Annotated in this window: 218 protein-coding genes, 1 tRNA gene and 2 pseudogenes (1 of these 221 only partly in view); 137 read left to right on the top strand and 84 right to left on the bottom strand. The window is 62.4% G+C overall.

The window, feature by feature from the left end; all coding sequences use genetic code 11:
- A protein-coding gene (gene gor, locus HCN50_RS19905; protein ID WP_171711345.1) for a glutathione-disulfide reductase crosses the window boundary here: on the top strand, positions 1-1,019 show its 3' portion. The gene continues 367 nt to the left of window position 1, outside the view; the window shows 1,019 of its 1,386 coding nt (coding positions 368-1,386); its start codon lies off the left edge, out of view; it ends in the stop codon at positions 1,017-1,019.
- A gap of 196 nt (positions 1,020-1,215) precedes the next feature.
- Positions 1,216-2,067 carry a 3-hydroxybutyryl-CoA dehydrogenase gene (locus HCN50_RS19900; RefSeq protein ID WP_171711344.1) on the top strand — a complete coding sequence of 284 codons (852 nt, stop codon included), beginning with the start codon at positions 1,216-1,218 and terminating at the stop codon, positions 2,065-2,067.
- Positions 2,068-2,285: 218 nt separating this feature from the next.
- Here the strand turns inward: HCN50_RS19900 and HCN50_RS19895 are convergent, their stop codons facing one another.
- The 3 genes from HCN50_RS19895 to HCN50_RS19885 all read right to left on the bottom strand — a co-directional run bounded on the left by HCN50_RS19895 (position 2,286) and on the right by HCN50_RS19885 (position 4,423).
- Positions 2,286-3,362, bottom strand: a complete 1,077-nt coding sequence (locus HCN50_RS19895; protein WP_171711343.1) for a flavodoxin family protein — start codon at positions 3,360-3,362, stop codon at positions 2,286-2,288.
- Positions 3,363-3,445: 83 nt separating this feature from the next.
- On the bottom strand, positions 3,446-4,051 hold the full coding sequence (locus HCN50_RS19890; protein WP_171711342.1) for a cysteine hydrolase family protein: 606 nt from the start codon (positions 4,049-4,051) through the stop codon (positions 3,446-3,448).
- A gap of 96 nt (positions 4,052-4,147) precedes the next feature.
- Positions 4,148-4,423: a hypothetical protein gene (locus HCN50_RS19885; protein ID WP_311968078.1), complete on the bottom strand. Its 276-nt coding sequence runs from the start codon at positions 4,421-4,423 to the stop codon at positions 4,148-4,150.
- A 213-nt stretch (positions 4,424-4,636) separates the two neighbouring features.
- On the opposite strand from HCN50_RS19885, the gene HCN50_RS19880 reads away from it, so the two are divergent.
- Positions 4,637-4,861: a hypothetical protein gene (locus HCN50_RS19880; RefSeq protein WP_171710698.1), complete on the top strand. Its 225-nt coding sequence runs from the start codon at positions 4,637-4,639 to the stop codon at positions 4,859-4,861.
- Positions 4,862-4,947: 86 nt separating this feature from the next.
- Here HCN50_RS19880 and HCN50_RS19875 read toward each other — a convergent pair whose 3' ends face one another.
- The gene (locus tag HCN50_RS19875; protein ID WP_171711341.1) at positions 4,948-5,853 is read right to left on the bottom strand and encodes an alpha/beta hydrolase family protein; all 906 of its coding nucleotides are present in this window, start codon (positions 5,851-5,853) and stop codon (positions 4,948-4,950) included.
- A gap of 171 nt (positions 5,854-6,024) precedes the next feature.
- On the opposite strand from HCN50_RS19875, the gene HCN50_RS19870 reads away from it, so the two are divergent.
- The 3 genes from HCN50_RS19870 to HCN50_RS19860 are packed head-to-tail and all read left to right on the top strand — an operon-like array spanning position 6,025 to position 9,567.
- Positions 6,025-7,413 carry a class II 3-deoxy-7-phosphoheptulonate synthase gene (locus HCN50_RS19870; protein WP_171711340.1) on the top strand — a complete coding sequence of 463 codons (1,389 nt, stop codon included), beginning with the start codon at positions 6,025-6,027 and terminating at the stop codon, positions 7,411-7,413.
- A 1-nt stretch (position 7,414) separates the two neighbouring features.
- Positions 7,415-7,768, top strand: coding sequence for a diacylglycerol kinase (locus HCN50_RS19865; protein ID WP_171711339.1), 354 nt, complete (start codon positions 7,415-7,417; stop codon positions 7,766-7,768).
- A 44-nt stretch (positions 7,769-7,812) separates the two neighbouring features.
- Positions 7,813-9,567, top strand: coding sequence for an NAD+ synthase (locus HCN50_RS19860; protein WP_171711338.1), 1,755 nt, complete (start codon positions 7,813-7,815; stop codon positions 9,565-9,567).
- Positions 9,568-9,648: 81 nt separating this feature from the next.
- On the opposite strand, the gene HCN50_RS19855 is transcribed toward HCN50_RS19860, so the two are convergent.
- The 5 genes from HCN50_RS19855 to HCN50_RS19835 all read right to left on the bottom strand — a co-directional run bounded on the left by HCN50_RS19855 (position 9,649) and on the right by HCN50_RS19835 (position 14,184).
- Complete coding sequence (locus tag HCN50_RS19855) at positions 9,649-10,056, bottom strand: cytochrome C oxidase subunit IV family protein (RefSeq protein ID WP_171711337.1); 408 nt, start codon at positions 10,054-10,056, stop codon at positions 9,649-9,651.
- Positions 10,057-10,065: 9 nt separating this feature from the next.
- Positions 10,066-10,788 (bottom strand): heme-copper oxidase subunit III family protein, encoded by a 723-nt coding sequence (locus HCN50_RS19850; RefSeq protein ID WP_171711336.1) that lies wholly within the window; start codon positions 10,786-10,788, stop codon positions 10,066-10,068.
- Between the two features lie 10 nt (positions 10,789-10,798).
- A complete protein-coding gene (locus HCN50_RS19845) occupies positions 10,799-11,503 on the bottom strand; it encodes a cytochrome c oxidase subunit 3 (RefSeq protein WP_171711335.1) in 705 nt (234 codons plus the stop codon).
- The gene (locus HCN50_RS19840; RefSeq protein WP_171711334.1) at positions 11,500-13,275 is read right to left on the bottom strand and encodes a cytochrome c oxidase subunit I; all 1,776 of its coding nucleotides are present in this window, start codon (positions 13,273-13,275) and stop codon (positions 11,500-11,502) included. The genes HCN50_RS19845 and HCN50_RS19840 overlap by 4 nt, the downstream gene beginning before the upstream one ends.
- Before the next feature lie 75 nt (positions 13,276-13,350).
- Complete coding sequence (locus tag HCN50_RS19835; RefSeq protein WP_171711333.1) at positions 13,351-14,184, bottom strand: cytochrome c oxidase subunit II; 834 nt, start codon at positions 14,182-14,184, stop codon at positions 13,351-13,353.
- Positions 14,185-14,731: 547 nt separating this feature from the next.
- Here HCN50_RS19835 and HCN50_RS19830 point away from each other — a divergent pair.
- The gene (locus HCN50_RS19830) at positions 14,732-15,646 is read left to right on the top strand and encodes a DUF2189 domain-containing protein (protein ID WP_171711332.1); all 915 of its coding nucleotides are present in this window, start codon (positions 14,732-14,734) and stop codon (positions 15,644-15,646) included.
- Positions 15,647-15,703: 57 nt separating this feature from the next.
- On the opposite strand, the gene HCN50_RS19825 is transcribed toward HCN50_RS19830, so the two are convergent.
- Together HCN50_RS19825 and HCN50_RS19820 are read right to left on the bottom strand one after the other, a co-directional pair.
- A complete protein-coding gene (locus HCN50_RS19825) occupies positions 15,704-16,867 on the bottom strand; it encodes a DUF2865 domain-containing protein (protein WP_171711451.1) in 1,164 nt (387 codons plus the stop codon).
- 172 nt (positions 16,868-17,039) lie between these two features.
- Positions 17,040-17,348, bottom strand: coding sequence for a hypothetical protein (locus tag HCN50_RS19820; protein WP_171711331.1), 309 nt, complete (start codon positions 17,346-17,348; stop codon positions 17,040-17,042).
- A gap of 311 nt (positions 17,349-17,659) precedes the next feature.
- On the opposite strand from HCN50_RS19820, the gene cysS reads away from it, so the two are divergent.
- The 4 genes from cysS to HCN50_RS19800 all read left to right on the top strand — a co-directional run bounded on the left by cysS (position 17,660) and on the right by HCN50_RS19800 (position 21,808).
- Positions 17,660-19,075 (top strand): cysteine--tRNA ligase, encoded by a 1,416-nt coding sequence (cysS, locus tag HCN50_RS19815; RefSeq protein ID WP_171711330.1) that lies wholly within the window; start codon positions 17,660-17,662, stop codon positions 19,073-19,075.
- Between the two features lie 117 nt (positions 19,076-19,192).
- A complete protein-coding gene (locus HCN50_RS19810) occupies positions 19,193-19,705 on the top strand; it encodes a GNAT family N-acetyltransferase (RefSeq protein ID WP_171711329.1) in 513 nt (170 codons plus the stop codon).
- Entirely contained in the window at positions 19,702-21,300 is a 1,599-nt protein-coding gene (cimA, locus tag HCN50_RS19805; RefSeq protein ID WP_171711328.1) for a citramalate synthase, read from the top strand. The genes HCN50_RS19810 and cimA overlap by 4 nt, the downstream gene beginning before the upstream one ends.
- Before the next feature lie 130 nt (positions 21,301-21,430).
- Positions 21,431-21,808 carry a VOC family protein gene (locus HCN50_RS19800; protein ID WP_171711327.1) on the top strand — a complete coding sequence of 126 codons (378 nt, stop codon included), beginning with the start codon at positions 21,431-21,433 and terminating at the stop codon, positions 21,806-21,808.
- A 12-nt stretch (positions 21,809-21,820) separates the two neighbouring features.
- On the opposite strand, the gene HCN50_RS19795 is transcribed toward HCN50_RS19800, so the two are convergent.
- Positions 21,821-22,426: an LOG family protein gene (locus HCN50_RS19795; protein ID WP_171711326.1), complete on the bottom strand. Its 606-nt coding sequence runs from the start codon at positions 22,424-22,426 to the stop codon at positions 21,821-21,823.
- A 212-nt stretch (positions 22,427-22,638) separates the two neighbouring features.
- On the opposite strand from HCN50_RS19795, the gene HCN50_RS19790 reads away from it, so the two are divergent.
- From HCN50_RS19790 to HCN50_RS19745, 10 genes are all read left to right on the top strand, one after another.
- Positions 22,639-24,636: an ABCB family ABC transporter ATP-binding protein/permease gene (locus tag HCN50_RS19790; RefSeq protein WP_171711325.1), complete on the top strand. Its 1,998-nt coding sequence runs from the start codon at positions 22,639-22,641 to the stop codon at positions 24,634-24,636.
- Positions 24,637-24,689: 53 nt separating this feature from the next.
- Positions 24,690-25,388: a phosphatidylserine decarboxylase gene (locus tag HCN50_RS19785; RefSeq protein ID WP_171711324.1), complete on the top strand. Its 699-nt coding sequence runs from the start codon at positions 24,690-24,692 to the stop codon at positions 25,386-25,388.
- Between the two features lie 78 nt (positions 25,389-25,466).
- Positions 25,467-26,357 carry a CDP-alcohol phosphatidyltransferase family protein gene (locus HCN50_RS19780; protein WP_171711323.1) on the top strand — a complete coding sequence of 297 codons (891 nt, stop codon included), beginning with the start codon at positions 25,467-25,469 and terminating at the stop codon, positions 26,355-26,357.
- 131 nt (positions 26,358-26,488) lie between these two features.
- Entirely contained in the window at positions 26,489-27,208 is a 720-nt protein-coding gene (locus HCN50_RS19775; protein ID WP_171711322.1) for an RraA family protein, read from the top strand.
- Between the two features lie 81 nt (positions 27,209-27,289).
- Complete coding sequence (locus tag HCN50_RS19770; RefSeq protein ID WP_171711321.1) at positions 27,290-27,697, top strand: Bug family tripartite tricarboxylate transporter substrate binding protein; 408 nt, start codon at positions 27,290-27,292, stop codon at positions 27,695-27,697.
- A gap of 327 nt (positions 27,698-28,024) precedes the next feature.
- Positions 28,025-28,798 carry a motility protein A gene (locus tag HCN50_RS19765; RefSeq protein ID WP_171711320.1) on the top strand — a complete coding sequence of 258 codons (774 nt, stop codon included), beginning with the start codon at positions 28,025-28,027 and terminating at the stop codon, positions 28,796-28,798.
- A 32-nt stretch (positions 28,799-28,830) separates the two neighbouring features.
- A complete protein-coding gene (locus HCN50_RS19760) occupies positions 28,831-29,658 on the top strand; it encodes an OmpA/MotB family protein (RefSeq protein WP_171711319.1) in 828 nt (275 codons plus the stop codon).
- A gap of 151 nt (positions 29,659-29,809) precedes the next feature.
- Positions 29,810-31,708, top strand: coding sequence for a potassium transporter Kup (locus tag HCN50_RS19755; RefSeq protein WP_171711318.1), 1,899 nt, complete (start codon positions 29,810-29,812; stop codon positions 31,706-31,708).
- Between the two features lie 154 nt (positions 31,709-31,862).
- Positions 31,863-33,788, top strand: coding sequence for a potassium transporter Kup (locus HCN50_RS19750; RefSeq protein WP_171711317.1), 1,926 nt, complete (start codon positions 31,863-31,865; stop codon positions 33,786-33,788).
- A gap of 279 nt (positions 33,789-34,067) precedes the next feature.
- The gene (locus HCN50_RS19745) at positions 34,068-34,643 is read left to right on the top strand and encodes a hypothetical protein (RefSeq protein ID WP_171711316.1); all 576 of its coding nucleotides are present in this window, start codon (positions 34,068-34,070) and stop codon (positions 34,641-34,643) included.
- A gap of 107 nt (positions 34,644-34,750) precedes the next feature.
- Here the strand turns inward: HCN50_RS19745 and HCN50_RS19740 are convergent, their stop codons facing one another.
- The 3 genes from HCN50_RS19740 to HCN50_RS19730 are packed head-to-tail and all read right to left on the bottom strand — an operon-like array spanning position 34,751 to position 37,713.
- The gene (locus HCN50_RS19740) at positions 34,751-36,274 is read right to left on the bottom strand and encodes a tripartite tricarboxylate transporter permease (protein ID WP_171711315.1); all 1,524 of its coding nucleotides are present in this window, start codon (positions 36,272-36,274) and stop codon (positions 34,751-34,753) included.
- 3 nt (positions 36,275-36,277) lie between these two features.
- The gene (locus HCN50_RS19735) at positions 36,278-36,760 is read right to left on the bottom strand and encodes a tripartite tricarboxylate transporter TctB family protein (RefSeq protein WP_171711314.1); all 483 of its coding nucleotides are present in this window, start codon (positions 36,758-36,760) and stop codon (positions 36,278-36,280) included.
- Positions 36,757-37,713, bottom strand: a complete 957-nt coding sequence (locus tag HCN50_RS19730) for a tripartite tricarboxylate transporter substrate binding protein (RefSeq protein ID WP_171711313.1) — start codon at positions 37,711-37,713, stop codon at positions 36,757-36,759. The genes HCN50_RS19735 and HCN50_RS19730 overlap by 4 nt, the downstream gene beginning before the upstream one ends.
- A gap of 318 nt (positions 37,714-38,031) precedes the next feature.
- Between HCN50_RS19730 and HCN50_RS19725 the strand changes: the two genes are divergently transcribed.
- The gene (locus tag HCN50_RS19725; RefSeq protein ID WP_171711312.1) at positions 38,032-38,952 is read left to right on the top strand and encodes a complex I NDUFA9 subunit family protein; all 921 of its coding nucleotides are present in this window, start codon (positions 38,032-38,034) and stop codon (positions 38,950-38,952) included.
- Positions 38,953-39,053: 101 nt separating this feature from the next.
- On the top strand, positions 39,054-39,287 hold the full coding sequence (locus tag HCN50_RS19720; protein WP_171711311.1) for a metallothionein: 234 nt from the start codon (positions 39,054-39,056) through the stop codon (positions 39,285-39,287).
- Between the two features lie 27 nt (positions 39,288-39,314).
- Here the strand turns inward: HCN50_RS19720 and HCN50_RS19715 are convergent, their stop codons facing one another.
- Positions 39,315-40,709, bottom strand: a complete 1,395-nt coding sequence (locus HCN50_RS19715; protein WP_235977059.1) for an ABC transporter substrate-binding protein — start codon at positions 40,707-40,709, stop codon at positions 39,315-39,317.
- 198 nt (positions 40,710-40,907) lie between these two features.
- Between HCN50_RS19715 and HCN50_RS19710 the strand changes: the two genes are divergently transcribed.
- Both HCN50_RS19710 and HCN50_RS19705 read left to right on the top strand, forming a co-directional pair.
- On the top strand, positions 40,908-43,100 hold the full coding sequence (locus HCN50_RS19710) for a PAS domain S-box protein (RefSeq protein ID WP_171711310.1): 2,193 nt from the start codon (positions 40,908-40,910) through the stop codon (positions 43,098-43,100).
- A 184-nt stretch (positions 43,101-43,284) separates the two neighbouring features.
- Positions 43,285-43,764: a Crp/Fnr family transcriptional regulator gene (locus HCN50_RS19705; RefSeq protein WP_171711309.1), complete on the top strand. Its 480-nt coding sequence runs from the start codon at positions 43,285-43,287 to the stop codon at positions 43,762-43,764.
- A gap of 102 nt (positions 43,765-43,866) precedes the next feature.
- Here HCN50_RS19705 and HCN50_RS19700 read toward each other — a convergent pair whose 3' ends face one another.
- From HCN50_RS19700 to HCN50_RS34490, 3 genes are all read right to left on the bottom strand, one after another.
- Complete coding sequence (locus HCN50_RS19700; protein WP_171711308.1) at positions 43,867-44,010, bottom strand: hypothetical protein; 144 nt, start codon at positions 44,008-44,010, stop codon at positions 43,867-43,869.
- A 783-nt stretch (positions 44,011-44,793) separates the two neighbouring features.
- Positions 44,794-45,411, bottom strand: a complete 618-nt coding sequence (locus tag HCN50_RS19695; RefSeq protein WP_171711307.1) for a L,D-transpeptidase — start codon at positions 45,409-45,411, stop codon at positions 44,794-44,796.
- A 249-nt stretch (positions 45,412-45,660) separates the two neighbouring features.
- On the bottom strand, positions 45,661-46,962 hold the full coding sequence (locus HCN50_RS34490; RefSeq protein WP_210264990.1) for a vanadium-dependent haloperoxidase: 1,302 nt from the start codon (positions 46,960-46,962) through the stop codon (positions 45,661-45,663).
- 219 nt (positions 46,963-47,181) lie between these two features.
- On the opposite strand from HCN50_RS34490, the gene HCN50_RS19685 reads away from it, so the two are divergent.
- From HCN50_RS19685 to HCN50_RS19665, 5 genes are all read left to right on the top strand, one after another.
- Complete coding sequence (locus HCN50_RS19685) at positions 47,182-48,228, top strand: cyclase family protein (protein ID WP_171711305.1); 1,047 nt, start codon at positions 47,182-47,184, stop codon at positions 48,226-48,228.
- Positions 48,229-48,678: a GNAT family N-acetyltransferase gene (locus HCN50_RS19680; protein ID WP_171711304.1), complete on the top strand. Its 450-nt coding sequence runs from the start codon at positions 48,229-48,231 to the stop codon at positions 48,676-48,678.
- 160 nt (positions 48,679-48,838) lie between these two features.
- On the top strand, positions 48,839-49,168 hold the full coding sequence (locus HCN50_RS19675) for a rhodanese-like domain-containing protein (RefSeq protein WP_171711303.1): 330 nt from the start codon (positions 48,839-48,841) through the stop codon (positions 49,166-49,168).
- A gap of 6 nt (positions 49,169-49,174) precedes the next feature.
- Positions 49,175-50,347 carry an aminotransferase gene (locus HCN50_RS19670; RefSeq protein WP_171711302.1) on the top strand — a complete coding sequence of 391 codons (1,173 nt, stop codon included), beginning with the start codon at positions 49,175-49,177 and terminating at the stop codon, positions 50,345-50,347.
- Between the two features lie 45 nt (positions 50,348-50,392).
- Positions 50,393-51,457, top strand: coding sequence for a polyamine ABC transporter substrate-binding protein (locus HCN50_RS19665; protein ID WP_235977101.1), 1,065 nt, complete (start codon positions 50,393-50,395; stop codon positions 51,455-51,457).
- A gap of 394 nt (positions 51,458-51,851) precedes the next feature.
- Here the strand turns inward: HCN50_RS19665 and HCN50_RS19660 are convergent, their stop codons facing one another.
- From HCN50_RS19660 to HCN50_RS19630, 7 genes are all read right to left on the bottom strand, one after another.
- Positions 51,852-52,787 (bottom strand): lipid A biosynthesis lauroyl acyltransferase, encoded by a 936-nt coding sequence (locus tag HCN50_RS19660; protein ID WP_171711300.1) that lies wholly within the window; start codon positions 52,785-52,787, stop codon positions 51,852-51,854.
- 120 nt (positions 52,788-52,907) lie between these two features.
- Positions 52,908-54,185: a beta-ketoacyl-ACP synthase gene (locus tag HCN50_RS19655; protein ID WP_171711299.1), complete on the bottom strand. Its 1,278-nt coding sequence runs from the start codon at positions 54,183-54,185 to the stop codon at positions 52,908-52,910.
- Positions 54,186-54,243: 58 nt separating this feature from the next.
- The gene (locus tag HCN50_RS19650) at positions 54,244-55,443 is read right to left on the bottom strand and encodes a beta-ketoacyl-ACP synthase (RefSeq protein WP_171711298.1); all 1,200 of its coding nucleotides are present in this window, start codon (positions 55,441-55,443) and stop codon (positions 54,244-54,246) included.
- Positions 55,436-55,909: a 3-hydroxyacyl-ACP dehydratase FabZ family protein gene (locus HCN50_RS19645; RefSeq protein ID WP_171711297.1), complete on the bottom strand. Its 474-nt coding sequence runs from the start codon at positions 55,907-55,909 to the stop codon at positions 55,436-55,438. The genes HCN50_RS19650 and HCN50_RS19645 overlap by 8 nt, the downstream gene beginning before the upstream one ends.
- Before the next feature lie 9 nt (positions 55,910-55,918).
- Complete coding sequence (locus HCN50_RS19640) at positions 55,919-56,212, bottom strand: acyl carrier protein (protein ID WP_028346689.1); 294 nt, start codon at positions 56,210-56,212, stop codon at positions 55,919-55,921.
- A 359-nt stretch (positions 56,213-56,571) separates the two neighbouring features.
- Positions 56,572-56,880, bottom strand: coding sequence for a hypothetical protein (locus HCN50_RS19635; protein WP_171711296.1), 309 nt, complete (start codon positions 56,878-56,880; stop codon positions 56,572-56,574).
- 408 nt (positions 56,881-57,288) lie between these two features.
- The gene (locus HCN50_RS19630; RefSeq protein ID WP_171711295.1) at positions 57,289-59,214 is read right to left on the bottom strand and encodes an FAD-binding monooxygenase; all 1,926 of its coding nucleotides are present in this window, start codon (positions 59,212-59,214) and stop codon (positions 57,289-57,291) included.
- Between the two features lie 185 nt (positions 59,215-59,399).
- On the opposite strand from HCN50_RS19630, the gene HCN50_RS19625 reads away from it, so the two are divergent.
- Positions 59,400-59,867: a MarR family winged helix-turn-helix transcriptional regulator gene (locus HCN50_RS19625; RefSeq protein WP_171711294.1), complete on the top strand. Its 468-nt coding sequence runs from the start codon at positions 59,400-59,402 to the stop codon at positions 59,865-59,867.
- A 362-nt stretch (positions 59,868-60,229) separates the two neighbouring features.
- On the opposite strand, the gene HCN50_RS19620 is transcribed toward HCN50_RS19625, so the two are convergent.
- From HCN50_RS19620 to HCN50_RS19610, 3 genes are all read right to left on the bottom strand, one after another.
- The gene (locus HCN50_RS19620) at positions 60,230-60,568 is read right to left on the bottom strand and encodes a hypothetical protein (RefSeq protein ID WP_171711293.1); all 339 of its coding nucleotides are present in this window, start codon (positions 60,566-60,568) and stop codon (positions 60,230-60,232) included.
- A gap of 129 nt (positions 60,569-60,697) precedes the next feature.
- Positions 60,698-61,282 (bottom strand): peroxidase-related enzyme, encoded by a 585-nt coding sequence (locus tag HCN50_RS19615; RefSeq protein ID WP_171711292.1) that lies wholly within the window; start codon positions 61,280-61,282, stop codon positions 60,698-60,700.
- 111 nt (positions 61,283-61,393) lie between these two features.
- On the bottom strand, positions 61,394-63,154 hold the full coding sequence (locus HCN50_RS19610; protein WP_171711291.1) for an ATP-binding protein: 1,761 nt from the start codon (positions 63,152-63,154) through the stop codon (positions 61,394-61,396).
- A 582-nt stretch (positions 63,155-63,736) separates the two neighbouring features.
- Here HCN50_RS19610 and HCN50_RS19605 point away from each other — a divergent pair.
- Together HCN50_RS19605 and HCN50_RS19600 are read left to right on the top strand one after the other, a co-directional pair.
- Positions 63,737-65,509 (top strand): annotated as a pseudogene (locus HCN50_RS19605) (putative bifunctional diguanylate cyclase/phosphodiesterase); the annotation flags it as partial.
- Positions 65,510-65,594: 85 nt separating this feature from the next.
- Positions 65,595-66,854, top strand: a complete 1,260-nt coding sequence (locus HCN50_RS19600) for an MFS transporter (protein WP_171711290.1) — start codon at positions 65,595-65,597, stop codon at positions 66,852-66,854.
- A 27-nt stretch (positions 66,855-66,881) separates the two neighbouring features.
- On the opposite strand, the gene HCN50_RS19595 is transcribed toward HCN50_RS19600, so the two are convergent.
- The gene (locus HCN50_RS19595; RefSeq protein ID WP_171711289.1) at positions 66,882-67,859 is read right to left on the bottom strand and encodes a tripartite tricarboxylate transporter substrate binding protein; all 978 of its coding nucleotides are present in this window, start codon (positions 67,857-67,859) and stop codon (positions 66,882-66,884) included.
- A gap of 171 nt (positions 67,860-68,030) precedes the next feature.
- Between HCN50_RS19595 and HCN50_RS19590 the strand changes: the two genes are divergently transcribed.
- The 11 genes and pseudogenes from HCN50_RS19590 (at position 68,031) to HCN50_RS19540 (ending at position 77,805) form a co-directional block, all read left to right on the top strand.
- Positions 68,031-68,756 (top strand): TetR/AcrR family transcriptional regulator, encoded by a 726-nt coding sequence (locus HCN50_RS19590; protein WP_171711288.1) that lies wholly within the window; start codon positions 68,031-68,033, stop codon positions 68,754-68,756.
- A 35-nt stretch (positions 68,757-68,791) separates the two neighbouring features.
- Entirely contained in the window at positions 68,792-69,661 is an 870-nt protein-coding gene (locus HCN50_RS19585; RefSeq protein ID WP_171711287.1) for an amidohydrolase family protein, read from the top strand.
- Positions 69,662-69,674: 13 nt separating this feature from the next.
- Positions 69,675-70,673: a Bug family tripartite tricarboxylate transporter substrate binding protein gene (locus tag HCN50_RS19580; protein ID WP_171711286.1), complete on the top strand. Its 999-nt coding sequence runs from the start codon at positions 69,675-69,677 to the stop codon at positions 70,671-70,673.
- A 55-nt stretch (positions 70,674-70,728) separates the two neighbouring features.
- Positions 70,729-71,454, top strand: coding sequence for a PIG-L deacetylase family protein (locus HCN50_RS19575; protein WP_171711285.1), 726 nt, complete (start codon positions 70,729-70,731; stop codon positions 71,452-71,454).
- Positions 71,451-72,143 carry a 4-carboxy-4-hydroxy-2-oxoadipate aldolase/oxaloacetate decarboxylase gene (locus HCN50_RS19570; protein WP_171711284.1) on the top strand — a complete coding sequence of 231 codons (693 nt, stop codon included), beginning with the start codon at positions 71,451-71,453 and terminating at the stop codon, positions 72,141-72,143. Before HCN50_RS19575 ends, HCN50_RS19570 begins: the two co-directional genes overlap by 4 nt.
- Before the next feature lies 1 nt (position 72,144).
- Positions 72,145-72,996 carry a substrate-binding domain-containing protein gene (locus HCN50_RS19565; RefSeq protein WP_171711283.1) on the top strand — a complete coding sequence of 284 codons (852 nt, stop codon included), beginning with the start codon at positions 72,145-72,147 and terminating at the stop codon, positions 72,994-72,996.
- 156 nt (positions 72,997-73,152) lie between these two features.
- Positions 73,153-74,103, top strand: a complete 951-nt coding sequence (locus HCN50_RS19560; RefSeq protein ID WP_171711282.1) for a catechol 2,3-dioxygenase — start codon at positions 73,153-73,155, stop codon at positions 74,101-74,103.
- 133 nt (positions 74,104-74,236) lie between these two features.
- Positions 74,237-74,536 carry a hypothetical protein gene (locus HCN50_RS19555; RefSeq protein WP_171711281.1) on the top strand — a complete coding sequence of 100 codons (300 nt, stop codon included), beginning with the start codon at positions 74,237-74,239 and terminating at the stop codon, positions 74,534-74,536.
- Between the two features lie 148 nt (positions 74,537-74,684).
- Positions 74,685-75,892: pseudogene (locus HCN50_RS19550) on the top strand (cytochrome P450).
- 157 nt (positions 75,893-76,049) lie between these two features.
- Entirely contained in the window at positions 76,050-77,447 is a 1,398-nt protein-coding gene (locus HCN50_RS19545; protein WP_171711280.1) for a site-specific integrase, read from the top strand.
- Entirely contained in the window at positions 77,440-77,805 is a 366-nt protein-coding gene (locus HCN50_RS19540) for a hypothetical protein (RefSeq protein ID WP_171711279.1), read from the top strand. The genes HCN50_RS19545 and HCN50_RS19540 overlap by 8 nt, the downstream gene beginning before the upstream one ends.
- Positions 77,806-77,829: 24 nt before the next feature.
- On the opposite strand, the gene HCN50_RS19535 is transcribed toward HCN50_RS19540, so the two are convergent.
- From HCN50_RS19535 to HCN50_RS34815, 3 genes are all read right to left on the bottom strand, one after another.
- On the bottom strand, positions 77,830-78,228 hold the full coding sequence (locus HCN50_RS19535) for a MarR family winged helix-turn-helix transcriptional regulator (RefSeq protein WP_171711278.1): 399 nt from the start codon (positions 78,226-78,228) through the stop codon (positions 77,830-77,832).
- A gap of 438 nt (positions 78,229-78,666) precedes the next feature.
- Entirely contained in the window at positions 78,667-78,873 is a 207-nt protein-coding gene (locus tag HCN50_RS19530) for a hypothetical protein (RefSeq protein WP_171711277.1), read from the bottom strand.
- Positions 78,840-79,187, bottom strand: a complete 348-nt coding sequence (locus tag HCN50_RS34815) for a 4-fold beta flower protein (RefSeq protein ID WP_376700301.1) — start codon at positions 79,185-79,187, stop codon at positions 78,840-78,842. Before HCN50_RS34815 ends, HCN50_RS19530 begins: the two co-directional genes overlap by 34 nt.
- Positions 79,188-79,558: 371 nt before the next feature.
- Here HCN50_RS34815 and HCN50_RS19525 point away from each other — a divergent pair, with 371 nt between their 5' ends.
- The 10 genes from HCN50_RS19525 (at position 79,559) to HCN50_RS19480 (ending at position 90,606) form a co-directional block, all read left to right on the top strand.
- Positions 79,559-79,897 carry a hypothetical protein gene (locus tag HCN50_RS19525; protein ID WP_171711276.1) on the top strand — a complete coding sequence of 113 codons (339 nt, stop codon included), beginning with the start codon at positions 79,559-79,561 and terminating at the stop codon, positions 79,895-79,897.
- A 4-nt stretch (positions 79,898-79,901) separates the two neighbouring features.
- A complete protein-coding gene (locus HCN50_RS34810) occupies positions 79,902-80,276 on the top strand; it encodes a winged helix DNA-binding protein (RefSeq protein ID WP_171711275.1) in 375 nt (124 codons plus the stop codon).
- Entirely contained in the window at positions 80,273-80,644 is a 372-nt protein-coding gene (locus HCN50_RS19515) for a hypothetical protein (RefSeq protein WP_171711274.1), read from the top strand. Before HCN50_RS34810 ends, HCN50_RS19515 begins: the two co-directional genes overlap by 4 nt.
- A 276-nt stretch (positions 80,645-80,920) precedes the next feature.
- Complete coding sequence (locus tag HCN50_RS19510; RefSeq protein WP_171711273.1) at positions 80,921-81,202, top strand: hypothetical protein; 282 nt, start codon at positions 80,921-80,923, stop codon at positions 81,200-81,202.
- A gap of 2 nt (positions 81,203-81,204) precedes the next feature.
- The gene (locus tag HCN50_RS19505; protein WP_171711272.1) at positions 81,205-81,687 is read left to right on the top strand and encodes a hypothetical protein; all 483 of its coding nucleotides are present in this window, start codon (positions 81,205-81,207) and stop codon (positions 81,685-81,687) included.
- A gap of 368 nt (positions 81,688-82,055) precedes the next feature.
- Positions 82,056-82,238: a hypothetical protein gene (locus HCN50_RS19500; RefSeq protein ID WP_171711271.1), complete on the top strand. Its 183-nt coding sequence runs from the start codon at positions 82,056-82,058 to the stop codon at positions 82,236-82,238.
- A 75-nt stretch (positions 82,239-82,313) separates the two neighbouring features.
- On the top strand, positions 82,314-86,093 hold the full coding sequence (locus HCN50_RS19495) for a hypothetical protein (RefSeq protein ID WP_171711270.1): 3,780 nt from the start codon (positions 82,314-82,316) through the stop codon (positions 86,091-86,093).
- Positions 86,094-87,291: 1,198 nt separating this feature from the next.
- Entirely contained in the window at positions 87,292-87,999 is a 708-nt protein-coding gene (locus tag HCN50_RS19490) for a recombinase family protein (RefSeq protein ID WP_171711269.1), read from the top strand.
- A 242-nt stretch (positions 88,000-88,241) separates the two neighbouring features.
- Positions 88,242-89,009, top strand: coding sequence for a trypsin-like peptidase domain-containing protein (locus HCN50_RS19485; RefSeq protein WP_171711268.1), 768 nt, complete (start codon positions 88,242-88,244; stop codon positions 89,007-89,009).
- Positions 89,010-89,283: 274 nt separating this feature from the next.
- Positions 89,284-90,606: a hypothetical protein gene (locus HCN50_RS19480; protein WP_171711267.1), complete on the top strand. Its 1,323-nt coding sequence runs from the start codon at positions 89,284-89,286 to the stop codon at positions 90,604-90,606.
- Positions 90,607-90,714: 108 nt separating this feature from the next.
- Here the strand turns inward: HCN50_RS19480 and HCN50_RS19475 are convergent.
- The 3 genes from HCN50_RS19475 to HCN50_RS19465 form a co-directional block, all read right to left on the bottom strand.
- Positions 90,715-90,788: transfer RNA gene (locus tag HCN50_RS19475), tRNA-Gln, on the bottom strand.
- 267 nt (positions 90,789-91,055) lie between these two features.
- Entirely contained in the window at positions 91,056-94,202 is a 3,147-nt protein-coding gene (locus HCN50_RS19470) for a multidrug efflux RND transporter permease subunit (RefSeq protein WP_171711266.1), read from the bottom strand.
- Positions 94,199-95,371, bottom strand: coding sequence for an efflux RND transporter periplasmic adaptor subunit (locus HCN50_RS19465; protein ID WP_171711265.1), 1,173 nt, complete (start codon positions 95,369-95,371; stop codon positions 94,199-94,201). The genes HCN50_RS19470 and HCN50_RS19465 overlap by 4 nt, the downstream gene beginning before the upstream one ends.
- A gap of 239 nt (positions 95,372-95,610) precedes the next feature.
- Between HCN50_RS19465 and HCN50_RS19460 the strand changes: the two genes are divergently transcribed.
- The 6 genes from HCN50_RS19460 to HCN50_RS19435 all read left to right on the top strand — a co-directional run bounded on the left by HCN50_RS19460 (position 95,611) and on the right by HCN50_RS19435 (position 101,428).
- Positions 95,611-95,853 (top strand): beta/alpha barrel domain-containing protein, encoded by a 243-nt coding sequence (locus HCN50_RS19460; protein ID WP_171711264.1) that lies wholly within the window; start codon positions 95,611-95,613, stop codon positions 95,851-95,853.
- Positions 95,854-96,094: 241 nt separating this feature from the next.
- On the top strand, positions 96,095-98,506 hold the full coding sequence (locus HCN50_RS19455) for a TonB-dependent receptor (protein WP_171711263.1): 2,412 nt from the start codon (positions 96,095-96,097) through the stop codon (positions 98,504-98,506).
- A gap of 2 nt (positions 98,507-98,508) precedes the next feature.
- A complete protein-coding gene (locus tag HCN50_RS19450) occupies positions 98,509-99,198 on the top strand; it encodes a Fe2+-dependent dioxygenase (RefSeq protein WP_171711262.1) in 690 nt (229 codons plus the stop codon).
- The gene (gene exbB / locus HCN50_RS19445; protein ID WP_376700300.1) at positions 99,195-100,166 is read left to right on the top strand and encodes a tonB-system energizer ExbB; all 972 of its coding nucleotides are present in this window, start codon (positions 99,195-99,197) and stop codon (positions 100,164-100,166) included. Before HCN50_RS19450 ends, exbB begins: the two co-directional genes overlap by 4 nt.
- A gap of 3 nt (positions 100,167-100,169) precedes the next feature.
- Positions 100,170-100,640: a TonB system transport protein ExbD gene (exbD, locus tag HCN50_RS19440; protein WP_171711261.1), complete on the top strand. Its 471-nt coding sequence runs from the start codon at positions 100,170-100,172 to the stop codon at positions 100,638-100,640.
- Positions 100,637-101,428 (top strand): TonB family protein, encoded by a 792-nt coding sequence (locus HCN50_RS19435; RefSeq protein WP_171711260.1) that lies wholly within the window; start codon positions 100,637-100,639, stop codon positions 101,426-101,428. The genes exbD and HCN50_RS19435 overlap by 4 nt, the downstream gene beginning before the upstream one ends.
- Before the next feature lie 54 nt (positions 101,429-101,482).
- On the opposite strand, the gene HCN50_RS19430 is transcribed toward HCN50_RS19435, so the two are convergent.
- From HCN50_RS19430 to gntR, 7 genes are all read right to left on the bottom strand, one after another.
- Complete coding sequence (locus HCN50_RS19430) at positions 101,483-101,914, bottom strand: hypothetical protein (protein ID WP_235977057.1); 432 nt, start codon at positions 101,912-101,914, stop codon at positions 101,483-101,485.
- A gap of 46 nt (positions 101,915-101,960) precedes the next feature.
- Positions 101,961-102,641 carry a site-2 protease family protein gene (locus HCN50_RS19425; protein WP_171711259.1) on the bottom strand — a complete coding sequence of 227 codons (681 nt, stop codon included), beginning with the start codon at positions 102,639-102,641 and terminating at the stop codon, positions 101,961-101,963.
- A gap of 64 nt (positions 102,642-102,705) precedes the next feature.
- A complete protein-coding gene (locus HCN50_RS19420) occupies positions 102,706-103,098 on the bottom strand; it encodes a GFA family protein (protein WP_171711258.1) in 393 nt (130 codons plus the stop codon).
- A gap of 164 nt (positions 103,099-103,262) precedes the next feature.
- Positions 103,263-104,009, bottom strand: coding sequence for an SDR family NAD(P)-dependent oxidoreductase (locus HCN50_RS19415; protein WP_171711257.1), 747 nt, complete (start codon positions 104,007-104,009; stop codon positions 103,263-103,265).
- A 122-nt stretch (positions 104,010-104,131) separates the two neighbouring features.
- Positions 104,132-104,866, bottom strand: a complete 735-nt coding sequence (locus tag HCN50_RS19410) for an SDR family oxidoreductase (protein WP_171711256.1) — start codon at positions 104,864-104,866, stop codon at positions 104,132-104,134.
- A gap of 119 nt (positions 104,867-104,985) precedes the next feature.
- The gene (locus tag HCN50_RS19405) at positions 104,986-106,800 is read right to left on the bottom strand and encodes an IlvD/Edd family dehydratase (protein WP_171711255.1); all 1,815 of its coding nucleotides are present in this window, start codon (positions 106,798-106,800) and stop codon (positions 104,986-104,988) included.
- A gap of 187 nt (positions 106,801-106,987) precedes the next feature.
- The gene (gene gntR, locus HCN50_RS19400) at positions 106,988-108,019 is read right to left on the bottom strand and encodes an HTH-type transcriptional regulator GntR (RefSeq protein ID WP_171711254.1); all 1,032 of its coding nucleotides are present in this window, start codon (positions 108,017-108,019) and stop codon (positions 106,988-106,990) included.
- Positions 108,020-108,212: 193 nt separating this feature from the next.
- Here gntR and HCN50_RS19395 point away from each other — a divergent pair, with 193 nt between their 5' ends.
- The 14 genes from HCN50_RS19395 (at position 108,213) to HCN50_RS19330 (ending at position 122,220) form a co-directional block, all read left to right on the top strand.
- Positions 108,213-109,280 carry an ABC transporter ATP-binding protein gene (locus HCN50_RS19395; RefSeq protein ID WP_171711253.1) on the top strand — a complete coding sequence of 356 codons (1,068 nt, stop codon included), beginning with the start codon at positions 108,213-108,215 and terminating at the stop codon, positions 109,278-109,280.
- A gap of 56 nt (positions 109,281-109,336) precedes the next feature.
- Positions 109,337-110,656, top strand: coding sequence for an ABC transporter substrate-binding protein (locus HCN50_RS19390; RefSeq protein ID WP_171711252.1), 1,320 nt, complete (start codon positions 109,337-109,339; stop codon positions 110,654-110,656).
- 104 nt (positions 110,657-110,760) lie between these two features.
- On the top strand, positions 110,761-111,720 hold the full coding sequence (locus tag HCN50_RS19385; protein ID WP_171711251.1) for a carbohydrate ABC transporter permease: 960 nt from the start codon (positions 110,761-110,763) through the stop codon (positions 111,718-111,720).
- Positions 111,721-111,803: 83 nt separating this feature from the next.
- On the top strand, positions 111,804-112,730 hold the full coding sequence (locus tag HCN50_RS19380; protein ID WP_171711250.1) for a carbohydrate ABC transporter permease: 927 nt from the start codon (positions 111,804-111,806) through the stop codon (positions 112,728-112,730).
- Between the two features lie 109 nt (positions 112,731-112,839).
- The gene (gene denD, locus HCN50_RS19375; RefSeq protein WP_171711249.1) at positions 112,840-113,823 is read left to right on the top strand and encodes a D-erythronate dehydrogenase; all 984 of its coding nucleotides are present in this window, start codon (positions 112,840-112,842) and stop codon (positions 113,821-113,823) included.
- A 33-nt stretch (positions 113,824-113,856) separates the two neighbouring features.
- The gene (locus HCN50_RS19370; protein WP_171711248.1) at positions 113,857-114,810 is read left to right on the top strand and encodes a sugar kinase; all 954 of its coding nucleotides are present in this window, start codon (positions 113,857-113,859) and stop codon (positions 114,808-114,810) included.
- Positions 114,807-115,457 carry a bifunctional 4-hydroxy-2-oxoglutarate aldolase/2-dehydro-3-deoxy-phosphogluconate aldolase gene (gene eda / locus HCN50_RS19365; RefSeq protein WP_171711247.1) on the top strand — a complete coding sequence of 217 codons (651 nt, stop codon included), beginning with the start codon at positions 114,807-114,809 and terminating at the stop codon, positions 115,455-115,457. The genes HCN50_RS19370 and eda overlap by 4 nt, the downstream gene beginning before the upstream one ends.
- Positions 115,458-115,512: 55 nt before the next feature.
- On the top strand, positions 115,513-116,682 hold the full coding sequence (locus HCN50_RS19360) for an acetyl-CoA acetyltransferase (protein WP_171711246.1): 1,170 nt from the start codon (positions 115,513-115,515) through the stop codon (positions 116,680-116,682).
- Positions 116,683-116,835: 153 nt separating this feature from the next.
- Entirely contained in the window at positions 116,836-117,051 is a 216-nt protein-coding gene (locus HCN50_RS19355; RefSeq protein ID WP_171711245.1) for a hypothetical protein, read from the top strand.
- 123 nt (positions 117,052-117,174) lie between these two features.
- Entirely contained in the window at positions 117,175-118,377 is a 1,203-nt protein-coding gene (locus HCN50_RS19350) for a CaiB/BaiF CoA transferase family protein (protein WP_171711244.1), read from the top strand.
- Between the two features lie 11 nt (positions 118,378-118,388).
- A complete protein-coding gene (locus tag HCN50_RS19345; RefSeq protein ID WP_171711243.1) occupies positions 118,389-119,555 on the top strand; it encodes an acyl-CoA dehydrogenase family protein in 1,167 nt (388 codons plus the stop codon).
- 118 nt (positions 119,556-119,673) lie between these two features.
- Positions 119,674-120,810: a thiolase family protein gene (locus tag HCN50_RS19340; RefSeq protein ID WP_171711242.1), complete on the top strand. Its 1,137-nt coding sequence runs from the start codon at positions 119,674-119,676 to the stop codon at positions 120,808-120,810.
- Entirely contained in the window at positions 120,807-121,166 is a 360-nt protein-coding gene (locus HCN50_RS19335; protein WP_171711241.1) for a Zn-ribbon domain-containing OB-fold protein, read from the top strand. The genes HCN50_RS19340 and HCN50_RS19335 overlap by 4 nt, the downstream gene beginning before the upstream one ends.
- 526 nt (positions 121,167-121,692) lie before the next feature.
- A complete protein-coding gene (locus HCN50_RS19330) occupies positions 121,693-122,220 on the top strand; it encodes a carboxymuconolactone decarboxylase family protein (RefSeq protein WP_171711240.1) in 528 nt (175 codons plus the stop codon).
- Between the two features lie 13 nt (positions 122,221-122,233).
- Here the strand turns inward: HCN50_RS19330 and HCN50_RS19325 are convergent, their stop codons facing one another.
- On the bottom strand, positions 122,234-123,490 hold the full coding sequence (locus tag HCN50_RS19325) for an Hsp70 family protein (protein ID WP_171711239.1): 1,257 nt from the start codon (positions 123,488-123,490) through the stop codon (positions 122,234-122,236).
- Between the two features lie 228 nt (positions 123,491-123,718).
- Between HCN50_RS19325 and HCN50_RS19320 the strand changes: the two genes are divergently transcribed.
- Positions 123,719-126,055 carry a Tex family protein gene (locus HCN50_RS19320; protein WP_171711238.1) on the top strand — a complete coding sequence of 779 codons (2,337 nt, stop codon included), beginning with the start codon at positions 123,719-123,721 and terminating at the stop codon, positions 126,053-126,055.
- A gap of 134 nt (positions 126,056-126,189) precedes the next feature.
- Here the strand turns inward: HCN50_RS19320 and glsA are convergent, their stop codons facing one another.
- The 4 genes from glsA to HCN50_RS19300 all read right to left on the bottom strand — a co-directional run bounded on the left by glsA (position 126,190) and on the right by HCN50_RS19300 (position 131,729).
- Entirely contained in the window at positions 126,190-128,049 is a 1,860-nt protein-coding gene (gene glsA / locus HCN50_RS19315; protein WP_171711237.1) for a glutaminase A, read from the bottom strand.
- A gap of 22 nt (positions 128,050-128,071) precedes the next feature.
- Positions 128,072-130,135, bottom strand: coding sequence for a TRAP transporter permease (locus tag HCN50_RS19310; protein WP_171711236.1), 2,064 nt, complete (start codon positions 130,133-130,135; stop codon positions 128,072-128,074).
- Between the two features lie 50 nt (positions 130,136-130,185).
- Positions 130,186-131,349: a TAXI family TRAP transporter solute-binding subunit gene (locus HCN50_RS19305; RefSeq protein ID WP_171711235.1), complete on the bottom strand. Its 1,164-nt coding sequence runs from the start codon at positions 131,347-131,349 to the stop codon at positions 130,186-130,188.
- Between the two features lie 158 nt (positions 131,350-131,507).
- The gene (locus tag HCN50_RS19300; protein WP_171711234.1) at positions 131,508-131,729 is read right to left on the bottom strand and encodes an acyl-CoA carboxylase biotin carboxyl carrier protein subunit; all 222 of its coding nucleotides are present in this window, start codon (positions 131,727-131,729) and stop codon (positions 131,508-131,510) included.
- A gap of 135 nt (positions 131,730-131,864) precedes the next feature.
- On the opposite strand from HCN50_RS19300, the gene HCN50_RS19295 reads away from it, so the two are divergent.
- Together HCN50_RS19295 and HCN50_RS19290 are read left to right on the top strand one after the other, a co-directional pair.
- Positions 131,865-132,842: an IclR family transcriptional regulator gene (locus HCN50_RS19295; protein ID WP_171711233.1), complete on the top strand. Its 978-nt coding sequence runs from the start codon at positions 131,865-131,867 to the stop codon at positions 132,840-132,842.
- Positions 132,772-134,331: an acyl-CoA carboxylase subunit beta gene (locus tag HCN50_RS19290; protein ID WP_171711232.1), complete on the top strand. Its 1,560-nt coding sequence runs from the start codon at positions 132,772-132,774 to the stop codon at positions 134,329-134,331. Before HCN50_RS19295 ends, HCN50_RS19290 begins: the two co-directional genes overlap by 71 nt.
- A 52-nt stretch (positions 134,332-134,383) precedes the next feature.
- Here HCN50_RS19290 and HCN50_RS19285 read toward each other — a convergent pair whose 3' ends face one another.
- Positions 134,384-135,670 (bottom strand): MFS transporter, encoded by a 1,287-nt coding sequence (locus HCN50_RS19285; protein ID WP_171711231.1) that lies wholly within the window; start codon positions 135,668-135,670, stop codon positions 134,384-134,386.
- A 221-nt stretch (positions 135,671-135,891) separates the two neighbouring features.
- On the bottom strand, positions 135,892-136,662 hold the full coding sequence (locus tag HCN50_RS19280; RefSeq protein ID WP_171711230.1) for an enoyl-CoA hydratase: 771 nt from the start codon (positions 136,660-136,662) through the stop codon (positions 135,892-135,894).
- A gap of 128 nt (positions 136,663-136,790) precedes the next feature.
- On the opposite strand from HCN50_RS19280, the gene HCN50_RS19275 reads away from it, so the two are divergent.
- Together HCN50_RS19275 and HCN50_RS19270 are read left to right on the top strand one after the other, a co-directional pair.
- Positions 136,791-137,330, top strand: a complete 540-nt coding sequence (locus tag HCN50_RS19275; protein ID WP_171711229.1) for a PaaI family thioesterase — start codon at positions 136,791-136,793, stop codon at positions 137,328-137,330.
- Positions 137,331-137,392: 62 nt separating this feature from the next.
- Entirely contained in the window at positions 137,393-138,001 is a 609-nt protein-coding gene (locus HCN50_RS19270) for a TetR/AcrR family transcriptional regulator (RefSeq protein WP_171711228.1), read from the top strand.
- A 94-nt stretch (positions 138,002-138,095) separates the two neighbouring features.
- On the opposite strand, the gene HCN50_RS19265 is transcribed toward HCN50_RS19270, so the two are convergent.
- Positions 138,096-139,013: a LysR family transcriptional regulator gene (locus HCN50_RS19265; protein WP_171711227.1), complete on the bottom strand. Its 918-nt coding sequence runs from the start codon at positions 139,011-139,013 to the stop codon at positions 138,096-138,098.
- Positions 139,014-139,116: 103 nt separating this feature from the next.
- Here HCN50_RS19265 and HCN50_RS19260 point away from each other — a divergent pair, with 103 nt between their 5' ends.
- The 8 genes from HCN50_RS19260 (at position 139,117) to HCN50_RS19225 (ending at position 148,530) form a co-directional block, all read left to right on the top strand.
- Positions 139,117-140,613 carry a CoA-acylating methylmalonate-semialdehyde dehydrogenase gene (locus tag HCN50_RS19260; RefSeq protein ID WP_171711226.1) on the top strand — a complete coding sequence of 499 codons (1,497 nt, stop codon included), beginning with the start codon at positions 139,117-139,119 and terminating at the stop codon, positions 140,611-140,613.
- A gap of 118 nt (positions 140,614-140,731) precedes the next feature.
- A complete protein-coding gene (locus HCN50_RS19255) occupies positions 140,732-141,877 on the top strand; it encodes an isobutyryl-CoA dehydrogenase (RefSeq protein ID WP_171711225.1) in 1,146 nt (381 codons plus the stop codon).
- The gene (locus HCN50_RS19250; protein ID WP_171711224.1) at positions 141,874-142,947 is read left to right on the top strand and encodes an enoyl-CoA hydratase/isomerase family protein; all 1,074 of its coding nucleotides are present in this window, start codon (positions 141,874-141,876) and stop codon (positions 142,945-142,947) included. The genes HCN50_RS19255 and HCN50_RS19250 overlap by 4 nt, the downstream gene beginning before the upstream one ends.
- Positions 142,948-142,981: 34 nt before the next feature.
- Complete coding sequence (gene mmsB / locus HCN50_RS19245; protein ID WP_171711223.1) at positions 142,982-143,869, top strand: 3-hydroxyisobutyrate dehydrogenase; 888 nt, start codon at positions 142,982-142,984, stop codon at positions 143,867-143,869.
- A gap of 10 nt (positions 143,870-143,879) precedes the next feature.
- The gene (locus HCN50_RS19240; RefSeq protein WP_171711222.1) at positions 143,880-145,622 is read left to right on the top strand and encodes an AMP-binding protein; all 1,743 of its coding nucleotides are present in this window, start codon (positions 143,880-143,882) and stop codon (positions 145,620-145,622) included.
- Positions 145,615-146,094, top strand: a complete 480-nt coding sequence (locus tag HCN50_RS19235; protein WP_171711221.1) for a MaoC family dehydratase — start codon at positions 145,615-145,617, stop codon at positions 146,092-146,094. The genes HCN50_RS19240 and HCN50_RS19235 overlap by 8 nt, the downstream gene beginning before the upstream one ends.
- Before the next feature lie 141 nt (positions 146,095-146,235).
- Positions 146,236-147,153, top strand: a complete 918-nt coding sequence (locus HCN50_RS19230) for an SDR family NAD(P)-dependent oxidoreductase (RefSeq protein WP_171711220.1) — start codon at positions 146,236-146,238, stop codon at positions 147,151-147,153.
- Between the two features lie 141 nt (positions 147,154-147,294).
- Positions 147,295-148,530, top strand: coding sequence for a BaiN/RdsA family NAD(P)/FAD-dependent oxidoreductase (locus HCN50_RS19225; RefSeq protein ID WP_171711219.1), 1,236 nt, complete (start codon positions 147,295-147,297; stop codon positions 148,528-148,530).
- A 194-nt stretch (positions 148,531-148,724) separates the two neighbouring features.
- Here the strand turns inward: HCN50_RS19225 and HCN50_RS19220 are convergent, their stop codons facing one another.
- Genes HCN50_RS19220 through HCN50_RS19210 form a run of 3 tightly spaced genes read right to left on the bottom strand, consistent with a single transcriptional unit; the run spans position 148,725 to position 152,149 of the window.
- Positions 148,725-149,807 (bottom strand): D-TA family PLP-dependent enzyme, encoded by a 1,083-nt coding sequence (locus tag HCN50_RS19220; protein WP_171711218.1) that lies wholly within the window; start codon positions 149,805-149,807, stop codon positions 148,725-148,727.
- 29 nt (positions 149,808-149,836) lie between these two features.
- Entirely contained in the window at positions 149,837-151,651 is a 1,815-nt protein-coding gene (locus HCN50_RS19215) for an ABC-F family ATP-binding cassette domain-containing protein (RefSeq protein WP_171711217.1), read from the bottom strand.
- 3 nt (positions 151,652-151,654) lie between these two features.
- Entirely contained in the window at positions 151,655-152,149 is a 495-nt protein-coding gene (locus HCN50_RS19210) for a YaiI/YqxD family protein (protein ID WP_171711216.1), read from the bottom strand.
- A gap of 149 nt (positions 152,150-152,298) precedes the next feature.
- Here HCN50_RS19210 and HCN50_RS19205 point away from each other — a divergent pair, with 149 nt between their 5' ends.
- Entirely contained in the window at positions 152,299-153,093 is a 795-nt protein-coding gene (locus HCN50_RS19205) for a hotdog family protein (RefSeq protein ID WP_171711215.1), read from the top strand.
- 189 nt (positions 153,094-153,282) lie between these two features.
- Here HCN50_RS19205 and HCN50_RS19200 read toward each other — a convergent pair whose 3' ends face one another.
- Positions 153,283-155,655 (bottom strand): xanthine dehydrogenase family protein molybdopterin-binding subunit, encoded by a 2,373-nt coding sequence (locus tag HCN50_RS19200; RefSeq protein WP_171711214.1) that lies wholly within the window; start codon positions 155,653-155,655, stop codon positions 153,283-153,285.
- 213 nt (positions 155,656-155,868) lie between these two features.
- On the opposite strand from HCN50_RS19200, the gene HCN50_RS19195 reads away from it, so the two are divergent.
- Positions 155,869-156,912: a Ppx/GppA phosphatase family protein gene (locus HCN50_RS19195; RefSeq protein ID WP_171711213.1), complete on the top strand. Its 1,044-nt coding sequence runs from the start codon at positions 155,869-155,871 to the stop codon at positions 156,910-156,912.
- A gap of 82 nt (positions 156,913-156,994) precedes the next feature.
- On the opposite strand, the gene HCN50_RS19190 is transcribed toward HCN50_RS19195, so the two are convergent.
- Complete coding sequence (locus HCN50_RS19190; protein WP_171711212.1) at positions 156,995-157,624, bottom strand: phasin family protein; 630 nt, start codon at positions 157,622-157,624, stop codon at positions 156,995-156,997.
- Between the two features lie 219 nt (positions 157,625-157,843).
- Between HCN50_RS19190 and HCN50_RS19185 the strand changes: the two genes are divergently transcribed.
- The 3 genes from HCN50_RS19185 to HCN50_RS19175 all read left to right on the top strand — a co-directional run bounded on the left by HCN50_RS19185 (position 157,844) and on the right by HCN50_RS19175 (position 160,711).
- Positions 157,844-158,794, top strand: coding sequence for an alpha/beta fold hydrolase (locus tag HCN50_RS19185; protein WP_171711211.1), 951 nt, complete (start codon positions 157,844-157,846; stop codon positions 158,792-158,794).
- 171 nt (positions 158,795-158,965) lie between these two features.
- Complete coding sequence (locus tag HCN50_RS19180) at positions 158,966-159,655, top strand: RlmE family RNA methyltransferase (protein ID WP_171711210.1); 690 nt, start codon at positions 158,966-158,968, stop codon at positions 159,653-159,655.
- A 210-nt stretch (positions 159,656-159,865) separates the two neighbouring features.
- A complete protein-coding gene (locus HCN50_RS19175; RefSeq protein WP_171711209.1) occupies positions 159,866-160,711 on the top strand; it encodes a Crp/Fnr family transcriptional regulator in 846 nt (281 codons plus the stop codon).
- A gap of 28 nt (positions 160,712-160,739) precedes the next feature.
- Here HCN50_RS19175 and HCN50_RS19170 read toward each other — a convergent pair whose 3' ends face one another.
- From HCN50_RS19170 to HCN50_RS19160, 3 genes are all read right to left on the bottom strand, one after another.
- A complete protein-coding gene (locus HCN50_RS19170; RefSeq protein WP_311968073.1) occupies positions 160,740-160,964 on the bottom strand; it encodes a hypothetical protein in 225 nt (74 codons plus the stop codon).
- Positions 160,965-161,082: 118 nt separating this feature from the next.
- Positions 161,083-161,523 carry a phasin family protein gene (locus HCN50_RS19165; protein ID WP_171711208.1) on the bottom strand — a complete coding sequence of 147 codons (441 nt, stop codon included), beginning with the start codon at positions 161,521-161,523 and terminating at the stop codon, positions 161,083-161,085.
- 269 nt (positions 161,524-161,792) lie between these two features.
- The gene (locus tag HCN50_RS19160; RefSeq protein WP_171711207.1) at positions 161,793-163,271 is read right to left on the bottom strand and encodes a DHA2 family efflux MFS transporter permease subunit; all 1,479 of its coding nucleotides are present in this window, start codon (positions 163,269-163,271) and stop codon (positions 161,793-161,795) included.
- A 138-nt stretch (positions 163,272-163,409) separates the two neighbouring features.
- Between HCN50_RS19160 and HCN50_RS19155 the strand changes: the two genes are divergently transcribed.
- The 4 genes from HCN50_RS19155 to HCN50_RS19140 all read left to right on the top strand — a co-directional run bounded on the left by HCN50_RS19155 (position 163,410) and on the right by HCN50_RS19140 (position 166,951).
- The gene (locus HCN50_RS19155; protein WP_171711206.1) at positions 163,410-163,658 is read left to right on the top strand and encodes a hypothetical protein; all 249 of its coding nucleotides are present in this window, start codon (positions 163,410-163,412) and stop codon (positions 163,656-163,658) included.
- 209 nt (positions 163,659-163,867) lie between these two features.
- Positions 163,868-165,358 carry an IMP dehydrogenase gene (gene guaB / locus HCN50_RS19150; protein WP_171711205.1) on the top strand — a complete coding sequence of 497 codons (1,491 nt, stop codon included), beginning with the start codon at positions 163,868-163,870 and terminating at the stop codon, positions 165,356-165,358.
- 171 nt (positions 165,359-165,529) lie between these two features.
- Positions 165,530-166,555: an NADPH-dependent curcumin/dihydrocurcumin reductase gene (gene curA / locus HCN50_RS19145; protein ID WP_171711204.1), complete on the top strand. Its 1,026-nt coding sequence runs from the start codon at positions 165,530-165,532 to the stop codon at positions 166,553-166,555.
- A 117-nt stretch (positions 166,556-166,672) separates the two neighbouring features.
- Entirely contained in the window at positions 166,673-166,951 is a 279-nt protein-coding gene (locus tag HCN50_RS19140; RefSeq protein ID WP_171711203.1) for a hypothetical protein, read from the top strand.
- 104 nt (positions 166,952-167,055) lie between these two features.
- On the opposite strand, the gene HCN50_RS19135 is transcribed toward HCN50_RS19140, so the two are convergent.
- The 3 genes from HCN50_RS19135 to HCN50_RS19125 form a co-directional block, all read right to left on the bottom strand.
- Complete coding sequence (locus HCN50_RS19135; RefSeq protein ID WP_171711202.1) at positions 167,056-167,892, bottom strand: metallophosphoesterase family protein; 837 nt, start codon at positions 167,890-167,892, stop codon at positions 167,056-167,058.
- A gap of 208 nt (positions 167,893-168,100) precedes the next feature.
- On the bottom strand, positions 168,101-169,069 hold the full coding sequence (locus HCN50_RS19130) for a dienelactone hydrolase family protein (protein ID WP_171711201.1): 969 nt from the start codon (positions 169,067-169,069) through the stop codon (positions 168,101-168,103).
- A gap of 176 nt (positions 169,070-169,245) precedes the next feature.
- Positions 169,246-169,938, bottom strand: coding sequence for an acriflavin resistance protein (locus HCN50_RS19125; protein ID WP_171711200.1), 693 nt, complete (start codon positions 169,936-169,938; stop codon positions 169,246-169,248).
- Positions 169,939-170,113: 175 nt separating this feature from the next.
- On the opposite strand from HCN50_RS19125, the gene HCN50_RS19120 reads away from it, so the two are divergent.
- The 4 genes from HCN50_RS19120 (at position 170,114) to HCN50_RS19105 (ending at position 175,207) form a co-directional block, all read left to right on the top strand.
- On the top strand, positions 170,114-170,536 hold the full coding sequence (locus HCN50_RS19120) for an MAPEG family protein (RefSeq protein WP_171711199.1): 423 nt from the start codon (positions 170,114-170,116) through the stop codon (positions 170,534-170,536).
- A 10-nt stretch (positions 170,537-170,546) separates the two neighbouring features.
- The gene (locus tag HCN50_RS19115) at positions 170,547-171,845 is read left to right on the top strand and encodes an RsmB/NOP family class I SAM-dependent RNA methyltransferase (RefSeq protein WP_171711198.1); all 1,299 of its coding nucleotides are present in this window, start codon (positions 170,547-170,549) and stop codon (positions 171,843-171,845) included.
- Between the two features lie 248 nt (positions 171,846-172,093).
- On the top strand, positions 172,094-173,692 hold the full coding sequence (gene guaA, locus HCN50_RS19110) for a glutamine-hydrolyzing GMP synthase (protein ID WP_210264987.1): 1,599 nt from the start codon (positions 172,094-172,096) through the stop codon (positions 173,690-173,692).
- A gap of 258 nt (positions 173,693-173,950) precedes the next feature.
- Positions 173,951-175,207 carry an AlbA family DNA-binding domain-containing protein gene (locus tag HCN50_RS19105; RefSeq protein WP_171711197.1) on the top strand — a complete coding sequence of 419 codons (1,257 nt, stop codon included), beginning with the start codon at positions 173,951-173,953 and terminating at the stop codon, positions 175,205-175,207.
- 108 nt (positions 175,208-175,315) lie between these two features.
- Here HCN50_RS19105 and HCN50_RS19100 read toward each other — a convergent pair whose 3' ends face one another.
- The gene (locus HCN50_RS19100) at positions 175,316-176,515 is read right to left on the bottom strand and encodes a hypothetical protein (protein ID WP_171711196.1); all 1,200 of its coding nucleotides are present in this window, start codon (positions 176,513-176,515) and stop codon (positions 175,316-175,318) included.
- A 235-nt stretch (positions 176,516-176,750) separates the two neighbouring features.
- Between HCN50_RS19100 and HCN50_RS19095 the strand changes: the two genes are divergently transcribed.
- A complete protein-coding gene (locus HCN50_RS19095; RefSeq protein ID WP_171711195.1) occupies positions 176,751-178,010 on the top strand; it encodes a serine hydrolase domain-containing protein in 1,260 nt (419 codons plus the stop codon).
- 212 nt (positions 178,011-178,222) lie between these two features.
- Here HCN50_RS19095 and HCN50_RS19090 read toward each other — a convergent pair whose 3' ends face one another.
- A complete protein-coding gene (locus HCN50_RS19090; protein WP_171711194.1) occupies positions 178,223-178,702 on the bottom strand; it encodes an SRPBCC family protein in 480 nt (159 codons plus the stop codon).
- Positions 178,699-179,013 carry an ArsR/SmtB family transcription factor gene (locus HCN50_RS19085; RefSeq protein ID WP_171711193.1) on the bottom strand — a complete coding sequence of 105 codons (315 nt, stop codon included), beginning with the start codon at positions 179,011-179,013 and terminating at the stop codon, positions 178,699-178,701. Before HCN50_RS19085 ends, HCN50_RS19090 begins: the two co-directional genes overlap by 4 nt.
- Before the next feature lie 135 nt (positions 179,014-179,148).
- On the opposite strand from HCN50_RS19085, the gene HCN50_RS19080 reads away from it, so the two are divergent.
- On the top strand, positions 179,149-179,811 hold the full coding sequence (locus HCN50_RS19080) for an SRPBCC family protein (RefSeq protein WP_171711192.1): 663 nt from the start codon (positions 179,149-179,151) through the stop codon (positions 179,809-179,811).
- Positions 179,811-180,173 carry an ArsR/SmtB family transcription factor gene (locus tag HCN50_RS19075; RefSeq protein ID WP_171711191.1) on the top strand — a complete coding sequence of 121 codons (363 nt, stop codon included), beginning with the start codon at positions 179,811-179,813 and terminating at the stop codon, positions 180,171-180,173. Before HCN50_RS19080 ends, HCN50_RS19075 begins: the two co-directional genes overlap by 1 nt.
- 738 nt (positions 180,174-180,911) lie before the next feature.
- Here HCN50_RS19075 and HCN50_RS19070 read toward each other — a convergent pair.
- The 3 genes from HCN50_RS19070 to HCN50_RS19060 all read right to left on the bottom strand — a co-directional run bounded on the left by HCN50_RS19070 (position 180,912) and on the right by HCN50_RS19060 (position 182,940).
- Entirely contained in the window at positions 180,912-181,277 is a 366-nt protein-coding gene (locus HCN50_RS19070; RefSeq protein WP_171711190.1) for a hypothetical protein, read from the bottom strand.
- A gap of 264 nt (positions 181,278-181,541) precedes the next feature.
- A complete protein-coding gene (locus HCN50_RS19065) occupies positions 181,542-182,363 on the bottom strand; it encodes a phytanoyl-CoA dioxygenase family protein (RefSeq protein WP_171711189.1) in 822 nt (273 codons plus the stop codon).
- 184 nt (positions 182,364-182,547) lie between these two features.
- Complete coding sequence (locus HCN50_RS19060) at positions 182,548-182,940, bottom strand: VOC family protein (protein WP_171711188.1); 393 nt, start codon at positions 182,938-182,940, stop codon at positions 182,548-182,550.
- Between the two features lie 175 nt (positions 182,941-183,115).
- On the opposite strand from HCN50_RS19060, the gene HCN50_RS19055 reads away from it, so the two are divergent.
- The 3 genes from HCN50_RS19055 (at position 183,116) to HCN50_RS19045 (ending at position 185,853) form a co-directional block, all read left to right on the top strand.
- Complete coding sequence (locus HCN50_RS19055; RefSeq protein ID WP_171711187.1) at positions 183,116-184,330, top strand: MFS transporter; 1,215 nt, start codon at positions 183,116-183,118, stop codon at positions 184,328-184,330.
- A 160-nt stretch (positions 184,331-184,490) separates the two neighbouring features.
- Entirely contained in the window at positions 184,491-184,949 is a 459-nt protein-coding gene (locus HCN50_RS19050; protein WP_171711186.1) for a RidA family protein, read from the top strand.
- 7 nt (positions 184,950-184,956) lie between these two features.
- On the top strand, positions 184,957-185,853 hold the full coding sequence (locus tag HCN50_RS19045; protein WP_171711185.1) for an alpha/beta fold hydrolase: 897 nt from the start codon (positions 184,957-184,959) through the stop codon (positions 185,851-185,853).
- Between the two features lie 13 nt (positions 185,854-185,866).
- On the opposite strand, the gene HCN50_RS19040 is transcribed toward HCN50_RS19045, so the two are convergent.
- Both HCN50_RS19040 and HCN50_RS19035 read right to left on the bottom strand, forming a co-directional pair.
- Positions 185,867-186,361 carry a cupin domain-containing protein gene (locus tag HCN50_RS19040; protein ID WP_210264986.1) on the bottom strand — a complete coding sequence of 165 codons (495 nt, stop codon included), beginning with the start codon at positions 186,359-186,361 and terminating at the stop codon, positions 185,867-185,869.
- Between the two features lie 71 nt (positions 186,362-186,432).
- On the bottom strand, positions 186,433-187,107 hold the full coding sequence (locus HCN50_RS19035) for a VOC family protein (protein ID WP_171711184.1): 675 nt from the start codon (positions 187,105-187,107) through the stop codon (positions 186,433-186,435).
- Between the two features lie 148 nt (positions 187,108-187,255).
- Here HCN50_RS19035 and HCN50_RS19030 point away from each other — a divergent pair, with 148 nt between their 5' ends.
- From HCN50_RS19030 to HCN50_RS19020, 3 genes are read left to right on the top strand one after another with little or no spacing between them, the layout of a single operon-like run.
- Positions 187,256-187,789, top strand: coding sequence for a MarR family winged helix-turn-helix transcriptional regulator (locus HCN50_RS19030; protein WP_171711183.1), 534 nt, complete (start codon positions 187,256-187,258; stop codon positions 187,787-187,789).
- Between the two features lie 42 nt (positions 187,790-187,831).
- Positions 187,832-188,803, top strand: coding sequence for an SDR family oxidoreductase (locus tag HCN50_RS19025; protein WP_171711182.1), 972 nt, complete (start codon positions 187,832-187,834; stop codon positions 188,801-188,803).
- A gap of 37 nt (positions 188,804-188,840) precedes the next feature.
- Positions 188,841-189,542: a GNAT family N-acetyltransferase gene (locus tag HCN50_RS19020; RefSeq protein ID WP_171711181.1), complete on the top strand. Its 702-nt coding sequence runs from the start codon at positions 188,841-188,843 to the stop codon at positions 189,540-189,542.
- Positions 189,543-189,572: 30 nt separating this feature from the next.
- Here HCN50_RS19020 and HCN50_RS19015 read toward each other — a convergent pair whose 3' ends face one another.
- Positions 189,573-190,028 (bottom strand): SRPBCC family protein, encoded by a 456-nt coding sequence (locus HCN50_RS19015; protein WP_171711180.1) that lies wholly within the window; start codon positions 190,026-190,028, stop codon positions 189,573-189,575.
- Between the two features lie 121 nt (positions 190,029-190,149).
- Between HCN50_RS19015 and HCN50_RS19010 the strand changes: the two genes are divergently transcribed.
- The 9 genes from HCN50_RS19010 (at position 190,150) to HCN50_RS18970 (ending at position 196,447) form a co-directional block, all read left to right on the top strand.
- On the top strand, positions 190,150-191,235 hold the full coding sequence (locus HCN50_RS19010; RefSeq protein ID WP_171711179.1) for an adenylate/guanylate cyclase domain-containing protein: 1,086 nt from the start codon (positions 190,150-190,152) through the stop codon (positions 191,233-191,235).
- Positions 191,236-191,310: 75 nt separating this feature from the next.
- Positions 191,311-191,670 (top strand): ArsR/SmtB family transcription factor, encoded by a 360-nt coding sequence (locus tag HCN50_RS19005; RefSeq protein ID WP_171711178.1) that lies wholly within the window; start codon positions 191,311-191,313, stop codon positions 191,668-191,670.
- A complete protein-coding gene (locus HCN50_RS19000) occupies positions 191,667-192,194 on the top strand; it encodes an SRPBCC family protein (RefSeq protein ID WP_171711177.1) in 528 nt (175 codons plus the stop codon). The genes HCN50_RS19005 and HCN50_RS19000 overlap by 4 nt, the downstream gene beginning before the upstream one ends.
- Positions 192,195-192,246: 52 nt before the next feature.
- A complete protein-coding gene (locus HCN50_RS18995) occupies positions 192,247-192,996 on the top strand; it encodes a DUF899 domain-containing protein (protein WP_171711176.1) in 750 nt (249 codons plus the stop codon).
- Positions 192,993-193,268, top strand: a complete 276-nt coding sequence (locus tag HCN50_RS18990; RefSeq protein ID WP_171711175.1) for a hypothetical protein — start codon at positions 192,993-192,995, stop codon at positions 193,266-193,268. Before HCN50_RS18995 ends, HCN50_RS18990 begins: the two co-directional genes overlap by 4 nt.
- Positions 193,269-193,479: 211 nt before the next feature.
- On the top strand, positions 193,480-194,196 hold the full coding sequence (locus HCN50_RS18985) for an IclR family transcriptional regulator (RefSeq protein ID WP_171711174.1): 717 nt from the start codon (positions 193,480-193,482) through the stop codon (positions 194,194-194,196).
- A 112-nt stretch (positions 194,197-194,308) separates the two neighbouring features.
- Positions 194,309-195,169 (top strand): NAD(P)H-dependent oxidoreductase, encoded by an 861-nt coding sequence (locus HCN50_RS18980; protein ID WP_171711173.1) that lies wholly within the window; start codon positions 194,309-194,311, stop codon positions 195,167-195,169.
- A gap of 130 nt (positions 195,170-195,299) precedes the next feature.
- Positions 195,300-195,650, top strand: coding sequence for a Lin0512 family protein (locus HCN50_RS18975; RefSeq protein WP_171711172.1), 351 nt, complete (start codon positions 195,300-195,302; stop codon positions 195,648-195,650).
- A gap of 254 nt (positions 195,651-195,904) precedes the next feature.
- The gene (locus HCN50_RS18970; protein ID WP_171711171.1) at positions 195,905-196,447 is read left to right on the top strand and encodes a 2'-5' RNA ligase family protein; all 543 of its coding nucleotides are present in this window, start codon (positions 195,905-195,907) and stop codon (positions 196,445-196,447) included.
- 39 nt (positions 196,448-196,486) lie between these two features.
- Here the strand turns inward: HCN50_RS18970 and HCN50_RS18965 are convergent, their stop codons facing one another.
- Both HCN50_RS18965 and HCN50_RS18960 read right to left on the bottom strand, forming a co-directional pair.
- The gene (locus tag HCN50_RS18965) at positions 196,487-197,137 is read right to left on the bottom strand and encodes an HAD hydrolase-like protein (protein ID WP_171711170.1); all 651 of its coding nucleotides are present in this window, start codon (positions 197,135-197,137) and stop codon (positions 196,487-196,489) included.
- A 20-nt stretch (positions 197,138-197,157) separates the two neighbouring features.
- Positions 197,158-198,030: an SDR family oxidoreductase gene (locus HCN50_RS18960; protein ID WP_171711169.1), complete on the bottom strand. Its 873-nt coding sequence runs from the start codon at positions 198,028-198,030 to the stop codon at positions 197,158-197,160.
- 80 nt (positions 198,031-198,110) lie between these two features.
- Here HCN50_RS18960 and HCN50_RS18955 point away from each other — a divergent pair, with 80 nt between their 5' ends.
- On the top strand, positions 198,111-198,815 hold the full coding sequence (locus tag HCN50_RS18955) for a glutathione S-transferase family protein (RefSeq protein WP_171711168.1): 705 nt from the start codon (positions 198,111-198,113) through the stop codon (positions 198,813-198,815).
- Positions 198,816-198,858: 43 nt separating this feature from the next.
- Entirely contained in the window at positions 198,859-199,230 is a 372-nt protein-coding gene (locus HCN50_RS18950) for an ArsC family reductase (RefSeq protein ID WP_171711167.1), read from the top strand.
- On the opposite strand, the gene HCN50_RS18945 is transcribed toward HCN50_RS18950, so the two are convergent.
- Both HCN50_RS18945 and HCN50_RS18940 read right to left on the bottom strand, forming a co-directional pair.
- Positions 199,227-199,829: a PAS domain-containing protein gene (locus HCN50_RS18945; RefSeq protein ID WP_171711166.1), complete on the bottom strand. Its 603-nt coding sequence runs from the start codon at positions 199,827-199,829 to the stop codon at positions 199,227-199,229. The genes HCN50_RS18950 and HCN50_RS18945 overlap by 4 nt on opposite strands.
- Before the next feature lie 8 nt (positions 199,830-199,837).
- Positions 199,838-200,041 carry a hypothetical protein gene (locus HCN50_RS18940; protein ID WP_171711165.1) on the bottom strand — a complete coding sequence of 68 codons (204 nt, stop codon included), beginning with the start codon at positions 200,039-200,041 and terminating at the stop codon, positions 199,838-199,840.
- A gap of 163 nt (positions 200,042-200,204) precedes the next feature.
- Here HCN50_RS18940 and HCN50_RS18935 point away from each other — a divergent pair, with 163 nt between their 5' ends.
- The 7 genes from HCN50_RS18935 (at position 200,205) to HCN50_RS18905 (ending at position 206,697) form a co-directional block, all read left to right on the top strand.
- A complete protein-coding gene (locus tag HCN50_RS18935) occupies positions 200,205-200,960 on the top strand; it encodes an ABC transporter ATP-binding protein (protein WP_171711164.1) in 756 nt (251 codons plus the stop codon).
- Between the two features lie 7 nt (positions 200,961-200,967).
- On the top strand, positions 200,968-201,696 hold the full coding sequence (locus HCN50_RS18930; RefSeq protein ID WP_376700306.1) for an ABC transporter ATP-binding protein: 729 nt from the start codon (positions 200,968-200,970) through the stop codon (positions 201,694-201,696).
- Between the two features lie 37 nt (positions 201,697-201,733).
- Complete coding sequence (locus tag HCN50_RS18925; RefSeq protein ID WP_171711162.1) at positions 201,734-202,954, top strand: ABC transporter substrate-binding protein; 1,221 nt, start codon at positions 201,734-201,736, stop codon at positions 202,952-202,954.
- 70 nt (positions 202,955-203,024) lie between these two features.
- Positions 203,025-203,912 carry a branched-chain amino acid ABC transporter permease gene (locus HCN50_RS18920; RefSeq protein ID WP_171711161.1) on the top strand — a complete coding sequence of 296 codons (888 nt, stop codon included), beginning with the start codon at positions 203,025-203,027 and terminating at the stop codon, positions 203,910-203,912.
- Between the two features lies 1 nt (position 203,913).
- A complete protein-coding gene (locus HCN50_RS18915; protein ID WP_171711160.1) occupies positions 203,914-204,882 on the top strand; it encodes a branched-chain amino acid ABC transporter permease in 969 nt (322 codons plus the stop codon).
- Between the two features lie 150 nt (positions 204,883-205,032).
- On the top strand, positions 205,033-205,677 hold the full coding sequence (locus HCN50_RS18910; RefSeq protein ID WP_171711159.1) for a DUF47 domain-containing protein: 645 nt from the start codon (positions 205,033-205,035) through the stop codon (positions 205,675-205,677).
- Between the two features lie 15 nt (positions 205,678-205,692).
- Entirely contained in the window at positions 205,693-206,697 is a 1,005-nt protein-coding gene (locus HCN50_RS18905) for an inorganic phosphate transporter (protein WP_171711158.1), read from the top strand.
- On the opposite strand, the gene sugE is transcribed toward HCN50_RS18905, so the two are convergent.
- Positions 206,689-207,012 carry a quaternary ammonium compound efflux SMR transporter SugE gene (gene sugE / locus HCN50_RS18900; protein WP_171711157.1) on the bottom strand — a complete coding sequence of 108 codons (324 nt, stop codon included), beginning with the start codon at positions 207,010-207,012 and terminating at the stop codon, positions 206,689-206,691. The two genes, HCN50_RS18905 and sugE, sit on opposite strands and share 9 nt — an antisense overlap.
- A gap of 156 nt (positions 207,013-207,168) precedes the next feature.
- Here sugE and HCN50_RS18895 point away from each other — a divergent pair, with 156 nt between their 5' ends.
- From HCN50_RS18895 to HCN50_RS18875, 5 genes are all read left to right on the top strand, one after another.
- On the top strand, positions 207,169-208,788 hold the full coding sequence (locus tag HCN50_RS18895; RefSeq protein ID WP_171711156.1) for a peptide chain release factor 3: 1,620 nt from the start codon (positions 207,169-207,171) through the stop codon (positions 208,786-208,788).
- 164 nt (positions 208,789-208,952) lie between these two features.
- The gene (locus tag HCN50_RS18890; RefSeq protein WP_376700305.1) at positions 208,953-209,510 is read left to right on the top strand and encodes a UCP034077 family protein; all 558 of its coding nucleotides are present in this window, start codon (positions 208,953-208,955) and stop codon (positions 209,508-209,510) included.
- Positions 209,511-209,735: 225 nt separating this feature from the next.
- Entirely contained in the window at positions 209,736-210,320 is a 585-nt protein-coding gene (locus HCN50_RS18885; protein WP_171711154.1) for an NnrU family protein, read from the top strand.
- 1 nt (position 210,321) lies between these two features.
- Complete coding sequence (gene panB, locus HCN50_RS18880; protein ID WP_171711153.1) at positions 210,322-211,143, top strand: 3-methyl-2-oxobutanoate hydroxymethyltransferase; 822 nt, start codon at positions 210,322-210,324, stop codon at positions 211,141-211,143.
- Positions 211,144-211,152: 9 nt separating this feature from the next.
- Positions 211,153-212,748 (top strand): class I adenylate-forming enzyme family protein, encoded by a 1,596-nt coding sequence (locus HCN50_RS18875; protein WP_171711152.1) that lies wholly within the window; start codon positions 211,153-211,155, stop codon positions 212,746-212,748.
- Positions 212,749-212,778: 30 nt separating this feature from the next.
- On the opposite strand, the gene HCN50_RS18870 is transcribed toward HCN50_RS18875, so the two are convergent.
- On the bottom strand, positions 212,779-213,642 hold the full coding sequence (locus HCN50_RS18870) for a hypothetical protein (protein WP_171711151.1): 864 nt from the start codon (positions 213,640-213,642) through the stop codon (positions 212,779-212,781).
- 244 nt (positions 213,643-213,886) lie between these two features.
- Here HCN50_RS18870 and HCN50_RS18865 point away from each other — a divergent pair, with 244 nt between their 5' ends.
- From HCN50_RS18865 to HCN50_RS18850, 4 genes are read left to right on the top strand one after another with little or no spacing between them, the layout of a single operon-like run.
- On the top strand, positions 213,887-214,540 hold the full coding sequence (locus HCN50_RS18865; protein WP_171711150.1) for a tetratricopeptide repeat protein: 654 nt from the start codon (positions 213,887-213,889) through the stop codon (positions 214,538-214,540).
- 51 nt (positions 214,541-214,591) lie between these two features.
- Entirely contained in the window at positions 214,592-215,116 is a 525-nt protein-coding gene (locus HCN50_RS18860; protein WP_171711149.1) for a hypothetical protein, read from the top strand.
- A 55-nt stretch (positions 215,117-215,171) separates the two neighbouring features.
- On the top strand, positions 215,172-216,551 hold the full coding sequence (der, locus tag HCN50_RS18855; protein ID WP_171711148.1) for a ribosome biogenesis GTPase Der: 1,380 nt from the start codon (positions 215,172-215,174) through the stop codon (positions 216,549-216,551).
- On the top strand, positions 216,548-217,789 hold the full coding sequence (locus HCN50_RS18850) for a TCR/Tet family MFS transporter (RefSeq protein WP_171711147.1): 1,242 nt from the start codon (positions 216,548-216,550) through the stop codon (positions 217,787-217,789). The genes der and HCN50_RS18850 overlap by 4 nt, the downstream gene beginning before the upstream one ends.
- A gap of 159 nt (positions 217,790-217,948) precedes the next feature.
- Here the strand turns inward: HCN50_RS18850 and HCN50_RS18845 are convergent, their stop codons facing one another.
- The 6 genes from HCN50_RS18845 to radA all read right to left on the bottom strand — a co-directional run bounded on the left by HCN50_RS18845 (position 217,949) and on the right by radA (position 225,265).
- Positions 217,949-219,175 (bottom strand): ABC transporter substrate-binding protein, encoded by a 1,227-nt coding sequence (locus HCN50_RS18845; RefSeq protein WP_171711146.1) that lies wholly within the window; start codon positions 219,173-219,175, stop codon positions 217,949-217,951.
- Between the two features lie 90 nt (positions 219,176-219,265).
- Entirely contained in the window at positions 219,266-220,333 is a 1,068-nt protein-coding gene (locus HCN50_RS18840) for an NHL repeat-containing protein (RefSeq protein WP_235977094.1), read from the bottom strand.
- A 247-nt stretch (positions 220,334-220,580) separates the two neighbouring features.
- Positions 220,581-221,321, bottom strand: coding sequence for an SDR family NAD(P)-dependent oxidoreductase (locus tag HCN50_RS18835; protein ID WP_171711144.1), 741 nt, complete (start codon positions 221,319-221,321; stop codon positions 220,581-220,583).
- Positions 221,322-221,455: 134 nt separating this feature from the next.
- Positions 221,456-222,973 carry an amidophosphoribosyltransferase gene (purF, locus tag HCN50_RS18830; RefSeq protein ID WP_171711444.1) on the bottom strand — a complete coding sequence of 506 codons (1,518 nt, stop codon included), beginning with the start codon at positions 222,971-222,973 and terminating at the stop codon, positions 221,456-221,458.
- Between the two features lie 33 nt (positions 222,974-223,006).
- Positions 223,007-223,636: a CvpA family protein gene (locus HCN50_RS18825; protein ID WP_171711143.1), complete on the bottom strand. Its 630-nt coding sequence runs from the start codon at positions 223,634-223,636 to the stop codon at positions 223,007-223,009.
- Between the two features lie 165 nt (positions 223,637-223,801).
- The gene (gene radA / locus HCN50_RS18820) at positions 223,802-225,265 is read right to left on the bottom strand and encodes a DNA repair protein RadA (RefSeq protein WP_171711142.1); all 1,464 of its coding nucleotides are present in this window, start codon (positions 225,263-225,265) and stop codon (positions 223,802-223,804) included.
- A gap of 139 nt (positions 225,266-225,404) precedes the next feature.
- On the opposite strand from radA, the gene HCN50_RS18815 reads away from it, so the two are divergent.
- Positions 225,405-226,301 carry an alpha/beta fold hydrolase gene (locus HCN50_RS18815; RefSeq protein ID WP_171711141.1) on the top strand — a complete coding sequence of 299 codons (897 nt, stop codon included), beginning with the start codon at positions 225,405-225,407 and terminating at the stop codon, positions 226,299-226,301.
- Positions 226,302-226,373: 72 nt separating this feature from the next.
- On the opposite strand, the gene HCN50_RS18810 is transcribed toward HCN50_RS18815, so the two are convergent.
- Positions 226,374-227,759 (bottom strand): adenylate/guanylate cyclase domain-containing protein, encoded by a 1,386-nt coding sequence (locus tag HCN50_RS18810; protein WP_235977092.1) that lies wholly within the window; start codon positions 227,757-227,759, stop codon positions 226,374-226,376.
- Between the last annotated feature and the right edge of the window lie 18 nt (positions 227,760-227,777).

Genomic DNA, 227,777 nt, shown 5'->3' with positions numbered 1-227,777 from the left:
TCCGGCTGATGACCGGCGAAAAAGTCACGGCAAAATACATACTGATCGCAACAGGAGGGGCGCCCAATCACGGGCGGGAGATCCCCGGCATCGAGCACGTGATTTCCTCCAACGAGGCGTTTCACCTCACCGAGCTGCCGAAGCGCATCGTGATCCAGGGCGGCGGCTATATCGCACTGGAATTCGCCGGCATCTTTGCCGGCTTCGGCTCCGACGTCACCGTGGTGTATCGCGGCGACAACGTCCTGCGCGGCTTCGACGAGGACGTCCGCAAACACGTCCGCGCCGAGATGGAAAAGCAGGGCATCACCATCATCACCGGCTGCACCATCGAGAAGGTGGACAGGCACGGCAACGAGTTCACCACGCATCTGTCGAGCGGTTCGAGCATTGCCTCCGAAAAGGTGATGTTCGCCATCGGCCGCCACCCGAACGTGGCCAATCTCGGGCTCGAGAAGGCCGGCGTCGCCATCAATCCTGCCAATGGCGGCATCGCCGTCGATGAGTGGTCGAAGACCTCGGTCGACAACATCTATGCGATCGGCGACGTCACTCATCGCCTCAATTTGACGCCCGTCGCGATCCGCGAGGGCCACGCCTTCGCCGACACCGTATTCGGCAAGCGGCCGGACCAGGTCGACCACGCCACCATCCCGACGGCGGTGTTCTCGCAGCCCGAGGTCGGCACGGTCGGCCTGACCGAGGCGCAGGCGCGCGCGCAAGTGAGCCACGTCGACATCTACAAGGCCGATTTCCGTCCCATCAAGGCGACGATGTCCGGCCGCGACACCCGCGTGCTGATGAAACTCGTGGTCGATGGCACCACCGATCGCGTGCTCGGCTGCCACATCGTCGGCGACACCGCCGCCGAAATCATCCAGGCGGTCGCCATTGCCGTGAAGATGAAGGCAACGAAGGCCGATTTCGACGCGACGATCGCGTTGCATCCGACCGCTGCGGAAGAATTGGTGACGATGCGCACGCCGACGGCGCGGTATGTGCGGCAAGCGGCTGAGTAGGCGGTTTGTAGGATGGGTTGAGCCCCTGCGAAACCCATCATCTGGCCGCGAAACGCAAGAGATGGGCATCGCTTCCGCCTCCGCTCGTTGAGCTGCGGCGGACAAGTCGCTCCACCCATCCTACGGGCCCGGACTACCGATGCCCGCCGCATTCTGATAACGACGTAATCCGCATTCAAACAGAGGTAGGCGAGCAATGATTGAGCAGATCGGTATCATAGGCGCAGGCACGATGGGCAATGGCATCGCGCAGGTCTGTGCCGCCGCCGGGCTTCCGGTCGTCATGACCGATATCTCCGATGCCGCACTCGCGCGTGGCATGTCGGTCGTCTCGAACAGCCTGGAGCGGCTGGTCAACAAGCAGAAGATGACCGACGGCGACCGTCAGGCCGCGATCGCGCGCATTACCCCGACCACGGATACCGCCAAGCTTTCGACCTGCGACCTCGTCATCGAGGCGGCGACCGAGAACGAGGATTTGAAGGTCAAGATCCTGAAGGACCTCTGCCCAAAATTGCGGCCGCAGGCGCTGCTCGCGACCAACACCTCCTCGATCTCGATCACGAAACTCGCCGCGGCGACGGATCGGCCGGATCGCTTCATCGGCATGCACTTCTTCAATCCGGTGCCGCTGATGGCGCTGCTGGAATTGATCCGCGGCCTGCAGACATCCGACGATACCCACGCCAAGGCGGAAGCCTTTGCAAAGCGAGTTGGCAAGGTCGCGATCACAGCGAAGAACAGCCCAGGCTTTGCGGTCAACCGCATCCTGTGCCCGATGATCAACGAGGCGATCTTCGCGCTGCAGGAAGGTATTGCGACGGCGGAAGACCTCGATGCCGGCATGAAGCTCGGTTGCAACCATCCGATCGGTCCGCTGGCGCTCGCCGACATGATCGGGCTGGATACGATGCTGTCGGTGATGGAAGTGTTTTACGAAGGCTTCAACGATCCGAAATATCGCCCAGCGCCCTTGCTGAAGGAAATGGTCGCCGCCGGCCATCTCGGCCGCAAGACCGGCCAGGGGTTCTACAGCTACGGGAAGTGACTAGTGCGGATTAGCGATAGCGTAATCGGCCGTTAGAGCATGATGAGATCAGCTTCGGCCGATGCTGCGTTGACCGCTCAAGCAAAATGTCGAAAACAACCCCATGCAAAGTAGCTGTCAAGGGCCGGCGTAGCAGGCGATCGACCGAACCTAGTCTCATCGGACTCTAGGGGACGCGGTGGGTTACGCTTCGCTGACCCACCTGGGCAACCAAGCTTCTATTTCGGATCAGGCTCGACGAGCCCCTCCGCAGGATTCTCGAGCTTCCCGGCGCGCGAGAGCTTGACCGCGTTGCCGAGCGCGCGCGCCGCATTGCGCACTTCCTCCTGGAATTCGCAATCTTCATCCAGCGCCTGGTGCGAGGTGGCATAAGGCTCCATGTACCCGACATAGCCTTCGGCCTCACTGGTGCGGCCCGCCGAGATCAGCGACATGTCGGTCAACCAGTCCGACAGCGAGCGCCGCAGCATCTCCACGCCCGCGCTGTCGCCATGAATCACCAACCCGAAATACCGGCCGGCCAAGTGGCGCGGGTAGGGCCAGCCTTTCAATTCCAGCGCCTTGGCCTGGTCGGCATGTTTGCCGTGGGTGGACGTCGGATCGGGATTGCCGCCGTCGGCGCAGACCAGCCGGTCCATCATCGCCTTCAGCGGCGTCGGGGCGTGATACCAGTTCACCGGCGCCACGATCAGGATGCCATGGGCCGCCACCCACAGCGGATAGATTTCGTTCATCCAGTCGTCGGTCTGGCCGAGCGAGTAGTTCGGATAGCAACTGCACGGCCAGTGACAGAGCGGCATCGCGGTGGCGAGGCAGGATTTGCAGGGGTGAATCTGCCGGCCGTATTCCGAGGCCAGCCGCGACAGGTCGAGAATGTCGACGGCAAACCCCATCTCGGTGAAGATCGGCTCGGCGAGCTTGACCAGCCGCCACGTCTTCGACGTTTCGCCGGGACAGGTATGCTCGCTGCGTGCGGAGCCGTTGATAACGAGAATGCGCGGCTGCGCCGCGGCATCGTCATGGCGCCGCTGCGCCTCGAGAATGGCCTCGCGCGCCGCGAGCCAGTCCACCGAGATCTCGTATTCCGGATCGGCGAAGCCGGGCCCCGCCTTGCGGGTATGCGGGGCTTTGCGCGAATGGCTGTAGGCATCCCAGGCGGCGGCGACGATGGCGTCGAGTTCGCGTTGCAGCGGCTGAAACGCGGGATCGACGAAGCGGCTGCGATAGCGTCTCTCGAATTCCTCGCGCGGCAATTTGACGGGCGGCATCTCCTTGCGAATGTCCGGTGCCGCCATGGATCGATCCTCGCGTGAGTTGATACCAGAAGATCAACTCCAGAGCCGGATCGGCAGTTCCGCAGGCGCCGGGCCGGTACCGCCTAGTCCGGACGCCACATGTCGAACAGTTCCTCGGCGCTGACAAGCTCGATTTGCGCGTTGAACCGCATCCGGTACATCGTCATCAGCGCGTCGTGTCCGGTGTCGGAGGAACTGCACAGCGCGTCCTGCACGATGATGACGCGGAAGCCGAGATCGACGGCGCTGAGCACGGTCGAGAGCACGCAGACGTCGGTTTCCGCGCCTGACACCACCACCGTTCCGACGTGCCGCTCAACCAGCAGATGGCCGAGCCGTGACCCGAAGAACGCCGAATAGGCGGGCTTGTCGATGACCAGTGCCGGAGGTGCGTATCGCGCAAGCTCCGGGACGAGATCGAGCGCGTTTGGCGGAAGACTGCCGCGCGTCGCGCGCTGCCATTTCGTAAAATAGGCTTGCCATTGGCCGCGACGATCTTCGGCTTTTTCCGGCGTGACGAAGCGCGTGAATACCGTTCGCTCGGGATACCGCGCGCAAATGTTCGAGATCACCGGCAGCACACGCTCCATCCACGGCGTTTCCCACACACCGCCCTTGGCGAAGATGTTCTGCATGTCGACGCACAGGTGCGCGGCGTCGCTGATGGCGGCCGTCGTTTCCACTTTCATCGCAGGGGTAATTCGGCAGGCCAGAACTGGTTTCAGGCGTGGCGAGCAGGAACGCGCGCCACGCGTTATCCTCCGGAAGCCATCAAGCGACGGATGTCAGTGCATTCGATGCGTCACGTATGGGCGATCCAGTTTGATTAGCCCCCGGATGGCCGACACGCGATCTTCCAATGCGGCGATAGTGACCATCAAATTATTGTGGCGGAGGTCCAGTGCGCGCCGCAGTGCGATGTCGGCTTTCTGGCGTTGCCTGTCGATATCGCGGGCTGACTTGCGAAGGCCGGCGATCAGCACCGTGATCTGCTCCGCTTCTCTTGTCATGACCATGAGAGCGATGTGTTGTTGCGTCCCCAGCCGATGATGGTGTTTCACAGCAATCCTCCCGTTCTGCCCCGAGTGGATGCAGTAACTTCCCCGGAAATCATTACCAGCAACCCAAACCGAGTCCGCTGAATCGGATCAAATTGGATGCGATCTTCGACCAAAGGGTGCTGCCGGTACTGATTGCATCCTGAAGGTGACGGCAAGTCGAGGATGAACGGAACTCCTGCCATTGTGCCACATTACATCTTGGGTTGATGGCGCTTGGACGGCGAGGACGCCATCGCTTATTTTTCCGGAGGACAGGATGCGATCGAGCGGGGCGGCAAGATCGGGGCGGATGCCTTATGTGCTGTGCTCCTGTTGGCCTTTTCAATTGCGTTCTTCGGCTGGCTGGGCGGCGCCGTTGCGTTTCCGATCCTCGGGGGCGGGCTGTTGGCGGTCCAATACGTTTTGCCCGGCGACGATGATGACGCGCCGCCGTGGTGAGGTGAGCCGCGGGCCGTCTGGCGAAGCCCGATAGTACGCCAGGCGCGGCCTACCGCGGACAGCAGCGCGCCGACGCGATCCGATAACTATTCGCCCGCCTGGATCCATTCCGCCGCACCGCACCACAGCGTGTCACGATGTTCGGGCCGGAAGAATCCCATATGCCCGATCTTGCTGGCGCCGGTGTCCGCCGGCGTCACGGTGATGATCTCAGGCTTGATCGATGTAAATCCCGAGCACAGCAGTTCGACCGCAGGCCGCGTCGCCCAGGGATCGTCGGCCATGCAGAGCGCGCGTAACGCGCCCCGGTATTTCGGAAAATTCTTTAAGCTGTCGAGCTTGGCGTCGTCGAACAGATAGCGCGGGCTCATCACCCAGCCGGCCCATTGCAGGAACGCATCCTTCGGCAGGTCCATGCCGAGCCCGGCCTTGCCCGGCATGTAGCCGAACATGCGGGTAAGGGGGCGGCCGACAAAGTTCAGCATGGCGTAGACGCGGTAGCGTTCGGGCGCCGTCATCAGTTTCCAGTAGCCGGCCTGGGCTGCAATGAGCAGCGCGCGCGCAATTTCCGAGTTGTTCGGCAGCAGGCCGAGCGCCTGGCCGCCGAACGAATGCCCGACGTAGGCGAACGGCAGCGTCTTGTAGCGCTCGCGCATCCAGCCGACCGCCGCCGTGACATCCAGCGCGGCCCAGTCGGACATCGACGCCTGGAAGCCGACCAGCGATTTCGGCTGGTTGTGGCCGGTCGGCGCCTGCTGCCTGCTATCGCCGGTGCCACGGTAATCATAGGTCAACACGGCGCAGCCGCGCATGGCGAGGTAGCCGGCAAAGCCGCGGTACAATCTGCGGGGAACGGCGGTCGCCGAATTGATCAGGACCGCGTGGCGCTTGGCCCCGCGGGGCAGAAACAGCGTCGCGGCAAGGGGATATCCATCCGTTGCGGGCACCGTGATGTCGTCGCCAAATACGTCGTCCAGCACGGGCTCGGCCACCGTGTTCTCCTGCAAGCTTTGCGAGCGGCCATAACAAAAGCGAAATCGACTTTTGCTGCAAGGGCTTGTCAGAACTACTGGAAATCTAACTGGCGGTCGGCTGAAGGCCTGTGTATAACGCGGCCTTCACAATCGCTTGTAAGTAGCGGTTTTTGCTCAGGAGTTAACGTCATGTCCGAGCGGTGGACGCCCGATAGCTGGCGCACCAAGCCGGTGCTGCAAGTGCCTGAATACCCCGATGCCAAGGCATTGGCAGATGTCGAGGCGCAATTGGCCACGTTCCCGCCGCTGGTGTTTGCCGGTGAGGCCCGCAACCTGAAAAAGGCGCTGGCGCGGGTCGCCAGCGGCGAAGCTTTCCTGCTGCAGGGCGGCGATTGCGCCGAAAGCTTTGCCGAGCACGGCGCCAACAACATCCGCGATTTCTTCCGCGTGCTGCTGCAGATGGCCGTGGTTCTGACCTATGCCGGCGCGCTGCCGGTGGTGAAGGTCGGCCGCATCGCCGGGCAGTTTGCAAAGCCGCGCTCGTCGAACACCGAGAAGGTTGGCGGGGTCGAGCTGCCGAGCTACCGCGGCGACATCATTAACGACATCGCCTTCACGCCCGAAGCGCGCATCCCCGATCCGCAGCGCCAACTGATGGCCTATCGGCAATCGGCCGCGACGCTGAACCTCCTGCGCGCGTTTGCGACCGGCGGCTTTGCCAATCTCGGCAGCGTGCATCAGTGGATGCTTGGCTTTCTCAAGGACTCCCCGCAGTCGCGGCGCTACAAGGAATTGGCCGATCGTATCTCGGATGCGCTGAATTTCATGCGCGCCTGCGGCCTCGATCTCGAAAGCCACCCCGAACTGCGCGCAACCGATTTCTATACCAGCCACGAGGCGCTGCTGCTCGGCTACGAGCAGGCGCTGACCCGGGTCGATTCCACGACCGGCGACTGGTACGCGACCTCGGGCCACATGATCTGGATCGGCGATCGCACCCGCCAGCTTGACCACGGCCATGTCGAATATTTCCGCGGCATCAGGAACCCGATCGGCCTGAAGTGCGGTCCCTCGCTGAAGCCGGACGAATTGTTGAAGCTGATCGACATCCTCAATCCGGATAACGAGCCGGGACGCCTGACGCTGATCAACCGTTTCGGCTCCGACAAGGTGGCCGAGCATCTCGCGCCGCTGATCCGCGCCGTGAAGCGGGAAGGGCGGGTTGTGGTCTGGTCGTGCGATCCCATGCACGGCAACACCATTACCTCGACGTCAGGCTACAAGACCCGGCCGTTCGACCGGGTGCTGTCGGAGGTCAAATCGTTCTTCGCGATCCACGCCGCCGAAGGCACGCATGCCGGCGGCGTGCATCTGGAGATGACCGGCCAGGACGTCACCGAATGTATCGGCGGCGCCCGCGCCATCACCGACGAGGACCTCAACGACCGCTATCACACGGTCTGCGATCCCCGCCTCAACGCCGAACAATCGATCGACCTGGCTTTCCTGATCGCCGAACTGCTCAAGCAGGAGCGCGCGGGCAAGGAAAAGCCGATGCCGGCCGCAGCGGGACTCTGATTTGCTGCGACTTTGGCGGGCCACCATCAACACGCGTAACGGCCTCGCCTTTGCGATCCGTTCGGAGCAGGCCGTCCGCGAGGAGCTGTTCGCGCTGGCGCTATCGGTGCCGCTGGCCTGGCTGATCGGCACCACGGCGATGCGCTGCGTGGAACTTGTTGCGGCCGTTGCCTTTGTCCTCGTTGTCGAGCTGCTCAATACCGCGATCGAGAAGCTCGCCGATCGCCTGACCACCGATCACGATCCGAAGATCGGCCAGGTCAAGGACATGGGATCGGCAGCCGTCGGCGTCGCACTGTTGATGGCCGGTGCATTCTGGCTGTTCGCCCTCGCCGAACGCATGGGCGCAATTTGAAGCTGGCATTGCAGTTTGCTCTTGTGCAAGGCACCATCGCTCCCATGACCGAACCCAAATTATTCAGGATCACGCTGGCGCAGTTGAACCCGACGGTCGGCGACGTCACGGGAAATGCCGCCAAGGCGCGTGCCGCGCGCGAGCAGGCTGCGGCCGACGGCGCCGATCTGCTGCTCCTGCCGGAATTGTTCATCTGCGGCTATCCACCGGAAGACCTGGTGCTGAAGCCCGCCTTCCAGGCCGCCTGCCGCGCAGCGGTCGAAGAGCTTGCGCGCGAGACCGCGGGCGGCGGCCCGGCTGTGCTGATCGGCACGCCCTGGGTCGAGGACGGCAAGCTCTATAATGCCTGCGCGCTGCTCGATCAGGGCCGCATTGCCGCGCTTCGCTTCAAGGCCAATTTGCCAAATTACGGCGTGTTCGACGAAAAGCGGCTGTTCGCGCGCGGGCCGGCTTCCGGGCCGGTGACCGTCAAGGGCATCCGGATCGGCGTTCCCATCTGCGAGGACATCTGGCTCGAAGAGTCCGAGGAATACGAAAACGTCGTCGAGTGTCTCGCCGAGACCGGCGCGGAAATTCTGGTGGTGCCAAACGGCTCGCCTTACGCGCGCGACAAGAACGATCTCAGGCTCTCGATCGCGGTCGCGCGCGTCACCGAGAGCGGCCTGCCGCTGATCTATCTCAACCAGATCGGCGGGCAGGACGAACTGGTGTTCGACGGCGCGTCGTTTGCGCTCAATGCCGACCTTTCGGTCGCGGCGCAAATGCCCGCGTTCGAGGAGAGCATCATCACCCTGCTCTGGAGCAAGGGCGCCGACGGCTGGCGCTGCTCGGGGCCGGTCGTGCCGATCGTGGAAGGCGACAAGGGCGATTACGCGGCCTGCGTGCTGGGCCTGCGCGACTACGTTCGCAAGAACGGATTTCCCGGTGTGCTGCTCGGTATCTCCGGCGGCATCGATTCCGCGCTGTGCGCGGCGATCGCGGTGGATGCGCTCGGTGCCGACCAAGTGCGCGGCGTGATGCTGCCGTTCCGCTTCACCGCGCAGGTCTCGCTGGACGATGCCGCCAAGCTCGCCAAGGCGCTCGGCATCCGCTACGAGGTGCTGCCGATCGCGGATGCCGTCAATGGTTTCGAGAAGATCCTGTCAGCCCCGTTCGCCGGCCTGCCGCGCGACATCACGGAGGAGAATTTGCAGGCGCGCACCCGCGGCACGCTGTTGATGGCGATTTCCAACAAGACGGGCGCGATGGTGGTCACGACGGGCAACAAGTCGGAAATGTCGGTCGGCTACGCCACGATCTACGGCGACATGAACGGCGGCTTCAATCCGATCAAGGACATCTACAAGACCGAAGTGTTCCGGCTCTCGAGCCTGCGCAACGAATGGAAGCCGGACGGCGCGCTCGGGCCGTCGGGCGAGGTGATCCCGGTCAACATCATCACGCGGCCGCCGACCGCGGAGTTGCGCGAGAACCAGACCGACCAGGATTCGCTACCGCCCTACGACATGCTCGACGCCATCCTCGAACGGCTGGTCGAGCGCGAGGAGCCGCTCGCCACGATCATCGCGGCCGGTTTCCGAGCAGACGTGGTGACACGGATCGACCGGCTGCTCAACGTCGCCGAATACAAGCGCCGACAGGCGGCGCCGGGCGTCAAGGTGACGGAAAAGAATTTTGGCCGCGACCGCCGCTATCCCATCACCAACCGCTTCCGTGACAACGGCAAGGCGCTGCCCGCGCCCGACGAAAGGCTGGTCGCCCGCGCCGGCCGCGCCTCGGCGGACGTGTTTGAGGGATAAGCCCTAGCCCAGCGAGTTGATGATTTCCCGATAGGGCGGCTTCGGGAAAAACCTCCTCCTTCTGGCGCGAGGCGGCGGTACTCAAGTCGGCGATGCGAAGAACAGCACCCGGATCAGGTGCGTGTACTCGGATTCGAACACCATGATGGCCACGAAGACCAGCACCAGCACCGGGGGCAGCAGGATGGCATAGGCGAGCGCCAGCCGCTCCCAGGCCATGTGCATGAAGACGGCGACGATCAAGCCGGCTTTCAACACCATGAACAGCAGGATCAGCGACCATCTGAGATAGCCGTGGAGGCCAAAGTAGTCGACGAGATAGGAGCAGGTGCTGAGAACGAACAACCATCCCCAGACCACGAGATAGAGCTTGATCGGGTGCTGCTGTCCCTCGGCGTGCCTGGCTGCGGCGGCCACGGCGGCTGCATCATGCTTGTGAGTGTGCAGCGAGGGTTGCTGGGCTCCTAAATCTACCGCTACGTTTGTCATGCGCTGGCCTCACCAAAGATAGAAAAAGGCAAAGATGAACACCCACACCAGATCGACGAAGTGCCAGTACAGGCCGGTGATTTCGACGATCTCGTAGTGGCCCTTCCGGCTTGTGAAAAAGCCGCGCCTTTCGACGTCGAAGTCGCCCCGCCAGACCTTTCGCGCAATCGCGATCAGGAAAATCACGCCGATCGTCACGTGGGTGCCGTGGAAGCCCGTGATCATGAAAAAGCTCGAACCAAACTGCGCCGCGCCCCAGGGGTTTTCCCAAGGCCGCACGCCTTCCATGATCAGCTTGGTCCATTCGAAAGCCTGCATGCCGACAAACGTTGCGCCGAACGCCGCGGTAACCAGCATCAGGGTTGCGGTTTTGACGCGATCGCGGCGGTAGCCGAAATTGACGGCCATCGCCATCGTCCCGCTGCTGCTGATCAGGATGAATGTCATGATGGCGATCAGGATGAGCGGGATGTGCGTGCCGCCGATGTTGAGAGCGAAGACTTCACTCGGGTTCGGCCACGGCACGGTCGTGGACATTCGTGCGGTCATGTAGGACAGCAGGAAACAACTGAAGATGAAGGTGTCGCTCAGGAGGAAGATCCACATCATGGCCTTCCCCCAGGAGACATTCTTGAACGCGCGCTGATCGGAGGACCAATCGGCGGCAATGCCCCGCCAGCCGGCAGCCCGCGCGGCCGGCTCCCCATGATCTGTCAGCGCAGTCTCTGCCATCTGGTCTCTCCTAGGTGAGTAGCCGGCGACAGATGTCGACGAAATCGTCAGTCCAGCCCGTCAGCAGGCCAAGCAAGGCCAGCCAGACCAACAGCAGGAAGTGCCAGTAGATGGCACAGAGCTCCACGCTCAGGCGTAGCTGGGGCATCTCAGCGCCGCGCCATACTTTGGCAGTTGTTCTCCCCAGGGCCACCAGACCGCCCATCAGATGCAGCCCGTGCGCCGCGGTGATCAGGTAGAAGAAGGAATTGGCTGGATTGGACGCCACGAAATATTCCGCGGCACTGAGTTGCTGCCACGCCAGCAACTGCCCGATCAGGAATATGATGGCGGATGCTCCCCCTGCGCAGAGGCCGACGATCACACCGTCCATATTGTCGCGTTGCGCAGACATGTATGCCCATTGCATCACGACACTGCTCAAAACCAGAACGCCGGTATTGAACCAGAGCAGTGCCGGCACCGGCAGTGCCCGCCAGTCCACCATGTTCATGCGCATGGAGTAGGCGCTGATGAAGAGCGCGAACAGCGAGGTAGCGACGGCGAGAAACACTCCCAATCCGAGCTTCGCTGCCGGCACGGTCATTGCTCCCGTGCCGGGGAAGTCATCGATCGAACCTTCTTCCAGCCAGGGCTTCGCTGTCAGCCGTTGCTGCGAAAGCCACCATCCGGCGATGACTGCAATCACCGCCATGACCAGAACGATGGCGCTCACGTTGCAGCCCCCTGGGCCGTCCGTCTCGCCGGCGGCTGGTTCTGCGGAATGAAGTCCTCGGGGGCACCTGGCACGCTGTAGTCATAGGCCCAGCGATAGACCACCGGGAGCTCCTTGCCCCAGTTGCCGTGTCCGGGCGGCGTCTCCGGTGTCTGCCACTCCAATGTTGTTGCCCGCCACGGATTGCCGCCGGAGGCCTTACCCTTGAACAGGCTCCAGACCAGGTTGAACAGGAACAGTATCTGGGCGAGACCCACGATCAACGCCACCACGCTCATGAACGCATTCAGCGTATGCACGGACGGCGTGAGGAATGCCGCTTCGCCAATATCGTGATATCGGCGCGGAACGCCGAGCAGTCCGAGGTAGTGCATGGGAAAGAAGATCAGGTAGGCGCCGAGGAAGGTGACCCAGAAATGAAGCTTGCCGAGCGCCTCGTTGAGCATCCGCCCGGTGACCTTGGGGTACCAATGATAGATTGCTCCCAGCACAACCATGATGGGTGCCACGCCCATCACCATGTGGAAATGTGCGACGACGAACATAGTATCCGAAAGCGGCACATCCACGACGACGTTGCCTAGGAAGAGGCCGGTGAGCCCGCCGTTCACGAATGTTATGATAAAGCCGAGGGCGAACAGCATTGGGACCGTGAGATGAATGTCGCCGCGCCACAGCGTTAGCACCCAGTTGTAGACCTTGATGGCGGTCGGGATGGCGATGATGAGCGTCGTGGTGGCGAAGAAGAACCCGAAATGCGGGTGCATGCCGCTCACATACATGTGGTGTGCCCACACGATGAAGCTGAGCGCGCCGATCGCCACAATGGCCCAAACCATCATGCGATAGCCGAAGATGTTCTTTCGCGCATGTGTGCTGATCAGGTCGGAAACGATGCCGAAGGCGGGCAGGGCGACGATATAGACTTCGGGATGACCGAAGAACCAGAAGAGGTGCTGGAACAGAATCGGGCTGCCGCCGCCATACTTCATCTGCTGCCCCATCTCGACGAGCGCAGGCATGAAGAAACTGGTTCCCAGCACGCGGTCGAACAGCATCATGACCGAGGCGACGAACAGCGCCGGGAACGCCAGCAGCGCCATCACCGTGGCGGTAAAGATGCCCCACACCGTGAGCGGCAACCGCATCAGCGTCATGCCGCGGGTGCGCGCCTGCAGCACCGTCACCACGTAATTCAATCCACCCATGGTGAAGCCGATGATGAACAGGATCAGGGAGGACAGCATGAGAATGATGCCCCAATCCTGCCCGGGGGTGCCGGAGAGAATCGCCTGCGGCGGGTACAGCGTCCAGCCTGCGCCGGTGGGTCCGCCGGGCACGAAGAAGGCCGAAGCAAGCACGATGACGGCGAGCAGGTAGACCCAGTAACTCAGCATGTTCACATAGGGGAAAACCATGTCGCGCGCGCCGACCATCAGCGGGATAAGGTAGTTGCCGAAACCTCCCAGGAACAACGCCGTGAGCAGGTAGATCACCATGATCATGCCGTGCATGGTGATGAACTGGAGATATTGATTTGCATCGATGAAGGAGAACGTGCCGGGAAATCCCAGTTGCAGGCGCATCAACCATGACAGCACCAGCGCCACGAGTCCGATTGCCGTCGCCGTCAGCGAGTATTGGATGGCGATGACTTTGGCGTCCTGCGAGAAGACGTACTGTGTCCACCAGCTTTTGGGGTGATAGAGTTCAACATCCGCAACTTCGGCAGGCGGAACGTCGACGGTTGCTTCATATGGAACATCGACCATAGAAATACCTCCTCGGTCGTTTCCATCGGGGTGAATGAATTGATCTCACACCCGATCTATCCAAGCAGCGGCATCCTACTTGCCGCCGGGTCTGTACGTCGCCTTCGTAACGGCGGTTCGTCCTGACAATTCTGCAAACGTCTTCTGTTGCTCCAGCCAGGCGTGATATTCAGCATCTTCCTCGACGATGACCTTGGAGCGCATCTGCGCGTGCGCAGCGCCGCACAATTCGGCGCACAGCACATCGAACGTTCCGGTTCGGATCGGGGTCATCCAGAAATAGGTGACCATGCCTGGCACCATATCCATCTTGGCCCGGAATTCAGGTACGTAGAAATCGTGCAGGACGTCGACGGAGCGCAGCAAAACCTTGACCGGCTTTCCGACCGGCAGGTGCAACTCGCCACTTTCGATCACGACATCGTCCTGCCCGTGCGGGTCGTCGCGATTCAAGCCCATGGGATTTTCGGGACTGATGTTGCGGACGTCGGTCGTGCCCATCCGGCCATCCTTGCCCGGTAGGCGGAAGCTCCATTGCCACTGCTGGCCCATCACCTCGACCTCGGTGGCATCAGCCGGAACCGTGACGAACTGGTGCCAGACGAACAGTCCAGGCGCCAACATGGCTGCGACGCCGATCGCCGTCCCGATGCTGAGCCACCACTCGAGCTTCTTGTTCTCCGGATTGTAGTGCGCCTGTCTTCCCTCCTTGTGATGGAAGCGGAAGACGCAATAGGCCATGAAAGCGATCACGGCGAAGAAAACCACGCCGGTGATCCAGAAGGTTATGTTGATGGTATGGTCAATATAGCTCCAGTTGGTGGCGATCGGCGTCCACCACCACGGGCTGTAGATGTGAAACAGCACCGAGCCGATTGCGACCAAGAGCAGTATGACGGCGACAACCATCCCTCGCTCCTCCTTGCCACCAAAGGCAACGGAGACGAATCAAAGGGCGGAGCTCACACCTGCTTCGACGGCTGACTTCACATGCGCCATCGCAGTGCGTCTTGCCTCGCCCACTTTGACCGGTCGCGACATCCAAACGTGGCACCGAGCACACGTTACGACCGCTAATCATCAGATCGGGGGCGTCAGAAATTAAGATGATACGCGTCGGGGCTGGCGTCAATAGATCAATAGGGAACCAAGGCTCGTGGAGCTGCGCTACACGCTGCCTCAAGCCGGCGAGCGCCAGCCGGCACCCTAGCTTGAATGATGCGTCGCACCAAACGACTGAGCGCATGCACAATTCACCCAACAGTGCGTGCTTTCTCCGTCCAACCGCGCTAAGCTCACGCGGCAGGTCGCGACAAGTTTCGTCCGGCTAAGCTCCTTCGCTGAACTTGGGTTTGCCGTACCCGGCTCGACCGCGACTTTCGCACATCAGGGCGGAGGCGCGCGGTTGCGGCGCGTCGTTTTGACCGCCGCAACTTAAGAGCACGGGAGGGTGCGCATGGCCACTCTATATTCCGACAGCATCGCAAAAGTAGGACGGCACGTATTCGGCGAGGCCGCCACATATCCCATTCGCAAGATCGAACTTTCCGACCTGAACGAGGCGCTGCGCCTGGGCTGGGAAGACTTCAAGGCAGTGCCAAGTCACGCGGTTGTCCTGTGCGTGATTTATCCCGTCCTCGGTATTGCCCTGTTCAGGATGGTCCTTGGCTACTCGATACTGCCGCTGCTGTTTCCGCTGGCAGCCGGGTTTGCCTTGATTGGACCCTTTGCCGCGATCGGTCTCTATGAGCTCAGCCGCCGCCGCGAGCGCGGCGAGGAAGTCGGCGCATGGGATGCGCTCAACGTGCTGCAGGCGCCATCCTTCGGCGCCATGATCGAGCTTGGCGTGCTCCTGCTCGTTCTGTTCGGAGCCTGGATCGGCGCAGCGAACGCGATCTACGTTGAAATCTTTGGCCACGCGCCGGCTGCGAGCATTCCCGACTTTTTAACGCGCGTGCTGACGACGCCGGACGGATGGTCACTCATCATCATCGGTTGCGGCGTCGGTTTTCTGTTCGCGGTCGTCGCGCTGTGCGTCAGCGTCGTGTCGTTTCCGTTGATGCTTGACCGGCATGCGACTGCGATCGATGCTATCCGCACGTCACTGCGCGTCGTGATGAAGAATCCGGTTCCGATGGCCGGGTGGGGCCTGATTGTCGCGGCGCTGCTGGTGATCGGTTCACTGCCGGTCTTCGTTGGACTCGCCGCCGTTCTGCCGATACTCGGTCATGCCACCTGGCATCTGTATCGGAAAGTGGTCGAACCCGATCCTAATCCTCCGCAGGAACAACCGCGCCGGCGGAAAGGTCACCGCTACGCAGCGGATTTTCCGTCCGCTCTCTTCCCGTGGGGCCGCGAGCGCGAGCCGTAGCGACAAAATACGAGGCCGTGATCGCGCCCCCCGCCGTAAGATGTTCGATGGCTGGCGCTACGGCTTCGGCGGGATGAAAGTCGGGCCGACGGTACGGATCGGCTTGTCCTTGTCGTTGGTAGTGGCCGCCGTGTCGGCCGGAGCCGCCGGTGCTGGCGCGGTGGCGGTGGTGCCGCCGGGCGCGGTGCCCTTTTTGTTGGCCGCAGGCGGCGGCGCGCCTTTCGACTGCCCGCGCTGCTGCATCCGCTTCGCGCTCTCTTCCGTGACGATAATGTCGCCCTGTTCGATCCCGGCCCTGTCGTCGACCGACTTCAGCGCTTCCGACCAGGTCTGGCCTGCTGCCTTGCAGGCGCAGGAGGGATTGAACTCGGTGCGGAATTTGAACGCGTTTGGCAGCGACGTATAGGGCTGGCCGTTGATCGAGACCGCCTGATTGATGTCTTCGCCCGGGTTGCGGTAGGTGAACAGCGTCGCCTCCGTCGCCGGGCAAAGCGCCTTGCAGGTCCGCTCGTCGTCCTGAAACCGCGCCTGATAGGTGGCGAACGACACCGGGAAGTAGCCGCCGTCGCAGGTGCGGACGCAGACGGTGCGGAAGGTGCCGGACGGCGCGCCGAGATCGGCGCTGGGCGGTGGCAGCGTATTGTTGTTGCCGAACAGGTTGTCGATGAAGTTGCCGGGACCGCGCGCGGCGGCGGCGTATTGCGGGCCGCAATTGTTCTGCGCGAGCGCGATCAGCACCGAACGGCGCTGGTTTTCGCGCTCAGTGCCGCCGATACCGCCGCTACGCAGCCGCTCCAGGCTGGTGGTGATCTGGTCGAGGTTGGCGCGCATCTGCTGAATCTGGTTGTTCACCGGACCGCATTCGGCTGAGCGGCCACTGAACAGCGAGAAAAAGCCCGAGCTTTCGCAACCCATGCGCTTGGCCTGCAGCGAGACCCGATCGAGTTCGGCCTGCTGCTTGCCCTGGGCCTCCTGATAGCGGCGGATTTGTTCATCCTTGGCGGGGTCGCCGGTGCCGGCGCCACGGTCGATGGTTGCCAATTGTCCTTCGAGCCGGATGCAGATCGGATTGCCTTGCGCGTTCGGAGGCGCGTCCTGGCTCATCTGCGCCATGGCGTCCTCGTTCGTCTGCGCCAGAGCGCGCGCGCCCATGGCGGCGCCGAGCAGGAGGGCGCAGGTCAAAATCCGAAGGAAAGGGCGAAGGTTGCGAATTTCAAGCATATCCGGCCATTGAGGGCTGATCCGCGCGGCCCAACAAGCCTGGATCGCGGGGCCAAGGCAGCGTTCTGCGGCCAAGGCTGCATCCCAATAGCCGCTTCTCGGGGCAGCGTCACGTCGTTTCCACGGCGCGGATGTGGCAAACGGGCCGTTGATTCTACGGAAATATTCAGGCCTAGCGCTGGCAGGTAATCGCGACGAATTCACCGCACGCCGGGCCTGAGCAGCGATCGCCGCGATCGCCTGGAACCGCACCCGTCATCTCCTCGGGGTCGATGCGGCGGTAGGCGGTGGCCTGTGCAAATTCCCGTGACTGGCAGTAGGAGCGGGCGGCGTGGGCGCCGCAGGTGTGGCCTTGGGCGAGGCACTGGTCGACGCCGTAGCCATCGGCCTGGTTGGCCACGATGAAGACGCGGCTGTCGGCAAAAGCGGCCGAGGCGGCAAGCAGAAAGCCGCAGGCGATAAGTGCGGAGGAAGGTCGCATGGAAAGGCACCGGCAGGGGAAGGGACGGCGTCCAGAACTAGGCCCAAAGTGTTAATAATGATTAACCATGAACCTTGATTAGCCTTTGGGGCGCAGCGAATGGTGGGATTTGCCGACCTGATCCGCCTCAAATCGGGCACAAGCAAGGCCTTGACGGCGTGCGCGCGATACCGCAATGGTGGAACATGAACGGTTTCCTCGCCATCTGCAGCATTTGCCGCGAGATTATTAGCTAGCGATTCGCTGGCTGAGGCCGTCTTTTCTCAAAAACTGAGATCACTGGACGCCCGGCCGCAAGGGATGGGTTTGCCATGGATTTGCGTCTGTACGATACGTTGACGAAGGAGAAGCGGCCGTTCGCGCCGATCGATCCCGGTAATGTCCGCATGTACGCCTGCGGACCGACGGTCTACGACTTCGCCCATATCGGCAACGGCCGCGCGGCGATCGTGTTCGACGTGCTGTTCCGCGTGCTGCGCCATCGCTATGGCGCCGATCACGTCACCTATGTCCGCAACATCACCGACGTCGACGACAAGATCAACGTCCGCGCTGCGCGTGACTACCCCGGCGTGCCGCTGAACGAGGCGATCCGCAAGGTCACCAAAGAGACATACCAGCAGTATCAGGATGACGTTACGGCGCTCGGTTGCTTGGCCCCGACGGTGCAGCCGCGCGCGACCGAGCACATCCCGGAGATGCGCGAAATCATCGAGAAGCTGGTTGCCGGCGGCTTTGCCTATGTCGCCGAAGACCATGTGCTGTTCTCGCCGCAGGCGATGAACGAAGCCAATTCCGTGATGCCGCGCTATGGCGCGCTGTCGAAGCGCTCGCTGGACGAGATGATCGCCGGCGCCCGCGTCGACGTCGCCCCCTACAAGCGCGACAATACCGACTTCGTGCTGTGGAAGCCGTCAAAGCCGGGCGAGCCGTCATGGCCATCGCCTGCGGGGATTAAGGTGGAGGGGCGTCCGGGCTGGCACATCGAATGCTCGGCGATGGCCTGGAAGCATCTCGGAGAAAAGTTCGACATTCATGGCGGCGGCATCGACCTGGTGTTTCCGCACCATGAAAACGAGCTCGCGCAGACCTGCTGTGCGTTCCATTCCGACCGCATGGCGAATGTCTGGATGCACAACGGCTTCCTGCAGCTCGAAAGCGAGAAGATGTCGAAGTCGCTCGGCAACTTCTTCACGATCCGCGAGATGCTGGCGGATTGGCCGGGCGAGGTGCTGCGCCTAAGCATGCTCAAGACGCATTATCGTTCGCCGCTCGATTGGACCCTTAAGGGTGCGGAGGAAAGCGCGAAGACGCTCGACGACTGGTACGCGATCGCAGCCGACGCCGTGCCCAGCGAGCCGTCGCCGGCCCTGATCGAGGCGCTCTATGACGACCTCAACACGGCGCTGGCGATGGCTGTCCTGCACAGCCTGCGCAACGCAGCGGCGTCCGGCGGCGGGCGCGAACGCGGCGAGTTTGCCGCCTCGCTTCGCCTGCTCGGCTTCCTCTCGATGAGCGCCGCGGCATGGAAGGGGCGCAAGCAGCAGGCCAGCGGCATCGATGCAGCGCAGGTCGATCGCCTGATTGCGGACCGCGCGGCGGCGCGCGCGCGGAAGGATTTCAAGGAATCCGACCGGATCCGGGACGAACTCGCTGCGATGGGCGTCGCCATCAAGGACGGCAAGGACAAGGACGGAAAACCCGTCACCACATGGGAGATCGCGTGATGGAAAAGCCCGATACGCCGTTCCCGAAGCACTGGCGCTACTACATCTTCATCAAATGGGCGCTGATCGTCGCCGCGGTCGGCCTGGCCTTGCGGCTGTTCGGAGTGTTTTGACGAGATGGGACAGGCATTGCCCAAACCCGGCCTGCGGCCGTTTCTGCCCGCGGATGTTCCGATGCTGGCGGCGATCTTCGTTGCCGCCATCGAAGGACTGACCGGCGACGACTACAGCGAAGCGCAGCAGGAGGCCTGGGCGGCTGCCGCCGAGGATGAAGCGGCGTTCGGCAAGAAACTCGCCGGGCAGCTGACGCTGATCGCGACGATCCAGAACGCGCCAGTTGGCTTCGCCTCGCTCAAGGGCGCCGATCATATCGACATGCTGTTCGTCCATCCGAGCGTCGCGGGGCAGGGCGTTGCGACCATGCTGGTCGATGCGCTGGAGAAACTTGCCGGCGCGCGCGGCGTGAAAACCCTGACGGTCGATGCCAGCGACACGGCAGAGCCGTTGTTCAGGAAGCGCGGCTATACGCCTAAGCAGCGCAACACCGTCTCGCTCAACGGCGAATGGCTTGCCAACACCACGATGCAGAAGGCGCTGGCCAATGGCGCCGCGCCGGGAGCGCCGACATGAGCCGCGAACGCCTTTATCTGTTCGACACCACGCTGCGCGATGGCGCACAGACCAACGGCGTCGATTTCACGCTGCATGACAAGCAGATCATTGCGCAGATGCTCGATGAACTCGGCATCGACTATGTCGAGGGCGGCTATCCCGGGGCCAACCCGACCGATACAGAATTCTTCGCCGACAAGCCGAACCTGCAGCACTCCAAATTCACCGCATTCGGCATGACGCGCCGCCCGGGCCGCTCGGCCTCGAACGATCCGGGGCTGGCGGCGCTCATCGATGCGAAGGCCGATGCGATCTGCTTCGTCGCAAAATCCTCCGCCTACCAGGTGCGGGTGGCGCTCGAGACCACCAACGAGGAGAACCTCGCCTCGATCCGCGACAGCGTCACGGCTGCGAAGGCGGCAGGGCGCGAGGTGATGGTCGACTGCGAGCATTTCTTCGACGGCTACAAGGAAAACGCCGATTTCGCGCTCGCATGCGCTCGCGCGGCCTATGAGTCCGGCGCGCGCTGGGTGGTGTTGTGCGACACCAACGGCGGCACCATGCCGCATGAGATCGAGGTCATCGTCGGCGCCGTCACTAAGCATATCCCCAGCAGCCATGTCGGCATCCACGCCCATAACGATACCGAGCAGGCGGTCGCCAATTCGCTGGCCGCGGTGCGCGCCGGCGCACGGCAGATCCAGGGCACGCTGAACGGGCTCGGCGAGCGCTGCGGCAACGCCAATCTCTGTTCGCTGATCCCGACGCTGTGCCTGAAGAACGAATTCTCCGACGCCTTCGAGATCGGCGTCACCGCGGAAAAGCTCGCGACCCTGATGAAGGTGTCGCGTACCCTCGACGACATGCTCAATCGTGCGCCCAACCGCCACGCGCCCTATGTCGGCGAGAGCGCCTTCGTAACCAAGACCGGCATCCATGCCTCCGCCGTTCTGAAAGACCCGCAAACCTACGAACACGTGTCGCCGGAATCCGTCGGCAATCACCGCAAGGTGCTGGTCTCCGATCAGGCCGGCCGCTCCAACGTAATGGCCGAGCTCGACCGCGCCGGCATTCCATACGAGAAGAACGATCCAAAACTCGCGCGACTGGTCGAGGAGCTGAAGGAGCGGGAGGCGGCGGGCTTCGCCTATGAATCCGCCAACGCTTCGTTCGATCTGTTGGCGCGGCGCACGCTTGGTCGGGTGCCGGAATATTTCAAGGTCGAGCAGTTCGACGTCAATGTCGAGCAGCGCTACAACGCCAACGGCCAGCGCGTCACGGTGGCACTTGCCGTGGTCAAGGTCGATGTCGCCGGCGAGCGGCTGATCTCGGCAGCGGAAGGCAACGGCCCCGTCAACGCGCTCGACGTCGCCCTGCGCAAGGATCTCGGCAAGTACCAGAAATACATCGAGGGCCTGAAGCTGATCGATTACCGTGTGCGTATCCTCAATGGCGGCACTGAAGCGGTGACGCGGGTGCTGATCGAGAGCGAGGACGAAAATGGCGAGAGCTGGACCACCATCGGCGTCTCGCCCAATATCATCGACGCCTCGTTCCAGGCGCTGATGGACTCCGTGGTCTACAAGCTGGTGAAGTCGGGCGCACCGGCGTGAGGTGCGCAAGGCGGTGCGGCATACACCGTTATTGCGAGGAGCGCAGCGACGAAGCAATCCATCGCACCGCAAGAGAGTATGGATTGCTTCGCTTCGCTCGCAATGACGGGCAGAGAGCAGGGGCCATTCCATGATCGACCACATCTCCGTCGGCGTCAGCGATCTCGAACGCGCCGCGCGTTTTTATGAAGCAACGCTTGCAACGCTCGGCCTTTCGCGCCTCGTCAGCCGTCCCGCCACGATCGGCTTCGGTAAGACTTATCCCGAATTCTGGATCAACCTTCGCGCCGGCATGATGCCGGTGCCGCACGAAAGCGGCACGCATATCTGCCTTCGGGCCAAAACGACCGGCGATGTCGATGCGTTTCACGCAGCCGCGGTCAGTGCCGGCGGCCGTTCCGACGGCGCGCCGGGCATTCGCCCGCATGATCGCGTGAAATACTACGCGGCGTTTGTCATCGATCCCGATGGCAACCGCATCGAAGCCGTGACGTTTCCAAGTGAGTGAGGCCGTGGCGGCCTAGAGCTTCCGCGCCAATTCTGGCGCCATTTCCCTGGCGCCTTCGGGCGCACGCGATGCGGCGGCGCGCAGCCTCGGCACGATGTCCTCGACCCGTTCAGCCTTGAGGATGTTGACGTTCAGTCCCGGGCGGATGAATTCGGTTTCGCGCATATGTGCCAGCAGCGCGATCAGCGGCTCCCAGAAGCCGTCGATATTGGCGAGCAGAACCGGCTTGGAATGACGGCCGAGCTGCTGCCAGGTCATCTGCTCGACCAGCTCTTCCAGGGTGCCGACGCCGCCGGGCAGCGCGACGAAGGCGTCGGAGTGTTCGAACATCAGCCGCTTGCGCTCGTGCATGTCGGGCGTGACGATCATCTCCTGGACGCGCGTCAACATGTGTTCGCGCGATCGCAGAAAATCCGGGATGATGCCGGTGACCAGGCCGCCATGATCCAGCGTGGACTTTGCGATCGCGCCCATCAGCCCGACCGATCCGCCGCCATAGACGAGGCGGATTTTGTTCTCGGCGAACGTCTTTCCCAGGGCGATGGCGGCTTCGACAAAGCGGGGGCTGGAACCGGGGCCGGAGCCGCAATAGACGCAGACAGTTTTGATTTGATCCATGGAGACCATGTGGCACTGCACCCAGAAAAGCTCAAGTCTGGTTGACTTCGCTGATGCAGCAGAAATAGGCCCGAAATCAAACCAAACCGGGGAAAGATTTATCTTTCAAGGCTGTACGGCAGGATTAAACGCTTTATATGACGGGCGTATGCAGATCATCCGAGACCATCTGACGGCGGCCGGTGCGCCTCTTTGCGTTGGGCGCGACAGCAATGGCTGATGCTGATTCGCTTAGCCGTACCGCACAGCCTCCGGCCGACAACCCTGCCGAAAAAGCGACCCTGACCGGGACGCTGGTGCATTTGTGGCCCTATATCTGGCCGGGCGACCGCGCCGACCTGAAGATGCGCGTGGTCTGGTCGATGGTGCTGCTGCTCGCCGCGAAGCTCGCGACGCTGACGGTGCCCTTCACCTTCAAATGGGCGATCGATGCGCTGAACGGTATGGGCACGGCGCCGGTCGAGGCGTCGAACTGGATGCTGTGGCTGATCGCCTCGCCGCTGCTGATGACCGCAAGCTACGGCGCGGTGCGCGTCCTGATGGCGGTGCTGACGCAATGGCGTGACGGCATCTTTGCGCGTGTTGCGATGCATGCGGTGCGCAAGCTCGCCTACATCACCTTCGTTCACATGCACGAATTGTCGCTGCGCTTTCACCTGGAGCGCAAGACCGGCGGCCTGACGCGCGTCCTGGAGCGCGGCCGCACCGGCATCGAGGTGATCGTGCGGATGGTGATCCTGCAGTTGATCCCGACGATCGTCGAGGTGTCGCTGTTGATGGCCGTGCTGCTGTGGCAGTTTGACTGGCGCTACGTGCTGGTCACCGCGATCACCGTCGTGATCTACATGTATTACACCTACATCGCCACCGAATGGCGGATCGAAATCCGCCGCAAGATGAATGATTCCGACACCGAAGCGAACACCAAGGCGATCGACTCGCTGCTCAACTACGAGACGGTGAAATATTTCAGCGCCGAGGCGCGCGAGGCCGAGCGTTACGACCGTTCGATGGAGCGTTACGAGCATAACAGCGTCAAGACCTATACCTCGCTGGCGGTGCTCAACACCGGGCAGGCGGTCATTTTTACGGTCGGTCTCACCGCGACCATGCTGATGTGCGCGCTCGGCGTGCGCAACGGCACCAACACGGTTGGCGATTTCGTCATGGTCAACGCCATGATGATCCAGCTCTATCAGCCACTGAATTTCATGGGCATGGTCTATCGCGAGATCAAGCAGGCGATCATCGACATCGAGAAGATGTTCAACGTGCTGTCGCGCAATCCGGAGATCAAGGATATCGAAGGCGCCGCACCGCTCGCAGTCACCGCGGGCAGTGTGCGCTTCGACGACGTGCGCTTTGCCTATGATCCGGAGCGGCCGATCCTGAAAGGCCTGAGCTTCGAGGTGCCCGCCGGCAAGACCGTTGCGATTGTCGGCCCCTCCGGCGCCGGCAAGTCGACGATTTCGCGATTGCTGTTTCGTCTTTACGACGTCTCCGCGGGCCGCATCCTGATCGACGGCCAGGATATCCGAAACGTCACCCAGGCGAGCCTGCGCGCGTCGATTGGCATGGTGCCGCAGGATACCGTGCTGTTCAACGACACAATCCGCTACAACATCCGCTACGGCCGATGGGACGCTGGCGATGCCGAGGTGGAAGAGGCGGCGCAACTGGCGCAGATCGACGCCTTCATCAAAAGCTCGCCGAAGGGCTACGAGACCCAGGTCGGCGAACGCGGCCTGAAATTGTCAGGTGGCGAGAAGCAGCGCGTGGCGATTGCGCGCACGGTCTTGAAGGCGCCGCCGATTCTGGTGCTGGATGAGGCGACATCGGCGCTCGATAGCCACACCGAACACGAAATCCAGGAAGCGCTGGAGCGCGTCTCGCGCGGCCGCACCTCGCTCGTGATCGCGCACCGGCTCTCGACCATCGTCGGAGCCGATGAAATTATCGTGCTGGATCAAGGACGGATCGCCGAGCGCGGCACCCACGTCAGGCTTCTGGCCGCCGGCGGGCTCTATGCCAGCATGTGGAACAGGCAGCGCGAAGCCGAGGCGGCGCGGGAGAAGCTCGCGCAGATCGACGACGACAACATCGCGCCGAACCGCGCGCCGCCGCCGGTCGACGATCCGCTCAATGAGCAGCCCAAGGATCAGGCCAAAGATCCCTTGTCTAAAGATCCCTTGGCAACCGCCGCGGAATAATCCAAATACGGCGCTACTTCCCGAACGGGAAGCCCAGACAACAGTGAGCCTCGATGTCGATTGCGAATTCCATCCGCGCGCAGATCCCGCCGATCCATCCCGAGGGCTATCCTTTCATCGGCGGCTTTGCGCTGGTCAGCCTGATCCTGTTCTGGATCTGGACGCCTCTCGGCTGGATCGGCACCGGCCTGACCGTCTGGTGCGCGCTGTTCTTCCGCGATCCGGTTCGTGTCACGCCGGTGCGCGACGGCATCGTGGTGTCGCCGGCCGATGGCCGCGTCTCGATGATCGCGCAAGTGTTGCCGCCGCCCGAACTCGGTCTCGGCGACCGGCCGCTGCCGCGTGTCTCGATCTTCATGAGCGTGTTCAATTGCCACGTGAACCGCAGCCCGGTGACCGGCCGGATCGACCGCATCGCCTACCGGCCCGGCGCCTTCATCAATGCCGAACTCGACAAGGCCAGCGAAGACAATGAGCGCAATTCGCTGGTCATCTCGACGACAAATGGCCGCATCGGCGTCGTCCAGATCGCGGGCCTGGTGGCGCGGCGGATTGTCTCATTCGTGCGCGAAGGCCAGTCGATCGGCGCCGGCGAGCGGTTCGGCCTGATCCGTTTCGGCTCGCGGTTGGACGTCTATCTGCCCGAAGGCAGCAAAGCGCTGGTTTCCGAGGGCCAGACCGCGATCGCCGGCGAGACGATTTTGGCGGATTTTGGCTTAACCGAGCACGGTCGGACGTTCCGCGCGGATTAACCGCGTTCAGGGCGGCCAAAAGGGGTAGGCGGTGACCAATGGCGAACCGGCCTGCTGCTTGCTATATAATGGCTGGCCATGCTGATCCCGGACCCCAAATACCCTGAACTGCGCCGCCGCCGGTTTCGCCCGATCCCGGTGCGGATGCTCGTGCCCAACGTCATCACGTTGCTCGCGATCTGTGCGGGCCTGACGGCGATCCGCCTGTCGATCGAAGGACGGATGGAGCTCGCGGTCGCGGCCATCGTGTTTGCAGCGGTGCTCGACGGAGTGGACGGGCGCGTCGCGCGCATGATCAAGGGCCAGTCGAAATTCGGCGCCGAACTCGATAGCCTGGCGGATTTCGTCAATTTCGGCGTCGCCCCCGGCCTGATGCTGTATTTCTGGCAGCTCCAGGAGTTGAACAATGGCGGCTGGATCGCGGCGATGGTGTTCGCGATCGCCGGCGGCCTGCGGCTGGCGCGGTTCAACGCCAGCATCGACGATCCGAACAAACCTGCCTTTGCGGCGAATTATTTCACCGGCGTGCCGGCGCCAGCCGGTGCGATCCTTGCGATGCTGCCGTTCTATCTGGCGTTTCTCGGCATCTCCAAGCCGCCGGCTGCGCTGACCGCGGTCTACACGCTGATAATCGCGTTCCTGATGGTGTCGCGGCTGCCGGTATTTTCCGGCAAGACGGTGAAGATGCGGGTACCGCCGGAAATGGTGCTGCCGGTTTTCGTCTCCGTGGTGTTCTTCGTCGCGCTTCTGATCGGCTACCCCTGGCACATCCTTTCGATCGGCTCGGTGCTCTATCTCGTGAGCTTGCCCTGGGGCTGGAAGTCCTATCGCGACCATGAGCGCAATGCCGCCGCGGCGCAGGCGCAGCCGTCCGCAACGGCTGATGCTGCTGCGCCATCAACTCCCGCGCCGACGTTTGCACCAGCTCCTGATGACACCGAGGACAAGCGGCCTGCGCGTCTGAACTGATCGTCCAGCGCAACTTTCCGATATATCTGCCATGAGCGGCTGCCGAGTTGGGTTCTCCTCCAATCTCGGCTATAGGGCTTTTGCGACGTACGGCCTCAAAGAGCCGGGCCGAAAAATCAGGAGAGAACGCCGTGAACAAAGCCGCTACCGCCCCGTTGCCTGCTTCCGTCCTCGAGGCGCTGGCGCGCTATGACACGCCGACGATCTGCAATGCGATGGAGATCGTCGCGCCCGAACGCCGGCTGATCGGCTACACCACCAAGCCGCTGGTCTGCCCGTTTCCGAACCTGCCGCCGATGGTGGGCTATGCCCGCACCGTGACGATCCGCTCGGTGCTCAAATCCACGCTTCCGCCTGACGAGCAGGCCCGCCGCCGCATCGCCTATTATGAATATGTCGGCACCGGCTTTGGCCCGCGCATCACCGTGATCCAGGATATCGACGGTGCCGACGTCGGCTACGGCGCGTTCTGGGGCGAGGTGCAGAGCAACGTGCACAAGGCGCTCGGCTGCCTCGGCGTCATCACCGACGGCTCGATCCGCGACATCCCGCAATGGGCGCCGGGCTTCCAGGCGCTGGCCGGCTCGATCGGCCCGTCGCATGCCTGGGTTCATGCCGAAAGCTGGGGCGGCGAAGTGCGCGTTGCCGGCATGACGGTGCATTCCGACGATCTGATCCATGCCGACCAGCATGGCGCCATCGTGATCCCCATCGATGTCGCGGCGAAGATTCCGGAAGCCGCCGAACTCTGCGGCCGCCGCGAGACGCCGATCCTGGAGATCGCACGAAGCCCCGACTTCTCGCTCGAGAAGCTGAAAGAGGCGCTGAAGCGCTCGGCGGAGATCCACTGACGGAAAAGTCGGAATTCTCAACAGAGAGAACCTGACCAGGCAGAAGGTGCAGTTCATTCCCTGTCGCGGCGCAGGCCGGCGATGACCGATCTCGTCTCCGGCACAGTGGACTTGCTGGTGGTGCAGGGCGCGGTGGCGCTGCCGCAAATCCGCGCCGGCAAGATCAAGGCGCTGGCCAATCTCTCGCCGATGCGCTCGGCCTCGATGCCCGACATTCCGACATCGGACGAGAGCGGCGTGAAGGGGCTCAATATGTCCGGCTGGTTCGGCTTCTGGGCGAAGGGCACGCAGAAGGACATCATCGCAAATGCGGCAACCGTGGAGGCGCTGGCCGATCCCGCAATCCAGAAGCGCTTTTCCGAACTGGGCCTCGACGTCGCGCCACGTGCACAGCAGACCTCGGAGCGCCAGGCCGCCTCCCAGAAGGCCGAGATCGAAAAATGCTGGCCGATCATCAAGTCAGCCGGCATCGGCATGCAGGCGCAGTGAGCACTGGCCGCGGGCGATTGACCTAATTCCCGTCATTGCGAGCGGAGCGAAGCAATCAATGTCTCCGCTTGTTGCGCGATGGATTGCTTCGTCGCTTCGCTCCTCGCAATGACGGGCAGACACGACGAAAAAGCAACCGGCACAGCATAGTTAGCAAATCCTTGCGATCGCGGGAGCTGCAGGCCCGCAATTCTACGATCTCCGTTTGAGTTTAACCTTTACGGCTCTTTAATCGCGGTGATCGTAGGGTGCCTCCTGCGCCAGCTCCGGATGGGCTGCGCGCCCGGTCAGGATGGCCGGTCGTTCGCGTACGCGTTGGAGTTCAGAATGGATATCACCACGCTCGTTGGCCTGACAGCCGGTGCGATCGTCCTGTCGACGCTGATCCTGATGGGCGGTGATTTCCGGATGTTTTACGACATCCACGCCGTCATCATCATCTTCGGTGGTTCGTTCGCCGCGACGATGATCCGCTTTCCGCTCAGTGCGATCCTGCACGGCATGCCGCTCGGCGCGAAATTCGCCTTCACCATGAGCCGGCTCTCGGCGCGCGATCTGGTCGACGAGCTGGCGCGCATTGCCGAAATTGCCCGCAAGCAGGGTCCGGTCGGACTGGAAAAGGTCGAGACCGACGAGCCGTTTCTCGCCAAGGGCATCCGCTACGTCGCCGACGGCTACGACCTCGAATTCATCCGCGACAACATGGAGCGTGATCGCGACAATTTTCTGATGCACCTGAACGAAGGATCGAAGATCTATCGGGCGATCGGCGACTGCGCGCCGGCGTTCGGCATGATCGGCACGCTGCTCGGCATGGTGCAGATGTTCTCGAACATGTCGGACCCGTCGAAACTCGGCCCCTTCATGGCCGTGGCGCTGTTGGCGACGCTCTACGGCGCGGTCGTTGCGAACCTGATCTGTCTGCCGATCGCAGACAAGCTGCATGGCAAGCTGATCGACGAGGAAACCAACCGCACGCTGATCATCGACGGCATCCTGATGATCCGCGATTCCAAGAGCCCGGCCTTGGTGCGTGAAATGCTGCTGGCCTATCTGCCCGAAAAGCACCGCAACGAGGAAGGCGAGCTGGTCCCGGCCTGATCGGCAGGCAGCATCCAGGCGCGACGTAAAACATGGCCAAGAAAAAACGCGAAGAGGCGCATGGCGGTCACGGTTGGTTCGTGACGTTCGCCGATCTGATGGCGCTGTTGCTGTCGTTTTTCGTGATGCTGGTAGCGTTCTCTAGCCAGGACCAGCAGAAGCTCAAGATCGTCGCCGGCTCGATGCGCGAAGCGTTCGGCGTGCAGACCGAATCCCGGCATTCGGGGATTGTCGAATCCGACGGCCTGCCGACGCGGCCGAAGCTGAGGAACGTCGCGCATATTTCGCCTGAGGAAGCCTCCAATACCCCAACGCCCGACGAGAAGGATCGTCAGCGCGAAATCGGCGCTCGCCTGAAAGTCGATCGCGAGTTCGCGCTCGCCGCGGCCTCGTTGCGCCAGGCGCTGCAGGACATGCCGGAACTGACCGAAATGTCCAAGAACATCATGTTCGAGGAGACCAAAGAGGGCCTCAATCTCGAAATCGTCGACCAGGATGGCCGCTCGATGTTCGCCGACGGCTCCAAGGTGCCGTATGACCGCACCCGCCGGCTGATTCAGAAACTGGCCGGGCCGCTGAAGGCGACACCGCTGCGGCTCAACATTGTCGGCCACACCTCTGCCGGTTTTGTGCCGTCGCGCAGCGAATATAGCGCGTTCGATCTGTCGGCGGACCGCGCCAATGCCGTGCGCCAGATCCTGGAGCGCGAGGGACTGCCGCCGTCTCACATCTATGCCGTCGGCGGCAAGGCCGACAGCCAGCCATTGTTTCCCGACGATCCGACGTTGCCTGCAAACCGTCGCGTTACCATCACCTTGATGCGCGAAAATCCACCGCTTCCGCCAAACCTGAAGCCGTAGGTCTACTACTATAATACCACCAACGTTGTGGCTGGTTTGCGCCAGTCGTGCGTCGCTGGCGGTGCTAAGCTTGCCCGATGATTGACAGGCAACGCGGAAGCGACGATAGCCGCGCGGATCAATTCAATGACGAGAACGTTCCTCTTCCATCATGGCTGTCAGCGTCACATCCACGGAAGCCCATGAGGGGCAGGCCACCTCAGGCTTTTGGGCCCTGACTCTGGGCAGTATCGGTGTGGTGTTCGGCGATATCGGCACCTCCCCGTTATATGCGTTCCGGGAGGCGGCCTCGCATGCGGCAGAAGGCCAGCCGGTATCACGCATCATCGTGCTCGGCGTTCTCTCGCTGATCCTGTGGTCGCTCTTCATCGTCGTCACTGCCAAATACGTGCTGCTGCTGTTGCGCGCCGACAACAACGGCGAAGGCGGAACGCTTTCACTGATGGCACTGGGGCAACGGGCGCTGGGCCGCCGAAGCTGGCCATTGTTGGCGCTCGGCGTCGTCGGCGCCTCGATGTTCATCGGCGATTCCATGATCACGCCGGCAATCTCGGTCTTGTCGGCGGTCGAAGGCCTCAAGCTCGTCACGCCGGCGCTCGAACATTATGTCGTGCCGCTAACGATCTTCATTTTGGTCGTGCTGTTCTCGGTACAAAGCAGCGGCACCGCGCGCGTCGCCTCGGCCTTCGGACCGGTCATGGTGGTCTGGTTCGCAACGTTGGCAGTGATGGGGATGGTCCACATCTCCGACGATCCCACGGTGCTCTACGCCATCAATCCCTGGTACGCGATCCAGTTCATGCTCTCCCATGGCGTCATTGGACTGGTGACGATGGGCCTGGTGTTTCTGGCGGTGACGGGCGGCGAGGCGCTCTATGCGGACCTCGGCCATTTCGGGCGCAGGCCAATCCAGGCCGGATGGCTGTTTTTTGTACTGCCGGCGCTGCTGATCAATTATTTCGGGCAGGGCGCGCTGGTATTGTCCGATCCGTCGGCGATCGAAAACTCGTTCTACCGGATGGTGCCGGAAATGCTGCTGCTGCCGCTCGTGGTGCTGGCGACCGCCGCCACCGTGATCGCGAGCCAGGCGGTGATAACGGGCGCGTTTTCCCTGATCCGCCAGGCGGTTCAGCTCGGCCTGTTGCCGCGCTTCGAGGTTCGCTACACCTCCGAGGCCCATGCCGGCCAGATCTATCTGCCGCGGGTGAATCGGATGCTGCTGATCGGGGTGGTTCTGCTGGTGCTGCTGTTCCGCACTTCCAGCGGTCTCGCCTCTGCCTACGGCATTGCGGTCTCCACGACCATGGTCGTCGACGGCATTATGGGCTTTGTCGTGATCTGGAAATTGTGGAACTGGCGCGCGGCGACGGCCGCGGCCGTGATCCTGCCATTCGTCGTCGTCGACATGAGCTTCTTTATCGCCAACCTCTTGAAGCTGCTCGAGGGCGCCTGGGTGCCACTGTTGTTCGGTGCGGCGGTCGCGGTGATGATCTGGACCTGGCGCCGCGGCGCTGCGATCCTGGTCATCAAGACGCGGCGCATCGAGGTGCCGCTGGCGGATCTGATCAAGAGCCTTGAAAAGCGGCCGCCTCATATCGTCAAGGGCACGGCGGTGTTTCTGACCTCCGATCCGAGCTTCGTGCCCACCGCGCTGATGCACAATCTCAAGCACAACAAGGTGCTGCACGAGCACAATGTGATCCTGACCATCGAGACGGCGCAGACGCCGCGCGTCGACCTGTCCGAGCGGGTCAAGATGGAAACCATCAGCGAGAAGTTCTCCAAGGTGCGGCTGCGGTTCGGCTTCATGGAATCGCCGAACGTGCCGAAGGCGCTGGTGATCGCGCGCAAGCTCGGCTGGCAGTTCGACATCATGGCGACCTCGTTCTTCGTGTCGCGGCGGTCGCTCAAGCCCTCGGCGCAGTCAGGCATGCCGCTCTGGCAGGATCATCTGTTCATCGCGATGAGCCGGTCGGCAAACGACGCCACCGACTACTTCCAGATCCCGACCGGCCGGGTGGTTGAGGTGGGAACCCAAGTAACCATCTGAATGACCTAAAAATTTTGCCAACACCCGGGCCGGCATCCATGCGGGAGGCGCATACCGGAGGCCTGGATTCCGGCTAACCTGTCCATTCATCCCGGGAGTATAGGGCTGCGCTTCTGCACTTGTGCAGTGCGGCAAAGAACCGAGGCCCCGTCCCATGTCAGTCCAGTTTGCGATCCCCGCGGCGGAAACGCCCGCGGCCAACGGTCATGGCGAAGCGCATTCCACCGCCACCTTCAAGGCGCTGATGCTCGGCAGTATCGGCGTCGTCTATGGCGACATCGGCACCAGCCCGCTCTACGCGCTGCGTGAAGCCGTGATGGCCGCCAGCGAGGCCTCGACCGCGGCCACGCCGCAGGCTGTGCTCGGGGTGCTCTCGCTGATCCTGTGGGCCCTGGTCGTGGTAGTGACGCTGAAATACGTCGTCATCCTCTTGCGCGCCGACAACAATGGCGAGGGCGGAACGCTGGCACTGATGGCGCTGGCGCAGCGCGCCGTCGGCAAGGGCGGGGCGTCGATCGTGCTGCTCGGCATCATCTCCGGCGCGCTGTTCTACGGCGACGCGGTGATTACGCCGGCGTTGTCTGTTTTATCCGCGATCGAGGGCATCAAGCTCGTCACCGTGACCTTCGAACATTATGTCGTGCCGCTCACAGTGCTCATTCTGGTCGCGCTGTTTGCCGTGCAGTCCCGCGGCACGGCGCGCGTCGCCGCGTTCTTCGGACCGGTCATGTGCATCTGGTTCGCCGTGCTGGCGATCGCGGCCGCGCCGCAGATCATGCGTCACCCGGAAGTGCTGCTGGCGCTCAATCCGCTCTACGCCGTCTCCTTCATGCTCCATCACGGCATGATCGGATTCGTGACGCTGGGGGCGGTGTTTCTCGCCGTCACCGGCGCGGAGGCGCTCTATGCCGATCTCGGCCATTTCGGCAAGCGGCCGATCCAGACTGCGTGGCTCTTCATCGTGCTGCCGTCGCTGGCGCTAAATTATCTGGGGCAGGGCGCGCTATTGATCGCCGACCCCAAGGCGATCGAGAACCCGTTTTTTCTGATGTTCCCGGATTGGGCGCTGATCCCCATGGTAGCGCTTGCAACGGCGGCGACCGTGATCGCCAGCCAGGCGGTCATCACCGGCGCCTATTCGCTGACGCGCACGGCGATCCAGCTCGGGCTGCTGCCGCGATTTGAAATTCGTCATACTTCGGAAGCCCATTCCGGCCAGATCTTCATCCCGCGCATCAACATGCTGCTGTTGCTGGCAGTGATTTTGTTAGTGGTGCTGTTCCGCTCGTCGAGCGCGCTGGCTTCGGCTTACGGAATCTCCGTGACCGGCACCATGGTAGTTACGGCCCTGATGGGATTTGTCGTGATCTGGCGGGTCTGGAAATGGTCGCCGGTCGCCGCCGCCGCCCTGATCGCGCCGTTCCTGTTCCTCGACATCACCTTCCTTGCGGCCAACCTGTTGAAGGTGTTCGAAGGCGGCTGGGTGCCGCTCGTGCTGGGCGGCGTCGTGATGATCTTGATGTACACGTGGCGGCGCGGCAGCAAGCTGTTGTTCGAGAAATCGCGCAAGCTGGAATTTCCGCTGGCCGAGCTGGTGGCGATGCTGGAAAAACGCCCGCCGCAGCGGGTGCCGGGCACCGCGGTATTCCTGACCTCCGATCCCGAATGCGCGCCGACGGCCCTGATGCACAGCCTGAAGCATTACAAGGTGCTGCATGAAAAGAACGTCATTCTCACCATAATGACCGCTCCGACACCGCGGATCGATGATGCCGAGCGGGTCCGGATGGAGCAGCTCAGCGAAACCTTCTCGCGGGTGACGCTGCGGTTCGGCTTCATGGAATCGCCCAACGTGCCGAAGACGCTGGCGATCGCCCGCAAGCTCGGCTGGCAGTTCGACATCATGTCGACGTCGTTCTTCCTGTCCCGCCGCGCGCTCAAACCCGCCGCCCATTCCGGCATGCCGCGCTGGCAGGATCTGCTGTTCATCCGCCTCAGCCGCTCCGCCAATGATGCCACCGACTATTTCCAGATCCCGACCGGACGCGTGGTGGAGGTGGGAACGCAGGTGACGATCTAGGCGTCGATCCGTAAAGTTCCGGTTGCGCTGTCGCAGGATGGCAACAGCTTCACTGTTTTTGAGGCGGAACAGAACATCTGACTCCACACCTATCGCCTTTTGGATCAGGCTCTGGAAACTGGGGGCTGGCGGATCGAAGTTTTACTCTCGCTGAGTGCAGGCGCGCATGCCTGCGGCATATCATGCGGGACTGTACTCGTAAGGCTGCGACCGATGCCTCGAGTGGCCAAGTGTTTCGAGGCGATGAGCTGACAATGTGAATTGTGAGGAGTAGCGCAAATGAGTTTCATCGGCGCGAACGACCATCCCAATCGCCATAGTCCGGATGATCCGCTGTACTACGCACCGCGTCCAAAGCGCGGCATGGCGCATCCACGATCCGGCGCGACACCGCAGACGAGATCAGACGATTTGCCTCCCATTCCCCCTTTGTCTCGTTCTGATCAGGTGCGCGAGGAAGCCTTCGCCAAATTCAACCATCCGTTAGAAGCCCAATTCGTTTACGAACGCCGCCCACCGCGCGGACGGCTCGCCACTGCGGGCGCAATTGCCGCAGCGATCGGCATAACTGTGATCTTGGCGCTCGTTTTGTTTAATGTGTTTCCAAGGTCAAAAAGCGATCCCTCGGAGCTCGCCGTTTCGATTTCGACGCCTGCATCGGCAACGCCAGCCCAGGCGACGTCCGAAGATTCCCAAGCCCTGCTTCAAGGGTTCAAGCGATTCCAAACGATACAAGGAAACGAAGACCCGGAACGGGCTGTTTCTGAACCGGCCTCTGCTGGAACGGTTAAGGAGGGGCCCGAAAAATCCCAGGCTCTGCTCGAAAAATTCATTCAGTGGCAGCAAAGGAAATAGCGCGACCATAGCTGTCCTCACGCACGTACGGAACGCCCGGCTCCAGCTTCCGCCCGCAACCACGCGAACACGCGGAAGACAACGCAATCCACCACGCCGAACTCTCGTCAGAAGTCGGGTGCTTCCTCACGCGCGATTCGCTCCTGATGACGCATGTGCTGCCAGACAGCGAGGGCGACCGATAGTGCCGCACAGAGCAGTAACCCGCCCGAAATCGGCCGCGTGAAGAACAGCAGCGGGTTGTCGTCCGTCATAATCGCTCGAATAAGATTGATCTCGATCTGGTCGCCGAGGATGAGGCCGAGGATCAGCGGAGCCAGCGGAAATCCGCCCCTCACCAGCGCATAGCCGAACACACCGAAGATGAGCAGGACGTACACGCTCTGCATGGTATTGTTGAGCGCATAAGCACCGATCACGCAAAGCACCAGCACGACAGGCGCGAGCACCGCGAGCCTGACCTGGGTGATCTGAAGCATGAATAGCGCGCCCGCGGCCAGGATCAGGACCATCAGCGGATGTGCCAAAATGTATGCGGCGTAGATACCGTAGGCGAGGGCGGGTTGCTGGGAGACGAACAGCGGCCCCGACTGGATGCCATGGATCGTCATGGCGCCCAACATGACGGCGGTCACGGCGTCGCCGGGGATGCCGAATGCCATGATGGTCACCAGCGAGCCGCCGACATTGGCATTGTTGGAGGACTCAGAGGCGATGATGCCCTCAGGCACGCCTGTGCCGAAACGCTCGGGGTGGCGCGAGAACTTTTTTGCCTGGTCATAGGCCAACATGTTGGCGGCGCTGCCGCCAATCGCAGGCAGCACGCCGATCAGGATGCCGACGACCGTCGACCACAACAGCAGGAACGGACGACCGATGATTTCGCCGATCACCTTGAGGTGGGAAACCTTAAGACTCGGCTGTGCAGCAAGCGCGGCCTCGGGCGCCTTTGGCACCCCTATCTTCTCGATGTCGGACATGATCTGGGCGAAGGCAAAAATCCCGATCAGCACCGGCAGGAACGGGAAGCCGCCGCTGATGAACTCGGACCCGAAGGTGAAGCGCGGCACGCTGCCGATCGGATCCGTGCCGATGACGGTGATCACGAGGCCAATGGCGGTCGACAGCAGACCCTTGATGAACGAGGATTCGGCGAGGCCCGCCACCATCGCCATGGCCAGCACGAACAGTGAGAAATATTCCCACGGTCCGAACTGAAGTGCGATGGCTGCCAACGGACCGGTCACCAGGATCAGGAACAGCCCGCCGAGCAGCCCGCCGAAGAACGACGACCACACGCCGAGCCAGATCGCCCGGCCCGGCGCGCCGCCCCGTGCCATCGGAAAGCCGTCGAATGTCGTGGCGATCGCCGAGGGCGTACCCGGAATTCCGAGCAGGCAGGCGGTGACCAGGCCACCGGCGGAGCCGCCGACATAGACGCCGGTCATCGCGGCCAGTCCCTGCAGCGGATCGAGACCATAGGTGAACGGCAGGATGACGATGATCGTCATCGTGATGGTAACGCCCGGCAGCGCGCCGCCGATGACGCCAATGAGCGTGCCGGCGAACAGCGGAACGAGATAATTCCACTGCAGCACCGTGAGCAGCCCATGTCCTAAAAGCTCGAACATGGCCTACCAGTTTGTCCAGTTGCCGCGAGGGAGCAGCACCGAGAGATAGCGCTCGAAGACCAGGTACGTTACCGCCGACGTGCCAATCGCTACCGCCGCGAAGACCGCCCATTGGCGCCAGGTCGCCGGCCTCTCGAGCGTCGCTTGCAGCGCGGCGACGAACAGGACGGTAGCGATGCGATAGCCGAGCAGAGGCAGAAGTACCAAATAGAGCGCGACGATGACGAAGGAGAGCGCGACCAGCCCATAGGCCCGTCGCGGCCGCGCCGGAGCAGGGACGTCGGCCGGCTCAGCGCGTCGCGCGAGCAGGTCTTGCACGATCAGCGCCGCGCTGGTCACGGCCATGAAGATCAGGACGATGCGCGGATAGAAGCCAGGGCCAACCGGCACCAGCGGCAGATGCGGCAGTCCAAACGATTGCACAAGCAGGACCAGACTGACCGCGAGAAAGATCAACCCGGCAAAACTATCGCGACCAAGTCTCATTGCTTGGCAAGACCGAGCTCGGTCATGATCACCTTGCTCTCTCGGTCGAGCTTGTCCAGGAATGGACCGTATTCGGCGGCGTTGAGATAGAACACGCGCGTGCCCTGCTTCTTCATCGCGTCCGCGAACTCCGGTTCCTTGGCGGCTTTTCCGCAGGCCTCGTCCAGCTTGGCGCGCACCGCGGCCGGCGTGCCCTTTGGCACCAGCAGTCCTCGCAACACCGCGTAGACGATGTCCATGCCGAGCTCCTTCAGCGTCGGCACGTCAGGGGCTTCGGGATCGCGCTTCTCGGCCGCAATGGCAAGAAACTTGAGCTGCCCTGCATCGACCTTGCCCTTCTGTGTCAGATTGGAATCCGTCAGATCGACATGGCCGCCGAGAATGGCATTCATGCGCGGCGCAAGTCCTTCATAGGAGACGTACTTGAACTTGACGCCGGCCGCCTTTTCGATGAGCGCAGGGAAGATGTGGCTGGTCGATCCGAGGGTCGCCCCCACGGTGATCTGGCCCGGACGCTTCTTGGCGTCCTCAGCAAGCTCGGCCCAGGTCTTCCAGGGCGTCTTGGGGCTCGCTGTCAGGACCGATGGCGTTGCGGAGAGCAGGCAAATCGGCTCAAAGTCGCTGTATTTGACGTCTGTGACGCCGGCATAATGAACAAGGTGGATGTAGTCGTGCACCGCATAAAGCGTATAGCCGTCCGGCGGCGAGCCCTTGGCTTCGCGCGCCCCGACGGTGCCGGAGGCGCCCGTGACGTTGGCGATTACGATTGGCTGACCGATGTGCTTTTGTAGAAGCGGCGCAAAGGGACGGAAGATATTGTCCGTATCGCCGCCTGCCGCCCACGGCACGATCATCTTGATCGGGCGCTCGGGATAGCTTTGAGCCGCGGCAGGCACGGCCATCGCGGCCAACGCGGCTGCCATCGCCACCAGACTGCGGAGCACTGCCATCATGGCGCTTCTCCCTGTCGCTGCTGATTTATTTTTTTCGATCATAGCAACACGCCGGGACTTCGCAAACAATGATGCGGCATCCGGCGGCAAGTGCGGGGCGCAGCCAAATCCAATTCGGGCTGAGACCGCCGGCGCCCTTAAGGTGCTTCGCAGAGTACCCTAAGCGACTGTTTGTGCGTCACGCCGCGCGAGGAATGTCGCCCCGAAGGGACAACACTCACAAACTTAAGCGGTCTCGGCAGACGTGCAGTTATTCCTCGCAGCAGGGTACGAAGCCGCTATAATGGGGCGGTTGCGACATGAATTGGCGAATGGGCCATGGCAACGAATGGTCAGATCGTCACCGTGTTCGGCGGAACCGGCTTTCTGGGCCGCCGCATCGTCCAACATCTGCGTTCACGCGGATTTGCCGTTCGGATCGCGTCAAGGCATCCGGATCAGGGGTACACCCTGCCTGGCGCTGATGATCCGCAACTTCAATCCGTAGAGGCCAACATTCACGACGGGCGGTCGGTTGCGGATGCGCTGGCCGGCGCGTACGGCGCCGTAAATGCGGTCAGTCTATACGTCGAGCGCGGAGCGGAGACGTTTCATTCCGTTCACGTCGAGGCCGCCCGGCGGGTCGCCGTTCAAGCACACAGGGCTGGAGTCAAGAAGCTCGTCCACATGTCAGGAATCGGCGCCGATACCGCCTCGCCATCGCGCTATATTCGAAAGCGCGGTGAGGGCGAAGTGGTGGTCCGGGCCGCGTTCGCCGAGGCAACATTCATCCATCCGGCCGTGATGTTCGGGCCAGACGACGCGTTTCTCGTCGTCATCCTCAAGCTCCTCCGCCAGCTTCCAGTCTATCCGATGTTCGGCCGCGGCGAGACCAGATTGCAGCCGGCCTATGTGGATGATGTTGCGGATGCGATCGGCCGGATCATGCAGCGCACCGAGACGCCGCGGGTATTCGAATTCGGCGGCCCTCGCGTGTATTCTTACGAGGAGCTTCTCAGGGTCGTCGCGCACCAAGCCGGACTTGCGCCTCGACTGATTCCGGTCCCGTTCGCCGCTTGGCATGCTGTGGCATGGGCCGCCGAGATGCTCGGGAGTCCATTTCTCACGCGCAATCAAGTAGAGCTGATGCAAATCGACACCGTGTCATCGCCAGATGTGCCTGGATTTGCCGAGCTTGGGATTTCGCCGCACTCGGTCGAGGCAATACTCCAGAAGATGCTGTCGAATTCCGGAGGATGACGTTGCGCTCACGAGGAACCAACCTTTTGAGCCACCGTTATTGAATCCACGCGATGTGAAGGAGCGACTACCTGGAGCCGCGTATAACGGAGGCGGATATCATGGCTATCTGTGAAACCTGCGGCAATGACTATGACAAGGCCTTTCAGGTTACAATGAACGGAAAGGCACATACCTTCGATAGTTTCGAGTGCGCCATTCATGCGCTGGCGCCGACCTGCGATCATTGCGGCATCCGCATCGTCGGGCACGGACTGGAGAAGGCGGGTACCTTTTACTGTTGCGAGCATTGCGCGGAAGGTGAAGGCGTTAAAGGGCTACGTGATCGAATCTAACCCGGTGCAGGCCACAGCTCGGCGCTGCTATCCGCGGATCGCCGCATTGGCCTTCTCGGCGGCGTTCGTCATGGCAATCTTCGCCGGTTTCGCGCCCGAGACCACCTCATTCACGCCGATCATGAAGGCATCCAGGATCGGTCTTGATTGCGGATGGAAAAGGATCGCCTTGGCGCGATCGACATCGGCGTTCTGCAGGTTGGTCAGTGCTGCCTCCGCGGCTTGAACGCCGAACGCCTTCTTGAAGCCCTCACTTGACCACGCCGATACACGCGTTGTTGCCAGCCCGGCCGCGGCGGTCCTCAGCGAGGTCGGCTTGCTTGTCGCCCACAGCAAAAACAAAAAAGCCGCCCGCTTGTTTCGTGACCTGGAATTGATGCACGCCTGCCAGTGCGACATGAACGGCACGGAGGTGCGGCCGGCGACATGTGGAAAGGCAGCGAACACGGCCTGCCCGGCAACTTGGCTTCTTGCCGGATTGGAGATGTCGGTAGCGAAATTGCTGCTGTCGATCGCCATCGCCGTCCTGCGCTGCAGGAAATCGTCCAGCACGTGGTACCATTCGTAGCCGCTGACACCACCGGGCCCGGCCTGATTGAGCAACCGACCGTACATCTCGATGGCTGCGATTGCCTCGGGGCTCGCGAACACTGCCTTGTTGTCGCTGACCATCGCCCCGCCATACGAGAACAAGAAGCTCATGGCCGGCACGGATGAATTGCCGCTGGCCTGGGCCCGCATGGCTATCCCGGACATCTCGTCCGTCTTGATCGCATTCGCTGTAACCAGCAGCTCTTCGAAAGTCTTGGGAACCGAAAGCTGCTTGGCTGCCAGCGCATCACCGTTGATGAACAAGGTCACCGCTTCGGATGTGATCGGTGTGGCGTAGCGTTCGCCCCCGCGCCACAACGGAAAAGCACGGGCCGTCTTGAGAAGGTCGCTCTCGTCATACCAACCGAGATCGGTCAGCGACTTGTCGGAATAATAGGCGTTCAACGGTTCGAGCCATCCTCCCGAGATGCCTTGGCCATAGGCGGTGAACATGAAGACGTCGGGTGTGCTGTCGCCGCGGTTGAGCTGTATCGCCAGTGCGCCGAGATACGTGGTCTCCAATCGGAAGTCGGGAACGACGTGGATACCGGTGAGCTCGGTGAAATCAGGCAAAAGCGGCGTGATCGCGTTGGTCCAGGGGTGGATCGCGCCCGCGAGCGTAATCGTCTGTCCCGCAAATTGCTTCCAATCTATTGCGGCGTCGGTATAGGGAGGCCAAGCGGCATTCTGTGCGTGGGCCCAGCGTGGAAATATGGCGAGGGCAGGCAACGCTACGCCCGCCGCGCCCAATCGCTTGACGAAGCTACGCCGGCTGCTTGGCGACTTGCTTCCTGGAGCCATGTGGTTGCTCATGCCGGCGGATCGGCTCATGCGCTGGGCTCCACCCGTGACGTTCTGGTCCCTTGCGAGACGACTGACGGGCTTTTAAGCCGGTGTAATATGCGCGGTTGACTGTGCCGGTTCCCGTATCACCCTGTGCGGACCGTGGCTGTATTTCGATTATACTAGGAATACCCTGTGTTGGCATTAGAAATTAGCCGCTCACGCTAGCATCGAAGACTTAAGGCCATGCCAGTGTCTCTTAGCCAGTCCTTTCGGTGGTTTGCTCGTCCCTTGGTGCTGGTAGTTGCGGCGCTTCTAACTACGGTTGTTGCGAGCGGGTTCTTCGGCTTTCAATATTGGCAGGAGAAACAAGCGGCGAATCTTGCGCATGAGCGCAACCGCGAGGTGCTGGAGACGCTGGAGCGGCTCAAAACGGTCATTGCCGACGTGGAGGCGCAAAGGCGCGGATATCTGCTAACTCTCGATCCGCACTATCTCAAGGCCTACGGCGTCTCTGACGAGAGCGTTCGACGCGACGCGCAGGCGCTCCAGACTCTGGTTGCCGGCGATCCGTTGCAGAGCCATCGTGCCGGACATCTGGCGGCGACCGTTGCAGCAAAGCTGCGCGAGATCGATGAAATCGTCAAAACGGTCCGGACCTACTCCGGGCCGGCCGCTATGGCGATGATCCGCAGCCTGGACGAGATAAGATCCCAAATCGACCAGATGGTGGACCATGAGCGCTTTCTACGCGTCGATCTGGAGAAGCGCTACGAGGCGCTCGAACGACGCAAGGCCTGGCTGATCACGACCGCCGTCATCATTGTCGCCGTCCTGGCTGGAGTGGCGCTGGCGCTTGCACGGCGCGAAGCTATCCGGCGGCGCAAAGCGATCGCGGAGAACATCGCGCTACAAGGCGATCTTCTGGCGCGCGACAAGAAGATCCGGCGCCTGGTCGACGCCAACATCGTCGGCGTCATCTTTTGGGAGCTCGACGGTCGCATTCTCGAGGCCAATGATGCATTTCTCAAGATGCTGGGTTACGAGCGGGAGGATCTTGCCTCCGGGCGGGTGAACCGGACGGACCTGACGCCGCCGGAATGGCGCCACCGCGACTTACGCACCGTGGCGGAATTGAAGCGGATGGGGACGGTCCAGCCATTCGAGAAAGAGTATTTTCGCAAAGACGGCAGCCGCGTGCCCGTGCTGGTCGGCGGGACGATGCTCGAACAGAATCAAAATCAGGGTGTCGGTTTTGTGCTCGATCTGACCGAGCGCAAGCAGGCGGAAGAGGCCCTGCGGCAGAGCGAGGAGCGCTTTCGCACCCTTGTGCAGTTCTCCTTCGACGTCTACTGGGAGACCGACGCGGAGCATCGCTTTACCCACCAGGAGTTTGCGGAGACCCTTGCCGACGCGCCGGCGCCGGGCGCCGAGATCGGCAAGACACGTTGGGAAGTGCCCTACCTGGAGCCCGATGAAGAGGCCTGGCGCAAGCACCGGGAGACTCTCGAAGCGCACCTGCCGTTCCGCGACTTTGAACTCGCGCGGCCTGGCCCCGATGGGGGCAAGCGCTACATCTCCGTCTCCGGGCTGCCGGTGTTTGACAAGACAGGACGCTTCGTGGGCTACCGCGGCGTAGGACGGCACATCACCGAACGCAGGCGGGCCGAGGAAGCTTTGCGCGCCATGCAGTCGGAGCTGGCGCACGCCAATCGCGTCACCACGATGGGACAACTGACGGCCTCGATTGCCCATGAGGTCAACCAGCCTATTGCCGCGACGGTTACCAACGCCCAGGCCGCGCTACGCTGGCTCAGCGCTCAACCGCCCGATCTCGGCGAGGTTCGCGATTCCCTTCGCCGTATCGTTGAGGACGGCAAGCGCGCCGGTAACGTCGTCGGCGGCATTCGGACCCTCATCAACAAGGTACCGCCGCGAAAGGATCGCTTCGATCTTAATGAAGCCATCCTCGAAATGGTCGCGCTGACCCGGAGCGAAATGCTCAAGCACGGCATCTTGCTGCAGACCGAGCTGGCGCCGGGCTTGCCTGTGGCAAGCGGCGATCGCACTCAGCTCCAGCAGGTGATTCTGAACCTGATCCTCAATGCCATTGAAGCCATGGTCGGCAGCGACAAGGGGACGCGCGAGCTAAGGATCAACACCGAACGGGAGGTCGCGGGCGGTGCGCTCGTCACTATCAGCGATTCCGGGCCCGGCCTTGACCCGCAGGATGTCGAGCGCGTGTTCAAGGCATTCTACACCACCAAGGCCAAGGGAATGGGCATGGGTCTCGCCATTTGCCGGTCGATGGTTGAAGCTCACGGCGGACGGATGTGGGCGAGCGCGAACGAAGCCGGCGGCGCTGTATTTCAATTTACCCTGCCGCTGGAAGACGAAAGCGTTCAAGCCCGGCAGATCCAGTCCAATCCAGCCGCATGAGATTGCACGTTGCGAGAAGCAATGTGAGATCCGTTCGCGGCTGGAGCAGATGTTCGTGCGCTATGCTCGAAAACGGCCGCAGTGAGGCAAACGCGAACATGCCAAGCATTCGGCCGCGCGCAGGCATTCTTCCCGTCGGTCTTGGCAGACTTGTCGCCGCCAGGACCCGGAGTATATTTTCTCGATGGCTGTCAGCTCCCCTGATCTGAAAGCGTTCTTGGTCGCCACACCGTTCTTTGGTGGCCTCTCGGATGCAAGCCTCGATCTCTTGATCTCGATGCTGGTCGAGCGCCGGTTCAACGCCGGCGCCACGGTCGTAGCGGAGGGAGAACCGGGGCGCTCACTGTTCATTGTTCACTCTGGCCGGCTGGTGGTGAGCAAGCTGGTGGATGCCGGACGCGTCATTCGCATGGCCGGTCTCGAATCTGGTGATTTCTTCGGCGAAATGACACTGATCGAAATGCAGAACCGATCGGCTACCGTCGTCGCGGAGAGCCCAACCGTGCTGTACGAGCTCACAGCCCAAAAGCTCTACACGTGCTACAAGGCCGACATCCATGCGTACGTAATGGTGCTGCAGAATATCAACCGCGAGCTGTGTCGTCGACTCCGACGCGCCGACGATCGCATTACCAAGCTGCAGATCCTTCACGCGAACCAATGACGCAGATGCGCGGAGGGTCGCGTATGTCTGTTCATTCTGCAGGTTGTGCGGCGAGACCGCTCCCGGCCTGCGACGGGTATTCCGGATGCATCGGCGTGGTGTTCAGAGGCAGCCAGCCTGCGTCACGTTCGCATCGTTGCCGTCCTGGTCGCCGTTGCGGATCGCGGTGATCAGCCGCCAATAATTGTATTGGAATTTGGCATCCCAATCGAGGATGAAGCAATTGGCGAGGGCCATGGACGTCAATGCGACCACCCGCGCACTGTCTGCCAGCGCGAGGCCGTGACGGGCGGAAGCCTGCTGGCCGCCTGGAACCCCAAGATTGGCCTGTGTCCAGAAGCGCAGCGGCGTCGGCCCTGCGCGTCGGTCCGCTTCGCGAACGCGCCGCCCAGCTACTAAAGGGCCATTGTGATTTTCGCCAGCTAGGCCGATTGCGGCGGCACTTAGTGGACGTCGGGCTTCCGCTCAGCCGAGTCCGTTGTCGAAGCTGACATCGCGGACCAACGGTCGTCAAAACTCGCGGCCGGGAACTCGTTCGCGTCAACCGCCAGGCCTTTCGATATCGTCGTGCCGGTGGAGACGACAACGCCCTCGGTCGAAGGCGAATGCGATCTCATGGTAGCGGCGGATGCAGCAACAGCGAGCAGAGCGACAGCCACGAACCCGGTAATCCTTCGATGCCTTGTCATCAGAACCTCCTGCGGTTCTCAAAGCCCCTTGAGATGGGTCACGGGAACTTCGCGGAGGTTCAACAGCAATAAGACAAGTGTGATTGAGCGAATCCACAAACGGGCAACGAAACTGTCCCAGATTGAAATTCAGTTTTAATGGATTGAACTCATCCTTCTGTAGCTCATCACTGCACCGCCTCAACAACCGTTCGTAATTCGTGCAGAGTTCAGATGAGATTCGATGAAATCTTGCGGGACCGGTAAGAACAAGGAGGGGCGTCTGGCAAGATCCGATGCCTGAGTCGTTGGCTAAGACTGGCGGCCAAGCACTTCGCGCCGCCTCACGCTGCACAACTCGTCACGCGCTCTGACCCGGCGGGAGGACAACGACGATCGTGCCCAGCTTCACCCGGTTCACGAGATCGATGACGTCTTCGTTGGTCATGCGGATGCAGCCGGACGAGATGGCCTGACCGATATATTCCGGCTGGTTGGTTCCGTGGATGCGATAGAGTGTGTCCTTGTTGCCCTCGTAAAGGTAGATCGCCCGCGCGCCCAGCGGATTGGCCGGACCTCCGGCGACGCGCTTCGGATAGGGGCCGAGCCGGGCCTGGATTTCCGCCGTCGGGATCCAATCCGGCCATTCAGCCGTGCGGCCAACAGTAGCGACGCCGGACCAGGCCAGCGCTTCCTCTCCCACCGTCACGCCGTAGCGGATCGCCTTGCCTCCCGGCAGGACGTAATAGAGATAGCGCGCATTGGTATCGACCAAGATGGTGCCCGGCTGCTCCTTGCGGGTATAGTCGACAATATGCCGGCGATAGGTCTCGGGAATGCTCGCCTGCGCATAAGGCGGGTGGGCGAGCAATTGCCGGTCTCTCGGGGTCAAACTGGCGTTCGATGACGGCGCAAGCGTCGCCTGCATGCAGCCGCCGAGCAGCCCCACGAACAACAACGCGAGCCCACGCTTCATCATCGCGTGCCCTCCAAGACTTACATGTCGCAATTTGTTGCTCAAATAATGTAGAAATCAAGGCGTAGTGCGATGACAGCCGTGTTTCGCGACAAGAGGCCTTGGGGCAGGCGACAATGAGGACCGTTTACCGTCGGGCGGTGCGCAAGGACGCAAGCCGTCTCTACGACATTGATCCTCGAACTTGTGCTCCGGATTCGATGAAAGCCCCGGATTAGCATCCGGGGCTTCGCGCGTGGTCGGCTCAAGAGTTCAACGCGTCGGCTTGAGCGTATTCTCGATCATGTAGGCCGCGACTTTTCGGCCTACGTCTTCGCCGGTGCGGATCGCAAACCTATAGTGCACGCCGCCCCAGACGCGGACATTCTTCTGCTCCTCGGCCATATCGGCCAAGCTGGCGAACTGCCGCGTCCGCTTCGCATCCCGCACATCCGTTGCCGTGAAAGGAATGGCCTTCACGGGGCCGAATAGCGATTCCAGAACTGCCGATGCGATCGTTGCGTTGATCGTCGCTTGCGAGGGGTATTCCGGATGCATCGGCGTCGGGTTGAACGAGGTCCAGCCGGGATCGCGCGAAGTAGCATCGTTGCCGTCCTGGTCGCCATTGCGGATCGCGGTGACCGGGCGCCACAAATTATAGGTGTACTTCGCGTCCCAATTGACGATGTAGGCGTTCGCCAGACTCATGTTGAGCAGCGCGAACAGGCGGGCACATTCGGCGAGCGGCATCTCCTGCTTCATGGCGAGCTCGCGCGCCGCCGCCTGCCATGCTGGGCCGAAATTAATATTTTCCCAGAACTTAACCGCCTCGGTCTGCTCAGCGGTACGCGCCGTGCTCTTGGTGCCGCCGAGGCTCTTGACCTCGTTATAGTCCCGGGCCCACTCGGCGCTCGACAGTGCCGGCGGCGGGCCCGGCCGGAACTGGTCGGCACTCTTGAACACCCACGGCTTCGCGCGCGCATACTGCTCCCACATGGGTGGCGTGGTCGGCACCCATACCCCTGGGGCAGTGTGCGGCCGATAGGTGTCCGCAGCATCGGTGCCGTCGTTTGCGCGATCGGCCTGTATCGCGTCGGCGACCGCCATACCAAGCTTGATGCCTTCGGTTTTGGCAGGACCTTCGGGTATCCCCTTGACCGACGCCGCGTACGCCTCTTCGATCTTGTCTTTCTTTGCCGGGTAGACCTGAACGAGGATCTGCCGCGCGGCTGCGGCGGCCGCAGCTTCGGCCGACGCCTCTGGAGCAGCTGGAACCGTCGCGACTACGCGGGTGTAGCGATTCTGCACGGTATTGATCGCATCCGACATCGCAACATGCACCATGGCCAAGGTGCGCAGTCGGGGGTTGTTGCCGATGTCGCTGGATACCAGTGCACCGGTGATCACGTTCCAATCAGTGACGACATCGGCGCGCGCTGGCACGCCCAACAGCGCGGCAGCGATGATCCCCGGCAGCAGAGTAGCTGCCGATTTTCCCAAGATGGATTTCATCGGAAGACTCCTTTTTGCCGCCCACGCGATGGGGTGCGGTTCACGCCAGGTGGGCGTGGGCACCTTAGTCCTCCGCATTCCATCTTGGTGTGAACTACCTCACCTGTGGCGCGAGACATCCGAGCGGGACTATCGGCTTTTGCGGCACTAGCGATCGCGTCTCTCTGGATTTTTGGATTTTTGCTGAGGCGGGCGCTGACCGACAATCTCGTTGATCCGACGGTCAGCTCAGGCCTAGACTGTCCAAGCTGAGCTATCCATGTCGTTCCCCAGGAGGATTCCATGAAGGTAGTTTTGCGATTCCTGCTCGCCGTGACCGTTCTCGCACTCGCCGCCGGCGGCGGCTATGCGCAGGACGGTGGCATGAAGAAGTGGTCAAAAGGAAAAGGGTGGGGCTGGGTCTGGGGGCCTCAGGACGAGGTCGGAAATCTCAACGAGATGACCGATGCATCACGTTTGGCCGCCTTGAAGCTCGTGACACAGGGTAGGGTCTACGATCTCGGCCTTCCGTACGACCGCTATTCATACAAATGGCCCGGCCACAGCCCGGGAGAAATCATGAGCTTCCGGTCGCCCGCGGGCGTGAGGAGCCAGAAGGATCTGCCGTTCACCACGCCGGAGGGTGGCAATACGGGCCTCACCGCGTGGCATAGCAACGCGATCTTCATGAACGACAATGTCGCGACCCAGATTGATGGGCTCAGCCACGTCACGCACGGACCGAAGAACGAATTTTACAACGGTTTCACGTCCGACGAGTGGGGCGGCGACTTCGGCGTTCGCAAGGCGGACGTGACGACGATCCCGCCGATCGTAGCGCGGGGCGTCTTGGTCGACGTTGCGGGCTTCAAGAACGTGGAGGCCCTTCCGTCTTCCTATGAAATCACTGTCGCGGACATCGAGGGCGCGTTGAAGGCGCAGAACGTCGACGTTACCCCGGGCACGGTCGTTCTGCTGCGCACAGGAACCGCGCGCTACTGGGGCGAGAACGGCCGCGACCACGCCAAGATCGGCCAGCACGACTCGGCAGGCATCGGCCTGACAGCCGCGAAGTGGCTCGTCGAGGAGAAGGGCGCGCTTATGCTCGGTTCCGATACGTCCGGGCTCGAATATGGGCCGCCGAAGCCAGCCGACTCTCAGGCCGTTGGCGGCAGCTTCATCCCGGTCCACGTCTATCTGCTGGTCCAGCAGGGCGTCCATATCCTGGAGTTCAATAACCTCGAGCGCCTCGCCGCCGATCGTGTCTACGAGTTCGCCTATATCCTGACCACAAACGCGATCCGCGGTACCGTGGCCGGCACGACGCTGCGACCGCTCGCCCTCCGTTAGATGGGTGCTGTTTACCGTCGAGCGATCCGCAAGGACGCGAACCGTCTCTACGATATTCGGCGGCGATCGATCATTGAGCTCGCGCCGCCAACGATGACGGCCGCCGAGGCGCAGGCGTGGGCGGCGAAGCTCACGCCATCAGGCATGGAGCGAAAGCTGCGTGAGCTGGAAGTATGGGTTGCTGAGCGGGGTGGCATCGTCGCCGGGTGGGGAGCCATTCGCAGCGACAGGCTGGAAGGACTGTACACGGCGCCAGAATTCGCTGGGCAGGGCGTAGGCGCCGGATTGCTCGATCGGCTCGAAGGGTTGATGCGCGACCGGCGGTTGCCTTCGGTGCTCGCTGAAGCAAGTTCGAACGCCCGCGGTTTCTACCTTCGGCGAGGCTACCGGGCGACCGGACCGCAAACACCGGAGGGTGCCTGGCCCATAGCCAAAGAACTTTCGACCTAAAATGAAAGGCCGCGGAGAATAACTTCGTTGGGCGGCGGCGTGGTTTGGGCGGCCGTTTAAACCGTTCGCGGCGCTTGATTTTCGCCGCGTGAGGGGCGACTTTGGCGCCCGCTCGGCGGGGCCTATCGGAGTCCTCGCGCTGACTTGTCAGGAGGATTGCGTGGCGGACCATCAGGTGCACGATTTGACGCCGGAAGACGTGGCGAAGGGGATGGCGGAGGGCCGCTATCTGCTGGTCGACGTCCGCGAGCCGAACGAGGTCGCGGTGGAAGCCTATCCGGACGGCGTGGTGGTTCCACTGCAATCGTTCGACCCGGCCGCGATCCCCGATCCCAAGGGACGGCAGGTGGTGTTCGCCTGCCGCTCGGGCAAGCGCTCGGTGACGGCCTCGCTGGCGGCACAAGCGGCGGGTTTGCCCTATGACAAGCATCTGGCGGGCGGCATTCTGGCGTGGAAGGCTGCGGGACTGCAGACCAGGACCGGCGGCTGACGCGCCATGACGTCCATGAACAAGGTCTTCGCCGACCTTCCCGTGACCGTGTTCGAGGCGATGTCGCAGGCCGCGCGCGACAACAACGCCATCAATCTCGGCCAGGGCTTTCCCGACGATCCCGGGCCGGAGGACATCCGTCGCGCCGCGGCGGAAGCCACGGTGAACGGCTACAACCAGTACCCGTCGATGATGGGCATTCCGGAACTCCGGCAGGCCATCGCGGCGCATTACGCCCGCTGGCACAAGCTCGTCCTCGATCCGATGACGGAAGTGATGGTGACCTCGGGCGGCACCGAGGCGCTGACCGCGTCGATTCTCGCTGTCGTCGAGCCCGGCGACGAGGTGGTCGTGTTCCAGCCAGTCTATGACAGCTACCTGCCGATCATCCGCCAGGCGGGCGGCATTCCGCGCCTGTTGCGGCTGGAGCCGCCGGGCTGGCGGCTGACAGAAGAGATGCTGGCCAGCGTATTCAATTCGAAGACCAAGGCGGTGCTGTTCAACAACCCGCTTAATCCGGCTGCGATCGTCTATCCCCGCGAGGACCTCGAATTGCTGGCGCTGTTCTGCCAGAAGTTCGACACCATTGCCATTTGTGACGAGGTCTGGGAGCACGTGATCTTCGACGGCCGCGAGCATATCCCGCTGATCACCATTCCGGGCATGCGCGAGCGCACCATCAAGGTCGGTAGCGCCGGCAAGATCTTTTCGCTGACCGGATGGAAGGTCGGCTTCGTCTGCGCCGCGCCGCCGCTGTTGCGCGTGGCGGCGAAAGTGCACCAGTTTCTGACCTTCACCACCGCGCCGAACCTGCAGGCCGCTGTGGCTTATGGCCTCGGCAAGCCCGACCAATTTTTCTACGACATGCGCAAGGATCTGGCGCGAAGCCGGGATCGCCTGACCAAGGGACTGGAGAGCATCGGCTTTCCCGTGCTGAAGTCGCAGGGAACGTATTTCCTCACCGTCGACCTGTCGCCGCTTGGGCTGAACGAAACCGACGTCGAGTTCTGCAGGCGCATTGTGAGCGACTACAAGGTCGCCGCGATTCCGGTATCGGCGTTCTACGAGCAGGATGCGGTGACCTCGGTGGTGCGGTTCTGCTTTTCCAAGAAGGACGAAACGTTGGATACCGCGCTGGAGCGCCTGTCGGACGCGGTTCACGGCCGTCGCAAGAGGTAAGGGATGCGCGATTCAATCCGAGGCTCGCTTCGCCTGATCGGTGCGATGACGATCGCGCTGTCGCTCTCGCCCGTATCGGCGCAGGAGCGCACCGTGAACTTCTACAACTGGTCGAACTATATGGCGCCGGGCGTCCTGGAGGATTTCACCAAGGAAACCGGCATCAAGGTGGTCTACGACACCTTCGACGCCAACGAGACGCTGGAGACGCGCCTCCTTGCGGGCAAGTCAGGCTATGACGTCGTGGTGCCCACCGGCTATTTCCTGCAGCGCCAGATCACCGCAAAGGTCTTCCTCAAGCTCGACAAGTCGAAGCTGCCGAACCTCGCCAACGCCTGGCCTGTGGTGACCGACCAACTCGCGACCTACGATCCCGGCAACAATTACGCCGCGAACTACATGTGGGGTACCACCGGCATCGGCTACAACGTCAAGATGGCCGAGAAAATTCTCGGCCCCGATGCAAAGATCGATAGCTGGGATATCGTCTTCAAGCCGGAAAACCTCGCCAAGTTCAGGGATTGCGGCATCCATATGCTGGATTCCGCTGACGACATCCTGCCGGCGGGCTTAAGCTATCTCGGCATCGATCCGAATTCGACCAAGCAGGCCGATCTGGAAAAGGCCGCCGATCTCGTCAGCAAGATCAGGCCCAATGTCCGCAAGTTTCATTCCTCGGAATATCTGGGCGCGCTGGCCTCCGGCGAGATCTGTTTCGTGGTGGGATGGTCGGGCGACATCATGCAGGCGCGCAGCCGCGCGGCGGAAGCCAAAAATGGCGTCGAGATCGGCTACACGATTCCGAAGGAGGGCGCGCAGATGTTCTTCGACAATCTCGCGATCCCTGCGGACGCCAGGAACGTCGCGGAAGCCTATGAGCTGATCAACTATCTCTACCGCCCCGACGTCGCGGCCAAGAATTCCAACTTCCTGTCCTACGCCAACGGCAATCTGGCGAGCCAGAAGCTGATCGACCCGAAGATCTTCAACGACAGGAATATCTATCCGGACGAAGCGATGCAGAAGAAGCTGTTTGTCATCAAGGCCCGCGATCCGGCAACCCAGCGCGTGATCAACCGGCTGTGGACGAGGGTTAAGACGGGGAGGTGACGGCGGCACTCCGGTGCCCCATCCGTCATTGCGAGCGCAGCGAAGCAATCCATAGCGCCGCAAGTGGAAACATGGATTGCTTCGCTGCGCTCGCAATGACGTGGGAGGGCCTGCCCGCAAAGTCCCGGACATCGTTTCGCTCATCCGGCCCACAAACTTCTATTGTCGAAACGCGAGCCCGAATCTATAGCTCGCTTCCGGGAGCATCACATGAATAACATCCTCACCTTCTTCTCAACGCGCACGCTGCTGCAGATCATTTTCGTCCTGGGATCGACGGTGGCGATGAAGGCGTGGAGCCTGGGCCTGTTCGGCGGATAGGCCACTCCGTTGCCCGGATGGAGCGCTAGCGTAATCCGGGAAAGATCGCTCCGCGGTCGCTACGAAAGCTCCGCTACCGCCATCTCCGGTGCAGCCACAGCCACTGGTCCGGATATTCCCGCACCCAGCCTTCGACCACTGACGTCACCGCCTGCATCGTGCCCTGGATGTCGATCTGGCCCGACGCATCGCGCGCCGGCTTGACCTCTTCGGATAATTCGGCGCGGAAGCGGTGGTTGGGCAGGCGGATGATGCGCACGCCGTGCACGGGGCATTCGACCTGCCGCAACAGCCGCGCCAGAGTCGGGTTGGCCCTGGTCTTGCGGCCGAAGAACGTCACCTCGACGCCGTTGCCCATGTACTGATCGACCAGCATCGCGACGTGCTGGCCCCGCTGCAAAGCCTCCGCGAGCTTGAGCGGCGCCTCGCGGCCCGCCGGCACCAGCGTGCCCATCTTGACGGCGCGGATCCGTTCGATGGCGCGGTCGGCGGCCTCAATGTTCGGCCGGCGGAACAGGATCGCGCAATCGAGCCCATGGGCGACCGCGCCAAGCGCCGGAATTTCCCAATTGCCCAGATGGCTGGCGAAGATGATCGCGGGCTTGCCGTCGTCGCGCAGGGCATCGAAGATTTGCTTGGTGCGCGGGGTGAACTCGATGCGGCTCGGCTTCTCTGGATGGTCGAGATCGTAGTCCCAGATGTGATCGAGATGGGCGAACTCGGCGCCGATGCGGCCGAGATTGTCCCAGACGCCGGCCAGAATGGCCTCGATCTCCTCCGGCGATTTCTCGGGGAAGGCGGCCTTGAGGTTTTCGCGGCCGATGCGGTCCTCGCGCAGCCGCCGCCCGATGAAGCGGGTGACGCGGCCGAAGAAATCGGCGGTCTTGTCCGGATCGAAAAAGCGGGTGGTGCGCAACAGCGCAATCGTCAGCGCGCCGACGGCTATTTCCGCCACCGGCTTGGCGGCGTCGCGCAGGCGCGCCTTGGTGCGTAGGATCAGGCGGTTCATTTTTTAGGAAGCAGCTATAGCGTCTTCAAGAGAAGTGGGTACCGGTTCGCGTCAAGAAAGCGCGTCAAAACAAATGACTGTAGCTCGGTTCTGATGCAATTAGAACCGAGCTACAGCCCACTACACCGGTTCGCGCGTCAGGATCAGCGAGGCGTTTTGCCCGCCGAAGCCGAACGAGTTCGACATCACGGCGGTGACCTTGGCGTCGCGTGCCTTGTTGCCGACCACGTCGAACAGGATCGCCGGATCCGGAATCTCGTAATTGATCGTCGGCGGAATCCGCTGATGCTCGAGGGTCAGCAGGGAGAATACGGCTTCCACCGCCCCGGCCGCCGAAATCGTATGCCCGACCATCGACTTGTTCGACGATACCGGAATCTTCGGCAGATGTTCGCCGAACACGACCGCGGTGGTGTTGTACTCCATCTTGTCGTTTTCCGGCGTCGAGGTGCCGTGCGCGTTGATGTGGTCGATCTGTTCCGGCTCGAGGCCGGCGTCGGCCAGCGTCTTGCGCATGCAGCCGATGATCGGCTTGCCGTCGGGGCTGGAGCGGGTGCGGTGGAACGAGTCCGTCAGCTCGCCGCAGCCGGCAACCACGCCGAGAATCCTGGCGCCGCGGGCGATCGCGGCTTCGTAGCTTTCCAGCACCATCGCGCCGGCGCCTTCCGCCATGACAAATCCGTCGCGGTTCTTCGAGAACGGCTTCGAGGCGGCCTGCGGCGGATCGTTCTGCGTCGACAGCGCTGACAACAGCGAGAAGCGCACCAGGGCTTCCGGATTCACCGAACCGTCGGTGCCGACGCACAGCGCTGCATCGGCTTCGCCGCGGCGGATCGCCTCGACACCGAGCTGGATCGCGGTCGCGCCGGAGGCGCAGGCGGTGGAGAGCGAAATTGGCGAGCCCTTGGTGCCAAACCTTTCAGCCAGGTAGCTCGCGACCGAACCGAACATGAAGCGATGATGATATTTTGTGAACCGGCCGCCGCCGCTCACCCGCAGCAGGTCGTCATAGTTCAAATCGGTCTTTCCGGTTGCACGCCCGAGCTCCAGCCGCTGCGGCCATTCGACCTCGACCGGCGCCACCGCCAGAAACAGCGGTCCGGGAAAATCGGCCTTGGCACCGATCGCGGCCTGTCCGAGCGCCTCTTCGGTCGCCATTTCGGCTAGCCGCTCGGTCAACCCCGTCGAGGTGACGGGATCGACGGTGACGAAATCGACCGTGCCGGCCATGGTCGATTTCAGCCCGTCGACCGGAAAGCGCGTCACGGTCTTGATGCCGGACTCGCCCGAAGTCAGCTTGCGCCAATTGTCTTCCTTGCCGGCGCCGAGTGACGTCACCACGCCCATGCCGGTGACGACGACGATCGGCCTGCCGAATTTATCTGATGGTGCTGACATGGTTCCCCCGATGCTGCGCCGTGACTTGAACGCGCTTTCCGCGCGTCCGCTCTTCGCCCTACTTGACGGCCTCGACCAGGGCCATGCCTTCGCCTTGCCAGTGACCGGCCCCCACCACCACAATCTGGTCTGGGCTACCGGCCTTTTCAACCTCGAAGCCGGAGGGATCGTTGGGTGGAAACAGCGCGCCGCGGGAGAGCGAGAGCGCGGCGAGCGCCAGCCCGAGCGGAAACTGGGCCTCGAGCGTATGGCCGAACATCGTTCCGGTGGCGCGCACCGCAAAGCCCGGATGCTGGCGCAGGAAGTCCTTTTCTTCCGAGGTCACTGGCTCGGCGCCGGTCGCGCCCGTGATCAGTTGCCCGCTATCGCCCGTGATGCCGAGCTTCGGCCACAGCGCTTCCAGCGACTTGGTCACCGCACCCGGCTGCTTGCGCTGCGCGAGATCGGCGACGACCTTGGTCAACTTCGCATAGGGCTTGGCGCCGCGCGCTTCGGCGTGCTCGCGGGATTCCAGCACTAAAAAGCAGCCGGCGGAGCCGAGCGCAAATCCGCTTTGGTCTTCGCGCTGCCAGACCGGTGCGAACTTTTCCTTCAGATTGAAATCGGCAAATTCATAGAGGACGAGCAAATCGGAGCGCTCGCCATTATGGGCAGCGCCAACCAGCGCGATGTCACTTTGGCCGGCTTCGATCCGCGCCAGCGCAATCCGCGCCGCATCGATGCTGGCGGCTTCCTCGCCCATGAAGGTGCGCGACGTGCCGCATACGCCGTGGACGATGGCGATGTTGCCGGCGAGCAGGTTGGAGAGCTGGGCCAGAAACAGCGTCGGCCGCAAATCGTTCATCAGCCGTTCGTTGAGAAAGCCGGGGCTCGAATTGCCCTTGGCGTCGGCGCTCAGGATTGCCGCATCGACCGCGATGTCGCGCTCGCCGCCGCCGGCCGCCACGATCATGTCCATGCGGCCAAGGATTTCCTTGTTGCCCTTGACACCGGCCGAATCCAGCGCGAGCCCGGCGGCATAGGTGCCGATTCGCTGCCACGCTTCCATCTGGCGCTGGTCACCCTTTTTCGGGATCTGCGCGTCGAAGGTAACCGGCGCCAGCGGATGCACGATGTAAGGCGCAAACCGCTTGTCGTCGACGTTGATCTTCTTCTCGTTCAGCGCATCCCAATGCGCATCCAGTCCTTCGCCGAGCGAAGAGACGATGCCGATGCCGGTGATCCAGACTTCCTTGTCTGCGGATTTTGGCTCAGTCATGCGTGATTGCCTGCAGTGGGAAGCCGATCTTGTTGGCCATCGCGTCCATGTGCACGCGCATCGAAGGGTCGGGGAAGGGGGCTAGGCCAAAGGTGATCTCGGCGCTGCACTTCAATTCCTTGCCGACGCGACCCTTGGCCTTCGTCACGGCAAAGCCGGAACCCTCATGCTCGAGCTTCGCCTCAATTGTCAGCAACGAGCCGGGGCTGACGAAACCGCGCATCTTGGCTTCCTTCACGATGGCGAGGAACGGCATGCGCTCGAACTTCAAAAGGCCGAGCAGCAGCCAGCCGGAGCTCTGCGCCATCGATTCGGTCAGCAGCACGCCCGGCATGATCGGAAAGCCCGGGAAATGCCCCTCGAAGATGGTGTGCGCGGCGGGAACCTGCGCCTCGACCGTGATCCTCTTCTCGTCGAGGTTGAGTTCGACGACGCGGTCGATGAGCTTGAAGTAATCAAGGTCCATGGCGGGCGATTAGGCGCCCGGCGCTGCATTCTTGGCGGCGACCAGTTCGTCGATGCGATCGGCGAGATTTTGCAGCACGAAATACTGCTCGGTCGTGGCCTTGCCGTCGTTGACCTCCTGGGTCCACTTTTCGAGCGGCATCTTGATCCCGAACGCCTTGTCGATGGCAAAGGCGATGTCGAGGAAGTCCAGGCTGTCGATTCCCAGATCGTCGATGGCGTGGCTCTCCGGCTTGATCGTGTCGCGCGGAATGTCGCAGGTCTCCGCGATAATGTTGGCGATCTGATCGAATGTGGAAGACATCATTAAGCCTTTGATATACTGGAGAAAATCCGTAACGGCTTGGAGGAGGCGGGTGCATGGCCCCGGAAGGCCTTTTTCCCTCGGCCGGAGTCGAGTGCCCGTATATCGGAGCGGGGCGCTGAGTTCAATGGAGGGGGGTCAAAGGTTCGCCGACCGATTTATGGGCAGGGATGGCCGGTCTGGTTCCGGGAAGAGAGCCCGATGTGGAAAGGGCAGTGTTCGGCTTAGCTGCGCGCCGGTCGCGTGAGGGGCAATTCTGTCTGTCGGGTATTAGTTGCCGTAGCGCGCCTGCTGCGCCAGCATCAAAAATCGCGCCGTTACGCTGGCGCCAATCTGCCTACGCGCTCCGCTACTGCCGTCTAGTCGCAGCGGCGTTCCCTGCGCGTGATCCTGCGGCCATCGTCCCGTTCAACCGTGGTCGTCACCATCCGGCAGTGCCGTCGTGGGCCGATGGTGACACCGCCCGGGCCGACGCCAACCGTGGTGTCGGAGTCGTAACGCCGGCGACGATCGTAGCGGTCGTCGTCGCGATCCCGTCCAATCTGAACATCGACGCCTTGCGCCATCTTGACGTCTTGATTGACGCCTTGGGCCTTGACCGGAATGACAAGCGGGGCCGTCATCAGCAGCACTGTGGCCGCCGCCACGCCAAGAGCGATCTTCGTCATGTGGAAGCCCTCCCTTGTGCAAGCCTTCTTTGGACTGATCGAGAGTTGCAACGGGCACGAACGCTGAGGGTTCCACCGGGGCAATCAAGGTAGGACGGGAGCGCGGCGTAAGCGGTCTAGCGGGCAATTGCGCCGTCCGGCTCCGCTGCATGTGGTGGTTCAGGCCGGCTTTCGATTTGTGCGTTCAACAGGTTCAAATGATGGAACGTGAGTACTTTCCGACCACGACTCGAGCACGGCCCCGCAGACCTTACAGGTCGCCTCACCGGTGTGCGGAACCAAGAACTTTTCTTCGGTACGTCTATATTTCGCGCCGCAATTGCAGCAGACGATTGTCTCCATGCTGCGGATATGCGCCGGGCACCGCCCATTTTCCAGTACGTAAGCCTGTCACAATCAAGCTGTGCCTCACGCCGCCCTCAACATGACGCCATCGAAATATGCCGCAAGCGCCGCATGGCCGTCGAGCGGCAGCACATGCGCGACGTATTGGTCCGGCCGCACCACGACCATGCAGCCCATGTCGCGGTCGATGCCGCGCATTGCGAAGATGTCGTGGCCGCTCCTAAAATCGGGGCAGAACATTTTTTCGTAGTCGATGAGCCCGTAGCGTCCTTTGCGCGGAAGCAGGAGCGGGGGCATCGTCTCGATGGCGAGTTCGGTGTGCGCCTGCTGGAACACGGCACGGACATCGATCACGGAATCGATATCGGTGCCCGCTTGCGTGTGTCTCCTGATCGGAGACTTCGGACTTTCGCTGAGGAAATCGCACAACGAGCGGACAGGGGCGTTGGCGGCGGCGGAATCGCCGGCGCCGGCAAAGATGAAAATCCGGAAGCGTCCATCCGCCTTGGCGACGTGGCCGAGATGAACCGGCTTGGCGTCCGCAAGCCGTACCACCGGCGCGGAGTGAAAGCGCGTGCCGATCACAAATCCCCTGGCAAGATGCTGATGATCCGGCTCGGCGGTGAGGATGGATGCGCCGTAGTGTGTCGCCGTTCCCGCGGTATATCGGCCGTGCCGGACAAAATAGTCTTGCGTCTGCGCCGCATCCGCGCCCTTGTTGTCGCCTTTGGCGGAGGCGAGGATCGCAGCCCATTCGCGATCGAAGTCGATCAATTCCCTTGCGACCGCCTGCCGCTCTGCCGAATAGCTGTGCAACAGATGCGGCGCGCTGCGCCGGCGCAGCACGGCAGCGAGCTTCCATCCGAGATTGAATGCGTCCTGCATCGAGACGTTCATGCCTTGGCCCGCCTTGGGGCTGTGAGTATGACAGGCATCGCCCGCGATGAACACGCGGGGCAGGCGCGTTGCGGTCTCGTCCGCCGGTACGTCGTCGAACTTGTCGGTCAGCCGCTGGCCGATCTCATAGACCGACCACCAGGCGATCTCCTTCACCTCGAGCGTATAGGGATTGAGAATCCGCCGCGCCTTCGCGATCAGGTCGTCCGAGGTGATGTTGCGGCTGGCGATCCGCTCGCCGGCGTCGAGGTTGGCGAGTTCGACATAGAGGCGGACGAGATAGCCGCCTTCGCGCGGGATCACGATCATGCTGCCGTCGCCGGCCGACTGGATCAACACCTTGAAGCGGATGTCGGGGAAGTCGGTGACGGCAAGAATGTCCATCACGCCCCAGGCATGGTTGGCGGAATCGCCGCGCAGCTCGCGCCCGATCGATTTCCGCACCGTGCTCCGCGCCCCATCGCAGCCGACAACATAGCGCGCTTTAATGCTTTCGATCTCGCCCTCGTGTCCGGCATCGAGCCGCTCGAGGCGCACCGTCACCGCGTGGTCCTCGAACCGCGCGGCCGACGCGATTGAAAGATCGAGCAGTCGCCGCGAATAATACGGCTCGAGCTTTGCCGGCGATTTGCGCATGACATCAAGGTAGCAATCATGTACGCGCGCCTGGTTCAGGATGAGATGCGGCATTTCCGACAGCCCGTCCTCGACATCCTGAACCCGGCCGCTACGGACGATGTGCTCGGGCTTGCGGTCGTCCGGTCTCCAGAACGTGGTTTCGGTGATCCAGCATGCTTCCTTCAGCACGCGTTCGCCAAAACCAAAGGCGTTAAACATTTCCATGGTGCGGCAGGCGACGCCGTCGGCCTGGCCGCGCAAGAGCCGGCTCGGCTTCCGCTCGACGATGCAGGTCTTGATGTCGGGAAATGCCGCAAGCTGCGCCGCCAGCGTCAAACCCGCCGGCCCGCAGCCGACGATCAGCACGTCGACTTCCGCCGGAACCGGTCCGGGCGTGCCGGACGATGCGACCCGCTCGCCGGGATCGGCGATCTCAGGATCGCCCGGTTCGAAGCCATTCAGATGAAACTGCATCAAACCTGCTCCTCCCGTCCTTTTGCCGAACCGGCGTTGATTGTGACCGAGCCGATTGCCATTCATCGAGGGCGCAGGTCACAGGAATGCCGCGACCAAAGCGCGCGGATGATATTGATCAGCATGCTGATTATCAGTATGCTTGTCAATTCCAGACCTGCTATCAAAGGGCTTTGGAGAATTCGGTGAGAGATAATAACGAGATGCCCGGACATTTGGCGCGCCGGTTCCAGCAGATTGCGGTCGCCGTGTTCCTGGCCGAGGTCGAGGAAGCCGGCTTCGACCTCACGCCCGTTCAATACGCGGCGCTGTCGGCGATTAGCACCAATCCCGGCGTCGAGCAGGTGACGCTCGCCGGCCTGATCGCCTACGACCGAACCACCATCACCGGCGTCGTCGATCGTCTCGTGCAGAAAGGCTTCCTGCTGCGTCACCCCAGTAGCCGCGACCGCCGCGCCCGCGAACTGAAGATTACGGAAGCCGGCAAGCGAACGCTGCGCGCCATCACGCCGGCGGTCGAAGCCGCCCAGCGCACCATGCTGCGCGGCCTCACGGCAAAGGAGGGCACAGAGCTGATGCGGCTGTTGCGGAAAGCGATCGCCGCCGGCAACGACCTTAGCCGCGCGCCGCTGCGGAACGCAGAGCTGCGGTGAGGCGCTTGTCGTCCCGGTTGACACTGGCCGCGGCCGAGCCAACAATAATGACCGGTTGATAGACCGGCCGCCTGCGCCCTCTGGGATGGTGAACGTATATGAGCGGGCGCTACGAACCGCGACGGCGATCGTCAATGAACGCGGTGGGGTGGATTAGCGACAGCGTAGTCCGCGCCGAGCCGCATCAATACTGCGCGAATACACGCGACCGCCAACGGGGCGCGCGAATGCGCGCCCGGCGACAGGCTCCGGCGGGTGACCCAGTATTCCAGAGAAGTCAATGATAGAACTGACAGGCCGCGGCGTACTGGATGCCCCGAATGCGCGGGGCATGACGGTTGATGGCTATGGAAAGATAGTTGCTACCCCTGCGGCGCGACCGAAATCCTCGCGCAGTCGCGGCGGCCCATCAGGACGCAGTCTTGGGTCCTGCGGAGATCGGCGATGCTCACGGCAAGCCAGATGCCGATCGCGGTCAGCGCCACTGTAAATGCGAAGGCGGCGACATTGGCGAGCATGCGATGACGGAACTCGTCACCCTCGTCGCGCGACTGCTCGTAGCGTGACAGGTCGCTGGCCGCAGGCGATGCCTTGGCCGGCGTGTGATCATCCTGCCGGGCGGGCGGATGGGCGGAGGTGCGCGGCCGGAACTTGAGCACCACGTGCTCATCGTCCGAGATAGTGGGCCGCTGGGTTTTCACTGCCGTCGATCCGCGAGAAATCCTGCCGCCCTTCTAGCACGGCGGCCGCGCGTCCAACATGAAATCTTGGGCAACGCGGGACAGCCATCCCCTCCCGCAATGTCTGGAACTGATCACAGGCAAGCCGGCTCAGCCTTGTTTCGGCAGCCGCCCCATCATGTAGAATTCGTCATTCGGTCGCATCGCGGTGACGTTGGCCAGCCGGTTCGAAAGGGCGAAGAACGCCGCGATCGCCGCGATATCCCAGATGTCATCCTCGGAAAAGCCGTGGCTGGCGATCTCGGCGAAATCGGCTTCGGAAACCTCGTTCGCCGCCCGGCTCACCTTCATGGCGAAGTCGAGCATGGCGCGCTGCCGCGGCGTGATGTCGGCCTTGCGGTAGTTGACGGCGATTTGATCGGCGATCTGCGGGTTCTTGGCCCGGATGCGCAGGATCGCGCCATGAGCGATCACGCAGTAATGGCACTGGTTAGCGGCCGACGTCGCCACCACGATCATTTCGCGCTCCGCCTTGGTCAGCCCGCCATCCTTCTCCATCAACGCGTCGTGATAGGCAAAGAAGGCGCGAAACTCGTCGGGGCGGTAGGCCAGCGTCAGGAAGACGTTCGGAACGAAGCCGGATTTTTCCTGTACGGCGAGAATTCGCGTGCGGATATCGTCCGGCAGCTTGTCGATGGCGGGCGGCTGAAATCGTTTGGCGGCAGGCTTGGACATGGGTGGGTTCCGGCTGAAGGCCGCGGGACGCGGCGTTCCCGGAACCATATCGCGTTTTGCAGCGAAGTGCATACCGCCCCGCGCGGAGCAATCGCGCGAAACTGTTATGCCTCAGCGCAGCGGCTTCTTCAGGAGCGAGAAGCGGTCTGGGTCGAGCCCCATCGAGGGCTGCAGCATCGGCGCTTCCACCGGCGTCATAATGCGCGCGGCGGACCGGTCGCCGATCGAGGGATCATTCGGTACGTCGCGATTCGACGTGGCGCCGCGCCAGCGATCCAGCACGGCGGAGACGAAATGCATGTCATGGCCAGCGGAAACCGACGGCACGGACGCGATGGTCGCTTCGCTGCGCGGCAATTGATGGACCGGCACCTCCTTGAAGCGCAGGCGCGTCGGCAGCGCCACGCCTTCGCCGAAGGCTAGCACTTCGCGGGTGCCGAGCGAAGGTACGAACGACAACAGGTTGGCGGCCGCATCCGAGACAGCCGAGCGCAGCAGCGCCTGGTCGCGCTCGTTGGCAAGGCGCATCGCAAACAGCGTGTTGCATTGGGAAATGATGGTGGCGTCGAGTTCGGCCGGACGTTGGGTGACGAGGCCGAGAAAGACGCCGTATTTGCGCCCTTCTTTAGCGATGCGCGAGACCGCCTTGCGGGTTGGGCCGAAGCCGATATTGCGGTCGGCCGAGGCGTAACGGTGCGCTTCTTCGCAGACGAACAGCAGCGGCGAGACGCCGTCACTCCACAGGCCGAAATCGAACGCCATGCGGCACAGCACCGACACGACGGAGTCGACGACTTCCGCAGGGAAGCCGGCGAGCTGCATGATAGTCATCGGCCGGCCGTTGGCAGGCAGGCGGAACAGGTGGCTGATCACTTCCGCCATGGTGTCGCCGCCGACATTGGCATTGTCGAACATGAAGGCGTAGCGCGGATCGTTGCGCACCGTCTCGATGCGCGAAATCAGCTTGTGATAGATGATGCGCGAGGAGCGGTTCTCCAGTTTGCCCATCCGTTCGTCGATCAGCGAGATCAGATCGACCAGCCGGTACGGCACCGGCGTGTCGACCGTGTAGCCGACCGTCTTGGGGTCGATGCGTTTGAGCCCGAGCCGGTCGGAGTTCTGGTACTGAGTATAGAGGCCCTTCGCCATCGGAATGACTTCGGCGAGGACGTCGAGTTCTTCGGGCACGCCGGGACGGCCGCCGAACAGCACGTCGACGATCTCTTCGAAATTGAACAGCCAGAACGGCAGTTTCAGGTTGCGCGGGTTGAGCACCAGCGCGCGGTCGCCGAAGCAGCGGCCATATTCGTTGTGCACGTCGAGCAGGAAAACCCGCAGGTTCGGCCGGGCCTTGAGAATCTCGTTGAGCAGCAGCGACACGCTGGTCGATTTACCGACGCCGGTGGAGCCGAGGACGGCGAAGTGCTTGGACAGCATTTCCTCGACGTCGACATAGGCGATCACCGAGCGGTCCTGCTGCAGGGTGCCGACATTGATCTGGTCTGACCCGCTCGGCGCATAGACGGTGCGAAGGTCCTGGGCCGTGATCAGATCGACCTCATCGCCGATCGTCGGATAGTTGGTGACGCCGCGCTGGAACTTGGGGCGTTCGCCGCCGAGAATTTCACCGAGCAGGTCGACCGATGCGCTCGCAATGTAGTTGTCGGAAGTCGGAGTGTCCTCGCAGGACACCTCGGTGATCATCGCGACGATCGTGGAGCCGTTGCAGCGGATACTGATGAAGCGGCCGACGGTGGCGCGCACTTCCGAGACGGGGATCTGGCCCGTCGCCAGAAGTCCCACCCGGGCAAGCGAGCCGCGCACGGAAATCACACGTCCGAAAGATGTCACGGTGTTGAACCTGGATCTCATGAATTGGGGTCTGGCCGGCATTATGGGCGGCGGCGACTAGCGAAACGGTTAAACCGGCGCGGTTTCGTATTGGCTAAATCTGCGGCATCTCGGTCAGGAATCGTTTTCGCGGCGGCGTCCGGTGCGACGCGCCACGTGCGAGTTAGGCTTGGAAAATCAGGGCTTTCTTGCATTCGCCGGCTCGCGCGAGCTCGGCTGCGAATTAATCTCCCGTTTACCATTTCGAAGGAGAGCACCAGCCGCGGGCACCGCTCGATAACCTCCTACTGGCGATGGGGATCGGAGCCCGCGCGTGTATCGACGTAACCGATTGCTAACCGCAAGTTGTAACGCGGCTTCCATTTATCCTTCGTACCAATATCGCTGGGCGGAAAATTGGAGTCCGGCTCGCGTCTGCATGGCCGATCGTCAAGCGCACGCAAATTGGCGATTTCGCGCGGAGAAGCATCTGGGGTGAGCATCGAAAGCCACCAGAAATTGCCCGACGCTCCCGCCGACAAGGCCGGGCTGCCTACGCTGCTTGCTGTCTGCGCTGTCCTGCTCGCGGTGGCCGCGCTTGCGCAGCTTGCGACATCGTCATGGAGTGTCCGCGAACAAGTCCTGTTGGCGCTGGTCACTGTCCTTATCGTCGCCGCCGGCCTGCTGCTGCGGCGTCACCGCTTGACCGATCAGCGATTGGTGGCCGAGCGGCGTCAGCTCTCGATTGCGGTCAATAATATTCCGCAAGGCCTTGTTCTCTATGATGCATCCGCGCGAATCATCATCTGCAACCAGCCTTATCTCGATATGTTCGGGCTTTCTCCTGACGTGGCCAAGCCCGGCTGCACCATTCAGCGGCTGATCGCGCACCGCAAGGAAACCGGATCGTTCGACGGCGACGTCGATGAATTCTGCAACGCGATCATTCAGAAAGTGTCGCTCGGTAAGGCGACGCGTCAACTCACGCAAGCGCCGGGCGGTCGTGCGATCGAGATCATCAACCGTCCGCTGAAGGACGGCGGCTGGGTTGCCACGATCGAGGACATCACCGAGCGGACGCGCGCCGACGAGAAGATCGCGCATCTGGCGCATTTCGATGGCTTGACGGACCTGCCGAACCGGATCCTGTTCCGCGCGCGGCTCGAACAGGCGCTTGCAGCGCTTCAGCCGGGCGAGCAACTGGCTGTCCTCTACATCGATATCGACGAGTTCAAGAGCGTCAACGACGCGCTTGGCCATCCGATCGGCGACGAGTTGCTCAAGGGCGTTGCCGATCGCCTGCGCGGCTGCCTTAAGGAAACCGACGTGGCAGCCCGGCTCGGCGGCGACGAGTTTGCCGTCATTCAGACGGCTATCAAGGATCGCTCGGAAACCACTCAACTCGTTGACGAAATCCATTCGGCGATCAGGCAGCCCTTTGAATACCTGGGACATCTGATCACCACCGATGCCAGCATCGGGATCGCGCTTGCGCCCGGCAACGGAGTGAACCTCGGCCGATTATTGAGAAATGCGGACCTCGCACTCTATAGCGCCAAGGGCGACGGACGGCGGACCTACCGTTTCTTTGAGGCCGGCATGGATCAGCGTGCCAAGGCGCGGCGAAGCCTGGAGCTCGAGCTGCGGCGGGCGATTAGCGACGGCAGCCTCGAAACCTACTATCAGCCGGTGGTCAATATCGAGGATGGCAAGATCTCATCCTGCGAGGCGCTGTTGCGATGGCGGCACCCCGAACGCGGCATGATTTGGCCGGCGGAGTTCATTCCGATCGCGGAAGACAGCGGCCTGATCAATCAGCTCGGCCTGTGGGTGCTCGATACCGCGTGTGCCGAGGCCGCCACCTGGCCGGACCACGTCCGCGTTGCGGTCAACGTCTCGCCGGTGCAGTTCAGGAACCCATCGCTGGCGTTGAGCGTGGCGGCGGCGCTGGCCGCTCGCGGCCTTCCCGCAAGCCGGCTGGAGCTCGAGATCACCGAAGCCGTGCTCATTCGCGACGACGAAGCTGCGCTCGACATGCTGCACCAGTTGCGCAAGCTGGGGGTCAGAATCGCGCTGGACGATTTCGGCACCGGCTATTCCTCGCTCAGCTACCTGCAGCGTTTCCCGTTCGACAAGATCAAGTATTGATCGCGCCTTCATCCGGGATATCGCGGGACCCGGAGCATCCTCGTCGATCGTCCAGGCGGTGGTGAACATCGCGGCCGCCAGCGACATGACGACAACGGCGGAGGGCGTTGAAACTGAGCAGCAGAAGATCTCCTGTACATCCTCGGCTGCACGGAGATGCAGGGCTATCTGTTCAGTCCGGCGATATCGGCGGCCGAGGTGAGACGGCTGTTGTTGACGCACCGCGGAAGGGCGATGTCGGCCGCTTGAAACGGCGCTCGTCACTTGCTATCGACGGAGAGCTAAAAATAAGAAACAGGGCAGGGTGGACCGCGATGAATCGCGACAACGCATCTTGAGCGAGCCCGCGCGATCTTCCGCGCTCGCACCATTCCAGGTCAGGAACTACCGTTTTCAGTGGCCCGCCGATCTGCTCACCTCCTGGGCGTTCGAGATGGAGACGCTGATTCTCGGCTGGTACGTGCTGGTCGAGACCGGATCGGTCCTGCTGCTCACCCTGCTCGCCTCGCTGGGTTATGTCGGTACGTTGGTAGCGCCGATGTTCGGCGTCGTCGGCGACCGGATCGGCCACCGCGATCTCCTGGGAATGATGCGCGTGGCCTATGCGGTGCTGGCGGCCGTGCTGATGACGCTGGCGCTGTCCGGCCATCTCGCGCCGGTCTATGTCTTCATGGTCGCAGCCGTGATGGGCATCGTCCGCCCATCGGACCTTGGCGTACGCGGCGCCTTGGTCGCGACCATCATGCCGCACGGCCAGTTGATCGGCGCGATCAGCATCTCGCGCACGACGATGGATACCGCGCGCATCGCCGGCGCGCTGAGCGGCGCGGGATTGTTTGCCACGCTCGGCATGGGCCCGGCCTATGTGGCGATCGTCTGCCTTTACACGACCGCCACCGCGCTGACGCTGTGCATCGTGGCGCCGGTAAAACGGGATGCGGTGGGCGAGGCGGCCAGCGAGGCATTGCAGCGCTCGCCGCTGCGCGACCTCAAGGAGGGCGTTGCCTATGTCTGGACCACGCCGCGGATGCAGGCCGCGCTCTGGGTCGCATTCCTGGCCAACTTGACGGCGTATCCGCTCACCAACGGCCTGTTGCCCTATATTGCCAAGACGATCTACGGCACCAACCAGACCGGGCTCGGCTATCTATCGGCGAGTTTTGCCATCGGCTCGCTGGTAGGCTCGATCGTGCTGAGCCTGATCCGCGATCTCCGGGTGGCGCGGCTGATGATCGGCGCCACCGTTGTCTGGTACGCGACCTTGCTGATCTTCGTGCAGATGCAGACGGTGCCGACCGCGATCATGTGCCTGGTGGTGGCGGGCTTCTCGCAAAGCCTCGCCATGATCTCGATCGCCGTCATCCTGATGCGGACCGCGAGCGAGAATTTCCGCGGCCGGGTGATGGGGGTCCGCATGATGGTGATCTATGGCCTGCCGATCGGCCTGTTGGCCGCGGGCAGCCTGATCGACGAGATCGGGTTTGCGGCGACCGGCACACTCTACGCAGCGGCCGGCCTTGCCTTGATGCTGGCGATCGTGCTGCACTGGCGCGCCGATCTCTGGCATGTGCACGCGCCGGCGAACGCGCGGTGATCCGATCGCGCGAACCGGCTCGGCACTTCACTGCATCTTGATATTGGCCTCTTTCAGCACCGGCTCCCACTTCGCCGCTTCGGCGCGCATGAATGCGTCGAAATCCTTGGGCGAACTGCCGACCGGCGTCGCACCCATCTTCTCCAGCGCGGCCATGACAACCGGATCTTTCAATGCGACGGCAAGATCGGCGTGGAGCTTGGTGACCACATCGGGCGCCATGCCGGCGGGTCCGAGAAAGCCCCACCAGACCGAGGCGTCATAGCCGGGGATGCCGGCTTCCGCGACGGTTGGAATGTCGGGCAACGCCTTCGAGCGCTGGGCTGTGGTTACGGCAAGGGCGCGCACCGCATTGCCCTCAAGCTGGCCGACCACTTCGGGCAGCGGATTGACGCTCATCGGAATCTCGCCCGCGATCACGGCGCTGAGGGCAGGGGCGCCGCCTTTGTAGGGGATCGACTGGATCTTGACCTTGGCCATGTAGTTGAGAAGCTCGCCGGCCGGATGCGCCGAGGTGCCGTTGCCGGACATGCCGTAGGATAGCGACTCCGGCTTTTCGCGCGCGCTCGCCAGTAGCTCCTGCAAATTCTTCACCTGACTATTTTTGGACACCACGATCGCGAGCGGCGAATAGGCAACCTCGCTGATGGCGGTGAAGTCCTTGAAGGTGTCGTAGGGCAATTTTGGATAGAAGAACTGGTTCAGCGGATGGCCGCTGGCGACCAGGATCAGCGTGTAGCCATCCGGCGCCGATTGCGTGAGCGCTTGCGACGCGATGATGCCGCCGGCGCCCGGACGATTTTCGATGACCGGCTGCTGTCCCCAAATCTTGGACAGCGATTGCCCAAGCGTGCGCGCCAACACGTCGACGGCGCCGCCGGCGGCGTAGGGCACCAGGATGCGCACGGGCCTGCTCGGGAACGGCTCCGCATTGACGTTGGTGCCGGCCAGCGAGAACAGTGCGGCGGCAAGCGTGCAACGGATCAATGCTCGGCGTGGGATCATGAGAAAAGGTCCTCTTGTGTAGGCAGTATCATTTGAAAAATCCGCTCATCCGGCGGCTCTCCCTTCATTCCAGTCCAGCCACCGTGGCGGGCCACCCTCACCCAGATATTTGTTGACCAGACCTGATATTTTGTACAAACGTACAAAAGTCGAGAATGGAAAGCAAATGCCATGACGCGAAACCCCAACATGCGGGAAGCCATCCTGAGCGCGGCCGAGCTGTTGTTCTCGACGCGGGGGTTCAATGCGGTGTCGATCCGCGACATCGCGCTGGAGGCGGGCGCCAATCCCGGCAGCCTCACCTATCACTTCAAGAGCAAGGACGGGCTGCTCCTCGAAATCTACAAGCGCCATTGCGGGCCGATGAACAAGCGCCGCATCGAGCTATTGGTCGCGGCACGGCGCGTGCGCGACGTCCAGGATCGGCTGGAAGCGATCGTGCGGGCCTATGTGCAGCCGGCGTTTTCGTCCAGCACCGACCTTGCGGGGGGCGGAGCGCGGTTCACGCGGCTGCGCGCCGTGATGTCTGCCGAAGGCAATGCCGTGGTGGGCCGCATCATCGCGGAAATCTTCGACGACACGACCAATGCGTTCATCGAGGCGATCGGCGAAAGCCTGCCGCATCTGCCGCGGACGACGATCGTGTGGCGGTCGCAATTCCTGCTTGGCGCGCTCTATTACACTCTCGTTAATCCGGAACGGGTCACTAGGCTCTCCCGCGGCGAAGCCGACGGCGGCGACATGGCGGAGGCGATCGAGCAAATCGTCGCGGCAACAGTTGCCTCGTTGCAGGCGTCAGACGTCGATCACATCGACGGCGCATCACGCCGGACTACGCCAGTTCAACCGCGCGCCGCGGCTACCGCTCGAAAGCGGAAAGAAAATCCTGCCGACTAGATACCCCGCGCCAACCAAGCACCGCACAAGGCGTCATGAACAAGCCCACGATTCCCGGACCCGATCCCAATACGCGAACGCCGAAATTCAAGCTGCCGGCGCTGGCGTGTGATGCGCATACCCACATCTTCGGGCCCGGCGACAGATATCCTTACGCGCCGGGGCGCCCCTATACGCCACCGGATGCGCCGCTCGAGGATTTCCGGGCGCTGCATAAAAAGCTCGGAATCGGCCGCGCCGTCATTGTCAATGCCAGCGTGCACGGCACCGACAACCGCGTGGCGCTCGACGCTATCGCCGTGAGCAACGGCACCTTTCGTGCGGTAGCCAATATCGATGGCACCATTACCGAGCGCGGATTGCGCGACTTGCACGAGGGCGGTTTCCGCGGCTGCCGCTTCAACTTCGTGCGTCATCTGGGCGGGGTGCCGGACATGGGCGCGTTCCACCGCATTATCGCGATGGTGGCGCCGCTCGGCTGGCATATCGACCTGCATTTCGACGCGATCGATCTGCCTAAATATGCCGAGATGCTGGCAAATTTGCCGGTGCGCTACACCATCGATCACATGGGGCGTGTCAAAGCATCTGACGGTCTCGACCAGCTCCCGTTCCGGACCTTGATCGATCTGATGAAGCGGGACGAAAAATGCTGGGTCAAGGTGTGCGGCTGCGAGCGCGTGTCGTCCAGTGGGCCACCGTTCCATGACGCGGTGCCCTTTGCGCGTCGCATCGTCGAGACCGCGCCGGACCGGGTGATCTGGGGAACCGACTGGCCGCACCCCAACGTAAAGGTGATGCCGAATGACGGCGACCTGGTCGACCTCATTCCGCTGTTTGCACCCGAACCGGAACTGCAGCAGAAGATTCTGGTCGATAATCCGGCGCGGCTGTTCGAGTTCTGAAGGAGCGCGTGCAATGGCGGAGAAGCGCTATATCCCAAGCCGACGCGCCGTGTCGTTCGCCGGCATCGCTGCCTTGCTGGCCGCATTGCGGTTTCCGCAACTCGCCCATGCGCAAAACTATCCGAACAAGCCGGTGCGGCTGATCCTGCCGTTCGGCGCGGGCGGCGTCGCCGACGTCACGGCGCGGCTCGTGACCGAGAAGCTCGGCGAAAAGCTCGGTCAGCGCTTCGTCATCGAGAACATGCCGGGCGCCGGCGGCATCAACGCGGCACGCGCGGTGCTGTCCGCGCCCGCGGACGGCTATACGCTGGCGCTGTTCAGCAACGGCACCGCGATTTCCGTATCGCTGTTCAAGAACCTGACGTTCAATCCGGTGACCGATTTCGTGCCGGTTTCGAGCATGGGCTATTTCGACTTCATCTTCGTGACCCAAGCCGGCGCGCCATATCCGACGCTGGCTGAATTCATCAAGGCGGCGAAACAAAAGCCCGGCGCGCTCAATGTCGGCACCATCAATGTCGGATCGACCCAGAACCTTGCGGCGCAATTGTTCAAGTCGACCGCCGGGGTAGATGTCACCATCGTGCCGTTTCGCAGTTCGCCCGATGTGCTGATCGCGCTGTTGCGCGGCGACATCCAGATGGCGATCGAGAATTACAGCGCGGTGCAGTCGCACATCGCCGATAAGGCGGCGATTGCCGTGTCGTCTTCGGGGCCCGTGCGCACCACATTTCTGCCTGACCTACCGACGGTGAAGGAGGCGGGCGGCGGCGATTTCGAGGCGCGGTCCTGGAACGCGATTTTTGCGCCCAAGGGCACGCCGCGTGAGGCGATCAACACGCTGAACACCGCGCTACGCGACGTGCTCGACATGCCGGAACTGAAGAAGCGCGCGCTCGATCTCGGCATCGAAGCCAAAGCCAGCTCGCCCGAGGAAATCCGCGACCGCCTGAAGGCCGATATCGACAAGTGGGCTGATGTGATCGAGCGGGCAGGAATTGCCAAACAGTAGTCACGCTGCCGGCGCGGCCGGCCACGTGCAACAATCGAAGGAGGAGGTCCCGATCATGAGCAATGCTGGCAAAACGGGCCTTGTAGTCACGGCGCATCCCGGCGATTTCGTCTGGCGCGCGGGCGGCGCGATCGCGCTGCATGCCAGGAAGGGTTACCGCGTCAAGATCGCGTGCCTGTCGTTCGGCGAACGCGGCGAAAGCCAGTTCGCCTGGAAGGAAGCCGGCGCGACGATGGAAAAGGTCAAGGCCGGAAGGCGCGACGAGGCGCAGCGCGCAGCCGAGATGCTGGGCGCGGAAATCGAATTCTTCGACGCCGGCGACTATCCGCTGCGGCTGACGGATCAGCATTTCGACCGCATGGTCGACATCTACCGTGAGCTCAATCCGTCCTTCGTGCTCACCCATGCGCTGGAGGATCCCTACAATTTCGATCACCCGAACGCGGCGCACTTCGCCCAGGAGACCCGCGTGGTCGCGCAGGCGATGGGCCACAAGCCGGGCGCCAAATATACCTATTCCGCGCCGCCGGTTTTCCTGTTCGAGCCGCACCAGCCGGAGATGTGCAATTTCAAGCCGCAGGTGATCCTCAATATCGACGAGGTCTGGGACATCAAACGCAAGACGTTCGAGATTCTCGCCGCCCAGAAGCATCTGTGGGCCTATTATGAGCGGGTCGCGCTGCAGCGAGGCGTGCAGGGCGGCCGGAATACGGGCAAGCCAATGACCTATGGCGAGGCCTATCAGCGGCTGTTCCCGATGGCGTTGGAGGAATTGGCATGAAGACGGTCGTCGTCCGTAACATCAAGCGCACCGACGCTGAGCTGGTGAAACGGCTGGGCGCGCTCGGCGTCGCTACCGCACACGAAGCCTATGGCCGCTTCGGGCTGATGAAGCCCTATCTGCGTCCGGTGTGGAGCGGGGCGGAGACGGCCGGGACCGCCGTGACCGTGCTGGCGCAGCCTGGCGACAACTGGATGATCCATGTCGCCGTCGAGCAGTGCCAGCCCGGCGACATCCTGGTGGTCGGCTGCACCACGGACAATACCGATGGCATGTTCGGCGATCTCTTGGCGACCTCGCTGATGGCGCGCGGCGTCAGGGGTCTCGTCATCGATGCCGGCGTGCGCGACGCCAAGTCGCTTCGCGAGATGGGCTTTCCGGTGTGGTCGAAAGCGATCTCGGCCAGGGGTACGGTGAAGGCGACGCTAGGCGCGGTCAATGTGCCCGTGGTCTGCGGCGGTATCAATGTCAAGCCGGGCGATGCCGTGGTGGCGGATGACGACGGCGTGGTGGTGATCGGGCGCAAGGACGCCGCCGATGTGGTCAGCAAAGGCGAGAAGCGCCGCGCCGATGAGGATGGCAAGCGCCAGAAGCTCGCCGCCGGCGTGCTCGGCCTCGACATGTACAACATGCGCGAGCCGCTCGCGAAGGCCGGTCTCGTCTACGTCGACGAGCTGGAGGAGGATTGAGGTGACGATCCGCCTGCGCACCTTGCTCGGCGACCATCCCGGTACATCAGCGCTGAAGAACGGGTCGATCAGATCTGACCTGGTCGCGTTCGATTTTGCGCAATATTCGCCGACCAACAAGGGCTTCAAGCCGATGGTCCGCGAAGCAGCGTTCGACGTCTCGGAGATGGCGATCGTCACCTATCTGATGGCGAAATCCTTCGGCAAGCCGATGGTGCTATTGCCCGATGTCGTGCTGGCGCGGTTCCAGCATGGGCATGCGCTTTACAATGCGAAAGCGGGGACACTTGGCCCGCGCGACCTCGAAGGAAAGCGCGTCGGCATCCGCTCCTTAACCACGACGACCGGCGCATGGCTGCGCGGCATTCTCGCCAATGACTATGGCGTCGATCTCGATTCGATCGACTGGGTGACGTTCGAGGAAGCCCATGTCGCCGAGTTCGCGGACACGACGAAGCGGGCATCCGCGGGCAAGCAGATCGTCCAGATGCTGATCGACGGCGAACTCGACGCGGTGCTGGGCGAGAAATCGGATCATCCGGATTTGAAGCCGCTGTTTGCCGATGTCGCCGCGGAAGAAAAAAACTGGTTCGAAAAGCACGGGGTGGTGCCGATCAACCATATGGTGGTGGTGAGCCGGAGATTGTCGGAGGAACATCCGGATGCGGTGCGGGAGGTGCATCGGCTCCTTGCCGATTCCGCGACCGCTTCGCCGGAAGCGCGACGCTTCAGCCGAGACGAAATGCAACGTTCGCTGCAAATGATCATCGATTATTCCGCGCAGCAAAAACTCATTCCGCACCCGTACGCGGTTGAAGAATTGTTCGACGATGTAACGCGGGCGCTCTGGTAGCCACCCGCACACCTGTCATCATCCACCTTGTGCGCAATTGCGCACTGGGGCGGATGATCCAGTACGCCGCGGCGCTTTGGGTCCGTTGCCGAGCGCGCGGCGCACTGGATACCCCGCCTTCGCGGGGTATGACGAACCCGGTTAGGAGAAACCAATATGACCCCCGAGCCGATTTTCGATCTTGCCCATCTCGGCCACATGGAATTGCTGACGCCGAAGCCGGACGAAAGCCTGAAATTCTTCGTCGACGTCATGGGCATGACGGTCAGCGGCCAAAAGGGCGAGTCGGTCTATCTGCGCGGCTGGGATGATTACGAGCGCTATTCGCTCAAGCTGACGGCGTCGAAGACGTCGGGCATGGAGCACATGGCGCTGCGCGCGCGCAGCCCGCAGGCGCTGGAACGCCGCGTCGCCGCGCTGAAGGGCTCGGGTTTTGATATCGGCTGGACCGATGGCGACATGGGGCAGGGGCCGGCGTTCCGCTGCCGTGATCCCGATGGCCACATCGTCGAGCTCTATTACGAGACCGAATGGTATCAGGCGCCGCCCGAGCTGAAGCCGGCGCTGAAGAACCAGGCGCAGCGGTTTCCGGCGCGCGGCGTCAATGTCCGTAGGCTCGATCATCTCAATTGCCTCGCCGTCGACATCAAGGCGAACCGGCTGTTCTTCGAGAACTATCTGGGCTTGCGCACCACTGAACAGATCGTGCTGAACGACGGCACCGAAGCCGCGATGTGGATGACGATGTCGAACAAGAGCTACGACTTCGCCTATACCCGCGATCACTACGGCAAGGCAGGCCGCTTTCATCACGTCACCTACGCGCTCGACAGCCGCGAGGAAATTTTGCGCGCCGCCGATATCTTTCTCGAAAACGGCGTCTACATCGAGACCGGCCCGCACAAGCACGCGATCCAGCAGACGTTCTTCCTCTATGTCTGGGAGCCCGGCGGCAACCGCGTCGAGGTCGCCAATGCCGGCGCCCGCCTGATCCTCGCGCCTGACTGGAAACCGATCGTCTGGACCGAGGAGGAGCGCAGAAAAGGCCAGGCCTGGGGGCTGAAGACGATCGAGTCGTTTCACACCCACGGCACGCCGCCGGTGTAAGCGGGCGATTGGGCAAAAAAAATTGGCCGAGCTTCGCCGATAGGGTGCGCTTTAGGACGCTAAAGCCGGCAATGCCTACGGCAAAAGCGGACGCCGCTCTTTTGGGGCGCGCGACGTGTCGAGCCGTTGCTGGTTGGCGCGCCTCAAGGTGGATCAACAACACTTATATCATCGTCACGGCGCCGCACGGCGCGCCGAGGATTCGGATATCAAGCCGCCATTCGCCCTGTTCACCTGGAGCGGGAGAGAAGGCGACACCGAACCGGCCGCGATGAACGTTAAGATCTCGGCCGATTTCGCACCCGAAGCGGTGTTCGCAATTCCCGGCAGCTCAAGCATGATGCTGCTGTCGGATGACGGAACCAAAAAGTGCAAGGCCGCAGGCAAAGCCCAGAAATCCTTCCGGGCCTTGACCTTGCCGGTGTCGAAATGAAGAAGAAATAGCCGGTCAGGACATGGTGCCGCAAATCTTGCGGAGGGTTTGCGCGCTCCGATCACTAGGACGAGCCGCTCTCGATGGCGCCTTGCTCTCGCGGCGCCGCGCACCATGTTGGTGTGGGTGCAACAGCCAGGATTCGCTGATGGCACTGCGGTTCGATTTCACCAGCGAAGCTTTCTTTCGCGATCCCGGGGCAGGCGTGGCGTTGCTGCGATCTTCCGCTCCCGTCGTCTTCACACGGTTCCCGATCATAGGGCGGGTCTGGGTCACCACGACCTACGAGGCGGCGGCGCATGTGCTGAAGGACAGCACCGCGTTCACGCTGCGCAAGGAAGGGGGGCGCTGGTCGGGTTACCGTGGTGGATGCCAAGAATGATCGGCGCCGTCGCCAACAACATGTTGACGATGGATGAGCCCGATCACACGCGGCTGCGCGACATCGTCGACGAGGCGTTCCGCCGCCGCGCCGTGCTCGACATGGAACCTCACATCCGCGCCATCGCCGATCGTCTTGCCGACGAATTGTTTGCGGCCGGCAGCCCGGCCGACGTGGTGCAGCATTATGCGCGGCTGCTGCCGCTTGCGGTGATCTGCGAGCTGCTCGGCCTGCCGCCGGCGGACCGGCCGAAATTCATCGCCTGGGCCAATTCGATCGCCAATCTCTCCAACGCGTTCGGCTTTCTGCGGCTGATCGGCGGGCTCTTCAAGATGCGGCGCTACCTGCAGAAACGTCTTCAGGCGGCTCGCGAGAAAGGCGGCGAGGGATTGATCGCCGAGTTGCTGCGTGTCGAAAAGGAGGGCGGGCGCATCACGCCGGACGAGATGGTCTCGATGGTGTTTCTGCTGCTCGGTGCCGGCTCCGAGACGACGACACATCTGATCAGCGGATCGGTTTTCGAACTGCTGAAGGATCCGGGTCGCCGCGATTGGCTGGCCGCCGACTGGAGCCGCGCTGGGCTCGCAGTCGAGGAATTCCTGCGCTTCGTCTCGCCGGTGCAATTCTCAAAGCCGCGCTATGTGCGCCGGGATATCGATCTCGAAGGGGTGAGATTGAGGAAGGGCGACAGGGTGATGGCGATGATCGTCGCGGCCAATCTGGACCCGCAGGCAAACGCGCAGCCCGAACGCCTCGATCTCGAACGGCGGCCGAACCGCCATCTCGCGTTCGGGACCGGCATTCACTTCTGCCTCGGCCACCAGCTCGCGCGGATCGAAGGCATCTGCGCGCTGCAGGCGCTGTTCACGCGCTGGCCCCAACTGAAGCTGGCGGTCGAGCCGTCACAGATTCACTGGCGCCGACGGCCCGGTATTCGCATGATCGCCGAGCTGCCGGTGGTGGTGGGCGGTTGATGCGGGGGCTGCTCGGCCGGAGAGCTGGCTGGGGAACCTGGACTATAACCGACAATCGAGAATCCCCGGAAAATACTGCAGATACGCGTCTTTTCAGGTTGTATTGGGTACGCACTTTGGGTACGCATATGGGTACTCTCCCTGACGCAGGCAACACATGGCCACCAAAGCCGACCGAAGATACCTCGAACGCCACGGCGAAAAGTGGCGCGTGGTAGTGCCGGTCCCCCGCTCTTTACACCATGTGCTCGGCACCAAGCTAAAGCGCTCCCTCAATACTGACAGCCTTGCCACAGCGAACAAGCTCAAGTGGTCTGTCGTGCAGCAGCTTCAGCAAGAGATTTCGCGGCAAGCCACAGGCAAGACCGACAACGCCGGCAAGAGCGATGACCTGCTCACTGCGGAAGCTCTGGCGCTTCGGGAAACCTTAGAGCAGGCGACTACCGATCAGGCGAGGCAGGATGTTACCGACTACATCTCCATGCGCGCTGATGAGATCGCGGGAGACCCTGTAGAGACCGCCGACAGCAACAGCGGTGCTCGTGCATTCGAGTACGAGAGCGAGCGAGAGCCGGTAGCAGGGAGCTTCTATCGCCTCGCTACAGGCTCGGTGACACCTTTGCGGACCTTCGTGTCGCAGTGGCAGGGTCAACTGGCACGACATCCAAGGGTCATGAAGGATGATGAACGCGCACTGGCGCTGCTTGAGGCGTGGTGCAGGGACAATCGAATTGATGCAGCCATAGAGCCAATCACGCGAAAGGCCGCCGGCAGGTTCATTGCCAAGCTGTTCGACGACGGCGGCCGCACGCCTCGTACCATCAACAAATACATCTCGTCGCTCTCGGGCTATTGGCGGTGGCTGGCGAGGCGTGGCCATGTTGCCGACAACCCTTGGCGAGAGCAGTCACTCCCGAAGCAGAAACAGAACGGCGACGGAGCCGCGCGGTCCTTCACTGACGAAGAGATGATCAAGCTCTTGAGCGGCAAGACCCACGACTACCTGCACGCTCTGATGAGGATTGCAGCATTGTCGGGGGCGCGCATTGATGCCATTGCCTCGCTGAAGGTCGCGGACTGTCAAGGCGGGCTGTTTAGGTTCAAGCCTCAAAAGAAAGAGCCGGGACCGCGCTTCGTCCCGATACATAGCGCTCTTGTGCCGCTGATCAAACGCCGCTGCTCTGGAAAGGCGGCGGATGACGATCTATTCCCGGAGCTTCCGGTACCTCCTGTGGGCTCTGAGCGTGAACGGTCAATGCCGGCTGTGAAATTGTTCGGTCGCTATCGGAAGGCCGTGGGCGTCGACGATCAGGTGCCCGGCAAACGCAGGAGCCTAGTCACATTCCATAGCTTCCGCCGGTGGTTCATCACACAGGCAGAGCGCGCGGGACAGCCTGAGAACATCATCGCTGCGGTTGTCGGACACAAGCGCGCTGGGATGACGCTGGGGCTCTACTCAGCCGGTCCTGATCGAGAGCAGTTTAAGCGTTGCGTTGAGTCTGTGAAGATACCCAGAAAGAAACCCCTCCGGGCACATGGAAAGAGCGATGGCTGACATCATCACCCTCAATACTACCGACTTCACAATTGCCGAGATGTTTCAGGCGGGCTACCGGGATGGCCGCGACAGCGTCGATGAGCAGTCTCGAGAGACCGCCAACCAGCAAGGCTTGGAAGATGCCCACGCCAACCGAGAGCGCACCGCCGGAGACACTGAGTGGACCGACAATGGCATCTCTGTCGCCGCAACGTGCACCGAGCAGGCGGCCTACGGTTTCGGCTGGGATGCTGGTTGGCGTGACGAGGTGGAGGACGAGTACCGCCGAGGGTATGCGGAAGGACGGTTTCGGAGGTTGGTCACTCCAGCCCGAAGCAACAGCACACAGGTGGACTGCGCTGCAGCCTGCGCCTGATGAAGAGACTTCCTAGTGGGGTTTTTACTGAAGCCCCACTAGGCCCCCCAGCCGCGTCTGAGGCTTCAGTTTGAAGGAGGGGTCCAACTTGCCAACGATCGATTGCACCTTCTGCTGCCCGTCAGCCGTCAGATAGACAATCTTCCTACGACGCTCGCGCGGCTCTTCGAATGCTTCGACGAGACCGAGGCCCGGCTTGCCGTACGTTTCCCACCGCGACAGCACGGCAACGTTGCGGGAGCAGGACGACTGGCTTAGGCCGGTCTCCTCAGCAAGTTCTTGCATCGTTATCCCCGGCCTGCTTGCGATGACGAGCAGGCATGTAACGGTTTGAGCCGGAACATACGGCGCAAGTTCTCGACACGCTGAAAGGAAGTCTACGGCTCGAGGCAGCGCTGCGGTCGGGCGGCGGGCGTGGGTCATCTGAATTCCTATGAATGCTGCCGGACAGGGACGATAGGGCGCGGCGGTATTCAATCCGACTTACGCGAAGCATTCAACACTCTCTCCAGAAGGCCGCTAGGCGACTCAGCGGAGTCTAGTGGTGAGTCCGTCCGCCATTCGGGTGTCTGCAGTTGCCCTACCGTAGGGCCACTCAGCGTCTCTCTAAACGGCTCTAGCGCCTACGGTGTTTTGATCCCAGCCCGAAGGGGCCACGTCCCAGGGCCTTTTCCTTTTTTTGTGGATTTCGGAGCAAGGCAAAAGCAGCCTAACTATTTGAACTGACTCTGAAATAAGCCGGCCAAGCGCAATTACCCGACCCCCTTGGAGAAACAGAAATCCCGCCCCCGATGATGTACCTAACGGTTATTACGTTGATAGTCACAGGCTCGATCCTCGGGGTGGACTAACGGCGACGCTTCAATTGCTGTGATATTTAGCGGCATCAGCCCATCCCTTCACGGCGGCCCCTCGGGTCTGTCGTTTCACTTCGTGGTACTTGCCCTTGTATTCACCTGTGGCAATCCAGACGGACGTTGAGCGCTGGTTGACGTTAATCTCGACCATGTCATCCCAGACCTTGACCACGGCTTTCATAGCCAAGAGCCCCATCTGTTTGACGACCATCCTAGTCCGAAGACCGGTCTCACAGGCGCAACTTGAGCCACGCCCTTCACCGGTCGAACGGATCGAACTCCTCGGACGGGAGCAACTTGTCGGACGGGCTTCACCGGGCCGCCCATAGCTTCCTGCGAAAAAAGCAATGGTTGTCCGTCGGCACCTGTGATCCAGCCGTTAACGAGCCAGCCGACGTGTTCTCCGGAGTAGCTATAGACGTTCCCGTTCCTGATGAATGCCGACGGTGTTCCATCCCAGTCGTAGATGTGCTCGTCATCGGCGAGATAGGCGGTCGCTCGGCCGCTCCGATCATAAAAGTCCATTGGTGCCTCACGAAATAGATAAAAGTAGATTGTTTAGGGTAGCAAAACCTGAGGTAGGCGCAAGGGTTTGCCTAACAGGCCCCCCAATCCTCAGTCCCTCTAGTGTGTGCGCCTCATGCTCTTCTGACGATATCAGGCGCGGCTAGAGCCGTACAAACTTCTTTCCCATCGTCTCTCATCCAACTTCAGCAGCACCCTCGGTAGCCCCTTGGCTGGGCAATCAGCATGAGCAGAACCCGCGTGTAAGCAAGCGGACGTTCCGAGGGTGCTGCTGAAGTTGTTCCCCCTGTGCTGATGACCATCGACCCGGCTTTGCTGGGTGTCCCTCGTCAGCCAACCCCGGCCTATCGCCGGAGAAGCACCTACTACCCATGTCCAACAACATCTACGCTCGCCTCACCGGAGGCATCACTCGCGCATCGATCTCCGGCGATAACGCTCACTTTCCCGGCGATGACCCCATCGGCGATGGTGAAGCTCTTCGCCAGGCGATGCGCGACCCGCGATATTCCAAGTCAGCGAGCTATCGGGCCATGGTCGAGGAGGCCATCGCCGAGAGCATGGTGGTCTCGTCGGACCCCAACAGCGGACAACTCAACGGTCGCTTTCAGGTACGCGGCAATCCCATCGATGAAGCCCCGCCTGCCGAGCGTGAGTTGACGGAGCACGAGCAGGCAATGATTGCTCTTGCCGAAAAGCACGGCCTGTAATCGGATGGCTATTCCATCTCTCTGGCCCGATGCACTGAGTAACGCACGCGTGTGCACGGTCGGCGCCGCCAACCGCAACATCAGGCGCGTCACTCGCTCTGGCGAGGTCGCCCTTCGCGAAGCGTGCATCTTGTTCGCGCTGTACCATTGCAAAGGCCGCGTGGACATCAGACGTATCGAACGGCTTACATCGATCAACGCAGCAGCCGTGTTCTACACTGCTGACGGTCTCGCCATCAAAGGCTACGTGACGACTGATCGCGATGACAAGCACGTCAACGTGATCATCACAGACAGCGGTCGGGCTCTCCTAGAGAGATGCTGGCATCCGCTCGCGCAGCAGGTCTCTGCGAGCCCAGCAGCGGGGACTGCACCATGACCTACGCCTTTCCCTCTGTGGCGAACATGTCGGCTCAGTCCTACTTGCGGCAACGCGGCATCACCGACGTATCCGCTGAAGGTCTCGCTAAGTTCTCCTCGCGTGTACGTTCATTGGACGCGGGGCTGACCGACCGCGCGGCTATGGTTCTCTATCTTGCCGCCAAGTGCCCCGGCATGACCGTCAGGGAAACCGAGGTTGCGCTCGCAGCGAAGACTGCGGTCGTCTGGGCCGTACTTCGCGGGATTGCGATAAAACAGGTCTTGATTGAGATCACAGCCGGAGAAGCTGAGACTTGGCAGAAGCGCGTGCAGTTGAGCCCTGAAGGCGAGAAGCTTGTAGCAGCCGCAGAGGAAGCTTCGTCGTGAAGGATGCTTTCCCGGAAATCCCGCTAAAGCTTCTAGAGGAGCTGGAGCGCAGATACCCGGAGCGATGTCCGTCTCCTGAGATGAGCGACAGAGCAATCTGGGCCGCAGTCGGCGAGCGCCAAGTCGTGAGGCTGCTTCGTCGCGCCTACGACGACCAGAACGACAACGGCAATCAACTTCTCTAGCTGTCTTTTCGACGGTAGCAACACCTGAGCCGGTGAGACAGCCGGCCAATCGCTCGCCAACACCGCGCGGGCAACGAGGAAATAAATTCCAATGGCGAAAGCCACAAAGACGACCACCGAAGTAGCCGTAGAGGAAACAGAGGAAGCCGCCGAAGCCACCTTCACGCCAACCTCGCGTGTTCTCGAAGACGGCAGAGCTGTCCATCTAGATCGCGATGGCTGTGTCGTGGTCATCCAAGCAGCCGCGCCCCCGGCTCCGAAGGGCGAGTATCCGCCGATGGAGTTGGTTCGCGAGCGGATGCAAACTCACCACTCCGTGCAAGCGCCACCGCCCGCTGATTTGCGCGGCTCTCGCACTTTCGGCGTTAAATAACCATGAGCGACAAGATCATCTCTCCCGTCCACTCGGGGGAGGCTTTCAATCCATTCTGTGCCACCGATGTGCAACTGAAGTCGATCCTCTCGTGCACAGAGCTGGCAGCATCAGTTCAGGCGTCCACTTACGTCGACGAGAGTGGGCCTACAGCCCGCTGCGGTTTCCTGATCATGGGCCGACATGGCCTCCCAGTCTTCACTCGCCACGGCTCCAATAAAGCGGCTACCGTCTTCCAACATGCGGGGCAAGCACGCCGAGCGGTCCGAGATCACCATCCTTCCGGGAAAGTGATGCGCGCCTGGGTGAAGGCCGCTGCTGACCTCAGCGACGATGACATGCTCGTCGGGTTCATACTCTGGAGAGACGGAAAGCCGCTTAGGACCGGCAGGAAGGACCTCAAGGTCAGACTGTTTCTGCACAAAGGGTTTGCGATGAGGGCAGCGATTGAGAACGGCGCTGTTGTGCGTAAGGTCTTCATCTAGGCATGGGCCGCCCCCTAGTCCGCTCCAGTCGACCTCGCGTCACCTACCGTCGACTTAGAGAGCTTCTTCACTACGACCGCTCAACCGGCGTGTGGACATGGAAAGCGCTATCTCACCTACGGAGTAACGTTCCTATCGGCTCCGTCGCCGGCACCATCAAAGAAGGTCACCGCGTCATATCAATCGACAAGGTCACCTACCAAGCTGCGCGGTTGGCCGTGCTTTACGTTCGTCGTCGATGGCCAAGGCCCGGCTGTGTCGTCGACTGTAAAGATAGGAACCCGCTGAACCTTGCATGGCCGAACCTCCGCGAAGCAGGACCACAAGGCGACAAAGCCAACAGCGCTCGTAATCGCAAGCGCGTCGGAATGCTCAAGGGTAGCTATCTCGTCGACGGCAAATATCGCGCAGCCATTCACACCAATGGCCGGACGAAACACTTAGGCACCTTCGCAACAGCCGAACAGGCGCACAGCGTCTACCTCAGTGCCGCCAAGGTGCACTTCGGTGCCTTCGCGAGCGACGGAAAGCCGCCGCAGAGCATCGTCTAATTTCTTCACCGACAATCGGTCTGTGGCTGCCGCATCGGTAACACTCAAACAGCCACGACAAAGGAAAATTGGTACATGGCCGGCGATACGCCTGCTTGGTGGGGCACGCTCGAAGAGCAGTCCGCCAGAGACGGAATCAACGTAGAATTCCTACGCCGCGTAGGCGGTCAAGAGAGCGGCTTCCGTAATATCGGCAACGAGACGACCTCGGCTGGAGGCCCGTTTCAATTCATCAAGGGAACGTGGGAAGGGTTGTCAAAGCGCAACCCTGACCTATCCCTGACGAACCGCTGGGATGTCGAGCAGCAAGCTCGCGCTGTCCCTCGGTTCACCAAAGAGAATATGGACATCATGGAGGGTGCGCTCGGTCGGCGCATTAGCGGTGGTGAGGGTTACCTCGCACACTTCCTCGGGACTGGAGACGCCCCGCGCGTCGTTAAGGCCTCCGACGACACACCCATCCATAATGTCGTTTCCGCATCGTCTATCGCTGCGAACCCCGCCGTGTTCGGCAAGTACCGGACAGTCGGTCAACTGCGCGCATGGGCAGACCGTGTCAGTGGTGGCGTAAGTCCCTACGCCGACCCTAACTACACGCCAGCTCCCCGCGTGCCTAACGTTCCCGCAGAGGTGCCGCCTGTCGAAGGCGCACAGCTCTCTTCGGCGAACGCGCGTCCTGCTGACCCTCTCTCGCGTAACGAAATCCGCGACGCTGAGATCGCAGTGAAGGCAGACGCCCCTAGCCTGGGTGAGGCTACATTCAATGCAGTCGTCAACGAGAGTGCCCTGAAGTGGGCCTTTCACGGCGACGATAAATACGTCCCCAACCCGGAGTTCAAGTGGACCCCGGAGTTGTACAAAGAGATCACTGACGGTGTCCCGAAAGAGTACTGGGGCTACTTCGACCGTGCGTTCTCCGAAGGCCATGCTCGCTACCTCCGCAGGGAGATGGACAAGGACTTGGAGTACGAACGGCAGATGGACAGCCTCGGCGCAACGGGCACCGCGCTGCGTATCTTCGGTGCCATCGTCGACCCCGTTGGGTGGGCGGCAGGTGCCATAGCAGCTCCCATCGGTGGAGTTGCGAAGGGCAGCAAGCTGGGCATGATCATCGCTCGCGCTGCTGAAGGCGGCATTGCGGGCGTCGCTCAGGTGAGCCCCTCGGTGCTCAATCGACCCACCGGTCAGAGCCTCGATCTGCTCTACGCAGGCGCTGGCGGTATGCTGCTAGGCTCCGCGTTCGGTGCGCTGGCGAGAAACCCCGCCGCTGCCGATCTGGCAGAGCAGGGCGCTAAGCTCGGCAAGAGCATGATGCAGGACATCGAGGCCCAAGCCATCCGTGGCGAGGCTTCTGTCGGCGCTGCTCAGGCATCCCCGCGCATGGCAGTCCGCACGGACACCTACGACTGGCTCGGCGCTCCCGTAGAGGACATTGCGCCCAAGGCCGTGTTCGGTGGCGTCCGTTACGACTTCGCCGGCCAGCTCGGCACCTCGGAGAACGTCTCCACCCGTCTGCTCGGTGCTCACCTCGTTGAGGACGCAGTCGGCCGCGCGAAGGGACTGGAGACCCCGTTCTCAGTTTCCGAGATGCAGCGCAAGACGCAGCTCGGCTTCGAGACCCGGTTCATGCAGGAGGCGACCGCCAACTTCAAGGCATGGGCTGACGACCTCAAGCTCGGCTGGGCTGAGCGGCAGTCTCGAGAAGGCGAGTTCAGGCAGCAGGTCACTGAGGCCATACGCAACCAAGACCCCAGCGTCACGTTCCACCCGGCAGTGCAGAAGCAGGCCGCCGCGAACGCGAAGCTCTACGCCGAGTACCACGACCTTCTGGTCAACCCCGGTAAGCTCGACGGCACCACTCGTCGACCTGTGTTGTCACCTGACGTGCCTCAGAATGCAAACTACGTCCCGCGCATAATCAGCCGGGAGAAGTTTCAGGACTGGGCGACGCGCTTCGGCGACAGGCAGATCGGACAGTTCATCGCCTCGGCGGTGCGCGGTCTCAACCCCGACATCGACGCTGAACTCGCTGTCCGTATCGGCCGTGGCTGGTACAAGCGCATCCGCGATGTGCAGGCGGGTCAGGAGCTGAACGGCGGTCGCGCTCTCTTTGGAGAGGATGTCGACGGTCTGATCAGCGCTCTCACCGACGCGGCCAACATGTCAAACGACGAGGCCCGTGCGTTCGTCGCTCGCTTACAGAAGGAGCCGGGTGAGGGCGGCGTTGCCCGTACGAAGCACCGCACGCTGATGGACGAGAACTTCCGTGGCACCATGCGCGACCAGAACGGCGCAGTGCATGAGGTCCGCCTGGCTGACATCTTCGAGAATGACAGCTTCAAGCTGTTCGGGATGTACAACAGGCAGATGTCCGGTCAGCTCGCGCTGGCTCGGCTGCGCATTGAGAACCCGAAGTGGAAGCTCAATCCAGACAGCGCACCTCAGTATCTCGTCGATGGCATCACGAAGCGCTCCGAATGGGACACGCTGATGAAGCAGGTCGCCTCTGTCGCTGACGAGATCGGCCACGATGTGAAGCTCCGCGACAAAGACCTCGAACGACTGAACTTCATCCACGACGCGATCACCGGCACGGGCAAGCCCTCGAACCAGTGGCTCCGTCTGCTGCGCGACTACAACTTCGTGCGCGTGATGAACCAAGTCGGTTTCGCTCAGGTCGCTGACGCCGGCCAGCTCCTCGGTCAGGCAGGTTTCCGCGCTGCCCTCGAAGGCATGCCCTCGCTGCGTTCTCTGTGGCGCAACGCGAAGACCGGCAAGCTCGACGATGCTCTGGCCAACGAGCTGGAGTACATCACGCAGGGCGGCACGGACTGGATGCGTGGCGCTGCACACAATCGCTTCGACGACTTCGGTGAGCACACCATACTCTCGTCGAGCGGCTCCGCGCTGGACAAGGCCGAAGCTGTTCTGGAGAAGGGCAAGCGCGCCGTCAACGTCATGTCGTTCATGGCCCCGGTGAACACCTACCTGCAACGGTGGGCCGCCAAGGCTTCACTCGCTCGCCTCATCAACGAGGCCTCAGGTGCCACTAACGCCAACCTACCTCGCCTACGTGCGATGGGGCTGAGCGATGAGATGGCCAAGCGGGTGCAGAACGAGTTGAAGACGAAGGTCACGTATCTCGACAACGAGACCCGCGTAGGCAAGATCAAGGACACCAACTTCGACGCTTGGCATCCCGAAGTGCGTAACGCATTCGAGAACGCCATGTGGCGAATGTCTCGCCGGCTGGTGCAGGAGAACGACCTCGGTCAAACGAACATGTTCTTCAGCAGCGACCTCGGCAAGATGCTGTTCCAGTTCCGTGCCTTCATGCTGGCGTCGTGGACGAAGCAATTCCTCTACGGCATCAACATGCGCGACTGGCAGTCCTTCGTCGGCTTCTCGGCGTCGTCGGTCCTCGGGGCCGGCGTGTACATCGGGCAGACGCACTTGCAATCGCTCGGGCGTTCTGACCGTGAGAAGTTTCTCGCCGACAGGCTCTCACCGGCCAAGATCGGTGCAGCGACCTTCCAGCGTGCTGGGTGGGCCTCGCTCATGCCGATGGGTGTGGACTTCGGTGCAGAGGCGTTAGGCTTGGACCCGCTCTTCGATACGCGTTCATCCGGGTTGACCGGCAAGTGGCTTGGCAATCCAACCGCCGACCTCATCGACAAGCTCTACAAGGGCGTTGGCGGTGCAGCCGCGACTGTCACAAGAGGGAGCCCATTCTCACAGCCCGACGCTCGCCGGTTGCTGTCGGTGCTGCCCTTCCAGAACTTCCTGCCTTGGATGAACACCTACAACGTGTTCATCAGCAAACTCCCGGAGAAGGAGGCGCGAAGATCACACTAGCGGCTCTTCTCGCGATCCAAGCTGAGGGCCTCGCTCTTAGCTGAGCGGGGCCATACGGCAGTCTTGCGGACTACGACCGCTGTTCTAGCCACCGCCTCTGAAGAAGTTCTCCGGCCAGAGGAATGATGGCAGGTAATGTCGAATTAGGTCGGAAGCTTGTTGATACCCCCTTGCTTCAAGCTCTCTCAAGAAGTGGGGCCAAGGAGGAATGTTACTGCGATACACGTCAATGGATGAAGTCGACATGCCTCCACCGGACGACGTTGATAGTCCGCCATACTGAGACGTCGACAGTCCTCCATACTGCGACGTCGATAACCCCCCATACTGCGATGTAGAAAGACCGCCATATTGGGAGGTCGACAACCCTCCGTATTGCGAAGTGGACATGCCGCCGTATTGAGACGTTGATAGCCCGCCATACTGCGAGGTGGACGCTCCGCCGTATTGAGAAGTGGACATTCCACCATATTGTGAAGTGGACAATCCGCCGCCCTGCGCTGTGCTCAGATTGCGCGGCCAAGTTCTCAGGTTTGGTATCTCAGGTCTGCCCATCAATTCTCCTCCTGCGGGAAGCAACCGATGATAGCAGAAGTCCACAGAAACATTGCCATTCTACGCAAGGTTCCCCGGATAATTGACAGAAAAATGCGAGCTACAATCGATAGAGGTCAGCCAGAAATTTCCCCCGGTGCCACCGGCCTGGCAATGAGGTCCTCCGCTGAGATGCACCGCATGGGCCGCGAGGCCTGCGCAATCATCCGCAAGGTCATGTCGGAAGCCGCGGCAGCAGCCCGAGCATCTGAGAAGGCACGCGAGCTGCGTCGTCAGGAGATGAAGAGGCTGGCTAAAGCGCTCAGGCGTATGGCGCGAGCTAGGCGGGCTGCGGAGTCCACAGACAGCCTTTCGGTTGGCCCTAGTGTCAATGAGGCGTCCACCTCAAAGCCAACCGCGGCGGCTCCGGCAGGCTCCAAGCGGCATCCTAAGCGCACTGCCGGGTCGACCTCGGTGGCACCTAAGCGCACGCGAGAGACACCCGAAGCCCGACGAAGACGGCTCTACGTGGCGCGCATGGCCGGCGTTCGTTAGGGCCTATGTCGAGCGTGCGTTGAGTCAATGCGTCGCAGTTGCAGTCGTCCAAATCCTCTCATACAAATCTACGCAACGTCCGTTAGACGGTTTTGTATGGAAGCAGGGCATGAAGATCGTAACTTACAAGCGAGTGTCGACTTCGAAGCAGGGCAGGAGCGGACTGGGCTTGGGCGCGCAGGAAGCGGCCATCCAAGACTTCGCACGGTCCCGAGGAGCCCGCGTCATAAGTGACTACACTGAAGTGGAGAGCGGCAAGAGCAATGAGCGGCCACAGCTCGCAGCAGCGCTGCACCACGCCAAGGTCACCGGAGCCACGCTCGTTATCGCCAAGCTTGATCGCCTGTCCCGCTCGGCGTCGTTCACCCTCACGCTGCGGGACAGCGGTGTCCGGTTCGTCTGTTGCGACATGCCTGAGGCAAACGACCTCACTATCGGCGTGCTTGCGGTGGTCGCACAGGCGGAAGCTCAGGCCATCTCAAGGCGCACCAAAGATGCCCTTCAGGTGGCACGCAAGCGCATCGCAGAGACCGGCCAGCGCGGACATCGGCGCGTCAAGCGGCTGGGCAACCCTAACGGTGCGGAGGCGCTCAGACGGGCTAAGAAGGGCAACAGAGCCGCCACTGCTCAGGTTAGCGCCAACGCCGACCAGAGAGCCCGCGATCTCGCGGCGGTGGTGCAAGACATTCGTGCTGCCGGAGCGTCGACCCTTGCGGCCATTGCCAATGAGCTGAATAGCCGAGAGATGATCACGCCGCGCGGTGGTCGCTGGTATCCATCGTCTGTGGCTAACCTGCTGAAGCGCATCGACGCGTGACCGCAGGAGCAACACGCCGCGTAAATGCGAGCCCGTGAGAGGGCGGGTGTCCTATGGCTAAGTGTTTTCGGCGTGCTTGCTTGCACCTTCGGTGCCGTTCAGTTGCACGCTAGGCGCACCTTTGAACCTCGCAGTCGCAGTTGTGAGGTTCCCGCTTGCAACTTTGATCTGTGGTCGGCATAGACGATTAAACCAGAGCGGCTCGCCACCCTCTAAAGACCGGCACTGACACGGAGCACAACGTGATCACGATCGATCAATACTCACTCGCGGCGCTGCCGATCGAGATGCATTTCAATGATACCCATTTGAGCCAAGGAACCGGATTTGTGTGGTCCGGCCCTGACCGCTCATTCCTGATCACAAATTGGCACAACGTGTCTGGTCGAAATCCCAACACAGGGAAACATCTTTCACCGACTGCAGCGGAGCCAAACAGGTTGCGGGTTTGGTTCAACGCGAAGGGTGAGATGGGAAGTAAATTAGGAAAGTTCGTGGCGCTCCGGACGGAAGCGGGGGAGCCGAATTGGTTTGTTCACCCTCAGCACGGAAAGAATGTCGACGTAGTCGCACTTCCGCTCACGTCGTTTCCAGATGTTGAGATGTACCCCATCAACAAGATGGAGAACACGAATCTTCAGTTAAGCGTTGGCATGGACGTTTACGTTCTTGGATACCCGTACGGGCTTGGCGGTGCGGGATTTCCTGTTTGGAAGCGAGGCAGCTTCGCGACGGAGCCTGAAATATCTCCTGCCGTCCAACTCCACATGTTTATCGACACGGCCTCGCGGCCGGGAATGTCCGGTTCCCCAGTGATACGAAGAAGCTGGTCGACCCACCTGCTGGAAGGGAATTCGATCTCCATGGGAGCGGCCACAGGAACAAGGTTTGTCGGTGTCTACTCGGGAAGAATGGCTGCCGCCGACCCGCTGGATGCACAGTTAGGCGTCGCTTGGCCTGCGTCTTTAGTTTCGGAGATCGTTTCTGGTCAAAAGCGCGACGACTTGTAGACGGGGCGCTTGGACTTGAACGTTGCAAATATCGTTGATGTCAGCGCCAGTGTCCGAGCATCTCGCGAGGGCAATTTTATCTGAGTGTTCTCGGCTAGCGGTTCTTCAGGCGCAAGCTAGATGCACTATTGGGCTACACAGGTGCGGGTGGGAGCGGCCCCACTTGCGGCCTTGATCGGGCATAGGCATAGACGAGGGTAAGCGGCACGGACGACTTGCAACCAAGCCGTTCCGATTTCTTGGGTAGCTGCGGGGGCGTCAGGCAGAGGGCGGAATGGCAATTACCGATCTCGACGAGTTGGTCCTCTCATGCAGGACTGAGCAAGCAAGAACCTACATTCAGGAGGCGGTTGGCAGCTATCGGGCTGGAGCGTACCGAGCTTGCATCGTTGCAACGTGGATAGCCGTGATATTCGATCTCGTGGAGAAGGTTAGGGACTTGGCGTTGGGCGGCGATGCCGAAGCTCGGAGCATGATCGAAAAGTACGAGCGGTGGCATAAGCAAATTGAGGATGGAAACCCGGATGCAATAAGACACAGTCTTGATTTTGAACGAACACTTATTGACGTTACCCAGGCAAAGTTCGAATTCTTTGAGCCTCAGCAGCTTTTGGAGCTGCGTCGGTTGAGGGAAGACAGGAATCGTTGTGCTCATCCCAGCTATCAAAGATTGGACACACCCTATCAGCCATCGGCGGAGCTGGCACGACTTCACCTCCGCAATGCAGTCGCACTCGTCCTGTCGCAGCCACCTGTTCAAGGCAAGGCAGCAATAAACGCTTTGATCTCAACCGTAGGCTCGGACTTCTTTCCACGCGAAAAGGCTGAAGCTCAGACAGCTCTTCTGAAAGCGGGGCTAGAGCGCCCGAAAGAGGCCCTCGTCACAGCCTTCGCCGACAAGCTCATGTACGGGCTGTTTGATCGAGCTTCGGGCCTGTTCGGAAGGAGGCAAACGCTGATTGCCTTGGGCGCGCTACATGATCTTCATCCCAGCTCAACGGAGCCACGTCTGCGCCGTGCGGTAAATAGGATTGCGAGAGAGACGAACGACAAGCGCGTTGAATTTGTGTTCGCCGTGTTGTCACACTTACCCATTACCGCAAATCTATTGGATGCGGACATCAAGAACAAGTTGGGCGAGTTTCTTCGGTCGGCGGAAGTCGAACGGGTGCAAACTCCAATCACTATCGCCTTAGAGTTTGAGGGCTTGAGGACGGCCGCGGAAGCGCGGCTGAATTCTCTGTCCGCGAAAGAGCTTATTCCTGTCGTTCAGCGCTCGAAAAGCCGAGCGGTTGTCGAGAGAGCTGTCGCGCTCTACTGCGATGTCCATCAATGGGTGGAAGCCAACACAGTATACGAGAGCTGTGTCGAGCCTCTGGTTCCTCATCTAACCGCCAATGATTTCAAAGCTATCATTGTTGCGTCAGTCTCGGGAGCCGATCTTCGGGGTGCGAATAGTTTTCACAGGCTGCTCACCCGCATCTACAACGAGTGCTTAATGCCTCGTGCTGAACTTCTCTCATTCTTGGTGGACACTGGCCTAGAGCTGGAAGCGGCGGGCCTCCAACATAGCTTGGACGATGATATTCCCTTTTGACCGATGCTGGTCCAAGCGTGCTGGGCTGGGTACGCAGTTGGGTACGCACGGCGCCAAAGACTAAGTTAACCTCTTCAATTTGTTCAGCTTTGGAGATCGATCAATAGGTGGCTGGGGAACCTGGATTCGAACCAAGACAAACAGAGTCAGAGTCTGTTGTGCTACCGTTACACCATTCCCCAATGGATTACCCAATGTAGTCAATAGCTTATCGGGCTATCTGGGTAAATCGCCGGCGGCGGGATCTTAAGGCAAAATCACCGTGCCCAGGTTGCCGTCGTTCTACTCGCTCGGTCCGGTCTTTGGCAAGCGCGGAAGAGGGGCATTTTGGACCGGTGGCGTTCGCTTTCCAGAGCTTCGGTCAGCTTTGCGGGCTCACTTCCTGCGGCGACGCGGAGTGCGCGCAGAAAGATTCGGCCGAGCGGCTGTAGAAGGCGCCGACCTCTCGGTCACTCGGCCGCCTGCTTGACCGAGCCGTGGGCGTCCAAATGCGCATCATGGTTAGGATTCGACGAACGGCTCCGTTGCGCAAACAGGTTCGAAAGCCGATCGAGATAGAGATAGACCACGGGGGTCGTGAACAGGGTCAGCGCCTGGCTGACCAGCAGTCCGCCAACCATGGCATAGCCCAGCGGCTGGCGGATTTCCGATCCGGTGCCGGTGCCGAGCATCAGTGGCACGCCGCCGAGCAGGGCGGCCATCGTGGTCATCATGATCGGGCGGAAGCGCAACAGCGCCGCCTTGCGGATCGCAGCCTTGGGCTCCAGGTTCTCGTCGCGCTCGGCCGTGATGGCGAAGTCAACCATCATGATGCCATTCTTCTTGACGATGCCGATCAGAAGCACGATGCCGATCAATGCGATCAGGCTGAAGTCGAACCCGAACAGCATCAGAATGGCGAGTGCGCCGACACCGGCGGACGGCAGCGTCGACAGGATCGTGATCGGGTGGATGTAGCTTTCGTAGAGAATGCCGAGGATCAGGTAGACCACTACGAGCGCGGCGAGGATCAACAGCGGCACCGTGCCGAGTGATTGCTGGAACGCCTGCGCGGTGCCTTGGAAGCTCGAATTGAGCGTCGTCGGTGCGCCGAGCTCGACCATCGCCTTCTGGACCGCGTCGGTCGCCTGGCCCAGCGCGACTCCTTGCGCGAGGTTGAAGCTGATCGTGATCGCCGGAAACTGGCCCTGATGGCTGATCGATAGCGGCCGCACCGGTACGCTGGTCCAGGTGGCAAAGGTCGATAGCGGCACCTGGTCGCCGGTTGCAGGCGATTTCACGTAGATCTTGTTCAGCGTGTCGAGGCTGCCCTGCAATTCCGGCAGCACCTCGAGCACCACCTTGTAGGTGTTGAGCTGGGTAAAATACTGCGTCACCTGGCGCTGGCCGAACGCATCATAGAGCGTGTCGTCGATCAGTTGCGGCTGGATGCCATAACGCGCGGCGGTATCGCGGTTGATCTTCAGCTCCAGCGTGGTGCCATTGGTCTGCTGGTCGGTGGCGACGTCGCGAAGCTCAGGCAGCGTCTGCATCTTTGCGAGAATCTTCGGCGCCCATTCGTTCAGCTCGGCCAGATTGGCATCCTGCAGCGTGAATTCGAACTGGGTTCGCGTCGGACGTCCGCCAAGCCGGACGTCCTGCGCTGCCTGCATATAGAGGCGGGCACCTTCGACCTTTTCCAACTGCGGACGCAGACGCGCGATGATCTGCTGGGCGCTCGCCTTGCGCTGGTCGCGTGGCTTCAGCGTGATGAACAGACTACCATTATTGCCCGCCCGGCCGCTGCCCCCGATTACCATCGCGACCGAGGCGACGTCGGGGTCGGCCTGCACGATCTTTCCAAGCTCCTCCTGATGCCGCTTCATGTCGGCGAACGAGATATCCTGACCGGCTTCCGAGGTCGCGGTGATCAGGCCGTTATCCTGCTGGGGGAAGAATCCCTTGGGGATGATGACAAACAGGTAAACCGATAATCCGAGCGTCGCGAAGAAGATCATCAGAGTGGTGAACTTCCAGCGCAGCGCGAGGTCGAGCCCACGCTCATACGTGCGCAGCATGGCGTCAAAGCCGCGCTCGCTCCATTGATAGAACCGGCCATGCTTGACCTCGCCATGCGCGCGCAGGAAGCGCGAAGCCATCATAGGCGTCAGCGTCAGCGACACGACCATCGACACGAAAATGGTCATCGCCAGCGTCACCGCGAATTCGCGGAACAATCGCCCGATGATGCCGCCCATCAGCAACAGCGGGATCAGCACCGCGACCAGCGAGACGCTGATCGACACGATGGTGAAGCCGATTTCGCCGGCCCCCTTGAAGGCGGCGGCCATCGGCTTGTCGCCTTCCTCGATATAGCGCGTGATGTTTTCCAGCATCACGATAGCGTCATCGACCACGAAGCCGACGGCAATGGTAAGTGCCATCAGCGACAGGTTGTCGAGCGAATAGCCGAACACCCACATCAATGCGCAGGCGCCGAGCAACGCCAGCGGCACAGTGACGGCAGGGATTACCGTTGCCCAGAAACTGCGCAGGAAGATGAAGATCACCATGACGACCAGCGCGATGGTCAGCAGCAGGGTGAATTGCACGTCTTCAACCGCCGCGCGGATCGTTGTGGTACGATCACTGATCACCTCGACCTTCACCGCCGGCGGAATCGCGGTAACCAACCGCGGCAGTGCCGCCTTGATCTTGTCGACGGTCTCGATGACGTTGGCGCCGGGCTGCTTGAATATCACCAGGAATACGCCGCGCTTGCCGTTGGCCCAGGCCGCCTGCTTGGCGTCTTCCGGGCCGGTGACGGCCTGGCCGACATCGCGGATCCGCAACGGGCCGCCGTTGCGGTAAGCGATGATGACGTCGTTCCAGTCCTTCGATTCCGGCAACTGATCGTTGGCGTAGATGGTATACGCGCGCCGCTCGCCGTCGATATTGCCTTTCGGGCTGTCCACGGTCGTGATCGCGATCTGGCTGCGCACATCCTCCAATGACAGGCCCTTGGCGACGAGCTTCGCCGGGTCGATCTGGATGCGGATGGCGGGCTTCTGCTGTCCGCCGATGATGACCTGGGCGACGCCGGAGATCTGGCTGATCTGCTGCGCAAGCTGGGCGTCGACGGCGTCGCTGACCGTGGTCAGCGGCAGCGTGTCCGATGTCGCCGACAATAACAGGATCGGCGAGTCCGCCGGGTTGACCTTGCGGTAGATCGGGGGCGAGGGGAGGTTTTTCGGCAACTGTCCGCTGGCCGCGTTGATGGCGGACTGCACGTCGTTGGCGGCGGCGTCGATCGAGCGGTTGAGATCGAACTGGATATTGATCGCCGCGGTGCCGAGATAGCTGGTCGAGGTCATCTGCGCGACGCCCGGAATTTGCGCGAACTGACGTTCCAGCGGTTGCGCCACCGACGATGCCATGGTTTCCGGACTGCCGCCGGGCAGGGACGCCGTAACCTGAATGGTTGGAAAGTCGACCTGCGGCAGCGGCGCGACCGGCAACAAGGGATAGGAGACGAGACCGACGAAGATGATCCCCGCCATCATCAGCGAGGTTCCGATCGGGTAGCGAATGAAGGGAGCGGAGATTCCCTGGCTCATTCGCGGGTCGTCCTGGCCTGAGCCTGATCCGAACTGGCGATCGCCGTCGTTACCACCGTGCCCGGCTGAACCTTGAACTGGCCCGCCGTGATGACCTGATCGCCGGGCGACAGGCCTTCATCGACCACCGAACGCCCGTCGTTCGAAGGCGTCACCTTGATGTTGCGAAGTTCAGCCTTGTTCTCCTTGTTGACCGTGTAGGCGTAAAGACCATTGGGACCATGCTGGACGGCGTCGTCGGGAACGACGGTGGCGTCCTTCAGCGTCGCGACGAGCAGCCGGGTCGAGACCGACTGGCCCGGCCACAGTGCGTGGTCCTTATTGTCGAATACCGCCTTGAGCCGGATGGTGCCGCTCGACGTATCGACCTGGTTGTTGATCAGCGAAAGCGTGCCGGTGGAAAGCACCCGCTTGCCGTCGGTAGAGAGCGCGATCGTTTTGGGAGGGCCGGCGGCGAGCGCCGTCTTGATCTCCGGCAACTGGTCTTCCGGCGCGGTGAAGATCACCGCAATCGGCTCGATCTGGGCGATGGTGACGATTCCGGTCTGCGTCGCGGCGTTGACGATATTGCCGACATCGACCTGGCGGATGCCAACGATTCCGGAGATCGGCGCCCTGACGGTGGCGTAATTGAGCTGGGTCTGCGCGTTTTCGATCATCGCGGTGTCGGCCTGGATCTGCGCCGTCAGCTGCGCGACGGTCGAGCGCTGCGTGTCGGTCTGTTGCCGGGTCGCGAATTCGCCAAGCCTGGTATAGCGCTGCAGGTCGAGGCTGGCGTTCGCGAGATTGGCTTCGTCCTGGGCCTTCTTGGCCTTGGCCTGATCGAGGGCGGCCTGGAACGGCCGCGGATCGATTTCGACCAGCGTGTCACCTTCCTTGACGAACTGGCCTTCCTGAAATGCGATCCGGTTGATCTGACCGTCGACGCGGGTGCGAACGACGACAGTATTGAAGCCCTGCACGGTGCCGAGACCGGTCAGATAAACGGGAAAATCGGCCTTCTCGACCGTGGCAATCCGCACCGGTACGGCGGCGTGGGCAGGTGCGGGCTTCTGGGTTTCAGCCTGCGCCTGGTGATCCTCACCCTGGAATCGCTGCCAGCCCAAATAGCCCAGTGCAGCGATCGCTGCGATCAGCAATACCCAACGGATGGTGCGCGACCTCGGCATGACGGCTCATGAATTGAAAAGAAGTCCCCAATGCTGCCGATATAACGTCCAGGCGCTTGCCGAGTACAAACACTAAGGCTTGAGAATCCTAAACAATTGGAAAGGTTTGAAGCGGCGGCCGAGCAAGACTCAGCGCCAACGACCTGCGAAATACCTCCGCATCTTTCAAGCGGGGTTGAATGCCGGATTGTTGTCGTTCATATCGCGCGGTCGAACGTTTGCGAAACGCGGGGTGCAGGATGGACGAACTGAACGGACGCATGATGGCGTGCCAGATTCTGATTACGGGACTGATTGCGCGCGTCGCAAACGATTCGCCCGATCCATTACGATTCCTCACCGACTTTCGCGACGAGATCAAAGCGGTCGTCAGGGGGGTCAACATATCAGGCATGGACAACACCGATCGCGTCCGTCAGGTCGCGCAATCCACCGTCGACGAATTGTTTTCGCTGATGAAGCCGCCGAGCAGCGATCAATAGCGTGAAAGTCAAAATGCAACTTAAGCCTGATTTTACGGCGTTCTTGCATCTCTTTAGAACGCTTACAAAGTATTCTTTAGAACCATTTCAAACTGCAGATTAGAATCGTTGTGATCTGGATCGATTCAACCGAAGTGTTGCGCTGATCGCGTTGACCCCAAAATTTCCGATCGGTACCTAGCGCGCGGGACCATTCGCCGCATGTCGATTTGCCGCGAATTGAAATTGTCAGGGGCACGTGATGAATGTTGTGAAGGCGCCGAGGTCGCTTCGTGTTGAAGCGGCAATCAGTTCGCTCGGCCAGACGGTTGAAAACAATTCAGGCAAGAAGGTTTCTGCGGTTGCGGGCCTCATTGCGGTAGCGTCGTTCTCCGGCGCAGAAGCGCAGCAATCAAGTCTGCCGCCGGTGACCGTCGATGCCCCGGTTGCTCGCCCGCGTCCGGCTGCATCAAAACCTTCCGCGGATCAGCTACGCGCCCGTAGCGCGCTGCGCCGTGCCGCACGCCGTTCGCAGCCCGCGCAAGTCGCCCCAGTGCCGTTTCCCAATGCGGGCCAACTGGCGGCTGACCGCAATCCCTACGCGGATGCGGCCGCGCCTTACAAGATCGACCGTGTTCAGGCGTCCGGCAAGTTTCCCGAGCCTTTGCTCAACACGCCGAAGACTATCACCGTGCTGAGCAAGGAGGTGCTTGCCGACAAGAACATCACCTCGCTCCGCGAGGTCGGCCGCTCGACCGCCGGCGTGACGCTTGGGTCGGGCGAGGGCGGTAATGCGTTCGGCGATCGCTTCTTCATCCGCGGCTTCGATGCCCGCAACGACGTCTTTATCGACGGTATCCGCGACCCCGCGGTCTCGATCCGCGAAAACTTCTTCACCGAGCAGATCGAAATCCTGCGCGGACCGGCGTCGTCCTATGCCGGCCGTGGTACCGCCGGCGGCGCCATCAATATCGTCACGAAGCAGGCGGGTGATCGTAACTTCTACAACGCCGAGAACACGTTGGGCACCGACCGCACCAAGCGCGTTACGCTCGACGTCAACCAGGTGATCAGCCCGACCTTCTCGATTCGCACCGGCGGCATGTTCCAGGATGCCGGCGTCGCCGGCCGCAACTACGTGACCGACGATCGCTGGGGCGGTTTCATCTCGACCAAGTGGACGCCGACCAACGACATCAAGATCACCACGAACTACGTCCATACCGACCTCAGCGGCCTGCCGGACTTTGGCGTCCCCTATTACAGGCAAGGCAATGGGCCGGTCACCGAGTTCGGCATCCCGAGACAGAACTGGTACGGCTTCGTCAACCGCGACTTCCAGACCGCGCGGCAGGACTTCGGTACCCTGACGGGCGAGTATAAAGTCACCGATAACATCACGCTGAATAGCCGGACCCGCGCGGAGCACTCGCTGCTGGCCTATATCGGCACACTGCCGCAGTCGCCCGTGACGACAAATCCCGATCCGACGAAATGGACGTTCACCGCGAGCCCGCAGAGCCGCAACCAGTTCGTTGACATCCTGGCGAACCAGGAGGATGCCACGTTCAAGTTCGACACGGGTTCGGTTAAGCATACGGCCGTGGTTGGCCTTGAGGTTTCCAACGAACGCGTTGGAATCAACCGGTACACCGGGCTTTCGTCGGAAGTTTTCGGTGCCGGTGCATTTACCGGCGCCGGCGCTTTGCCGGGCCAGTCGATCTATGCGCCGAGCTACACCTTTATTCCGTTCACCACCATTCCAGCGCTGGGCGGCGATCCGACCCGCTACAATGTCGACAGCAAGGCCTTCTACGTCCTCGATACCGCGAACTGGGAAGACAAGATCATCCTGAACGGCGGCATCCGTTATGATGGTTACGACCTGCGATCGTCGACCAGTGCGAGATCGAGCACGGTCAACTCGGATTTTATCAACTATAATGGCGGGATCGTCTTCAAGCCGGTACCGATCGGAAGTCTCTATGCGGCCTACGCGACCTCGACGAACCCGTTCGGTTCGGAGCTCGACGGTACCGCGGCTGATTACGGCGGAGCCGTGCCGGGCGGCGTCGTCCTTGGGCCCGAGCGCAACAAGGCTGCCGAAGTCGGCACCAAGTGGGAGCTGTTCGATCGCCATCTCTTGGTAACGGGCGCGCTGTTCCATACCGAGAAGGACAATGCGCGCGAAACCGTCAACGGCGTTCTGGCGTCGGGAGCGGCCTACCAGGTCGAGGGGATCGACCTCGAGGTCAGCGGTAACATCACCGATCGCTGGAGCGTCTTCGGTGGTGTGGTGCTCATGAGGTCGAAGGTCACGCAAAGTGCTCTGGCGTCCAACATCGGGCTGCAAATGGCCAACATCGCCCATGAATCCTTCAGCATGTTGAGCAAGTACAAGTTCGACGGGGGCTGGGAACTTGGTGGTCAGGCGGTCTACCGTTCGAAGATCTATGGCGGCACCTTCGGCGCCAACACCGGCACGGAGCTGCCGAGCTACTGGCGCTTCGATGCGTTCGTCGAGAAGAAGATCGACAAGAACTGGACCATGAAGCTCTATGCGCAGAACCTGACCAACAAGCTCTATTACGACACGCTCTACCGCAGCGCGGCGCCGTTCGTCGCGGTCGCGCCGGGGCGGGCATTCTATCTCGTCACGTCGGCGAAGTTCTGATCGTGCTGGTCTGCGTCCCCGAGGTTCTGAGCAAGGCTGATGTGGCGGATTTTCGCCGCATCATGGACGCTGCTGTCTGGGAGGACGGCCGTTCCACGGCGGGGGCGCAGTCGGCAATGGTCAAGCGCAACGAGCAGCTTCCGCCGGACAGCGAGGTTGCGCGCGCGCTCGGCAATCGCGTGCTGTCGGCGTTGACCGCCAATCCCAGGTTCATCTCGGCGGCGATCCCCCTGCAGATCTTCCCGCCGCTGTTTAACCGCTACGCCGCCTCTGGCGGGCACCATTTCGGCCTCCATGTCGACAATGCAGTAAGGGGAGATCGGCTCACTGGCTTGCGGATCCGGACCGATCTCTCGGTGACGCTGTTCCTGTCCGAACCTGATGAGTACGACGGCGGTGAGCTGGTGGTGGAGGACCTCTACGGTTCCCATGAGATCAAGCTCGCAGCCGGGGACCTCGTGCTTTATCCTGCGTCTAGTTTGCATCTGGTCACGCCCGTCACACGAGGTATGCGGGTGGCGTCTTTTTTCTGGCTGCAGAGCATGGTACGGGATGCGCATGCCCGGAGCCTGATCTTCGATTTCGATACTGCGATCCAGGCTCTGGTGGAGCGGCTGGGACGAGACGACCCTGAAACGGTCAAATTGACCGGTATCTATCACAACCTGATCCGCTACTGGGCCGAAGTATGAAGAACATGTCTCTTTCGCGCGTGACGACGTTTGCGATGATCTCGGCGCTGGCAATGCTGTTGCTGGCGACACCGTTGTCGGCCCAGCAGAATGCGACCCCTCCGACACCGTCCGCGCCTGCGGCCCAGCAGGCGCCCGCCGTATCGCAGCCTCCGGCTGCGCCGCCTCAGCAGCCGGCCGCGGCTGCGCCGGCCGCACCTTTGGACGCGGCCGCCACGCCGGCGGACCGCGAGGGCAAGTTGCTGAAAGCGGCGACCGCCGAACTCAAGGAATTGTCGCCGTGGTCGATGTTCAAGTCGGCCGACGTGGTGGTCAAGGCGGTCATGATCGGCCTTGCCTTTGCGTCACTGGTGACCTGGACCATCTTCATCGCCAAGATGATCGAATTGACGGTGGTTCAGCGCAAGGTGCGCTCGACGCTGGCCAAGATCGCCGACGCGCGGTCGCTGGCGGAAGCGCAATTCGCGCTGGGGGCCAAGGGCAGCGTGCTGGCCTCCTTCCTTGCGGCAGCGATGCGCGAGGCGCGGCTGTCGGCGGGCATATCGAGCGATGCCGGCATCAAGGAGCGCGCCGCGTCGAGCTTCTCGGAGATCGTGCGCGCCGAGGCGCGGCGGATCCGGCTCGGCATGGGCCTTCTGGCAACCATCGGCGCGACGTCGCCCTTCGTCGGACTGTTCGGCACCGTCTGGGGCATCATGAACAGTTTTATCGGCATTTCGAAATCGCAGACCACGAACCTCGCCGTGGTGGCGCCCGGCATCGCCGAGGCGCTGCTCGCCACCGCTATCGGTCTGGTCGCTGCGATCCCCGCCGTCATCATCTACAATCACTTTTCGCGCGTGACCAAGGGCTACATGGAACTGGTCAGCCGTGCGTCGGGGGCTGCGGGAAGGCTGTTGTCGCGCGATCTCGACCGCACCCATGTCAGTTCACACGGCGGCCCACATTCGCGGGCAGCGGCGGAGTAGGCGATGGGTGCGTCGATCGCAGAAAACGATCTCGATGAAGACAGTGATTTCGCGGAATCGCACGAGATCAATGTTACGCCGTTCATCGACGTCATTCTCGTTCTCCTGATCATCTTCATGGTGGCGGCGCCGCTCTCGACCGTCGACCTGCCGATCGATTTGCCGACATCGACCGCAACGCCGCAGAAAAAGCCGGACAAGCCGACTTATGTGAGCATCAAGCCGGATCTCTCGGTTGCGATCGGGGAGACCATGGTCAAGCGCGTCGATCTGGTGCGCTCGCTCGATGCGATGCCGGATGCCAGCAAGGAGCGTCACGTCTTCCTGCGTGCCGACCGCGCGGTGCCCTATGGCGAATTGATGGACGTTCTCGAAATCCTGCGCGCCGGCGGCTATTCCAAGATCAAGCTGGTGGCGCTTGAGGGCGTGCCAGACGGAGCGGCGTCGCAAGCGGCGGCGCCGGCAAAGCCTTGACCGGGCTCGACGAGCAAAAGCCCTCCCGGCGGCTCTGGATTTTCGCCGCAGTGACCGCGCTCGCGCTTCATGTCGGTGGCGCGGCGCTGGCGATTGCGCATTTGCAGACCGAAGCGGCCGATGACGCCCTCGGCGCGACGGCAATCGAGATCGGGCTGGAAATGGCCTCCATGCGCCGCGAGGTGACCGACCTGCCGCCGGGTCCTGATACCGATGCGTCCGCGGCATCCCCCCAGCTTGCCGAGCAGAAGGCCGAGGTCAAGGAAACCGATCTGCCGCAGGATAAGCCGAACGAGCCCGAAGAAGCCGATCGGGTGGTGACGGAGAACGAGTCTAAAAAGCCGAAAGAGGACGAGCCAAAAGTCGCGGCGGTGCAGACGCAGGCCTCCACCGAGTCAATTGCCGCCGAGGCCACCGCAACGCCAAGCTCTGAGGCTATACCGGAAGGACAGCGTTCGATCGCGCCAGTGATCGGCACGGGAGAAAGCGCGCGGCGTATACGCGCGACCTGGCAGAAGGAACTGGTCGCGCATCTCGACAAGCACAAGCGCTATCCGAAAGAGCGCCAGCAGAAATCCGCCGAGATCCAGGTTCGCTTTACGCTCGACCGGATGGGCCACGTGCTCTCGACCGATATCGAAAGGGGCTCGGGCGATCCGGCCTTCGACGAGGCGGCGCTGGCGATGGTGCGGCGCTCCGATCCGGTGCCGATGCCGCCGCCTGTCATCGCCGACGAAGGCCTGACCTTCACCCTTCCGGTGATCTTCCGCGTCAAGAACAAGAGCTAAGGCCCGCGCGTAGTGGCGGCTCCGATGGCTCTTGGCCGCGCAGCATGCCGCGCGTCAGCGCCAGAAGTAGCGAATGCTGACGTAGACGATGGCGAGGCAGATGAAAATCAGCGCCACCGGCAGCCGCGGCTTTGCCGCAGATCCCGATGCAACCGCCTTCGGCCGCGGGGCCGGACGGCGGAAGGCGGTGACGTTACCGCTGTCCTTGGTCGGATCGCTCGCGCGCGAAGGGAGTTGTGGCGGCGTTCCGCTGCCGCCCATTTCCGCATAGTACCTCTTGTACATAAGCTGGATGGTGGCCTCGGAAGCATCATCCTCGGTCATTGTGGCTAGCAACTGCCTGTAGCCTTCGAGAAAGCTCTGCGCCTCGGCGGGCAGGGCGGAAAATCCGTTGAGCTTGGCCATCATTTTCCAGGTTGCAAAATCTGCCCTCGCGCGGGTATCGGCGCGGCGTGCAATCAACATATCGGCAGCTTTTGTCGGCATGGCCCGGGTCGGTTCTTCCCTTTGTGCGTCTGCTTCTATCTGAACTTTAGGCGTTGCCGGTGATGAAGAGAAGCGCGCTGATCACATAACCGGTCAGTGTCCGCAGTATCGCCGAAATAACATCAAGATTTAGGCCGAGCTGCGCGCCGAGAATGGGAAGCAGGATCAGAAGGCCGAGCAGGATCAACATTCCATAGGGTTCCAGCCGCGACAGCGGGTAAGACAGCACCTGCGGCAGCAGCCCGACCGCGACCCGGCCGCCGTCCAGCGGCGGGATCGGCATCATGTTGAAGATCGCCAGCACGATATTGATCAGAAAAGCATTTTTTAGGTTGTCCGCCGTCCATTTGGCGGCCTCTGCCGGCACCAGAGGCAGGGCATGGAAGGTTAACGCCACGATGATCGCCAGAATAATGTTGGTGGCCGGTCCGGCCAGCGCCACCCAGACCATGTCGAGCCGCGGATGGTTCAGGTTCCGGAAATTCACCGGGACCGGCTTGGCATAACCGAACAGGAATGGAGAGTGTGACAGCAGGAGAAGGCCCGGAAGAATCACGGTCCCGAACGGATCGATATGCTTGAGCGGGTTGAAGCTGACCCGGCCAAGCTTCAGGGCGGTATCGTCTCCGAGCCGGTATGCCACAAAGCCGTGGGCGGCCTCGTGGAAGGTGATGGCGATAAGGAGCGGTAGCACCCAGACGGAGATGGCATACAACGAGATGTTCAAGCGGGAGGCCCTGGGACTTGCGCATTGAGCGGCCAGGTTAGCACGGAATCCGGTTACCGGGCCGTTATTGCGGAACCGATTCCTGATACTGCTTCAGCCCATCGTCGATACGCACCCAGGCGATCTTCTCGGAAACCCAGATGTGCTCGGTCGGCGCAAACGCGTTGCGGTCGTCGAAGGTGGCCAGCGCCACGCCAGCCGCGGTACCGTCGGTGCGCCAGGTGAATAGGCGGGTGCCGCATTTCCGGCAGAACAGGCGCTCAAGCCTCGCTGAGGTCGCATATCGGGAGGTTTCGCCTTCGACGGTCAATGCGAATTGGGGGAATAGTGCCCGCGCAAAGAACGGCGAGCCCATCGCCTTCTGGCAGTTGCGGCAATGACAGATGCGGACATTGAGCGGCTCGCCTTCGGCCTTGAACCGAACCGCGCCGCACAGACAACCGCCTTCTCTGGTCATGACCGCTCCTCCGGAACCGGATCAAACGGGCGAGGCTGATATTCCTCATTCTGAGGAGCGGCGTCTTCGCCGCGTCTCGAGGGATGAGGCCCCACCTTGGCCACATTGTTCGAGACGGCGCAAGAGCGCCTCCTCACCATGAGGCTCGGCTAACTGTTTCATGGCTAATATGTCGCCCGGCCGCCGGAGATATCGAACACCGCACCCGTCGAGAAGGCGCAATCCTCCGACGCCAGCCAGGCCACCATCGCCGCGAGTTCTTCCACCAGCACAAAGCGGCCCTTCGGAATTTTCGACAGCATGAAATCGATGTGCTGCTGCGTCAGTTGGTCGAAGATTGCGGTTTTCGCCGCGGCAGGCGTCACCGCGTTGACGAGGATGTCGTGTTGGGCGAGTTCCTTGCCGAGCGACTTGGTCAGCGCGATCAGTCCGGCCTTCGAGGCCGAATAATGCGCGGCGTTCGGATTGCCTTCCTTGCCGGCGATCGAGGCGATGTTGACGATGCGGCCGTATTTTTGCCGGATCATCGCCGGCACTACCGCCTTGCAGCAGATGAAGGGACCGTCGAGATTGATGCGCAGCACCTTGCGCCATTCCTCGAGGTCGGTTTCCCACACGGTGGCGTTGACGCCGGCGATGCCGGCATTATTGACGAGGATGTCGATCTTGCCGAGCGCCTTCAGCGTCTCGTCACGGGTCTTCTCGACGGCGCCAAGATCTGACACGTCGACCTTGAAAGCTGTCACCGCCGGCCCGATTTCTTTGGCGGTCTTTTCCGCCATCGGCAGGTCGAAATCCCAGATCGCGACTTTCGCGCCGGATGCGATGAAGCGCTCAGCGATGGCGCGCCCAAAGCCCTGCGCCCCGCCGGTAACGACGGCACAACGTCCGTTCAGATCGATCTTGTTCATGAAGGTGATCCTTTCCTTCGATGCTCCTCATGGTGAGGAGCGCTCTTGCGCGTCTCGAACCATGAGGCCCGTGGCCCATCCTTCGATACGCCGCTTCGCGGCTCCCAGGATGAGGATTGCATTTACAACGTCCAGCCGCCGTCGATGACATGCGCGACGCCGGTGGTGAACGCGCTTTCGTCGCTGGCGAGATAGACGGCGAGAGCCGCGATCTCCTCGGCAGTGCCGAGCCGTCCCATCGGCTGCCGCGCGATGAACATCTCGCGTCCGTTGGGGCCGGCGGCGGCTGCGCGTTCCAGCATCGAGGGGGTTTCGACGGTGCCCGGGCAGATGCAATTGCAGCGGATGCCTTTGCTGATGAAATCGGTGGCGACCGAGCGGGTCAGCGCCGCGACCGCCGCCTTGGTCGCGCCATAGACGTAGCGGTTCGGCGCGGCCTTGAACACGCCGGCGGCCGACGAGATGTTGACGATCGTGCCGCGGCCATTGTCCAGCATATCAGGCAGGAACGCGCGGATCGTGCGATGCATCGACTTGACGTTGAGGTCGAACGAAAAATCAAAATCTTCATCCGAGCAATCCAACACCGTGCCGTGATGTACGAAGCCTGCGGCATTGAGCAGGATGTCGGTCTTGCCGGCGCGCCTGGCCATGGCGGCGACGGCTGCGCTGTCGCGGACATCGAGCCTCGCCACCTCGGCGATGCCTTCGTTCTTGAGTGCGGCAAGCTTGGTCTCGTCGATGTCGGTGGCGAACACGGTTGCGCCTTCGCGCGCAAAGGCCACCGCGCAGGCGCGGCCGATTCCGACGGCGGCGGCGGTGACGAAAGCGCGCTTGCCCTTCAGGCGGTCTGACATGTTTTCTCCTGTTTATTGTTTCCCGTCATTGCGAGCGCAGCGAAGCAATCCATCTCGCCCACGGGAAGGAAAGAATGGATTGCCTCGTCGCTTGCGCTCCTCGCAATGACGGCGCTTGCCTAGTGATTGTCGCGCGCCACGCCGACCGTGCCGGCAATATTCTGATAGCGCGTGGCGAGCTCCATGCAGGCGCCGGTGGCCTGCTGGCCGACGGTCGAGCGATAGAGCTCCTGCCACGGCGTCTGGTTGGCCGGGTAGGGGAAGCCGCCCTTGTCCTTGAGCTCGGCGCGACGCTTTTTCAACTCATCGCTGGTGATCAGGATGTTGGCGTCGCCCTTGTTGAGGTCGATGCGCACCTTGTCGCCAGTGCGCAGGATCGCGAGCCCGCCGTCAGCTGCGGCCTCCGGCGAGGCGTTGAGGATCGACGGCGAGCCTGATGTACCGGACTGCCGGCCGTCGCCGATGCAGGGCAGCGAGAGGATGCCGCGTTTGATCAGCGCTGCCGGCGGCTGCATGTTCACGACCTCGGCACCGCCGGGATAGCCGATCGGCCCGGCGCCGCGGATGAACAGCACGCAGTGTTCGTCGATATCGAGCGAGGGATCGTCGATCCGCTCGTGATAATCCTCCGGACCCTCGAACACGATCGCGCGCCCCTCGAACGCGTTCGGGTCCTTGGGATTGTTGAGATAGCGGTCGCGGAACTCCTTGGAAATCACGCTGGTCTTCATGATCGCGGAATCGAATAGATTGCCGCGCAGCACCAGAAAGCCGGCGTCCTTCACCAGCGGCTTGTCGTAGCTCCAGATCACATCGCCGTCGGGCTTGGGCGCCTCGCGGCAGTTCTCGCCGATGCTGCGGCCGTTGACCGTGAGGGCGTCCTCGTGGATTCGCTTGTGTGCCATCAATTCGCGTACCACTGCCGGCACGCCGCCGGCGCGATGATATTCCTCGCCGAGATAGAAGCCGGCCGGCTGCATGTTCACCAGGAGCGGGATGTCGTGACCGTGCTTCTGCCAGTCGTCGATCGAGAGCTCGACGCCGATATGCCGCGCCAGCGCGTTGATATGGATCGGCGCGTTGGTCGAGCCGCCGATCGCCGAATTCACCACGATGCAGTTCTCGAATGCCTTGCGGGTCAGGATGTCGGAGGGCTTGAGATCCTCCCAGACCATCTCGACGATTCGTCGTCCCGTCTCATAGGCGATCTGGCCGCGCTCGCGGTGCGGTGCGGGGATCGCCGCACAGCCCGGCAGCGACATGCCGAGCGCTTCGGCGAGCGAGTTCATGGTCGAGGCGGTGCCCATGGTGTTGCAATGGCCGACCGACGGGGTCGAGGAGGCCACGAGCTCGATGAAGCCGTTGTAGTCGATCTCGCCGGCGGCCAGCATCTCGCGCGCTTTCCAGACGATGGTGCCCGAACCGGTGCGCTCGCCGTTGTGCCAGCCGTTCAGCATCGGACCACCCGAAAGCACGATGGCGGGCAGATTGACGGTTGCTGCCGCCATCAGGCAAGCCGGCGTGGTCTTGTCGCAGCCGGTGGTCAGCACCACGCCATCCAGCGGATAGCCGAACAGGACTTCGACCAAGCCCAGATAAGCGAGGTTGCGGTCGAGCGCCGCGGTCGGCCGCTTTCCGGTCTCCTGGATCGGATGCGTCGGGAATTCCATCGCGATGCCGCCGGCGGCGCGGATGCCTTCGCGCACCCGGTGCGCCAGTTCGAGATGGTGGCGGTTGCACGGCGACAGGTCATTGCCGGTTTGGGCGATGCCGATGATCGGCTTGCCCGACTGCAATTCCTCCCGGGTGAGGCCGTAGTTCAGGTAGCGCTCGAGGTAGAGCGCGGTCATTCCCGGATTGTGCGGATTGTCGAACCATTCGAGCGAACGTAGTTTCCGGCCCTTGGCATTGGTCTTGTTGTCGTTCTTTTTCATTGGTTCCTCCCGCACTGCAAACCCGGTCAGCGGTCCTTGTCGAAGCAGCGATTGCACAATGCTGAAAATTTCATCCGCTGCAAACGTGCTTGCCCATGCCGATCCGGTTTCTGGTAGGTCAATCCTAGTTCGACCTAAAAGATAGCGCTACCATTTTCATCGTCCTCTGCGAACCGCGCTGAAACCGTCACGAATTTTGCGGCATCGAGCTTTCGCGCACCATCAATTGAAAACCGAGGTCGAGCACCGGCTCTTGCGGGCGCCGGCCTTCGATTGCGTCGATCACCATGGTGACGGCATGCCGGCCCATTTCATAGCGATTGGTCCGTACGCTCGTGAGGGAGGGGACGGCGGACGCCATGAACTCCAGGTCGTTGAAGCCGACGATTGCAAGGTCACGGGGTACCGCAATCTGGCGGCGCTGACATTCGAACAGCACCCCCAGCGCCAGATCGTCGTTGACGCAGAATACTGCGTCGATCTCGGCCGTTCGCGCCAGCAGATCGGCGAACAGCGTCCCGCCGAGCGTCACCGTGGTCGGCACGGACGTGGTGACGACGAGGTTGGGATCGAACAGGGACGCCGTTTTCATGGCATCACGATACCCTTCGAACCGCCGCTGTACGCGGGGATCCATCCGCGCGCCGAGAAATCCTATTCGGCGGCGTCCTTGCTCCAGAATGTGCGAGATCGCTGCAAACGCCGCATCGTAGTGCGAGAATCCGACCATCATGTCCACCGGGCTGTCGCCGATCTCCATGATCTGCGTGACCGGACAATTCATGGTCTCCAGGACCTTGCGCGATTCCGCGGTCTGGTTGATGCCGGTGACGATCAATCCCGCAGGCTTCTGCGCCCGAAACAGGCGCAACAGCTTTTCCTCCTGCAGGATGCTGTATCGCGTATTGGCAAGCTGGATGCTGTAGCGGCTGCCTTCGGAAGAATCGTAGATGCCGCGCAACACGTCGGCGAACACATTGTTGGTAAGGGATGGAATGACGACGCCGATGACTTCGGTGCGATGCGAGGCCAGCGCCCGCGCGGCAAGATTGGGAACATAACCGAGTTCCTTCACGGCGCTGTCAACGCGTTCCCGCTTGCTCAACGACAATGCTTCAGGGTTCCTGAAAAAACGCGATGCCGTGATTGGGCTGACGCCAGCGAGCTTGGCGACCTCGGTGAGGCGGATTTTGCCAGACTTTGTCTGTTTTCGTCCCATCTTGCGCTCATACCACAACAAATTAGACGATTGAACAATTATTGACAGCGCTACCATCGGATTGCTAAAAGCCGCCAAACTGCGGATGATAATGACCGTTGAATTCGGCTTCCGGCATTAGAGTCGAAAAAGACAGCAGGGCGTCACCACCCGCTTCTGGCGCCAAACAAGAGCAAATGAGGGGAGTGAATTCATGTCGTCGGTACAGATTCGCGACGTGCGCAAGTCGTTCGGCAATTTTGAAGTTTTGCACGGCGTGTCGATTCCGATCGAGGATGGCGAGTTCGTCGTACTCGTCGGCCCCTCCGGCTGCGGCAAGTCGACCTTGCTGCGGATGCTCGCCGGCCTTGAAAACATCACCTCGGGAACGATTTCCATCGGCGATCGTGTGGTCAACAATGTCCAGCCCAAAGAGCGCGACATTGCCATGGTGTTCCAGAACTACGCGCTCTATCCGCACATGACGGTGGCCGACAATATGGGCTTTTCGCTCAAGCTGCGCGGCGCCAAGCCTGAGGAGATCTCGACCGGCGTGAAGCGCGCCGCGGAAATCCTCGCATTGACCCCGCTGCTCGACCGCTATCCCCGGCAATTGTCGGGCGGCCAGCGCCAGCGCGTCGCCATGGGCCGCGCCATCGTGCGCGACCCGCAAGTGTTTCTGTTCGACGAGCCGCTGTCTAACCTCGACGCCAAGCTGCGCGTTGCGATGCGCACCGAAATCAAAGAGTTGCACCAGCGGCTCAAGACCACGACAGTCTACGTCACCCACGACCAGATCGAGGCCATGACCATGGCCGACAAGATCGTGGTGATGCATGACGGCATCGTCGAGCAGATGGGCACGCCGCTCGAGCTTTACGATACACCGGCCAACCAGTTCGTTGCCGGCTTCATCGGTTCGCCGGCGATGAATTTTCTCAAGGGCAAGGTGAAGTCGAACGGCAGCGCCGGCTTCGAGGGTCCGAATGGCGTCAGGCTGCCGCTGAAGACCGCGCCCGCCAATTCGGAAGGGCAGCCGGCCGTCTACGGCGTGCGGCCCGAGCATTTCACCATCGCCGATGATGGCGCCGAAGCCGAGATCGTCGTGGTCGAGCCGACCGGTTCGGAAACCCAGGTCTTCGCCAAGCTCGGCGGAGAACAGGTGGTCGCCGTGTTCCGCGAGCGGCATCAATTCAGTCCGGGCGACAAGGTCCGGCTCAAGCCGGATCCGGCACTCGTGCATCTGTTCGACGAGACGACGGGCAAGCGACTGAATGGCTGAGCAATAACCAAAGTGGCTGAGCAATAACCAAAAAATACTCAAAGGGAGGATGGACCATGCAAGACTTTACCCGCCGCTCTCTGCTCCAGGGCGGCACCGCGCTGGCGGCGGCTGGCGCGCTGACCGGACCTGCACTGCTCGATTTCGCCAAGGCCTGGGCGCAAGCCTCGCCGTGGAAGGCGGAGCAGGGCGCCAAGCTCACGGTTATGCGTTGGAAGCGCTTCGTGCCGGCGGAAGACGACGCCTTCAACGCCATGGTCGCTGCATTCAAGACCGCGACCGGCACCGAGATGAACGTGTTCTCGGAGTCGTTCGAGGACGTGCAGCCGAAAGCCTCAGTTGCCGCCAATACCGGCTCGGGTCTCGACCTCGCCTGGGGCCTGCACACGCTGCCGCAGCTCTTCCCCACCAAGGTCCTCAAGATGAACGACGTTGCCGATTACCTCGGCAAGAAATACGGCGGCTGGACCGATGCGGCGCAGAAGACCTGCATGCTCGGCAATGACTGGCTCGGCATTCCCGTCGCCACAGTCGGCGGCTACATGACCTACCGCAAGTCCGCGACCGACAAGGCCGGCTTCAAGGAATTCCCCAAGGACTTCCCGAGCTTCCTCGAAATGTGCAAGGCGCTGAAGGCGAACAACACGCCGGCCGGTTTTGCGCTCGGTCACGCCTCAGGCGACGCCAATGCTTGGCTGCACTGGGTCCTGTGGGGCCACAACGCCTGGACCGTCGACAAGGACGACAAGGTCATCATCAACTCGCCGGAAACGATGAAGGCGCTCGAGTACTGCAAGGCGCTCTCCGACACCTTCGTCTCTGGCACGGCGTCGTGGAACGACTCTTCCAACAACAAGGCGTTCCTCGCGGGCGAACTGTACTGCACCGCCAACGGCATCTCGATCTACGTGGCGGCGAAGGATGATGCCAGCAAAAAGGAACTGGCCGAGGATACCTATCACGGTCTGTGGCCGGTGGGCCCGATCGGCAAGCCGACGGAGTTGCAGCTTGCCGTGCCGATCCTGGCCTTCAACTTCACGAAATATCCGAACGCTGCAAAGGCCTTTATCGCCTTCATGCTGGAGAAAGAAAACTACGATAAATGGCTGAGCGGCGCGCGGGGCTACCTGACCCACACGCTCAATTCCTATGATGCAGCGCCGGTGTGGACTGCCGATCCCAAGAACGCGGTGTTCGCCCAGGCCTCCAAACGCGCGTTGCCGGCTTCCGGCATCGGCAAGGTCGGCGAGAAGGCCGCGACCGCGATCGCCGACTTCATCGTCGTCGACATGTTCGCCAACTACTGCACCGGCGCCAAGGATGCCAAGACGGCCATGGCGGAAGCCGAGCGGCAGCTGAAGCGCATCTATCGCTAAGAGTTGAGAGCGGGCGGCGGCTCGTCTGCCGCCCGTTTGACTTAGGCTAACGGGTACACTGCCCAGAAGATCGCCAGGATTGGCTGGCCCAAGGAAACTGGCTCATGGCTGACATCGCAATCACGCCGGCAAAAGCCAAATCGCAGATCCGCGAAGCGACGTCGTGGGACCAGCTCAAGCACAACAGGAACTGGCTCGGCTTCTGGTTCATGGTGCCGGCGATGGCGTTCCTGATCCTGTTCCTTGCCTATCCGCTGGGGCTCGGCATCTGGCTGTCCTTCACCGACACCAAGATCGGCCGCGTCGGGCAGTTCATCGGCTACGAGAACTACGAGTGGCTGTGGGACGACGCCATCTTCTGGCTCTCGGTGTTCAACACGCTGCTCTACACGTTCGTCGCCAGCGCGATCAAATTCGGCATCGGCCTTTATCTGGCGCTGTTGCTCAACGAGAACATGCCGTTCAAGGCGATGCTGCGCGCCGCCGTGCTGATTCCCTTCATCGTGCCGACCGTGCTGTCGGCGCTGGCATTCTGGTGGATCTTCGATTCCCAGTTCTCGATCATCTCCTGGTCGCTGAAGCATCTCGGCATCATCAACCAGAACATCAATTTCCTCGGTGACCCGACTTGGGCGCGGATCTGCGTGATCTTTGCCAATATCTGGCGCGGCGTGCCGTTCGTTGCGATCACGCTGCTCGCGGGCCTGCAGACGGTGTCGCCGTCGCTTTACGAGGCGGCGACGCTCGACGGCGCATCGCGCTGGCAGATGTTCCGCCACATCACCTATCCCTTGCTTACGCCGATCATCGCGGTCGTGATGACTTTCTCGGTGCTGTTCACCTTCACCGACTTCCAGCTGATCTGGGCGATGACCCGCGGCGGCCCGGTGAACGCCACGCACCTGATGGCAACCTTGTCCTACCAGCGCGCAATCATCGCCGGGCAATTGGGCGAGGGCGCCGCCATCGCCAGCGCCATGATCCCATTCCTGCTCGCGGCCATCATGGTCTCCTGGTTCGGTCTGCAGCGCCGCAAGTGGCAGCAGGGAGAGAACAATGACTGATCTCCGCGCCGCTGTATCCTATTTGGCGCGAACGGGGCAGGCCCCGCGCGCGCAGCGCCGCAATTGGCAGCAGGGAGAAAACAATGACTGATCTCCCGACCACGCACGTCAATCTCAAGGGTGTGTTGACGTCATCCGCGCCGACCGCGGACCATTCCGAGGGCATGAGCTATCTGCAGTCCGTGCCGCGCCGGCTGGTGACGCTTTATCTCCCGCTGTCGATCATCGTATTCGTGCTGCTGTTCCCGTTCTACTGGATGGCGCTCACCGCCGTGAAGCCGGATGCGCAGCTCCTGGATATGGAGACCTACAGCCCGTTCTGGACCTGGAATCCGACCTTCAAGCACTTCTACAAGCTGCTGTTCGAAAGCCACTATCCGATGTGGCTCTGGAACACGATGTATGTGGCGGTCTGCGCTACCTTCCTGTCGATCGTAGCATCCGTGCTCGCCGCCTATGCCATCGTCCGGCTGCGCTACAAGGGCGCTAACCTCGTCGGTGGCTTGATCTTTCTTGCCTACCTGGTGCCGCCGTCGATCCTGTTCATTCCGCTCGCCACCGTCGTGTTCCAGTACGGCCTGTTCGACTCGCCGCTGGCGCTGATCCTGACCTATCCGACGATCCTCATTCCGTTCTCGACCTGGCTGCTGATGGGCTATTTCAAGACCATCCCGTTCGAGCTGGAAGAGTGCGCGCTGATCGATGGCGCCAGCCGCTGGCAGATCCTGATCAAGATCGTGCTGCCGCTGGCTGTCCCCGGCCTGATCTCGGCGTTCATCTTCTGCTTCACGCTGTGCTGGAACGAATTCATCTACGCGCTCACCTTCCTGCAATCGACCGTGAACAAGACCGTGCCGGTCGCGATCGTCAACGAGTTCGTCGATGGCGACGTCTACCGATGGGGCTCGCTGATGGCGGGCGCGCTGGCGGGATCCCTGCCGCTGGTCATCCTTTACGCCTTCTTCGTCGAGCATTATGTGTCGGCCATGACGGGAGCCGTGAAAGAGTGAGCGCATTAAGGCCCGGGTCTGACATCATCTCTTGACGCGTTTTCTTCACGCGAACCGGTTCTCACTTCGCTTGAAAACGCTATAGAAGAGTAAAAAAAGGAGACGGGTCTTGCACATTCTGATTCTCGGCGCCGCCGGCATGGTGGGCCGCAAGCTGACCGAGCGGCTGTTGCGTGATGGCCGGCTAGGCAAGCACGAAATCACCCGCATGACGCTGCAGGACGTGGTGGCGCCAGCCAAGCCCAGCGCGTCGATCCCGATACAAGTCGTAGCTTCCGATTTCGCCGATCCCGGCGCGGCGGAGCCATTGATCGCCCATCGGCCGGAGGTGATCTTCCATCTCGCCGCGATCGTCTCCGGCGAGGCCGAAGCCGAATTCGACAAGGGCTACCGGATCAATCTCGACGGAACGCGATATCTGATCGACGCCATCCGCCATGTGGGCGACGGCTACAGGCCGCGGCTGGTGTTCACGTCCTCGATCGCGGTGTTCGGCGCGCCATTCCCGGAGAAGATCGGCGACGAATTCTTCCATACGCCGCTGACGAGCTACGGCACTCAGAAATCGATCTGCGAACTCCTGATCAACGATTATACGCGCAAAGGCCTGCTCGACGGCATCTCGATCCGCCTGCCGACGATCTGCGTGCGGCCCGGCAAACCGAACAAGGCGGCGTCCGGTTTCTTTTCCAACATCATTCGCGAGCCGCTGGCTGGCGAGGAGGCGGTGCTGCCGGTCTCCGAGGACGTCCGCCACTGGCACGCCTCGCCGAAATCAGCGGTCGGCTTTCTGGTCCACGCCGGCACCATGGACCTCAACGCGATGGGGCCGCGGCGCAATCTCAGCATGCCCGGTCTGTCAGTCACCGTGGGCGAGCAGATCGCGGCCCTTGACCGCGTCGCCGGCAAGAACGTCACCGCGCGCATCAAGCGCGTGCCCGATCCGACCATCATCGGCATCGTCTCCGGCTGGCCGCGCGATTTTTCCACGGATCGCGCGCTCAAGCTCGGCTTCACCACCGCCGAGAAGACGTTTGACGACATCATCCGGATCCACATCGAGGATGAACTCGGCGGCAAGTTCGCTGCCTGAGTTGATTTCGCGCCAGTTCACGCGGATGCGGTCATGAGCAAGGTAGCCTGCATCGGCGAATGCATGGTCGAACTGAAGCAGGCCCAGGGCATTCAAGCCGGCCTGTTTTCGCGCGGCTATGGCGGCGACACGCTCAACACGGCAGTCTATCTCGCGCGCCTTGGCGCCGGCACCGATTACATCACCGCGCTTGGCGACGATCCCCTCAGTGACGAAATGATCGCCGGCTGGGCCGCAGAAGGGGTCGGAACCGGATGGGTGATACGGCTACCCGGCAAACTGCCGGGCCTCTATCTGATCGAGACCGACGAGAAGGGCGAGCGTCGCTTCTTCCACTGGCGCGACAGCGCGGCCGCGCGCAGCCTGATGGATTTGCCGCAGACGGCGGAGATCCTCAATTCACTCGCCGGCTATGATGTGGTCTATCTCTCGGCAATCACGCTCTCGCTGTATGGCGCGGCAGGAAGAACACGGCTGTTCGCGGCCCTGAAACGCGCGCGCGAAAATGGCGCTCGCTTTGCGTTTGATACCAATTTCCGAGCCCGCGGCTGGCCCGACCTCGACGTCGCGCGTGCCGTTTTTCAGGAGGCCTTTGCCACAGCCGATATCGTGCTGGCTTCCACGGAGGATTTGCTGCCGCTCTATCCTGATATGACCAACGAAGCCTTGCTGGCGCGGATTCCGGGCGCCGAGGTGGTATTGAAGCTTTCGGAGCCGGCGAGCATCGTGCGCCTCGAAAGCGTACCTTATCCGATCAAGGCCAAGCCCGTGGAAGCGCCCGTCGTCGACACCACGGCGGCCGGCGACAGTTTCGCAGCCGCCTATGTGGCCGCGCGTCTCGTCGGCGCGGATCCGATTGAGGCCGCCCGCGCGGGGCATCGTCTGGCTGGCATTGTGGTATGTCATCCCGGCGCGATCATACCGCGCGCGGAGATGCCGTCCGGCCTCATCCCGAACCACGCCAATTCTCGCAAGGCATCGCCATGACCGCAGCCACAAGGCAGGAACAACTCGCCGGCATCTTCAAATCCGCGACCGTGATCCCCGTGCTCACTATCGAGCGGCTGGAGGACGCGGTGCCGCTGGCGCGGGCGCTGGTCGCAGGCGGTGTGCGGGTGCTGGAAGTGACCTTGCGGACGCCGGTCGCCGCGGACGCCGCCAAGGCCATGATCGCGGAGGTCCCGGAAGCCGTGATCGGCATCGGCACCATCCTCAATGGCGATGATCTGGCGCGGGCGAGGGCGATCGGGGCCAGGTTTGGCATCAGCCCCGGCTCGACGCCGGAACTCCTGAAGGCGGCAGCCGCCAGCGACCTGCCGTTCGCGCCCGGGATCGCGACGGCTTCCGAACTGATGCAGGCGCTTGCGGCCGGCTTCGATCTCGTCAAATTCTTCCCCGCCGAGCAGGCCGGCGGTATCAAGGCACTGCGGGCGCTGGCGGGACCGTTTCCCCATATTGAGGTGTGCCCGACCGGCGGCATCGGCGAGGCCAATGCGGCGGCCTGGCTGGCCGAGCCGAACGTGGTCGCGGTAGGCGGTTCCTGGCTATGTCCGGCAGCGGACATCCGGTCCGGCAACTGGGCTGGCATAACCGCCATGTGCGCGCGGACCATGAAATCGCTGAAACCGGCGTGAAGTCTTTTTCCTGATAGGGTACAAAGGCTTCAGAACCGGAACAGGGAGAACGGCCATGACAGCCAGCATCGTCGGATGGGCGCACACGCCATTCGGCAAATTCGACGCGGAAACTGTCGAGAGCCTCGTAGTCAAGGTTGCGACCGATGCGCTGGCCGACGCCGGTATATCCGCTGAAGATGTCGACGAGATCGTGCTTGGGCATTTCAATGCCGGCTTCTCGCCGCAGGATTTTACCGCCTCGCTGGTGCTGCAGGCCGATCCCAAGCTGCGCTTCAAGCCGGCCACTCGGGTCGAGAACGCCTGCGCCACCGGTTCGGCGGCGGTGCATCAGGGTATCCGGGCGATCGCCTCAGGCGCGGCCAGGATCGTGCTGGTGGTCGGCGTCGAACAGATGACGCGGACGCCCTCGGCCGATATCGGGCGCTACCTCCTGAAGGCGTCCTATTTGCCCGAGGACGGTGACACCGTCGGCGGTTTTGCCGGCGTGTTCGGCAAAATCGCGCAAAGCTATTTCCAGAAATACGGCGACCAGTCGGACGCGCTGGCGATGATCGCGGCCAAGAACCACAAGAACGGCGTCGCCAATCCCTACGCGCAGATGCGCAAGGATTACGGCTTTGAATTCTGCCGCGCCGAGAGCGAGAAGAACCCGTTCGTCGCAGGTCCCCTGAAGCGTACCGATTGCTCGCTGGTGTCGGACGGCGCGGCGGCCCTGGTGCTGACGGATTCGGAAACCGCGAAGACCATGGGCAAGGCGGTGAACTTCCGCGCCACCGCGCATGCGCAGGATTTCCTCCCGATGTCCAAGCGCGACATCCTGCAGTTCGAAGGCTGCACCGTCGCCTGGCGGCGTGCGCTGGCGCAAGCCGGCGTGCAGCTTTCCGATCTCTCCTTTGTCGAGACCCACGACTGCTTCACGGTCGCCGAATTGATCGAATATGAAGCGATGGGCCTGACGCCGCGTGGGCAGGGCGCCCGAGCCATCAAAGAGGGCTGGACGCAGAAGGACGGCAAGCTGCCGGTCAACCCGTCCGGCGGCCTGAAGGCCAAGGGCCACCCGATCGGCGCCACCGGCATCTCCATGCACGTGATGAGCGCGATGCAGCTCGTCGGCCAGGCGCCCGAGGGCATGCAGCTCAAGAACGCCAAGCTCGCGGGCATCTTCAACATGGGCGGTGCGGCGGTGGCGAACTACGTCTCCGTGCTGGAGCCTACGAAGTAGGCGTTGCATCATGCCGACGGCGATTGGGCATCGGCAGCATTGGGTAGGGTGGGCAAAAGCGCGCTTGCGCGTTGCCCACCATGACTGGCGCGAGATGAGGCTGGTGGGCACGCTGCACTTTGCCCACCCTACAAAATCGTCCGGAGCTGCATTATGAGCAACGAAAGTTCGATGTCAGAGGCAGAGCTGAACAACCGGATCAGGATTCTGGAAGACAATATCCGGCAGTTGATCGAACAGGCCGCGGCCGCCTCCGGCGAACAGAACGAAGCGCGCATCGCCGACCGCCTCAGCCAGCAGAATGAAGAGCTGGAGCGCCTGACCAAGGAGCGCGACGCCAGATCCAAGAGCGCGCCGCCGAAGAAATAGCCGCTACCGCGCGCATGCGGCCATACGCTGGGCGCGCCTTGATCTTCGCGATAGCCTGCCGTTACTTGGCCTCACAACAATGCGGACCGGGAATGGCCGCGTAGCGGGGAGCAGGGCCGATCCATGGGACCATTGGCGGGTATCAAGGTCATCGACATGACGACCGTGCTGATGGGGCCTTACGCCACCCAGATGCTTGGCGATTACGGCGCCGACGTCATCAAGGTTGAATCGCTCGACGGCGACGTGACGCGGCAGATCGGCCCGACCCGTCATCCCGGCATGGGGCCGGTCTTTCTCAATACCAACCGCAACAAACGCTCGATCTGCCTCGATTTGAAGAAGCCGGCTGGGCGCGATGCCGTGCTGCGACTGATCAAGACGGCCGACGCGCTGGTCTACAATGTGCGGCCGCAGGCCATGGCGCGATTGAACCTCGGCTATGACGTGGTGTCGGAAATCAACCCGCGCCTGATCTATGCCGGCGTGTTCGGCTTCGGCCAGGACGGCCCCTATGCGGCAAAGCCCGCCTATGACGATCTGATCCAGGGCGCGACCGCACTGCCGGCGCTGATGGCGCAGACCGCCGACGGCGTGCCGCGCTATGTCCCCAACGCGCTGGTCGACCGTATCGTCGGGCTGACGGCGGTAGGCGCGATCTGCGCCAGCCTCGTCGATCGCAACCGCACCGGCCGCGGCCAGCGCGTCGATATCCCGATGTTCGAAACCATGGCCGGTTTCGTAATGGGCGACCATATGGGCGGTCTCACCTATGAGCCGCCGCTCGACAAGGGCGGTTATGCGCGGCATCTCTCGCCGGACCGCCGGCCCTACAAGACTTCCGACGGCTATATTTGCGTGATCGTCTACAATGACAAGCAGTGGCAGAATTTCTTCGATGCCACCGGCCGTGACGATCTTCGCGTCAACCCGAAATTTGCGACCTTCGCCGGGCGCGCCGCCAATATCGACGCGGTCTATGCCGAATTGGCGCGTATCCTCGCGACCAAGCCCACGGCCGAATGGCTCGCTATCCTGGAGAAGGCGGACGTGCCGGTCATGCCGATGCACGACCTCGAGAGCCTGCTCGGCGATCCCCACATCCTCGCGACCGATTTTTTCCCGGTTGTCGATCATCCGACCGAGGGCCGCATCCGCAACATGAGACCTTCGGCGCGATTTTCGCAAACGCCGGTCGAGACGAAGCGGCTGGCGCCACGCCTGGGCGAGCACGGCGCGGAAATTCTGCAAGAAGTCGGCTTTACGCCGGATGAAATCGCAGCGCTGGTGCGCGATGGCGTCACCAGGAACGCAGCAAATACGTAGGGGCAGGATAGATGGATTTTGCGCTGTCGGCCAACCAGGAATCGATCCGCGACGCAGTTGAAAAAATCTGCTCGGGGTTTGACGACGCCTATTGGCTGAAGAAGGACAAGGAGGGCGGCTATCCCACCGACTTCCACCGCGCGCTCGCGGATGCCGGCTGGCTCGGCATCTGCATCCCCGAGGAATATGGCGGGTCCGGGCTCGGCATCACCGACGCCGCGATCATGATGCGGACGATTGCGGAATCGGGCGCTGGTATGTCCGGCGCCTCCGCCGTGCACATGAACGTGTTCGGTCTCAATCCCGTCGTCGTGTTCGGCACTAAGGAGCAATGCACGCGGATGCTGCCGCCAATCATCGACGGGCGCGACAAGTCCTGCTTCGCGGTCACCGAGCCCAATACCGGCCTCAATACCACGCAGTTGAAAACCCGCGCGGTGCGCAAGGGCGACAAGTATGTCGTCAATGGCCAGAAGGTCTGGATTTCCACTGCCCAGGTCGCCAACAAGATTCTGCTGCTGGCGCGCACCACGCCGCTGGAAGAGGTGAAGAACCCGACCCATGGCTTGAGCCTGTTCTACACCGATTTCGACAAGCAGCGCGTCGCGGTCCACGAGATCGAGAAAATGGGCCGCAAGCCGGTCGATTCCAACGAACTGTTCTTCGAGAATTTCGAGATCCCGGTCGAGGATCGGCTCGGCGAGGAGGGCCGCGGCTTCGAATATATCCTGCACGGCATGAATCCCGAGCGCATTCTGATCGCCGCCGAAGCGGTCGGGCTAGGGCAGGTCGCGCTGTCGCGTGCGGCGGCCTATGCGAAGAGCCGCATCGTGTTCAATCGTCCGATCGGCATGAACCAGGGCATCCAGCATCCCCTCGCGAAGAACTGGATGGAACTGGAAGCCGCCTGGATGATGGTGCTGCGCGCGGGCTGGCAATACGACCAGGGCATGCAATGCGGGCCCGCAGCCAATGCCGCGAAATATCTCGCCGCCGAAGCCGGCTTCCACGCCTGCGAGCAGGCGGTGATGACGCATGGCGGCTTCGGCTATGCCAAGGAATATCACGTCGAGCGTTACCTGCGGGAATCGCTGATTCCACGCATCGCGCCGATCAGCCCGCAGCTTGTTCTCAGTTTTATTGCCGAGAAGGTGCTGGGGTTGCCGAAGTCGTATTGAGGATGGGAAGGCGGTCTCTCCACAGCGTCATTCCGGGATGGTCCGAAGGACCAGACCCGGAATCTCGAGATTCCGGGTTCGCGCTTCGCGCGCCCCGGAATGACGAGGAGACATTGTTATGAGCTTCATCACCGGCGTCGGGTTGACACCTTACGGCAAGCACGAAGGCTCGTCCTCGCTCGATCTCATGAGCAAGGCCGCTGAGCTCGCCATTGCCGACGCCGGGCTCAAGCGATCCGAGATCGACGGCATCCTCTGTGGCTATTCGACCGTCTCGCCGCACATCATGTTGGCAACCGTGTTCGCCGAGCATTTTGGCATCCAGCCGTCCTATGCCCATGCCGTGCAGGTTGGCGGCGCAACCGGGCTTGCCATGACCATGCTGGCGCATCATTTGGTCGACGCCGGCGTGGCCAGGCATCTGCTGGTTGTCGGCGGCGAAAACCGCCTCACGGGCCAGAGCCGCGACGCCTCGATCCAGGCGCTGGCGCAGGTCGGCCACCCCGATTACGAGGTGCCGCTGGGGCCGACGATCCCTGCCTATTACGGTCTCCTCGCGTCGCGCTACATGCACGAATATGGTGTCACCCAGGAAGACCTCGCCGAATTCGCCGTGCTGATGCGGGCTCACGCCTTGACGCACCCCGGCGCCCAGTTCCACGAGCCGATCAGCGTCGCCGACGTGATGGCCTCAAAACCAGTGGCGATGCCGCTCAAGCTCTTGGACTGCTGCCCGGTGTCCGACGGCGGCGCTGCGTTCGTGATCAGCCGCGAACCGACCGGCGCGATCGGTGTTCGCGTGCGCGGCTGCGCGCAGGCGCATACCCACCAGCACGTCACGGCGGCCCCGGCCTTAAGCGAACTCGGCGCCGAGATCGCGATTGCCAAGGCGATGGCCGCGTCCGGCATTGCAATATCGGACGTGCGTTACGCCGCGGTATACGACAGTTTCACCATTACCCTCGCCATGTTGCTGGAGGATCTCGGCCTGGCCGGGCGCGGCGAGGCGGCCGCGCGGGTGCGGGCTGGGCATTTCGGCCGCGACGGCGCCATGCCGCTCAACACCCATGGCGGGCTGTTGAGTTACGGCCATTGCGGCGTCGGCGGCGCGATGGCGCATCTGGTCGAGACTCATCTGCAGATGACCGAGCGTGCCGGCGGCCGGCAGGTTCGTGATGCCTCGATTGCGCTCTTGCATGGCGATGGCGGTGTGCTGTCGTCGCATGTCAGCATGTTCCTGGAGCGGGTGCGGTGAACGACATGCTCGCCGATTGGACTGAGGGTGCCGAGGCCATCGTCTATCAAGCCTGCGCTGCCTGCGGGAAAGTGCAGTATTTTCACCGCAGCTTCTGCGCCGCCTGTGGTGCGCCGGATCCGGTCGAGAAACGTGCCAGCGGAATAGCGACGGTCTACGCGACGTCACTGGTGTGCCGCGCCGCGACACCGGAGACACGCGCGCATGTCCCCTACAATATCGTGCTGGTCGATGCGGCCGAGGGGTTTCGCATGATGGCTCACGGCGCCCATGATCTTGCGATCGGCGATGAGGTCACCGCAAGCTATCGGCCGTTCGCGGGAAGATTGGTGCCGTATTTTGAGAAAACGAGGTGAGTGTCAGGCAAATGCTCACGCAGCGAAGCAACCCAGAATTACGCGGAACGGGTTGAAAATCTGAGTGCTTCGACGCGTCAACATTCAGTGCCAGTAGAACACAACGCTGGCGATAACGAGCATCGCTGATACCGCCAACATCTGCGCAAGCGCTTCCGAGGCTGCCTTCCTGGTGGCTTCCTTCATGCCTAACTCCCTAGACTTGGGCATGAGTCATCGTTGCCCGTGAAGGCCTGATGAGCTCAGTCTGGTTTACTCGGAACACCCCGCGACGAGTATTCGCTCTTTCGAGTCCCCACTCAGCGAATATCGACAGCCGTGAGAATCGACCAGCATTGAGGCGGCAATTTGGCTCGCTCGTAGCCGGTTTGTGCGCGAGATCGGGAGTTTTTTGGCGCGGGTCGAACGGCCCAGGCGCGGATTTGAAGCTGCGGCAGCGGCGTTTCGCCGGTTGATCCACTCCCTGCTGCGGTGCATGATCTCTCTGTCAACAAATCAGAAAATCCTGAAACCCCCAAGGTGAAGAATGGCCCGCATCGAATATAGCGATCCTGCCAAGCACAACGATCGTACCCGCGAACTGCTCGGCAAAAACCGCAATGCGAACATTTTCCGGATGATGGCGCATTCACCGAGCTATCTCGAACAATACTGCCGGTTGGGCGGGGCCATCCGGCACAAGGGCGAACTGGACCCCATCGTGCGCGAACTCGCCATCACCCGCACCGGCATCCTGTGCGAGGCGCCGTATGAAATCGTCGCCCACAAGCGGATCGGCAAGAACGTGGGCGTAACCGACGAGCAGAACGAGGCGCTGGAGAACTGGGAATCGGCGACCTGTTTCACCGACGTGCAACGCGCCGCGCTCGCCTTCACCGACGAGATTGTCAGGCGCCACAAACCGACGGACGCGACCTTCAATGCGATTGCCGCCAAATTGACCCCGGCCGCGTTGGTCGAGCTGCAGCTTTCGGTCGGCTTCTACATCATGACGTCGAAGTTCCTGGAAACCTTTGCCATCGACATGCAACCGGTGACGGAAGTGGTGGGCTGATCGGCGGGCGTTCTCAGCTCAACGGCCCGTATCGCCGTAGCGCCTCCAGCGTCAATCCCTTGCCGACGGCGCCGAAGATGTCGCCTTCGACGAGGCGGGCCGTCGGCGCGGCTTTGGTGATCGCCTTGCGTACATGGGCAAGCTTCACCGAGCCGCCGGTCAGGAACACGGCGTCGATGGCGTCGGCATTCAGTCCGGCCTGAATGAGGCAGTTCTTGATGCGCGCCGAAATGCGCGTGGCGAGTTGCTTTGTGTGACTGACGAGATCGCCTTGGCTGATGGCGGCGCTCAGTCCCGGCGCCACCCACGCGAGCGGGATCTCGGATCGAGACATCTCGGAAAGCGCGATCTTGGCGTCTTCGACTTCCATCGCCAGCGTATGGCCGCGCTGTTCGTGGATCACGCGTATCAGCCGGTCGAGAAGTTCGGGCCTGGCGGCTTCCTGCCGGACCTGCCGGATATCGGCCAACACGCGCGGCTCATACATCCGGTTGATGCTGGACCAGGTGGCGAGATCGTGGAAATAGCTCGATGGCACGTCAAGCCCGGGCCGCTTCATGGCGCTGCCGAAGCCGAACAGTGGCATGACCACGCCAAGGCTGAGCTGACGGTCGAAATCGGTGCCACCTATCCGCACGCCGTCATTGGCGAGAATATCGGCTGCCCGATCGGCCTTGCCGTGACGTTCGGGTCCCAGACGCACGATTGAAAAATCCGACGTGCCGCCGCCGATGTCGGCGATCAACGCGAGTTCCTCGGAAGTGATTTGCTGCTCATAGTCAAGCGCCGCAGCGATCGGTTCGAACTGAAACGTGACTTCGTCGAAACCGATTCCCTTCGCGATTGTCCGCAAGGTCTCTTCGGCCTTGCGATCGGCGTCCGGCGCATTGTCGACAAAGTGCACCGGGCGGCCGTGGACGACGCTGCGCAGGGGGCCGCCCGTCGCCTGTTCCGCGCGGCGCTTGATCGCGCCGAGGTAGTTGGCGATCACATCGCGGAAACCGAGCCGCGCGCGGCCGAGCCGGGTGGTTTCCTCGATCAGCGAGGTGCCGAGCACCGATTTGAGGCTGCGCATCAGACGGCCGGCCGTGCCTTCGACATAGGCTTCCATGGCTTTGCGGCCGATCAGGACGTTGCCGTCCGCCGCGTAAAAGATGGCACTGGGAATCGTGTTGTGCGGCGACTCCAGCGGCGCCAGAGCCGGCGTCTGGGCATCGATGGTGCCGAGCGTCGTGTTCGACGTTCCGAAATCAAGGCCGCAGATCGACATGGGGAGCTCCGGGAGGGAGCGCCCGTTTACACATTACGAGGCCATCGATCCACCCCTATTCTTGGCCTGATTTTTCGGCGAATCCCGCGTCTCTATCGTGACCGATGGCGCCCGATCCACAGATCAATTTCTTTCGTCCGGCGCCTTGGCAAATCAACCCGAGATGGTCCATAAGCTGCGTCCCGCGGCCGGTCATCCGGCCGCAAACGGCTTTTGGAAAGAGGTCGCGTGGCAAACATCAACCGACAGATTGCGCAAGAGCTCGGCGTTCGCGAGGAGCAGATCGCAGCAACCGTCGAACTGCTGGATGGCGGCGCCACGGTGCCGTTCGTGGCGCGCTACCGCAAGGAAATCACTGGCGGTCTTGACGATGCGCAATTACGCAACCTGGAAGAGCGTCTAACCTACTTGCGCGAGCTCGAAGCGCGGCGGGTGGCGATCCTCGATTCGATCCGCGAGCAGGGCAAGCTCGATGCCGCGCTGGAAGCGCAGATCATGGCCGCCGATACCAAGGGCCGCCTGGAAGACATCTATTTGCCGTTCAAGCCGAAGCGCCGCACCAAGGCCGAGATTGCCAAGGAAGCCGGCCTTGAGCCCTTGTCTGAATTGCTGCTGACGCAGCCGCAGAACGATCCGCAGGCCGTGGCCGCGAATTTCGTCGACGCCGAGAAGCAGGTGCCGGATGTTGCCGCTGCCCTGGAAGGCGCACGCGCGATTCTGGTGGAGCGATTCGCCGAAGACGCCGACCTGATCGGCCGGCTGCGCGAGGAGATGTGGTCGAACGGACTGATGATCTCGACCGTGCGCAAGGGCAAGAAGCTCGAAGGCGAGAAGTTCAAGGACTATTTCGATTTCAACCAGTCGCTGAGCAAGCTGCCCTCGCACCGCATCCTCGCGATGTTCCGCGGCGAGAAGGAAGAAATCCTCGAATTGCAGATCCAGCCCGAGGCGAATGTGCCCGAGGCTGGCGTGCCCAGCACGTATGAACTGAAGATCATGCAGCGCTTCGGCATTACCGATCAGAAGCGCCCGGGCGACCGTTGGCTGATCGATACCGCGCGCTGGGCCTGGCGCACCAAGATCCAGGTGCATCTCAACATCGACCTGCGGATGCGGTTGTGGACCGCGGCCGAAACCGAGGGCGTGCGCGTGTTCGCCTCGAACCTGCGCGATCTGCTGCTCGCCGCGCCGGCCGGCGCGCGCGTCACCATGGGGCTCGACCCCGGCTATCGCTCCGGCGTCAAGACCGCAATCGTCGATGCGACGGGCAAGGTGGTGGCGACCACGACGATCTATCCGCACGAGCCGCAACGGCAGTGGAACGAAGCACTGGCGACGCTCGGCAAGCTCGCGGTGGCGCACCGCGTCGAGCTGATCGCGATCGGCAACGGCACCGCCTCGCGCGAGACCGACAAGCTGGCGACCGAGCTGGTCAAGCTGCTGCCGGACCTCAAGATGTCGAAGATCGTGGTGTCGGAGGCCGGCGCGTCGGTCTACTCCGCCTCGGCCTTTGCGTCAGAGGAATTGCCGGAACTTGACGTCACATTGCGCGGCGCCGTGTCGATCGCGCGGCGTTTGCAGGATCCGCTCGCCGAGCTCGTCAAGATCGATCCGAAGGCGATCGGCGTCGGCCAGTACCAGCACGACCTCGGCGAAGCCAAGCTGGCGCGTTCGCTCGATGCCGTGGTCGAAGACTGCGTCAACGCGGTCGGCGTCGATGCCAATACCGCGTCCGCGCCGCTGCTGGCACGGGTGTCGGGCATCGGGGCAGGGCTTGCGCAGAGCATCGTGCAGCACCGCGACGCCAACGGGCCGTTCAAGTCGCGGAAAGATCTGAAGCAGGTGCCGCGGCTGGGACCGAAGGCGTTCGAGCAATGCGCCGGCTTCCTGCGCATCAACAATGGCGAGGACCCGCTGGACGCCTCCGGCGTTCACCCCGAAGCCTATCCGGTGGTGCGGCGGATTCTCGCGGCTACCAAGAGCGACATCAAGGCGCTGATTGGAAATAGCGATATCGTGCGCCAGTTGAAGCCGCAGAGCTTCGTCGATGAAACCTTCGGCCTGCCCACGGTGACCGACATCCTGCGCGAACTCGAAAAGCCCGGTCGCGACCCGCGTCCGGCGTTCAAGGCCGCGGTGTTCAAGGAAGGCGTCGAGGAGATCAAGGATCTCAAGCGCGGCATGATCCTGGAAGGCACCGTCACCAACGTCGCGGCATTCGGCGCCTTCGTCGATATCGGCGTGCATCAGGACGGCCTGGTGCACATCTCGGCGATGTCGAAGAACTTCATCAAGGACCCGCGCGAGGTGGTCAAGCCCGGTGATATCGTCAAGGTCAAGGTGCTCGAGGTCGAAGTCGCCCGCAAGCGCATCGCGCTGACGCTGCGGCTCGACGACGAGGTCGGCGCCAAGGGCCCCAAACTGTCTGATAGCAAGATGCGCGAATATTCCAAGGCGGCGATGACGTCGGCATCGCCGCGCAAGCCGCAGGAGCAGCCGGGCGGCGCGCTCGCCGAGGCGCTGCGCCGCGCCGCGGAGAAGAGCGGACGGGGCAAGGCTGGGTAGGCGCTTGGGCGTTCCCCGGACGCTGCGCAGCGCGGAGCGATGCGCTGCTGATCCGGGGTCCACTGCGGCGGTGGTGGGTCCCGGCTCTGCGGAGCAGCGTGAAGAACGCTGCTCCGCGTCCGGGACACGGAAGGTTACCCCGACGTCAGCAAATCCAATTTAGCGTTGGCCATGATCAGGCGATCAGCCAGCAATTGCGCGAGATTGCGCATGATGCGCTCGCCAGCACGCGGGTGCTGTTTCCGAAACCGTTCGAAATCGCGAAGCGGGATTTCGTAAGCGGTCGCAGCCATATCGGCCAGCACGTCGGCCGAGCGTTGCGGCTCTAGCAATGCCATTTCGCCAAAGGGCATTCCGGCCGTCAGCGTCGCGAGACGAACGCCGTCAGGCAGGGTGACGTGAACTGCGCCGCTCCGCAGGAAGAACAGCGATGTCGCGGCGTCGCCCGCGCTGATGATCTTCTCACCGGTCTGATAGGTCCTGATCGAGACGAGCGAAGCGAGATCGGTCAGTTCCTCCGCCGTCAATCCCGCCAGCAGCGACTGTTCGGACAGTTCGGTCGCTTCGAAAAAATCGATCGCGCCGCCGTAGCGGTACACCACCTGGTCTTCCGCCCATTCGATGGCGGCATCGAGCAGATAATAGTTGCGGATGTTGGTGAGGCCTTCGGTCCATTCCGCGAGCATTTTCCAGTCGGGCGACGAACGCCTGATGCCGGATAGAATCACGGTGACGTGGTGGGCGGCGAGCTCGCGGAATTCCTCGGCGAGCAGTCGGGCGCCGGCTCGCGTCATCGCCGTCACGCGGCGCAGGTCGAAGATGACAAGCTGCGGCCGCGGCTTGGCGGCGAGCTGGCGCGAGACGTAGTCGACGTTGGAAAACGACAGCGTCCCCACCAGCTCGATCACGCGGACTTCCTGGTGGTGCGGGGCGAGGATGTTCTGCTCCTGCGCGCGCCGCACGCGCCGGGAGGGGCTGCTGCCGATGTCGTAATCGGCGATGATGCTGTTGCGCGCGTCGTCGCTGCGGTTGAGCATGTGCAGGTCGTAATGCGCCGAGAGCGCCTCGCAGACCTTGATGCCCCGCACACTGTTGCCGTGCTTATCGAGCCTTGGCGAATAGCTGCCGAGCCCGAGCCGCGCCGGTAGGGCTGCGAGAATGCCGCCGCCGACGCCGCTCTTGGCGGGAATGCCGATCCGATAGATCCATTCGCCGGCGTAATCATACATGCCGGAACTGGTCATGACGGAGAGCGTGCGGGAGATGGCGTAGGCGCTCATCACCTGTTCGCCGGTCAACGGATTGATGCCGCGATTGGCGAGGGTGGCCGCCATCACGGCGATATCGCGCGCCGTTACCAGGATGGCGCATTGCCGGAAATAGACCTCCAGCACGGCGGCCACATTGTCCTTGATGACGCCATTGGTGCGCAGGAGATAGCCGATCGCGCGGTTACGATCACCGGTCGCACTTTCGGAAGCATAGACGGCGTCGTCGACGTCGAGTTCGCGCCCGGCAAATCGCCCCAGCGCCTGCCGGATATATTCGAACGCGGCATCGCCCTTGGCCTCGTGGATCAGGCCGGAGCAGGCGATCGCGCCGGCATTGACCATCGGGTTAAAGGGATGGTTCTCGGCGTTGAGGCGGATCGAGTTGAAGGGATCGCCCGAAGGCTCGACGCCGATGACGCTTTCGACCCGGGCTGCTCCCAGCGTGTCCAGCGCCAGCGCGAACACAAACGGCTTCGACATCGACTGGATGGTGAAGGGGACCTGCGTGTCGCCGACCTCGTAGACGTGGCCGTCGAGGGTGGCGAGGCTGATGCCAAAATGGTCAGGGTCGGCCTTGCTGAGTTCCGGGATGTAATCGGCGACCGCGCCGCTGTCTTCTGGCGCGAAATCTGCGTGACAGGCGTTGAGAAACCGCAGCAAGGGCGGTTTTGAACGGGTCCAGGCGAGGGGCGTGGTCGTGAACGGAGAAGGCGATGGTTTCATCGCCTCCTCTTGTGCAACGCAATCAGGGTGCGCGCAACTGGTTCGGCATCGGTGTCTGCCGCCGTATCAGGGCGAGCGCGACCAGCACGGTGGGAACGAGGATGGCAAGGCCGATCAACGTGACCTGCATCTGCGACAGCGGCATGATACCGCCACCGGGCGTAGCCACCACGAAGCCGCCGATGATCAGCAATACCCGAAGCGGCCATTCCAGCGCGCCGGCACCCCTGAGGTCGCCGACAAAGGCCTGGTAGCCCTGGATGCCGCCGCAGATGAACAGCGTGCCGAAGCCCGCCAGCGCCATCAGCCCAAGCCCTTCGAGATAGGGGTTCGGTCCCTGCAGCACCAGCGCCGGATTCAGGACGAAGAAGAACGGAATGAAGTAGATGATGCTGCCGACCCACATCGATTCCCACCCTGTCTTCATCGCTGGTGAGCCGGCGATGCCGGCTGCGGCAAAGGAAGCGATGGCGACCGGTGGCGTGATCGAGGACAGCATGCCCCAGTAGAAGATGAACATGTGCACCGCCATGCGGTTGAGGCCGAGCTTCTCCAGCGCCGGTGCCACCAGAATGGCAAGGAAGATGTAGCAGGCGGTCGTCGTCAGTCCGAGCCCGAGCACAAGACTGGTAAAGGCGCACATCACGAGCAGCAGGAGGGCATTGTCGCCGGCGATCCTGAGCAGATCGTTGGCAAGGCTGGAGACCACACCGGTCATCGAGAACGCACCGATCAGAAGGCCGCAGCCGGCGAGAATGCCGACCAGCTCGACGAAGGTGCGGCCGTTGACCTCAAGGAACTTGCTGACCGTCGCAGACGTCCAGCGGGTTTCCTTCGAGAAGATCTGGTTCAGCACCAAAAGAAGCGCAGTGGCGTAGAACGGTGCGTGGCTTTCGCGCTTGAAGTACAGGAGCATCACGATCAGCAGCGCGATCACGAAGACGTAGTACCAGCCGGCCTTGATCGTGTCCCAGACCTTCGGCAGTTCGGAGCGCGGAATGCCCTTCAGGCCGTGGCGGGCCGCGTAAGAGTCCACCTGCATGAACAGGCCGATGTAGTAGAGCGCCGCCGGAATGATCGCAGCAAGCGCGACGTCCGCGTAGCTGACGTTGAGGAATTGCGCGATCACGAACGCGGTTGCGCCCATCACCGGCGGCGCCAGCACCGCGCCGGTTGACGCGCAGGCCTCGATCGCGCCGGCATAGGAGGCGCGGAAACCGCTCTTCTTCATCACCGGAATGGTCATTGTGCCCGCGGTCAGCACGTTGGAGATGATCGAGCCCGACATCATGCCGAGCAGACCGGAGGCGAAGATGCAGACTTTTGCCGCGCCGCCGCGGAAGGTGCCGCACAGAGCAAAAGCGATGTTGATGAAGAATTTTCCCGCGCCCGTCATCATCAGCGCGGTGCCGAATACCAGAAAGCCGATCACGGTATCGGCGAAGGCCTGGATCGGGATGCCGAGCAGGCTTTCGCCGGATAGCACGTGGTACGCCGTTGCCTGTTCGAGCGTCGATTGGGTGCCGCGAAACGGTCCCAGCCACTTCGCGTCGGCAAACAGGGGATAGACCGTAAACGGCAGCACGCTCAGCAGCAGGCTCCATCCGCCGGTGCGCCGCAAGGCTTCCATCAGCACGACCCACATGATGACGCCGGCAACGATCACGTAGGTTGGCGCACCGCCGAATTCCCAGCCAGCTTCAGCCGCCTTGCGGACGCTGCGCATCAGGATGATGGCGCAGGCGAACGTGAGGACAAAAAGCAGGATGTCGTACCAGGGAATTCGGTCGAGCGGCGAACGCTCGGTTCCTGGAAAGATCAGGAACGTGAACGGCAGCATCAGCGCGATCAGGAGGTAGAAGTACTCGGTGTTGAGCTGCGTGTAGCCGAGGAAGAAGCGCAGCGAGAATTGCTGGTTGATGCACAGCAGGATGGTTACGGCGGTCGCGACCACCAGCACCCAACGCCACGCCCCGCGCAACGTTCGCACCCGCGTGACTTCGGCTTCCTGCATGTTGGCATGCGGGTCGTCGAACTCGATTCGTTGTGCAGGCGCAGCTACGCTCTCACTCGCAGCAGGTGACATCATTCCCCCTAGACGGTATTCGCCTTAGATCCGAAGCGAGTGAGGCAGCACTATTCAAAGCCGTTCGGCATATTCGCCTTGGCCAGCGCCGCGGCGCGCGCCTTCATCCAGCCGTCCTGAAACGCCTTGTCGTCCGACGGCGGATTGGATTTGCCGTAGGCCGCCCAGGCTGCCGCCAGCACTTCCTGCCGCTTGAGCAATCCCTTGTTGTGGGCTTCCTGCTCGTCGGTCCATTGGCCGGCTTCCTTGAGCGCCTTCGCCGCGCCTGGATGCACGGGAACCACCCAGTTCTTGGTCTGGCGGTCGGCCGCAAGGCCTGCCGCACCCGGCGCCGAATCCTTATAGGCGTCATAGCCCGTGATCATCGCCTTGGTGGTGGAATAGACCTCGTCCGTGGGCAACGAGGCATACACAATGAAGATCGGGTAGGGATAGTTGCCAAGCTCGATCGGCTTGTCCTTGGAGATGCCGGCGCCGCAGGTCGCGACATGCGGGAAGAAGAACGACCCGACCTTCTTCACGCGCTCCCAGCCCGCCTTGTCGTTGTGCGGAAGCGGCGGCCAGATGATGCCGCGCGGCGAGGTCTCCAGCTCCTTGGCCGGGCCGGTGATGGTGGTGGCGAAGGCCGCATCCACGTCGTTGTTGATCATGCCCTTCCACATCGCGCCGTAGCTCGAGAACTCGACCGTCTTGACATCGCTTTGCTTGAGGTCGCCGAAGGCGAGGATGGCGAGCGCGTTCTGGTTCAGTGCCGGCGAGCCGACCACGAAGCCGACGCGCTTGCCCCGGAGTTGCTTGATCTCGGTCACCCCGGTATCCTTGGCGACGCCGAGCGAGCCGGCATTGCAGTCGACCGATGACAATACGAGCTGCAGGGGCTGCGGACCCCATTCCTTGGTGCCGAACTCGAACACGCCTTCCTGGGCGAAATAGGTGCCGGAACCCATTGCGGACATGGCCGCGCGCTTGGCGCGCAGCGGCGCCAGCCGCGCCACGTCGTTGCCGGCGGGCAGCACGCGGACGTCGGTGCCATATTTGTCCTTCATCATCTTGCCGACGGCGACGGCCATGTTGAAGCCCGCGGTGCCGGTGTCGTAGGCGGTCACCACCATGGTGGGCGGCAATTTAACGTCTTCGGCGTAAGCCGACGGCAAGGCCAGCACCGAAATGCCTGCAAGAGCGATTGGCGCAAGCGCCTTCAACCGATGAATCATATTTTCCCCTCAGATTGTTTCGCGATGCGAAATCTCTCGTTAGCGCTGATCATGTCATCGGCGGCTAGCGATGGCAACGTTAGGTACACGCACGTCAACATCAAAGCTGGACAGATTGTCGCGGAACTGATCACGCGCAAATGCATGCCGTGATCCGGTTAAGCTTCGATGATCGCGACGACCTGTCCCTCTGCAATGACGTCGTCGAGCTTGACCAGGATCGCCTTGATTTTTCCTGCCGTCGTCGACGTGACCGGAATTTCCATCTTCATGGCCTCAACGAAAGCGATCTCGTCGCCGTCGCCGACATTGCCGCCGGTTGCGATGGGAAGCGCACACACGCGCCCGGCGACTTCGGTGACAATCTTGATCTCTGGCATATCCGTTCTCCCGGGGACCGTCTGACGGACCTCGTTGTCCTCGTGAACGGCTTTTTGTTGTGGCGGCAGATTGCCTGAGGTAGTTTGTTCTGCAAGTGGAATTTTATTCCGCAGGGCGGAATGGAGACCATAACAATGGGAAGACGCTCGGAACGGCTTAGCAAGCAGGGAATGCTCGCCAGCGATCTCGCAGGCGATGGGGATGTGATCCAGGTGGTGTCGCGGGCGTTCGACGTCCTGCGCTGCTTCGAGGGTCATGAAGCGAGACTAGGCAATCTGGAAATATCCAGCCGCTGTGGTCTGCCGCGGTCGACGGTATCGCGGCTCACCCACACGCTGACGCGGATGGGCCAGCTCGTCTATCTGCCGCGCGACCAGAAATACCGCATCGGTCCAAGCGCGGTAGCGATGAGCACCTCGATGATGAAGGGGTTGCAGCTTCGCAATCTGATCCGGCTACGGCTGCAGGATGTCGCCGATCAACTGCCGGGCACCGTCGGCTTCGTGATTCCTGACCGCTACCATCTGGTCTACCTCGAATTCGCGCGTGCCGCGAATGCGCTCGGTCTGCACGAAGGCACTGGCAGCCGCATCTCGATGACCAGCACCGCGGCCGGCTTTGCCTACACGGCTGCGCTCGACACCGAGGTCGGCGATGCCCTGATCGCGGAAATGGAACGTGAGATCCCGGAAAGTGCCGGACTATTGAAGGCCCGGATCGAAGATAATCGCCGTCACCTGCGCGAACATGGCTATGTGGTCGGCTGCGGCACCTGGAGCCCGCACATCAACGGCTGCGCGGTGCCGATCTGGTCGCCGCAATACCAAACCTTCGTCGTTGCGACGATCGGCCTTCTCTCCGCAATGTTTGACGAGGAGCGGCTGCACAGGGAAGTGGCGCCGCAGATGCTCGAACTCGGCGTCGCGCTCGGCGGCCTGCTCGAAGGCGCGGAGGGCGACATCTTCGCCAGCCGTATCGAAAGAAAGCCGCTTCCGGCGCGGCCTCATAACAACAACAAGGTTATCAAAACGGAGGATACGAATGAACTGGAAGCCGGAGCTCGACGAGCTCGCTCGGCGCGAAGCGTTCGCGCGCGAGATGGGAGGCGTTGACAAGGTCAAGCGCCAGCATGACCAGGGCCGGCTCACGGTTCGTGAGCGCATCGACAGACTGATCGACAAGAATTCCTTCCACGAGATCGGCGCGATTTCCGGCATCGCCGAGTACGACGAAAACAGCGAACTCAAGCACCTGACGCCGGCCAACTGCGTGTTCGGCCGCGCCAGGATCGACGGCCGCACTGTGGTCGTGGTCGGCGACGATTTCACCGTGCGCGGCGGCTCGGCCGATGCCTCGATCTCGGCCAAGCCGCTGATGGCCGAGGAGATGGCGCATGATTTCCGCCTGCCGATTATCCGCGTGATCGAAGGCTCGGGTGGAGGCGGTTCGGTGAAGACGATCGAGACCCGTGGTGCCGCCAACCTGCCCGGCGGGGTCGGCGGCACGCGCTGGTACTGGTTCACGACCGCGAACATGGCGCGTGTGCCCGTTGTCGCGCTCGGGCTCGGTTCGGTTGCAGGGCTTGGCGCGGCGCGGCTGGCCGCCAGCCATTATTCCGTCATGACCAGGAACTCCGCGATGTTCGTCGCAGGCCCGCCGGTGGTAAAGCGTCTCGGCCAGGATCTAACGAAGCAGGAGCTTGGCGGCGCCGAGATCCAGACTCGCGCCGGCGGCGTCGATGATGCCGTCGATACCGAGGAGGAGGCGTTCCAACGCGCCCGGCGTTTTTTGTCCTATCTGCCGTCATCGGTGTACGAGCTGCCGCCGACCACGCCCTGCAGCGACGATCCGGAGCGCGCTGAAGAATCGCTGTTGAAGGCGGTGCCGCGCAATCGCCGCCAGGTCTACAAGATGCGCCCGATCATCGACGCCGTCGTCGACCAGGGCTCGTTCTTCGAGGTCAATGCCAATTTCGGCCGGCCAATCATCACGGGGCTTGCCCGGTTCGAGGGCCGCGCGGTGCTGTTGCTGGCGAGCGATCCGTTCCACTATGGCGGCTCGTGGACGGCGGAGGCATGCCAGAAGGTGGCACGCTGGGTCGACTTCGCCGAGACTTTCCATCTGCCGGTCGTCTATCTGATGGATTGTCCCGGCTTCATGATCGGGCTCGAGGCCGAGAAGTCGGCGACCATCCGCCACGGTGTGCGGGCGATGGCCGCGGTCAACCAGTCAACCGTTCCCTGGTGCACCATCATCGTGCGCAACGCGTTCGGTGTGGCCGGCGTCGTGCATCAGCCGGCCAACCGCTATTCGATGCGCTACGCCTGGCCGTCGGCCTATTGGGGCTCGCTGCCGCTGGAAGGCGGCATCGAGGCCGCCTACCGCGCCGACATCGACGCGGCCGACGATCCGGCGTTGAAGCTGAAGGAGATCGAGGATCGGCTCAACAAGCTCCGCTCGCCGTTTCGCTCCGCGGAGAAATTCTGGGTCGAGGAGGTGATCGATCCGCGCAAGACACGTGCGCTGCTGTGCGAATTCGCGCGGCTGGCGGAGCCGATTCGGACGGCGGGGCCGCCGACCAACATGTCGACGCGGCCGTAGAGATGTCATTCCGGGGCGATGCGAAGCATCGAACCCGGAATCACACTTCACGTTACGCCGCCGCCGCTTTCGCCGGCGCTCGTGAGATCGCCAGCACAATCAGCGCCGCCACCACGCAGAGCGCGCCGGCGACGAAGAATGCCGGCAGGTAGGTCTCCAGCACCGTGCGCGATACGCCGGCCCCGAAGGCCGCAACGCCCGCGCCGAGTTGATGGCCGGCAAAGATCCAGCCGAACACGAGGTTCGCGCGCTCCGCGCCGAACCGCTGCGCGGTGAGCCGTACCGTCGGCGGCACGGTCGCGATCCAGTCGAGCCCGTAAAACATCGCAAACAGCGACAGGCCGTAGAACGAGAAATCGGTGAACGGCAGGAACAACAACGACAGGCCGCGCAGTCCGTAATACCAGAACAGCAGCCAGCGGTTGTCATAGCGGTCGGACAGCCAGCCGGAGGCAATCGTGCCGACGAAATCGAAAATGCCCATCGCCGCAAGCAGGCTCGCCGCCTGCACCTGCGGAATGCCGAAATCGAGGCACATCGGTATTAGGTGGACCTGGACCAGCCCGTTAGTCGAGGCGCCGCAGATGAAGAAGGTGGCAAACAGGATCCAGAATACACCCGACTTCGAGGCATCGCGTAGCGTGCCGAGCGCGGCCGCCATGATCGGCGCGTTGTTCGGTGGCGGCGCCGGCAGCGGCTCGGTGCCTTCGTCGCCGAACGGGCGCAAGCCGACGTCGCTCGGCCGGTCGCGCATGATCATTTGCACGGCGAAGGCCGCCACTCCGAGCATGACGCACACCAGCGTGAGCGCGATCCGCCAGCCGTAAGCGTCGGTCAGGCTCGCCAGCAGCGGCAGGAAGGCGAGTTGTCCGGTCGCGACACTCGCGGTCAGGATGCCGACGACAAGGCCGCGCCGCGCCACGAACCAGCGCGCGGCGATCGTAGCCCCGAGCACCAGCGCGGTCATGCCGGTGCCGATCCCGATCACCACGCCCCACAGCAGCATCAGATGCCAGACCTTGGTCATCGCCAGCGAGGCAACGAGCCCGGATACGACGACGAGCTGCGCCGCCAGTGTCACATTGCGCAGGCCGTAGCGATTCAGCAGCGCGGCGGCAAACGGCGCCATCAGCCCGAACAGGATGAAGCGAATCGACAGCGCTGAGGAAATCTCCGCCGTGGTCCAGCCGAACTCCTTCTGCAAGGGCACGATGAAAACGCCGGGGGCGCCGACCGTGCCGGCAGCGATCAGGGCGGCGAGGAAGGTCACGGCGACCATCACCCAGCCGTAGTGGATGTTGCGGCGGGCGAGGGCGGCTGACAGCCAGTTCGAGATCATTGGGCCTCGGAAGATTGCGGTGGGAAGATTTGCCGTTAGTATTCTGACGCGATCGCCGTCTGACTTAAATGTCGTACTTCCCTCATTTCAGGACACGACGACGTCAGCGGCGATCCGCGTGGGGGCTATATTGAATTATGAATATAATATTATACGTGACAGTATCGCAACCAGGCAATCGCATTAAAAAATCTCACTGGCAGGCCTCATGCGTGCCCCGTCTACTTCTTGCGGTCGAGAAATCCCTGCATCAGCCGTTGCGGCTCGCCGGTCAGGAATGATTTTCCGAATACACCGACACTCACGTTGACGGATTCGGTCAGCGGTAGCTCCTCCCATTGCCGCAGCAGCGCCTTCTGCGAACGCAGCGCTTCGGGCCCGCATTCGAGCAGGGTCTTTACCGTGTGCTCGACCGCGGCATCTAACCCGCCTTGCTTTGCGACCATGTCGACGAGGCCCCAGGCGAGCGCCGTTGGCGCGTCGATATTCTCGGCCGTCATGACCAGCCAGCGGGCGCGGCCCCAGCCAATCAGCCGTGGCAGCAGCGCGGCATGGACCACTGAGGGGATGCCGACACGCACCTCCGGCATGCCGAATTTGGCATCGTGCGCCGCAATCCGGAAGTCGCAGGAGGCGGCGACTTCGAGGCCGCCGCCGAGGCACCAGCCGGGCAGCCGCGCGATCACCGGCGCCGGAAAGTGGCGCACGGCCTCGCAGAGATCGCGTAAGCGCGTGATGAACGCTTCCGCCGATTTCTGATCGAGCCGCGCCATCTCCTTGATGTCGGCGCCGCCGATCATGCTCTTTTCGCTCTCGCCGGCCAGGATCACCGCGCGGATGCTCTTGTCGCCGGCGAGTTTCTCGAGCCCTTCGCGTAACCCGTCGGTGACGGCGGAGGAGAGGATGTTGAGGGTGCCTGCGTTGCAGATCGTGAGGCGAACGACACCTCTGCCGTCGCGGTCGACGGCGCAGTGGGGATTGAGCATTTCCATTTTGTTTTCCCGGACTTGTCCTGCGGCTGGTGCCACTTCCAGACATTGCGCCGGCTTGTCAAGGGCGGGGACGTTGCGGCATCGCTGGTGTTGCGATAGAATTATGATCATCATTCAAAGGGGCCGTCATGACCGCAACCGAGACCGTCGATTTGTTCTCGTTCGATATGCGCCGGCGCCGGGTCGTGGAATGGCAGGCACCGGCGCCGGTGGCGAAGGCCGCCTCCGGGATGTCCGGGCTGGAGATCATGCGCGCGATCCGCGACGGCATATTGCCACCGCCGCCGATGGCCCGATTGATCGGTATTGAGATGCGCATCGCCGAGCCAGGGCGGATTGTGATGGAACTCGATCCTGACGAGAGCCTGGAGAACACCGTCGGCCTGCTCCATGGCGCAACCGCCGCGGCGCTGCTGGATACCGCCATGGGGTGCGCCATTGCCACCATGCAGCCGGCGGGGCAGACCTCGGTGACGCTCGATCTCAAGCTGACTTATCTGCGGCCGTTATCGGTGCGGTCGGGCGCGATCTCGGCGGAAGGCAAGGTGATAAAACTCGGCCGCCAGACCAGCTATGCCGAAGGCTTCGTCCGTGATGGCGCGGACAATCTTGCGGTGCACGCAACCGCGACCTTCTCGATGGTCGGGATGGGTGGAAGCGCGAAATAGATGCAGCTTTTCCCGCGCACAACTGCTATTATATGACCATGGACATTTAATGGGATGCGTTGATGCGGTATTCGAAAGAGCACAAGCAGGAGACCCACGCACGGATCGTGAAAAAAGCCTCGGTGCGGCTTCGCGAGAAGGGCGCGCATGGCATCGGCGTCGCCGACCTGATGAAGGAGGCGGGCCTGACCCATGGCGGTTTCTACGCGCATTTTGATTCGCGCGAGGCGCTGGTGATCGAGGCCTTCGCTTATGCGATGGACCGCTCGATCGAGCACTGGCGCAAGATCGCCGCTGAAACGCCGGCGGAGAAACGGCTGTCGACGATCATCGATTCCTACGTCTCGCCGGTGCATCGCGACGATCCCGGTCGCGGTTGCGCGGTCCCCGCACTCGGCGCCGAGATTGCCCGCGAGAGCGCAAAGACCCGCAAGGCCTTTGCCGCCAAGCTGGAGCAGTTGATCGACGTGATGGCCGACCAGATTCCGGACGTGCCGCGCAAGACGGCGCGGAGGCAGGCGATGGGCACGCTGGCGACGATGATGGGCACGCTGGTAATGTCGCGCGTCGCCGGCAGCGGCGAACTCTCCGACGAAATTCTTCTCGCCGGCCGCGAGGCGGCGCTGGCGCGCGCGACGGCCACGAAGAAGGCGCGTGCGAAGGTGAATTGAGCGCAGAATCGTAGGGTGGGTTAGCGCAGCGTAACCCACCGAAAGTCTCGACATGCGGCACGTGCGCGGTGGGTTACGGCTTCGCCTAACCCACCTACAAATTTCCGCCAAACAGCGCCCGTTCGCTATCCACCGTTTCGCAGATATAATCGGCCACCGCGCGAATGCGCGCCAGATCCTTGCTGTCGGCGTGCATCAGCATCCAGAACGTGCGCGATATCTTTACCTCGTCGCGCAGCACCGGGCGCAATTCCGGATGCGTGGTGGCCATGAAGTGCGGCAGCACGGCGATGCCGAAGCCTGCGATGGTGGCATTGAGCTGCGCGATCAGGTTGGCGCTGCGGAATTTGGCGGAGATTTTTGGCGAGACCTGCGGCAGGTAATCCAGCTCCGGCGTGAACAGCAGTTCCTCGATATAGCCGACGAAGCGATGTCCGGGCAGGTCGGCTCGACTTTTGATCCCGGGCGCGCGGTCGAGATAGGCCGGCGAGGCGTAGAGGCCGAGGCTGTAGTCGAGCAGCTTGCGGCCGACGATGCGGCCCTCCTTGGGCATCGAGAGGCTGATCGCGATATCGGCCTCGCGCTTGGACAGGCTGAACAGGCGCGCAGTGGCGACGAGCTGCAGATCGAGATCGGGATACCGCTCGGTGAACTTCAGGAGCCGCGCCGCCAGGAAGTGGCTGCCGAACCCGTCGGGCGCGCCGATCCGGACCGTGCCGGTGAGCTGGGCGCGCGAGCCGCCGACCGCCTCCTGGTTGGCGACAATGGTGGATTCCATCGCCTCCGCGCTGTCGGCAACGCGCTGACCGGCCTCGGTCAGGAGATAGCCGGTCTTGCGGCGATCGAACAGTTTGGCCGAGAGATGCCGTTCCAGCCGGTCGACGCGGCGGATCACAGTGGCATGATCGACCGATAGCTGCTTGGCGGCAGCCGAAACCGAGCCGCCGCGCACGATCGCCAGCACAAAACGGAAGTCATCCCAGTCGATCGCCCCGGAGCCTTGATCCAGCATTTCCGCACATCTATGGTGCAATATATCGGACTTGTATCCCAAGAAATGCAGGTCAAAAAGGGGCTCGACAGCGATCCCGGACGGGACCTTAGGGAGATCATTCATGCGCTCAATCGGACATTTCATCGGCGGCAAAGAGGTTAAGGGAACGTCCGGGCGGACGGCTGACGTGTTCGAGCCGATGACCGGCGACGTCCAGGCCAAGGTGGCGCTGGCCTCCAGGGCCGAAGTCCGCGCCGCCGTCGAGAACGCCGCGTTGGCCCAGCCCGAATGGGCCAACACCAATCCGCAGCGCCGCGCGCGCGTGATGATGAAGTTCCTCGAACTGGTGCAGCGTGACTATGACCAGCTTGCCGAATTGTTGGCGCGCGAGCACGGCAAGACCGTTCCCGACGCCAAGGGTGACATCCAGCGCGGCCTCGAGGTCGTGGAGTTTGCCTGCGGCATTCCGCACCTGATGAAGGGCGAATACACCGAAGGCGCAGGCCCCGGCATCGACATCTATTCGCTGCGGCAACCGCTCGGCGTCGTCGCCGGCATCACGCCGTTCAATTTCCCGGCGATGATCCCGATGTGGAAGTTCGCGCCCGCGATCGCCTGCGGCAACGCCTTCATCCTGAAACCTTCCGAGCGCGATCCTGGCGTGCCGATGCGGCTGGCTGAACTGATGATGGAGGCAGGACTGCCGCCCGGCATTCTCAACGTCGTCAATGGCGACAAGGAGGCCGTCGATGCCATTCTCGACGATCCCGATATCAAGGCGATCGGCTTCGTCGGCTCAACGCCGATCGCGCAGTACATCTATGAGCGCGCCGCCCAGACCGGCAAGCGCTGCCAGTGTTTTGGCGGCGCCAAGAACCACGCCATCGTGATGCCCGACGCCGACATGGACCAGACCGTCGACGCGCTGATCGGCGCTGGTTACGGCTCCGGTGGTGAGCGCTGCATGGCGGTGTCGGTCGCCGTCCCCGTCGGCAAGACCACCGCCGACCGCCTGATGGAAAAGCTGATCCCGCGCGTCGAGTCGCTCAAGATCGGCACCTCGATCGATCCGTCCGCCGATTACGGTCCGCTGGTGACCCGCGAGGCGGTTGAGAAGGTGAAGAGCTACATCGATATCGGCATCAAGGAAGGCGCGACGCTCGCCGTCGACGGCCGCGGCTTCAAGATGCAGGGCTACGAGAAGGGTTTTTATCTCGGCGGCTCGCTGTTCGACAACGTCACCAAGGACATGCGGATCTACAAGGAGGAGATTTTTGGCCCCGTGCTCTCGGTGGTGCGTGCCCACGATTACAAGGAAGCGCTGGCGCTGCCGTCGGAGCATGACTACGGCAACGGTGTTGCGATCTTCACGCGCGACGGCGACGCCGCGCGCGACTTCGCGGCCAAGGTCAATGTCGGCATGGTCGGCATCAATGTGCCGATCCCGGTGCCGATTGCCTACTACACCTTCGGCGGCTGGAAGAAGTCAGGTTTCGGCGATCTCAACCAGCACGGCCCGGACTCGGTCCGCTTCTACACCAAGACCAAGACGGTAACCTCGCGCTGGCCGTCCGGCGTCAAGGAAGGTGCGGAGTTCTCGATCCCGTTGATGAAGTGATGGTGTAGCCCCGCCGTCATTGCGAGCGTAGCGAAGCAATCCATCTTTGCCGCTAAGGAAGAGTGGATTGCTTCGTCGCTTCGCTCCTCGCAATGACGAGAAGAATGAGCAGTCCAGCATGCAGTTCGCTCTCAACGAGGACCAGATCGCGGTTCGCGACATGGCGCGCGAATTCGCGGCCGAGAAGATCGCGCCGCATGCACTGCGCTGGGACGAGGAGAAGCATTTTCCCGTCGACGTGATGCGCGAGGCCGCAAGCCTCGGCATGGGCGGCATCTACATCAGGGACGATGTCGGAGGCTCCGCGATGACGCGCTTCGACGCGGCGCTGATCTTTGAGGCGCTGGCGGTGGGCTGTCCGACTGTGTCGGCCTTCATCTCGATCCATAACATGGCGTCCTGGATGATCGATGCCTTTGGCAACGATGCCCAGCGCCGGAAGTGGCTGCCGAAGCTTTGCACCATGGAGCTTCTGGCGAGCTATTGCCTGACCGAGCCGGGCTCCGGATCGGATGCCGCCGCGCTGCGCACCCGCGCGGTCCGCGACGGCGACCATTACGTGCTGAACGGCCAGAAGCAGTTCATCTCCGGGGCCGGCGGCGGCGACCTCTATGTCGTGATGGTGCGGACCGGCGGCGAGGGGCCTGGCGGCATCTCGACGCTGGTCGTTCCGGCCGAAACGCCGGGCGTGTCGCTCGGCGCCAATGAACGCAAGATGGGCTGGAACGCGCAGCCGACCCGCGCCGTGATCTTTGAGAATGCCCGCGTGCCGGTCGAGAACCGGCTCGGCGAGGAGGGCATCGGCTTCAAGATCGCGATGGCCGGCCTTGACGGCGGCCGCCTCAACATCGCCGCTTGTTCGCTCGGCGGCGCGCAAAACGCGCTCGACAAGTCGCTGGCTTACATGAAGGAGCGAAAAGCTTTTGGAAAGCGCCTCGATGAATTCCAGGCGCTGCAATTCCGCCTTGCCGACATGGCGACCGAATTGGAGGCGGCGCGGACTTTTGTCTGGCGCGCGGCCGCGGCGCTCGACCGCAAAGACCCCGACGCCACCATGCTCTGCGCGATGGCCAAGCGCTTCGGCACCGATGTCGGTTTCGAGGTGGCGAACCAGGCGCTGCAGTTGCACGGCGGCTACGGTTACCTCAGCGAATACGGCATCGAGAAGATCGTGCGCGACTTGCGCGTGCACCAGATTCTCGAAGGGACCAACGAAATCATGCGGCTGATTGTGTCGCGCAAGCTGATCGAGGGCGCGCGATGAAGGATGCGGCCAGTGCAGAGAGCGACCTGATCTCGCGCAAGGAAGGCTCGGCCGGAATCATGCGCCTGAACCGGCCGAAGGCCATCAATGCCGTGACACTGGAGATGTTCCACGACATCGACAAGGCGTTAGATGTCTTCGAAGCGGATCCCGCCGTCGCTGTGATCCTGCTGGAGGGCGCCGGCGAGCGCGGCCTTTGCGCCGGCGGCGACATTCGCGCGCTCTGGGAAAGCTCGAAAGTGAAGGGCGATCTCGGCAAGATCCTGTGGCGCGACGAATACATCCTCAACGCCCGCATCAAGAAATTCCCAAAGCCCTACGTCGCTTTTATGGATGGCATCGTGATGGGCGGCGGCGTTGGGCTATCCGCACATTCGAGCCACCGCGTTGTCACCGAGAGGACCAAGCTGGCGATGCCCGAAGTCGGGCTCGGCTTCTTCCCCGATGTCGGCGGCACCTGGCTGTTGTCGCATTCGCCGGGCGAGATCGGCACCTATTTTGGACTGACCGGGCAGACCATGAACGGTCCCGACGCCATTCATGCACGATTTGCTGACTCGGTGGTGCCGTCGGCAAGGCTGCCGGCGCTGCGCGATGCGCTGACGAAGGTGCAACCCGGCGCGACGTCGGGAGACGTCACGAAGCTGATCGAGGGATTCTCGATCGGCGAAACGGCCGGACCGGTCGCCGCGCAGCAGATGAAGATCGATGCGCTGTTTTCCTACGATCGTATGGAGGACATCGTGGCGGCGTTGCAGCGCGACGGTTCGGACTTTGCGCAGGCGACGTTGAAGACGCTGGGCGAAAAATCGCCGCGCGGCATGGTGGTGACGCTGAAGCTGTTGCGCCTCGCACGCACGGCCTCGTCGCTCGAGGAATGCCTGGTGCGGGAGTATCGCGCCGCGCTGGAAGTGTTTGCCAGCGACGATTTCCGCGAGGGAGTGCGCGCCGCTGTCATCGACAAGGATCGCAATCCAAAGTGGTCGCCGCCGCGAATTGAGGATGTGACGCCGGAAATGGTCGCGCCTTATTTCGCCGAGATCGGCGCGGACGAACTGAAGTTTCCCTGATCAGAACAGAACAATCGCAAGCGGAGGATTCGAGATGGCAAATATCGCATTCATTGGCCTCGGCAATATGGGCGGGCCGATGGCGGCCAACCTGGTCAAGGCCGGCCACAAGGTCACCGCGTTCGATCTGGTCGCCGCCTCCCGCGACCAGGCCAAGGCGGATGGCGCGGCGATTGCCGAAAGTTCGGTGGCTGCCGTTAAGGGCGCCGACGTCGTCGTCACCATGCTGCCGGCGGGCAAACATGTGCTGTCGGTCTGGAATGAAGTTGTTCCTGTCATGACCAAGGGCACGCTGATCATCGATTGCTCGACCATCGACGTCGAAAGCGCCAAGCAGGCGCACGCGCTGGCCGGCAAGCATGGCATGCTCTCGGTGGATGCGCCGGTGTCGGGCGGCACCGGTGGCGCCAAGGGCGCGACGCTGACCTTCATGTGTGGCGGTGAGGAGAAAGCCTTTGCGGCGGCCAAGCCCGCGCTGGAGAACATGGGCAAGAAAATCGTCCATTGCGGCGGCGCGGGCGCAGGCCAGGCGGCCAAGATCTGCAACAACATGATCCTCGGCATTTCCATGATCGGGGTCGGTGAGGCCTTCGCGCTCGCCGAGAAGCTCGGACTGTCGCATCAGGCGCTGTTCGACGTCGCGTCGACCTCGTCGGGCCAGTGCTGGGCGTTGACATCCTATTGTCCCGTACCGGGCCCGGTGCCGACGTCGCCTGCCAACAACGGCTATAAGCCCGGCTTCGCCTCCAATCTGATGGTGAAGGACCTGACGCTGGCGCAGGACGCCGCTAATGCGACGGGAGCCGTGACGCCGCTCGGCAAGCACGCGCAGGAGATCTACAAGGCCTTTGATGCCGCCGGCCATGGCGGGGTGGATTTTTCCGGGATTATCCAGCACGTTAGGGGTCTTGCTGCAAAATAGCGGAGACCCAATGACGACCTTCCGGGAAGCGCGCGCCTTTCTGCTCAAGCATCGAACCGACTACGATGCGGCCGTGAAGGGGTTTCGCTGGCCCGATCCGGTTCCGTTCAACTGGGCGCTCGACTGGTTCGATGCGGAACTGGCGCAAAATCATCAAAGCCGGGACCGTACCGCGCTCTGGATCGTCGATCCCGGCGACAGGGAAACAAAACTCTCCTTCGCCACACTGTCGCGCCGCTCCAACCAGGTCGCCAACTTCCTGCGCGCGCAGGGGCTGAAGCGCGGCGATCATCTATTGCTGCTGCTCGGCAATGTCGTGCCGCTATGGGAGACCATGCTGGCGGCGATGAAGCTCGGCGTCGTCGTGATCCCCGCCACCACGCTGCTCACGCCGGACGAGTTAAGCGATCGGCTCGATCGCGGCAGGGCGAGGGCGGTGGTCGCAACGGGAGATCAGGTCGCAAAGTTTGCCGGCTTAGGTGCCGACAATCTGGTGCGCATCGTAGTCGGCGCGACGGCGACGCACGATGGCTGGCTCCCATTCGAGGAGGCGGCGAGCGCTTCCGAGACGTTTACTCCGGATGGCCCTACCAATGCCGACGACCCGATGCTGCTTTATTTTACCTCGGGCACCACGGCCAAACCGAAGCTGGTGCGACACAGCCAGCGCAGTTATCCGGTAGGCCACCTCTCGACGATGTTCTGGCTCGGCCTGCAGCCCGGCGACATCCATCTGAACATCTCTTCGCCGGGGTGGGCCAAGCATGCCTGGAGCTGCTTCTTCGCGCCGTGGAATGCAGGCGCCACCGTCTTCGTAGTCAACCAGCCGCGCTTTGACGCAAAAGCTCTGCTTGCAACCATCGGCCGCTGCGGCGTCACTACGCTGTGCGCGCCGCCGACGGTGTGGCGGCTGTTCATTCAGGAGAAGCTTGCTGACTTCAAGGTTAGCCTGCGCGAGGCCTGCGGCGCGGGCGAGCCGCTCAATCCGGAAGTGATCGACCAGGTGAAGGCGGCGTGGGGCCTGACCATCCGCGACGGCTACGGCCAGACCGAAACCGCCGCGCTGGCCGGCAATGCACCGGGCCAGAAGGTCAAGGTCGGTTCGATGGGCCGTCCGCTGCCGGGCTACCGCGTGCAGATCACAGATCATGACGGCAACGTCACCAGGGAGGGCGAGGTGACACTCGTCCTCGGCGCCGACCGCCCGGCAGGCCTGATGCAGGGCTATCAGGGCGATGACGGCAGGCTGAGCGGGGCCGACGGCGATCTCTATCGCTCCGGCGACGTGGTGTTTGCCGACGACGAGGGCTATCTCACCTTTGTCGGCCGTTCGGATGATGTTTTTAAATCCTCCGACTACCGCATCAGCCCGTTCGAACTGGAAAGCGTTTTGCTCGAACATGAATCGGTCGCCGAAGCCGCCGTCGTCCCGAGCCCGGATCCGATCCGGCTCGCGATCCCCAAGGCCTTTGTGTTGCTGACATCGGGCGTCGAGCGTTCGCCGGAGACGGCGCTGTCGATCTTCAAGCACCTGCACACAAGGCTCGCGCCGTTCAAGCGCATCCGCAAGATCGAACTGGTGACGGAACTGCCGAAGACGATCTCCGGAAAGATCCGCCGCGTCCAGTTGCGCCGCCTCGAGCATGATAATGCCAGAAGCGATGCATTCCGCGGCGCCGAGTTCCGCGAAGAAGAATTCCCGGAGCTGCAGAAGGTGCGGACCGCCGAGGCTGGAGAGCTAGCGAATGAATGAAGTCTGGAAGAAGCCGCCGGTCTCGTTGTCGACCTATCAGGACATGGTCGGCCAGGAAATCGGCGTGTCGTCGTGGCACCTGATTGACCAACGGCGGATCAATATTTATGCCGACGTGATCGAGGACCATCAGTTCATCCATGTCGATCCTGAACGCGCGAAAAAGGAAACCGCGTTCGGCAGCACCATTGCGCATGGCTTTCTGACGATGTCGCTGCTGAGCATCATGTCCTACGAGGTGATGCCGGTCATCGAGGGCACTTCGATGGGCGTCAATTACGGCTTTGACAAGCTGCGCTTCCTCTCGCCGGTCCGCGCCGGATCGCGGGTCCGCGGCCGGTTCACGCTGGCCGAGGCCAAGCTGCGCAAGCCGAAAGAGCTGCTCTCGCGCACTAATGTCACGGTCGAGATCGAGGGCGAGGAAAAGCCCGCCCTGATCGCCGACTGGATCGGGCTGATTTATTTCAGTTGACCTCAGCCCATCATGGCGGGCTTGACCCGGCCATCCATCACTGCTCAAAAAAGCTCTTCAATTTTGATGGATGCCCGGGTCACCCCCGATCAAGTCGGGGGCAGGCCCCCGGGCATGACGAGAATCCGGGAATCGCAGCTCATGGCAATCAGGTTTGACGGACGCGTCGCAATCGTCACCGGCGCGGGCAATGGTCTGGGACGGGCTCATGCGCTGGGGCTGGCGAGCCGCGGCGCCAAGGTGGTGGTCAACGATTTCGGCGGCGCGCGCGACGGCACCGGCGGCTCGCTGTCGCCGGCTGAAGCCGTGGTCGAGGAAATCCGAAAAGCGGGCGGCATCGCGATGGCCGACGGCGCCGACGTCTCGAAGTTTGGACAGGTCACGGCGATGGTCGAGCGGGCTACCAAAGAGTGGGGCAGCGTCGATCTCTTGTGCGCCAATGCCGGCATTCTTCGCGACAAGTCGTTCGGGAAAATGGATGTCGCCGATTTTGCCAAGGTGCTCGATGTCCATCTCGTCGGTACATTCTACTGCTGCAAGGCAGTGTGGGATGGCATGCGCGAGCGCAACTATGGGCGCATCGTGCTGACCACCTCGTCGTCAGGCCTGTTCGGCAATTTCGGCCAGGCCAATTATGGCGCCGCCAAAGCCGGCATGGTTGGCCTGATGAACGTGCTGGCCGAAGAAGGCCGCAAGAACAACATCCGCGTCAACACCATCTCGCCGACGGCGGCGACGCGCATGACGGAAGAACTGCTGCCGCCGCAGGCGCTGGCCTTAATGAAGCCCGAGGCGATCACGCCGGCGGTGGAATATCTCTTGAGCGAGGACGCGCCGACCCGCACCATCATGGGCGCGGGCGCCGGTTCATTCGCGGTGATCAAGATCATCGAGACCGAGGGCATCAACCTGGCCCCGTCCGATTGGACGCCGGACGCGATCGCGGCGCATTTTGCTGAGATTGACGACGTATCGAAGGCGAAAGCGCTGCAGGGCGCATTCGAGCAGACGCAGAAGTACGTCGCCCAGGCCGCGGCGCGGGCGGGGATTAAGTTGTAAGATATTCGTCGTTCCGGGGCGATGCGAAGCATCGAACCCGGAATCTCGAGATTCGCCGGTGCGCAATTGCGCACCTGAGCTCTGGTCCTTCGAACCATCCCGGAACGACGGCCTTCTCCTGGGCAACCGGACATTCGCCCCATGTCCCCCACTTTATCCCACGTCGCCATCATCGGCGCCGGTCCCGCCGGCCTGATGGCGGCCGAAGTCCTTGCGCGTGGCGGTGCCGCCGTCACGGTCTACGACACGATGCCGTCGGGCGGCCGAAAATTCCTGATGGCCGGGCGCGGCGGGCTGAACCTCACGCACAGCGAGCCGCTGCCGGCATTCCTCGCGCGCTACCGCGAGGCAAAGTCGCATCTGAAAAACGCCATCGAAGCATTTCCGCCGCAGGCGTTGCGCGACTGGAGCGAAGCGCTGGGGCAGGAGACGTTTGTCGGCTCCAGCGGCCGGGTATTTCCGAAGGTCTTCAAGGCCTCACCCTTGCTGCGGGCCTGGCTGCGCCGGCTGGATTCGCAGGGCATAAAGCTGGCGCTGCGTCACCGCTGGACCGGCTGGGACGAAGCCGGCCGTCTGCGGTTCGAAACGCCTGACGGCGCGCGCGTCGTCGAACCGCGCGCAACCGTGCTGGCGCTCGGCGGCGCAAGCTGGCCGCGGCTGGGCTCCGATGGCGCATGGACAGAAATCCTTGCAGGAAGAGGCGTGAAGATTTCGCCGCTGCGGCCGGCGAATTCCGGTTTCACGGTTGCCTGGTCGGAGATTTTTCGCGATCGTTTTGAAGGCGAGCCGCTCAAGGGCGTGGCGCTGACTTTTGGCAAGCACAGCGTCCGCGGTGAAGCCATCATCACCCACACCGGCATCGAAGGCGGCGCGATCTACGCGCTGTCGGCCGAATTGCGCGAGGCGATGCTGCGCGATGGGCGGACGACACTGAACGTCTCCTTGCGTCCCGATGCGACGGTCGGAGAATTGACGGCGAAACTATCGGCTGCCAAGGGCAAGCAGTCCTTCTCGAACTTCCTCCGCAAGGCTGCAAATCTCTCGCCCGTCGCAATCGGCCTGTTGCAGGAGGCCGCCAAGGCATCCGGGACGTCGCTGGCTGGGCTTTCTCCTGCTGATCTGGCCCAATTGATCCAGGCGGTGCCCATAACGCTCAACGGCATCGCGCCGATCGCGCGCGCGATTTCGACGGCGGGCGGCATATCATTCGATGAACTCGACGATGCCCTTATGCTCCGCCGCTTGCCCGGCGTGTTCGCGGCTGGCGAAATGCTCGACTGGGAAGCGCCGACCGGCGGCTATCTCCTGCAGGCGTCGTTCGCAACGGGGACTGCTGCGGGACGAGGGGCGTTGAGGTGGCTGGAGCGCAAACTCTAACCCCGTCATTGCGAGGAGCGCCGAAGCAATCCATTCTCCGCAAGCGGTGAAATGGATTGCTTCGCTACGCTCGCAATGACGGTGAAATGCAGGCGCTTGCCGCAGAAATCGTAAGGTGGGCAAAGCGCAGCGTGCCCACCGCTACTTGCTCGCTCTTGATGGTGGGCACGCTGCGCTTTGCCCACCCTACAATCTCACCGCAACTTCCCCCGTGCCGCGACCGGCAGCGTGCCGATGATCTCCTCGCCACGCACCATCACCACCTCGTCCATCATGTTGACGACGACGCAGACGTGATTAGGCACGATCCGCACGACGTCGCCCACATTGGGCCGCGTGTTGCTGCGGGTCAGGTCGAGAAAGCCGTGCTCCTCCGCAAAGCGCGCGATCCTGGCTTCCGGATGCTCCAGGATCAGCCCGTAACCGTCGAGCCCGCCGCCGGGATCGGAGGTCAGCGTCTTCGAGCCGGCGTCGAGGATGCCGCGGTCCGGGCCGGCGCGGCTGACGACCGTGGAATAGATGTTCAGCGCGCAATCGTCCCATTCGGCGACGCCGGCGGCGACCTGCATGCGGTCGTTGTAGATGTAGGTGCCGGGCCGATGCTCGGTCGCACCTTTGAGCTTGCCGAGGTTTTTCAGGTTCGGCGAGCCGCCTGTTGAAACCATCGCCGCATCGAGGCCGTGCGCGCGCACGCCGGCCAGCGCCTCGTCAAAGAACTTCTGTGCCTCGGCCCAGCCGGTTTCGGTCGGGTACAGCATGAAGCCTGCAAACTGCAGCCCCTTGGAGCTTGCGATCTCGCGGGCCAGCGCAATGGCTTCAGCCGGCGTCTCGACACCGGCGCGTTTGCGGCCCGTATCGCATTCCACCACGACGTTGAGCGTACGCCCGGATGCTGCGGCCGCTTGCGGCAGACCGGCGATCACTGTCGAGTTGTCGGCCGCTACCGTCATATTCGCCTTGGCCTGCAGCGCGGCGAGACGGGCCATCTTCTCTTCGCCGATCAGGTTGTAGCTGATCAGGATGTCGTCGATGCCGGCTTCCGCCATCACTTCGGCCTCGCCGAGCTTCTGGCAGGTGATGCCCTTGGCGCCGGCCGCGACCTGCATTTGTGCCAGCAGGGGACTCTTGTGGGTCTTGATGTGCGGGCGATTGGCGACGCCGGCGGTATCGCAGGCCACCTGGACGCGCGCGATGTTGCGCTCGACGCGGTCCATGTCGATGACGGCGCAGGGTGTGCCGTATTCGCGGGCGATTTTTGCGGCGAGGGGCGTTGTCATGCTCTTCTCTCTGTTCGAAATCCTACGCTTTAAGCCTGCTCTATCTCTTCGCGCAAAACCTCAAGCTCCAGCCAGCGGTCTTCGGCAGCCGAAAGCTCTTCCTGCGCCTTTGCAATCGCGGCCGAGGCCGCGTCGAATTTCTTGCGATCCTTGGCGTAGAGGTCGGGATCGTCAAGCAACTTCTGCTGCTTTGCAATCTCGGCATGCAGTTTCGCGATCGTCTTCGGCAGCGTCTCCAGCGCATGCTTCTCGTTGAAGCTCAGCCGGCGCTTCGGCGCGGCGGAAGGCGTGACCGCCTTCGCCTCTTTCTTTTCCTCGACAGGTAACCCCGATTTGACTGCCTCGCGCGTCAGATCCTCGCCGCGCTGCGCCAGCATGTCGGTATAGCCGCCGGCATATTCGATCCACTTCCCCTGGCCCTCGGGCACGATCACCGACGTCACCACGCGGTCGAGGAAGTCGCGGTCGTGGCTGATCAGAATCACCGTGCCCTCATACTCGCCGAGCATCTCTTCCAACACGTCGAGCGTCTCGAGATCGAGGTCGTTGGTCGGCTCGTCCAGCACCAAAAGGTTCGACGGCTTTGCCAGTGCACGCGCCAGCATCAGCCGGCCGCGCTCGCCACCGGACAGCGCTTCCAGCGGCGTGCCGCGCTGCACCTCGGCGAACAGAAAATCCTTCATGTAGCCGATGACGTGTTTTGGCTTGCCGCCGACCATGACATGGTCGCCGCGTCCACCGGTCAATGCTTCGGCGAGCGTCGATTTCGGATCGAGGCTTTCGCGGTGCTGGTCGAGCGTCGCCATCTCGATATTGGCGCCGAGCCGGATCGTGCCGGAGTCGGGCGGGTCGGTGCCGATCAAAAGATGAACCAGTGTGGTCTTGCCGGCGCCGTTCGGGCCGACGATGCCGATCCGGTCGCCGCGCTGGATGCGGATCGAAAAGTTTTCCACGATCTTGCGGTCGCCAAACGCCTTGCCGATGCTCTTCGCCTCGATCACCAGCCGGCCGGATTTCTCGGCTTCTGCCGCGGCGAGATTGGCATTGCCGGTCGCGCCACGATAATTGCGCCGCTGGTCGCGCAGCGCATGCAGGTTGCCGAGCCGCTTGACGTTGCGCTTGCGGCGCCCGGAGACGCCGTAACGCAGCCAGTGCTCCTCATTGACGATCTTGCGGTCGAGCTTGTGCTGTTCGCGCTCTTCTTCCGCCAGCACCTCGTCGCGCCAGGCTTCGAACGCGGAAAAGCCGCGGTCGATCTGCTTGATCTGGCCGCGATCGAGCCAGGCGGTCGCGCGCGACAGGTTGGAGAGAAAGCGGCGATCGTGGCTGATCACGACGAGCGCGCATTTGCGGCTCTGCAATTCGCCTTCAAGCCATTCGATGGTCGGCAGGTCGAGATGGTTGGTCGGCTCGTCCAGCAGCAAGATGTCGGGCGAGGGTGCCAGCACCCGCGCCAGCGCGGCGCGGCGGGCTTCGCCGCCCGAAATATGCGCGGGGTCTTCATCGCCGGAAAGCCCGAGCTGTTCGACCAGGTATCGCGCCTGATAGTGATCGTCGCCGGGGCCGAGGCCTGCCTCGACATAGGCGAGCGTGGTCTTGTGGTCGCCAAAATCAGGCTCCTGCGGCAAATAGCGGATGGTGGCGCCGGGCTGCACAAAGCGGCTGCCGCCGTCGGGCTCGACAAGGCCTGCCGCGATCTTGAGTAGCGTCGATTTGCCCGAGCCGTTGCGCCCGATCAGACAGACGCGCTCGCCCGACGACACCGACAGTTCCACGCCAGACAATAGCGGCGTGCCGCCAAAGGTCAGGCTGATATCCTTCAACTGGATCAGCGGCGGCGCCATCGTTCAATCCTGGTTCGGCGCAGGCAGCTCGGCCCGCTGGCGCTGGATACGGCGGATGGTCTGGTCGAGCGTCGACAGGAATGCCGAGCGATCGCGCGGCGCAAACGATTTTGGACCGCCGGTTACTTCGCCCGACGAGCGCAGGTCGGTCATCAGGTTGCGCACCGCGAGCGTCATGCCGATCGACGCTTCCGTGAACGGTTTGCCGTTCGGCGCGATCACGTCTGCTCCTGATTTGACGCAGCGGCTGGCGAGCGGAATGTCCGAGGTGATGACGATGTCGCCCTTGCCGGCGCGCTCCGCGATCCAGTCGTCGGCGGCATCCATGCCGGAACCGGCGGAGATGCGCTCGATCAGCGGATCCTGCGGCACGCGGATGAAATTGCCCGCGACCACGCTGACCGGCAGGCCGTGCCTGACAGCGACGCGATAGATCTCGTCCTTCACAGGGCAGGCGTCGGCATCGACATAGATGCGGGTGGGGTTCACGTCAGGCATATCGGTTCGAAAGCGCGTTATTGCCCGCGCGTGGTAACCTATTCGATGACCGAATGCGAGGAAAACGAGGCCGGGAACACACTTGCCACGGCACATTCAGCGCGTACCATAACCGGCGGAAAAACAACCAAAAACAATGGGAAACAGGCATGTCCATCGAGCCGTACCGCGTCCACGCCTATAACACCGCCAAGCAATCCGAAAACAAGATGCATGACGACGCCGTGGCCAAGCGGTTCGGCTTCTCCGGCGGGCTGGTCCCGGGCGTCGACGTGATGGCGTACATGATGCACCAGCCGGTGGCGAAATGGGGCCGCGCCTTCCTCGAGCATGGCCTGATCGACGCGCGTTTCGTCAAGCCAGTCTATGATGGCGAGCTCACGGAGCTGACGGCGACCGAAAGCGACGGCGTGCTTTCGATAGAGGTGAAAAGCCGCGGCCAGCTTTGCGCCACTGGCACCGCCTCCTTGCCGGCCTCGGCGCCTGCGGTTTCAATTGCGGACTACAAGGAAGTCGCTGTTGTCGCGGAGCGCAAGCCGGTCAATGCTGCTTCCTATGAAGTCGGCAAATGGCTCGGCACCACGCCGCGCGACTGGGCGGGCGATGCGGCCACGGAGTACTTGGCCGATATCCGGGAAGCCGATCCGATCTACGGCAACGAGGATCTCGGCCATCCCGGCCTCTTGCAGCGGGTGATGAACAAGGTGCTGGTCGACAATGCGATCCTGGGACCATGGATTCACGTCGGCAGCCGCATGCAGCTTTTGTCGGCTGCGAAGACCGGCGACGTCATCACGGCGCGGGCGAAAGTGATCGGCAATTACGACAAGAAGGGCCACCGCTTCGTCGAGCTTGACGCGCTCGTCGTCGGCAACGGCATGACGCCGCTGGCGCATTGCCACCACATCGCGATTTACCAGCCGCGCGAGCAGGCGGCGGCGTAACAAGGATCGTCATTGCCGGGTTTGACCCGGCAATTCATCATGCTTCAGCCTCAATCTCACCTGTCATTCCCCGCAGGCGGGAATCCAGTACGCCGAGGCCGGCACGGTTCTACACGAGCGTCTCTGGAATCCTGGGTCGCTTGGTCAAGCCGGGCGATGACAGTTGTGTGTATGGCGAACAGCGCGGCCCTATGCCGCCGCCTTTTTCGCATCCTGGATCGCGCGCCACACCCGTTCGGGCGTGAGCGGCATATCGATTTGCTTGATCCCATACTCCGACAGCGCATCGATCACCGCGTTGACGATGCAGACGAGGCTGCCGGCGCAGCCGGCTTCACCGCAGCCCTTGGTGCCCAGCGGATTGGATTTGGCGGGCGAGGGGTGGTCGCCGATCTGCATCGGCGGAATGTCTTCCGCCCGCGGCAGCGCGTAATCCATGAACGAGCCGGTGATCGGCTGGCCATTGGCGTCGTAGCTGACCTGCTCCATCAGCGCCTGGCCGATGCCCTGCGCGACGCCGCCATGCAACTGGCCGGCGACGATCATCGGATTGACCACCGTGCCGAAATCATTGACCGCGAAATAGCGGATGATCTTTACGACGCCGGTCTCGGGATCGATCTCCACTTCCGCGACATGGCAGCCATTGGGGAAGGTGGACGGCGTGTCCTTGGTGGCATGGTCGACGTCGAGCGATAGCGGCACGCCTTCGGGCATCTTGCCCTCGCGCAGGCGCTTGGCCAGATCCATGATGCCGATCGAGCGGTCGGTGCCGGCGATGGTGAAGCGGCCGCCTGCGAACTCGATGTCGCCTTCGGAGGCTTCCAAAAGATGCGCGGCCGCCTGCTTGCCCTTCGCGATCACCAGCGCGGAGGCCTCCACAATCGCCTGGCCGGTGGCGGTGATCGAGCGCGACCCGCCGGTGCCGTTGCCGAAGCGGACGAGATCGCTGTCATTCTGCTCGATGGCGATCTTCTCGAAGGGAATGCCGAGCTGCGCCGAGAGCACCTGCGCGAACGGCGTGGCGTGGCCCTGGCCGTAATCGAGCGTGCCGGTCGTCAGCTTCACCGAACCGTCAGGCTCGAAGCTGATCTTGCCGAGCTCGCCGCTCGGCGGCGCGGTGACTTCGAGGTAGGAGCCGACGGCGATGCCGCGCAGCTTGCCCTTCTTCCTGCTCTCCTTCTTGCGCTTGGCAAAATTGGCATGGTCGGAAATCTCCAGCGCCTTGTTGAAGACGCCGGCGAAATCGCCGCTGTCATAGGTGACACCGGATGCCGCTGCGAACGGCAGTTGCGACGGCTTGATGAAGTTGCGCTTGCGCAGCGTCAGTCGGTTGATGCCCATCTCGTCGGCGGCGCGGTCGATCAGCCGCTCCATGTAGTAGTTGGCCTCGGGCCGGCCGGCGCCGCGATAGGCGCCCATCAGCGTGGTGTTGGTCAAGACGGTCTTGATGTCGACGCCGAGCAGGGGCGTGCGGTAGACGCTGGCGAGATTCTTGCCGGTATTGAGCGACAGCGGCCCCGGCGCCACGCCGGTGATGTAGGCGCCGAGATTGCCGTAGCCCGAGAGCCGCACCGCGAGAAACCTGCCGTCGGCATCGAGCGCCAACTCGGCGTGGATGAGCTGCGCGCGGCCATGACTGTCAGAGAGAAAACTGGTCGACCGCTCGTCGGTCCATTTCACCGGACGGCCCAGCACCTTCGCAGCGTGCAGGATGCAGGTATATTCGGGATAGTTGACGTTCTTCATGCCGAAGGAGCCCCCGACATTGGCGGTCAGGACGCGCACCTTGTCGTTCGGCACGTTAAGGATTCTGGCCAGCATCACCTTGTTGCCGGAAACGCCCTGCGTCGGCACCTGCAGCGTGAAGCGTTCGGCCGCCTTGTCATAGGCGGCGAGCGCGACGCGCGGCTCCATCGACACCACGGCAACGCGGGTGTTGACGATGTCGAGCCTGGTCACATGCGCGGCGCTGGCGAACGCGGCGTCGATCTTGGCGCTGTCGCCATAATGATAATCGAGCGCGACGTTGTTCGGAATGTGATCGTAAAGCTGCGGCGCGCCGGGCTTGGCGGCCTCCGCAGCGTCGGTCACCGCCGGCAGCGGCTCAATGTCGAGTTCGACGGCCTCCGCCGCGTCGCGCGCCTGCGCCAGCGTTTCCGCGACAGCGAAAGCCACGGGGTCGCCAACAAAACGCACCTTGTCGGTCGGCAGCGCCAGACGGTTAGTCTGCAATAGCGGCGAACCGTCGCGGCTCTTCAGCGGCAGGCCGCAGGTGAAGGGGTTGTAGCCGGCCGCTTCGAGGTCCTTGCCGGTCCAGATGCCGAGCACGCCGGGCATGGCCTTGGCGGCAGCCGTGTCGATCGCCTTGATGATCCCGTGGGCATGGCTGGAGCGAACCATCCAGCAATAGGCCTGGCCGGGCAGGGTGAAATCGTCGGTGTATTTGCCCTTGCCGCGCACCAGCGTGTCGTCTTCCTTGCGGCGCACCGGCTGCCCCACACCGTATTTTTGCAGTGCGATAGCGTTGTCCAGGACGGAGGCCGACGTCTGATCTTGCATGGAAAAGCACCTGAAATGCGTAGGAATCCCTTGGATTCAATGGGTTTCGCGGGTTCCCGCTCAGATAACGTACCGTGTCAACCCCGACAACGCCTGATTGGGCATAGTCCTATGTGATGGGTTGTTGCGTACCCCCTTGGCGCTGCTAAAGTTTCCGTGAACGGTGATTTTCTTCGGCGGGTCCGGACAGGTGCCTGCGGAAAGACAGGTTTGATGGATGACGATACGCGGCTCCGCGATGGTCCTAGGGCCTGCGCAAGCCCGCCAGGGTCGGTTGCGGCGGCAGCGGCAAACGGTGTCTATGCCGCGCTCGACCTCGGCACCAACAATTGCCGGCTTTTGATCGCCAGCCCGGTCGGCGATAGCTTTCGCGTGGTGGATTCTTTTTCGCGGATCATCCGGCTTGGCGAAGGTATCTCCACAACCGGTTCCATCAGCGAGGCGGCGATCGAGCGCGCCATCGCGGCGCTCAGCATCTGCAGCGACAAGATCCGCTACCGCAAGGCCAAGCGCCTGCGGTTGATCGCAACCGAAGCCTGCCGCGCCGCCGCCAATGCCGACAGCTTTCGCGCCCGCGTTGCGCGAGAGACCGGCATCCGACTCGAGGTGATTGATCGCGAGACCGAGGCGACGCTGGCGGTGATCGGCTGCTCGCCGCTGCTCGATGCGAGAGGGCGGGGCGCGATCCTGTTCGATATCGGCGGCGGCTCGACCGAACTGGTGCGGATCGAACGCGATCCCGCCGAACAGAATGCGCCGCCACGGATCAAGGCGTGGATCTCGATTCCGCTCGGCGTCGTCACGCTGGCCGAGCATTTCGGCGGGCGCGACGTGACGGCTGAAGCCTACGGAGGCATGGTGCGCGAAGTCGCGCAATATGTGGCGCCGTTTGCCGCCGAGCACGGCACGGATTTGCGCGACATGCATATGCTGGGCACCTCAGGCACCGTGACCACGCTCGCCGGTGTTCACCTCAATCTGGCGCGCTACGATCGCCGGCGCATTGACGGCATCTGGATGAACGGTTCCGACGTCACTGCCGTCATCCAACGGCTGCTCGGCATGAGCTATCAGCAGCGTGCCAACAATAATTGCATCAGTCTCGAGCGCGCCGATCTGGTGCTGGCCGGCTGCGCCATTCTCGACGCGATCCGCGACGCTTTCCCATTACCGCGGCTTCGCGTCGCCGACCGGGGCTTGCGCGAGGGCATGCTGGTCGAGATGATGCGCGAGGACGGCGCGCTCCGGTCGTGCTGATGTGTGGCTTCTGACTATGCCGATAAAGTGGAAGAGCGGCCGAACCTGACCGCTCTCCTAAATGCTGAGCCGAACGGCCGCACTAGGCGGCATGCCGCATCTCCTCCATGTTTTGCTTGATCTGCTTTCCGGCATCGTCGGCCAATTTGAGCGACATGTCGGCTATCCGGCGGCTGCTCTCCAGAACAGATCCCACGGTGTCACGGACCAAGTCGGTCTGAACGGCTGCAAGTTCCTGCGGAGTTCGGCAGGCAAACAATTCATTCATGCGGTCCATGCTCGTCTCGACCTGATGACGAACCAACTGCAGATATTCCTGCGAGATCCCACCCATCACTTTGGCAGCAGTTGTGCCGGTATAAAGGATGGTTTGCGCGTTGCGGGCCGATCGTTCAGTTGCCTGTTGCACTCCCTCTCCTGACAGCCCGAGCGTACGACCAAGTTGCTCCGTGGATCGCCCCATGACGGTCGTCGCCATATCCAGGCCGAAGCGCCAGGTGTTCTGTAGTGTCTCGGCGTTTTGCTGGAATAGGCTAGCACTTGCCCGGGCCACTTCCTCGCCAGCCTCGGCCGCAGCCTGTCCGACGCGCGTCGTCTGCTCGGCTGCAGCTTGTCCAAACCGGCTGGTCTGTTCAGCAGCCTTCTCGCCGGCGCGGCGGGCTGCGTCTTCCATACCTTGGGTAGACTTCTCCCCTTGGCGTGGGTTTGCCATCTTATGTCTCCGCTGATTGCAGGTTGATGACTTCCCCCAGCTCCGTCCCGGGCAACGCAATCGTTGTGGGAGCGTTCCAAGCTTCCCGATCTTTTCCGCGCTCCTCGTTTGGTTCGCAACGAATGGTTAGGAACGTCGGCAACATGTCGCGGTTATGCCGCAGACTGGCTCTTCGCCCGCCGCAATTCGGATCGCTACGCACGCCACGAGGCTCAGCGAATGTCCACTGCCGAAGCCATCTTCGTAGTCACCGTCGGTGCTCTCGTTGTTCTGGTAATCGGGAATATACTGTTCTCGTTCATGGCCGAACGGAAGAACCCACCAATCGGCCGTTTCATCGAGTGCGACGGAGTGCGGCTGCATTACCTCGAACGGGGTGACCCGGCAGCTCGGTGCGTCGTGCTGTTGCATGGCAACGGCACGATGATCCAGGATTTCATCATCAGCGGAATTGTGGATCGTCTTGCCAGCCGCAGCCGGGTCATATGCTTTGATCGACCGGGGTTCGGATACAGCCAGCGACCGCGCGCGCGGATCTGGACTGCAACGTCCCAGGCGGCGCTGTTTGTAAAGGCGCTTGATCAGCTCGGCGTGCGCGATCCCGTCGTGCTCGGCCACTCCTGGGGTGCACTGGTCGCTGCTGCGATCGGATTTCAAAAGGAGTACCCGATCCGCGGTGTTGTGCTTGCCTCCGGATACTATTTCCCCACCCTGCGGTGGGATTTCTGGATGATGTCAGGTCCAGCCGTACCGGTGCTCGGGGATTTGCTCCGCTACACGGTCGCACCGCTTATCTCATGGGCCATTTTGCCGGCCCTCATTCGCAAGCTGTTTGCACCCCACTCTGTCCCGGAAAACTTCAAGCGTGGCTTTCCATCGTCCCTGACGCTCAGGCCAAAGCAGCTGAGGGCAGCGGCGGAGGAAAGTGCGTTCCTCATTCCGGAAGCCGCGCGGTTCCAGTCTCGCTATCCGAGCATGCGATGTCCGGTCCATATTTTCCATGGAACGGGGGACCAGATCATCGAGCCCGAACAGTCTAGCCGTCTACACCAGGTGTTGGGTCGTTCCGAGCTGCATCTCGTTCGGGATGCCGGCCATATGGTGATCTATGCCGACAGCACCGCGATTGCTGAGGCCGTCGAGTCCCTGGAAGTCATGATGGCCAAATAGGGCCGGCGCTGGGGGTGCGGTCGGCGAACTCGTCCATTGCATATTGACGTATGCCGCCTGGGCTGACAGCCCGAATGGCGGCTCATCATACTCGCTTCAATGCGCATTCACTTCCGTGCTACTGATTTTCCGGCTCCGGACCCGGGCTCACATTTCAAGACAAGTATCGACATGGCAAAAGACACCACCGGACGGCTGCACGTCACGGTCAAGACCGCCGGCAAGCGCAAGCTGTCGTCAAAGCTCTGGCTGGAGCGGCAGCTCAACGATCCCTATGTGGCGAAAGCCAAGCGCGAGGGCTATCGCTCGCGCGCGGCCTACAAGCTGATCGAGATCGACGACAAATACCGCCTGCTCAAGCCTGGCTCGGCGGTGGTCGATCTCGGCGCGGCGCCCGGCGGCTGGAGCCAGATTGCGGCCAGGCGCGTCGGTGCGGTCAATGGCAAGGGCAAGGTGATCGCGATCGATCTGTTGGAAATGCCGGAAATTCCCGGTGTCACCTTCGCGCAGCTCGATTTCCTGGCTGACGACGCACCCGAAAAGTTGATGGCCATGATGGACGGGCGCGCCGACGTCGTGATGTCCGACATGGCGGCCAACACCACCGGCCACCGCAAGACCGATCAACTCCGCATCATCGGCCTCGTTGAGACAGCGGCGGCTTTTGCCGCCGAGGTGCTCAATCCCGGCGGAACGTTCCTGGCCAAGGTCTTTCAAAGCGGCGCCGATGCCGAACTTGTCGCGCAATTGAAACGCGACTACGTGACCGTGCGCCATGTGAAGCCGGCGTCCAGCCGGCAGGATTCCTCGGAGCGCTACGTGCTGGCGATGGGGTTTCGCGGGCGCGGCAAGCAGCCTTGAGCGCAACCTTGGCGATGCCATGACGGGACAGCGTCTTCAGCAGTTGTAATGCGGGGCGGAAGCGAACCCCAGGTCCTGTGCGAATCTCCTGGAACTTTCCTCACTTACTGCTTATTTGATTAGTCAGGCGCTGTTCATGCGCGTGCAGTCCTGCCGCCACCGGGACTCTGCAGCGAGCCGCGCCTCCGTCGGGGAAGGAGTATTCCCGTGATGGAGCAGAGGACCAGGGTTGGTAATCGACTGTTAGCTGCGTTGCCGACGGCAGACCTCGATTTGCTTGTGCGTCATTTCCGATTGATCGAGCTTCAGCGGGATGCCGTGCTAGTGCGGTCGGGCGATCCGGTACAACGGATTTATTTTCCCCTTGGCGGATTGATCGCCTTCATCATGGATATGCCCAACGGACAAACGGTTGCGACCGCCGTCGTCGGCAATGAAGGAGCTGTGGGCGTGCTCACGATGCTCGGGCCATCGCCTTCTCCGATGACCGCGGTGGTGCGGGTAGCGGGGACCGCCCTGCAGATTTCGCCGGCACAATTTCAGGCGGCGCTTGAACGCAGCAGCGCCTTGAGGGGAGCGGTTCAAACCCTCACCAGGGCACTGATGGCGCAATTTCAACATGTCGCGGCCTGCAATGCCCTGCACTCGGTCGAGGCGCGTTTGGCGAGATGGTTGCTGCAGGTGCATGACCGGGCTGACGGGGGCGTCCTGCCTCTGACCCAGGAGACGCTTGCCGAATTTCTCGGCGTGCGGCGGACGACAGTAACGCAGGTCATCTCAAAGCTTCGCGATTCAGGCGCGATCCGATCCAATGCTCGCGGCTCAATCGAGATTGACAGACCGCGGCTCGAAGCATCGGCATGCGAATGCTATCAGCTCATGCGCCGCAGGATCGGTCGGATCGTTTTTCCGGACGAGATGACGCCGCCGGGGCATGACCGGCCGACCGACAATCCCCGCGGCCAAGCCTCACAATCGGCTAAGCCAGAGGAAATTCAAATTCATCGGCGCACGGGCGGTCAAGGAACGACTGGGTCGCGGGCAAGGAGCCATTGATGGAATGGCAGCAAGGCCTCCGCGGGCTCTACGCTGGTTGCGGAGCAAGCGCAGCTCTCGGCCTGTGCCGGTTCTCATCCGGCTCGTGAACCCAGGCCTCCTTGGCAAACCATTCGTGACTGGCTTCGCAGATCAGACAGAAGGTGCGGGCGAAAAACACCGGGCTGCAGCGAAACCGTTCCCGATCCGCTTTCATGCCCGTCGAGATAGTGCGCCCGGTCTCGGGGGACTTGATCATGACGACGCCCATCATTGGTACTCCCTCCCTGAATTTTTTCATTGGCGGCATTGTGCATCGGCTGGAGTGCGCCCTTCTCTCGGGGGAGCGCTTTTCCAGCCGATCCCGGCGGGCTGCGAAGGTTCGACTAAAACTAGGCCGCCTTCTGCAGCACGCTGGCAAAGCTCTTCTTGATCGGATCGGCAGTCTCGTTCGCGACCTTGCGAGTGAGCTCCCAAAGCTCGCGGCTCTGCGCGGCTGTGGCTTGGAAGTTCTTGAAGCCTTGCGCGGCGGAGAGCTGCAGGATTTCCGAAGGCACCTTCGTGCCCAGGAGATGGCTAAGAAAATCAAAGGCGGAGTGGATGTTGGCGCCGGAGAACTCGACGACTTTGGCAGCGTAGTCCGCAGCACCTTTGGTGTTGACAGCATAGGCTTCGCGGAGAGCATAGTTGATTGCTCCCGACGCGATCGTCATCTTCTCGATGGCTTCCTTTGCTTGGTTTATGTTCTGCTCGGCGAGCCCAGCAAAAATGCCAAACGATGTGCCGCCGGCTTTCGGATGGGCATTCGCTTCGTTCGTATTTACTTCACTCACGGGTGTTCATCCTTTCAAGCGAAACTGAAATGAAACAACAGACACGTGCTGCGCCACGGTGGATCCGCCACCGAAATGGAGAAGGATTTCCCTCCATAATGTGCAGAGGTGGACAGGCCCCCGGCCGCTTGAGAGCAGATATGGCCGACTGGTGCCGATGCTTCCGTTCGCTTTCTGACTCTCACGTCGGATTTTTTCCGGCGGCATTTTAGCGCGGTGCGGAAACGGGAGATTCCGGCATCTGGGCGTGAAACCGCCTGCGCGGCGAGCTATCCCAGCCGCTGATCCCGCGCGTCCTCGGCACCTTCGCTGGCGGCCTTCTTGGTCGCTGCTTTTTCGGCGCCCTTGCGGCTGGAAATCTCGACGACCTTGCGTCCCGAAATCTCATGGCCTGCGTCGTCGGGCATCTGCCAGAAGAAATAGGCCGATACGGCCGAGATGATTGCGACCACAAGGAACGCGGGCGGGAATACGCCGGCACCCAATTCGGTGACATGCTGGTACAGCATGGTCGATTCCACCGAGAACGCGCCGACCGCGACCCCTGCGGAAATTGCCAATTGCTGGTTGACGCTGACGAGCGTGGTGGCGCGGCTCATCTGCGCCGGCTCAACCTCGGCATACGCGACGGTATTGATCGCGGTGAACTGCAGCGAGCGGAAGAAGCCGCCGACGACGAGGATGATGAAGATCAATAATAGCGGCGTCGTCACCGTGAAGAGGGCACAGGCAGCCAGGAACACCGCGCTGACGACGGCATTGACCGTCATCATGTAGCGGAAGCCGAAGGCGCGGATGATGCGGGCGGCCAGCGTCTTCATCCCCATGGCGCCGACGGCCGAGGCAAACGTCACGAGGCCGGACTGGAACGGCGTCAGCCCAAATCCTTCCTGCATCAGAAGCGGCAGCAGGAACGGCAATGCGCCGATGCCGAGCCGGAACAGGAAGCCGCCGATGATGCTGGCGCGCATGGTGGAGAGCCGCAGCAGCGCGAAATCCAGCACCGGCGAGCCGGTGCGTCTGGCATGCATCACGTAAAGCGTCATCGAAATCGTGCCGACCGCGACGAGGCCGGCGACGATCGGCCAGGGCAAAAGACCGAGGCCGGCGACCGAGAGGCCGAAAGCGATGCCGGCCAGCCCAATGCCGGCCAGCACCAGCCCGTAGAGATCGAAGCGTTCGGGATCCTCGCTCTTGATCGGATCGATGAACTTCATCGCCATGAAGATGCCGAGCAGCCCGATCGGGATGTTGATCAGGAAAATCCAGTGCCAGGAGAAATAGGTGGTGATGAAGCCGCCGAGCGGCGGGCCGATCACCGGCCCGACCAGCGCCGGCACCGTCACCCAAGTCATCGCATTGACAAGCGCGCTCTTGTCGATCGAGCGCAGCAGCACCAGCCGTCCGACCGGCGTCATCATCGCGCCGCCCATGCCCTGCAGGATGCGCGCGATGACGAAATGAGTGACATTCTGCGACAGCGCGCACCCGATCGATCCGATCATGAATACGCCGATCGCGATCGAGAACACCATCCGCGCGCCGAAGCGGTCGGCGGTCCAGCCGCTGGCCGGAATGAACACGGCGAGCGACAGCAGGTAGGAGGTGATGGCAAGCTTCAGCGTCAGCGGGCTGGTGCCGATATCGGCCGCAATCGCCGGCAGCGAGGTCGCAATCACCGTCGAGTCCATGTTCTCCATGAACAGCGCGGTGGCGACGATCAGCGGGATCAGGCGTTGCTTGTCCATCGTATCAGGGGATTGAAGAAAAAGGCAGGCGAGGGGCCTGTATCATTCCGCCGCCGCACAAGCCATTGCGGAACCGCGCAAACCACCTAAATCCTGCGTGACGCTGGTATGCACCGCGCCAGCCGCTGGAGGTCTCGCATGATCTACGTTCTCGCGGCCTTGTTGCCGCCGCTCGGGCTGCTCCTGAACGGGCAGCCGTTTTCGGCGATCTTCAACCTGGTCCTCATCGTATTCTGCCTGGTTTTCGGGCTGATTTTTCACGTTCTGCTCTTGGTGCCGTCGGCGCATGCGCTGATCGCGGTCCACATGAAGCGTGAGGACCGCCGTCACCGCGAGGTGGTCGAGGCGATCCGCCAGCATGGCCCGCCGCCGGGATACCGCCTCTAAGCCCTTACCCTAAGCCCTTGGGATTGCGGGATTTCCCGAAAAATCTGTGCATGGCAGCCAAATGCTTTGATTCGGCGTGCTGCCATGCTATCGACCAGCGTCAACCCCACCGATGGGCCTCGATTCGACGGCGATGCCGCTAGCATCGCCGAAGGCGGCGTTCATCCCTAGGACTTATCGCGGCGGTGAGCCGCCGAAAGGAGTTGGCAATGGCGCAGGGACTTCAGGCTATCCGTGAAGCCTTTACGTTCGACGATGTGCTTCTCAAGCCCGGTCTCTCGGATATCCTGCCCTCGGAGGCCGATATCCGCTCCCACGTCACCCGCGCGATTCCGCTGAATATTCCGATCATCGCGTCCGCAATGGACACGGTCACCGAAGCGCGTATGGCGATCGCGATGGCCCAGGCCGGCGGCATCGGCGTTATTCACCGCAATTTCGATCCGGAGGGACAGGCTGCGCAGGTGCGGCAGGTCAAGAAGTACGAATCCGGCATGGTGGTCAATCCGCTGACCATCGGCCCGGACGCGATGCTGTCGGACGCGCTGGCCCTGATGAAGGATCACGGCTTTTCCGGCATTCCCGTCGTCACCGGCGCCAGCAAGAACGTGCCCGGCAAGCTGATCGGCATTCTCACCAACCGCGACGTCCGCTTCGCGACCGACCCGAAGCAGAAGGTCTCGGAGCTGATGACGCACGAGAACCTCGTCACCGTGCGCGAGGGCGTCAGTCAGGACGAGGCCAAGCGGATGCTGCACAAGCACCGTATCGAGAAGCTCTTGGTCGTCGACGACCAGTACCGCTGCGTCGGGCTGATCACCGTCAAGGACATGGAAAAGGCGGTCGCGCATCCGCTCGCCAGCAAGGACGCGCATGGCCGCCTGCGCGCCGCCGCGGCGACGACGGTCGGCGAGGGCGGCTATGAGCGCACCGAGCGGCTGATCGATGCCGGCGTCGATCTGATCGTGGTCGACACCGCGCACGGCCATTCCTCCCGCGTGCTGGAAGCGGTCAATCGCATCAAGCGGCTTTCCAACGCCGTGCAGGTGATTGCCGGCAATATCGCAACGAAAGAGGGCGCCCAGGCGCTGATCGATGCGGGCGCGGATGCGATCAAGGTCGGCATCGGTCCGGGCTCGATCTGCACCACGCGCATCGTTGCCGGCGTCGGCGTGCCGCAGCTCACCGCGATCATGGATGCGGTCGAAGCGGCGAAGAAGGCAAACGTCTCGGTGATCGCCGACGGCGGCATCAAATATTCCGGCGATCTGGCGAAAGCGCTGGCCGCCGGCGCCGACATCGCCATGGTCGGATCGCTGCTTGCCGGTACCGACGAGACGCCAGGCGAAGTGTTTCTGTGGCAGGGCCGTTCCTACAAGGCCTATCGCGGCATGGGCTCGGTCGGCGCGATGGCGCGCGGCTCGGCCGACCGCTACTTCCAGCAGGACATCAAGGATACGCTGAAGCTGGTGCCCGAAGGCATCGAGGGTCAGGTGCCGTACAAGGGTCCGGTCGCCAATGTCATGCACCAGCTCGCCGGCGGCTTGCGCGCCGCGATGGGCTATGTCGGGGCGCGCAACCTCGCCGAATTCCACGAGAAGGCGCAGTTCGTCCGCATCACCGGCGCGGGCCTGCGCGAAAGCCACGTCCACGACGTGACGATCACGCGGGAAAGTCCGAACTATCCGGGCGGAGTGTAAGCGCTTCCACATCGCGGAATTCTCGCCGTTATTGCGAGGAGCTCGCGACAAAATTGCAAAGCAATTTGCGCTGAGCGGCGAAGCAGTCCATTTCACCGGTTGCGGAGCTACGGATTGCTTCGCTACGCTCGCAATGACGGAAAACAACAAACAAGAATTCGGAGGAGCCCCATGTCCGCATCCGGCAAACGCATCGTCCTCGCCTCCCGCCCGGTCGGCGAACCCAAGCCCAGCGATTTCCGCCTCGAGGACTGCCCGATCCCGACGCCGGGCGCCGGCGAAGTTCTCCTGCGCACGATCTGGCTGTCGCTCGATCCCTATATGCGCGGTCGTATGAGCGACGGGCCTTCTTACGCGCAGCCGGTGCCGGTCGGCGGCGTGATGGAGGCGGGCACGGTCAGCGAGGTGATCGCGTCGAACAATCCGGCCTTCGCCAAGGGTGACATCGTGCTGTCGCGCGCAGGCTGGCAGACGCACGCGATCTCCGACGGCAAAGGTCTGGCAAAAATCGATCCCAAGCTCGCGCCGATCTCGACCGCGGTCGGCGTGCTCGGCATGCCCGGCATGACCGCCTACACGGGGCTGTTGGATATCGGCAAGCCGCAGGCGGGCGAGACCGTCGTGGTTGCGGCGGCTTCCGGTGCCGTCGGCTCGGCAGTCGGCCAGATTGCGAAGATCAAGGGTGCCCGCGCGGTCGGCATCGCCGGCGGCAAGGACAAGTGCGCCTACGTCAGAGACGAACTCGGTTTCGACGACTGCCTCGATCACCGCGATCCGGATCTCGCGGCGAGGCTGAAAGAGGCCTGCCCGAAAGGCATCGACGTTTATTTCGAGAACGTCGGCGGCGCGGTGTTCGAAGCGGTGTTCCCGCTGCTCAATGCGTTCGCGCGCATTCCCGTCTGCGGCCTGATCGCGCATTACAACGATACGCAGGCGGTGGCGCCGAAATGGGCGCCGTCCTTGATGCGCGCCGTGCTGACCAAGCGCCTGACCATCCGCGGTTTCATCGTCAGCGATTTCGCCGCACGTCACGGCGATTTCCTGCGCGACATGTCGGCGTGGGTGCGCGAGGGCAAGGTCAAGCACAAGGAGTTCGTCACCGAAGGCCTCGAGAATGCGCCGGCCGCATTCATGGGCCTTCTGAAGGGCGCCAATTTCGGCAAGCAATTGGTGCGCGTCGGGCCCGATAAAGCTTGAACTAAGTTGCGGTGACCGCGGGGAACATCCAAGGTGAACCTCACGGTCACTTGAGGCGGAAGGCGGAACGTCCTTACCTAAGTATCGTTTGGCTTTGACATCCAATGGAGAAGCCAAATGATGAACTTCAAGAAACTATCGCTCGGCCTGGTTGCCGCCACGATGATGGCCACTCCCGTGATGGCTCAAGCGGTCTATCAGGAACCCGGCGTCGTGGGGTTCAACTATCCGAACTCCGCCTACACGACGGGAGGCTACGGCGTCACCGTTATGCCCGGACCCGGCTACTATTACGGTAACCGGTTTCATCCGGCGCCACGCGTCGGTGCATTTGCCACCGCACCGTGGGATGACGGTTCCTACTCCTCCTATGGACTCGTTGAGCGCCAGTGGTGATGCGCTCTGACGTCTGACGCATGATCAAGGATCTTTCGAGAAGATCATGCTCAGTCAAAGCGACGGAGCGGGGGACGATTCGAGGGAAACTCGCTTCCGGTCCTTCATTTCCTGCCAATCAGCGAATCCAGATCAACATCAGTTTGGCCCGGCACCTTGACGTGCCGGACCTCGAAGGAGTCGGGCTGGAAGCGATACTCCACCAGCCCGACCTCCTTGAAGCCGATGACCGGCTGAATACGTTCTGGAAGGATGAAGCCGGTCGATGGTGCCCAGACATGGCGCGTATGGCGAAACGAGAAGTCGCGGCGCTGATGGACGTGCCCGGAGGCGACCAGCCGCAGGTCGACCGCAGCGAACAGTTCGATCAGATTTTTACGCCGGGGCTGCGGAACGTAGCGGATCGCCGTGTCAACCGTCTCGGGATCGTCGGGCGTGTTCAGAAACAGCGGCTTGTGCAGGAACAGCGCGACCGGCCTGCCGTTCACGCCGGCAAGCTCTGACGCGAGCCAGCCGAACTGCTCGGCCTCGCTCTCGATATCGGTGTTCATGAGCAGCGAGTTCAGTCCAATAAAGCACCAGCCGGCTTCGTCGAAGCGCCAGCGGTCTTCGCCGATCACGGCGAGATATTTCCGTCGTTCCTGCTCGTTCGCCGGTTGCTTCGGCGCGGCACCGACGGCCGTCGGGTTGTCGCCGACGTCGTGATTGCCGGGCAGGTGCCGGCACGGCACCGGCAGCGCGTCGTGCAGCTCTTTTGCGAATGTCAGATCGTCCGGACTGGTCGGCGCATCAAAGGCGAGATCGCCGGTATTGATGACGAGATCGGGACGCGTCGCGTCGATGTGCTCGCTGACGCGGTGAAAATTGTCGGTGAGGCTGGCGAAGCGGGCGGCGCGGGAAAGATGGGTGTCGGAAATTTGCGTTAGGCGAAATTCGTGCATGCAGTAGTCCTTTTGATCCAATCATAGCCGGACCTGGAGTCGGAACGATGACGGATTCAAACTCTTGCCCCACCTCACTCGTCGTACCCCGCGAAGGCGGGGTACCCAGTACGCCGCGGCCTCTCCATTCAAACACTGACGTCTCTGGAATACTGGATCACCCGCATGCGCGGGTGACGACGACCAGTTGTGTGACGGATTTCAAGCGTCACCCCAGCGTCCTTCGCCAGAACGCCAGCATATCCGCCTTGAACAGTTCGGCATCGCCATCGCGGCTGCCGATTTTGGCGCCCTTGCGGCCATAGCCGGCCTTCAGCGCGTAGATCATCAGGTCGCGGTCGGTCAGCTTGCTGTCCGCGACGCCGGTGAGCGGATGGATGAAGGCTCCGTCATTGCCGATATAGGCGGTCGGCGCTGCGGGCGAGACCGATGCGTCGGCAATGTCCTCGATCCCGGTGCCGCGATCAAAGCTGTGCTGCGCGCCGCCGATCAGCCGCATCGTCGCTTTGCCGCCGGAGAGGCGGACGGCCTGGCAATGGCCCTGCACCTGCATCGGCGAGCACCATTCATCGGCATCGCCCATGATGACGCGGATTTCGGTTTCGTCGACGGACGGATCGAGAAACTGGTGGCCGCTCCAGGGATAGGCGGCGAGAACGCTGCGAAAACCGGCGCCGGCGCCGACCACCGCATCGGCAAAGCGGCGCGTCGCTGATGTCAGCACGGCGGAGCCGCCGCGGCTATGGCCCTGCGCGCCGATCCGGGAAGCGTCGATTTCGGAATGGGCCGACAGCACCTGCCACGCCGCCAGCACGTCATAGGCGCTGGCGGCAAACGAGAACTGGGTCTGATTGGCGACCGTCGAGGTCACATTGCGGGCGCCGAAACTATCGAGCACAAACGCCGCAAAGCCGTCGCCGACGACCGTTTCGGCATGCGCCAGGTGCGAGGACGCAACGCCAAGGCTGCCCGGCACCACCATCACCAGCGGCAGCTTTCCGTTACGTTTGCGATTGTTCGAGGACGGCAGGAACAGCTTGCCGTCGATCACAAGCCTCGGCAGCTCCGCTGCATTGCTGATGACGTGGAAGTAGTTGATCGGGTTGGCGGTGAGAATGTCGATATTTTGCCCTTTGGCGCCGCCAGCGAAAACAATGTCAGAATCGCGAAATCGCAAGTTGATTCCTCCCGCGGCTGCTCTTGGAGTGGCAGCCGTCGAGGACAGAGTAAACCGCTCCTTCCGTGCGTCAAAGCAAATGTGCCCGCAGGCCTCGCCGTTTTGTCCTTCAGTGCGAAATCTGCAACGGAGGCGCTCCGGCGCCGCGTCCTCGCCGCTGGGCTGGCGCGCGTGCGTCAGAGCACGCGATAGCGGATCGCGAAGGCGTCATGAATCTCCGTTGTCACGGTGCCGCCGCTGACGGGCACGATGTCGTCGGCCAGATGCCACGGCCCGAACTGGCCGGAGCGCGAGGGGCTCGCCGGCAGCCGCAGCCGGAACGTGCTGTGGGCCCTGCCGGGCAGGTTCACGAGCATCACGCGATCGGTAGCACGGTAGTCGAGCGTCACCATTCCGCGCAAAATGCTGCGGCCGTCGTCGGTTGCGCCGAGCGCCTCCTGAATCTTCGCCAGCTTCTGGTTCCGGTTGGTCAGGAGTTCGATCTGTGTGTCGGCTGCCGTCGTGAGCGCGCCCTTCGGCAGACGGATCTCGAATTCCAACGCCGGCTTTGCCGGGTTGAGGCCGAGATAGGCCAAGGCCGCCTGCCGCATGTCCGCGACCACGAAGGCGAGCAGGACCAGCGCCGCGCAGGCGGCAAGCCCATGCTTGACCAGATCGTGGCGGCTGCGGTGGCCGGTGCGGAAATAGACGGAGAGCATGATCGCGACCGCCAGCGCTGCGGCGACACCGGCCAATGCCGACATCACGATGCCGAGCCCGCCATCGGGTCCGTCGCTAAAGCCGACCGTCCGGAGCAGGGAGGTTATGGAGTTGCTGGGCAGCTCAGCGGCGCGGCCGGCGCCGGTCAGGATCGGGGAGGTGATGTTCATCGCCGGCTCGCGGGGGCTTGAAAGCTGGTTTTTAAGAACCAGAACAAAAGGAATTTTCGCTAGTTGGTCGCTGGCGTTCCACTTGTGGTTCAAGCAAGCCGCGCAAGGTGGATTTGTCAGGTGAGGGACGTCCCGTTATTGCTTGAGATCGGGTCGAGGCTTCGGGGAGATTCTCATGTCGGTTCAAATGGTTTTGCTGCCGGTCTTCGTTCTGGTCGGGCTCACCTTCGCCCTCATGCTCTGGATGGTGACGGCCCGCACCAAGGCGATTAAGGCCGGGGAAACCAGCCTGAGGGACATCGCGGCGGGACAGCCGAAATATCCAGCGCGCGTCGCCAACATCGGCAATTGCTTCTCAAACCAGTTCGAAGTACCCGTCCTGTTCTACTTCCTGATCGCGCTGGCGCTGCCGCTGCGCCGCGCCGATCTCTTCATCGTGCTGATGTCCTGGGTGTTCGTGGTGACGCGCTTTGCCCATGCCGGCATTTTCGTCACCACCAACAACATCCAGCAGCGAAGTCTGGCCTGGTTTGCCGGCGCGCTGGTGCTGCTCGCGATGTGGATCTACTTCGCGCTGAAGCTTCTGCTTCTGATCTAGAAAGTATTTGATGACTCCCGCTGCCCGCCTGTCCGCTGCCATCGAACTGATCGACAACATCGACGCACAGCGCGTGCCCGCGGCGAAGGCGCTCAAGGAGTGGGGCACCGCGCACCGCTATGCCGGCTCGGGCGATCGTGCGGCGATCTCCGGCCTGATCTGGGACGTGTTGCGGCGGCGATCGTCGAGCGCCTGGCTGATGGACGCAGACACGCCGCGGGCGCGCGTGCTCGGCATGCTCAGGCTGGAGCGCGGCATGGAGACGGACGCCATCGCCGCACTGTGTGACGGCAGCCGCTTTGCGCCGGAGCCATTGACCAAGGCCGAACGATCAGCGCTTACCTCGCGCTCGCTCGACGGTGCGCCGCCCCACATCGCCGGCGACTATCCGGAATGGCTTGATCCGCATCTCGCCGCCGTGTTCGGCGACGACCGCGTTGCGGAGGCGACCGCGATGGCGAGCCGCGCGCCGCTCGATCTACGCGTCAACACGCTGAAGGCCAAGCGCGAAAAGATTCAGGCGTCGCTGAAGCATCTCGGCGCGCAACCGACGCCATGGTCGCCGGTGGGCTTACGCATCGAGCTCGGCGCCGATGCGCGCAATCCCGGCATCCACGCGGAACAGGATTTCATCAAGGGCGCGATCGAGGTGCAGGACGAGGGCTCGCAACTGGCGGCGCTGTTCACGGCGGCCAGGCCCGCCGAGCAGGTGATCGACCTCTGCGCCGGCGCCGGTGGCAAGACGCTGGCGCTCGCGGCCATGATGGGCGGCAAGGGGCGGCTGATTGCGACCGACCGCGACAAGCGCCAGCTCGCGCCGATCTATGAGCGGCTGTCGCGCGCCGGTGTCCACAATGCTGAAATCCGCGCGCCGAAGGGAGACGATGATCCATTGGCCGACATCCGCGCCTCGGCCGATCTTGTGCTGATCGACGCGCCCTGCACCGGCACCGGCACCTGGCGACGCAATCCCGACGCCAAATGGCGCATGCGCCCCGGCGCGCTCGACGTCCGCCTGAAGGACCAGGCCGAAGTGCTTGATCGCGCGGCAGGGATGATCAAGCCCGGCGGCCGCATCGCCTACGTAACCTGCTCGGTGCTGCCAAGCGAAAACGGCGAGCAGGTGCGCGCGTTCGTGGCGCGTCATCCGGAGTTTTCGATTCAGCCATTGAACGAGACGGCGAGCGTGCTCTGGGACAAAGCGGAAGATTTTGAGAAGGCCGCGCTGCGATCGGAGGAAGGCTGGCTGATGACGCCGCGAAGGACGGGCACGGACGGGTTTTTTGTGTCAGTGCTGAGGAAGGCGTGAGGACGGGTCGTCATTCCGGGGCGCGAAGCGAACCCGGAATCTCGAGGTTCTCAGGGGCGCAAGCGCGCCCCATAGTTCGCGCTTTGCGCGCCCCGGAATGACAGTGCCGTCGATACACGCTTCCAGCAATCGGCACAAATTACGTCAATAATATTGACCTATATGTGCCTTGTCCATCCCCTCAGAAGAATGTGGGCCACCGCGTTCTCGCGGTTGCGAGACCGCCCCCCGTCGCGTATCTGCTTGCCATGACAGCCGCACAAAAAGCCCGCGAGTCGTCGTCGCCTTCGGTGGCCTCGGCGCATGACAAGATTCTGATTGTCGACTTCGGCAGTCAGGTGACGCAACTGATCGCCCGCCGCGTGCGCGAGGAGGGCGTCTATTCCGAGATCGTGCCGTTCCAGAAGGCCGAAGCGGCCTTCAAGGAGATGAAGCCGAAAGCGGTGATCCTCTCCGGCGGTCCGGAGTCGGTGCATGAAAAGGGTTCGCCCCGCGCCCCGCAATTGATCTTCGATTCCGGCGTGCCCGTGCTCGGCATCTGCTACGGCCAGATGACCATGGCCGCCCAGCTCGGCGGCGAGGTCGAAGGCGGCCATCACCGCGAGTTCGGCCGCGCCGACCTCGAGGTGAAGACGGCAAGCAAATTGTTCGACGACACCTGGTCGATGGGCGAACGCCATCCGGTGTGGATGAGCCATGGCGACCGCATCACAAAAATGCCGCCGGGCTTCACGGTGGCCGGCGTCTCGCCGAATGCGCCATTCGCGGTGATCCAGGACGAGAAGCGTAGATATTACGGGCTGATGTTTCACCCTGAAGTGGTGCACACGCCCGACGGCGCCAAACTGCTCCGCAATTTCGTCCGCAAGGTCGCCGGCTTCACCGGCGACTGGACCATGCGCGCCTTCCGCGAGGAGGCGATCGAAAAGATCCGCGTCCAGGTCGGCAAGGGAAAGGTGATCTGCGGCCTTTCCGGAGGCGTCGATTCCGCGGTGGCCGCGGTGCTGATCCATGAAGCGATCGGCGACCAGCTCACCTGCGTGTTCGTCGACCACGGCCTGTTGCGGCTGAAGGAAGCCGAGACGGTCGTCGACCTCTTCCGGCATCACTACAACATCCCGCTGGTGCATGTTGATGCCTCAAAGCAATTCCTTGGCGAGCTCAAAGGCGTCAGCGATCCCGAGGTGAAGCGCAAGACCATCGGCCGCCTCTTCATCGACGTGTTCGAGCAGGAGGCCAAGAAGATCGGCGGCGCGGAGTTCCTGGCGCAGGGTACGCTCTATCCTGATGTGATCGAGAGCGTCTCCTTCACCGGCGGCCCCTCGGTCACTATCAAGTCGCACCACAATGTCGGCGGGCTTCCCGATCGCATGAACATGAAGCTGGTCGAGCCGTTGCGCGAACTGTTCAAGGACGAGGTCCGCGTGCTCGGGCGCGAGCTCGGCTTGCCCGAAATCTTCGTCGGCCGCCATCCGTTCCCGGGCCCCGGCCTTGCCATCCGCTGCCCCGGCGACATCACGAAGGAAAAGCTCGACATCCTCCGCAACGCCGACGCCGTCTATATCGACCAGATCCGCAAGGCCGGCCTCTACGACAAGATCTGGCAGGCCTTCGCCGTGCTGCTGCCGGTGAAGACCGTCGGCGTGATGGGCGACGGGCGAACGTACGAATACGTCGTGGGCCTCCGCGCCGTGACCTCCACCGACGGCATGACCGCCGACTTCTACCCCTTCGACATGACCTTCCTCGGCGCGACGGCGACGCGTATCATCAACGAGGTGAAGGGGGTGAACAGGGTGGTGTATGACGTGACGAGCAAGCCGCCGGGGACCATTGAGTGGGAGTAGCAATTAGCGCCATCGGTCACGTTTCTTCATGAGCTAGGGATCGTCTTCATCCTCGCCGAGGGCTGCTCCACCGGATCAGAATCGTTGAGTGCAGCAGACAGCCAAATCCCTCTCGAAACGGCTTTTTGGCCTTCGGGCAGTCGTTGTCACCCTGTGAATTGCCGGGATAAGGCTGCAACCAACTGGCTGTGCTCGCCTTACGTGCCACCATAGCGGACTCGTACCGAATCGGTGCGGAGACTGACTAAGGATCGGCAAATGGACTTGCTTTCAAACGATATTCACAGCCTCACGGCAGCGGATATATTGGCAATGTGTGCCGATCAAGTCGCCGAAGGCGCCACGCTTGAGCTTAAATCGGACCTGCCATCGAACGACGGCAAAGGTAAAGATCCTTGGCATCGAGGAGGTCGATTTTCGGATTACGCTCGAAACTCGCTTGCTAGAGAGATCGTCGCTTTCGCCAACACGTTTGGAGGCGCTCTTGTTCTCGGCATCAACGAAACCAAAGAAAAGCCGAGCCGAGCTGAATCCCCCAACCCGATCCCCCGCATCCATGAGTTGGAACGGTCACTACGCCAAGCGCTACAGGACATCATTGATCCGCCGCTGCCCATACTCGAGTCAAAGAGTATCGGATTTGATAATGAAGGAAACGGTGTCATCATTTTCCGCGTGCCGACCTCCCGCCGAAGACCGCATAGAGTGGACGCCAGCCGAGACGCTTTCATCAGGAGAATGGACGAGTCCGTGAGGATAAGCATGCGCGAGATTCAAGAGCTGACAATTCAAAACCTCTCTGAGACTCGCAGGATCGAAGATACAATAGGGAACATGCGAGCGGCTTTTGGTGCCCGACTTCATGACTGGTTGCGGGTGAACGGCGGACGAGGTGCGGGATTCCAATTGATTGCCTTGCCTACCTCACCAATCGATCTCGGACGCGTTGCAGGGCGCCCAAGCTTGGTAGACATGAGCGGAGAATTTGTCGGAATTGGAGAGAATGACACACAATATCAATTGCTCTGGCCGTTCGGAGCCTACGAAGGGGCTTGGACGCCTGGCCTGCGCCGAATTTCAACATCTCGAGGTACTCATTCTTCCGATGCGCTCTGTGAGTACTCCCTGACTACACAGGCGGTCTGCGAACTGGCGCTATTCACAAAACTATCTGGTTTCTTCGCTGGTTGGCTTACGGGAGCATTGAGCAAGATGCTACTTTGGATCAACAGGATCCGGATCGAAGCTGGCGCGTCGGGCGTTGAGTTTGCGATGGCTCCCCAAGTCGCGGTGATTGGTCAAGAGGCGCAACTCGGCCTCTATGGGGCTCGAAACTTCGGCAGTTATAGCGACGAGAAAATCCCGATTGGATTCGCAGAGTTTCCAATCATGAGCATCGGCGACAAGGAAGAATTTCCGACACACCTGATGCAATTCGACGAAGACCTTTGGAACTTGGTCGGCAAAGACTTTCAGAGATCCCCAATTCGATTTCAGCTTATGAATCCTTCGTGATTATGGCCCTTCCGTAGGAGGCGTGATCCAACAGAGTGAATCCACGCGATGAACTTCAACCGACGGCATGAGTAGTGGGAGTGGGCGATCGGCTCTGAAAGCCGGTGCTCAGCCTTCCCCCGAAGGCTTGCCTTCCTGTTTTTTCATTGCTCTAGTTATTGCCGCGTGAAACGCACGTGTCCCTTCAGCCATTGATAGGATGTTCGACCACTCTGGTGGCTTTCGCCATCCTTTACCCCAGCTGCTATCCAGCAGTAGGTCAAATACTTCGAAGGAAGCAAGCTCCCTATCGTTCGGTGAGTACAATCCTGCTTCTGCCAGTCTGAGTTTAATCATTAGAGGATACGCGAAAGCAGCAAGGACAAGATGCTGCCAAGCTGACCAATTTTTGCTGAACACTGATCGTGGACCTCGATGAACCGTAGCGCTGCGAGCCTCGTATAGCTCTTTCATCCATTTGCGATGTATCGGCCAAGAATTCTGTTCGGGCGCGTACTCCGCGTCTGGCTTGATCCGTTTTGCATTTCCAACGGTCAGGCTGACGAAAGGTGCCCAATGGTCTGCGAATGCTGAAGCCAATCCTTGTGCGGTGTTATTTACTGGCTCAACAAGTCGCTCAAACGCAATAGCTGAGAGCGTCACGCAACTATCCGAATCGAGGTCAGGTGCTTCTGCATTGGCAAGTAAAAAGGTTTCTAGCGACGAGTTGACCGCACGTGCAGCGGAGCATTTTAGACGTTCAGCTTTGTCCAGCGCCTTCAAAAGACGTTCATTGATTACCTCGCATGACGTGCCTTCTATCTGCGGTGGCCGTTGAAATACGACATCTTTGAAGCGTAGCCCCCCGATTTGTAGGCCGCCGCCGCGCCGTGGAAAGTAAGGAGCAATTTGATCCGACCCGGCACTCACGCCTTGGCCAATTATTCGAAACATGGTCGCGTTGAGATGTGGGCTGAAATGTCCCTCAAAGAATCGTTGTTCAGCTAGGCAAGCCAGCGCGAGTTTCTTGGCTGCGTCGACCGCTGAATTCCACTGTCTGCGAGGGATATTCCAAAGCTGAGGGCCGCGAACCCGAAGTACGATTGTGCAGCTTTCGATCGGCTGCCCGTTCCTTCGAACGTAGCATTTCACGGCTTTCTCGACGACCGCCGCGATACTTTGATCGACGATTGTCGCGATTTCGCTTAGGCGCAATGGACAGAAACGAAAGCGTCCAACTCGGACCCGCCGAGGAAGCGTAACCCAAGGCATGAAAATAATAAAACCGCTAGGGTTGTCAGGAAGATTCGCCTGCGAAATGTCCGACATTGGATTGGTAAAGACGGCTCGAAAGGTATGTGCGAGTATAAGTATAGCAATCGACAACTAGCAAGCGTAGCCGGGGTGAGCCCAGCGATACCCCGGCACTGCTCTCCCGCATATCGCTGCGGACATGCGGGTTACCAATCTGCTCGCTCTGGCGGCCACCCCCCGCTCAAAGGCTGGCTGCGCATTGCGAACCACCATGTTACGACTCCGCATCACCCCTCCGGAGCCAGCCTTCATGTCCGTAGCGACCGCACCCAGCCAGACCGCCCTGACCGCCGCCGAAACCGATCCCCAAACCCTCGGCTGGATGCAGGGCTTTCCCCCACCGCCGGACAAAACCATCACCTTCCACAGCGGCTCCTTCCGCAGCTTCCCCGAACTGCGCTGGGCCTGGAGCAATATCCGCCAGCTGGTGCCGACCGTGAATGTCTGGCGTGGGGCAGGGCCGGCGTCGGCGTTGCCGCGCGCGGAGCACGATATCGGCGCGTCCGCTTCGGTCACGATGGACGGTCGTCCCATGACGTTTGCACGCATGCTCGAGGAGACCTATGTCGACGGCATTGCCGTGCTGCACCGGGGCAAGCTGATCTACGAGCGCTATTTCGGCGCGCTGAAGCCGCACAAGCCGCATATCGCGATGTCCGTGACAAAATCATTCACCGGCACGCTCGCCGGCATTCTGATTGCGGAGGGCAAGATCGATCCGCAGGCGCCGGTCACGGACTACGTGCCGGAGCTGAAGGCCAGCGCGTTCGGCGATGCACGCGTGCATGAGACCATGGATATGACCACCGGCCTCGAATACACGGAAATCTATACCGACAAGAATTCCGGCGTGTTCGGCCTCAGGCGGGCGAACGGCATGGCGCCGATCGAGCCGGGCTATGAGGGCGCGACCAACATTTTCGATTTCCTGTGCGCGCAGAAAAAGCAGGGCGAGCACGGCAAGGCATTTGCCTACAAGACCGTCAATTCGGACGTTTTGGCCTTTATTTGCCGGCGGGCGAGCGGCATGACGCTGTCTGATCTGCTCTCCGAGCGCATCTGGATTCCGATGGGGGCGGAGGAGGACGCGCATTATCACGTCGACCGCATCGGCACCGAAAGCGGCGGTGGCGGGCTTTCGACGACGCTGCGCGATGTGGCCCGCTTCGGAGAAACAATCCGCAATCACGGCCGCTTCAACGGCCGCCAGATCGTGCCGTCTCACGTAATCGAGGACATCGCGCGCGGCGGCGATCGCGAAAAATTCAAGCCGGCCGGCTACACCACCTTGCCGGGCGCCTCGTACCGGAACCAGTGGTGGGTGACGCACAATGCGCACGGCGCCTTCATGGCGCGCGGCGTTCACGGGCAGGGCATCTACATCGATCCGATGGCCGAGATGGTGATCGCACGCTATGCCTCGCACCCGGCCGCCGGCAACGCTGCCAACGACCCGGTGACGCTGCCGGCGTACATGGCGCTGGCGAAGGATTTGATGGCGGGCGGATGACGCATCGTCCGGAGACGCGCGAAGCCTGCCATCGGGCCGCGCTACGTGCGGATCGATGGCGCTCCTCACCATGAGCGGCTTATGACGCAGTAGAGTCAGCCGAAGGCGTAAGCTACGGCATTGTCGCAATGGTCCGAGTTGATGAAACGGCGGGCTGCGCTTTAGCTCACCCGCGCGCTTGGCGTCGGTGCCGACGATCCTGCAGTACAGGCCTAGCGGCTCAATAGCTCGGCGAAGCGCCGCAGGTACAGAGGCCAACCTTGGTCACCGGCAACTCCGTCGCGCACGCCTTCCCAGCCTTCGCCATGGCGCTCCAGCTTGCGGTGCTCGATTTCAACGCGGGTCCGGCGTGCCGTTTCGGCGGTGAACCGCACCTCCCACTCACTGGTCTTGTCCGGATTTGTCTCGATCTGCCACTGGGGGCTGATATTCCAGCTGAGGAGCACGCGGTTGGGTGGTTCGTAAGCCAGCACGCGCGCCCAGCGGCACTCGCTGCCATCGACGCCGCGGTCATAGAGATAGCCGCCGACTCGAGGCTCGAACACCGTTTCCGCAATTTCAACCCGGAGCAAGTTGTGCTCGGCGGGTTTGAAATTACCGAACTCTTCGGTGAAGACCTTGAATGCGCGCTCGATCGGTGCCTCGACCACGATGGACCGCTTTACTGAATTGTCTGCTGCAGGCGTGCTCATTGCTCCTCCGGGGGTTGCTCAACGGCCAGTTTGTAGGCCGCCAGCGTCTTGCTCCAGAACTGGTCGAGCTCCGTACGCAGGGCCGCTAGCCCGGCCGGATCGACCCGGTAAATGCGGTGCTTGCCGGACGGCGTATCGGCCACGAGGCCCGCGTCCTTGAGCACCTTCAGGTGCTGCGAGACCGCCGGCCGGCTGACCGGCAGGGCACTAGCCAACTCACTGACCGAGCACGGCCGCTCGACCAGCCGCTCGAAGATCGTGCGCCTTGTCGGGTCGGCCAGAGCCGTCCAGCCCGTTTTCGCGTAAGTCATCACTGACGCGTAAGGATATACTTACGCGTCGCGCTGTCAACGGTCAAAGAGTGGGGGCGGAGATTTTCGGCGTTATAAGTCTTGACTTATATAAGTGCTGCCCGATATTATGTGCCGAAAGACGGGGAGAACGGCATGGAAATTGACGTCGCCACGGTGTTGGGGCTTGTGACGCGCTCGGTGCGCAATTTTGAAAAGGACGGCAAAGCAGCGAGCGCGGTGACGCTGACACGCCTTTATGACACTGATGTCGATGACCTCTGGGACGCGCTGACCAGCAAGGAGCGCATCCCGCGATGGTTTTTACCGGTCGACGGAGACCTCAGTTTGGGCGGAAGGTACCAGCTCAAGGGGAATGCGGGCGGGACCATCACCGCGTGTACGCCGCCAAGGCATTTCGCGGCGACATGGGAATTCGGCGGCGGGACGAGTTGGATTGACGTCAAGCTCGCGGCAGAACGCGACAAGGCGCGCTTGACGCTGGAGCACACCGCAATCATTGAAGATCATTGGAACCAGTTCGGTCCAGGCGCGGTGGGCATCGGTTGGGACCTCGCCGTCACGGGACTTGAACGGTACCTTGCGACCGGAGCGTCGGTCGACCATGAAACGGCCGAGACATGGATGGGTTCTGCAGACGGCAAGGAGTTCATGAGTCAGAGCGGCGAATACTGGCGCGCCGCGCATGTGGCGAGTGGAGTTGATCCGGCCTCGGCAAAGGAGCGGTCAGATCGAACCATCGCTTTCTATCGCGGCGAGATGCCGCCTGACATCGCGCACCCGGGCACAGGAAGCTGATGCACGTCTTCGAAGTCCTCGCCGACCCGGTGCGCCGTCGCATCCTCGAACTGCTCGGTTCGCGTGAAATGGCGTCCGGGGAAGTGGTGGAGGCGATAGGCGCCGAGTTCGGCATCACGCAAGCCGCAGTGTCGCAGCACCTCAAGGTGCTGCGCGAGAGCGGCTTTGCAAGCGTCCGGGCAGAGGCGCAAAGACGCCTCTATTCGGTAGATGCTGCCGGGCTTCAGGTGGTGGACGCGTGGATCGGTCAGTTCAGGAGTTTCTGGGAGCCGAAGCTGGACGCGCTGGCGACGGAGATTGCCCGAGGCAAGCGGGAGCGGCGTAAAGCACCAATGACCAAGCGAACCGGGAGGAGGGCTTAGATCAGATCGGAGCTGTGGTGACAGTGCACTGACGATAACTCAAGGTCGCGCCACAAAACTGGCCGCCAGGCAAATCACTTCTGATTTTCCGAAATCGTGTCAAGCCCAGGAATCAACAATAATAAAAAATATTCCGCTTTCGTTCTCACCCAAATCAGTCGCATAACTCCGCACGTCTCGCGGCAGATGAGGGGCGTTGGCCATCGTCACTGACGTGCGGTGAGATGCGGTGGACGCGGATGGCGCGAGAGACGTTGCGCGCAGGAAGCGTACGGTGAAGTCGTGTGGTCCTGATGTCGCGGTGCTGGCATTAAGTCCTTGAGAAGCGAAGCTTCAAACCAGGCTTCTTTGGGGCGACGGTGGCAAAAAAGCCGTTCGCCGGGGAGAGCACGTTATAAGCCGTAAAGCCACTGCGCAGGGAAGGCCGGGATGCCCCCGCTGTACCTGTATGCTCGTGTGCAGCTCTTGCTATGCGCAACGGCACACGAGACCTCGGGTGCAGCAAGCACCCGGTCTTCCCTGCGCCCTCTGAACTAGAGGAGGGCAAAATGAAATTGCAAGGCTCGGGCAAAACATGTCGCGAGAACGCGATGCTATATCCACGTCATTGCGAGCGCAGCGAAGCAATCCATTATTACCTCATACGCGGAACGATGGATTGCTTCGCTTCGCTCGCAATGACGCGGCGAGAATGCGGCCGTCGCGATACGCTGCGCTCCGACCCTACGAACGCTCAACCTAATATCGCGGCGTATTGAACTGCGGGCAGCGATGCACGTAGTCCCAGGGAATGTCGTAGACGCAGGTGAAACGGAGATCGTCCGACTGCTTGATCGGCGGAGCCTCGACGACGGGTTGCTCGACCTCGCTCGGCAGGCCATAGACCACGCCGCCTGCGCCCGGAAAGAAGCCGACGCCGCGGTGGTGGTGATGATGATGCATCGATCGGAAGGTTGGGAAAGCCGGACGCTGCGGCGCAACACCGGGACCGGCCGGCGCAATGCCTGCACCGCGCGCTGCGCCCGGATCGGCAAATGTCTCGCCCGCGGCAAGGACAAGCGCGACTGCAGTGAGAGACGCGATCAACGTCGTTTTGTAGGTCATGGCACTCACCTCATCGGAGGTTGCTGGGCAGCTTTCCCAACGCTAAGCCGTGCCTTTCGCGCCCGCAAAGACATAATTAATCATTGGTTAAGGCGTAATCTTAATGAGAGGCGCTCTCCAGACCACGCTCGCCGGCGCCGGCACGCGTTAGGACATTCGCATGAATCCAGCGGATTCCGCGTCACATCCGAGTGAGGCGCGCATTCCTTGACGGCAGCGGCATCCTTGACGTTCGCGCGTCGGTTGAGACGTGAGTCCAGCGTGCTATCCGTGCAAAGGCGCCACGCGATTGATCTGCAGGGAGGCAGGCGTGCCATCGTAGCGCGGGAAGATTTCTTCGCCCCACCTAGCGATGGCAGGCCGTTCATCAATGCTCGGCAGGGCCGGATGCATCGCAAGATGCGCGCGAATGGATTCCGGAAGCGAGCGCCAGTTCGGCGCGAACGAAAGCAGCAGGGCATCGCGCCGCAACAGGCTGCGATTGGGATGCGTGCCATGAAGCAACCGGTAGTCTACAACAGCGGCATCGCCGCGGCTCAGGCTGAGCGTGACCTGTCCTTCGTGGTCGCCGAGCGCCGGGTGATCGGGGGCTAGCTGCTCGGCCGCTGCACTGTGCGGCTCGGGAAGCTCGGCGTGGATCGGCAGGCCGCGCCGATGCGAGCCCGGAAGAACCCGCAACGCGCCGGTCTGCCGATCGGTGTCGCTGAGATAGCAGAGCACGGCGATCTGCGGGGCGGCCGGCGCGAAGCTGATGGCGTGATCCCAGCACCACCAGTCCTGGTGCCACAGCAGCGCGGGCGTCGAGCCGCCTTTGGATGAAATATAGGCGGAAATCCAGCGCAGGTCCGCGGCCGCTACCGCAGACCTGATGCGATCAAGCGCGGATGTCTCCTCAAGCAAGCGCGTGACGATCGCATCATTCCAGCGCAATGGGATGAGATCGTTGCCGACGCGGTTCATGATCGGATCATGCGGCAGCGAGAGCTGGCGCTGAACCTGCCGTTCGATCTCCCGCAAGTTTCGCTCTTCAAAGAGCGCCGGGATGGTCGTGAAACCTTCGACTGCAAAACCGCTCGAACCTGACATGCGCGCCCCATTGTGCAGATCGAGCCTCATTAATTGATTCATGGAAATAGCGCGCCCGACCGGTGGCGTAATTCACCGCATTGTATCTCCCGGGGTTTGGCGAGGGAGCATCAGCGGCGCAACAAAGGCGCGAGCCTGATGGTGGTTGATCCTGCGATCAATCGCTACGGTATGGCCCGAACCCTCAAGGGTTCCAACCGCCGCTGCCGTACTCGCGGGTAATGATCTCGAGAAGATGTCCGTTCCTCTCATTGAAGTATACGCCGCGCCCGCCATCATGGTGGTTGATCTTGCCCGGCTGAGTTCGTCCGGGATCGGCCCAGTAGGGGAGTTGCCGTTCCTGGATCCTGCCTAGAATCGCGTCGAACTCGCTGTCGCTGGTCAGAAATGCATAGTGCTGCGGAGCAATATCGCCGTCGACGTTCATGTAATCGAGGTTGGCGCCGTTTTCGGTGGTGACCATATAGAATGGCCCCCATCGGCGCGGCGCTGGAAGACCGAGCATCTCGGCGAGGAACGTTGCCGATGCTTTGCTATCGTGGGTCGAAAGGATTGTATGGTTGAAGTGGACGGCCATGGTGATCTCCCAGGCTCTTCACTGTGCTGCGGCGCTGGCCGGTTAACTGAGCCGCGGGTCAGATCGTTCCCCTGACGGGCCTGCATGCCGCCCTCGCAAAAAAGTGAGCGGCGCCTGTAGCTTTTGGCTCCTCCCGTTCGTCTTGCACCCAGAGAGAGCCAACGGGGAGACAGGAATGAAAAATTCTAGCTATCGCTGGGTAATCGTCGCGGCAGGCGGCTTGCTCGGCTGTGTCGCGATTGGGGGCATGTTTTCGCTGCCGGTATTCTTGCAGCCGATCGCGCGGGATACCGGCTGGTCGGTGACCGGAATATCCAGTGCGATGACGATAGGCTTTCTCGCCATGGCCTTTACCAGCATGGCCTGGGGCACCTTGTCCGACCGGCTGGGGCCGCTGCCGGTGGTGCTGACCGGATCGATCGTGCTGGCAGCAAGCCTCGGGCTGGCGAGCATTGCGACGTCGCTGGTCGTATTTCAGTTCGTCTTCGGACTGATGGTGGGCGGCGCGGCTGCTGCCATCTTCGCGCCGATGATGGCGACCGTCACCGGCTGGTTCGACACCCATCGCGGTCTTGCCGTGTCGCTGGTTTCGGCAGGGATGGGCATGGCGCCGATGACAATGTCGCCGCTCGCCGCCTGGCTGGTCTCGAACCATGACTGGCGGACCTCGATGCAACTCGTGGCGCTCGTCGTGGCCGCGATCATGATTCCCGTTTCGCTGCTGGTCCGCCGCGCGCCGGCGCTGGAGAAGGGCGCGTCCGCTGCGCTCCATGCGCCGGCGGAACCGGAGATGACGCTGGCGCAGGCGCTGCGCTCGCCGCAATTCATCATTTTGGTGCTGACAAATTTCTTCTGCTGCGCCACGCATTCGGGCCCGATCATTCATACCGTGAGCTATGCCATCAGTTGCGGCATCCCGATGATCGCCGCCGTCACGATCTACAGCGTGGAAGGCCTCGCGGGGATGGGCGGCCGTATCGCGTTCGGCCTGCTCGGCGATCGCTTCGGCGCCAAACGCGTGCTGGTATTCGGCCTGTTGGCGCAGGCGTTCGGCGCGCTCGGCTACGTCTTCGTGCGCGAACTCGCCGCGTTCTACGCCGTCGCCGCGCTGTTCGGCTTCCTCTATGCCGGCACCATGCCGCTCTACGCCGTGCTCGTGCGCGAAAACTTTCCCTTGCGGATGATGGGCACCGTGATCGGCGGCACGGCGATGGCTGGCAGCCTCGGCATGGCGACCGGTCCTTTAGCCGGCGGTTTGATCTACGACACGTTTGCGAGCTACGCCTGGCTCTATGTCGGCTCGTGGATCATGGGGCTCGGCGCGTTCCTGATCATCATGACGTTCCGGCCGGTGCCGGTGGCGCGGACCACCGTGCCTGTGCCGGCGTAGCGAGACCGCGCAGTCATGTTCAGTTGTTGTCACCCGCCAACGGGCCGTGCGAATGCGCGCCCGGTGACAGGCCCGGCGGGGACGACGAGTGTTGACCCGAACCATTCCCGCAGCCGCGGGTTGTATTACCTGAACCATGGCTCGTCCGCAGGAGGAAGTGATGGAGCTCGTCACACACAAGAAGATGAAGGGCGGCAAATTGATGTCCTGGGGAAAGGGCACGGTGGTCACGGGCGCAAAGGGATATATCTTTCTGGCCGGCAATACGGCCACGACTGAAAACTACGATCCCGCGAGCGGCAAAGGCGGCGCCGCGGGCGACGCGGCCGCGCAGTGGCGCTCGATCCTGACCAATATCAAGGCTGATCTCGAAGAACTCGGCAGTTCGCTCGATCACCTCGTCAAGATCACGCAATACGTCAAGGGGCCGTTTCCGAATGGCGGCGTCTTAAGCTCTCCCAATTTTCGTCTCGACGTCATGGACGAATTCTTTGCCGAGCATTGCCCGAAGCATTGCAGCTATAACAATCCGCCGCCCTCGGAGGTGATTGGAGTAGCGGCGCTGGCACATCCCGACCTCGTCATCGAGATCGTCGCCATCGCCGCCGTACCCGACTGAGCGTGCGATGTTCGAGGGCTTTCAGTCGGTCGAAATCGACACGGGTTCGGCGCGGATCTTCGTCCGCCGGGCGGGAGCCGGACCGCCGCTCCTTCTGCTGCATGGGTTTCCCGAAACGCATCTTATGTGGCGCGATGTCGCTCCGTGCCTCGTCAAGACACATACGGTCGTGTGCGCCGACTTGCGCGGCTATGGACGAAGCGGATGTCCTGAAAGCTCGCCCGACCATGCGGCCTATTCGAAGCGGGCCCTCGCGGCGGATATGCGCGTCCTGATGGACCGCCTCGGTCTTGCGCGCTTCGCGGTGGTGGGTCATGACAGGGGAGGTCGCGTTGCGCAACGCCTGGCGCTGGATGCGCCTGACAAGGTCGATGCGCTGGCGGTGCTCGATGTCATCCCGGTCTCCGATGTATGGGATCGCGCCGATGATCGGCTGGCCCTGGCGTTCTGGCCATGGTCGCTGCTGGCGCAGCCATCGCCGCTTCCCGAAACCATCCTCGCCCGTTGCGGCGATGCCATTGTCGCGGACGCGGCGGCGAACTGGGGCTCAGAGCAGGCAATCGCAGAGGAGGTGCAGCGAGAATATGCCGCCATGCTGCAGGATGGCGCGCATGCGCATGCGATATGCGAGGAATACCGCGCGGCCGCTTCGATCGATCGCGATCACGACCGGCAGGATCGGGAGGCGGGGCGGAAGATTACCTGTCCCACGCTTGCCCTGTGGAGCGAGGCGGGTCCGCTGTCGAAATGGTACGAGGGCGAGGGAGGACCGCTGGCAATCTGGCGACGCTGGTGCGGCAACGCGAAGGGACAGCCGGTCGACGGCGGTCACTTTTTCCCGGAGGAAAAACCGAAGGAAACGGCCGAGGCGCTGGCCGCCTTCCTGGATAGACCGGACGGCTGAGCCGGGATGGCTTTCAGTGCGCCGCCTTGTCGGCGTGTTGCTCGACGAACGTCGCCAGCGGCTGGCCGGGCTCGACGATGTAGGTCGATAGCATTCGTCCCGTCTCCGGGCCGACGTCGCGGGCATTGTGCGGCGTCCGCGGCGGGATGAGGAATCCGTCCCCGGCGCGCAGGATCACGGTGGGGCGTCCCTCGATCTTCATCTCGACATTGCCGGCGATGATGTAGCCGACCTCCTCGCCGGGATGAACGTGCCATCCCGATTCCACGCCGGGCGGAATCTCCGTCTCCACCTGCACGATCTCACGCCCTGGTACCGACGAGGGCGAGCGCTGGATCACGCGCCGGGTCAGCTTGCCGGCGAGATCGTCGCGCGGAGCCGTCACGGTCTTGTCGGTGGATCCCGTCACCGCAACGTCATGTGCCGACGCCGTACCGGCCGAAAGCGCCATGGCCAGCGCGAGCGCGGGAAGCGAAACGAATGAGAGGCTTTTGGATAGCGTGCGCATCATGAATCTCCTGTGTCGAGCTGACACCGGCGACACGCTTACTGGGCGAGCCGCCGATGATCGGGTGGGTTTCACGCGGCCTGCTGCTGGCCGCTCTGTTCGCGCATGATGTAATCGGCGTACCAGTCCGGCCAGTTCACGTCGTATTGGCCGCCGATCCGCTTCTCGTGCTCGCCATGGGCCGCGGCCGCTCGGCGCAACGCTGCGGCGAGGGCGGCTTGCGAAGTGAATGCCGTCGCGTTGCCATCGATGCGTCCGGGCAACCGCGCGGTGACTTCCTGCAGCAGCCAGCCATTGCCGTCCGGGTCGCTGAACGAGGCGTAGGAGCGATAACTGCCGCGCTCGGGATGCGGACCCCTCAGGCGATTACGTCCGAACAGATAGGGCTCGTCCGTGCCAACGTGCACATTGCCGTCGGGGTGAAACACTTCGCTGATCGCCACGCCGCGGCCGAGCAGCGCTGTGCGGGCGGCTTCGATGTCTGAGACGATCAGGTAGAGGCCGTGCGCAGAGCCGGGCGCGGCCGGGGTGACGTTCTTGCCGAAGATCACCGACGCGTTGGAGCCGGGCGGGGTGAACTGGACCACGCGGTAGTCGTCCGGGCCGGCGAAATCCGCATCGAGCCGCCAGCCGAGCCGTTCGTAGAACTGCTTGGCGCGATCAACGTCGGATACCGGGATGACGACGACTTCAAGCTTCAGGTCGACCGCCGGCGTGTCGATGGTGCGGGGGGCTGTAGTGCTCATGGCTTCTTCTCCAATTAGATCGTGTACGATGTATTCGAATGCGATCTATAAAGGCCCGGGAAGCCTCAATGTCAAGCCTTCCGATTTAATCGGATGCGATATATATGGATGCGAGACTTCACATATTCGTGTCGGAAAGGACAACCCGATGAGATCGAATGATAGTTCCAGGTCCGGTTCAGGCGCCGGTTCCAGGGAGAATTCCAGAGACAGTTCAAGGGGCGGTCAGAAGCCGAAGCCGGCCGCCCGGGAGCGGCGCCTTGGCGACTTCCTGTGCTTTGCGATCTACTCGGCCAACCTCGCCTTCGGGCGGGCCTACAAGAAAGGCCTCGATGAACTCGGCCTAACCTATCCGCAATGGATCGCGATCGTGGCGCTATGGGAGCAGGACGGCCAGACCGTTAGCGAACTCGGCGAGAAGATGTTCCTGGAATCCAACACGCTGACGCCGATCCTGAAAAAGCTGGAGCAGATGGGCTACCTGCGCCGCCAACGCGACCCAGCCGACGAACGCCAAGTGCGCATCAGCCTCACCGATTCCGGCCGCCGGTTGCGCGAGAAGGGCATGCACATGGACCTGGTATCGTCGACCGGACTGAAGCCGGACGAATTCGCACGGCTGCAGCAAACTGTCGTCACGCTCCGCGATAATCTGATCAAGGCGACGGCGGAGGAAGCGTGATGATGCGCTCCGTCGGCGCGGAGCCGTGAAGGAGAAGTTGCGATGAATATTGCGTCACACGATTCGCTTCGCGGACGTATCGCGGTCGTAGCAGGCGCGACGCGCGGTGCCGGCCGCGGCATCGCCACGGCGCTCGGCGAGGCCGGCGCAACGGTGATCTGCACGGGACGCAGCAGCATGTGCGCCGACGCTTCAATGCGATCCGATTACGATCGGCCCGAGACGATCGAGGAGACGGCAGAGCTTGTGACCAGCCTCGGCGGCAAGGGCGTCGCCATCGCCGTCGACCATCTCGAGCCTTCGCAGGTCGCGGCGCTCGCCGAGCGCATCCGCGGCGACTACGGCCGCATCGACGTGCTGGTGAACGACATCTGGGGCGCCGAACGGCTGAAGGGCGGGCCCGCCGAATGGAATATGCCGATCTGGAAACTCGACCTGCAGAAGGGCTTGCGGATTCTACGGCTCGGCATTGAGACCCATCTGGTGACGTCGCATTATCTGTTGTCGCTGCTGGTCGTGCAACCTGGCGGCTTGCTCATCGAAGTCACCGACGGCACCGCCGACTACAACGCGCAGCATTATCGCATCTCGGTCTTCTACGACCTCGTCAAGCAGAGCGTGAACCGTCTCGCTTATTCGCAAGGCCACGAACTCGCGCCGCATGGCGCTACGGCGGTCGCAATCACGCCCGGGTGGCTGCGCTCCGAGATGATGCTGGAGAATTTCGGCGTCACCGAAGAAAACTGGCGCGAGGCGTTGACGAAGCGGGAAGGCCGGCATCACGCGCCGCCGGATTTCGCATTATCGGAATCGCCGCGCTATGTCGGCCGCGCCGTGGCGGCGCTCGCCGCCGATCCGGATCGCGGTAGGTGGAATCAGAAATCGGTCAGTTCCGGCGAACTCGCCCGCCACTACGGCTTTACGGATGTCGACGGCTCGCGGCCCGACATCTGGCGCTACACCGCCGAGGTCCGCGAGGGCGGCAAGGTCGCCGACCTCAGCGACTATCGCTGACGTCATCGCACAATTGAGTGAGAATGAAAGTAGCCCGATGTCGGTTCATGATAGCCCAAACCATCCCCTCGATTATCCGGTCTGGACTGCGCTCACGACCACGCAGCGGGCGCTGGCGGAAGGTGATGCTCGCGCCCGGCGCTATCCGACGCTGATGACGCCGTTCGCGGATATGCCGGATAGGACCGCCGAGAATTTCGCAGCGCTCGCAGGGTTGATGTCGCCGACGGACATTGCCGTGCTGTTCACGCCGGAAGCCGTGACCGCGCCAGCCGAATTCAAGATCGTGCTGGCCGAGACCGGCGAGCAGATGACCGGTACGCCGGTTGAGACGCCAGCCAATGGCGTCGACATCGTCACCCTCGGCGTCGACGACGTGCCTGCCATGATAGAACTGACCGCACTCACCAAACCGGGCCCGTTCAGCGCGCGGACCCATGAACTCGGCACTTTTCTCGGCATTCGCGTCGATGGCCAGCTTGTCGCAATGATCGGCGAACGGATGAAGCCGGCCAACTACACCGAGATCACCGCCGTCTGCGTGCACCCATCCCATCGTGGCCGTGGCTATGGGCAGATGCTGCTATCGGCCATCTCTCGCCAGATCGTATCGCGCGGCGAGATTCCCTTTCTGCACGTCTTCACCAGCAATCGCTCGGCCATCGCGCTCTACCGGCGGCAGGGCATGGAAATCCGCCGCCGTCTCCACGTGACGGTATTGAAGAAAGATGTGCGATAGCGGGGATGCGCGCCTCGACTGTTACCATCCTTACGCGTTGCGGGTGCCGTTCGGCCCACGATCCGGCCCGGGATCCTGACCGGAGGCTGCCTTGGTCAACCTGTCGATATAATGTGCCCACCCTTTGGCATGGCTCGCCTGGTGCGCTGCGCTCGGAAGCCCGCTATGGGTCATGCGCAGCAGCGTGCCACCATCCTGCTCGATCAGATCGATCTCGATCAGGCTTGATCCCGGCGGCACCTCGTCATTGCCTTCCCAGCCAAAACTGTAGGCGAGGCGGTGCACCGGCACGACTTCGCGGAATGTGCCGCGCGCCGTCGCACTGCCCACGCCCTTCAGTAGGTACAGCCCGCCAGGATGCATCTCCGTCAAGGCTTCGCTACCCATCCATTGCACGATTTTCTCGGGGTCCGTCAGGAAGGCGAACACGCTGGCGCGCGGCGCGGCGATCTGGGTCTCGCGCTGGACTACGAATGATTCAGGCATCGAAAACCTCGTTGCTCGTTGGCATGACGGATCGTGCAACCCCCACGGGAACATATGCCGGGCCATAGATTTACCAAGTGCCGATCATGACAATCAATTGTTTCTGCCACATGATCGGCTCATGCAACTAAGTGCGACGCTGACATGGCTGGTCGATGCGGCCAGCGCTTCCCCGGCCGCGGACCGGTTCCTCGCCGAGCTTGGTACGCGCTTGGCCAATGACGGCATGCCGCTTGCCGGCGGCGCGCTGACGCTCGCCGTGCCGCATCCGATCATTGCCCGCCGCACCTGGCTGTGGCGCGCCGATAATGGCGAGGTAATCGAGGCGGTGGGATTCACGCCGGCGGGGCTCGCCGGCGTCGAAAATTCGTCCGGCGGTGCAGCCCGGAATTGGCTGATCGCGCTTGCGGGCGGCGTGTTGCATGAAGACAGCATCGGGCCGGGAGAGGGCGGGCCGGTGCTCGGCTGGATCGGGCCGCGCCGGTTCACGGAAGCGGAAGCAAACGGGCTGCGCGATGCCGCCCGCTTTGCCGCGGCGCCGCTTGCTGCACTCTCGGCGCGTGCGACGCTGTCGGCCGCACTCGAGGCCTATCTCGGCCGGCGCAGCGCTGCGCGGGTGCTGGCAGGGCCGTTGCGGCGCGAAGTCGGTGAGACCATCCGCGCGGTATTGCTCTATGGCGATCTGCGCAGCTTCACGGCACTGTCCGAGGCGGAGCCTCCCGCTGCCGTCATCGCTGCGCTTGGCGGCTGGTTCGACTGCATCGGCGGTGCCGTCCACGCGTTCGGTGGCGAGGTGTTGAAATTCATCGGCGACGGCGTGCTCGCCATCTTTCCGGTCGGCGAAAAGCCGAGCGACGCCTGCGACGCGGCGCTGCGCGCGGTTGCTTCCGTCAAAGCCGGAATGGCGCATCTCGAAGTGGAGCGGCGCGAACAGGGGTTGCCGTCGCTGTCGTTCGGCGTCGCGTTGCACCTCGGCGAAATTCTGTGGGGCAATGTCGGCGCCGCCGATCGGCTGGATTTCACGGCGATCGGTCCTTCGGTGAATCTCGTCAGCCGCCTGGAAGGACTTTGCCGGCCGCTCGGCCGCACGGTTCTCATCTCCAGCACCGTCGCCGCCGAAACCAGCGCGGCGTTGGTTCCACTAGGAATGCACGCGCTGCGCGGCATCGCAACCCCATGCGCCATCTACACTTTGCCGGAAAGCTAGGCGCGCGGAATTCGGTTCACGAAAACGTTAAACCGATCGGTTGACTATTTGAGCTGCGTCTATATACTAAACCACATGGTTGAACATTCGGCACATCTCGACGCTGTTTTTCATGCGCTGGCGGACCCAACGCGCCGGGCGATGCTTGGACAATTGGCCGAGCGCGAACTCACGATCGGGGAATTGGCGACGCCGTTCCGCATGAGCTTCGCCGGCGCGTCGAAACATGTGCGCGTGCTGGAGAACGCCGGCCTCGTGACGCGCACGATCCGCGGCCGCACCCATCTGTGTCGCCTCGAGGCGGCGCGGCTCGCAGAAGCCAATGCATGGCTGAAGCGCTACGAGCGTTTCTGGAACGCCAATCTCGACAGATTGGAAGCGCTGTTGCGCGCGGAAGACGAGACAAAGGCCAGGAAGCAAAGGAGTAAGAGATGAATTCGACGAGGAAGCCCGAAGCCTATGGCGAACTGACCGAGCCGACCACGCTCAGGATTCAGCGGCTGCTGCCCGGCCCGATCGAGCGCATCTGGGCCTATCTCACCGATAGCGAGCTGCGCCGCAAATGGCTGGCGGCAGGCGACATGGAGCCCGGCGCGGCCTTCGAACTCGTCTGGCGCAACGATGAACTGACGGACCCGCCCGGTAAGGCCCCGGCCGGCTTCGGCGGCGAGCATCGCATGCAGAGCCGGATTACCGAATTCGATCCGCCGCGAAAATTGTCGATCACCTGGAACAGCACGGGTGATGTCACGTTCGAGCTGGAACCCAAAGGCAAGGGCGTGCTGCTCACGATCATCCATCGGCGCTTCCCGGACCGCGCCACGCTACTCAAGCACATGGCCGGCTGGCACATGCATCTCGATGTCCTGGTCGCCCGCGCGAACGGCGAGGAGCCGGCGCCGTTCTGGGACGGCTGGAGTGGCCTCATGAAGGAATACGACGCACGTCTGCCGGCCTGAGCTGCAAGTCGAAGCTCAAGTAACAAGCATCGCAACAAACAGGAGATTAGCCATGCAGATTCACACCGTTTCGGCACAGGAATGGGAAGCGGCACGCCAGCAGTTGCTATTGAAGGAGAAGGCCTTGACCCACGCCCGCGACGCGCTCGCCGCCGAGCGCCGGCGGATGCCGTGGCTCCCGGTGGACAAGGAGTACAGATTCGAGGGACCTAACGGCGCGGCGAGCTTGAGCGAGCTGTTCGAAGGCCGTCATCAACTGATCCTCTACCGCGCCTTCTTCGAACCCGGCGTGTTCGGCTGGCCCGATCACGCCTGCCGCGGCTGCTCGATGGTGGCCGATCAGGTCGCCCACGTAGCCCATCTCAATGCCCGCGATACCACGCTCGTGTTCGCCTCGCGCGCGCCGCAGCCGGACATCGCGCGACTGAAGAAGCGAATGGGATGGGAGCTGATCCCCTGGTACACGATCACGGACAGCTTCGATTCCGATTTCGACGTCGGCGAATGGCACGGCACCAATGTGTTCTTCCGGGACGGCAACAAGATCTACCGCACCTATTTCATCAACAATCGCGGCGACGAGCAGATGGGAGGCACCTGGAATTACCTCGACATCACGCCGCTCGGCCGCCAGGAGGTGTGGGAGGATTCGCCCGAGGGCTACCCGCAGACCCCGACCTACAAATGGTGGAATTGGCACGACAGCTACGTCGAAGGCGCCGCGCCCGACAAGAGGTGGGTCGAGGTATCGGACGCCGGAGAGGCGGCATTCCGGAAACAGAGCACGAGCGGTAAGGCATGAGCGAGGCCTTCGCCAGTGGATCCCATCGCGGCGTCATTCGCTGGAATGCCGCCGCGCTCAAGTCAGCCAACGGGCTATATCTCGCGGCCGCGCCGACGTTTGCAATGATGGCGCTCGTTACCGGCCTCGGTGGCGGTGGATCGTCAGACGCGTTGTGTTCGAACGTGGAAGCCTCGCCGCTGGCTGGCATGGTCCCGATGTACCTGCTGATGAGCATTTTCCATTCAGCGCCGTGGCTGAAGCTGATCGCTGGTTGGCGACGTGGCGCCTGAAGCCGTTGGCCCGGGCACGTGTGCCCGGGCCTGTTCTTGTTGGCCGATCAATGCTCCGTCTGTTCCGAAGCGCGATTGCGCGTCTCACTTTCGCGCAAAAAGGCCACGCTCGATAGACGCGATCGGAGCACAATATTCAACATGGATGGACTTGTCGTTCGGCGACGCCACGCCAAATTAGCGGATGGTATCTGTCGCCAGTGAACGCGTAATGCCGAAAGTCAGGCTGATTCAATCCATCGAGCGCGCGGCCGCGATTCTCGAAATCATCGCCCGGGAGGGCGGTGCCGCGCGGCTGCAGCACATTGCCGAGCAAGCAAAGCTCGGCAAGACGACCGCGCACAATCTTCTGAAGACGCTGGACGAGCTTGGTTACGTGCACCGCCGCGCCGGGGATACGCGCTATCATCTCGGCGGCCGCATTCTCAATCTGGCGCGGATAGCTGGAGACGACAGTGCGCTGCGCAGCCGCCTGCGCCCAGCGCTCGAATCCGTCGCAAAGCGGACTGGAGCGATGGTTTATCTCGCCGTGCCGAGCGGCGATGAAGTCTATTATCTGGATGCGATCGAGTCGTCCCACGCATTAAAGGCAGGCGCCTGTCCGATCGGCGTGCGCGAGCCCCTGGAACGATCGGCCGTCGGTCTCGTATTCCTCGCCTTCATGCCTGGGCTCGGCAAACGCGTCCTCGCCAGCCGTGCCGACGCACTCGGTCCGCAAATTCTCTCCGAGATCAAGACGGTGGCCACGCGCGGTTTCGCGCTCGACCTCGAGAACTACCAGCGAGGCCTCCACTGTGTTGCCATTCCCTGGCGTGAGGGCGGCGAGGTCCGTGCGAGCATCGGGGTGAGCGGGCCATCGACGCGCCTGCCGCCGCAGGCATTGACGGAGATGGCCTGGATGATGATGAGAGAAGTCGAGCGCGCTTGAGTTCAGCATGGCTGAACATTTGACGTTTCCGCAGGTCAATCGTTCGACTTCATGATTTTGCCCACCATGTTGAGCCGTCGCGCCACCCGCGCAATCTCAACAGGAGCAAATCTTGAGCAACGTCCTTATCGTCCACGCGCACCCGGAACCCAAATCACTCACCGGCGCCCTGAAGGATCTGGCGGTCGAAACGCTCACGTGGCAGGGCCATGCGGTACAGGTCTCCGATCTCTATGCGGCTAACTGGAAGGCGATCGCCGATCGCGGGGACTTTCTCGAGCAGGCGCAGCCGGACCGCCTCAGCTACGTGGCCGAGTCGCGTCATGCGTTTGCCACCGGCACTCAGACGCCCGACGTTGAAGCCGAGCAGCAAAAACTGTTGTGGGCTGATGCCGTTCTCCTGAGTTTCCCGATGTGGTGGTTCGGCATGCCAGCCATCCTGAAAGGCTGGGTCGACCGTGTCTTCGCCTATGGTTTTGCCTATGGTGTCGGTACCCACGGCGGCGAGAGTTGGGGCGACCGATACGGTGAAGGCACCCTCAGCGGACGCCGCGCCATGTTGTCGGTCACGATCGGCGGGCGCGCGCCGCATTACGGCGAGCGCGGCGTCAATGGGCGGCTCGACGACCTGCTGTGGCCGATTCAGCACGGCATGCTGTTCTACCCAGGCATGCAGGTGCTGCCGCCCTTTGTTGTCTATCAGAGCGACCGGCTGAGCGAGGCCGAATGGCCCACCGTCGCCGAGGCCTATAGGCGCCGTATCACGGGACTCTTCAACGATCAGCCGATCCCGTACCGCACCCAGAATGGCGGGCATTATGACGGCCAGCAGGTCTTGAAACCGGGGCTGGGCGCAGGGGAGAGCGGCACACGAATTCATCTCGTCCAGCCGGGAGACCCAACCGAGGTGCTTGCCGGCACGCAGATTGCGGTCGCCGCAACTCGGGAAATGGAGACTTGTCCGGGCCCATGATGGCCAGGACAAAGCGCGAAGGCTCAGGCCGCGCCGTTGGACAGCGGCTTGACGTCGCGGCAACAAGCGAGGATTGAGAGACGGGCCTTCGCCGATCGATATCTCCACGCCAACGACGAGAGGAAATGCCATGGCACGTGTCCGCTGTATCACCGAGATGGGCATGGGCGTCGACGTTCACGGACGCGATGCCACGAAAGCTGCCAGGCGCGCCGTCTCCGACGCCATTCGCCACTCCAGCCTCGGCTTCTTCCGGATGCTGGGCAAGACCGCCAACGACATGTTTGTCGATGTCATGATTGCCGTGCCGGATCCAAGCGGGGTGGATACGGCAGCCGTCGCCAAAGAGCTGCCTTACGGCACGGTGAACGTGACGGCAGTCAATGGCGGCCTGGAAATTCCCGCCGAGAGCGGTAGCGACTCCATTCTCATTGCGAACGCCGCCGTGATCGTGAGTTTCGACGACGGCAAGACAGGATGAATTCGCTAAGTATCAATCAGGCCGGACGGCGAATCCGCGATCAACCGAGACCTGAAGCCCCCATGGCGACGCAAGACAGCAGCCACAAGCCATAAGTACCTTTTGCAAGCGGCGGTTCGGTGCACGACAAGTATATCCGGCCAGGGTCGTCGGCGCATTGCGGATGCGTCTTGTAAGATCACGGGAATTTGCCAAGGCGTAGTTGTAAGCTAGCCTTGCCACAACTTTATGTTTATGATCTGTCCTGCGTTATCATGGACAAGTTTGCAAGCTGTAGTAGTGGCCGGCTGTTCCTCGCGACAGTTCCGGATGCAGCCACAGCGGATCGAATTCACGGGCTCGCCGCTACGCTCAAACGTGCGCATCGCTTCAACGGCAAGCTCATTGCGCCACACCGGCTGCACGTTTCGCTATTCTCCCTCACCGGCCTGCCGGACCGCCAGATTTGCGCGGCGTGCGAGGCGGCGGCCGATTTGAGGATCCAGCCGTTTGAAGTGTCGTTCGATCGGACGACGAGCTTCCGGGGCGGGCCGGGCAATCGTCCTTTTGTCTTGATCGGCGCGGAGGGCCTGCGCCGGCTGCACTCATTTCGGCACATGCTTGCTGCCGCACTGACACAAAGAGGGTTGAGGCGGTTGGCCAATACGAATTTCACGCCGCACGTCACATTGTTGTACGACCCGCGAAGCGTGGATGAATGTCCGGTCGCGCCGGTAGCTTGGACCGTGGCCGAGTTTGTGCTCGTCCATAGTTTAAAGGGTCATCAGCACCTGGCACGGTGGTGCTTGCGGACATGACAGCCGTCGGCGAAGTGCGGCGAGAAGCTTCGCCCGGCACTATTTCATTGCGGCCAGCCGCTCGATCATCTCGTTCAGGGAGTCGAACAGATAAGTCGGTCCCGCCGCCTGGAGCGCGGAGGGAAGGGCATAACCCCATGTCACCGCGCCTGAATCCATCCCGGCCGCTTTCGCGGCCTCGATATCGCGAATCTCGTCACCGATGCAGATCGTCTCCGAAGGTTTTGCGCCGAGCCTTCGTGCGACGCGCCGAAACTTCCAGTGCTTGCCGAACAGCGCGGCGCCGCAGTCGAAGCAGGTGATCAGGCGCGTGGTAGGGCCGAGCACTTGCCGCACGGATGCTTCGCTGTCGGAACTGACGATCGCGGTCATGATCCCGCGGCGCTGCAGGTCGGTCAGCATGGCCGGGATGCCCTTAAACAGTGATATCTCGCTCGCGGCGGCGAGCTTGCGCTTTCGCATGTCGTTGACGATGGCAGGCAGTTGCCACGTGGATACGTTGAGCCGCGCCATGATTTCGCGTGCGGACATGCCGCGCATCCCCTCAATTTCCTCGGCGGGAACGGGTTTAAGATTGAACCGCGCGACCATGTCGTCAAAGGATGAGCGAAACCAGGGAAGCGAGTCGGCCAGCGTGCCGTCGAAATCGAAGATGGCGAGGCGATAGCGCGTCGTGGGCGGGCGTGTCATGGGCAATGGGCCTCGGCACGTCACTCGACGTTGCCGCCGAAATACGCCGGCTTGCCGGTGGTCCAGGTCTCGCCCCAGAGCTGGCCGCCGCCATCGACCGTCAGCGTTTCACCGGTCACGAATTTGGCGGACGGTCCCGCAAGGAAAACGGTGGCTTCCGCGACGTCCCAGGGCGAGCCGACGCGCATCATCGGGTTCGAGCGCGGGTAGGCGGCGCGCGCCTCCGGCGTATAGACGTTCCAGCCTTCGGATTCGATCGCGCCGGGTGCCACGCAGTTGACGCGGATGTTCAAGGGCGCCCATTCGACCGCCACTGCGCGCGACAGCCCGATCACGCCGCTCCGCGCGGCAATGGTGTGGGCGATGCCGTAGAGGCCGTGCGTCGTCACCACCACGATGTTGACGATGCTGCCGGGATGCCTGTGGTCGCGCCAGCGCTGCGCGGCGGCCTGCATCATGTACCAGGTGCCGTTCAGATTGGTGTTGATGACGGCGTTCCAGCCCTTCACGGAAAAATCGATCGCAGCTTGCGGAAATTGTCCGCCGGCGCTGTTGATGAGGCTGTCGACGCGGCCGCGCGCAGCCCAGATCGTATCTAACAGCCCGTTCACCGCATCGGGCTCCCTGATGTCGGCGACATGCGCGGAAGCCTTGAGGCCACGGCCCGCCAATTGCGCCATCAGCGCATCGAGCTTGCCACCGTCGCGCCCGACCATGGCGACATGCGCACCCAACCGCGCGCACAGCCAGGCGATCGCCCGCCCGATGCCGCCGGCGCCGCCCGAGACGACAACGACCTGATCCTTCAGCACATCGCTTGCGAAGACCGTCGGATGGACCGCGAACTCCGCGTCGCTCAGGCCAAGCTTGGACGGTGATGGGTGATCAGTCATGGGTCGGAGCAGGTCTTGCTATATGCGGCATCAGCCGTACATTAGCCCGGCACCAGAAACCAAGCAAAAGAACGAGTTTGATGCCCGATCTCTCCGCTTTCCCGATCACCAAACGCTGGCCCGCCAAATATCCCGATCGCCTTCAACTCTATTCGCTGCCGACACCGAACGGGGTCAAGGTCTCGATCATGCTCGAAGAGATCGGATTACCCTACGAGGTGCATCTGGTCGACTTCGGCAAGGACGACCAGAAGACGCCGGAATTCCTGTCGCTGAATCCGAACGGCAAGATCCCGGCGATCCTCGATCCGGATGGGCCGGGTGGCAAGCCGCTGCCGCTGTTCGAGTCAGGGGCAATCCTGCAATATCTCGCCGACAAAACCGGCAAGCTCCTGCCGGCCGATCCGGCGCGGCGATACCAGACAATCCAGTGGCTGCACTTCCAGATGGGCGGTATCGGCCCGATGTTCGGCCAGGTCGGATTCTTCCATAAGTTCGCCGGCAAGGAATATGAGGACAAGCGGCCGCTCGAGCGTTACGTCGCCGAATCGAGACGCCTGCTCGATGTGATGGAGACGCGGCTTGCCGGACGGCAATGGACCATGGACGATGAATATACCATCGCCGACATTTCCATGCTCGGCTGGGTACGCAACCTGATCGGCTTCTACGGTGCGCGTGATCTGGTGGCATTCGATACGTTGAAGCAGGTGCCGGCGTGGCTGGAACGCGGTCTCGCCCGACCGGCCGTGCAGCGCGGGCTCGATATACCAAAGCGGCCTTAAGCGGCGCGCTTGAGCAGCTCGTAAACGACAGGCATGCGAGAAAATGCCCATCACCATCTACGGCATCAAGAACTGCGATACCATGAAGAAGGCGCGTGCCTGGCTCGATGAACATGGCGTGGCATATGACTTTCACGACTACAAGCTTGTCGGCATCGCCAAGGACAAGCTGAAGCAATGGTCCGACGAAGTTGGCTGGGAGACGCTGCTCAACCGCGCCGGCACGACGTTCAAGAAGCTACCCGACGGCGACAAGGAAGGCCTGAACGAACGCAAGGCGCTGGCACTGATGCTGGCGCAGCCTTCGATGATCAAGCGTCCGGTGCTCGATCTCGGCGGCAAATTGCTGGTTGGGTTCAAACCGGACGCCTACGGCAAGGAATTGGCGTCCAAATCGCGCGCGCGTAAGGCCTAGCCGAATTCGAGTTCGTCGCCGGACGGAATGCGGCCGGGCGCGCGATGAAAGAGATCGCGATCGATGATGGTGCGCAGCTTCGGCACCGGCAGCTTGTCATTTCCGCGCAGCAGGTTCTTGATCTCGAATCCACCGTCCTCGCTGATAGTCTTCAGCGAAGCGATGATATGGGTGACGCTGCCGCCGTCGGAGAACGGCAGCAGCATCCGCTCATAGGCGACGATTCGTCCGTAGAGATCGTCGATATTGGCGATGGTGTAGGCAGGAAGTCGGCGCGCAATGCATTCATAGTAGACCGGCATGACGATCGGAGCGAGCCTCGCGCCCAGATACTCGTCAAGATAGCGGCCCTTGCCGGTATTGCCATAGGCGGTCGACATCCGCGTGCCGTTGCTCTGGATGGTCAGGCGCGGCGGGTGGGTCAGCGTGTCGACCGTATACAATACCAAGTCCGGACGTTCGTCCTCGATCCGCTCCGGCTGGTACTCCGACAAGCGCGGTATCGATTGGTTGCGGGCGTATAGCCGCAGCCACGTGTTCAGCAGATCGCGCTGCTTGATAGATTTGACGACCGACGGTCCGGCACTCTCAAATTCCAAGGCAAATTTCAAAGCGACAATTCCCAGCTATCCAAATTGCATAATGAGGCGAATCCGGCGGAAACATTGCGTGAAAGCGCCCGATTGCAGCAGAACACCGTTAACGATGGCTTGCCGGCGCGATGGTCGGGATTAGTTGCCGTCGGGCGGCTGATCCCGGCGAGGTCATTCGACTTATGGCGCATGTGGGAACCACCGCGCGATTTGCCCATGGCAGCTTTCCGCCTTGCCTAATCCATCGCGTTGACGGCATATTCCGGCCGGAGGCGGCGGGCTCGGGACGGTTTCCAGGACGTCCAGGCGGGCCTGCCCGAACAGGGAAAAATTGGCCGCGCGCGAACGATGTCGCGGAGACGGCTGACGGGGGAAGTTTGTTTGGCTGATGAGTTTATTCTCGAAACCCACGGATTAACCAAGGAATTCGCGGGTTTCTTCGCCGTTCGCGATGTCGCCCTCAAGGTGCGCCGCGGCAGTATTCATGCGCTGATCGGGCCTAATGGTGCCGGCAAGACGACATGCTTCAACCTGCTGACCAAGTTCTTGAGCCCGTCGGCAGGCCAGATCCTGTACAAGGGGCAGGACATCACCGCGATGGCGCCGGCCGATGTGGCCCGCCTCGGCCTGGTGCGTTCGTTCCAGATTTCGGCAGTGTTTCCGCACCTGACGGCGCTGGAGAATGTTCGCGTCGCGCTACAGCGTCAGCATGGAAGCTCGTTCGATTTCTGGCGCTCCAAGAGCGTGCTGGATCGCTTCAACGGCCGCGCCATTGAACTGCTGAACGACGTCGGCTTAAGCGAATTTGCCAATACCCCGGCGGTCGAGATGCCCTATGGGCGCAAGCGTGCGCTTGAGATTGCGACGACCCTGGCGCTCGACCCGGAAATGATGCTGCTCGACGAGCCGATGGCCGGCATGGGCCATGAAGACATCGACAAGATTGCGGCCCTGATCAAGCGCATCTCGGCAAAGCACACGATCCTGATGGTCGAACATAATCTCTCCGTGGTGGCCAACCTGTCCGACATCATCACCGTGCTGACGCGCGGGCAGGTGCTGGCGCAAGGCAATTACGCTGAGCTCTCAAGGGACGAGCGGGTCAAGGAAGCCTATCTGGGAGCCGGTCATGCCTGATTTGAAAATGGCCGAAACCGCCGCCAAACCGGCCAGCGCGGAGGTTCTTTCGGTTTCCGACCTGCAGGCCTGGTACGGCGAATCCCACATCCTTCATGGCATCAACTTCAATGTGAAGGCCGGCGAGGTGGTTACGCTGCTCGGCCGCAACGGCGCCGGCAAGACCACGACGCTGAAGTCGGTCATGGGTATTATCGGTAAACGCTCGGGCTCCATCCGCTTCAACGGTACGGACATCACGCGGGCCTCGTCCGACCGGATCGCCCGGCTGGGCATCGCGTTCTGTCCCGAGGAGCGCGGCATTTTCGCAAGCCTCGACGTGCGCGAAAATCTGCTGCTGCCTCCGGTCGTACGTAGCGGCGGGCTTTCGCTCGATCAGATCTTCGAATTGTTTCCGAACCTGAAGGAGCGCCTGAACAGCCAGGGCACCAAGCTGTCGGGCGGGGAGCAGCAGATGCTGGCGATCGCGAGAATCCTGCGCACCGGCGCCCGCTTTCTGATGCTGGACGAGCCGACCGAGGGGCTCGCGCCCGTCATCATTCAGCAGATCGGTCACACCATCGCGCGGCTGAAGTCGGAAGGCTTCACCATCCTGCTGGTCGAGCAGAATTTCCGCTTCGCTTCCACGGTGGCCGATCGCTACTACATCGTCGAGCACGGCAAGGTCATCGACGGTTTCGCGAATTCCGAGCTGTCGGCCAATATGGACAAGCTCCACACCTATCTCGGCGTTTAATCGGTACTTTGCTGCACTCTGGAATAATGGAGATACTATGAAGCATCGGATTTCAGCTCTCTTCCTCGGCATTGCGCTGGCGCTCGCCGCAGGCGGTGGCGCCATGGCGCAGGACAAAACCATCAAGATCGGCGTGCTGACCGACAATTCCGGACTTTACTCCGACCTCGGCGGCGCGGGCTCCACGTTGGCCGCGCAGATGGCGGTCGAAGATTCCGGGCTCGCCGCCAAGGGTTGGAAGATCGACATTGTCTCGGCCGACCACCAGAACAAGCCGGACATCGGCACCACCATCGCGCGGCAGTGGATCGACGTCGAGAAGGTCGACATCTTCATGGACGTGTTGAACTCCGGCGTCGCGCTGGCGGTCAACAATGTGGTGAAGGAAAAGAACGCCGTCATGATCAATACCGGCGCGGCGACGTCGGATCTCACCAATGCGCAATGCTCGCCCAACACCATCCATTGGGTTTACGACACCTACATGCTCGCCAATTCGACCGGACAGGCGCTGGTGAAGGCCGGCGGCGACACCTGGTACTTCCTGACCGCGGACTATGCATTCGGCCACGCGCTGGAGCGCGATACCACGGCGGTCGTCGTGAAGTCGGGCGGCAAGGTGATCGGCGGCGTCAAGCATCCGCTGAATTCGTCGGATTTCTCATCCTTCCTGCTGCAGGCGCAGGCGTCCAAGGCCAAGATCATCGGCATGGCCAATGCCGGTGGCGACACCACGAACACGATCAAGCAGGCGTCGGAATTCGGCATCGTCGCCGGCGGCCAGAAGCTCGCCGGCCTTCTGCTGTTCATCACCGACGTGCATTCGCTCGGCCTGAAGGTGGCGCAGGGCCTAAACTTCACGGAGACCTTCTACTGGGATCTGAACGATGGCACCCGAGCCTTTTCGAAGCGCTTCTCCGAGCGCACAAAGAACAAGGCGATGCCGTCCATGGTGCAGGCCGGGGTCTATTCCGGTCTGATCCACTATTTCAAGACGCTTGAAGCGATGGGCGGCAATCCGCACGACGGCGCCAAGGTGGTGGCGAAGATGAAGGAGACGCCGACCGATGATGCGCTGTTCGGCAAGGGCACGATCCGTGCCGACGGCCGCAAGATTCATCCGGCCTACCTGTTCGAGGTCAAGAAGCCTGCCGAATCGAAGGGACCGTGGGACTATTACAAGCTGATCGGGACCACCCCCGGCGACCAGGCGTTCCGGCCGCTTTCGGAAAGCGCCTGCCCGCTGGTGAAGAAGTAAGAATAGCGGCCCGTCGGCATCGCGCCGGCGGGCCATCTTTCGCCCAACAACGAGATCGAGTGCCGAACCGATGCAAGCTCTCTACGCCCAGCTCCTGGTAGGACTGATCAACGGGTCGTTCTACGCGCTGCTCAGTCTCGGGCTGGCCGTGATCTTCGGCATGCTCAACATCATCAATTTCGCCCATGGCGCGCTCTACATGATGGGCGCCTTCTGCGCGTACTTTCTACTGAACCTGACCGGCATCGGCTACTGGTGGGCTCTGATCATCGCGCCGGTCGCGGTCGGCATTTTCGGCATGATCCTCGAGCGGACCATGCTGCAATGGCTGGCTGGTCTCGACCACCTCTACGGGCTGCTATTGACGTTCGGCATCGCCCTGATCGTGCAGGGCGTGTTCCAGAATTACTTCGGTTCGTCCGGCCTGCCGTACGCAATTCCTGATTATCCGGAGATCGGTGGGTTCCGCGGACTGCAGGGCGGCATGAACCTCGGGTTCATGTTCCTGCCGATCTATCGCGGCTGGGTCGTCGTCTTCTCGCTCGTGGTGTGCCTTGCTACCTGGTTCCTGATCGAAAAGACCCGGCTCGGCGCCTACCTGCGTGCCGCGACCGAGAACCCGACGCTGGTGCGCGCCTTCGGCATCAACGTGCCCAGAATGATCACGCTCACCTACGGGCTCGGCGTTGGCCTTGCGGCGCTGGCTGGCGTGCTGTCGGCGCCGATCAATCAGGTGCGGCCGCTGATGGGCGCGGATCTGATCATCGTCGTGTTCGCGGTGGTGGTGATCGGCGGCATGGGATCAATCATGGGATCGATCATCACCGGCTTTGCGCTCGGCGTGATCGAGGGACTGACAAAGTATTTCTATCCCGAAGCTTCCAACACCGTGGTGTTCGTCCTGATGGTGCTGGTGTTGCTGGTGAAACCCACGGGACTGACAGGACGGGCGGCCTGACATGAGTGCATTGACTGACGACACACTCCCCGTAACGCCGCGCGCGATGCGCGACGAAATGATGGTATTCGCCGCGATGGCGGTGCTGCTGGGCCTGGTGCCGCTTACGGGTATCTATCCGTTCTTCGTGATGCAGGCCCTGTGCTTTGCGTTGCTCGCCTGCGCTTTCAATCTCCTGATCGGATATGGCGGCCTCTTGTCGTTCGGTCACGCCATGTTCCTGGGAACGGCGGGCTATTGTTCGGCGCATGCGTTGAAGGTTTGGGGTCTGTCGCCCGAACTCGGAATTCTGGTCGGCGTCGCCGGCGCTGCCGCGCTGTCCGTCGTCACCGGCTTTATTTCCATTCGCCGGCAGGGCATCTATTTTTCGATGATTACGCTGGCGCTGTCGCAGCTTCTGTATTTCATCTATCTTCAGGCGCCTTTCACTCATGGCGAAGATGGCATCCAGGGCATTCCGCAAGGCTATCTGTTCGGGATCTTCAATCTCGCCAAGCCGACCGTGCTCTATTACGTCGTGCTCGCCGGCTTCCTCGGTGGCTTCCTGCTGATCTACCGCACCATCAACTCGCCATTCGGGGAGGTGTTGAAGTCGATCCGTGAGAACGAGCCGCGCGCCATTTCGCTGGGTTACAAGACCGACCAGTACAAGCTGGTTGCCTTCATCCTGTCCGGGACCATTGCGGGCTTTGCCGGTTCGCTGAAAGTATTCGTCGCGCAGAACGCCTCGCTCACCGACGTGCACTGGACGATGTCGGGCGAAATCGTGCTGATGACACTGGTCGGCGGCCTTGGGACCATCTTCGGCCCGGTGGTCGGCGCCTTCGTCATCATCGCCATGCAGCAATATCTTGCCGGGTTCGGCCAGTGGGTGACGGTGATTCAGGGCGTCATCTTCGTGGCCTGCGTGCTGACCTTCCGGCGCGGGATCATCGGCGAAATCGCGCATTATTTCCGTCGATCCCTGTAAAACGGCCGATTTTGGCGCAATTTCGGCCCCACAAAGCGGTGGATGACCCGGTTCCCCGGGTCCACCGTGGCGCGTTTTTCCCGCGAATGGTCTATGACAGTTTTGTGACGGGCTGCCCTGCGACCGTTTCTGAACGATGGAAAATACCCCATGCTTCGCTGGTTTCGTGCCTTTTTGCCCAAGGAGGAGCGGTTTTTTGACCTGTTTGCCCGGCATGCGCAGACAGTCGTGCAAGGGGCGTTGGCATTGCAGGACATGCTGCGCGGCGGCGAGGAGACGCCGGTATTCTGCCAGCGCGTCAACCAGTTCGAAAACGACGCCGATGGCATTACCCGCGAAGTACTGACCGCGGTCCGCCGCACTTTCATTACCCCGTTCGACCGCGGCGACATCAAGAACCTTATCACGGCGATGGACGACGCCATCGACCAGATGCAGCAGACCGCAAAGGCGGTCGTGTTGTTCGAGGTCCGGACGTTCGAGCCCCCGATGCGGGAAATCGCCACGCTCCTGGTCGAGTGCGCCAATCTCGTCAGCCGCGCGCTCCCGCTGATGCAGTCGATCGGCAACAACGTCGCGATGCTGAGCGCCATCACCGAGGAAATCGGAAAGCTGGAGGGCCGTATCGACGATCTCCACGACATCGGGTTGAAGGAACTGTTTCTCAAGCACCGCAACGGCAATTCGATGGACTTCGTCGTCGGTGCCGAGATCTACAAGCATCTCGAAAAAGTGTCCGACCGCTTCGACGACGTCGCCAACGAGATCAACTCGATCGTGATCGAACAGGTATAGGGCAGGGCCAATTCAGTGGATGCCACGCTTGGCCTACCGATTCTGATCTTCCTGATCGCGGTCGCACTGCTGTTCGATTTCCTCAACGGTTTGCACGACGCTGCCAATTCGATCGCAACGATCGTGTCGACCCGTGTGCTGCGGCCGCAATACGCGGTGATCTGGGCGGCCTTCTTCAATTTCATCGCCTTTCTGGTCTTTGGGCTGCATGTCGCCAATACGATCGGCAAGGGAATCATCGAGCCCGACGTCGTCGACGCCGCGGTCATCTTCGCGGCGCTGATCGGTGCCATCGTCTGGAACGTGATTACCTGGGGGCTCGGCATTCCGTCGTCGAGTTCGCACGCCTTGATCGGGGGACTGGTTGGCGCGGGCGTGGCCAAGGCCGGGATTTCCGCGGCGGTTTGGAGCGGCCTGTCAAAGACGTTGCTGGCGATTGTGCTGTCGCCGCTGGTCGGGTTCCTGCTGGCGCTGGTGCTGGTTGCCATCGTGTCCTGGCTGTCGGTGCGCTCGACACCGTTTGCGGTCGACCGCGCCTTCCGCATCCTGCAATTCGTCTCAGCCTCGCTCTATTCGCTCGGCCATGGCGGCAACGACGCGCAAAAGACCATGGGCATTATCGCGGTGCTGCTGTATTCGCAGGGCCACCTCGGGGCGGATTTCGCAATTCCGTTCTGGGTCGTGATCTCCTGCCAGGCTGCGATGGGACTAGGCACGCTGATGGGCGGCTGGCGAATCGTTCGCACCATGGGGCTGCGGATCACCAAATTGACGCCGATGCAGGGCTTCTGCGCGGAGACCGGCGGGGCGGCGACGCTGTTCATGGCGACGTATCTCGGGGTTCCGGTGTCCACGACCCACACCATTACCGGTTCGATCGTCGGCGTTGGCGCGGCGCGGCGGGTCTCGGCGGTGCGCTGGAACGTCGCGAGCTCGATCGTGTATGCCTGGGTGATCACCATCCCGGCATCGGCGTTCGTGGCGGCGCTGACCTATTGGGCCGTGTTGTTGCTACGCTGATCCCGTGACGAGCTTGAGTCCGACGATTCCGGCCACGATCAGTCCGATGCAGGCGAGGCGGGCGGCGGTTGCAGGTTCGCCGAACAGCGCGATGCCCAGGATTGCCGTTCCGACCGCGCCGATGCCGGTCCACACCGCGTAGGCGGTTCCGATGGGCAGCGCTCTCAAGGCAAGTCCGAGCAGGAGGATACTGCCTGCCATGCAGGCGAGCGTCAGGACGGAGGGAATAAACCGCGTGAAACCCTCGGTATATTTGAGACCGATCGCCCAGCCGACTTCCATAAGACCGGCCACGAACAACACGATCCAGGCCATGACAACCCTCCGAACGCCGGCAGGGTCGTCCCCGCGGATGAGCTGCAAAATTGGAAGGCCGTCCTTCCGTTACCGATATGGGACTGGCCGGCAGCCCTCGCAACCACCAAATGAGGCTTGATCAGCCCGGTTTTCCCTGCCAAACGCTCCAGCCTCATGTCCGACATTGCCGCTACAGCCGAATCGCCGTCCCGCTCGCCGCTTGCAGATGAAGTGGCGCGGCGGCGCACATTTGCGATCATCTCCCATCCGGACGCCGGCAAGACCACGCTGACCGAAAAGCTGCTGCTGTTCGGCGGCGCCATCAATCTGGCAGGGCAGGTCAAGGCCAAGGGCGAGCGGCGCAACACCCGCTCCGACTGGATGAAGATCGAGCGCGAGCGCGGCATTTCGGTCGTGACCTCGGTGATGACATTCGAGTTCCAGGACCTCGTCTTCAACCTCCTGGACACGCCCGGCCACGAAGACTTTTCCGAAGACACCTACCGCACGCTGACCGCGGTCGATTCCGCCGTCATGGTGATCGATGCCGCCAAGGGCATCGAAGCGCGGACACGAAAGCTGTTCGAAGTGTGCCGGCTGCGCGACATTCCGATCATCACCTTCATCAACAAGATGGACCGCGAGAGCCGCGATACGTTCGAACTGCTGGACGAGATCGAAAAGACGCTGGCGCTCGACACCACGCCGATAACCTGGCCGGTCGGCCGCGGCCGCGACTTCCTCGGCACCTATGACGTGGTCAATGGCGGCGTCCGCCTGCTCGAAGGCGGCGGTGCCAAGACCGGCGCGACCGAGCAGATCGATATCGCCGATCTCGCCGGCCGCAACGCCAATCTCGACGTCGCCGAGATCAAGGACGAGCTTGCGCTGGTCTCGGAAGCCTGCAAGCCGTTCGAGCTGGAGGCGTTTCGTGAGGGCCATTTGACGCCGGTCTATTTCGGCAGCGCGCTGCGCAATTTCGGCGTGGGCGACTTGCTGGAGGGGCTTGGCAAGTTTGCGCCGGCGCCGCGCGCGCAAGATTCGAACGTTCGCAAGGTCGAAGCAGCCGAGCCGCGCATGAGCGCCTTCGTTTTTAAGATCCAGGCCAATATGGATCCGAACCACCGCGACCGCATCGCGTTTGCGCGCCTGTGCTCGGGCAAGCTCAGCCGTGGCATGAAGGCGAAACTGGTGCGGACCGGCAAGAACATGTCGCTGTCGTCGCCGCAGTTCTTCTTTGCCCAGGACCGTTCGGTGGCAGATGAAGCCTTTGCCGGCGACGTCGTCGGCATTCCAAATCACGGCACGCTCCGGATCGGCGATACGCTGACGGAAGGCGAGGAGATCACCTTCGTCGGCGTGCCGAGTTTCGCGCCGGAAATCGTCCGCCGCGTCCGCCTCACCGACGCGATGAAGGCGAAGAAGCTGAAAGAGGCCCTGCAGCAGATGTCGGAAGAGGGCGTTGTGCAGGTATTCCGGCCGCGCGACGGTGCACCGGCGCTGGTCGGCGTCGTCGGTCCCCTGCAGCTCGATGTGCTGAAAGCGCGGCTGGACGCCGAATATTCGCTGCCGGTCGAGTTCGAGGTCTCGGAATTCCAGCTCGCGCGCTGGATTTCCTCCGACGACCGCAAGAAACTCGACGCCTTCATCGCCGCCAACAATTCCGGCATCGCCGACGATGTCGATGGCGACCCGGTCTTCATGGCCAAGAACGAGTTTTATCTCGGCTACACCAGGGAACGCGCCGAGGGCATCAACTTCTCCAACGTCAAGGACGTGAAGAAGAAGGCGTAAGGGCCGGGGCACGCTTGCGGCACGGTCTGCCGTGAACGCGGCGTTGTGAACGCCGCCCGTCTTGATACCGGCCAAAGCGCGCATCAGCTTAAATGGGTCGCCTATGAGGACCCAGCAGCATGTTCTGGCGCGCCTTCGTCTGCCTGATCGCCCTATTTGTCGGCATGAACGCCGCCGGCGCCCAGTCGCGGCGCCAGATCGATGCCACGCCGTTTTCCCATGCGCCCTGCAGCGTGCTCGACGGCCAGCCCTGCACGCCATCGTTCTGCAGCGTGTTCAATGACGGCCCATGTATTCCCGAGATCTATTATCCGTACGGCCAGAACCTGCAACTCACGATCGAAACCGTGCCGCCGCAGGATCAGGCCGCGAAATACCGCAAGCCAGACCATGATCTCGATACGATCGGCGATCTGTTTGCGGCATTGCGATCGTGCTGGTCGCCGCCGCCTTCCGACGTCGCGCGCGAGGGTATGCAGATGTCGGTTCGTTTCAGCTTCAAGCGCTCGGGCGAGATCATCGCCGCTCCGCGCGTGACCTATGCCACGGCCGGCGTTTCGGCCGATACCCGCGCAACCTATCTGAAAGCAGTCAATGCGTCGCTCGCGGCCTGCATGCCGCTCAAATTCACGGCAGGACTTGGCGGCGCGCTCGCCGGCCGGCCGATCGCGATCCGCTACGTCGACAACCGCGATTTGGGGAGGCAGGCCGGGAAGCCGTAAGCCGAGTAGTCCGCCATTGCCGGGCTTGACCGGCAATCGATCTTCTTCGCGTGAATCACGTCTGTCCGCTCGCACGGACCGTGGATACGCGGGTCAAGCCCGCGTATGACAGCCGAAATGTGGAGCGGCCTGAAGACTTGTCATGGACCTTGGCGCATTGCGCTCTGAGCCCCTAAAATGATAGGCGGATAGTCCGGAAAACCAGTCGCGTGAGGGGAGGACGTCATGGGACTGCTGATATTGATCCTGGGCCTGATCCTGTTCTTCGGCGTCCATACGCTCACCATCCAGCGCAAGCTGCGCGCACAGGTCATCGCCGCGACAGGCGAGGGGGGCTACAAGATCGGCTACACGCTGGCCTCGTTCGCAGGGCTTGCGCTGATCATCTGGGGCTTTGCCAACTATCGCGCGACTGGCTGGATCGATGTCTGGAGCCCGCCGGTCACGCTCAAGCACATCACGGTGGCGCTGATGTTGCCGGCGGTCATCCTGGTGGTCGCTTCCTACATCCGCGGCCGGATCTATACGACGCTGAAGCATCCGATGCTGGCGGGCATCAAGCTGTGGGCGGCGGCGCATCTGCTTGCCAACGGCGATCTCGGCTCGATCATCCTGTTCGGCTCGTTTCTCGCCTGGGCGGTCTATGACCGCATTTCACTGAAAACTCGCTCCGACGCCGGCGCGCCGCCGATACCCGTCGGGGGTCCCGGCAACGACCTGATCGCGGTTGCGGTCGGTCTCGTCGTCTATCTGGCGCTCGCCTTTGCGTTCCATCCGGTCGTGATCGGCGTGCCCGTGGTTGGAGCTTAGCATGTCGGTTCAATCTGCCGTCCGCCGCAAAACAGCGCCCGATATCCGCGCGCGCAAGAAGGGCGATCCGATCGTGATGCTGACGTCCTACCACGCGCATACCGCCGCGCTGGTGGACCGCCACTGCGACGTCATTCTGGTCGGCGATTCCCTCGGCAATGTCATGCATGGTTTCGAGACCACCGTGCCGGTGACGCTCGAGATGATGATCCTGCAGGGGCGAGCCGTAATGCGCGGCTCGAAGCAAGCCCTGGTCGTGGTCGATATGCCGTTCGGCTCCTATGAGGCCTCGAAGGAGCAGGCGTTTCATTCCGCGGTGCGGATATTGAAGGAAACCCATTGCGGCGCGGTAAAGCTCGAAGGCGGCGCGCGGATGGCGGAAACGATAGCGTTCCTGTCCGACCGCGGCGTGCCGGTCATGGGCCATATCGGACTGACGCCGCAATCGATCAATACGCTGGGCTCGTTTCGCGCGCAGGGACGCGACGAAGCCAGTTGGGATCCGATCCTGAAAGACGCCCAGGCGATCTCGGATGCCGGGGCCTTCTCGGTCGTAATCGAGGCGGTCGCCGAGCCGCTGGCGCGAAAGATCACGGAAACCATCGCGATTCCGACCATCGGCATTGGCGCCAGCGCCGCCTGCGACGGGCAGGTGCTGGTGCTCGAGGACATGCTGGGCCTGTCACCGCGGACGCCGAAATTCGTGCGCCGCTATGGCGATCTCGGTCCCGCGATCGAAGCGGCGATCAAAGGCTATGCCGACGATGTGCGCTCGCGGGCATTTCCTGGGCCCGAACACGTCTACGAGATGAAGAAGAGCTGACGAGGCGCGATGGACTGGTCGCAGCATTCCATTCCGGCGATGCGGCTCGAACCGCGCTTCGGTGATCGGATCGTGCCGGTCTTTTGCGAACGGCCAAAGAGCATCCCGGCGATGGTGGCCGACGCGGTGGCACGAAACGGCGATGGCGAGGCGCTGGTCTGCGGGACCACACGAATGACATGGCGGGAAGTCGCGCAGCAGTCGGCGAAAATCGCGGCGGGATTCCAGAAGCTCGGCCTGCAGCGCGGCGATCGCGTCGCGGTGCTGCTCGGCAACCGAACCGAGTTCGTGTTGACGATGCTGGGCGCGGCGCATGCCGGGCTGGTGACGGTGCTGCTATCGGTCCGCCAGCAAAAGCCCGAAATCGCCTACGTGCTGACCGACTGCGGCGCGAAGCTCCTGATCCACGAGGCCGCCTTGGCCGATCGCGTGCCCGATGCGGACGAGATTCCTGATCTGAGGCACCGCATCGCGGTCGACGACGATCCGCGGCTCTCGCGTTTTTCCGAGCTCGCGGAAAACGCGGCGTTGGGCGAACCGGTCGAGGTCGGCGAAGAGGACACTGCAATGATCCTCTACACGTCCGGCACCACGGGGCGGCCGAAAGGCGCAATGCTCGCGCATTGCACGATCATTCATTCGGCCATGGTGTTCGTATCATGCTTGAAGCTCACCGCCGCGGATCGCTCGATTGCCGCGGTACCGCTGGGGCATGTCACGGGCGTAGTTGCCAACGTCATGACCATGGTCCGTTGTGCCGGCACGCTGATCATCATGCCGGAGTTCAAGGCGGCGGAATATCTGAAGATGGCGGCGCGTGAGCGCGTCACCTACACCGTTATGGTGCCGGCGATGTATAATCTCTGCCTGCTGCAGCCGGATTTCGACAGCTATGACCTATCGAGCTGGCGGATCGGCGGGTTTGGTGGCGCGCCGATGCCGATCGCCACCATCGAAAGGCTGGACGCCAAGATTCCCGGCCTGAAGCTGATGAATTGCTACGGCGCGACCGAAACCACCTCGCCATCGACCATGATGCCGGGCGAATTGACCGCGAGCCATATCGACAGTGTCGGCTTGCCCTGTCCCGGCGCGCAGATCGTCGTGGTGGATGCCGAGGGCCGCGAGCTGCCGCGCGGCGAGATCGGTGAAATCTGGATTCACGGCGGATCGGTCATCAAGGGTTACTGGAACAATCCGAAGGCGACGGCGGAGAGTTTCACCGCCGGCTTCTGGCATTCCGGCGATCTCGGCTCGATCGACGACGAGAATTTCGTTCGCGTGTTCGATCGGCAGAAGGACATGATCAATCGCGGCGGACTGAAGATCTATTCCGCGGAGGTGGAGTCGGTGCTGGCCGGCCACCCCGACGTGGTCGAGAGCGCGATTATCGCCAAGCCATGCCCGGTACTGGGCGAGCGCGTACATGCGGTTGTTGTGACGCGCAATGCGGTTAGTGGCGAAGTGCTGCGCGCCTGGTGTGCCGAGCGGCTGTCCGACTACAAAGTGCCGGAAACCATGGATCTGCGGACGGACCCGTTGCCGCGTAACGCCAACGGCAAGGTGATGAAACGGCAACTCCGCGAGGCGTTGACGGCTGCTTGAGCGGCAGTGCGGGAGAGACCCGGGCCGCGGCTACAGTCTTGGCGCGCTGCCTTTGGGTGTCGATCCGTCGTTCGAGCCGGCGGCAAGCGCCGCACCGTCGATCGCGGCAGCGCTGACGAGTTGCTTGACATCCAGCAGGGTGAATTGCGCGATGCCCACGCGGTCGACCGACGTGCCAGGAACGAGTTGCACGCTCAAGACACCGTCGCAGTTCGCGCCCTTGGCTTCGGTGAGCATGGCGCTCGGCTCCTTGGCCTTGGCCTGCGCCCGCTTGACCACTGCCACACAACTGCCGCGGACGGTGTCGCCATTGAGCTTGACAGCGGCCCTCGGATCGAGCGGCTTGTCGATGGCTTCAAGCGCGGTCGCCTCCTTGTACTTGCCACCTACCGACATGATCGAGCCCTTGCGGTAGATGTAGTACAGATGCTGGTCGCCGACGATGGTCGGTACACCGTATTTGTCCATGATCTCCTTGATCATGTCCGCCTTCGACGGCTGCTGGTCGGGTGCGAAGGTCAGGTTGCGGGCGACGAAATAGGCGCGGTTGGCGCTGGCGGGCGAGGTGAAGCTGGTCGAGAGCGCCTCGCCGTTCTGCTTCGAACCGGCGGCGAGGCTGAAGTTCAACGCAGCGACGTAGCTGGTTCCGCCGTTGCCAAATTTCTGCTGCTGGATGTCGGTCTTGGTGTCGGTACGGCCCTTGAACAGCGAATCAAGGATGGCACGCGTGGATTCGGCGTTGGATTCGGTCGAAATACCCAAAATGTCGGGATGCAACTTGCCCGAGAATGCCGTCTCGGGCATCTTTGCCTTGATGTCGTCGGCTAGTGACACTGCAGGCAGCAGCGATGCCGCGCCCATGGCGAGCATTGAAACCAGCACAGGGCGAGGCATGAAACACCTGAAAAATCGGTAGGAGTCGACAATGGAAAGCGGGCGGATTACGCCAAGTTTTGAACCGCGATGTCAACATTCCCGGTCGATTTTCGCAGGCGGATCGGTGCCGCTGTTAACGCTTTGATCCAGCTCGCTTTGCCTTGCCACCGCCATATCGATAGGCTACGCCCCCGGCCATGCGGGGATCGGGTGTGCGATGCTGCCGCCGAGATTGCGGTTCCTCGGGATGGGATATCTTTAAGTGTCTGAATTATTTGATGAAGTAGACGAGGAAGTACGTCGCGAACAGCTCAAGAAGCTGTGGGATAAGTATTCGATCTACATCATCGCCGGCCTGATCTTGATCATTGCGGCGGTCGCCGGCTGGCGTGGCTACCAGTATCTGGAGGCCAAGAAGGCGGCTGAGGCGGGTGCTGCTTTCGACAAGGCTGTCGAGCTTTCGGAAGCCAACAAGCATGCCGAAGCCGAGGCGGCCTTCGCCGATCTCGTCGCGAAGGCGCCATTCGGATATCGCGTCCTGTCGCGGCTGCGCCTCGCGGCGGAGATCGCCAACCGCGACGCGCAGGCTGCGGCAAAGATGTTCGACGAGATCGCCGCGGATCGCAGCGTCGGCGTTGCTGAGCAGGATCTGGCGCGAATTCGCGCAGCCCAGTTGCTGTTGGAAAGCACCAGCTATCCGAGCATGAAAGAACGCCTCGAAGCCGCCACTGCGCCGGGCGCTACTTTCCGCCATACCGCCCGCGAATTGCTGGCGCTGTCGGCCTGGCGCGCCAATGATGCCGCGGCGACGCGGCAATGGCTGGACCTGATCGCCAATGACGGCGAAACGCCGCCGAGCCTGCGCTCACGTGCCGAAGCACTGCAGGCCCTGCTGCCGCCGGTCGCCAAAAGCTGAAACAAGAGCTGAAACGAGCTGATACCGGCATAGAACGAGTTGGAAACCAATATGCGCCGCCCGCAACGTTTGATCGCAACCGCCGTCCTTGTCGCGCTTTCGGGCGCGCTGGCAGGCTGTGGCAGCACGGGCAATTTCGATCCGTCCGATCTGCTCGACTTCCTCGACACCAAGAAGAAGCTGCCTGGTGAGCGCAAGCCGGTGTTCCCCGAAGGCGTGCCGGGCCTTGAGCAGGGCGTGCCGAAGGATCTCTACAGGGGCGCCCGTCAGGGTATTGACGACCCGAACGCGCAGGCGGCCGCTGCGGCGCCTCCGCCGGCGGAGGAGGCGAAATCGAAGCGTGGCGCGAAATCCAAGGGCAAGCAGGCCGCCGCGCCCGCTGCTGCGCCTGCGGACCCCGACGCCGCTCCCGAGGAGGAGGGCAGCACCGCCGCTGCGCCGCCGGCGCCCAAGCCGGCCAAGATCGCGCGCAAACGCACCACCGCGCCGCCGCCCGATCAATCGGCGGCGCCGGCGCAATCCTCGCAACAGTCGGCTTTCCCGGCCCCGATGCCCAGCGGCAGTTTCTCGCGCTGATTTGTTGTTTTCATTCGATTGACACGCCCTTCGAAAAAGGGCGTTTGGATCATTTATGTCCTTTACGATCGCCATCATCGGCCGGCCGAATGTCGGCAAGTCGACGCTGTTCAACCGGCTGGTCGGGCAGAAGCTCGCGCTGGTCGATGATGAACCTGGCGTGACCCGCGATCGCCGCGAGGGCCAGGCGCGTCTCGGCGATCTCGAATTTGCCGTGATCGATACCGCAGGGCTCGACGAGGGCGCCAAAGGTTCGCTGACCGCGCGGATGCAGGAGCAGACCGAAACCGCGATCGGTCTCGCCGACGCGCTGATGTTCGTGATCGACGCGCGCGCCGGGCTGACGCCGAACGATCGCGCGTTTGCCGATTTCGCGCGCCGCGCCAACAAGCCGGTCGTGCTGGTTGCCAACAAGAGCGAGGGCAAGCACGGCGAAATCGGCGCGATGGAATCCTACGCGCTGGGGCTTGGCGACCCCGTGCAGATTTCGGCCGAGCACGGTGAGGGCATGAGCGATCTCTACGACGCGCTCGCTGCACTGATGCCGGACCCGGCGGAGGAGGCCGAAGAAATCGACGACGATGCCCTATCGGATGAGGAGCTTGCGCAACGTCCGATCCGCGTCGCCATCGTCGGCCGGCCGAACGCGGGGAAATCGACGCTGATCAATCATCTGCTTGGCGAGGAGCGGCTTCTGACCAGCGCCGAGGCCGGCACCACGCGCGATTCCATTTCGGTAGAGATCACTTGGCAGGGCCGTGATTTCCGGGTGTTCGATACGGCTGGGCTCAGGCGGCGCTCACGGATCGAGGAGAAGCTGGAGAAGCTGTCGGTGGCGGATGCGCTGCGCGCGGTGCGCTTTGCCGAAGTCGTCGTGCTGACGATGGATGCGCAGAACCGGTTCGAGGAACAGGACCTGCGCATCGCCGACCTGATCGAGCGCGAGGGGCGCGCGATTGTGCTCGCGGTCAACAAATGGGATCTGATGGAGCGCAAGCCGCATCTGATGTCGGCGCTGCGCAGCGATGCCGATCACTGGCTGCCGCAGGTGAAGGGCGCTCCCATCGTCGCGGTGTCCGGGCTGATGGGCGAGGGCATCGACCGCCTGATGACCGCGATCCAGGACGCCTATGCAGTGTGGAACAAGCGCGTGCCGACGGCCGCGCTCAATCGCTGGTTCGAGCAGGCGGTCGACGCCAACCCACCGCCGGCGGTGTCGGGGCGCCGGCTGAAGCTGAACTACATCACGCAAACCAAGGGACGCCCGCCGAGCTTCGTGCTGTTCTGCTCGCGCGCCGACGCCGTGCCGCAATCCTATTTGCGCTATCTCACCAACAGCCTGCGCGAGGCTTTTGACCTGCCGGGGACGCCGATCCGGATCACGCTGCGCGAAAAGGCCAATCCGTTCGCCCACAAGCGCAAGCGGCCGTCATGAAAGAGCCAGCGTCCGCGGTTGTTGCCGACGACAAGCCGCCGGTGCGCAGCGGCGCGGCGGCGTTCATCTTTGTCACCATCCTGCTCGACATGCTCGCGCTCGGCCTGATCCTGCCGATCCTTCCCAAGCTCGTGGAAAGCTTTGTCGACAACGATACGGCCACAGCCGCGCGAATCTTCGGCCTGTTCGGCACGGCCTGGGCGCTGATGCAGTTCCTGTTCTCGCCGATCCTTGGCGCGCTGTCGGACCGCTTCGGCCGGCGGCCGGTCGTGCTGCTGTCGAATTTCGGCCTGGCGCTGGATTACATACTGATGGCACTGGCGCCGTCGCTGACGTGGTTGTTCATCGGCCGGGTGATCTCGGGCATTACCTCCGCGAGCATCTCCACAGCGTTTGCTTATATTGCCGACGTGACGCCGCCGGAACGGCGCGCTGCGGTGTTCGGCAAGATCGGCGCGGCCTTCGGCGCCGGCTTCATTCTAGGCCCCGCCGTCGGCGGGCTGCTCGGGGACATGGATCCGCGCCTGCCGTTCTGGATCGCGGCGGGCTTGAGCTTTGCGAACGCGCTCTACGGCTGGCTGATCCTGCCGGAGTCGCTGCCGCGGGAGCGGCGCGCACGGTTTCACTGGAAAAGTGCCAGCCCGATCGGCGCGCTGCACCTGTTACGCTCGAATCGGATTCTCGCGGGCCTATCGCTGGCGAATTTCTTTGGCCAAGTCGCGCATGTGGTGCTGCCGTCCACCTTCGTGCTCTACGCAACCTACCGCTATGGTTGGGATACGAAGACGGTCGGCCTCACGCTGGCTTTGGTCGGCATCTGCGCCATGGTGGTGCAGGGGGCCGGTGTCGGGCCGATCGTCAAACGGCTCGGCGAACGCCGGGCGCTGCTGCTTGGGCTGGCCTGCGGCGGCTTGGGATTCTTCATCTATGGCGCGGCGCCGACTGGACCTCTGTTCTGGATCGGCATTCCCGTGATGGCGCTATGGGGCGTGGCAGGCGCAGCGATCCAGGCGCTGACGACGCAGCTCGTGGCGCCGGATCAGCAGGGCCAGTTGCAGGGCGCGACCAATAGCGTCAACAGCATCGCGCAGATGGCGGGACCGTTTCTGTTTACGCTGACCTTTGCCTATTTCATCAGCGATCAGGCGCCGGTGAAAATGCCCGGCGCGCCGTTCCTGCTCGCGGCGGCGCTGCTGGGGCTCGCACTGGCGATTGCGTGGCGGACGTTGAAAAAGTAGGGTGGGTTAGATTAGCCGAAGGCGTAACCCACCGCTCGTTGTACTTCTGTCATTCCGGAGCGCGCGAAGCGCGAACTAGGTGCGCAATTGCGCACCTGAGAATCTCGAGATCCCGGACATGGTGCTAACGCACCATCCCGGGATGACGGCCTTCGGCCGTCACTTCTTCACCAGCGGGCACTCGCTGGCTTCGAGCGGCTTGGCGGCGTCTTCTGCCGAGATCGTGGCGATCTGCTTGTAATAGTCCCACGGTCCCTTCGACTCTTCCGGCTTCTTCACCTCGAACAGATAGGCCGGAATGAGACGGCGGCCGTCGGCGCGCAGCGGGCCCTTGCCGAACAGCGGATCGTCGGTCGGCAATTCCTTCATCTTGGCGACGACCTTGGCGCCATCATGCGGATTGCTGCCGATCGCTTCCATCGCCTTGAGATAATGCAGGATCTCCGCATAGAGGCCGGCCACGGTCATCGACGGCATCGAGCCCTTCGGCGAGAGCTTCTGGAAGCGCTTCGACCATTCGCGGGTCTTGTCGTTGAGATCCCAGTAGAAGGATTCGGTGAAGGTGAGGCCCTGCGCCGTCTTCAGACCGAGCGCATGCACGTCGTTGATGAAGAGCAGCAGCGCGGCGAGCTTCTGGCCGCCCTGGACGATGCCGAACTCGGACGCCTGCTTGATCGAGTTGGTGGTGTCGCCACCGGCGTTGGCAAGGCCGATGACCTTGGCCTTCGAGGATTGCGCCTGCAGCAGGAAGGAGGAGAAGTCCGAGGTGTTGAGCGGATGCCTGACCGCGCCCAAAACCTTGCCGCCGGTCTGGGTGACGACATTGCCGGTGTCACGCTCCAGCGCATGGCCAAACGCATAATCGGCGGTGAGGAAGAACCAGGTGTCGCCGCCGGCCCTGGTCAGCGCCTTGCCGGTGCCGTTGGCGAGCATGTAGGTGTCGTAGGTGAAGGAGATGGTGTTAGGATTGCAGGCTTTGCCGGTGAGGTCGGCGGTAGCGGCGCCCGAGTTGAGCAGCACCGAGTTCTTTTCCTTCACCAGATTGCTGACGGCGAGCGCAACGCCGGAGTTCGGCGTATCGGCGATCGCGTCTACCTTGTCGGCGTCGATCCATTGCCGTGCGATGTTGACGCCGATGTCGGGCTTGTTCTGGTGATCGCCGCTCAGCACCTCGATCGTCCAGCCCTTGGCCTTGAGGCCGGAATCCTCGACCGCCATCTTGACCGCCGCTACCGAATTGGGGCCGCCGATGTCAGCATAGAGGCTCGACATGTCGTTGAGCACGCCGATCTTGACGGTCTTGTCCTGGGCCAGTGCTGGCGTTGCGAGGCAGAGCGCGGCAAGTGCCACGGAGACGGCAAAGCGCCGCGCAATTCTGGTCGTCATGGTATTCCTCCTGAAATGGTTGTTCGCCGGCTCTCTTTTCGGAACCTGCCGGTCCTGCGATAGTCCTTCTCGCACGGCCGGGCAATCCATCTATCGTAGCGCGTCCGACGTCAGCTTGAACTTCTGGATCCGCTTACCGGTGTCGACCTCGGCGGTATAAACGTTCCCCGCGGCGTCCACCGCCATGGCGTGGACCCAGTGAAACTGCCCGGCTTGGCGGCCGCCGCGGCCAAAACTGCCGACTACGGTACCATCGTCCCGTTTCAACACCCGGATTTCGTTGTTCTCGCCGTCGGCGCTCAGCAGATAGGTCTGCTTCGGGTCGGGCCAGATCGCGATATCCCACACCGCACCGTTGCCACGCGTGTTCTTTTCGTAAAACCATTCCTTAACGAAGGTTCCATCTTTCCTGAACACCTGGATGCGGTTGTTGACGCGATCGCAGACGTAGAGCAACCCATCGTTGGCAAGCTTCACGCAATGCACGGGGTTAGCGAATTGCTGCGGAGCCGGTCCATTGGGATCATAGGCCGGTTGCTTGTCATCGTTTGGCGGCTTGCCATAGGCGCCCCAGTGCCGCTTGTAAGCGCCAGTCGTCGCGTCGAACACGATGATGCGGCGATTGCCGTAGCCGTCGGCGACGAAGATTTCGTTGGCCTCCTTGTCGATCGCGGTCTCGGCGGGCTTGCCGAGCTGTGTAGTATCGCCGGAGCCCTTGCTCGGCGCGATCTTGCCGATCTGCATCACGAACTTGCCGTCGAGGGTGAATTTCAGGATTGCATTGTCGTTGTCGGCATTGCCGCCGACCCACACAAAACCTTTCTCATCCAATTCGATGCCGTGTTCGCGGCCGACCCACTCGTACCCGTCGCCAGGTCCGCCCCACGAGCGCAAGAGATTTCCGTCGGTATCGAACTCGAGCACCGGCGGCGCCGGCACACAGCACTTCGAGCGGGGCGGGTTCAGCGTCGCGCCCTTTTCGTCGTCGGTCAGCGAACGTGGACGATGAATGATCCAGATGTGGCCTTGCGCATCGACGGTGATGCCGCCGACCTGGCCAAGGATCCAGTTGTTCGGCAGCGGCTTCGGCCAGGACGCATCGACGGCAAAGGTCGGGATGTCGCCGGCGCGTAACGGGACGACCGTCGCAATCAGCATTACGGCAGTGAAGCAGGTGGCAATGGCTTTGGAGAGATGTTGGCGGGCGCGATTACGCGGCGGCGGCGTCATGAGTGCCTCCCGATGGTTCTTATTGGCGGGTTGTCCCGCTTGGGAGCGCAGTCAATCGTGGGGAGGTCGGGGAGTCAACCAGTCGGCCGTCATTGCGGGCGCAGCGAAGCAATCCATTTTGCCGCTTGTTGAGACATGGATTGCTTCGTCGCTTTCGCTCCTCGCAATGACGCAATCACGCCGGCGGGCGAAAGCTCATCAGCGTGCGGGTCTGATAGTCGTAGAGCTTGCCGGTCTCGGTCCACTCCGGCGCACACATCGGCACGATGAATTCCGCTGCTTGCTCCGGCGTATCCAGCGCCATCGGGTCTTCGCCGGGAAAGACGCTGGCGCGCATGCGGGTGCGGATCGGGCCGGGGCTGAACAGGTTGACGCGCAGCTTCGTGCTCACGGTCTCGTTGGCCCAGGAGCGCACCAGCGCATCCAGTGCGGCCTTAGAGGCCGCGTAGGGGCCCTGATAGGCATTCGCCTTGCTGGCGGCGCCCGAAGTGACGAACACGGCGCGGCCGGCGTCGGACACCCGGAGCAGCGGGTCCATACAGCGGATGAGCTGGAAGTTCGCGGTGACGTTCACCGCGATGACGTCATTCCACGGCTTCAGCTCGATATGCCCGAGCGGCGAAGAGGGGCCGGCGACGCCGGCATTGCCGACGAGAATGTCGAGCTTGCCGTGACGCTCATGCAGCGCCGCGCCGAGCCGCGCGATGCCGTCGAAATCGGTGAGGTTGAGCGGCACCAGCGTGGCGCTGCCGCCGTCTTTGCGGATCTCGTCGTCGAGCTCCTCCAAGCCGCCCTGCGTGCGCGCGACGGCAACGATATGCGCGCCGGCACGGGCCAGTGCGCGGGCCGTGGCAAAGCCGATGCCGCGGGAAGCGCCGGTGACGAGCGCGATGCGAGAGGCGAGGGGTTTGGTCATGGATCTGGGCCTTCGTCATGCCCGGACTGGTTCCGGGCAATCCACGTCTTTGCGGCGGGTTTTACAGACGTGGATGGCCGGGACAAGCCCGGCCATGACGTAAATTACCAAACTAGTCGCCGCAAATGCGGCCGTCAGCTCGCCTCTGCCAGCAGCGACAATTGCCGGGGCTGCGGCTCAACCTGCGTCTGGTCGGTGAGGTGGGTCGGATAGGCGCCGGTGAAGCAGTGATCCGAGAATTTCGGGTTGGCGGGATCCCAGCCGGGTTCACCCATCGCACGGTACATGCCGTCGATCGACAGGAACGCCAGCGAATCCGCGCCGATGATGTCGCGCATCTCTTCCAGCGAATGGGTGGCCGCGAGCAGGCCGCCACGGTCCGGCAGATCGATGCCATAATAGTCGGGATAGAGGATCGGCGGCGAGGCGAGGCGGAAATGCACTTCGCGGGCACCGGCGTCGCGCATCATGCGCACGATCTTCTTTGACGTGGTACCGCGCACCAGCGAATCGTCGATCAGGATGATGCGCTTGCCTTCGATGGCGGCGCGGTTGGCCGAGTGCTTCATGCGCACGCCGAGTTCACGCACGCTCTGCGTCGGCTGGATGAAGGTGCGGCCGACATAATGGTTTCGGATAATGCCGAGTTCGAACGGCACGCCGGAATACTGGCTGTAACCGATCGCGGCAGGCACGCCGGAATCCGGCACCGGCACCACGACGTCGACCTCGACATGGCTTTCGCGCGCGAGCTGCGCACCGAACGCCTTTCTGACCTCATAGACCGAGCGGCCGCCCACAATGGAGTCCGGCCGTGAGAAGTAGATGTATTCGAAGATACAGGGCCGCGGCGGCCGCGGCGGGAACGGCTTGTGGCTGTGTGCGCCCTCTTCGTCGAACACCAGGATTTCTCCGGGGTCGACGTCGCGGACATATTTGGCGCCGATCATGTCGAGCGCGCAGGTTTCCGAGGTCAGGATCGGGTGGCCGTCGAGATCGCCGAGCACCAGCGGGCGGATCCCGAGCGGGTCACGCGCGCCGATCAGCTTCTTGTTGGTAAGCGCCACGAGCGAGTAGGCGCCTTCGAGCGCCTTCAGCGCCTCGATGAAGCGATCGACGAAGCGGGCGCGCCTGGACTGCGCGACCAGATGCAGGATCACTTCGGTATCCGTGGTCGACTGCATCATGGCGCCGCCCTTGACTAGTTCGCGGCGGAGCGTCAGTCCGTTGGTGAGATTGCCGTTATGGCCGACGGCGAAGCCGCCGGCATTGAGCTCGGCGAACAGCGGCTGCACGTTGCGCAGAATGGTGGCCCCGGTGGTGGAATAGCGGACATGTCCGACCGCCATGCTGCCGGGCAGGCGCTCGATCACCTCGCGGCGGGAGAAGGTATCGCCGACGAGACCGAGGCGGCGCTCGGAATGGAAGCGGCTGCCGTCAAAGGAAACAATGCCGGCGGCTTCCTGGCCGCGGTGCTGGAGGGCGTGTAGTCCGAGGGCTGTGATGGCGGCGGCCTCGGGATGGCCGAAAATGCCGAACACGCCGCATTCCTCGCGTAGCGTGTCGCCTTCGAGATCGTCCTGCAACTCGATGCCAAGATTTAAATCAAGGTTTAGATCGAGTTGGCCGGCGGGATCGGAAGGGTTTTGCATCGCGTCCATCGCCTCTCTATCTTTGGCCAGAATCTAGCGGCCCGCGGGCTTTTCGATCAGCTTTTTAAGGCTGTCGCGGGCAGGTTTACTGTAGCCATCGCCGGACGCAGGGGCTCCCTGGTCGGCGTCAGTTTGGTCGTCTTCCGGTTTATTCTTCTTGAATCTCTTTAAGATGGTGTTCTCGGGGTCGTCAGGCAAGAGCGACATTAACCAATCCCCGGTTCCCTGCAGAACGACGCGGGACTTCGCACCGGTGATCCAGTCCGGGCGCTGCTTGTCCGGGACCAGCCAACTGAAGAACAGGAACGCGACCACCACGATCAAAAGGCCGCGACCCAACCCAAACAGGAATCCAAGCGTGCGGTCCAGCGCGCCGATCCTGGAATCCAGGATCATGTCCGAAATCCGCACCGTGATAACGGAGACTATGATGAGGGTGCCGATGAAGGTGCCGGCCACGACCACCACGGCGGCGACCGTGTCGTTGTTGAAATAGGTCTTGGCGGTCGGCAGCAGCTTGGAAAAAGCATAGAGCGTCACCAGCGCCGCCGCGCCCCAGGCTGCGATCGAGAGGATTTCGCGCATGAAGCCGCGCACCATGGCGAGCAGCCCCGAGATCAGCATCACTCCGAGCAGGACGAGATCGAGTATCGTAATCGGCATCGGCTGGTCAGGTCCGCTCGTAAGTCCTTAAAGCAGCGAATCGGCGAGGCACGGCCACTCCAAGTGAGGGGCAGACGGCCGGTCCCGCAAGGCCGGATATCGTGCCATCCCGCCTGCCTTTCGCGCGCGTTGTATAGCGGCGAGGGCGCGGCACGTCACGCCGGTTTAGCCGTTTTCACGACGGAATCGTGCTGGTGTGGCATTTTTCTCCGCCGCACCCTCGCGATTGTTATCCCGGTTGTTTCTCGGGTTGCCGCGCGCAGCGATTTGGGCGACCAGGCTGGTCAGTCCGCCGATGCTGTTCAGCGCCAGACCGCCATCGCCTCCGACCTCGCCGCGGGCCGACTCGGGCAGAACGGCGCGGCCAAAGCCGAGCTTGGCGGCCTCTTTCAGCCGTGCCGAGGTCTGCGCCACCGGCCGGACCGCGCCCGACAGCGAAATCTCGCCGAAATAGACCGCATCTGTCGGTAACGGTGCGTTTACCAACGACGACACCAGGGCTGCGGCCGCCGCGAGGTCGGCCGCGGGCTCCTGGATCCGCAGGCCGCCGGCCACGTTCAGATAGACGTCGTAGCCGGATAATTTGACCCCGCAATGGGCCTCCAACACCGCCAGCACCATCGACAGCCGGCTCGGGTCCCAGCCAACGACGGCCCGCCTAGGGGTGCCGAGCGTGGTCGGCGCCACCAGCGCCTGCAACTCCACCAGAACGGGGCGGGTGCCCTCGATACCGGCAAACACGGCGGTGCCCGGGCTGCCCAGGTCACGTTCAGAAAGGAACAGCTCGGAAGGGTTGGAGACCTCGCGCAGGCCGAGGCCGGTCATCTCGAACACACCGATTTCATCGGTCGGGCCAAAGCGGTTCTTGACCGCGCGCAGGATACGGAACTGCTGCGAGCCTTCGCCTTCGAATGACAGCACCGCGTCGACCATGTGCTCGACCACGCGGGGACCGGCGATCTGGCCGTCTTTGGTGACATGCCCGACCAGAATGATTGCAGCTCCCGATTTCTTGGCAAAACGGATCAGCGCCTGCGCGGAGGCGCGGACCTGCGTCACCGTTCCCGGTGCCGATTCCACCGTGTCGGTCCACATGGTCTGGATCGAATCGATCACGATCAGGCGCGGCACCGCGCCCTGCGACAGCGTCGAAACGATATCCTCGACCGATGTTTCGGCGGCGAGCTGCACCGGCGCATCTGCCAGGCCCAGCCGCTCGGCGCGCAGTCGCACCTGTGCCACCGCTTCCTCGCCCGAAATATAGACGGCGCGATGTCCGGCCCGGGCCAGTATGCTGGTGGCCTGCGTCAGCAGCGTCGATTTGCCGATGCCGGGATCGCCGCCGACCAGAAGCACCGAGCCACGGACAAAGCCACCGCCGGTCACGCGGTCGAGCTCGGTCATGCCGGAGGGCAGGCGGGGCGCGTCATTGCTCTTGCCGGTCAGGGATTCCAGCGCAAACGTCCTGCCCTTGCGGCGGGAGCGGACCGAGAGCGGCATTGACGTTGCGCCGGTCGTGTCCTCCTCGCTCAGCGTGTTCCATTCGTCGCAGGAATCGCACTTGCCCTGCCAGCGGTTATACGCCGCGCCGCAGTTCTGACAGACGAAGGAAAGGGTGGATCTGGCCATGGAGGAAGTGAGTCGCGATTGAGGTTTGATCCTCATCCATAGCATGGAATGATCAGGGGCAAGCATGTACCATCCACTTGGTGGTTCTGGCCCGGATCAAAGTTGCCAATATTGCCGACGTGCAAAACAGGAGAATGCGATGCTCCGTCCCAGCCTTTGTTTCATCGCCGCGCTGCTAGTTTTCGCCAACGCTCCAACGAGCCGAGCAAACGAAGTGAAGCGCGCTTCCGTCAACGGCACTGAGCTCGTATATGTCGAAGTTGGCCAGGGTGAGCCAGTCATATTTGTCCACGGCGGGCTGCAGGATTATCGGATGTGGCTGGCGCACCTCCCGAAATTTGCGGATCGCTATCGCGCCATCGCGTACAGCCGCCGCAACAACTTCCCAAACGAAGTAAGTCCTGATGGAATGCCGGACGGGGCTGCAGACGCGCATGGCGAAGATCTGGCCGCCTTGCTGCGGGCCTTGGGCTTGTCAAAAGTGCGCATCGTTGCGCACTCGTCGGGCGCACACGCCGCGCTATTCTTTGCAGCCGCGCACCCTGAAATGATTATCAGCCTTGCCTTGAACGAACCGCCTGCCGCCGGCATCCTGGTCGGCGTTCCGGATGCTGCCGAGATGCTGAAAGCCTGGGCCGCTGGTATTGCTCCGGCGAGGGAGGCCCTGAAGGCTGGCGACACGAAAACCGGCATCCCACTATTCGTAAACACTGTCGGAGGACAGGGGGCTTATGAGCGTCGCTCCGATGCCGACAAGAAAATGAATTTGGACAATGTGGCGTCGTACCAAGCGGATACTACGACGAAGCGTCCGAGGCCGGTTTTCACGTGCGACATGGCCAAGGGGATCAATGCGCCAACGCTTTTGTCTAATGGCGAGCGAAGTCCTGCGTTCTTTCATCGGATCATAGACCAGCTGGAAGTTTGCCTGCCTAATCGCGAGAGGATCGTCATCAATGGAAGCTCCCACACGGTGCCCTCCGAGAATCCTGACGCCTATGACCGCGCTGTAGTTGCGTTTTTCGCTAAGCATTAGTCAACCGATCACGCTCACGGAACGATGCGCCTGAGGTTCAATCTCAGAGCGCGGCCAATTCGTCTCATTCAGCTAGGGAAACGTCCAGATGTCCAGCGGTTGCTCGAGACCACGAATAATCCGGGCCGGCTGCTCGACGAAAGGCGCGAAGTCGGCGCTCGAACTGCTGGATTCCGCGCGGGCCTGCCGCACCAATACGTCGCTGACGACGATGGCGCATCCGAATTCGCGGGTCAGCGCCTCGAGGCGGCTCGCCGCATTTACGGTGGTGCCGATCACAGCGAATTCGAGCCGGTTAAGGCCGATATCGCCCAGCACGACCTGACCATAGTGCAAACCGACGCTGACCTGGATCGGCGGCTCGTTGCGGTGCTTCCGTTCCCTGTTCAACTCGGCGATTGAAGCGACCATTTCGCGCGCGCAGCGCAAGGCGTTCAGCGCGTCACAATCGCCGGCGAACGGCGTGCCGAACGTCGCCATCAGGCCATCGCCGAGGTACTTGTCGAGCGTCCCGCCGTGCCGGAACACTTCTCTTTCCATTCGCTCATGGAATTGTCGCAGCGTATCGATGACCTGTTTCGGATCTCGTCCGTCGGCGTAGGCGGTGAATCCCACGATGTCGGCAAACAACACCGCGACGTCTTGCGTGCGAACCCGCGTGAGCGGCTCGTCATTGCCGGACAATTCATTGACGACGTTGGGGGAGAAATAGCGCGCCAGGTTGGCGCGCTCGCGCTCGATCCCGGCGTGGCTGATCAGGAGCGCATTCGAACGGCGTACCGCCAGCGCCAGGATCGCGGCCACGATGATGAACACGGTGACCTGCTGGAAGCGGGCGCCGAAACCGATCGACGAGGGATCGAGGATCTCGAACATGCGAATGTCGGCGCCGATGGCTTCCTTGACGCGCGCCGACAGCGCGGCGTGGCTTTCGGGCTGCAGGTACGCCCAACCGACGGCTACGGCCCACAGCGCCGACGTCCATAGGCCCATCGCGAATACTGTGCGCCACGAATAGGCAAGGGTGGCGGTCGAAAGGAAAATGAAGAAGTAGATGAAACTGTCGAACCGGAATTGCATTCCGATTGGCCAGTGAACATCGCTCCATGGATTGGGTACCACGCTGAGGAAGGTTAGTAGCGCAAGATCGCAAATGATCAGGAAAACCTCGAGCGGCGAGCGGCCGACCTTGCCGACCTTGAGCTGGGCCCAGCCGATCAGGGCAAAGAAGCCGAGCATCAGGACGTAGTAGATCACGTCCCAGTTCGGGTTGATGATCGGAAGCGTAACGGCAGTGACGGCCAGCGCGACCCAGCGGGCGCGGACGGCGAGCAGCAAGCCTTCACGTTTGCTGTCGACAAGCGCGGCTTCCGCGAATTTCAGCGTGTCTTGCCGGGCGTCGGTTCGTCCGGTTCGCTGGTCACCTAGATAGGGGACATCAGCCGCTTCTGCGACCATGCTCAAGACACATTCTCC

The organism is Bradyrhizobium archetypum (assembly GCF_013114835.1).
In the GTDB taxonomy this organism is placed as follows: Bacteria; Pseudomonadota; Alphaproteobacteria; order Rhizobiales; family Xanthobacteraceae; genus Bradyrhizobium; species Bradyrhizobium archetypum.
Note: the sequence above shows the minus strand (reverse complement) of the source record. Positions and strands in the feature narration are given on the sequence as shown.

Coding starts and splice junctions, on each gene's coding strand:
- HCN50_RS19900 (WP_171711344.1), top strand. CDS start 1,216: ATGATTGAGCAGATCGGTATCATAGGCGCAGGCACGATGGGCAATGGC.
- HCN50_RS19895 (WP_171711343.1), bottom strand. CDS start 3,362: ATGGCGGCACCGGACATTCGCAAGGAGATGCCGCCCGTCAAATTGCCG.
- HCN50_RS19890 (WP_171711342.1), bottom strand. CDS start 4,051: ATGAAAGTGGAAACGACGGCCGCCATCAGCGACGCCGCGCACCTGTGC.
- HCN50_RS19870 (WP_171711340.1), top strand. CDS start 6,025: ATGTCCGAGCGGTGGACGCCCGATAGCTGGCGCACCAAGCCGGTGCTG.
- HCN50_RS19860 (WP_171711338.1), top strand. CDS start 7,813: ATGACCGAACCCAAATTATTCAGGATCACGCTGGCGCAGTTGAACCCG.
- HCN50_RS19855 (WP_171711337.1), bottom strand. CDS start 10,056: ATGACAAACGTAGCGGTAGATTTAGGAGCCCAGCAACCCTCGCTGCAC.
- HCN50_RS19850 (WP_171711336.1), bottom strand. CDS start 10,788: ATGGCAGAGACTGCGCTGACAGATCATGGGGAGCCGGCCGCGCGGGCT.
- HCN50_RS19840 (WP_171711334.1), bottom strand. CDS start 13,275: ATGGTCGATGTTCCATATGAAGCAACCGTCGACGTTCCGCCTGCCGAA.
- HCN50_RS19835 (WP_171711333.1), bottom strand. CDS start 14,184: ATGGTTGTCGCCGTCATACTGCTCTTGGTCGCAATCGGCTCGGTGCTG.
- HCN50_RS19830 (WP_171711332.1), top strand. CDS start 14,732: ATGGCCACTCTATATTCCGACAGCATCGCAAAAGTAGGACGGCACGTA.
- HCN50_RS19825 (WP_171711451.1), bottom strand. CDS start 16,867: ATGCTTGAAATTCGCAACCTTCGCCCTTTCCTTCGGATTTTGACCTGC.
- HCN50_RS19820 (WP_171711331.1), bottom strand. CDS start 17,348: ATGCGACCTTCCTCCGCACTTATCGCCTGCGGCTTTCTGCTTGCCGCC.
- cysS (WP_171711330.1), top strand. CDS start 17,660: ATGGATTTGCGTCTGTACGATACGTTGACGAAGGAGAAGCGGCCGTTC.
- HCN50_RS19810 (WP_171711329.1), top strand. CDS start 19,193: ATGGGACAGGCATTGCCCAAACCCGGCCTGCGGCCGTTTCTGCCCGCG.
- cimA (WP_171711328.1), top strand. CDS start 19,702: ATGAGCCGCGAACGCCTTTATCTGTTCGACACCACGCTGCGCGATGGC.
- HCN50_RS19800 (WP_171711327.1), top strand. CDS start 21,431: ATGATCGACCACATCTCCGTCGGCGTCAGCGATCTCGAACGCGCCGCG.
- HCN50_RS19795 (WP_171711326.1), bottom strand. CDS start 22,426: ATGGATCAAATCAAAACTGTCTGCGTCTATTGCGGCTCCGGCCCCGGT.
- HCN50_RS19790 (WP_171711325.1), top strand. CDS start 22,639: ATGGCTGATGCTGATTCGCTTAGCCGTACCGCACAGCCTCCGGCCGAC.
- HCN50_RS19785 (WP_171711324.1), top strand. CDS start 24,690: ATGTCGATTGCGAATTCCATCCGCGCGCAGATCCCGCCGATCCATCCC.
- HCN50_RS19780 (WP_171711323.1), top strand. CDS start 25,467: ATGCTGATCCCGGACCCCAAATACCCTGAACTGCGCCGCCGCCGGTTT.
- HCN50_RS19770 (WP_171711321.1), top strand. CDS start 27,290: ATGACCGATCTCGTCTCCGGCACAGTGGACTTGCTGGTGGTGCAGGGC.
- HCN50_RS19765 (WP_171711320.1), top strand. CDS start 28,025: ATGGATATCACCACGCTCGTTGGCCTGACAGCCGGTGCGATCGTCCTG.
- HCN50_RS19760 (WP_171711319.1), top strand. CDS start 28,831: ATGGCCAAGAAAAAACGCGAAGAGGCGCATGGCGGTCACGGTTGGTTC.
- HCN50_RS19755 (WP_171711318.1), top strand. CDS start 29,810: ATGGCTGTCAGCGTCACATCCACGGAAGCCCATGAGGGGCAGGCCACC.
- HCN50_RS19750 (WP_171711317.1), top strand. CDS start 31,863: ATGTCAGTCCAGTTTGCGATCCCCGCGGCGGAAACGCCCGCGGCCAAC.
- HCN50_RS19745 (WP_171711316.1), top strand. CDS start 34,068: ATGAGTTTCATCGGCGCGAACGACCATCCCAATCGCCATAGTCCGGAT.
- HCN50_RS19740 (WP_171711315.1), bottom strand. CDS start 36,274: ATGTTCGAGCTTTTAGGACATGGGCTGCTCACGGTGCTGCAGTGGAAT.
- HCN50_RS19735 (WP_171711314.1), bottom strand. CDS start 36,760: ATGAGACTTGGTCGCGATAGTTTTGCCGGGTTGATCTTTCTCGCGGTC.
- HCN50_RS19730 (WP_171711313.1), bottom strand. CDS start 37,713: ATGATGGCAGTGCTCCGCAGTCTGGTGGCGATGGCAGCCGCGTTGGCC.
- HCN50_RS19725 (WP_171711312.1), top strand. CDS start 38,032: ATGGCAACGAATGGTCAGATCGTCACCGTGTTCGGCGGAACCGGCTTT.
- HCN50_RS19720 (WP_171711311.1), top strand. CDS start 39,054: ATGGCTATCTGTGAAACCTGCGGCAATGACTATGACAAGGCCTTTCAG.
- HCN50_RS19715 (WP_235977059.1), bottom strand. CDS start 40,709: ATGAGCCGATCCGCCGGCATGAGCAACCACATGGCTCCAGGAAGCAAG.
- HCN50_RS19710 (WP_171711310.1), top strand. CDS start 40,908: ATGCCAGTGTCTCTTAGCCAGTCCTTTCGGTGGTTTGCTCGTCCCTTG.
- HCN50_RS19705 (WP_171711309.1), top strand. CDS start 43,285: ATGGCTGTCAGCTCCCCTGATCTGAAAGCGTTCTTGGTCGCCACACCG.
- HCN50_RS19695 (WP_171711307.1), bottom strand. CDS start 45,411: ATGATGAAGCGTGGGCTCGCGTTGTTGTTCGTGGGGCTGCTCGGCGGC.
- HCN50_RS19685 (WP_171711305.1), top strand. CDS start 47,182: ATGAAGGTAGTTTTGCGATTCCTGCTCGCCGTGACCGTTCTCGCACTC.
- HCN50_RS19680 (WP_171711304.1), top strand. CDS start 48,229: ATGGGTGCTGTTTACCGTCGAGCGATCCGCAAGGACGCGAACCGTCTC.
- HCN50_RS19670 (WP_171711302.1), top strand. CDS start 49,175: ATGACGTCCATGAACAAGGTCTTCGCCGACCTTCCCGTGACCGTGTTC.
- HCN50_RS19665 (WP_235977101.1), top strand. CDS start 50,393: ATGACGATCGCGCTGTCGCTCTCGCCCGTATCGGCGCAGGAGCGCACC.
- HCN50_RS19660 (WP_171711300.1), bottom strand. CDS start 52,787: ATGAACCGCCTGATCCTACGCACCAAGGCGCGCCTGCGCGACGCCGCC.
- HCN50_RS19655 (WP_171711299.1), bottom strand. CDS start 54,185: ATGTCAGCACCATCAGATAAATTCGGCAGGCCGATCGTCGTCGTCACC.
- HCN50_RS19650 (WP_171711298.1), bottom strand. CDS start 55,443: ATGACTGAGCCAAAATCCGCAGACAAGGAAGTCTGGATCACCGGCATC.
- HCN50_RS19645 (WP_171711297.1), bottom strand. CDS start 55,909: ATGGACCTTGATTACTTCAAGCTCATCGACCGCGTCGTCGAACTCAAC.
- HCN50_RS19640 (WP_028346689.1), bottom strand. CDS start 56,212: ATGTCTTCCACATTCGATCAGATCGCCAACATTATCGCGGAGACCTGC.
- HCN50_RS19635 (WP_171711296.1), bottom strand. CDS start 56,880: ATGACGAAGATCGCTCTTGGCGTGGCGGCGGCCACAGTGCTGCTGATG.
- HCN50_RS19630 (WP_171711295.1), bottom strand. CDS start 59,214: ATGCAGTTTCATCTGAATGGCTTCGAACCGGGCGATCCTGAGATCGCC.
- HCN50_RS19615 (WP_171711292.1), bottom strand. CDS start 61,282: ATGTCCAAGCCTGCCGCCAAACGATTTCAGCCGCCCGCCATCGACAAG.
- HCN50_RS19610 (WP_171711291.1), bottom strand. CDS start 63,154: ATGAGATCCAGGTTCAACACCGTGACATCTTTCGGACGTGTGATTTCC.
- HCN50_RS19595 (WP_171711289.1), bottom strand. CDS start 67,859: ATGATCCCACGCCGAGCATTGATCCGTTGCACGCTTGCCGCCGCACTG.
- HCN50_RS19590 (WP_171711288.1), top strand. CDS start 68,031: ATGACGCGAAACCCCAACATGCGGGAAGCCATCCTGAGCGCGGCCGAG.
- HCN50_RS19585 (WP_171711287.1), top strand. CDS start 68,792: ATGAACAAGCCCACGATTCCCGGACCCGATCCCAATACGCGAACGCCG.
- HCN50_RS19580 (WP_171711286.1), top strand. CDS start 69,675: ATGGCGGAGAAGCGCTATATCCCAAGCCGACGCGCCGTGTCGTTCGCC.
- HCN50_RS19575 (WP_171711285.1), top strand. CDS start 70,729: ATGAGCAATGCTGGCAAAACGGGCCTTGTAGTCACGGCGCATCCCGGC.
- HCN50_RS19570 (WP_171711284.1), top strand. CDS start 71,451: ATGAAGACGGTCGTCGTCCGTAACATCAAGCGCACCGACGCTGAGCTG.
- HCN50_RS19560 (WP_171711282.1), top strand. CDS start 73,153: ATGACCCCCGAGCCGATTTTCGATCTTGCCCATCTCGGCCACATGGAA.
- HCN50_RS19545 (WP_171711280.1), top strand. CDS start 76,050: ATGGCCACCAAAGCCGACCGAAGATACCTCGAACGCCACGGCGAAAAG.
- HCN50_RS19540 (WP_171711279.1), top strand. CDS start 77,440: ATGGCTGACATCATCACCCTCAATACTACCGACTTCACAATTGCCGAG.
- HCN50_RS19535 (WP_171711278.1), bottom strand. CDS start 78,228: ATGACCCACGCCCGCCGCCCGACCGCAGCGCTGCCTCGAGCCGTAGAC.
- HCN50_RS19530 (WP_171711277.1), bottom strand. CDS start 78,873: ATGGTCGTCAAACAGATGGGGCTCTTGGCTATGAAAGCCGTGGTCAAG.
- HCN50_RS34815 (WP_376700301.1), bottom strand. CDS start 79,187: ATGGACTTTTATGATCGGAGCGGCCGAGCGACCGCCTATCTCGCCGAT.
- HCN50_RS19525 (WP_171711276.1), top strand. CDS start 79,559: ATGTCCAACAACATCTACGCTCGCCTCACCGGAGGCATCACTCGCGCA.
- HCN50_RS34810 (WP_171711275.1), top strand. CDS start 79,902: ATGGCTATTCCATCTCTCTGGCCCGATGCACTGAGTAACGCACGCGTG.
- HCN50_RS19515 (WP_171711274.1), top strand. CDS start 80,273: ATGACCTACGCCTTTCCCTCTGTGGCGAACATGTCGGCTCAGTCCTAC.
- HCN50_RS19510 (WP_171711273.1), top strand. CDS start 80,921: ATGGCGAAAGCCACAAAGACGACCACCGAAGTAGCCGTAGAGGAAACA.
- HCN50_RS19505 (WP_171711272.1), top strand. CDS start 81,205: ATGAGCGACAAGATCATCTCTCCCGTCCACTCGGGGGAGGCTTTCAAT.
- HCN50_RS19500 (WP_171711271.1), top strand. CDS start 82,056: ATGCTCAAGGGTAGCTATCTCGTCGACGGCAAATATCGCGCAGCCATT.
- HCN50_RS19495 (WP_171711270.1), top strand. CDS start 82,314: ATGGCCGGCGATACGCCTGCTTGGTGGGGCACGCTCGAAGAGCAGTCC.
- HCN50_RS19490 (WP_171711269.1), top strand. CDS start 87,292: ATGAAGATCGTAACTTACAAGCGAGTGTCGACTTCGAAGCAGGGCAGG.
- HCN50_RS19480 (WP_171711267.1), top strand. CDS start 89,284: ATGGCAATTACCGATCTCGACGAGTTGGTCCTCTCATGCAGGACTGAG.
- HCN50_RS19470 (WP_171711266.1), bottom strand. CDS start 94,202: ATGAGCCAGGGAATCTCCGCTCCCTTCATTCGCTACCCGATCGGAACC.
- HCN50_RS19465 (WP_171711265.1), bottom strand. CDS start 95,371: ATGCCGAGGTCGCGCACCATCCGTTGGGTATTGCTGATCGCAGCGATC.
- HCN50_RS19460 (WP_171711264.1), top strand. CDS start 95,611: ATGGACGAACTGAACGGACGCATGATGGCGTGCCAGATTCTGATTACG.
- HCN50_RS19455 (WP_171711263.1), top strand. CDS start 96,095: ATGAATGTTGTGAAGGCGCCGAGGTCGCTTCGTGTTGAAGCGGCAATC.
- exbB (WP_376700300.1), top strand. CDS start 99,195: ATGAAGAACATGTCTCTTTCGCGCGTGACGACGTTTGCGATGATCTCG.
- exbD (WP_171711261.1), top strand. CDS start 100,170: ATGGGTGCGTCGATCGCAGAAAACGATCTCGATGAAGACAGTGATTTC.
- HCN50_RS19430 (WP_235977057.1), bottom strand. CDS start 101,914: ATGCCGACAAAAGCTGCCGATATGTTGATTGCACGCCGCGCCGATACC.
- HCN50_RS19420 (WP_171711258.1), bottom strand. CDS start 103,098: ATGACCAGAGAAGGCGGTTGTCTGTGCGGCGCGGTTCGGTTCAAGGCC.
- HCN50_RS19415 (WP_171711257.1), bottom strand. CDS start 104,009: ATGAACAAGATCGATCTGAACGGACGTTGTGCCGTCGTTACCGGCGGG.
- HCN50_RS19410 (WP_171711256.1), bottom strand. CDS start 104,866: ATGTCAGACCGCCTGAAGGGCAAGCGCGCTTTCGTCACCGCCGCCGCC.
- HCN50_RS19405 (WP_171711255.1), bottom strand. CDS start 106,800: ATGAAAAAGAACGACAACAAGACCAATGCCAAGGGCCGGAAACTACGT.
- gntR (WP_171711254.1), bottom strand. CDS start 108,019: ATGGGACGAAAACAGACAAAGTCTGGCAAAATCCGCCTCACCGAGGTC.
- HCN50_RS19395 (WP_171711253.1), top strand. CDS start 108,213: ATGTCGTCGGTACAGATTCGCGACGTGCGCAAGTCGTTCGGCAATTTT.
- HCN50_RS19390 (WP_171711252.1), top strand. CDS start 109,337: ATGCAAGACTTTACCCGCCGCTCTCTGCTCCAGGGCGGCACCGCGCTG.
- HCN50_RS19385 (WP_171711251.1), top strand. CDS start 110,761: ATGGCTGACATCGCAATCACGCCGGCAAAAGCCAAATCGCAGATCCGC.
- HCN50_RS19380 (WP_171711250.1), top strand. CDS start 111,804: ATGACTGATCTCCCGACCACGCACGTCAATCTCAAGGGTGTGTTGACG.
- HCN50_RS19370 (WP_171711248.1), top strand. CDS start 113,857: ATGAGCAAGGTAGCCTGCATCGGCGAATGCATGGTCGAACTGAAGCAG.
- eda (WP_171711247.1), top strand. CDS start 114,807: ATGACCGCAGCCACAAGGCAGGAACAACTCGCCGGCATCTTCAAATCC.
- HCN50_RS19360 (WP_171711246.1), top strand. CDS start 115,513: ATGACAGCCAGCATCGTCGGATGGGCGCACACGCCATTCGGCAAATTC.
- HCN50_RS19355 (WP_171711245.1), top strand. CDS start 116,836: ATGAGCAACGAAAGTTCGATGTCAGAGGCAGAGCTGAACAACCGGATC.
- HCN50_RS19350 (WP_171711244.1), top strand. CDS start 117,175: ATGGGACCATTGGCGGGTATCAAGGTCATCGACATGACGACCGTGCTG.
- HCN50_RS19345 (WP_171711243.1), top strand. CDS start 118,389: ATGGATTTTGCGCTGTCGGCCAACCAGGAATCGATCCGCGACGCAGTT.
- HCN50_RS19340 (WP_171711242.1), top strand. CDS start 119,674: ATGAGCTTCATCACCGGCGTCGGGTTGACACCTTACGGCAAGCACGAA.
- HCN50_RS19330 (WP_171711240.1), top strand. CDS start 121,693: ATGGCCCGCATCGAATATAGCGATCCTGCCAAGCACAACGATCGTACC.
- HCN50_RS19325 (WP_171711239.1), bottom strand. CDS start 123,490: ATGTCGATCTGCGGCCTTGATTTCGGAACGTCGAACACGACGCTCGGC.
- glsA (WP_171711237.1), bottom strand. CDS start 128,049: ATGAAACCATCGCCTTCTCCGTTCACGACCACGCCCCTCGCCTGGACC.
- HCN50_RS19310 (WP_171711236.1), bottom strand. CDS start 130,135: ATGTCACCTGCTGCGAGTGAGAGCGTAGCTGCGCCTGCACAACGAATC.
- HCN50_RS19305 (WP_171711235.1), bottom strand. CDS start 131,349: ATGATTCATCGGTTGAAGGCGCTTGCGCCAATCGCTCTTGCAGGCATT.
- HCN50_RS19300 (WP_171711234.1), bottom strand. CDS start 131,729: ATGCCAGAGATCAAGATTGTCACCGAAGTCGCCGGGCGCGTGTGTGCG.
- HCN50_RS19295 (WP_171711233.1), top strand. CDS start 131,865: ATGGGAAGACGCTCGGAACGGCTTAGCAAGCAGGGAATGCTCGCCAGC.
- HCN50_RS19290 (WP_171711232.1), top strand. CDS start 132,772: ATGAACTGGAAGCCGGAGCTCGACGAGCTCGCTCGGCGCGAAGCGTTC.
- HCN50_RS19285 (WP_171711231.1), bottom strand. CDS start 135,670: ATGATCTCGAACTGGCTGTCAGCCGCCCTCGCCCGCCGCAACATCCAC.
- HCN50_RS19280 (WP_171711230.1), bottom strand. CDS start 136,662: ATGGAAATGCTCAATCCCCACTGCGCCGTCGACCGCGACGGCAGAGGT.
- HCN50_RS19275 (WP_171711229.1), top strand. CDS start 136,791: ATGACCGCAACCGAGACCGTCGATTTGTTCTCGTTCGATATGCGCCGG.
- HCN50_RS19270 (WP_171711228.1), top strand. CDS start 137,393: ATGCGGTATTCGAAAGAGCACAAGCAGGAGACCCACGCACGGATCGTG.
- HCN50_RS19265 (WP_171711227.1), bottom strand. CDS start 139,013: ATGCTGGATCAAGGCTCCGGGGCGATCGACTGGGATGACTTCCGTTTT.
- HCN50_RS19260 (WP_171711226.1), top strand. CDS start 139,117: ATGCGCTCAATCGGACATTTCATCGGCGGCAAAGAGGTTAAGGGAACG.
- HCN50_RS19255 (WP_171711225.1), top strand. CDS start 140,732: ATGCAGTTCGCTCTCAACGAGGACCAGATCGCGGTTCGCGACATGGCG.
- HCN50_RS19250 (WP_171711224.1), top strand. CDS start 141,874: ATGAAGGATGCGGCCAGTGCAGAGAGCGACCTGATCTCGCGCAAGGAA.
- mmsB (WP_171711223.1), top strand. CDS start 142,982: ATGGCAAATATCGCATTCATTGGCCTCGGCAATATGGGCGGGCCGATG.
- HCN50_RS19240 (WP_171711222.1), top strand. CDS start 143,880: ATGACGACCTTCCGGGAAGCGCGCGCCTTTCTGCTCAAGCATCGAACC.
- HCN50_RS19235 (WP_171711221.1), top strand. CDS start 145,615: ATGAATGAAGTCTGGAAGAAGCCGCCGGTCTCGTTGTCGACCTATCAG.
- HCN50_RS19230 (WP_171711220.1), top strand. CDS start 146,236: ATGGCAATCAGGTTTGACGGACGCGTCGCAATCGTCACCGGCGCGGGC.
- HCN50_RS19225 (WP_171711219.1), top strand. CDS start 147,295: ATGTCCCCCACTTTATCCCACGTCGCCATCATCGGCGCCGGTCCCGCC.
- HCN50_RS19220 (WP_171711218.1), bottom strand. CDS start 149,807: ATGACAACGCCCCTCGCCGCAAAAATCGCCCGCGAATACGGCACACCC.
- HCN50_RS19215 (WP_171711217.1), bottom strand. CDS start 151,651: ATGGCGCCGCCGCTGATCCAGTTGAAGGATATCAGCCTGACCTTTGGC.
- HCN50_RS19210 (WP_171711216.1), bottom strand. CDS start 152,149: ATGCCTGACGTGAACCCCACCCGCATCTATGTCGATGCCGACGCCTGC.
- HCN50_RS19205 (WP_171711215.1), top strand. CDS start 152,299: ATGTCCATCGAGCCGTACCGCGTCCACGCCTATAACACCGCCAAGCAA.
- HCN50_RS19200 (WP_171711214.1), bottom strand. CDS start 155,655: ATGCAAGATCAGACGTCGGCCTCCGTCCTGGACAACGCTATCGCACTG.
- HCN50_RS19195 (WP_171711213.1), top strand. CDS start 155,869: ATGGATGACGATACGCGGCTCCGCGATGGTCCTAGGGCCTGCGCAAGC.
- HCN50_RS19190 (WP_171711212.1), bottom strand. CDS start 157,624: ATGGCAAACCCACGCCAAGGGGAGAAGTCTACCCAAGGTATGGAAGAC.
- HCN50_RS19185 (WP_171711211.1), top strand. CDS start 157,844: ATGTCCACTGCCGAAGCCATCTTCGTAGTCACCGTCGGTGCTCTCGTT.
- HCN50_RS19180 (WP_171711210.1), top strand. CDS start 158,966: ATGGCAAAAGACACCACCGGACGGCTGCACGTCACGGTCAAGACCGCC.
- HCN50_RS19175 (WP_171711209.1), top strand. CDS start 159,866: ATGGAGCAGAGGACCAGGGTTGGTAATCGACTGTTAGCTGCGTTGCCG.
- HCN50_RS19170 (WP_311968073.1), bottom strand. CDS start 160,964: ATGATGGGCGTCGTCATGATCAAGTCCCCCGAGACCGGGCGCACTATC.
- HCN50_RS19160 (WP_171711207.1), bottom strand. CDS start 163,271: ATGGACAAGCAACGCCTGATCCCGCTGATCGTCGCCACCGCGCTGTTC.
- HCN50_RS19155 (WP_171711206.1), top strand. CDS start 163,410: ATGATCTACGTTCTCGCGGCCTTGTTGCCGCCGCTCGGGCTGCTCCTG.
- guaB (WP_171711205.1), top strand. CDS start 163,868: ATGGCGCAGGGACTTCAGGCTATCCGTGAAGCCTTTACGTTCGACGAT.
- curA (WP_171711204.1), top strand. CDS start 165,530: ATGTCCGCATCCGGCAAACGCATCGTCCTCGCCTCCCGCCCGGTCGGC.
- HCN50_RS19140 (WP_171711203.1), top strand. CDS start 166,673: ATGATGAACTTCAAGAAACTATCGCTCGGCCTGGTTGCCGCCACGATG.
- HCN50_RS19135 (WP_171711202.1), bottom strand. CDS start 167,892: ATGCACGAATTTCGCCTAACGCAAATTTCCGACACCCATCTTTCCCGC.
- HCN50_RS19125 (WP_171711200.1), bottom strand. CDS start 169,938: ATGAACATCACCTCCCCGATCCTGACCGGCGCCGGCCGCGCCGCTGAG.
- HCN50_RS19120 (WP_171711199.1), top strand. CDS start 170,114: ATGTCGGTTCAAATGGTTTTGCTGCCGGTCTTCGTTCTGGTCGGGCTC.
- HCN50_RS19115 (WP_171711198.1), top strand. CDS start 170,547: ATGACTCCCGCTGCCCGCCTGTCCGCTGCCATCGAACTGATCGACAAC.
- guaA (WP_210264987.1), top strand. CDS start 172,094: ATGACAGCCGCACAAAAAGCCCGCGAGTCGTCGTCGCCTTCGGTGGCC.
- HCN50_RS19105 (WP_171711197.1), top strand. CDS start 173,951: ATGGACTTGCTTTCAAACGATATTCACAGCCTCACGGCAGCGGATATA.
- HCN50_RS19100 (WP_171711196.1), bottom strand. CDS start 176,515: ATGTCGGACATTTCGCAGGCGAATCTTCCTGACAACCCTAGCGGTTTT.
- HCN50_RS19095 (WP_171711195.1), top strand. CDS start 176,751: ATGTCCGTAGCGACCGCACCCAGCCAGACCGCCCTGACCGCCGCCGAA.
- HCN50_RS19090 (WP_171711194.1), bottom strand. CDS start 178,702: ATGAGCACGCCTGCAGCAGACAATTCAGTAAAGCGGTCCATCGTGGTC.
- HCN50_RS19085 (WP_171711193.1), bottom strand. CDS start 179,013: ATGACTTACGCGAAAACGGGCTGGACGGCTCTGGCCGACCCGACAAGG.
- HCN50_RS19080 (WP_171711192.1), top strand. CDS start 179,149: ATGGAAATTGACGTCGCCACGGTGTTGGGGCTTGTGACGCGCTCGGTG.
- HCN50_RS19075 (WP_171711191.1), top strand. CDS start 179,811: ATGCACGTCTTCGAAGTCCTCGCCGACCCGGTGCGCCGTCGCATCCTC.
- HCN50_RS19070 (WP_171711190.1), bottom strand. CDS start 181,277: ATGACCTACAAAACGACGTTGATCGCGTCTCTCACTGCAGTCGCGCTT.
- HCN50_RS19065 (WP_171711189.1), bottom strand. CDS start 182,363: ATGTCAGGTTCGAGCGGTTTTGCAGTCGAAGGTTTCACGACCATCCCG.
- HCN50_RS19060 (WP_171711188.1), bottom strand. CDS start 182,940: ATGGCCGTCCACTTCAACCATACAATCCTTTCGACCCACGATAGCAAA.
- HCN50_RS19055 (WP_171711187.1), top strand. CDS start 183,116: ATGAAAAATTCTAGCTATCGCTGGGTAATCGTCGCGGCAGGCGGCTTG.
- HCN50_RS19050 (WP_171711186.1), top strand. CDS start 184,491: ATGGAGCTCGTCACACACAAGAAGATGAAGGGCGGCAAATTGATGTCC.
- HCN50_RS19045 (WP_171711185.1), top strand. CDS start 184,957: ATGTTCGAGGGCTTTCAGTCGGTCGAAATCGACACGGGTTCGGCGCGG.
- HCN50_RS19040 (WP_210264986.1), bottom strand. CDS start 186,361: ATGCGCACGCTATCCAAAAGCCTCTCATTCGTTTCGCTTCCCGCGCTC.
- HCN50_RS19035 (WP_171711184.1), bottom strand. CDS start 187,107: ATGAGCACTACAGCCCCCCGCACCATCGACACGCCGGCGGTCGACCTG.
- HCN50_RS19030 (WP_171711183.1), top strand. CDS start 187,256: ATGAGATCGAATGATAGTTCCAGGTCCGGTTCAGGCGCCGGTTCCAGG.
- HCN50_RS19025 (WP_171711182.1), top strand. CDS start 187,832: ATGAATATTGCGTCACACGATTCGCTTCGCGGACGTATCGCGGTCGTA.
- HCN50_RS19020 (WP_171711181.1), top strand. CDS start 188,841: ATGTCGGTTCATGATAGCCCAAACCATCCCCTCGATTATCCGGTCTGG.
- HCN50_RS19015 (WP_171711180.1), bottom strand. CDS start 190,028: ATGCCTGAATCATTCGTAGTCCAGCGCGAGACCCAGATCGCCGCGCCG.
- HCN50_RS19010 (WP_171711179.1), top strand. CDS start 190,150: ATGCAACTAAGTGCGACGCTGACATGGCTGGTCGATGCGGCCAGCGCT.
- HCN50_RS19005 (WP_171711178.1), top strand. CDS start 191,311: ATGGTTGAACATTCGGCACATCTCGACGCTGTTTTTCATGCGCTGGCG.
- HCN50_RS19000 (WP_171711177.1), top strand. CDS start 191,667: ATGAATTCGACGAGGAAGCCCGAAGCCTATGGCGAACTGACCGAGCCG.
- HCN50_RS18995 (WP_171711176.1), top strand. CDS start 192,247: ATGCAGATTCACACCGTTTCGGCACAGGAATGGGAAGCGGCACGCCAG.
- HCN50_RS18990 (WP_171711175.1), top strand. CDS start 192,993: ATGAGCGAGGCCTTCGCCAGTGGATCCCATCGCGGCGTCATTCGCTGG.
- HCN50_RS18985 (WP_171711174.1), top strand. CDS start 193,480: ATGCCGAAAGTCAGGCTGATTCAATCCATCGAGCGCGCGGCCGCGATT.
- HCN50_RS18975 (WP_171711172.1), top strand. CDS start 195,300: ATGGCACGTGTCCGCTGTATCACCGAGATGGGCATGGGCGTCGACGTT.
- HCN50_RS18970 (WP_171711171.1), top strand. CDS start 195,905: ATGGACAAGTTTGCAAGCTGTAGTAGTGGCCGGCTGTTCCTCGCGACA.
- HCN50_RS18965 (WP_171711170.1), bottom strand. CDS start 197,137: ATGACACGCCCGCCCACGACGCGCTATCGCCTCGCCATCTTCGATTTC.
- HCN50_RS18960 (WP_171711169.1), bottom strand. CDS start 198,030: ATGACTGATCACCCATCACCGTCCAAGCTTGGCCTGAGCGACGCGGAG.
- HCN50_RS18955 (WP_171711168.1), top strand. CDS start 198,111: ATGCCCGATCTCTCCGCTTTCCCGATCACCAAACGCTGGCCCGCCAAA.
- HCN50_RS18950 (WP_171711167.1), top strand. CDS start 198,859: ATGCCCATCACCATCTACGGCATCAAGAACTGCGATACCATGAAGAAG.
- HCN50_RS18940 (WP_171711165.1), bottom strand. CDS start 200,041: ATGGGCAAATCGCGCGGTGGTTCCCACATGCGCCATAAGTCGAATGAC.
- HCN50_RS18930 (WP_376700306.1), top strand. CDS start 200,968: ATGGCCGAAACCGCCGCCAAACCGGCCAGCGCGGAGGTTCTTTCGGTT.
- HCN50_RS18925 (WP_171711162.1), top strand. CDS start 201,734: ATGAAGCATCGGATTTCAGCTCTCTTCCTCGGCATTGCGCTGGCGCTC.
- HCN50_RS18920 (WP_171711161.1), top strand. CDS start 203,025: ATGCAAGCTCTCTACGCCCAGCTCCTGGTAGGACTGATCAACGGGTCG.
- HCN50_RS18915 (WP_171711160.1), top strand. CDS start 203,914: ATGAGTGCATTGACTGACGACACACTCCCCGTAACGCCGCGCGCGATG.
- HCN50_RS18910 (WP_171711159.1), top strand. CDS start 205,033: ATGCTTCGCTGGTTTCGTGCCTTTTTGCCCAAGGAGGAGCGGTTTTTT.
- sugE (WP_171711157.1), bottom strand. CDS start 207,012: ATGGCCTGGATCGTGTTGTTCGTGGCCGGTCTTATGGAAGTCGGCTGG.
- HCN50_RS18895 (WP_171711156.1), top strand. CDS start 207,169: ATGTCCGACATTGCCGCTACAGCCGAATCGCCGTCCCGCTCGCCGCTT.
- HCN50_RS18890 (WP_376700305.1), top strand. CDS start 208,953: ATGAACGCCGCCGGCGCCCAGTCGCGGCGCCAGATCGATGCCACGCCG.
- HCN50_RS18885 (WP_171711154.1), top strand. CDS start 209,736: ATGGGACTGCTGATATTGATCCTGGGCCTGATCCTGTTCTTCGGCGTC.
- panB (WP_171711153.1), top strand. CDS start 210,322: ATGTCGGTTCAATCTGCCGTCCGCCGCAAAACAGCGCCCGATATCCGC.
- HCN50_RS18875 (WP_171711152.1), top strand. CDS start 211,153: ATGGACTGGTCGCAGCATTCCATTCCGGCGATGCGGCTCGAACCGCGC.
- HCN50_RS18870 (WP_171711151.1), bottom strand. CDS start 213,642: ATGCCTCGCCCTGTGCTGGTTTCAATGCTCGCCATGGGCGCGGCATCG.
- HCN50_RS18860 (WP_171711149.1), top strand. CDS start 214,592: ATGCGCCGCCCGCAACGTTTGATCGCAACCGCCGTCCTTGTCGCGCTT.
- der (WP_171711148.1), top strand. CDS start 215,172: ATGTCCTTTACGATCGCCATCATCGGCCGGCCGAATGTCGGCAAGTCG.
- HCN50_RS18850 (WP_171711147.1), top strand. CDS start 216,548: ATGAAAGAGCCAGCGTCCGCGGTTGTTGCCGACGACAAGCCGCCGGTG.
- HCN50_RS18845 (WP_171711146.1), bottom strand. CDS start 219,175: ATGACGACCAGAATTGCGCGGCGCTTTGCCGTCTCCGTGGCACTTGCC.
- HCN50_RS18840 (WP_235977094.1), bottom strand. CDS start 220,333: ATGCTGATTGCGACGGTCGTCCCGTTACGCGCCGGCGACATCCCGACC.
- HCN50_RS18835 (WP_171711144.1), bottom strand. CDS start 221,321: ATGACCAAACCCCTCGCCTCTCGCATCGCGCTCGTCACCGGCGCTTCC.
- purF (WP_171711444.1), bottom strand. CDS start 222,973: ATGCAAAACCCTTCCGATCCCGCCGGCCAACTCGATCTAAACCTTGAT.
- HCN50_RS18825 (WP_171711143.1), bottom strand. CDS start 223,636: ATGCCGATTACGATACTCGATCTCGTCCTGCTCGGAGTGATGCTGATC.
- radA (WP_171711142.1), bottom strand. CDS start 225,265: ATGGCCAGATCCACCCTTTCCTTCGTCTGTCAGAACTGCGGCGCGGCG.
- HCN50_RS18815 (WP_171711141.1), top strand. CDS start 225,405: ATGCTCCGTCCCAGCCTTTGTTTCATCGCCGCGCTGCTAGTTTTCGCC.
- HCN50_RS18810 (WP_235977092.1), bottom strand. CDS start 227,759: ATGGTCGCAGAAGCGGCTGATGTCCCCTATCTAGGTGACCAGCGAACC.